Here is a 230686-nt window from a genome sequence, read left to right as displayed (position 1 = left end):
TCAGATTCGCGTTCATATGCAGGAAATCGGACACCCCGTTGTTGGGGACAGAAAATATGGTTCAAAATCCAAAGTTATCGGCGGTCGTCTCGGTCTCCATGCCCGCGTGTTAGCTTTCGTTCATCCGACATCTGACAAGCCGATGCGGTTTGAAACAGATATCCCGAAAAGCTTTTTAAGGGTATTTCGGATCGATGCTCCACCTGTAAAATGAAAATGAACGTTTTCAATGACGTATGAAAAAAGCCATCCTGCCCAGTGAAATTGCAGGATGGCTCTTCTTTTTATTTCAGCAGCGCTGCATAGTCCATCTGCGGAACCAGCCCTTCTTTAGCTGCCCGCTCAAGCAAGGTCGTGACGGCTCCATAGCCGCTTTCGCCCAAGTTCGCGGTGAACTCATTCACATAAAGATCGATGTGGGCCTGCGCAACCTCGGGGTTCATTTCCTGCGCATGCTGCATCACATAATCGCGAGAAGCTTCTGGATGCGCCCACGCGTATTCAACCGAGGCGCGGGCCCAGCCCGCAAGCGCCTCAAGGTCCATCGAGCGATGGGCAATAATTGCGCCAAGCGGAATCGGCAATCCCGTGTCGGATTCCCACCAGTTTCCGAGATCGGTAAGCAGCGATAAGTTGTAAGAAGGATAAGTAAAGCGCGCCTCATGAATAACGAGACCAGCGTCGATACGACCATCACGCACAGCAGGCATAATTTCGTGAAACGGCATAACGACTATTTCTCCGACGCCGCCGGGCACATGTTGTGCTGCCCACAGCCGGAACAACAGATACGCCGTTGACCGTTCGCTCGGTACAGCAACACGACGGCCAGTCAATTGAGTGGGATCGGAGGCACTAGATCCGCTGTTTTTCGTCAAAACCAGTGGTCCGCAGCCCCTCCCCAGCGCACCGCCACAAGGCAGCAGGGCATAATCCTTCAGCACCCATGGCAGCGCTGCATAAGAGATTTTCAACACTTCAGGTCCTGTGCCTTCAGCGGCCAAGCGATTGGTGATATCGATATCGGCATATAAGACATCCAGCTTAGGCGCGCCGGGGATTAACCCATGTGCCCATGCATGGAAAACAAAGGTATCGTTTGGACAAGGTGAATACGCAATTTTCATATTAAAGCACCTCCGCTAAGACTGTACTTGCTGCTTCTAAAGCTTTCAAAGCATCTCCGATCCGCCATGCGTCACGGTCCCTTGGACCAACCGCGTTCGAAATCGCGCGAATTTCTAATAATGGTATGCCATGCCTCTTTGCGGCACTGGCAATGCCAAATCCTTCCATGGCTTCGGCAGCTGCTCCCGGCACGCGTGAAGACAGTTCATCTGCGGTAGCTGCCGTCCCTGTCGCGGTCGCAACAGTGAGCACCGGCCCCGCCTGTGCATGCAGCCCTGCGGTGAGCAGTGCTTCCGTAACACTTGCTGCCAAATCAGTGGCTACATCAACGCGTGTCGAGCCGAAGCCCAGCTCGTCTAAACTGCTAAAGCCCTCCAGCGTTTGCACGCCGAGATCGGCGGCGATAATCTCGCTAGCCACGACGAGCGAGCCCACTTCTGCTCGCTCTTTGAAGCCTCCAGCGATACCTGCGATGACGACCAAATCGTACTCAGCCGCTGCCAATATTGTCGCTGCGCTAACGGCTGCGGCTACGAGACCTACGCCCGCTAAAGCCACTTCGAATCGTTTATCGCTTCCAAGCCCGCGCAAAACAGCATCCCTCTCGACCTCTACAGCTGTCATGATAAGTACACGCATATGAATGAATTCCCCTTTTTGATCATGGTTCGTATAACAACTATTTTACATGACCTCCGTTCAAATGGGAAACTTGAGCCCTCCTCTAACGATTCATCTCCCTTAGCCCTCCAAGGCCGGTCCCTTTCTTATCCGTGCTTTAGCCTTAGCTTTCCCCTCCCAGTTAACTAGAAAAATACCTACACAAATGAAGGCTCCTCCGACTCCTACCTCCCACTGCACCTTTTCGCCCAGCAGCAGCCAACTAGAAATAACACCGAATAGCGGTACTAGAAACAAAAACGCACTTGTTCTAGCCGGATCTCCATTGCGGAGTAGGTAAAACCAAACGGAGAACTGAACAATCGAGCCCATAACCGCCAACCAAAGCACAATGATGACCGAAGTTCCACTAAAGATAAAGTAAGGATGTTCCGTAAACGAACTTAATAGAAACAGTCCAATACCACCAGCAATCATTTGATAAGCGGCAAGTACGGTCATATCGAAAGCTGGACCCCATCGCTTAATGAGCAAAGTTGCTGATGCGAAGCAGAGCGCTCCTGCAAAGCTAATGAAGGTGCCCGGCTCGATGCTCATATGGAGACCGAAAGTAAAGAGGACACCGACAAAGCCAACACCCACGCCCAGCCATTGACGGCCACGATACGAAGCACCGGTGAGTAAGGTGCCGAGCACAATCACAAGCAGCGGGTTCGTACAGGTGATAATGGAAGATTCGCCTGATGTAATCCAGCGCATGCTATAGTAAGCGCAGCCCATTACACCCGCCGATTGAAATAAACCGATCACAGCTGCCTGCAGCCACTGCTTTACGCCGTGAGGTCGAGGTCTTCTGGCAACGATGATTGCCAGCAATCCTCCAGCCAGTACAAAGCGGATACCCATCAGAAAAAAAGGTGGTGCATAAGACATGCCAAGCTTACCAACTGGAAATGCAATCCCCATTAAAAATGTTGTCATAAGTATAAGGCTGATATACTTGAATTTATTCATCATAACCCTCCGCTTAACTATTCTGGTAGTTTCATTGTAGAGAAGGCAAGGTTTTCTGTATAATGATTGTTAAAGATACTTGCTATCATAAAATGTGATACCAAAACGAAAGTTCATTTGATATCGAACAGATGGAGGCTTATTTCTATGGAAAGCGCAGATTTACGCGTATTTCAAATGGTTGCTCGCGAGGGCTCGATTACCAAAGCTGCTTTGCGGTTAGGTTATGTTCAATCCAATGTGACAGCTCGCATTCAACAACTGGAGTCAGAACTGGGTACCGTACTTTTTTTCCGCCACAACCGGGGCATGACGCTCTCCTTAAGTGGTAAAACATTGCTTGCTTACACAGACAGAATCGTGGGACTTCTGGATGAGGCAACCAAAGCCCTCTCCTCCTCTAGCGAGCCAAGCGGTCCGCTTATGATCGGGTCCACACAAACAGCAGCTGCCGTCCGGCTTCCCAAGCTGCTAGCCTCATACTATGAGCAGCATCCCCATGTGCTTTTGTCTTTAACAACCGGCAGCACGCAATTTTTAATGGAAAAAGTACTCCATTATGAACTGGATGCCGCCTTCATTGGATGCCAATGCGATCACCCCGAACTGCGGTCCATTCCCGCTTTTGATGAAGAGCTCGTTATCGTCTCTACCGCTTCGGTAACGACGCTGGAGGAGGCCGTAACAAGACCGATCCTCGTGCTGAACTCAGGATGCTCCTATCGTGATGTTCTTGAGCAGTGGCTGCGCTCCAGCGGCTTAACGCAATCGATCATCATGGAATTCGGCATGCTTGAAGCGATTATTGGGGGCGTGTCAGCGGGACTGGGCATTTCACTTTTGCCCAAAACCGTCATTCATAAACAAGAGGCCGAAGGCCTCGTCCGCACACATGCAATCCCCGATTCATTCAGTCATATGAAAACCGAATTCATTATGCGAAAAGACTCGTTTGTCAGCAGCGCTTTACGCGCTTTTATCGAAACGCTGCCTCATACAGAATCGTGGTGATCGCTGATTAAAATCAGTGGATCATTCTTATCATCACCGCTTTAAGCTCGATTGATCAAGCAACAAAAACTTTTCAGTTCAAATTGCTTTCGCCTTCTGCTGGGTCTCCACTCATTACATCCCGTTACAAAATATGCTATAGTTATTTTTAGCGTTTACATTATACACAGGCAGGTGAATGCCTTCAATGAGACCTCTCTTCCATCCTGCTAGAAATGATCTCGAATTATCCGCTATCCTACATGCCTTAAGTGACGAAATACGCCTTAGAGTGATTAAACGTCTCCATGACCATGGTGAACTGTTCTGCGGAGCGATTGAAAGCGATATACCTAAGTCTACCCTTTCTCATCATCTCAAGGTATTGCGTGAATCGGGCTTGGTTCACACGCGCATCGAAGGGACTCAACGATATACTTCCCTTCGCAGAGAAGACCTGCAAGCCAGGTTTCCAGGACTTCTGGATACCATCTTGCCATTAGTGCACACCTAAACACTTTCCAACCATGAAACTCATGGAGAGGGGGAAGTGTTTTTTTGTACTTAGGCATGCGTCAGGTGGACACGTTGACTAATAATTTTGTAGGAATAGGGCATCCATCCATACTCCGGCTAGATGGGTGACATATAGTAATCTTGTGAAGGGAGGGATTAGCATGAGTTGTGGTTGCGGAACAAATGTAGGTTACACCAGCACAGCTGTAGTCCTCGTTTTATACATCCTCTTAGTTATCGTTCTTAGTACTTTCGGATTTGGCTGGTAATCATTATAAAAACGGCTGAGGCGATGAATGTCGTCCCAGCCGTTTGTTTACATAGAAATGCTTAAATAACGAAGTAGTAGCCGTTAAAATAACCGATGGTCATGATCACCTGAAGGATCATAAACAACATGATATAAAACAAGCGTGCGCTCTCCCATTTGCTTGTTAGTGTCACGATATAATAGTATAACGGGAGACTCACCATCATATAACGAACCACGCTAACAAGAAAAAGCGGTTGACTGGAAAATGGGATAACGATGAGCAGCACGCCATACACGAAAAACAACAACTCGTGACGCTCACGCAACATTCGCTTCACATGCATAATGAAATACACGATAAAGACAAGAAATAGGGCTGTAGAAAGCGTAAATGCAATAAAGCCGTTATCCCAACCATCCGAAGTGTTGAAATACGGCTGCTGTAAATAACCGATATAATTTTTGAAAGGCTGCGTCGTATACCTGAACCAATGTAAGCTTTGTTCATGAAAAGGGGCGAGTGCATCCCCTGACACAATTTTCATGTGCAACAAGAAAATGCCCATCGGGACGAGGGAAAGTAAACTATAAGCTCCCCATTTAACATAACGCCAAGACCACTTCAACCCTTCATTTAAACCTATGGTCCCTATGACAAAGAAAAGATTCACAAAACCCGGTACCCTCGTGACTGTTGATAAACTGGCCGCAATAAATGCCCATGCATACTGCTTATTCCCAGCGTAATAAATCGATGCTGCTGATAGAAGCAAGAACAAACTTTCCGTATATGGCACAGAATAATACAACGAGGCTGGATAACAGATAGCTAACAGCAAAACAGCTCGTGCCTGGCGTTCGTTAAGTCCGCGCTGTAAAGCAATAAAGTACATGTACACAAATGCGGCAATTAAGCATAAATTGGATAAGATCATGCCAATGATAGCTGGATTTATCCATAAAACTTTACCAACCAAATAAATCAAGAGCGGATACAGAGGAAAAAACACCCAATTTGCTGCTGTATGCGCCTCCCCCATCCGGTACTGATCATAACCTTCGGCCGCAATTTTCAGATAAGAGTATGTATCGAACTTAATGAAATCCTCTAGTTCTAGCTTCTTCGTGCTAGTCAATTCCTGAGGAAGCTTGAGCGTCCATTCGGACAGGCTCCCGGGTGCATGCTGCTGGTAGGTTGGCACCGCCGAAAACTGGCTAAATAAATTCATACCCAAGTAACCAGTAAATAACAGCAAGGCTCGGCTAATTAACACAAGCAGCACGATCGAAAAAATAATTCGAACCGGAATTTGCCTCTTGTTCATTTCCGTTTTCATGACTTCCACCTTTTCCTAACTAACTTTTATAAGCTCCTCTCTGTCAATCTACAGGAATTATCCTTTCATACCAAGTTAAGGGTTTGTAAAGAAGTATTAATATTGTGATTACTTTAAGCTATAATTAGGCTTGAACATTTTTTTTGCAAGTTATTCCCTTTTCAGGATGGAGACGAGGCATTGTGGCTACTCCCGTTTTAACCATTGTGGTCCCCTGTTACAACGAAGAAGAAGTATTGCCGGAAACGATTTTCCAACTCAGCGGCGTACTCAATTCTTTCATACAGGATCATTTAATTTCAAATGCAAGCACGATGCTGCTTGTAGATGATGGTAGTAAAGATGCTACCTGGGAGCTAATCGAACGCTTCCATGCTTCCAATACATTCGTAACCGGTCTTAAGCTGGCCCGGAATGCCGGACATCAAAGCGCACTGCTGGCAGGGCTTATGAAAGCTAAATCATACTCGGATTGCGTGGTGTCGATCGATGCCGATTTGCAGGATGATCTGCAGGCGATTCGTGAGTTTATCGTGAAATTCCATGAAGGCTATGATGTCGTTTATGGCGTAAGGCAAGACCGCTCTGCGGATACTTTCTTTAAACGGGCGACCGCCCAAGGTTTTTATAAGCTGATGACTTCAATGGGTGTGAAAATTCACTACAATCACGCAGACTTCCGCTTGATGAGCCGTCGCACGCTAGATCAGCTTGAGAAATTCCAGGAGGTAAATCTCTTTCTTCGCGGCATGGTGCCTTTGCTTGGCTTCCCATCGACCAAGGTCTACTATGACCGCAAAGAACGCTTCGCTGGAGAATCGAAATATCCGTTCAAAAAGATGCTCGCCTTTGCTTTCGATGGCATTACATCGTTCAGTGTCACGCCGATCCGTTTCGTCACCATGATGGGCTTTCTTCTGTTTGCTCTTAGTGTCGTGGCAGCGGTGTATGCGATTATCGGTAAAATCATGGGGGCTAATGTCACTGGTTGGACATCGCTCATTTTATCCGTCTGGTTTATCGGGGGGATTCAATTGCTCGCAATAGGATTAATCGGAGAATATATTGGAAAAATATACAAAGAAGTGAAGCATCGTCCGCTCTTCGTCATTGAAAAAGAGTTGACAACAACCGAGCAGGAACTAACGAAACGACCTGTCCAAGCCTCATCGGCAGGCCGCTAACTTGATGGGCACACTTCGAATTTGGATCACAAGCAGCTTTGGCCGTTTCCTACTTGTAGGCCTGTTTAATACGTTGGTTGGGCTCACAGCCAGCTTCGTGCTATTTAACTTCCTGCATCTTAATTACTGGATGTCTACCTTTACCGGAAATATCATCGGCGCCATGGTCAGTTACACGCTTAATCGTACATTTACATTCCGTTCCAAGGTCAGTGTGCAGAGCAGCTGGTGGAAATTCGCTCTCGTCATCTTGAGCTGCTACGGTCTCTCGTATGGGACAAGTTGGTTGCTTGCAGGCGCGATGATTTCCCTTATCCCTACCTTGCGCTCGGACTTGCTTCACAATGCCGCCATCTTAGTGGGAAATGGCATTTACACCATTAGTAATTATTTAGGTCATAAATACTTTACATTCCGAACCTTCGGATCCGATATATCGAAAGAAGATTAACACCAATAGAAGATTGAACGTTACTCCTCTTCATCAGCTAATAACGATTCTCTTCGCGCAAGCAACTGGCCTCGTGTTGTTATTTCTGTCAAGAATGGGCAACCTAACTCATCTTATCCCATACGAGGTGATGCCAAAATGGCTCGAAGAAGAAGCAATCGTGCGATGGTTCCAGGTTCCGAACAGGGCTTGGGACAACTCAAGGCGCAAGTGATGAAAGATCAAGGCTACAATGTTAACCCAGATCGTCCAGATCTGGTCAAATACGAAGTAGCCCGAACGCTAGGCGTACCGCTGCAACCCGGGTATAACGGGCAGCTGCGCGCTGAGGACGCTGGCAAGATCGGCGGTCCGATCGGAGGCGCGATGGTTCGGGAGCTTGTGCGCATGGCACAGCAGCAGCTATTAGAACAACAACCGCGGCAGTGATTGGCTAACAGAGGAATGGTGTGCCATATTCCAAGGCAGGCTTACATAAGCTAGTAGCAAGCAGCTTTTAGCGCTATTTTGCATATAGAAGTCAGGTGATGCCCGTTGAATCAAAGTGGCAACCGTTCGCCCAAGTCAGGTTGGAAAGGGTTGACGGCACAAGCTAGCGATGTACTCGGGCCTGAATTCTGGCAGGATATTGCCAGTGTGATTCCCCTCACCGGGCCTAGGGTCGATATGTATGAGACGCCTCAAGAACTCGTCGTTGTAGCTGAAGTTCCGGGACTGTCCTCACCCGAACAGATCCAGCTCTCTTTCCGTGATCAATCGTTACTCATGCGTGGGACGCTCGTGCGTCCCTATCATGTACTTGATCAACAAATGCTGTTGTCAGAGCGGTTTTTCGGGTCTTTTGAAAGAACCCTTCGTCTGCCTGGCCGAGCAATTACCGAGCAGATGCACGCCCGTTATCATAACGGTCTGCTCATCATTCGAATCCCGCTTGCTCCTCCTGATGGAGAGAAGCAGATTCCGATTCAATTCACGTAACGTTCAGCTTTGAAGCTGAACGTTATTTGTTTATGAAATAATAGAAATGAAACTCCCTTTGTCCCCATATAAATAGAAGGAACCAACAAGGATACGGGAGGGATAACAATGGTGCGCATCTACTTTCCATCCATTCAAATCGATGCAATCGCAGAATCGTCCAGTGTGAATAAAGGTACGAATCGGATCATCGGGAGGCGTCATTCGCTAAAGAGCAATCAGGGATTGGGTGAGATGAAGGGCGAACATAATGTAATCATAGGCGGTAAATATCTTGTCCAAGATGAGGACGTCCTGGATGTCTTCCAAACCAAACGAAAGAGCTGAGCAAGATGGGATTGTGGTTTCAGAAACATAAACCTCCTCCACGCCCTTCCCAAGCGCAGCAGCCATCTTCTCCCACGGCCCCGAATCCTTCCGTTCAGCAATTGGAACTTCGGTTACAGCTGCTGGAGGAACACATAGCCAGCCTCACTGCTAAACGTCCTGAAATACGCATTGATACCCTACATATTCATCAGCCCGTCCTAGAGAATCTGACCTTCCGCTTAGATCAGCTTGATATTAAAGAACTAAGCGGCTCCTTGAATTTAGGCAATAATTTCGGAGCCCAACCCAACAGCAAATCGCCGCAAGTTGATGAAGCCATGAACAAATCAAGCGCGACTACACAAAAAACGCCAGCTTCCGTTCATACCGGCAAAGCCACAACTGACATGGCCAAGGATATAAAAAGAAGAGAATCTTTCTCACAAGAAACGTCCGGTACGCCCTCTCCTGGCACAGAGCGGACATCTACAGGGTATCGATATACCCCTCAATCGAAGTCAACAGGAGGTGTTTGATGATGTCATCCTTTATGTCGCCAACTTTCGTCATCGGTTCGATCCGAATCGGATCTGTAGAAAGCGCATCTTGTATCAATATGGGCAATAACTGGCCGACGGATTTCCAAAGCAACCAGAAGACCGTCCAAGGATTTGGCGCTGTCGAAGGTGATAATAATCAGCTTGTCGGCACACGTTCCATGCTCAACGATTCGGATTTCCTCGATATGCTTAATGTAGGCGATGGCGAAACGCCAGATTGGTTAAAGGATATGATTACAGCTCAAGCACAAGCTGCTGGCTTCGGCTCACACACACAAGCCGCGCAAGATAAGCACACGCATCAAACAGATTCTGCGACTGTCGAGTAAGCTTCTACACACGGCCGACGATGAAGTCCCCCTTCGTGTAAGGAGCGTCAATAACATCGTTGTCGTAGACGGTATTCATGTTATGCTGCACAACATTATAATCTCCGCTTACGGAGCCCAGCCCGCTATTTTGTTTGCTGCTTGTGGACCAATACACCTGCAAATTGGTTCCAATAAATATACCGGACCCACTTGATATCTCATTGACATGAATTGAATCGAATTGAATGAGCGGCGGGTTTAACACGGTTAATTCAGCTGAATTTCTCCCCATGGCTCTCACCTATGCTTGGTTATTTACTGCTGGCTTAAAGTCTTGGTCATTAATAGGTGCATCGATAAAATCATTATCATAAATAAAGTTCACAATATTAGCCGATACGGAGAAACCGATAAATTCACCTGTACCGTAATTGTTTTTGCTGTGCGAATCCCAGCTGGATTGCGCATTCTCTCCGATCCCTACCGTCGCATTCGTATTCTGATTATTAATATTAATCATATTGAAGACTATAGAACTCGGCATACTGCTCACTCCTGTCTGCGGGTGGGTTCTAGCCCCTACCTCGGAAACCTGTATCATAGCCTATTCACCGTGAGAAAGAATGGTTCCGAAACTACAAACTTGAGCATTTTCGACGCCAGCAGCTTACTCTGGATCACTGTCCTAGTTAGTAAATTTATTTCAATGCAAAAAGCTGTCTCTAAGCAAATTTCTTTGCTTGAGAGACAGCCCCTTCTCATCGCTTATGAGTAGGCGATTAAAACCACAAACCAGGAGCGCCGAAGCCTCCACCGTAGAAGTTACCCCCACCGTAAGGATACCCGCCAAAGCCACCACCGTAACCAAATCCACCACCATATGCATAAGGCGCAGTTCCGATAGCCAACAAGTCAAATAAAACAAGAGGAATAATCGCTTTTGTTTGAACTTTTTTACCCTTTTGTGGAGCTACGATTAATGTGTTGCCGCTAATGCGAACCAACTTACCAGCAACTCGCGTTCCGTCCTTTTTGACAGCGAAAATTTGTTGACCGACCATTTTCATAACGTCATCTTTGCGAATTTTAGTTGCCACGAACGTCCACCTCCTTCAAACAATCAGAGATACATTGCTTTACAGTGTACGGTTGATTAAGTGGTATCGCCTGTATAGCTGTCCACTACCCAGCAAAACAGGCGAATATCTAGCCGTATAAAAAACAGCCCCTTCTATGCGAAGAGACTGCTCTAATAAGTGCTAATAACGACTTCTATGCTTTACGAATCTTGCCCAGCTCGGAAGTAATAGCATCAATTTCACTAATGCTGAAATTATTTTTGCTAACCACCAAATCGTATAAATCCTTCAAATCCTCATAAACCTCTTGCTTGACGTTGGAGGCTTTAATCGATCCTCCTGTCGCCATGCGCAACTTTCTCTTAATTTCTTCAAACATATATTCCACATTAGCTTCCGACCATGTACTCAAATCCATCGCTTTATGTCATCCTTCCTCGTCACCTTGTTCAACCTGTACATTATTGTAATGCAGCAGCGTTGTTTTGTAAAAGAGAATAACAAAACTTCTCTTCCCTTGTTGGTGTCCTGGCTATTCTAACATAGAATGACCCTCTTTATTTCACGTTCGCCTTCCGCAAAAACTGCAGGGTCCTTTCATTCATAGACTCCCCAAAAATATGCCGTGGCGTTCCCTTTTCAACAATAATACCGCGATCCATAAATACCACTTCATCTGCCACTTCCTTGGCAAACCCCATTTCATGAGTAACAATTACCATCGTTAATCCCTCTTTCGCCAAGTCCTTGATCACTTTAAGCACTTCCCCCACTAACTCAGGGTCAAGCGCTGAGGTGGGTTCATCAAATAATAGCACCGCAGGATCTATCGCCATTGCCCGAGCTATGCCTACGCGTTGTTGCTGCCCTCCCGAAAGCTGATGGGGATACTTATCCGAGCTCCCCCCCAAACCAACTTTCTCTAAGAGTGACAACGCCTTCCGACGCGCATCGCTTTTGGAGCGTTTCAATACAATGACCTGGCCCTCCATAATATTTTCAATTACCGTTAAATGGGGGAACAAATTATAGTTTTGAAAAACCATTCCCGTGTGTTTACGGATTGCCATCAGCTCTGAATTATTTAACTGCTGCCTCCCGGTGAATAGGAGTCTTGCATTGGCCAAAGTAATGCTGCCTTTGTCGGGGATTTCCAACAAATTCAAGCAGCGTAATAACGTTGTTTTGCCAGATCCCGAGGGACCGATTATCACTACATTCTTCCCTTTTTCAACCGCTAAATCTATCCCGTTCAAGACGGGAGTACCCTGAAAACCTTTATGTAACTTTTCAATCTGAATCATACATCAATGACCCCTTTACTTTGCTACACTGCGTTCAAAGCGCTTTTCAAGTCTGGCTTGGATCTGTGAAAGCAACGTACTGAACAACAAATAAATAACGGCCACCTCCATATAAAGCCACAAAGGTTCGTACGTTACTGCAGCGATCTGCTGGCCTTTCTGAAACATCTCCGTAACGGTGATGGTCGCTGCTAAGGATGTATCCTTAACTAGACTAATAAAGGAGTTGCCTAATGGCGGAATGGATACCCGAACCGCCTGTGGTAAAATAATACGTCGCATTGCCTGCGAGCTGGTCATGCCTATCGAGTAAGCAGCATCCCTTTGGCTTTTGGGAATAGACAAAATCGCTGCCCGGATAATTTCAGAGCTGTAAGCGCCTTTGTTAAGGGTAAATCCAATAACTGCGGCTGGAAAGGGATCTAGCGTAATTCCAAGACTAGGCAAACCGTAGAAGAGAATAAACAGTTGAACCAGCAATGGCGTACCACGAAATAACCAAACATAGAACTGAGCCATAGCTACTAGGGGTTTGAAGCCTGATAATCGAGCAAGAGCCGTCACTAAGGCTAAACTAAGTCCAAGCACAAAGGCGATCAGGCTAAGCGGAATCGTATAAGATAACCCTGCTTCTAAAATAGGAAAAAAGGAATCGCCGAGGATTCCCATAACTCGTTCCATGCGTTCTGTTGTCATTGGATCTAGTCCTTCACTTGGAAACGTCTGAATTAAACCATTTTTGAGAAATCTTTAGGTAGGTGCCATCGCTTTTCATATCCGCAAGAGCCTTATTAGCTTGCTTCACGAGTTCATTGCTGCCCTTGCGAAACAAGAAAGCATTGCTTGTTGCGTCAGCTTCTTCATAAACGGTTTTGATCGGCAAATCAGGACGCTGCTTTTTGAGGTCCAAATAAGAAAGGCTATCGTTGATCGTCGCATCGATTCTCCCGGATGTAATGAGATCAATGGCTTGGTTAAATCCATCAACCACCGTATTGACCGCTCCGTGATCTTCGGCTATTTTGCGATAATTACTATCTAACGATTGACCCACCTTCTTACCTTTCAAATCATCTAAAGACTTGATCGCATTGTTGTTTGAATGAACCACGAGCACGCCACGCGAAATGATATAAGGATCCGACATGTCATACTTCTCCAAGCGGTCCGTACGAACTGCCACTTCATTGGCAACCATGTCATACCGTTTCGCATCAAGACCTGCAATCATGCCATCCCACTTGGTTTCAATAAACCGAGGAGTGACACCCATTCGCTTACAAACTTCTTCCGCCATTTCAACATCAAAGCCGGTTAATGTCCCGTTTTTATCATGAAATGTAAAGGGGGCGTAGGTTCCTTCTGTACCGATCGCGATCTCCTTTTTGGCTTGCGCAGAGGGCGCAGCGCTGTCTCCAGCTTGTTTCCCTTTATTAGCGGTGCATCCCATTAATAACAGCAAAATAAACGAAACAAGGAACATCGCGATAACTTTTTTCCTAACCATCTTGTTTCCCTCCGGTGTACTGGCATAATTGAGCAGTCTATTTTTTAAAAAAAGGTTCATTCCTGTCTCATCTATTGTTCCCAAGAGGATTTCGATTATTGCACAGAGGTGTCAGAACTTAGAGGGTTAAAAATAAGAACCTCCAACCCACATCAAAGTGGGAGTAGAGGTTCTTAAAAAGTTATATATATGGAATTCCAATAGGAGTCGCTTATGCCGATTCTGTGCTGAGCAATGTAACATGAGGGCGTAGCTGCTGCTCGATCGAACCTAGATTCAAACTCTCGCAAATGAGTTGAACTTGCTCCTCGGCCAGCTTGCGCGCTTCCTCATAGGTAACTTTGAATTGAATGCAGTACGAAATAAGGCCGTGCAGAGACATAAACACATTCCAGGGAAGCGTATACTTCCTGTTCTCAATCCCTGGTTGACCAGCAAGCACCTGTCTGAGGACGATGGCGAACATTTCTAAGCACTGCGCTTGTTCCGTGCGGGAATATTGTTGAAGCTCAGGTTCATTAATCATGAACATCATTTCATAGTGATTCGGATTGCTTAAGCCAAACCAGATGAACTCCAGCATGAGCTTCTGCAGCAGGTTCGCACTGAAGCCGTGTTCACGCAGCACCATTTCCCGTTGACGTTGCAGCAGCATTGCGAAATCATCCTTGATTAACGCATAAAACAACTCTGCTTTTTCGTTAAAATGATAATATAACGCACCGTGGCTGTACCCCATTGCTTTTGCGATGCTGCGCATCGTTAAAGCGCGATAGCCAAAAGTATTGAATAAATCCCGCGCTTCCGCAAGTATTCGCTCTCTACTAAGCTCTTGCGTGACTGCTTTTCTCGCCATATCAATTCCTCCGCATCCTCAGCTGTATGAAATTGTGTTTTATGAGAACCCGCCGTTATGGCAGGTCCTTATGTATCCTGTATTCACTCTCTCCTACGACAATACTTCCTTGACCTTGTGTAACATCTGTCGCCCAACTAACAAATGAATCTGCTTCTACCTCTAATGGATAACAGGTCACAGTCACTTTATCCGTGAACTGAATGTCTCCTAGCAGCATACCCCGATTTCTGAGCTCATTCTCGAGCTTGCCGTACCACGTGTAATCGACCTCCACCATTACTTCCCGGTGATTGACCTTGTAGATCGGCTGAGCTGCTTCAATGCCTATCACGGCTCCATCCGTATATGCACGAATGAGTCCGCCCGCGCCAAGCATAATGCCGCCGAAATAACGAGTAACAACAACTGCTATATTTTTGAGCCCTTGATGCTTAATCACTTCCAGTATCGGCTTGCCTGCTGTTCCGCTTGGTTCTCCGTCATCAGATTGCTTCTGAATCTGGTCCCTCTCTCCGATAACGTAAGCGGAGCAGTTATGCGTCGCCGCGCTGTGCTGCTTCTTGATTGCATCAATGAAATGGATCGCTTCTTCCTCTGATTCTACCGGCTTCGCGTGGCCGATGAAACGTGACTTCTTGATGATGATTTCCGACGATCCATACGATTGGATGGTTTTGAAATGAGCTAGCATAGCCGACCTTTCTTGGTAGAAGGAAACATCTGTTTCAATTCATTCTACACACATCAGTTCACTTCGACAATATGGAAAGAAAATTTACCACACAAATAATGGAAAAACGACCAATCCGATAGGAGAGATCGTTTTTCCGGTATGTTTACTGTAACCTATTGCTGTAAGCGAGCTTCCAGCTCTGCTTTTTCTTTTTCGTAGCCGGGTTTGCCCAAGAGAGCAAACATGTTCTTTTTATAGGCTTCAACGCCAGGTTGGTCGAACGGATTGACACCCAACAGGTAACCGCTGATTCCGCACGCTTTTTCAAAGAAATAGACCATATATCCGAAGGTATAAGGCGTCAGATCCGGCAGTGTGACGATCAGATTAGGAACGCCTCCATCCGTATGCGCAAGCATCGTGCCTTGGAAAGCTTTCTTATTAACGAAGTCCATCGTTTCCCCGCTTAGGAAGTTCAGCCCGTCCAAATTGTCGGCGTCGGTTCCAATGGTGATATGATCCGCCACTTGATCGACCTGAATGACCGTTTCGAACAAGATTCGATTGCCTTCCTGGACAAATTGGCCCATGGAATGCAGATCCGTAGAAAAGTCTACAGAAGCAGGGTAGATCCCCTTGTTATCCTTGCCTTCACTTTCGCCGAAGAGCTGTTTCCACCACTCCGAAACGAAATGCAGCGATGGTTCATAGTTCACAAGAATTTCAATGGCTTTGCCTTTGCGATACAGGGAGTTACGCACAGCTGCGTATTGATAACTCAGATTCTCGCTTAGGTTAGGATTAGAGAATTCTTGCTGCGCATCGGCTGCGCCTTTCATGATCGCTTCAATATCGATGCCAGCTGCCGCGATAGGCAGCAAACCAACGGCTGTAAGCACGGAATAGCGACCGCCTACATCATCAGGAATAACGAAGGACTCGTAACCTTCTGCGTTAGCAAGTGTTTTGAGAGCACCCTTTTCTTGATCCGTAGTCGCGTAAATGCGTTTGCGCGCAGCTTCCTTGCCATATTTCTTCTCCAGAAGCTCACGGAAAATACGGAAAGCAATTGCAGGCTCCGTCGTTGTCCCCGACTTGGAAATGACATTCACGGAGAAGTCTTTACCTTCCAAGAGCTGAAGCAGGTGTGTTACATAGGTAGAGCTGATGTTATTTCCCACGAAATAAATTTCAGGTGTTTTACGTTTATCTTTGGGTAAAATGTTATAGAAAGAGTGGGACAACATTTCAAGAGCAGCGCGTGCACCAAGGTAAGAACCGCCGATTCCGATAACGACAAGCGCGTCGGAGTCCGATTGGATTTGCTTCGCGGAAGCTTGAATACGAGCGAATTCCTCGCGATTATAATTTTCAGGAAGATCAACCCAGCCTAAGTAATCCGATCCAGCACCAGTCTTGTTGTGCAATTGATCGTGCGCCAACTTGACTTGCCCAGACAAATAATCAATCTCATGCTGCGAAAAAAAGGATAAGGCCTTACTATAATCAAAATGTAACTTTTTACTCATATGCTCTCCTCCAACTCTGTATTTTTCCTTTTCCTAGCATACTTATTTGCCCCTTCAAATGCAAGCGAAGAAGGCATTCACAGGGCTTACTTCGCATGATAAAATGAAGCTTGAGGTGATTTATCATGAAACGTATCGGCTTTATCGGACTTGGCACTATGGGTAAACCTATGGCTGCTAATCTGATTCAAAAAGGTTATACCGTAACCGTATATAATCGAACTGCTGACAAAGCGGACGAACTGGTCCTACTGGGTGCTGAGGCAGCCCTGACCGCTGCGGAAGCGACTCGAAGTTCAGATGTTCTCATCACTATGCTCAGTAATGACGCTGCGCTGCTGGAGACGTTCTACAGCGACCAAGGCATTCTGAGCGGTCTGCATCCTGCGCTCACGATCATTGACAGCAGCACCGTGTCTCCCCTAACGAGTCAGAAGCTTGCTGAAGAACTCGCAGCGCACTATGTCGACTTCCTCGACGCGCCTGTCACAGGCAGCAAGCCTGCTGCTGAAGCAGGCACGCTGACCTTCATGGTTGGCGGAAACAAGGAAGTATTCGACGAGCATCAGGATGTATTCACGGCACTCGGCAGTAAAATCCTTCATCTCGGTCCGTCGGGTTCCGGTTCTTATGCCAAGCTGGCCCACAACACGATGGTGGGCATTAATCTTATCGGCTTGTCCGAAGGTCTCGCCATAGCAACGAAGGCAGGCCTGAATCCTGCCCAATTCCTTGAGATTGTCAGCTTCGGTTCAGCTAATAGCAGACAAGCGGAACTCAAGGGCAATAAAATCATTGATCGTGATTTCAGCAATCAGTTCTCATTGAAGCTAATGCTCAAGGATCTTTTGCTCGCGCAAGAATTGACAGGCAAGTTCCAACTGCCTGCTCCGCTCCTGCATGCGGCAACGGGTTTATTCCAGATGGGCCTCAGCAAAGGCCTCGGTGATGAGGATTTAAGCGCCGTTGTGCAATGCTACGAAGATTGGATGGGGCAGGAGGTTATTCGCCCCAATGAAGCGGAGATAGCCAGTTCCACGGAAAAGTCGGCATCTCCTCTTTCGGGTCGGGAACGTCGCCGCAACACTCGGGTGAAGCTTGACATTCAACTCAAGCTGTCCATCTACCAGTGGGAGCAGGAAGGCTCCTTCTCTGGACAGAACATTGATGGCACACTCTTTGACTTGTCCGAGAGCGGCCTCCAGATTACATCCGACTCCCCGCTTGCAGCAGATATGTTTATCGTCATCCACTTCCCCAAGGAAGCGGACTTACCTCCGATTACCGCTCGAGTGATTCGCATTGAATCCAGCGGCGATCAATTCCATTACGGCTGCATGCTATCTGGCTTGCCTCCTTACGTACGCATTAAATTGGAACAATACATTGAACAAAAAATCGAGCTTGCACAATAAATCAAAATAAAGCTGAAAGGGCTGCTTATGTCACGAGATGACTAAGATCAGCCCTTTCAGCTTTTCACAAATAACAAGTAACTCTCTTTATCGAACATATAAATTCGCGACTTTCCCTCAGGGAATATGTACATCCTTTTGCGAGCGATTAATCATTGAAAAGGGGGCAATACTGCTTGTGTTCACGATGTATGATCTCTACTTGACCCCCCAATAAAACGACAGATTGGATGAATATGATGAGCTAAGCCTTATTTTTCATACAAAATCGGAGGTATCGTTGCTACAACAGCAGGCGAGATTCTTTTAGCCATGGAACCGTCTCCTAGTTGCCCAAACTCATTTTTCCCCCACGCCCACACGCTATGATCTTCTTTTAAAGCGAACCAATGGTTGGATTCCATACTAATCACCCGTACGTCCATCAAAATCTTCTTTGGGGTCGGACATTCGCTTACTTCTTCTGTACCGATGCCGAGCTGCCCTGTGCCATTATTTCCCCAAGCCCAGACGCTGCCGTCCGTGTTTAGTGCAAAAGAGCTGTAACCACCTGCTCCAACAGATGAGAAGCCAGATAGCCTTGGTACTTGTATGACCGATGTTCGTTTGATTTTGGTTCCGTCTCCCAATTGCCCAGAGCTGTTGTCACCCCAAGCCCACACCGTGCCATCCAATTTAACAGCTAGTGTATGCCCGATGCCCGCATTTATTGCAGCTATATTTGAAAGTTTTGCAACTCGTTTAGGTTTGGATTGATTGATTTTGGTTCCGTCTCCCAATTGTCCAAAAATATTGCTACCCCAAACCCATACCGTCCCATCTGATTTAAGAGCAACCGAATGATAGTTTCCGCATGTGATCGCAATCACATTGGAAAGTCCAGCAACTTGCACGGGTTTGCTTCTTGAGGTCGTGGTTCCATCACCAATTTCACCCGAACCGTTATTCCCCCACGCCCACACGGTGCCGTCCGATTTAAGAGCGGCTGAATGCGCGTTGCTAGAACTGATTGCAGCAACCTCAGAAAGCCCCGTCACTTGTACTGGCTTTGCTTTCTTAATCGTCGTTCCGTCACCAAGCTGACCCGAGCCATTATCTCCCCATCCCCAAACCGTTCCATCCGCTTGAAGTGCCAGCGAGAAAGTTGTGCCTGAACTAACGGCTAGAACATTAGAAACCCCTGAGACAAGTTGGGGCAATGAATGATTTTGGGTCGTTCCATCGCCGAGCTGCCCAAAGTTATTAACGCCCATAGACCAAACCGTGCCATCCGAATACAGGAGCAAGGAGTGGCTTCCCCCCACGCCTTGATCACTAAAACGAGGTTCTAATTTCATATTCACTCTACCATCTCCTTTTCATATCATTTTATGCATAAGCGATCAGCATGTGATGTGATTGTTTGATTGGGACGCGTATATTTTAATCTCTATCTTTAAGGATAAGAGTTTTCGTGGGGAAATCTCCTAGAGCGCAAGCGCTCGAAGGTTCATACAAAGATAAGCGAAATGTCTCCATTTCTTTTATTGAATCATCCAGCAGCTTTATTCGTATTGTTTTGCTTGTTTCACCAGACGCAAATGCTAAAACACCTTGCACAGGCACGAAATCTTTCCCTGATTGAGCTGTCCCACCTATCGTCATGTACTTTACCGTTAATACGCCACTACTGCCGTTTTTACGAACAACTTTAACCACCGCTTGGCCCGACTCTTCATCAACCATTTGCGAGGCATTCTCAAACTCCACGCGTTGTTTGTTTTCATAAAAAATTGTCCGCTCCTGCTCAATGATTTCACCAGACTGAGAGGTGACCTTCAGCTTTATCTGCTTCTGACCGTTTTGCATACCTGCTAACGATAATTTCCCCGAGTACCAGTACGTCTGATTTTCAGGAATTGAACTACTGACCTCCAGTGCGGTAGAGCGTCCCTCAACTTCTAAAGTTACCTTCGAAACATCATAATGAATAACAACCATGGTCTGAAGCTCCTCACTCTTAAATACTTGCTGCGGTGAAGGATCGTACCAGATAACTTTTTCCTCTGCCGATGCGCTTGCCGGGAGCAGGAAGGTAAGCAGTGCTGCGACGGTGAAAAAAACAAAAGCTAATCTTTTATGAATAAGAGCCATCAATTATTAAACCTCCTCATTCTATGCTTTCCTAATCATAGATATAATTGGGCATCACAGGAATAGTCTTCTGGGGCTGTTAATCTGACTAATTTACACTATTTTTTTGTCGAATAAGAGCTAACCAGCTGTTGTTATCAAGCTATTTTTCTATTTAACGATGAGGTGCCTCCATACAAAAAAAAGAGTGTCGATTAAATAGCAAACGCTACTTAAAAGACACCCTTTTTAACACATCTAGAATTATTCGCTAATGTAGGAACAAATATAGTCGCTAACGGTTTTTACTTCGAGCTTGAATTTCGCATTGGCAGGGACTGTAAATTCACCTTGGCCATTAATCGTAATCCACTCGCTGCTGCCCGGAAGCAAGACGTTAAGTTCTCCCGCTTGAATCTCCATGATCTCCTTGAGTTCTGTACCGAATTCATACTCCCCCGGCATTAGAATACCGAGTGTTTTCTTCGTACCGTCTGCGAACTGAACTGTACGGCTTGTTACTTTACCGTCGTAATAAATGTTCGCTTTCGTTAATACCGTTACATTTTCAAAGCTGGACATCCGTTTAGGTCCCCCTCTAAATGAATAATGAATGATGTATGATGACAAGCGCACTCGAAGGTGCGCCCTATTCATTTCATTGCTATTGCAGCAGAGCTTTCACTCTGGCCACGACGTTCTCAGGCGAGAACCCATACTCTTTCAGAACTAGATCTCCAGGCGCGGAGGCACCAAAGGTTGAGATGCCTAGAATTGATCCTTGGTCTCCCACATAACGTTCCCAACCTAGCGGATACGCCATTTCGACGGCAAGACGTTTCTTGACTTCCGGTAAAATAACTGAATCTTTGTAAGCCTGGGATTGCTTCTCGAACAGCTCCAAGCTCGGCATGCTAACAACGCGTACTTGAATGCCTTCAGCTTGCAGTAATTTCTGAGCCGCGACAGCTAGCTGCACTTCTGAGCCAGTGGCAAGGATTTGGGCATCTGGCTTGCCGCTCGCAGCGTCGGAAACGACATATGCGCCTTTGCTCAGGTTAGCTTTAGCGCCTTCTACGGCACCTTCGAGAATCGGCAAATTCTGACGCGTAAGCACAAGTGCAACAGGCCCGTTAGCTTGGGAAAGCGCATAACGCCATGCTTCGGATGTTTCGTTCGCATCCGCCGGACGAATAACCGTAATCCCTGGAATAACACGCAACGCAGGTAATTGCTCGATCGGCTCGTGTGTCGGTCCGTCTTCACCGACAGCGATACTGTCGTGGGTCAAGACGTAGATCACAGGCAACTGCATAAGAGCAGCCAGACGAATGGAAGCACGCAGGTAATCAGAGAATACGAAGAAAGTCGCTCCGTATACTTTGACTCCGCCATGAAGAGCCATCCCATTCATTGCTGTACCCATACCGAACTCACGTACACCAAACCACAAGTTACGACCCGCATAGTTGCTGGCGCTATAGTTGGACTCGCCTTTGATCATCGTGTTATTCGAGCTTGCAAGGTCAGCGGAGCCGCCGATCAATTGCGGCAGCTTGCCTGCAATTGCATTGATTGCGTTGCCGGAGGCAGCGCGGGTTGCAAGCGGCTTGTCCGAAGTTGTGTATACAGGAAGTTCTGCATCCCAACCAGCCGGAAGTTCATTGCTTACTGCCATCGTAAATTGGTTGCCCAGCTCTGGATACGCTTTGATGTAATTTGCCAGCAAATCGCTCCAAGCCTGCTCCGCTTTCGTACCTTCGGCTTGCACTTCTGCATAGTGCGATCTTACTTCATCCGGTACTAAGAAGTCCGGATCTTCAGGCCAACCGTACGCTTGCTTGGTCAGCTTCACTTCGTTGCCACCCAGCGGTGATCCGTGAGGTCCAACATGTCCGCCTTTGCCGCCTTTGTTCGGGCTTCCGAAACCGATTGTCGTTTTCACTTCAATTAATGTCGGACGCGTTGTATCAGCTTTCGCTTCTGCCAACGCTTTGGAAATTGCCGCTAGATCGTTCTGCTCTTCTACACGCAGCACTTGCCAGCCATAAGCTTCAAAGCGCTTTTGGACGTTTTCGGAGAAAGCCATATTTAATTCGCCATCTAGCGAGATATCGTTGGAATCATACATCATGATCAGCTTACCAAGCTTCAGGTGACCAGCCAAAGAAACGGCTTCTGATGAAACACCTTCCATCATATCGCCATCGCCACAAATCGCATACGTGTAATGATCGATTACAGGGAAATTCTCTTTATTATAAGTCTCTCTCAGGTGTGCTTCTGCCATAGCCATACCAACTGCCATACCAACACCTTGTCCAAGCGGACCCGTTGTCGCATCAACACCCGGCGTGTGACCGTATTCTGGATGCCCAGGCGTCTTGCTGCCCCATTGACGGAAGTTCTTAATCTCATCCATCGGCAGGTCATACCCGCACAGATGAAGCAAGCTATATAACAACATAGATCCATGTCCTGCCGAAAGAACAAAACGGTCGCGGTTGATCCATTTAGGATTAGCTGGATTGTGCTTCATGTGCTGCTTCCACAGGACATAAGCCATTGGCGCAGCTCCCATTACCATACCGGGATGGCCTGAGTTCGCTTTCTCTACAGCATCGATACCCAATGTGCGGATCGTATCGACGGCAAGTTGTTCGATTGTTTTGTTTGATACTGTCACTGAACATACCCTCCTATATTCTTGCAGTTGATATTCGCTTATTTCGTACTTACAAATGGTTTCACTAACATGAATAATTGTACCATTTGCTTTGAGGCTTTGCCACAATAAACCACTAAAACCTGATACGTATAGCAATCCAAGGGAGGTAACAGCCTATTTGGTTACTTTTAGCCCAATTAAATAGATTCGTGCTATTTTGAAGTTTACTGAAACAAAACGTATCATATTGCGTCTAAGTTTAATATACCCTTTCTTTTTTATCATAAATATGGCAGATTTTGTTTAGAGCAACCAATATAGTCGATCCCTTATGTCGTCGATATGCTTGTCTCCTATCAATCTCCCAAGGAGGTGCTGGACATGCCATCTGCATGGACGGAACGGGAAGTCATACACTTGTTAAATCGCGCTGCGTTCGGAGCAAGCAACCTAGAAATCAAAGCCTGCCTTTCCTATGGAAAAAAAGAAACCGTAAGGCGCCTTGTTTCTGGTATACCTCTAACGGAGCCCTCAGACGCTCTCATAGATATCAGTCAATTGAAAGCTGACAACAAAGAACTCGATGGCGATCTACTTGCCGATCAGCAGTTATATTGGCTCTATCGAATGATTCATACGAGCACCCCTCTCATCGAAAAAATGACTTTATTTTGGCATAGCCACTTCACTACATCCATTTCCAAAGTTCATCTCATGCCCCTTATGGTTCGACAAAACAATCTTTTTCGCAAGCATGCGCTAGGTTCCTTTCGCGATCTGCTCCAGGCTGTTAGCATTGATCCCGCTATGATGATATGGCTCGATGCTGGATTTAATCGGAAAGGGAGTCCGAATGAAAATTATGCACGAGAAGTGATGGAACTATTTACTCTTGGACGAGGGCACTACACGGAGCAGGATGTGAAAGAAGTCGCTCGCTCTTTAACAGGATGGGGTTATGATCGGAATACTGACTTTGTCTCTTTTGATCGTCAGCAGCATGATGAAGGCGTCAAGCAAGTCTTGGGTAAAAAAAGCAATTTAAACACAGCCAGCGTCATCGATGTTTTACTTTCACAAAAAGAATTCTACTCCTTTCTTGCGCGCAAGCTCCTGCAAGCCTTTGTTCATGCAGCGCCTTCTCAAGCATGGATTGATCGTACCTCCTCCAAGCTGGCAAAATCGCTGAATATCGGGGATTTATTATCGGATATTTTCTTATCGGATGAATTCTATGAAGAGAGCATCTTCATGTCCATTATCAAATCCCCTGTTGAGTATGTGGCTACGATTAGCAAATTGCTCTCCCTCCCTTTATCCAGATATATGATGAATGCGACGAGAGCCATGGGTCATGATTTGTACAATCCGCCTAATGTTTCAGGCTGGCAAGGACACGAGGCTTGGCTCATGACCACCTATCAACTCGTGCGTTTTCAATTCGCTGAATGGGCGGCTAGTCAAACTACCAACAAATGGTTCGTCCCTTCTACCCCTACCCTCTTTGAAAAGCTATCCATGGAAGACAAAATAAAAATATGGTCCAAGCAGCTCAATATCAGTACCTTAAGCAAGGCAACCTGTCATGGATTAACTACCTATGCTGAAGAGAATTTGCTCCAAAAGGAGCCTGATCCTCGACTAATCCTGCAGCTATTAATGATGTGTCCCGAGTCTCAGTTGAAGTGAAATAGGGAGGTAATGTCATGAAACTGACTAGAAGAGATTTCTTAAAACACAGCGCGAAATTAATCGCTTCATTAAGCTTTGGCAGCACAATCCTAGGCTCTGAAACCGGCCGCGCTATGCTTGCAGGCGAAGATGAGTTCAAGCTTGCCGCCAAATCGCCAATTCTCGTTGTGATTCAGCTTTCCGGGGGCAATGATGGTCTAAATACGGTTATTCCCTATGGACATGGCGAGTATTATGATGCCAGACCTACCCTTCGCTATAAGGAAAATGAAGTTATTCCACTCAATAATCAGCTTGGACTTCATCCTAGCTTAACGGAACTGCATCAAATGTTTAAAGACGGGAAGCTAGCTATTGTGCAAGGTGTAGGATATCCGAAGCCTGATCTTTCACATTTTCGTTCAATGGATATTTGGCAAACCGGAGAGCCCGAAAAGCTCGCCAAAACCGGTTGGCTAGGCCGATATGTGAGCACCTCGCTTTCCAAACAGATGCTCCCTGCTATTCAAATTGGCGGCGTTGTGAGCAAAGCCTTTCTTTCTCCCGATTTCGATGTTCCCGTCGTTCAAAATTTAGAAAATTTCCACGCTTACGGCACAAAAACATCAGCCTACCAGCAGGAAAGAATGACTCATACACTATTGGACATTTACGAAAAGAAACCGAATCATGCCTTGCTGCAAGCCGTTAGCCAAAAAGGACTGCTAGCCTTCGAAAATGTAACCGCCATCCAGAACATAGCTAACCGCTATACAAGCAAAGTCACTTATCCAGAAACAAATTTTGCCCGTGATTTGCAATTAACAGCGAAGCTTATTGCCGGTAGAACGGGCACGCGGGTTTATTATGTGCAATTAGGCGGCTTCGACGATCACGCCCAGGAAAAGCAGCAGCATGTCCGAACATTAAAGCAGTTGGACAGCGGACTCGGTGCCTTCTATCAAGATCTGAAGGCTAACGACACACACAAAGATGTGGTCATGATGGTCTTCTCTGAATTCGGTCGTCGGATGAAGGAGAATAGCAGCGGAGGGACAGATCATGGAACGGCTGCTCCTGTCTTCATCATGGGAGATCCTGTGAAAGGAGGCTTATATGGTGAACACCCAAGTTTAACGAAACTTATTCAGGGTGATTTGCAATATGAGGTCGATTTCCGTTCTATTTACTACACATTACTCGACGACTGGCTGAAAGGGGATGCCAAAAGCACGCTAGGCAGGTCTTTTGAGAAGCTTCCTTTTGTATAAGCAGCAAAAAGGTTGCATCCCCTTAAGCAGCAGGATACAACCTTACATGAATACGACCTTAGTTAAATACAACCGTTTTATTGTTGTGTACAATGACCCGATCTTCTACATGCCAAGCGACAGCTCTAGCCAAAACAATTCGCTCAATATGACGACCTATTCGCTTCAAATCCTCAACGTTATCGCGGTGGCTAACTCGCTGCACGTCCTGCTCGATAATCGGTCCGCCATCCAACTCTTCCGTTACATAGTGCGCCGTCGCGCCAATAATTTTCACCCCACGGTTGTGGGCTTGTGCGTAAGGCTTCCCCCCTACAAAGGCTGGAAGGAAGGAGTGATGAATGTTAATGATGCGGTTGCTGTAATGCTTAATAAACGTCGGTGAAATGATTTGCATGTAACGAGCTAAAATAATCGCGTCTACGTGCTCCCCAATGACTTCCAACTGTTGACGTTCCGCCTCCGCCTTCGTATCCGCTGTAACTGGAATGTGATGATAAGGGATACCGAATGGCTCGACCAGAGAGCGCATATCTGGATGATTACTAATAACCATCGCAATGTCCGCATTGAGATCCCCAGCTCGCCAGTGCCATAGCAACTCTAGCAAGCAGTGATCTTCCTTGGAAACAAAAATCGCCAATTTCTTCTTGCGGCTTGCCAAGGATAGGCTCCAGTCCAAATGAAACCTGTCGGCAACTTGGGAAAAATCCTTTTTCAGCTGCTCGGTACGCGCATCCAGATCAGGCAAATCAAATTCGATGCGGATGAAAAACATACCGCCTTCCGGGTCCATTGTATACTGATCTGATTGAACGATGTTTGCTCCGTATTCGAACAAAAACTGCGATACTGCTGCTACGATTCCAGGCTGATCTGGACACGAAATGAGCATTCTGGCTCGATTAGCGTTTGAAATATGCCCCCGAGCCGGGGCGACGTTATTTACCACATCCATGTTGTTCCTCCTGAGCATTCACATATAGATTAAGCGTGCTTCAAGACCTCTTGTCCTGCAAGCCATACGACTAGACGTTGATTAATTTGTTCTTCACTTAACTCTGGTAGAAGACGCTCTTCATGAATGATATCGTATAAGCGCTCCATTGGCTCGCGGCCGTCGGCTTTTTTCGATTTTGCATCTGTTTTGAGCAATTCCCACGTGTTCAACACGAAATCGCGATGATGAATATCCTTTTTCCCGAGCAAATGGTTAATCCGCTCCACCTGATCCAAGAACTCACTACCAAAGCGCTCGCTTAAATTACCGCTAAGCAGCGCAATCTCTACCTCGTACATCGGGCGTTGGGTTTTGTCTTCTTTGCCGATCCAAGGCGTCTCCAGAATCATCGGTAAATGCTGCAGCTTCTCATGATTCGCCACATTGTTCATCGCTTGGAAACCAATCCATCCAGAGCCTAACGGTGTGTGACGGTCTTTGCTGGCTGCGCGTGGATTCTTACTATCATTCAAGTGAATAACACCCAGCTTGTTCAAGCCAACCACGCGATCAAAATGATCCAGTACACCGTCAAGATCATTAACAATATCATAGCCTGCATCGTGAATGTGGCAGGTATCTAAACATACCGTAAGCCTAGCGTTATCCTGTACCTTGTCCATGATTGCGGCAATTTCCTCAAAGCTTCTCCCGATCTCTGTCCCCTTGCCTGCCATCGTTTCCAGGGCGATATTAACGTTCGTACTTTTAACTCCTTCAAGGACTTCGTTCAAGCCTTGCGCAATACGTGCGATGCCGAATTCGGCGTCTTTATCCGTGTATGCGCCTGGATGAAGGACAATATTGCGAACTCCAATATAATCCGTTCTGTGAATTTCCTCCTGCAAGAAGCGCACAGCCAGCTCGAACGTATCTTCTTTATAAGAACCGAGATTGATGATGTAAGGAGCATGTACGACAATTTCTCCAATCCCATGCTTGTCCATCAAAGCTTTGCCTTCTTCAATATATTGGGTTTCAATCGGTTTACGGCGGGTATTCTGCGGTGCCCCCGTATATATCATAAATGTAGATGATCCGTATGAAATAGCTTCTTCAGCTGCATTTAACAGACCTTTATCTGAGAACGAAACGTGCGAACCAATCTTAGGCATAGTCGATAACTCCTTTACAGTTGTTCGGTGCTTCCCCTATTTTACTCGTAATGTCGCAAGAAATCTAGAAATAAGGTATAATTCATGTGATATGAATTTGCAAATTTATTGAGGTGACAAATACATGGCTAACGATTTTTTTATGTGGTTCATCATTTTTTGGGTATGTGTTTTACTGTTCTTTATGTCCGTAGGCGGATACTTCATGTTCCGTAAATTTCTCAAAGTACTTCCCAAGGAAGACGGAAAATCCAAACTTGACTGGCAAAATCATTATGTCGACACCTCTCGACACTTATGGACTGATGAGTCCAAATTGTTCCTAGATCAATTAGTATCTCCTGTACCTACGGCTTTCCGGGATATCGCCAAGCATTCCATTGCTGCGCGAATAGGGCAAGTTGCTCTAGAAAAAGGGGCAAACGAAGTAACAAGGAATCACTGCATTGAAGGCTATATCCTTGCTACACCACGGCGCGATTACAAGAGCCTAATGAGCTTCCTGGAAAAGCAGCAGATTGATTATAGCGCTTATAAGCATCTGTTGAATTAAATGCAAAAAAGCCATTCCTACGTACATTCGTAAAGGGGTGGCTTTAATTTCTCTATTGAATGAAAGCGATTACATTATGTTGTATGAATAAATTACTTTTTCGTGTCAGCAGGAAATCTTGCTTACTGTCCTGCGCTTTGCATCCAGTGGAAAATTGGCTATGGCATATAATAAGATGCTATGAGCAGGGCCGCGACTCCCAATATAAGACATCCGATGCTAGATAACCAACGTTTCCAAGATATCCAGCCTCTCTATTCGTTAGGCATATGTTCCTTCTTACCACCTATCTTATACCATCTAGAAATCATTGTAAGAGGATCTTCGCTTATGCAAATAATGCAACAGGAGTTACATATTCTGTCCGACAATCCTGAACACTTGGAATGACTTCGATACCAAACTCTTGTCTTTTTGCACAAGCACACTCTTTGCAATGTCCTAAGGGAATTGTCGTTTTGTAATATCCTGTCTTAAAAATTTTATCTGCCTTCCCTTTGGCTAATATTGAATTGCATTGCACACAAAAAACCATGTCAATATTTATCATCGATTGGCCCCTCCTCATAGGTTGTTAAAACAAATGTCGCTTCCTGTTACAATATGTATATATTTCATATTATATGATACGATATGTAACAAAGCAAGGGGGTAATCGATATTTTATCTATTTTTTGAAAATAAATAACGCCCTGAAATTGCCTGTTAGACAATTTCAGGGCGTTATTTAATCTTAAATCACAGTTTGCGCAATTTCTTCCCAACTCATGAAAAGCCGTATGTTATCTTCCTCGACAAGTTCACTTCCTGTTTGCACCTCAATAAACTCTAAATCGGTAATCCCACGAATGCTATGCCTAGAACGCATCGGTATTTGGATAACATCCCCTGCTTTTACATGAATCAGCTTCTCGTTTAACACGAGTTCTCCTTCGCCGGAAATAATCGTCCAGGCCTCACTACGCTTGTGATGAAGCTGATAACTGGAATTCTTGCCTGCGTGTATGCAGATTCTTTTGGTTAGCACTTGGCTTCCTTCGGTAAGCGTACTGTAATCCAGTACTTTATACCAACCCCAACGACGCTCTTCATACATGGGTCTTTGCTCTATATTTTTCATAATGTCTTTAATTCTAGGACTCATTGCTTTATCAGCAACAAGAATGCCATCGGGGCTCGTGGCCACTACTATGTTCGATAAACCAATAACCGTAACTGGAATATCTAATTCATTGACTACATGGGTATTCTTCGAATCATCACTAATAATTCCGTTACCAATCAAATGAGAGTTCACTTCTTCTGTCAACGTATTCCAAGTACCCAGGTCTTTCCAATAGCCCTCATACGGCGTAACCACCACATGCTTAGCTTTCTCAACAACTTCATAGTCAAAGCTGATTTTACTTAAATCACCATATTGTTTGACCATTTCCTCATATTGAATCGGCAGCCCTTTTTCAATAAGCAGATTAATGAGATAGTCCAATTTAAAAGCAAAAACCCCGCAATTCCAAAGCGCCTCTTGTTGGATCAAAAGTTTCGCCTGGTCTTCTTGGGGTTTTTCTGTAAAGTGACTAACTTTGCTGTACGAATAACTATGCTCAGTTGCTTCCGGTACAATGTAGCCATATTTTTCTGAAGGATACGTCGGTTTCACGCCAATTAATGCGAGATCCGCACCAGACGCTATCACCATGTCTTCTAATTCTTTGATTTTCCCGAAAAATTCATTCTGAACGTAAGGGTCCACAGGTAACACGGCCACTACTTCATTTAAACCAACACCCGCAATGGAATATAAATAGGTTGCCGCTAACGCAATTGCCGGAAACGTATCTCGCCTCTCTGGTTCTACGATGATTGGCGCACTGGCCCCGAGTTGACTATAGATCATATCTAGTTGACCTTTGCCCGTAGCGACATACGTGGATTCAGCCAGATTCACTTTCTCAATTTGTCGCCATACACGTTGAACCATCGATTCCATCGTTCCTTCTTCATTCTCTAGCACTTTAAGAAACTGTTTAGAACGTGAATCATTGGATAATGGCCATAAGCGCTTACCAGAGCCTCCGGATAATAGGACAATTTTCATCTCGTTTCCTTCCTTCTCTCATGGTTATTTTTTTCGATTAGGTTCATAATTGAACTTAGAATTTCACTTTTGTGATCCAAGCTTGGTATAATCTGGCGCCGCTTTCTTTGCTGCTCTGACAACAAGCTTGGTTCGATGGACATTACAGGTACATCCTCCCACTCGATTAACTTGCAAAGGTTCCTTTCTTGCAGATATCGGATCGTATGGCTATCCTCCTGCATACCGTTTCTATTAATAATAAATACAGGCTTGCCACTGCTAATTGCCTCACTAACTGTCCCCCATCCTGCCTTGGTTATGACCAGATCACATGCAGCAATATAGTGTTGAGATTCTGCATAATCATTCGGGATTACCGTGACATTGGGATGCTCGAAAGCATGGCTTTGTGAAACAATAAAAGTAGCGCTGCTGCTATTCCAAATCGCCCAAGAAGAAAGCTCAGCGATATTCACTTTCATACCAAAACCTATATAAACAAGTATTTTGGAGGGATCGCGGTTCATCCTGCGTGTAATTCGTTCTACTTCCATAGGATTTACTTCTCTACTAATAAAATCAAAGGATTGATTCGAACGCTTGCCCCAAGGAGGCTCATCAGACCCAGCTAATGAAATAAAATGATCCATCTTACGGTAGGCCTGTTTCAAAAAATGTAATTTGCTTTCTGGTAGCCAGGCTTTGTATGCCGTATACCAAGTGAAATTGGAGATACCGATGGAGGGAATCCCTAGTTGATCCGCACTTAGAAAAGGGATTGGTGCGATGTCAGAAATAACGATGTCGATGGCTTCTTGCAATAAGAATGCCTGTTCTTCTGCAATGTGCTCTGAAGCGGTTGCCATAAATTGATCGTATGCTTGCTTTAATCTTGGTATATCAGGCTCTAGCGAGTTTTCTGCGAGAAAGAATCCTATATCATTAACAACCTCTCGATATTTGACTTGGGGAAACGCAGCTAATGATTGCTTGACGAAGTTTAATGGGAACGCCGTACAAATCCTTATTTGTAAGGAGGGACTGCGTTCTAGTAAACCTCGAATCACAGCAATACTTCTAGCTGCGTGACCGTATCCGTAGTCAGATATGTAATACGCTACTGTCTTCACATCAATTGACTCGTTCTAATTGTTCCACGTCGGTAAGACGAGTGATTTGCGGGCGACCGATCGAATAATATTGAAAGGAGGTATCCCTGATCTGCTGCTCACTAAATACATTTCTACCGTCAATCAAGACAGGTGTATGCATGACTCGTTTTAATTCGGATAAATCAATCTTGCAAAATTCATCCCATTCCGTGAGCAAGCAGATTGCATCGCAGCCAATCGCCGTTTCAAGCGCATTCGTGCAATACTCCAAACCCTTAATCCCGATAATACCTTTAAACTTTTCCATGGCAATTGGATCGTAAAGCCTTAATTTAGCTCCTAATCTGACTAATGTTTCAACAATTTCAATCGCTGGGGCTTCCCTTACATCATCTGTATTCGGTTTAAACGCCAACCCCCAGATACCAATTGTTTTACCTTCGAGATCGCCAAATACTTTGGTTAATTTATCAATAATATTAAAGCGTTGATCTGTATTCACTTCGACTACCGCTTTTAGTAATTTGAAATTGTATTCGACATTGCCCGCTATTTGGATCAACGCATTCGTATCTTTGGGGAAACAGGAGCCTCCATACCCGATACCTGCCGATAAAAAGGAGGAGCCAATCCGGCGATCCTGCCCCATTCCCTTGGCAACCATCGTTACGTCTGCGCCGACTTTTTCACATATGTTAGCAACTTCATTAATGAAGGAAATTTTCGTTGCCAGAAAAGCGTTGGACGCATATTTAATCATTTCGGCGCTCCGAACGTCCGTCACGATGATATTTTCTGTAAGGGGTTTGTGCAGGTGTACAATTTTCTCTTCTGCTCTTTGGCTGTTAACGCCAATAACAATTCTGTCTGGGTTGAACGTATCTTTCACCGCTGATCCTTCTCTTAAGAATTCAGGCACAGAAACAACGTCGAACGGCAGCTCCGTTAGTTGACCTATAATTTGACTGATTCGCTCATTCGTTCCAACAGGTACTGTACTTTTCGTCATAATGATTTTGTATTCATTCATCGCAAGAGCCACTTCTCTTACAGCTTGCTCAATATATTGCAGATTGGCTTCGCCATTCGGTAGGGAAGGCGTTCCGACGGCGAGAATAATAACTTCTGCTTCTTTGACTGCATGAGCCAGTTCACCTGTAAATGACAGCCTGTTTTCCTGCACATTATGTTCGATCAGCTCTTTGAGCCCAGGTTCATAGATAGGAACCTCCCCACGATGCAGCATATCAATCTTTGATTTATCTTTATCTACACAAGTCACTTCATTACCAAGGTTAGAAAAACAAACACCGGATACTAATCCAACATAGCCGGTTCCAATGACAGTTATTTTCATTTCTACTCCTCCGATTTCTCTCTTCAAATTAGTTAGCTTGCCGATATGGTGTCCAAGGCCAAAAGCGAAGCTGCTTCAAATCGTTGTTTGAGATATTTGGCAGGGGCTCCTGCGTGAACCTCGTTCATTGGAATATCTTTAATAACCGTACTTCTAGCAGCCACTACAGACATTTCACCGATCGTAACGCCAGGGTAAATAAACGAGTCGCTTGCCACCCAAGCCCCATCTTTAATATGAATTGGTTTGGTAATTAGGCCGAAGTGGGGATCATGAATATCATGAGTTCCCGTGCATAAGTAACTATTCTGAGAAATTACGCAATGCTTCCCAACATGTATAGCATCCAAGCTATACAATTCAGCGTTATCTCCAATCCAAGAATAGTCTTCGATGACTACTTTCCATGGATAGGTGAATCTTGCCGAAGCTCTCACCTGAACGTTCTTGCCAATCTTTGCGCCAAACAGTCTAAGCAGAAACCTTCTCCAGCCATACATATTATGAATGGAGTATTTAAAAACACTTCCTTGTATAAACCACCAGAGCAAGACAACAATGCTATTTCTCCCTCTCGTGTACCAATCTTGGTTGTAGAGGTCTAATCGAATTTTGTTTTTCACAATCCATTACTCCTTATTGAAACAACGGGTTATTAATGCGTATGCATATTGGCTCTACTTTTCGTGACGCTCCTCGGACTTACTAAGTCTGTGTAGTCCTTTTCAAAATTCGCCATGATAGAATCAATGCTTAAACAATTCAGAGCATACTCACGAGCATTGCGACCGTACACCGTTCGGCCTGATTCATTTTGAGCGAGCTGCTGTATCGCCTTTGTTAGCTGCTCCAGATCCTCTGGCGGAACAACAATGCCTGCTGCCGCTTTCTTCATAACATCGTAGAGAGCCGTGTTTTCGCCCGAAGTAGCGATAATGGAACGGCCGCTAGCAAGCATCCCTGTGAGCTTCGAGGGCATGACTAAATCGGACGCGTTCTTTTTCTGAATTAAAGCGTGTATGTCCGCCGTATTCAGCAAGTCGTTCAAGGCTTCTTTGGGCTGCAAAGGGATAAAATCGACATTGCGCAATTTTTTTTGCACGGCAATTTCCATAAGCTTTTCTTTCGCCGCACCGTCTCCGCACAAAATAAATCGAATTCGAGGGTTCGTAACTAGCTTTTCCGCTGCTTCAAGCAAGATCTCCAAGCCTTGCTTCGCTCCCATATTGCCCGAGTATAGAACAACAACGTCATCGCCTTGGATACCAAGCTGCTCTCTGTAAGTCAATACCGGCTGACGCTGTGGAAATATATCCGATACAACGACCCAGTTTGGAAAAAATCGAATTTGATCTTGGGCGACCCCTTTCTTAAGCAAACGATCATTCATAGAGCTGGAAATCGACGAAACAATCGTAAATTTCTTCATCATCCATCGTTCTACACCCATAACAATGGATTTGATGCCTTTATTTTGAGGCAAAATGCCTAAATCAAATGCCGCATCCACTTCTAAATCTTGCACATGCAGCCAACTCTTCACTTTGAACATTTTGGACAATAAAATAGCCACTGGCGAAATGGCCAATGGCGGTTCTACAACAATGATTAAGTTAGGTTTCCATGCCATTTGTCTGATGATCACAGGAATGCTGGTTACAGCAAAAGAGGCCAAATGCATCAAACGCTTCGCACCTGATAGCTTCTTAGGTACCCACAATGGACATCTCCACACCTCAGCTCCGTGCATTCGCTCATTGGTATACGTTTTCCCAGAATAACCTTGTTTGATCTTCCATTCAGGGTAATAGGGAGGCGCCGTGACGACGCGCACTTCATAGCCATTTTGGACTAACCACGCTACCATTTCAGCATTGTATTTACCTATCCCTGTCAATTCAGGCGCATAGTTAATGCTGTATAGCAATATTTTATTAGTTGACACTGGCATCCCCTCTGACTTGGGCAGATTGCAGCCCGTTACGGTTTCTTTCATGCAGGATATGCGTGTATTCTTTCTCTAAGGAGAGTCCGATTTTATCCCATTGGTAGTAATCTCTAACCATGTTTTGCCCGTTGATCCCCATTGTTTCGCTTAATTGCTGATCTTCCAATAACACATTCATTTCCTTCGCGAATTGAACGGGGTCACACGGCGATACGCTTCCTGCCTGATTAGCAACGACTTCTCGCCAAATATTAATTTTGTCCGAGATGACTACTGGCACTCCGCAAGCCATAGCTTCAACGACCGCGATACCGAAATTCTCGGAGTACGAAGGTAATGCGAACAAATCAGCATCTCTTAAAACAGCTAGCTTCTTATCACCTGTCAGCATCCCCGTGAAGATCACCTTATCGGTGAGATGCTTAGCTTGAATCCACTCTCTTACTTTATCGCCGTAGCCCTCGTTATCTGGTCCGGTTATGACAAGTACCGTATCCTCATGCTTTTGATGAACAAGATGGAACGCCTCAATCAAGATGTCGAGTCCTTTTTTGAAGTTAATGCGACTAAAGAATAAGATGATTTTCTTCCCTTCTAATTCAGGGTATTCCTGACGGAAGCTTCCTTTAGCGGGTAAATGATCATATTCCGTTACGTTCAAACCATTGGGAACAACAAACCCGGGCGCATTGAACGTTACTGGTTCCGCTAATGTCATCTCCTCCGCAGCCGTATAGTGAAGAGCGGCAGCTTTTTTAATATTATTGTTTTCAAACCATACTTCCATCACGCTTTTTCTTAAACGATGACGTTTATACATAAATGGATCTAATGTACCGTGAGGACGTACGATGTAGGGCACATTAAACTTTCTGCAATAGTGGCCCGTTACAAGGCTATGAAATAAATATAGCGAGTGAATATGGACGATATCATACTTCGGTATTTCTTTTTTCAAAGCGCGGGCCAATGCTAGTGAGGTATGCCAAAATCTTGGCTGTTGTACCGGAAAGTACCTGATTTCAACCCCATTTTTAAATACTGGAGCATCCAAGGGGACATCTAAATTACCCGGTCCATCAATGTTTGTTGTAAAAATACTTACTTCATGGCCCAGCCTCACCAATGAGCTAGCCATTTCTATGCCCGCCTTGACGGGGCCTCCGTAGCGAGTAGCCAAGTGAGGTAAAACGTGCAAAATTTTCATACTCTACCTCTTTCATTTCATAATGGTATTCGTGCTCTATACGTATTCGTAGATAAGGGCTGATCGTGAACTTGCTGCTTACTCTCATCTTTATTGTCAAAATGAGCCGCTTGTAAGTAGTAAGCTACAGTGAGGAGTAACATTAACACATATTGCTCAAAGATATTCGTTGCAAAACAAAGCAGCGCCCCAACACTTAACAAGAGGATGGCATTGAGACTAATCGCCCCCTTGTTGTTTACAAAGAGAATACCCCATCGTATCGTCAATAGGAGTACAAGACACATAACGATAAATCCATACTGCATGATAATGGAATTGATTGTGCCATCTACAATTTCTGTTTGCATGTTCAGCTCATATTGCCTGTTCAAAATGACGCTTGCGTTGGTTCCATACCCAATTCCTTTTCCGAATAAAATATTAAATAACGAATTATTCGTTATATAATCAGTAATAATTTTAATCCTGCCGTTTTCAAGCTGAACTTGAAGGATATCGCCGCGGTCCGCAATTTTTGTTACGAATTGTAGCACAAGGGATGCGACAATACTTGAAAATGCAAGAATGCTAATAATTAAATAATTCGCCCTTTTCGTTCCATCCTTCGCTATAATCGATCGGACAACGGAGGTAAGTATGACTAGCATACAACCAATAATAGCCGTCCTAGTTCCAGAGCATCCAGCGACCAGAAAACAAGCCATATGAAGCAAATAGGTGTGCCTCATCTGAAAATCTTTAATTCCTTTGCTTTGCAACACAAACACTATGCAGGATGTAGAGACAGCGAAGTAGCCGGATACTGCAATCCCGCCGAATGTACCAATCAAGCGCAGGGAGAACGGATTAACGATGCCGTAGACCTTGGTAAATATATAGAATTGGGTTACGATAACAAGCAGCTCTATAAAAAGTAAACTAATCAGAACTTTCATAAACAGCTTCAAAAATCTAACATCTTTAAAGTGATTCAATACTTTAAAGCCCACGAATGCTAAGAGCAGCGGCCTTAAGCCAGCTAAAACTTGAGGGATACTAAATACGTTCAACTCTACAGCCATGACAGTGACACCATAAAGAATTAACAAAATGAACAAATAGTAAAAAAGAAAGGACTGCTCAAATGCACGTTTGTATCTTTGACCAGCATCTTTCATGACGATTAGCAGCAATAATAAGACGAGTACGTAATCTTTCATATACCGAAGGTTTAAATTAAATAACGGTTGATTAATCGCAAATTTATAATACGATGTTCGACCTGCCAAAATGTCTGTCAGAGCTTCTGGTAAAAAGGGCAACACAGAAAAAATTAGCAAAAGAATAATGAGCGGTCTAATGAACCGGTCCAAATGAGTTTCACCTCGTTTCTCTTCTATGACTCACTCTTCATTAAGGTTTGAAGGATATCCCTGCCCACATTTTTAGGAAGAAATTTATCTCTAATCTTACTGATTTCTAACTTTTTCTCTGTGATCACATTACTTTGTATATCTTGGATCGCTTCGTCTATTCTCGCTGCTAATTCCTTCGGATCGTCCTCTTCATAAATATAAAATGAATTATTGCTAAATCTCCGCATATTGCCGATATTCGAAGAAATAATCAAGCTATTTGTAGCGATATAATCAAATATTTTGGAAGGAAAAGACGCTTGAGCAAATTCAATTTTCTCGCGTTGCGGATTAATTAAAATATCGGACTCATACATCTGTTTAATCGATTCTTCATAATCCAAGAATCCCAAGAACTGAATTCTGGGATCTTTCTCTTTTTCAAACATGTCGCTTAAGGGACCTTTACCTGAAACCTTTAAAATAAACGGTTGATTCGTATACGTTAACGCTTGAATTAATACATCAATGCCTCTTTCATAATCAAGTCCGCCTGCATACATCAGCGTTATGACGTCAGACTTTTTCCTTTCTCCTTTATAATTCAAAACCTTTTGATTGGTTAACCCATTTAATATAACGTACGGCTTATCGTTGATCCTGGAAATCAATTGTTCAGATATGAGAATTGCCCCATCCACATATTTACTTACTACTTTTTCAACGAAGTTAAATATATGCCTTTTACGTCCGATATGCTGCAAAGTAAAGTAACCATCCTCATAATCAACAATGATCCGGATGCCGAGCATCCATTTGCATATGTAAGCGACTAAGGCCACCTCTGGTTTATAATTCCAGAAGAGAATGTAATCAATTTTCTTTTTCCGATGCATCCTGAATATGCGAAAGCACATAAAGAGAATAGAGGAGAGGGTGTTCAAAAGAGGAAAATCAAAGATGGAAATATAAAACAAGTTTTTATCCAGCTTACTGTTAAATCCCTTAAACCATTTAAAAGACCTGTTATTCATTAAAGCATTGGAAAGAATCGACACCTCATGCCCGTTTAGTTCCAAGGAAGTTCTAATTTGATTGATTTTATTGTTAGCTGCCTGTGCATACGTATTCTGGTTTTTCCTGAGCGCCAAAACATCATCCAGCATGTAATTACATAAATATACAATATTCATAGGGACCAACACTTTCCATCGTATTGTTTTTCATACATTCATTCTGCTCCTTCAAGGCTTGTAATCGGGCCTTCCTGCGTGCGCTTTTTATTATAGAATTCATAATAAACTTGAATCGGTCCTGCCAAGGCGAATAAGGATAAGGCACAAATCGACCCCAGTACAATCCCTGAATTGCCTAGACCCAAAGTTTTAGCAAAATATAAGGATATCGGAATGTTAATTATTCCTCCTATCAATAAAGTAATCAGCTGAATATTCGGTTTGTTCGTACCATTGAGTAAATAGGCGAAAATACTGATCCAGATGTAGATCATTGTGTATACAGCCATTAATAGATACAAACTCAGGCTAATATTAAAAGACTCTCCCATCCAAATCTTGATAACAAAATCAGCAAAGAATATAGAGCCAAAAATACAAATCGTTAAAGGGATCATCAATTTAACTAGCTTGCGGATTGTGTTCCTGATCCATACAAAATCTTTTCGAACATAAGCATCCGTATAAGCCGACCATAGTGGCGTCATGATTAAGGATGAGGCAATGATGAAAACACTGAAATACTTATATACAATTTGATATTCAGTTACATAATTAGCCCCCAAGGATTGAAGGATAACCATGCTGCTGCTCATAAAAATGACCATAGACATGATTTGTATGAGAAAAAACTTCACCCCAACATTAAGGATGTCGCCAATTACCGCTCTTTTTACTAATGTTCTCTTGGGTACTATATCTTTATATTTATATGAAAATAAATATATATTTGCGCAAATTAGGACTAGCAGCGTTACTTCACTAAAAATAATACTCAATGTAAAAATGCTAGATGAACCCATTAAATGGCATACATATATAGAAATTACGATAAGCAGATTGGTAATCAACGTAATTATTCCTGGTATGGATGAGTCTTGATTAGCGAACGAAACGGAGTTGATTAAGGAGAAGAAAAAGATAAACAGATAGGAAACCAAGATGATCGTAATTGGGGTATCCAACTTCACTTTATCACTAGTGATATTAAAAATATCATTCCAATGTAAAAATTGATTAGCAGCTAGGAAGATAAGAATGAGTACTCCTACAATTATGCCTAACACGCCGTATGCTGTACTGACATACATTTTTCCATGATCAAATTGTTTCAATGAAATTTTTTCAGCAAGCTTATTTCTCAAACCATTTCCTAATCCCATATCAAAAAGAGAGATATAGGACAAAACAGACAGAATGGTCAACCAAACCCCATAGGTTTCTTTATCTTTCAAAAAATCATACGTGACTCTAACCAGTAAAAAGTTTATGAATATAGAGATCCCTTTCACTCCGAAATTAATGAGTATACTTCTCTTAACCATTGAAGATCTGCTTGGTTCCTTAGATCGTAATTTTTTCAAGAAAAGTTCCATCATGTTCTCCTAATCTCCGACTATAATGATCGTATATTGGCGTAGCTTTTCTCTACTTCTTCCCCCAGTTTTTTAATAAACCTCGCTGGATTTCCGGCCCAGATCTCGTTGGGCGGCACGCTTTTAGTCACAACAGAACCTGCTCCGATGATGCTTTTTTCACCAATCCTTACACCTTTTAGAATGATACTGCCCGTGCCAATGAACGCTCCCTTGCCAATCGTTACCTCTTTCGTTCTGATGTCGTTATCATTCGCCAACCTAGTGTCGTAATCCAAGGAATGGAAATCTGTATCGTAGATTTTACAATCGCCACCGATATAAACATTTTCTTCAATGACAATCCTTTTATGAGCTACAATGGCTGAATTCGATAACCCAACGCCACTTTTGATAATGAGTTCCGCATTCGCGCTCACGACAAAGCTTGTAAAAGTCTGACCACCGATTGGATTGTTTCTATACCGTGAATTAATTCTCACATGATCTTCAATTGTCAGTTTCCCCTTATTATTAACAAAGAGCTTCCCGCGAATATTGGAAATGGTCTTATTCGTAATGTGCACTCGTTGCTTTTTTAAAATAATTTTGTTATAGAGGTAAATCAGATAGAAATATAACTTTTTAATTAAGCTCAAAATATTTTTCTCTCCCCAAATAGGGCATCTCTCGATGCCCCTGTTTACTATGTATTCAATTGGGTAACCTTGTGTTTAACGTGAAATCATGAGTTCATTATATCTGCTCTCAGCCGCAACTCTTCTCAAATCTTCATCAACCATCATATGAATCAATTGTTTAAAACCAACCTCAAGTTCCCAACCCAGAACCTCTTTGGCTTTCGTGCAATCTCCAAGCAGCAAGTCAACCTCAGCAGGACGGACAAAGGCTTGGTCGATGATGACATAATCCTCATAATTTAAGCCTACATAAGAGAACGCGACTTCAAGTAACTCTCTTACTGTATGCATCTCACCTGTTGAAATAACGAAATCATCCGCTTCGTCTTGTTGAAGCATCAACCACATTGCCTTGATGTAATCGCCAGCGAAGCCCCAATCACGTAAGGAATCCAGATTACCCATTCTAAGCTCCGTTTGAACGCCTAGTTTAATTCTTGCTACAGCATCCGTTACTTTACGTGTAACAAATTCCAAGCCGCGACGCGGTGACTCATGATTAAATAAAATTCCTGAGCAAGCAAACATATTAAAGCTCTCGCGGTAGTTTACCGTAATCCAATGTCCGTAAACCTTAGCCACACCGTAAGGGCTGCGTGGATAAAATGGTGTTGTTTCCTTTTGCGGAGTTTCTACCACTTTCCCGAACATTTCGCTGCTGGACGCCTGATAAAATTTCGCATCTGGCTTGGCAATTCTTACGGCTTCTAACATATTCGTCACACATAATGCCGTAATTTGGCCCGTTGCAATAGGTTGCGGCCATGATGCAGCTACATAGGATTGTGCAGCAAGATTGTATACTTCATCAGGTTGAGAGATTCTTACAGCCTCAATCAGCGATGCCAAATCCGTTAGGTCGCCAGAAATCCATTCAATTTTGTCTTTAATGTGAGCGACATTCTCATAGTTAGGTGTGCTAGTACGTCTACGAAGACCATATACCTTATACCCTTTCTCTAACAAAAATTCAGCTAAATATGACCCGTCTTGCCCTGTTACTCCTGTAATTAAAGCTGATACCATTATGCTTTCCTCCATTTTATGTTGTTATTTTGTAATCAAAGCGTGGTGATCCAAAAACCACTGATAGGCGGAGCGAATTCCGGCATCCAGCGGAATTTGCGCGTGCCAACCGAGATTAGAGATTTTGGTTACATCAACTAACTTTCGTGGAGTGCCATCTGGCTTAGATGTGTTATAAGTTAACTCCCCCTCATAACCAACCACTTGCTTCACCAGCTCTGCCAGATCTTTAATGGAAATATCCTGGCCAACGCCTACGTTAATAATTTCATTCGCTTCATAATTATCCATTAGGAATAAGCAAGCATCCGCTAGGTCATCCGCATGTAAAAACTCTCGTTTGGGTGTTCCACTGCCCCAAATTTCCACTTGAGGTTCATTATTCTCTTTGGCTTCATGAACTTTCCTAATTAATGCAGGTAAGACATGCGATTTTTCCAAATCAAAATTATCGTTTGGTCCATATAAATTCGTCGGCATGACGGAAATGTATTTCGTTCCATACTGACGATTGTAGGACTGACACATTTTAATTCCAGCAATCTTGGCTATAGCATAAGGCTCATTCGTAGGTTCGAGCTCTCCAGTCAACAAATATTGTTCCTTAATCGGCTGAGGAGCTAATTTCGGATAAATACACGTTGAACCCAAAAATAGTAGTTTATCAACCCTTGTTTGAAATGCTGCATCAATCACATTCGTTTGAATGAGCAGATTGTCTCTAATAAAGTCAGCCGGGTAATCATTGTTAGCTACAATGCCCCCAACTTTAGCAGCTGCTAAGAAGACATAATCCACCTTTTCCTTGAGAAAAAAAGAGAGAACTTCATCAAAATTTCTAAGGTCTAATTCAGAACTGCTGCGATACACTAAATTTGTATAACCGCTCGCTTCCAATTTCCTCAAAATGGCTGAACCAACTAAACCCCTATGTCCAGCTACATAAATCCTAGCCCCTTGTTCCATCATGCACCTCATTAGTAATTGATATTAGAAAGCATCTTTGGAGCCAAACAGAACAACCACCGTTTTCAAGATGATTTTGAAATCATTGAAAAGACTTCGTTCAGAGATGTACTGCAGATCCAATTCAACCATTTCATCAAATCCCAGGTTGCTCCTTCCGCTGATCTGCCAAAGACCTGTACAGCCAGGTGTGACAATCAATCTTTGTTTATCATGAGCCGTGTATTCGGCAACTTCTCTACGTAACGCTGGTCTTGGTCCAACCAGACTCATTTCACCTTTTAGAACATTCCATAATTGGGGAAGCTCATCTATGCTAGTTTTTCTAATAAATTTTCCGACTTTCGTTACCCTAGGGTCGTCTTTAATTTTAAACATAGCTCCACTTACTTCATTTTTACTTAACAAGTCCGGCAAAAGCGCTTCGGCATTATTGACCATCGATCGAAACTTATACATATGAAACTCTTTACCGTCTTTACCTACACGATCTTGTTTGAATAAAACAGGGCCCTTCCTGTCTTCTACTTTGATCCAGATGCTAATAAGAACGAGGAGTGGCGTTAGAAAAAGAATGCCTACAAAGGATAGGACAATATCGGCTACTCTCTTACCAAAGAGATAACCGGTGAGGTTACGTTTGAGCGTAATCGGCTGTTGGGTTGATTGATAGGGTTTGTTTCGCTCTACAACTACTTCTAAATCAGATACACTCATAGTTCATACTCCTATCCAACATAAGTATTTTTTCTATTGAGTATCTCTTCTAGCGCAGCCATTAGCGGAGCACTAAGTTCCTTATTCATTAACGCAAAATCAAGAGATGTCAGTATAAACCCTAATTTTTCACCCACGTCATATCTCGTGCCTTCGAAATTGTAAGCATACACTTTCTCAAGCTCATTTAATTTCTGAATGGCATCAGTTAGCTGAATTTCGCCGCCAGCACCCAACTCTTGTTTCTCAAGGAAATCAAAAATGGCAGGCGTTAAAATATATCTGCCCATAATCGCCATATTAGATGGGGCCTTCGATTTACTTGGCTTTTCAACTAAGTTTTTCACTTGATACAATCTTCCATATTTCTCAACCGGATCGATAATGCCATACCTATGCGTAAATTCTTCGGGAATAGGTTGGACACCTATGACAGATTTACCTGTTAATTCGTATTGATTGATTAGCTGAAGTAAACATGGTACCTCCGCTTTGACGATATCGTCTCCTAACAAAACCGCGAAGGGTTCATCCCCTATAAATTTCCTCGCACACCATACTGCGTGCCCGAGCCCTTTGGGTTCCTTCTGTCTAATGTAGTGGATATCAACCATATTAGAGGATCGTTGCACTTCCTCGAGCAGTTCCAACTTATGAGTTTCTAGCAACTTCTGTTCTAACTCAAAAGCACTGTCAAAGTGATCCTCAATGGCGCGTTTGCCTTTCCCCGTTACAATAATGATATCTTCGATGCCAGAATCAATGGCTTCCTCGACGATGTATTGAATCGTAGGTTTATCAACAATAGGCAACATTTCTTTAGGCATCGCTTTAGTCGCAGGCAGAAATCTTGTTCCTAGGCCAGCAGCTGGGATAATCGCTTTTTTAACTCTTTTCATACAGTTACCTCCATTTTTCTAAATCTACTCCTCATCCATGCATCTGGTTGTATAAAAGTGCTAGTTATTCTGTCTTAATAAGTGAAGACAGAATAACTAGCACTTTTACTACAGGGCATTTAACCCACCCTCACATCACACCATTGACGATTAACGTCTAAGGCGTCTATACGCCCACAGCATGATCGAGTATCTACAGTGATAAAGGTTCAGTAGATATTACCTCATACAAGAGTGTCCTTACTTTATTGAAATTGATGATTAATTGTAGTAAAAAGAATCGTTCTTTTTGCTAGGCTTATTATTGAGGATGGCGCCAAGCACTCTAGCCTTAACATGCTCTAGGCTTAACAACGCTTTTTTGGCTAACCGACGCTTTACCTTCCCGTAGTTGAGAACGAAAACAACGCCATCACACATCGTTGATAGGATTTGGGAGTCAGTAACTGCTAAGGTAGGTGGCGAGTCAATGAGAATGAGATCATAGTCGTTAATTAACTGCTCCAGCAATAACTGCATGTTGGCAGATGAGAGCAATTCTGATGGGTTCGGAGGAACAGCCCCCGAAGTTATAATAGATAAATTGGGAATATCCGTTTCTAATATCACGTCGGTTACCTTCACTTGATTGACTAATAGATTACTTAGTCCCACTCTGTTAGATTTTAAGAAACGTTGATGGAGAGTAGGCTTTCGCAAATCAGCATCAAGGATTAACACCTTCTTATTTTCTTGTGCATAGGCAACGGCTAGATTAGCAATTGTCGTTGACTTCCCTTCTCCTGGAAGCGCGGATGTGATCAGAATTTTTTTGATTTCCTGGTCAATGGAAGAAAAAGTGATATTGGTTCTTAGTGTGCGAAAGGCTTCAGAAATAGGTGATCGCGGATTTGAGCTCGTAATTAAATCATGAATCTTAGTATTATTGGTTAATTTTGACACTAGTCGTTTCACCAACCATTCTTTGTTGATTCGTTGAGGAACTTCCATATAAATCTTTTGACTTTATTTTGGTTATTACAGCTAGTGTAGGGATGCCAAGATAGCTCTCGATTTCTCTATCGCTCTTGATTGTGTCATCAAGATATTCGAGTAAGAATGCAATACCTAACGAAACCATCAAAGAAACGAGAAAGCTAAGAACAATATTATTCATTGGATTGTGTTTTACTGGACTCGGATTTGCCATTTCTTTGGCTTTATTGAGGATCGTAACGTTATCTACGTTCATAATGGCAGGAATCTCTTGTTTAAATACCTCTACAACAGCATTAACAATCAATACAGCTTGGTTATAGGATAAGTCCTTGGATGTTAACGTTATAACCTGAGTTTCGTTCGTAGAATTAACAGAGACTCGACTGGCCAATTGACCTGCTGAGAGTTTAATATCTGGATAACGCTCTAACACTTTATCCATGATTGCCGGTGTTTTTATGATTTCTTTATACGTGTTAATCAGCATGATACTTGCATTAATCGTGTTCGGATCAACGTATTGGACACCTTGACGTTCAGCGGACTTATTAACGATAATCTTTGCGTTAGCTTCATAAACAGGTTGAACATAATAAAAACTTATGATGCCTGTTATGACGGTGGTAACTACAACTACCGCTGCAATCAACCACAGCCTTTTCATAAAAATCTGAACGTAATCTTTAAGCTCTAGCTCCATATGGGCCTCCATTTTTATTTTTTTATGATACATTATGTATCTTAATATCCTTTATACTAAGATACATAATGTATCATGTCAAGCAAGATTACATGATTTATTTACTTTCCTGGTTGAACCTATTGAATCTTGTCAAAGAACATCCCTATTTCACCAGTTTTTGTGATACGAATTGCGATAAGTCCATCGCACAAACCAGCTCTTTTTCTTATTCATGTGTATGACAGAATCGATTTCCTCATCGCGAACGATCTTTAAGGCGTTATCCTTAAAATATTGCACTTGTTCTTTTCCAATTCTTTTATTCAGGTACTCGTAGCTCTGTTCTAACAAGAAAGGTCTGCTTTTAAGGTTATGAGCATCTGACGCCACTACATGCACCCAATTGTTATGGCATAAGTTGATTGTGAACCTTTGGATTTTAGCCCCGAATAAGCCCATAACGGACTGAGCTGTAATTTGACATAAAGCGCCTTGTTCAACATATCGTTGAAGCACCATGGGCTTATTTAGAAATTGGGCATTTCTTTCTGGGTGCGCGATTACAGGCCTAAGACCAAGAATAGACACTTCATGGAGCAGCTCATCAAAATAACTTGGCACACCATATGAGGGAAGCTCGAGAAGGATAAACCGTGTACCATTTAGCGTGAGAATTTTACCTGCGTATAACTCCTCCACTAGCTGACTATGCACGCGCACTTCTTGACCCGCTAGTATGAGCAGTGGAATTTTCCTGACGACCAGTTCCTTATTAAAGCAAATTACATTTTTTATTATGAAGTCCGATATATTCTCATACTTGCCAATCCCATGATGCGGCGTAGCTACAATCGTGTGGATGCCACTCCCTACAGCAGCGCGGGCCATAGATACAGAATCTTCTAAACAAGATGGCCCATCATCTAGATTTGGTAAAATATGACAGTGAGTGTCAACAAGGGGGCCGTATTCCTTCATCATTAGCATAATAAGTCGATTTGCTTCCTTGATGCCTTATCGTTGCTATACAGGTTATAGCTTCTTGCAGCTTTGTTATACAACTTAATCATCTGAGGCAGCCTCACGGCTAACTGATCCAATTGCTCACTATTTTCTTCACTCATGTTCCACTGCATCTCATATGCATAACCTTGTTGAGTCAACTTAGCGTTCAGGATTACCCCCTCTACTACTAGATAAGATTCTCCTAGTCTGATTTGAAAACTCCAGACTACATTTTCATTTATTGGTAGCCTTAAAAATGACCTAAAGCTCAGGCCTCTTTGACTCATTTTTTCGATTGTAACCACTGTAAACTTGGATTCTTTTTTTTTACCAAACATCCTGATGATTCTCATGTGACTGTAAACAGGCGAGTCAAGTGCGAGAATATCTTCACTGTGTTTCTGCATGTTCACAAGACATCCCCCATCCGTTTGTTTACTTCTTTTTAAAAAAGTTTATTTAGTTACAATTTGTATCATGATATATAGAGTAAATCTGTATTTTTCGTTTTCTTATGTATCAGAGACTGGTATAATGATTCTAACAAAATGGTTATAATGTTATTATTCATATTGATCGAGAGGAATGTATTTATGACTAAATACGGGGACAGAATTGCCCTATTGCGTGAAAAACACGCACTCACCCAGGAAGAACTAGCAAACAAGCTGGGCATTTCGAGAGCCGCGCTTTCGCATTATGAAACCTCAAGAAGAGAGCCCGACTATGATACCATTAATAAAGTCGCATCATTTTTTAAGGTATCTGTCGATTATTTATTGGGAAGAACGGATAACTCTGACCAGTTTCTTGATTCGGATGTAAGAGATTTTGTTGATAACTTGGAGTTATCCGATGACAAAATTTTAGAAAAATTCGCATTAACTGTAGATGGAAGCAAATTAACCGCTGAAGAAGCACGACGTTTCATCGCTTTTGTAAGGGCAGAACGTTCCCTAAAATAAGATCAGATTCCTTGTCAGGATCGTTACTGCTCCACGTTATGTATTTATCCTTTTCAATTTGCAATTGTTGCAATACCTTCATAATGTCGAGCGTAACTACATCCTTATCACTCATTCAAGAACCTCATTCCGATATAATATAGAATCATATTATGTTTGGTTTTGTTATCTTATGTACCTAATTTATGATACAACTTGTATCGTGTCAAGGTATTTTTCAAAGATAGATATGAAAGCGAGTACAAAACCGTCCATCTCGAGACGTTTTTCAAAATCAGCTTTTTCCTGCATTTACGCCAATATATCGCAAGGTTACGGACGGTGCCGAATGATTGAATAGCTCGCGTAAAACGGAAATATTTCTTGTTTTTTGGTAGTAGTGATAACCGAACGTCTTCCGTAAAGTATGCGTTCCGATATCATTCAAGCCAGCTTGTTTTGCAGCCTCATTTAAAATGCGGTAAACCCTAATTCGTTTTATCGGTTTGCCTGTTCTTTGAGATGGAAATAGGTAATTATTCTCATCCATATAGGCCACATATTCATTAATCCAATCTTTCAGTTGAACATTGATTAAGAACGTTTTTTCTTTTCCCGTCTTTTCTTCCTTAATTGTGACTTTCGACTTATCCTTAAGATCCTTTACGCGCAATGTAAGCAGGTCACTCAGATGGAGACCCGAATTAATGCCAATAGTAAACAGCAGCCAGTCTCTTTCTGATTGATTTTTCAAAATTTGTTGTATCTCTTCGATTTTCTCGGTGTCGCGAATGGGTTGTACGACTTGCATGAAGAATCAACTCCTTAATTATTTTTCAACATTTTTTCAGTGATTGCTCTGACTTTAACCATATCAGGTATCCAATAATATAATTTCATTTGCACTAAAGGATCGTTATCATATCCAGCATGCCCTGGTATCTGTGCATATTGAAAATCATCTTCCTTCATGCCCTTAAACATTCTGACCAAACTGAGCGTATCACTATCCTCAAAATTCGTGTCCACCATATTTTTCTTCAGCTTTGGCAATAATGCAACGGTTTTCACGATATGCTCAGGAGCCAAAAGTTCCTTGATCATACTTTTAAGAATTTGAGATTGTTCACTTTGGCGACCGAAGTCTCCTTCAGGAAGTGCCCATCTTTCTCTTACTAAACCAAGAGCCGTAATACCGTCAAGATGTTGTTTCCCAGACAGTAGCTGAATGTTATTCATCCGCAGACGAATATCTTGAGTTACATCTACGTCTACTCCACCTATTGTGTTAATAAAATCCTCAAATCCCGCAAAATCGGTTTTGACATAATAATTGATCGGAACCTCTAAAAAGTCACTAACCACTTGTAGAACCTCAGCTGTCCCTCCGCGATTTCCTCCTTTTTGCTCTCCCAGTAAATGAGCGTGATTGATTTTGGTATATCCGACACCGTTAATACTCACCTTAGTATCTCTAGGCAGTGATACGATGTTCGCTTTTCGCGCTGATGGAATAACATGAACAACCATAATCACATCGGATCTTGAATTTTCTTCCCCGCGAGCATCGATACCTAGTACGAGGACATTAAATGCAGTACTCACTTTCTTCTCATGCTCATCTGGCTTTGCTTCGAAAAGGTTTTCCGCTCTAGAAGCTGGTGCTGACGAAATTGTTGGTGTGACCTCTTTGGGTGTCGCAAGAGTAGGTACCTGAACATGTTCAAAATGCCGACTAGGGTCAATTGTCCAATACAGATAACCTGCCAAAAGGGTACCGCCAATAATAACTGATCCAACAGCGTAGATAAGCCATCGTTTCACTTTCGGTGCACATCCTTTGTTTCATTTATGATACGTTTTGTATCTATGTAGATATGCCTCATCTTATCGTCCTGCTTCTGATCCGTTTAAGGACGCTCGCTATCAGCTAGGACTAGCAGACTAAGCATTGCTCCATCTAATTTATTATATCATCCTCGGCTATTCGATACAATATGTATCGAATAGCCGAGGAACGGCAGCTTTTCTCTTTTACTAGTACTAAAGACTTATTATTTTTTTCATAGATTACCCTTTAAGCTTGGCAATTATCATTAATGAATTATACGATTTGTATCATTATTTACGAAAATATGATAGTATATATTAATAAGATACATTTTGTAGAGGTGATCTATCATTGAACAACGACAACAATCTTACGTGGCATAACTCCAATCTTACTAGACAAGATCGATATGAAAGGAACAAACATAAGAGCTGCGCACTTTGGTTCACTGGTTTATCCGGTTCGGGAAAATCAACGTTAGTTTTCACTTTAGAAAAGGAAATGCACGCTAGAAACATGAGATCCTATGTATTAGATGGGGATAACATACGGCATGGGCTTAACGTGGATTTAGGGTTTTCGGAACAAGACCGGAAAGAGAATGTACGTCGCATTGGTGAAGTTTCTAAATTGTTTGTCGATGCGGGACTATTTGTCCTCTCCGCTTTTATCACACCTAACGAGAAGGATCGCCTTATGGTCAGGAACTTGTTTGAACCTGAGGATTTCCTTGAAGTATACGTAAAATGCTCGCTCGAAGAGTGTGAAAGAAGAGATCCTAAAGGACTATACAAGCGGGCGCGTAATGGAGAAATCCCTAATTTCACAGGTGTCTCCGCCCAATACGATGTTCCGGTCAATCCGGATATAATTGTCGATACTGAAAATTTAAGCATCGAGGACTCCGTTTCTTTGCTTCTTACCTATCTAGAAGAACATGATTATTACAGCATTGAAAACAAAAAAAGTAATTGAGTAGGGCAATCCCTTACTCAATTACTTTTTTGTTGTTTTTACCTACTTGTTTCCGTTTGATAGCCTAGTAATCTGCTAAACATTCCTCTTGATTCTTTGGATAGCTGATAGTATCCCCCTTGCTGGATAATCTCTCCTTTATCTAGCACAATAACTTGATCAGCATTTCGAATCGTTGATAGCCTGTGGGCAATGACGATAATCGTCATGCTCCCTTTAAGACGCTCTAATGCTTCTTGAATCTTCAATTCATGTTCACTGTCCAAAGCGCTTGTAGCCTCATCCAAAACTAAGATGGATGGCCTGCGTAATATGGCCCTAGCCAAGACAAGTCGCTGACGTTCTCCCCCAGAAAGCCTTACCCCTCTATCCCCAATGACGGTATCAAGTCCCTGTGGAAGCCCTCTGACAAATTCATCCGATGCGGAGAATGTTAGGGCTTCCCACATTTGCTCCTCGCTTGCATCTGGAACGACTAAATTCAAATTCTCTCGGATGCTTGAATGAAATAAGAAGGGATCTTGCGATACGTAGCTGATCGAACTTCTTAAAGAAAACAAATTCTCACGAGATAAAGGTTCGCCATCAATGAGAATTTCTCCCTTCTCCGGTTGAATCAACCCCATAAGAATATCAATCAAAGTGCTTTTCCCTGCACCGGATTTTCCAACTATAGCTGTCATCCCATTCGCGGGTATGAACATCGTAATATCTCTGAGCGCGTATTCTGTATCCTCATCGCTATAACGAAAATATACATGCTTACACCTAATGCCATCTTGAATCTGAAGTGCCGTCAATTCATCATTATAATCCTGCGAAGTTAGCTCCTGTGAAGCTTTACATTCCTTCTGAAGTTCTAACAATGCTTTAAAAGCTGAAAACATGGATACGATATATTCCAAACTAGATTGAATCGAAGTAAACCTTGGCCACAATCGCGAGAAAATAATGATGATTAGCATGAGCTGTCCAGCGGAAACATGGAGCACTTCAAACGATAATAAGATAAAGCCCGCAACTAAGACAGCAGCTGACGTTTTATGCATAAATTGGGTGTTTGTATTCAATTTCACGAAATTCACCGCATTTGCTTGTATGCGTTGACATAACGTCAAAAACCATATCAAATGCGACTTTTCAAGCCTGTTACTTTTAATATCCTTCATCCCATTAAAATGTTCTGTTATGCCCACATAATAGCTTTGTGAAAGTTCGGATGAGCGATCTCCCAATTTCTTCGCCCGCTTCACATTTTTCCGTAATACAACAAAAATGATTAAACCACTAATTAATATTAATGCAGTTAATTTTACGGATAATAAGAAGGCAAGCCCAATTTGTATCGTGGTAAAAATGATTGACGCCGTTAATTGCAGCATAAAATTGGTGCCTTGACCGACTCGCGCTAGCTCCGTCGTTAGAACGTGACTGAAGTCAGACCTCCTCTTCTTTAAGAAAAATTTCCAATTAGCTTCCATTAAAGCGCGATACGTTTCAAATCTTAGTGCTTTAATAAAAATTTGTTGTGTTTTCATATTAAGAATGGCTTGATTTCTTTGCAGCAATGCTTGAGCGGCGACGATCGCAATATAGAAGACTAATACTAGAGGTAAATTCAACACGCCAGATAGACTCTCTAGCGACTGAGAAATCCATGGGATAGGAATAGATTTTTGAATATCGAAGTTAAGAATACCGATAATGCTCAACATGGGAAGTAATAAATAGATTCCGATGCCATCTATTAAGCTTACGAAGATCATGGTTATGATATTTAGGAACAGCTTGTAACCGATAATCGCATACATTTTTCTTATATAAAAGATCATGTCACGCATTACATTTCCCCCTTCATAACGAAGATTGCTGCTTAATTTGTCTTAGTAGCCACAAGAAAGGCCGTAAGGGGACGTAGAGAAAATGCAGCGCCTTAGGTAACGGCAACATGACAGCATCCGTAGAGCTTGGATAAAACCGACGCATGATGAAATTCCATTTCTGCTGCCCCCATCTCAATCTATACATATATCGACGATACTGTTTATCCAACTCAGGATGAGGTTCCGAACATAAATTTATCGTAGTTCTAATGAAGGCTAACGCGTTTATTGCTAATTTACGCTGTAATTTCCCTTCGATTAGCGTTGACATTTCGTGCGTAATCTCTGTCCCAAATAAGGCAGCTATTAAGAGAAGCGCCTGGCCCCCTACATGGTTACTCTTATAGACCTGTAACAATTCACGTAAAGTTGTCCAATCCAATCCTTTGTGTACGATTTTGTCGATATCCACTAGCCATCGCAAGCGAAACCAAGCATGCCTGGCCCCATGAGATACGAGATACAAAAATAGATCCTCATTTCCGAGAAAATGCACCGGATACTTCGTAATCGTACTTACTCTACTGCGATCCCACAATTCATGAAACTTTGGCTCCATGCCCATTTCGGGGTTTAATCGCCAATGCAATTCAAGCTGTATCCGTTTCTGTGCATGAAAAAAGGAGATATGATGGAACCGCCATTTCCAGTCGCCTAGAATACGTGGAAATTCGTGATTCACTTCATAGCCCAAATCCATAAGAATCTGCTCTGCTTTTTCAACATCCTCCATCGGGACAAGAATATCCAAATCCTTCGAGGTCCTAAGGGACAAATCTCCATAAAGCTCCTGAGAGAGCACAGGGCCTTTTAGCATCAACGAAAGCACTTGATGGTTTCGCAGGCTTTTACATACAGATTCCATTTCACTGCTTAGATGCAACATATGAAACGTATTCCTGTTATAATCGGAACGTAACTTATGTAAAACGTTATCAGGAATAAGATCTTGATCCGCATTCTTTAAGATCGAATAAACGAGAGGATAGACCCGATGATGTTTGACCACCTTCAGAAAGTAATCCCAATCCATATTGGACGGCGCAGTCTGACTCTCTGAATCTTGCTTATCGATGTGCAGCAGGGAAAGCAGCCATTTCAATTCCTTCGGGAAAGCATTTATTAGTCGTGCAAACTCGTTATCCATTACCCCTTCTCCCTCTGCTCACGATTTCAATTCCACCTGTTTGCCAAATGTTTGGACGACCGTAAAACGCTTCATGGTATCCGCGCCAGAAATATAGAAGGGGCCGCTTCGCAACCAAGCGTGTGCAATCATTTTGCCTTTCGCATCTTTCGTCGTTCCCAAGTAAAGCGTACTCTCAATACGCCTTCTTTCCAACATTTTCATACCAGCTATAGCCATAACCAAGCATTTGCTATCCCAGAAGGTATAACGGCTCATGATCTGAATAGCCAATGTAATATCTTTGATCAACGCTTCATTATACGGCTTGTGTATGAGTGGTGTCTCTTGCCTAACCTCGCCTAGAGAGGGAGCAACCTTGGAGAAAGGGAGTGATTTCAATATACGTGCCCAACCTAAGCACAAAAATGCCTCAAGCAATAGCATTTTCATGAAGGGACGCATCTTAAGAAATTTTTTTGCTTTCTTCCACAATGTCGCTATTCCTCTCTGATTTGGATTAAACCTTCCTTAGATAAAAGCTCCAAAAAAGAACGCACTTGCTCCTCGCAAAGAGAAGCTTCAATATCAAACTCACTCTCAAGAGTTGCAACAATTTCCTCAACAGACTTGGGCAGCTCGATTAGTTCCCATATGCGTCCGCCCGTTACTCCCAAGTTATAATATTTACCAGAAGCAATGCTAAGCATCACCTTCTCTCCATCCATGTTGCTTACCAAATTCCCTTCATTTTGAACAACGATATGTTCCCGTGTGATCGGTTGAATGCTCATTGCGCCAAATACTCCCCTTTACCAACTTGATGGACAATCTGATCTACGAGATCAAAGGCTGTAAATCGTTGCGTAGATCGATATAATCGATACATATCAACTTGCCCCGCAATACTTGATGTTGTGCTGAAATGCCATTGTTGTAACCCAAGCTTAGGAATTAGAGAAGTGCGATATGTATGCCGCATTAATGCATATAAACGTTCAAGTGTGTTCATTGGACTCATAGATACGGAATCATCGTCAGCCTTCGTAAGCTCGAATATGCCTGCTAAGGGAATTGCGGAATGCTCGAAGCTGGCTATAACTGGAACGGCAAACTTGGCTATTTCCTGTGAAACCGTATTGTAATTACTTGCTTGCATCCCAAAATGATCGATGCTTTGCTGCCATAGCTTTTGTTGAGGATAGGCTGGGTGAACGGTTGCCAAACCACTCTCGGGAGCTATTGTCACTGCAATAACATCATCTGTTAGCAAGGGATAGCCACTTTTCACGAAAGCGGAGGCTAACGTTGATTTCCCTGCACCAGACTCGCCAACAAATGCATAAGCTTTCCCATCAATGACGACGGCACTTCCATGCAAAGGCAGTACGCTTCTCTGCATCAGAATGGCTCCCATACAAGTCCCCAATACATATAAGCGAACTTTAGCTTCATCCGCCCCTAGTATGGGTGAGACCGTAAGCTTTTTTCCCGCTTCTATGCAATAGATGGCTGTATCTGGGATTTTAAATAGACATACATCCTGCTTAGCAACAAAATTATGGCCTTCTGATGCTAACTCATTCCATCTTTGCTCCAAATCATCTACCGTAATGATAAGATCAAGCGCTTCAGAACGCTCTCGCTCAGTCAATGGAAGCAATTCCGGCATCGCTATTTCGCTAGAAAGCTGCATACCGAAAGCTTTGTAGACGTAATGGGTGCGGGCTGAAATCATTCTCTCTTCTCCCTCCATCTTGCGTGAAAAAGCAGAAACGGCAACCGCCGTCTTTCGACTGGACAGCGCCGTTTCGCTTCTGTGATTCAGAAATGACGACATTATGTACCCTTCATCTCCGAAACCTTCACGGTAACATCTTGTATAAAGAATAAGGAACTAGGATGGATCATAAATGTCAGCATCGTGAGTGGATACCCAGTCGATTTCTTTCGTGCCTTTACCAGCCATAGTCATGCTTACTTCCAACACTTCCAATGTAGGTTGTTGCCATTCTTTCTTTTGCATAGGATCACCTCCTTTCAATTCATGTTCTTTACCTATGTTCCGCATGCTTAATTAAGACGGATCATAAATGTCGGCGTCGTGCGCGGTAACCCAGTCGATCTGTTTAGTCCCTTTACCAGCAGCCGTCATGCTTACTTCCAAAACCTCTAGGCTAGGCTGTTGCCATTCCTTTTTTTGCATAGTAACACCCCCTTTCATATATGCTGCAATCCGTAAAGATTTCAGTGTTTATGGAAATTTTTAAGAAATCGATACACAATTACACTATGCATAAGCAGTCGGGCTTTAGGATTAACCGCATGTTCTGGTCTTGGATTTCCTACTTCTGCTATTGCGTCTTTAATCGTATCGATGTTTAAATATTGTGCGGCAGCTCCATCTTTACATAATTGCTGGACTTCATCGATGAAAGAACCCCAAGAGGGAGTCATTCGATGAATCCAATCTGCAGGCTGCACGCCGCGCACTCGTTGATTCAGCCTCACCTTATCGGGCAAATATTGATGCGTCGCTCTGCGAATCAAAGACCTATCTTGGCCATTCTGGATGTATTGCTCGATTGGAACCGATAAACAAAATCGAACGACTCTTGGATCACTTGTAGGATCCCGCTCCACCAGGCCATATTGCAAGGAGAGCTTGGAAGCCATGGCCCCGTTTTTATTAGCTATAGATAAATTGGTGAATTTCTCTTTTCTTACTTCAATGGCATCTGCTTTGGTGGCGCGGAGATTCAGAACCGAGTTGGACAGCTGCTCAGAGACATTTGTTTTCTCTGCAAATTGTGGATTAATAAGATCAGATATCCCTGTTACATCCTGAGTTCGAGAAGATTTAGCCAGAAAAGGAAAAGCATTTTTCCCGATGACTTTGAGATATCGGAATTTTCTCCCTCCAGTAAGCTTGGTATATTGATCAAGTTCGCGAGAAAAGTGAATCCATTTCAGCTTTCTAAGTAAGAGCGTATAGTATTCCAGAGTAGGCCCCCACGAAATCGTAAAGTTCCCTCTCGCTCCAGTTAGTAAAACGCCTACATCGTCAGTTTGAGCCTGTTCATAGAGTCCTTTAATCCAAAAAGAATTCTCAAAATATTTGTACGGCATCTCCAGAAAAGTCAACCAATCGTCAACCTCTGAAAACGGGCTTTTTCCCTGGAAATCCATATAATTCTCTTTGATATTCCCTACATATTGCGCTGTCGATTGAATGAAGGGTCTCTCATCAGCAATTAGTCTCTTGGAAGTCCAATCAACGAAATCACTAACGGGTATGTAGCTATAAGCATGGATGGATTCCCCTCGTGGGCGCAGCGTTCTTGCTGCGAAGCTTACGACTGCGCCCGAATCAAGGCCTCCACTAAGCGCAGCGCCGATTTGGCGATGCGTGCGAAGTCTAGCGTCAACCGCCTCCTGGAACACTTCGCGGAATGCCTCCACATATTCTTCATTGGATTTAAGCCGAAGTGGCTCCACCTCAGACAATACGGCATACCTACTTAACGAAACTCTGCCTTCTCGCACAATAATGGCGTGTGCTGGGGGAAGTTGATCTATGCGTTTATATGGGGTTGAATATATATTCACGGATTCATACATATCCGGAATACTCAAAAACTCAGCAAGCCACTGCTCATGAAGCTCTTTTTGTACACCAGGCAGTGTTAAGAGTGGACATATCACGGTACAGAATGCGAATTGCTGGTGATGGTTGTAATAATAGAGTGTCCGATTGCCCGATACATCACGTGCGCCAAACAGTTGTCGCTTGATCTCATCCCAAATGATAAAGGCAAAATCACCAATTAAATAGTTGGGGGCATCTTCCGCCCACTTCCGATAGGCGAGTAAGATAAGTTCGCTGTCTTTCATGTTTCTTCTTCTACCATGCTCCACTTGCAGTCTTTCAAATAATTCAGCACGATTATCAATAATCGCGTCTGCGGTTATAACTAACTTACACTCATCATCATAGTAGGGCATTCTTTCATTTACGGATTCCGGAGTTATCCACTGCGCGTGACATCCAAGGAATACGGATCCTTCCTGCCAAGTATCTATATAATCAGCATGATATCTTTGTAAAGCTTGCATCATATTGTTGCTTTCTTCCAAAGATACCGGCTTTGGATCGTAATGGTATATCCCGGCTATGGCGCTCATTATTTCCTCCCACGATGATTCAAATAATCAGAGGCCCAATTCGTCAGGCGATTACCAAAGGGAATAATCGATTTAAACCGATTTATTTTATTCCTTAGTGAATCCAGTTGTTTCCTTAACCGCCTCTGCTCTATGTAACTATTTTCCAGTCTCTTCTCTATAGAACGTAAAGTAGTCTGTAATTGGATCACTTCATAATTAGAAGATATGGGGATTGTTTGATGATCATTCGCAATCGCATCCACATTAGGCACTTTCATTTGATAATTTTCTTCCCAACTGCATCCAGACGCATCGGTAAGCTGCTTGGTGCGAAATTGAATCAGATCCAGATCAGGCTCAGAATCGAACCTGACGCCGGTCCATTTCTCCGCTTCCTCTAATTCAGCATGATAGCCAAGCTCATGGAATAATCGGGCTCCAAGTATTCGGCAATACAATTCCGTTTCTTTTTTATCGAGGGTGTCTTTCCAGCTATGAATCGAGTCGCGGTGCGGCTCTGTATGTTGAGCTAAGAACGGGTCACCCACCCCCATACTGTAAAATAAATCCGACTTAGGCGTGTTCATGTGATCCCCGTACTTATCCAGATCTTCCTCGTAGGTAATCCCAAGGAAAGCACATAACTTCATCATTTCTTCCTTCGGATTCGTTACTAGCTGCTCGTAATACAAACGATAGGAGTTAGGATGATTGGATGCGAAGTAGTGATAATATCGAAACAACCCTACGGTAAGGTCTGCCATTTTGATGTTAAATTGAGGATTGAGTAGATTATCTGCAAAGTTCATCTTACAGTCCATATAGGACTCCGCTTTTTTGTAGGAGGCGAGGATACTCAATGGATTTCGAAGGAGCCAGATGCGTTTCGATTGCGGAAATAACTTATCCAAAAACTCTAATAAGTAATAATAACGAGGCGACTTGTCCACAACCATCTCGGCTCCGCCGCTGCCTTGTAGCAAGCCATTATATATTTGACGAGAAAATGCCCTACAGGCATGCTCAAATACTTCATCCGAAACAATCCCATTAAAAAACTGATGAATAATGCCGGCCCCACCATAGGGACGCGATTGTTTACTCTTTTGCAGATCATACAGACTCATTAAGAACCACATCTCTTGTGTGGCAAAAATTTTCGTATGGTTCTGCAGCATGACTGTAGCCAAAGAACTTCCGCTCCGGGGAACACAGAGCAATAAAATAAGGTTATTACCATGAGCATCTATCAACAGAAACATCCCCCTAGTACCATTCTCTTTAATTGATACGTTATGTATCAGATTATAGCACATTGAATCCGTTTTGTATCATCTTTATCAAACATTTATCATTCATCTCAAATATTCGACATATTTCTAGCAAATTCAACTAGAAATTGCATGATATGATTCCTCTTACTGGTAAACCTCTATAAAATCAAGCCTTGCTTGAGCACTATCCGCCACAGTTCCGGTAACTTTAATCTCATCACCCGGGTGAAGCCAGAGCGGACCTACCACATGCTGCATAAATGAATAGGAAAGTCCTGAGGAAGCAAAATCAGCAGGCCACGAGTCCCTTTTGACATTATTGATGTAAAGCGTAAACGCTGGGTTACCCACTTTCTCTCCTACGTAAGCAGCACGTAGTTTATACGCGCCAGACTTTCCCTTGAAATAAAAGGACGCACTTCCTTTTGCGCTAGTTTTCACACCGGATTCGTTGCTATACAAGTCAGCATTATTTTCAACTGTGTACCCGGTTAAGAGCATGCTTTCAGCTTGAACGCGGATAGGCTCAACATAGGAACTTTGTCTTCCTGCTTGCTTTTGGATCGACTTGTCTTCATTTGAGTTATTTATCCGTACAATATTTTGCGCTTTGCAGTTCGTATTGGTTTGAAGATAGAATTCATTCGAATCAGCTATTTGCAGCACATTATTCTCATCTGTCATATATTCGCTGCAATTATCATGGTAAATGCCTACGACAGGGGCATCCATGGCCCAAGAACCCCGATTTACATTGAATATATAATTATCATGAATATAGGTTCCAACTTGACGAGCTAACGTGTAGATTCCTCCCCCGTCATCAAGCACTTTCATAACATCATTAATCTGATTGAAACGAATGGTATTATATCCTGCACTTGTAACAGCTCCTGCCGGAACGGATTGATTACCCAGCTGAATGCCCATATAAGGTGCATTATTAACGTCATTATGTTCAATAATCGTATTTTTCACCCAAGAAGCCATGATGCCAATGCCATTGTGGACCACTTGTCCAGGAAACATGATACGATTATTTCCAATGAGAATTTGATCCGTCAGATCTTCGTCAGTCGCATTCATGACACTGCTTGAATCTAGAAATATGCCGTTCCCCCCAATATGGTCGAAGCTATTGTTGACAATCTTACTATCCTTAACCCCTTTAACAAGCTGTAAACCATTACCAGCTGTATACTGAAAGGTGTTATCTATAAATGCGAGGCGGTTAGCATGCTGAACTTCCACGGCACCGACACTTGCAGCTCCTAACGGTTGAAACCCTTGCGTTGCGACAAGACCATTCACATCGGGCCAAGTCCAGTTCGTATATTGAAAATAGATCCGACTGAATGTAAGATCGTGGACTGGGCTCTTCGATGTTCCTGTTAGCGCCATAAGCTGCTCTACTTGTGGCACAATAACACGGACTGTAGTCATATTTTCTTCAGCTCGGGGCTTGTAATACAGATATGCGGATGCCTTATCCAAATACCACTCTCCTTCCGCGTCCAAAAAAGACAGATCATTTTCCCAATAATAAGGATCGCCAGTATAAAACGCATTCCCTTTTGTTGGGCTTAATCCATTCTTATTTTCTAAAGCTGCAGGATATACCCTTACTTTGGATGCGTCCTTCGGATCCTTTTTTATCTTATCGATATGTAAGTTTTCATGGTACCAGTGGGGATGAATCACCATTTCCACCTGATTCAAATGTTTAGGAAGCAGCGGCAGATCAGCCTTATCGATTACAAAATATTTATTTACTGCATCCGCTCCGCTTGTCTTTAAATAAGGACCAAACGTGTCAGGCTCCGTCATGTTCGGAAATCTTGCACGAACCGCCAGCGAATCATTGACGTAGAGCTGCCGGAAATTTTCCAGACCTGTTACACTTGTCCGGTAGATGTTCTTCTGCTTATCCACTAATGTCCAACTAGATGAGGGAATGGTCGTGCCGCCGCTAATAACAGGGACTTCATTTTTAAATGCTTGATAGTGAATTGTATAACCGTTGGTTCCGGAATCAGACGCTCCAAAATGTAACGTGTCCGTAAGTTGATAAGTGCCCGACTTGAGGTAAACATCAATGTCTCCCGACATCTGATTATTTATTTTTGCCACTTCAGCACGCGCCTTTTCAATCGTTTGAAACGGCTTTCTCTGGATGCCTGAATTCGTATCATTCCCATGGATAGCATCCACATAGAAAGCTTTTTGCTGTCTTACTTCCACTTGGTTTGTCGAGGAGAATAAGGACTGGCAAACAACAATAACGAAGAGAGTGACCCACATTCCCTTTCGAATTCGATACACTTGCAATCTCCTCCACCTGTAAGAATCATCTGACTTTTATGAGAGAAAATTCTCACAGAAAGCTTTTAAGTAAATTTTACCATTTTTCACACGCGTGAAGGAAATTATGGAAAGAAGCTCTAGCCGTAATGAACGAATTGGGATATGGTTGTTAACACATACGCAATACCATGGCCTGTAGCGATGGATCGATAACCTTGAGGAGTGATGATTGTGGGATTTCTTTATGCTAGTTCGTATGGTGCAGGGACAGGGGGGGACGATACCGTAAAACTTCAGACACTTTTTGCTGCTGCTGCTGCGCAGAACAAAACAGCCGTATTAGATGCAGCTACTTTTTTAGTTTCCGGTACGTTGTGCCCACCATCAGCTCTAGTTATCCAGAGTAATGATACGATAATTAAAGCAATGCCCGGAATCTATACAGAAATTGTTACAGGGGGCATGCAGTTAGCTACTGGCCGCACCGTTCTATTTGATTTAAAAAACATGACACGATCTAGGTTATGCGGAAAATTGACTCTTCACTGCAGTGGGATTGCTAATCTTTGCGCCTTGGCTGCTTCTACTTTAGTCGGTGGCTTTACGTCTGTATTTGAATCTTTAGTTATACAAAGCGCGTACATCGGTATTCACAACCAAGCCACAGAAGCCTCATTACCTGGAACGTTTACTGGTTCCTACTTCGAATCCATACAATTCATAGATTGTGCGAATGATATATGGATTCAAGGCAGCTGTGACGATTTAGCCTTCGGCGTTATCCGATCCATGTCCACAATCGCCATCGATAATAACACAGGCGTTACTTTCACTAGCTTGTATAAGCATGGAGGCAGCCAGGCGCTAGATGGACTCGTCATCGGATCCCATGCTCATGTTGTATGTACGCATTTGTACGTAGAGGGGAGTTACCGCTACCCCATTCTGTTAAATGGCAGCTACGCCAAGTTAACCGTACTGGACTTGACCCTTTCACCCACTTTCTCTTCGGGTTGCAATGCGATTGTGTATACCGGTCAAACGAGCGCAGAAATAAATATCAACCTATCTGGTGAGTTGAAGCAAGCTCTGACTCCGCAAAGCAGCATAGGCATCGTTAAATTATACGTGAAATCCTCAGACATTTTTAAAAGAATCGTCAATTTAAGCGCACCTTTCTCGTTAAATGATATGCATCTTGTACTCAGAGAAGGCGCACCGGTATCCTCTGAGGATGTAATCTATATTCAATGCCAAGAAGGCAAAATATATGGCGAGGTGACGCCAACAAACATCGATTATTTGAAAGTGCGTAAAAACAAAAAAAGACTTGAGTATGTGTCAAGCAATGGTCTGACCTATTACAATACGCCTTCCTTCGATTGGTTCAATCGCAGCGCCGCTGGAACAACAGCTACATTCCATTTTGTATTACCTATTAACGGAACTTATCTGCTCTCCGTCGTATGCAAAGGGGCGAATGCAAGCTTTGACCATTCTGCACGTCAGGCTTATCTTGTTTCCTTCTCAAAGGGCTCAAGTCCCAGCCACTCCATCGGGCAAATCCAGCAGCTTAATCCTATAGCCAAGGTAGGAAATGCCCAAACTTTATCTGTAACTGCACCTACCGATTCCGGCCAAATTTCAGTCACTTTCACACAGCGTGATCCGCTTATTGTTGATTTTAACATCACAGGCACGTTGTTAAGCGGTGAATATACGTTCTAAACAACAATCCCCCTACTAGCGGTTTGCGCTACTAAGGGGATACGTTCATTTCGCCTGACTTCGTAACCTTCCTATCTGACGACGAAGATCGTCCGCTCCTTCCGGGTCACTTGGCCTGTGTTATCCTTGCCTTCAAATATGAGGGTTACGCGCTCCCCCCTGAATGCTGCAAGAGACACGATTTGATTAATTTCTCTTTCGGCTGTAGCAAGCACTTTGTATTTATAACTGGTTGCAGCCGTAACTTTAAGCTCTACACAGCCCCTTGAACCATCATCTCGACACGAAGCTTGGAGTAAGACATCCCCACTAGTCGATGTGGATGGCAGGGGCGAAGTAATGGTAATCGTAGGCTCTAAGTCATAAATGACATATCTAACTTGCTCAACGACTTTACCAGAATCAAAAGCAACTCGAAGCGTCAGTTTTTTCACACCTCTTTCTTGACCAGCTAATGAGACGATGCCTACAGCCCACCATGCCCACTTATTTACATGTAATGGAAATAAGTGGCCTTCTACCTCTATTGTGGCAATGTATCGCCCCGTTGAATGAATAGTTGCGTCTACATAGAACGTGGTACTAACGAGTTGGGTCGATAAGGGAGCCCCCCATTGAATGGTTGGTTCCTCTACAGCTAACACGCGAGTGGGAAGTAACCAACTGAGTAGCAAGGTAATTGCAAGAAATATGACCGCAAGTCGTTTTTGAATACAAACCAGCATTTCTAACCCCTCCTATTTTAATTTCCTTCTCTTATGGTAATAGTGCTAAGAAATTATTAGAACGTACGGCTTATTCACTTTCAACAGCGAAAGGATTCTACAATAGGCATGCAACTCATATCAATAAAAGAGCAGAAAGAAAACCGAAGTTAATGGAAGGCTGCGCGCTCCATCGACTCCGGCTTCCTTGTTTAACCTCAACACCTTCCATGCATGGTTAATTGGGTGCGACTACAACTTGCGTTGCAACTGTCGTTTTATTCCCTGCCAAATCCGTCGCCTCATAAGTGATCCTATAGGTTCGTTCATGGAGAAGGTTCGTTCGTTCCGCTCGCAGCTTAAACGAGGTATCGAAGGTGCCGATTGCAGCATCTTGGATATCAGGTTCATTCTCGGGTTTATGACGATTCAACCATGTGATCCACATTTGTTCCATGACCATATTGTACTCAAATATTTTCTCTAAAATTTGTTTCCGAGCTGCTTGGGATAACGGAGCAACAACTTGCTCTAGCTCCGCCAGAATCTGATTGATGGACTTCATCTGTCCAGATACACTCGTTAACGTAATTCCCGATTGCTGCAGTTGATTTCTGGCGAGCTCAGACTTATGAATTTGCACGAGCAGCGCAGACTGGATGAACGATCCAATATCCACTACATTGTTTGCTTGATCTGGATCGCTCGATGTGATGGAAGTTAACAAGATGGATGCAATACCTGATCCAATATCTTCCGCACTAGCTGCAATATTAATCGGCGTCATCTTCTTGTTTGCTGGCCAAAGCCTCTGTTTATCTACCGTAAGCCGTAGTGTCGGAGACGTTTTATCGATATTCGTAACCACCGCTGTTGCCGTTCCTCTGTTACCTGCCGCGTCCATGAATTCGAATGTAAAACTTCCGTTGCTCGCAAACCGATAACTTTTGGAACCATTGTTGTTTGTAACCGTAACCACTTCACTTGGTGTAATCGTCGCTATGACATCCTGGTTCGTTAGTAGCGTTCCGCTGTATGAAAGCGTAGCTGTTGGCGGTGTACTATCGATGTATACCACAATCGGTATCGACGAAACCATTTTCCCGTTATAGGTAACAACGGCTCTCAGTGAAATGGCCCCTTCTTTTTTGGCAATTAATTGTCCATTAACAATACCTAGATTATCCAACCCATAGGTCGATTGAGTGACAGTAAGGAATGGCATCCCGCCACTACCCACTCCAACATTATTCCCGCTGTAGACATCTTCAGAAACAGAAGATCCGTTGGGATTGTAGGTGATCTGTGTAACCGAGCTATAGGTTTGGAAATAGGTATTCGTTATGACGGTTGGCTGATAGGTTGCTTCTGCAACCGTACTGTCACTGCTAAGGAAACGTAGTCCCACATTGTCCAAATTCGCTATGCTTCCGTCAGCCATCATCCCCTTGACCGTAAATGGGGTTTGTTCACCTACCTTAAGCACACTTTTATCCAAACTCACATCCAAATGATCGATCATGGACCTGGTTACACGAATATCATCCAAGTAGAACGTCATTTTGGTTTTACCGTCTCCAATACGAATCCACATCGCTGCATTTGCATTGGCATTGGGTCCTGTGTAGACGAAGCTTGTTTTCAGTTCATGCCATGACGTATCAACCGTTGTTGTTGCCAAATAATCATAGCGGGGTGTTCCACTGATATGATCGAGAATAATTTGAGCCGCTCCTTCTCCGGCCGCAAGCTTTACCTTAGCCGAAACATCATATCTCACATTTTTTTCTAGCGTCAGGTTTTGGGAAGCCATCCCAAACGTATTGGACATCACGATTTTAGCTGATCCAGCACTCCCCCCATAAGTAGCGTCCGTCACCCGGGTTATAGCTGCATTGTAAGGCGTCCAACCGCTCGTATTCGTTTCAAAATCACCGTTAAATACTTGATCGGCAATTTCCTTTATAACAAAGTTATCGAAATAGTACGTGTATTTCGTCGTGCCATTACCTATGCGAATCTGTATAACCGCAGTCCCGTCCGCATTGGAACCCGTGTATTTATACCTTACCTTCAGTTGTGTCCACGTTGTATCTATGGGTGTATTGGTTGCTAAATATTCGTATCGCGGTGTTCCTGTTGCGTGATCCAAAATGAGTTGGGCTACGCTTGAGCCCGCATCTAATTTAACCCACACCGATATTTCATATTGTTTATTTTTCTCAAATGCAATGGTTTGGGATGCCATCCCGAAAGATCCTCCCATTGTAACCTTTGCTGAACCCTGCGTGTTGTTATAGGTAGCGTCGGTTACGCGTGATATCGATCCGTTATATGGCAGCCAATAAAGCGTATCATATTCAAATTTACCGTTTTTAACCAAATTTTCAAAAGCATAACCGTCGAGCGTATAGCGAAGGTCAAGGCCTACGAAACCTTGTTGTACCTGGAAATTATTGATATAAGATTGTCTACGGGAAACTTTATCGTTGGATTTGTAGATCCCGTTATTAATCGTTACTGCAGATCCCGCTGTTTGCAGCGTAGGACCTTTATACCAGGAGTCGCCTCCATCCTCTTCGAGACTTAGCACATAATAAGATTTACCAGCTAATAGCCGAACGGTTTCCTCTAGTTGACCATAGTTGAAATTTCCTGGAGTCCCTCTCGAAGTATCCATTTGAGTTTCTGCAATAATAGCCTCGGTATCGGCATCAATGATTCTTAGCTTGTGTTTGCCCGTGTTAGAACTGGCGATCATACGTCCAATCGCACTAACATACAGAGGCTGGGTACCTATCGTTAATTTCATCCCTACCCAACCGTTCCAATCGTTTCTCATTCCAGCAGGAAGCGCTGTGCTGATGATTCCCGCTGTATGTTCAAGATCGACCGGAAGCTGAGCGGGTCCTTGATTGACTGGCTCATCGATATCCGAAGGGAGCATAATAGGGGGAGGAAAACTCGATCCACTATCTTGATAAAGCAAATCTAGTCCTACGAAGCTGTTACCGTTAATATCTCCATCCTTATACGATGATCCCCAGACACCTCGAAATACCGTAACTGCCGAACTATAACTCACTTTCAAATCGCTATCGTACCAGAGATCGCCACCATTACTTTCCTTGCTCACTAGGTAGTATGACTTGTTAGCTTCTAAGATGACAGGCGCTGGAAGCTGTGCATATTTAAAGTCTCCATTTGCCTGTGCTTTGGATATAATCAGCGTTACCTGCGTACCCGCTACATCCTCTTTGGTGTCGGCATCAACGATCTTTAACGGATGCTGCTCCACACTGTCGGGAAAGTTCACCCTTCCGAGAGCTGTTACCGTAAGAGGAGCGCTGCCTATCGTTATTTTCGTACCAACCCAGCTTGAGTAATTATTACGAACCTTCCCTACCTTTTCGATCCCCGTCAAAATTCCCCTTTTCCCGGAAAATTCAACCGGTGCGGGGTCAGGCAAAGGAACCGGATGAGGTCGATGGTCAGAGACGGGAGTCAACACGGGCGGTTCTGTAATAATATTCTGATACGCAGGCTCCAGCCCTGCATTCGCCTTTATGGCTAACGCTTCATCAGGCCAATTGCCGTCTGTAACAAAGACCGTATCAGAAACATGACTGCGGATTCCAAGATTCACCTTGAGGTAGTTGTCTGTGTAGGTACGTTTAACTTGGATATCCGAAGCTGGACTAATATACAAGTTCGTTGGTGAATTCTCGACAACGTTGTCTTCTGCTTTGATCCAAGTGCTTCCCATGTCAAAATAGAGAACAGATTGATCATGCTCCTGATCTTTCAAGTAGTTCCCGCGAATCTCCATATCGTAGGAGGTCCCCAACGTGTAGATGGCGCCGCCATCATTGAGCACGAGCATCACGTTATGAATGTAGTTATTTTCTATTCGCACCCCCCGATTGGCGGTGTCGTAGTCTCCCCAGCCCCAACCAATTGTAATTCCAGAGTAAGGCAGATTTGCAATTTCATTATGACTGATAATCAAATTTTCAGGGAATGAGGCGAATATGGCTACCGCTGAGCGATACTCCAAGGCGAGATTATAGAAATAGTTATTTTCGATACGATGCCCACTTAATATTTTCCTCGTGTCGAACGGGTTATAAGTTTCCACATCGCTGTTATTAAGTTCACCAATCTGTATCCCGCTTCCTGAAATGTCAGTGAACGAATTCCCCTGAATCAAATTATTTTGGCTGCCCTTACTGAGATTAATTGCCGCTCCACCTAGTTTAGAAAATATACATCTTTCAAATGTTATCGATTTCCCCGTATCCACTTGAACTGCTGCTAGTGATAACGTCTCTGTTATCTCAAAAGTCGTCAGGTTGGTTTCGCGGAGAACATTAGATTGCACGTCAGGCAGCCCTCTGCTGGAGTTCGGAAGCAGCCACGTTGTGTACGCAAATGAGATCCCCTCAAACTGGATATTATGAATCGGTGTATCCAAGCTGCTGCCTTTTATTTTGACAAGCTGCTCCACCTGGGGTATCGTTACTTGAGCGGTGGTCATATTCTCATTGGCACGAGGCTTATAGTAAAATGTGTCTGTCGTTCTGTTGAGATACCACTCCCCTTCTTGGTCAAGTAAATTGTAAGCGTTTTCAAAATACCAGGGAGTAGCTACCGAGGTGCTGTTTTTGTTCCGTAGGTTGTACCATCCTGGTTGTTTCATCTTGATGAAGGCGCCTCCATCTGCAGCCGTAATCGTATCCACACTTCCCCGTGAATTCGTCCATTTTTCATTAAACACCATTTCCATATCACTGACATTGTCCCAACCCGCTATGTCTACTAATGAAGTTGAGATGCCGTCAGGATTAGAAATGCTATCAGGTAGTCCACCCTCGCTTCTGGCCCGAATAGCGCGTTTGCCATTTACATATAATTGCCTGGTCTCCACATCAAAGCCCGCACTTGCCTTGTAAATATTCTTTTCTGAATCGTACAGCGTCCACCCCGTAATATTTTGTCCACCGCTAATTACAGCGGTCTCACCTGGATATGACTTGTAGACAACGTAATGTCCATTGCTCCCCGAATCTTGTTCGGTAAATACGAGCGTGTTCGTTTGTGTGTACGTCCCTCCGCGAAGATAGACCACAATATCCTCTGCCATATTCGCATTGACCGTCCTTACAAGGTCGCGCGCTTTTCCAATCGTTTTGACTGGTGCATTCAACGTGCCGGAATTGCTGTCGTTGCCGTTGACTGGATCTACATAAAATACTGCCTGCGAACCCCCGTCCGCATAGCTCGTTGTGCTGGTCCAAAAAGTAGAAAGTAAACAAAGTACTAAACAGGCTCGAAACATTTTCTTAAGCACAATGGAAAACCTCCTTCTTACAGATGTAAGCGGTCCCACATTAGCGACTCAAAAACGCTCTTTTCTTGATGTGAAAGCTTACTCTCCTTCTTGTTGTATTTAGTTACACCATTAGCATAAAGGAGAGACTGAATAGGCTGCAATAAACAAGAATTTGCATACACATTCCTTTAATAACGGCGTTATTAGACTCTTTCGTTCCTCTTACCGAATAATTTGTGCATGCCCGAAAATTGTTTATAGACGCTGAGATTTCACAACTGTATGTTATTTATGACGAATCACAAAAACTACGTAAGCACAATCCAACGAATGAATGGGGAGCTAAGCATGCAGCATACTTTAAAACACAGCGATCGCTTGAAGCAAGATCCTAACGAAGCAACTGCGAAGAACATGGGGATGGGTAGGAGAAGACGTCTAAAGCAAAATATTCCGTTGATGGTGATGTTCATCCCAGTCATCGCATATTTTGTACTTTTCAAGTATGTTCCCTTGCTTGGAAATGTTATCGCTTTCAAAAACTATAATTTCACGGATGGTCTTTGGGAAAGCCCGTGGGTTGGGCTGCAAAATTTCCAACTCCTCTTTACCGATCCCCTTGCAATCTCGACAATCCGCAATACCTTCTTTATCTCCTTGCTATCCATCGTTGTCGGTTTTCCATTCCCCATTCTACTCGCGTTGATGTTTAACGAAATAAGAAGGTTATGGTTTAAAAAAACCGTACAGACGCTACTATATCTGCCTCATTTTCTCTCGTGGGTCATTATTGGAGGCTTGGTTATCAACCTTTTCGCTTTGGAATCGGGGACCATCAACCATATCATTCAATATTTCGGTATTGAGGCGTATCCGTTCTTGTATAAAGCTATGTCCTGGATTTCTGTCTTCCTAGGGGCAGGCATATGGAAAGAAGCCGGATTTGGCGCTATTATTTATTTGGCCGCTCTGTCCTCCATTGATCCGGGTCTCTATGAAGCAGCAAGTCTGGATGGGGCAGGAAAGTTCCGACAAATGTGGCATGTCACCTTGCCTGGCATTCGCTCCGTCATCGTCATTGTCCTCATCTTATCGATGGGCAGGATTATGGATGTTGGCTTCGACCAAGTTTACAACCTGCAAAATTCGATTGTATCCAATGTCTCCGAGGTCATTTCAACGTATATTTATCGAGTGGGCCTTCAAGGCGGCCAATTTAGTTTAACCGCCGCAATGGGATTGTTTGAAGCCGTTATTGCCTTCGTTCTCGTCTTCACGACGAATTGGATCGCTAGAAAATTCAACCAGGGACTCTGGTGAAAGGAGAAGCCCTATGAAACCTATTGGAGACAATCGGCTGTTTTATGCCATGAATTATTTGATTTTATCGATTGTGTCACTAACTTGCCTATACCCCCTCATCAATATTCTAGCTATTTCCTTAAGCGGGAATGAGTCCGTCTTATCTGGAAAAGTGTATCTGTGGCCAATTGACCTCACCCTAACCTCTTACAAGACAATTTTGGAAGGAACCACCGTCTTGCAAGCCTTTCAAAACAGCGTAATTATAACGGTTGTTGGAGTTCTCATCTGCATGGTGTTCACTTTGTTAGCGGCTTATCCGTTATCCAGGAAAGAGCTTTATGGACGGAAACCATTCACGCTTGCCATCGTGTTTACGATGCTGTTCACCGGAGGTCTGATTCCGAATTACTTGCTGATTAAATCGCTTGGTCTTATTGATAGTTATTTTGCCCTCTGGCTGCCAAGTGCGATTAGCGTCTACAATATGCTCATTATGAAAAGCTATCTTGAGAATTTACCGCAAGAGATCGAGGATTCGGCACGCATAGATGGGGCTGGGGAATGGACATATATATGGAGAATCGTTTTACCGCTTTCAGCGCCGATGTTAGCAACGATTGCTTTATTTTATACAGTTGGGCTCTGGAACACTTTTGCGAATGTATTAATTTATATCAATGACCCGGTCAAATATAACTTATCTGTGTTGGTGCAGCATATGATTAGCAGTCAATCCCTCATTCAAGAGTTTTCTTTGAACCTTGAGGAAGTCAATAAGGTCACTCCCGAAGGCGTCAAAGCGGCAGGGGTTATTGTCCTCATTCTCCCGCTCCTCATTGTGTACCCTTTTATTCAAAAATACTTTGTCAAAGGTGCGATGATTGGAGCTATCAAAGGATGATCTTGTACGGCCGCGCACTACCCTCTTAACGTATTCCTAAATTGATCCTAAAGTGAGGCGATGTCGAAGCATGAAGACAAAACGAAGAAGCGTATTTGTGACGATGACCATGGTTTTAATTGGAACGGCCCTGCTCGGCGCATGCACAAATGAGAAAAACACGCCAGTCCAATCCTCATCTGATCCTACAAGCTCAGCAACTGTACCACGCGGTAAAATAACGGCAACCATTTACGAAAGGGGCGATGTCCCCAAAGAGGAAGGCACCAAAGCGGAAAATCGTTGGACGAAATGGATCAATCAAAATGGACCTGTTGATGTCACGTTCGTTAGTATTCCACGCTGGGAGTCCGGACAAAAATTAAATACTTTATTTGCTTCTAACTCGGCTCCTGATCTTATCGCTGAGTACGATTCGGTTCTTAAAAACCAGTTATATGCACAAAAACAGCTTTTGCCGCTTGACGATTATATTGATAAGTACAGCACCGTATACAAAGAAACGCTCGCTAAGTATCCGAAGCTTCGTCAGTTGGGCCTGCAAGATGATGGAAAGTTATATGGGATCGGTAGAGTAAGCGAGGTCATCCCGCAGCATTTATTGTACATTCGAACGGACTGGTTGAAAAAACTCAATCTGCAAGCCCCCACTACGCTCGACGACTTTTTTGCCGTCACAAAAGCATTTGCTGAGAAAGACCCGGATGGTAACAATAAGAAAGACACCTATGGAATGAATCTTAGCTTTGTCGGGGGTAAGATCGTAGACGCTATGTTCGGAGTCACTCTCGATTCGTATGATAAAAATCCATGGATTCTTGACAGCAGCGGAAAGCTTGTGTTCGGTTGGGATCGCTTGAAGGCTTCGCTTGATTTCAAGAAAAAGCTATATGACGCTGGAACCATAGATAAAGACTATTTGACAGATGGTAAGGGCGATAAAGCCAAGCAAGATTTTATAAATGGTAAGCTCGGCATATGGGGTACAAACAGTTCGGACATTGTGGCCTTTAAAGCCCTAAAGAAAAATAACCCGAAGGCAGAAATTACTACCTTACCTCTGCCATCAACGCCTTTCGGCCAATTCAGCCCACTATTATCTCAGCCCGTTCAAATGATCAGTGTCGTTAACGCCAAAGCCAAGGACCCTGCGGCTATCATTAAATTCATTGATTTCATGAACTCGAATAAAGCAAGCACTGTCATCAGTCTTGACAGAAGTGGCGGGCTTGAAGGAACACATTATAAGATTGGACCTAGCGGCTGCGCTGAACCTATGGATCTGGAGAAAAACAAAAAAGAGCTAGGCTATATCGGTGATTTTACGGTATACACGCGCGCTACTGATCCCGCTAATAAGTGTTCGAATACCAATTTGGCTCTCCATCCTATCGAACCAAGCAGCAAGACCCCAGAATTATTAGCCGATTATGAGCTGAATAAACAATTTGCCGCTGCTTATCAAGCCGCATTCGATGCCTACACGAATAAATCAAGACCAATGGTCGGCGTCGTATCCGGCTCCTATCTACCCGCACTACCTCAGGATCTTGCTCTTAACCAAACCAACGGATATAAATCTATCCTGGATATCTTATCAAAGAGTGCTATTGGCGGGAACGGCTTTTCGTCTGAAAAAGCGCTGAAAGACTCCCATGCCGCTTGGGAAACCTCCAATGGCACTAAGGTTGAAGAATGGATGGCGGATTGGTTTTCCAAAAATAAAGATAAGGTGCTCTTAACTAAAGATTATTACGATTTCATGAATAAATAGACTGTTCAGCTCATTCAAACAGGCTCCCTCGGGTCCTTCCGAAGGGAGTTTGCTTTTATATGTACTCCTTTTCGGGGAAGCTGTCATATAATATGATTAAACACTTCTTCAAAATGGGGAATGCGAATGAAAAAAAATCCTTGGTTGCGCTTCTTTTTTTCTTACTTGTATATCTTTTTGTCTATCGTCCTCATGCTGTTTCTCATCTTCTTATACTTAATCGGAAGCAATGCCAAAGAAGAAGCGGTGAATGCCAATCGCGTCTATGCTCAAAATGTGCTTAAAACGTTCGATGATTATTTGAATAACATCAATCAGACCGTGATCCGAGACATTTTAACAAATACAAAGATGCAGCTATTTTTCAACTCAAACACAGACGATACCCTTGCTAATTACGAGCTGTATTCGAAGCTCAAGGACACGATGTCTACCATCCATGGAATTGACTCGATTTACCTATACCGAACATCAGACAACAAGGTATTATCCGATTCCTTCACGGTCGATCTTGATGATTTTGAAGATAAGTCCTTCGTAGAAACTAGAATGAGCAATTCAGAGCAGGTAGAATGGAGCAGTCCTCGACCCTTCGTGTACTACACAGGCAATCCAAGTCAACAAGTCGTTTCTTTAGTCAAAACCGTATCGTTCGGAAACGCCCATCAAGGACTTATTGTCGTCAACATGCTAGCCTATTCACTACAAAGTACACTAAACGATTTAATCAAATCCGACGTTCATTACGCCTTTTTCACAGATCAAGAACACGTTCCGCTTTTCACTTCGCATACGACTACCACAGATCTCCCAATCGATACGAGCTATCCCTATCAATCCCAATTGACCCACTGGACGCTTAACACTGGATTAAAAAACAGGACGATCATCCATTTCTTATCCCTGCTCTCCTATTCCTGGCTTATATTCGCCGGCATTGTGGTCATATCAGGCATCTTCATGCTTTTCTACGTATATCGCAAAAATTATAAACCAATCGATGTCATTTCCAATCGGATTCAACTTTTCATCAAAAAAAATACGCAGCTTATGGAACATGATCAATTCGCTTTTATTGAATCCTCTATCGAGAAGTTAATCACCGAGTCCGAACAATACGAGAAACAGGCTGCTGAGAATCAGATTGTAAAACGTAACTACTTCTTTCGAGCTTTGATTTCAGGTACCAATCGTATCCATCAACTGGAATGGAATCACGAATTGAGATCGATGGGTGTCGACAACGGCTCCCATTCTTACTTGGTCCTGCTGATTGAAATGGATGAATATGATGCATTTGAGCTAACCTACAATGCCCGAGATCAAACACTGTTAAAGTTCGCTTTACGCTCAGCTATTCAGGAAATATCCGACCAATATACGATATCCCTGTGGAACAACTGGTTGTTTCATAACCGACTTTGCCATTTGATTGTATTGAACCCAGACAAGGATGTATGGCCAATCTTAAGAATGTGCGAGCAATTCAACGAATGGGTTGAGCAATTCCTCAAGTTTACAGTTACAATAGGCGTTGGCGAGGTTGTAGACAATTTCTCTGCAATACCACACTCCTACGATTCGGCATTTGAGATGTTAGAAATGAAGGCAGCCGTTGGACAAAATCGCGTTATTTCACAAGAAACGGTTATCCGAAGTTCCAATGCTTCACAATATGAATCACTTGAATCCATACGGGCGCTGATTCGTCATTTTATTGCGCTCAAAGATAACTGGGAAGAGGCTCTGCATTCCGCATTCCGAGAAATGCGCGCAAACCACCTATCCCGCAAAGCGATCGCCAGTTTGGCCGACTATTTGTTGTATCATTTGAATAGGGAAATCAAAGGACTGCCGGAAAATCTCCAAAGCATCTGGTATAACGAGCTCCTGCCTCCGCTTACGAACACAATCAAGCATTTTGACAAAATTGAAAGATTGGAACAACAGTATTTAATAACGCTTAAACGGATGTCCGAACATATCCAGGCCAAGAGAGAAATCAATCCTCATTATCGCGACATTACCGCCATTAAGGATTATATCGAGCGCCACTATACCGATCCCAGCCTAAGCTTGAATCAGGTCAGCGACCAATTCCGATTGAGCCCGCCCTACTTCAGCACCATGTTTAAAGAGATTCAGGGCGAAAAGTTTATCGACTTTTTGACGAAGCTGAGGATGAATAAAGCTAAGTTATTGCTTGAAACCACAGAGGAGTCGATTCAAGATATCGCCCTTTCTGTCGGATACATTCATTCTTTTTCCTTCATTCGTGTGTTCAAAAAACTAGAAGAGCTGACACCTGGCGAATATAGGAAAGCCATATTGGCACAAAACAAAAATAAACATTAAAACGCAAGCCCCTCCGTGTTCACTCACGCCCCGGGACTTGCGTTTTATTTATTCCTACATAAAGGGCAGACGCTTTTCATCCAGCCCTGTGGCGGCCAACTTTATATGTCCTAGCGGGCGATCATTAACGCTCAAATAACGAATGCCTTCACTAATAGGGCTATATTCGCAGGCTAATTTGCATCCTGCTCGTTCAAAAACAGTCTGTCTAACGGTTGTCCCTCGCATATGAACATTAGATAGATACTCATCTTTCATCACAGGGGTGGAAACGATTTGTTTGAACGCTTGGAACGAACCATACTGCTGCTCAGAACCTAGTTCTGCTACAAAGCCATTCCCGGTCAAAAGGAATTCATCCTTGGTGAAATCCCTCTTCACTCCCTCATAGTTATAAAATGAAAGGATGATATACCCACTCTGTTTTTCAATTCGAACAGCCCGTTTACGACCGTGGTTACTTGGCACCAGTGGGGAAATTGCTGTGTAAACCTGACCGTCTTTGATATAGACGGGACACATGTCTACACTTTCCTGCGAACATAATGATGGATTCCACGGCTGCTCCCCCATCCAAATTTCATCAGGCTCGCCATCCTTAATCGGCAGGATGAGCATTAAGCGCAGACTCGTCACATTTTTCCGTGCATAAGCTCTCGGTTTATAAAGCATCATCGCCGTGCTTTCATGATGCACACCGACTTTCCTCCCTTGATCCCAGAACAGGAAAGGACCGTTCGTCGTCCCTAATTGCTCATATTTATTCGTTTGCCCCGGCAGCGCATCATTAACACTATAACGGGAAAATAGCATCCTTACGTCCTTACGACCCTTATTTGGCGTATTGGATGTATACAGAGCAAGGAACGTATCGGTCTGACTGCCGCAATGCCATTCATGTGAAGCTACCCCGAGTGAGTATTGCCGAGTCATATAGGTGGAAATACGACCTATACCAGAAGCGTATTCAGGAAACCTGTCATCTTCAGCTTCATGGATAAGCGCTTTGCTCGGATCGCTCCACAGCTTTTGAACGCCTACGACTTCATCCGTCGAGGCATTATACTCCGTCGTTGCCTCCATCGCAAACGGGTATTCTCGCTGTAGAAACCACTGTGCCAGCGCACTCGGCAGATGAAAGTCAACCGCAAGAAGATGGTGATCCGCTTGCCCAAAGAGAACCTCACGTTCCTCACGCGTAAGTCCTTCTCCTTCCATCTCCTCTCCAAACAGCATATATAGAACCGCAGGATGAACGCCATATTCAGTCAATGTTGGCATGTAGCTTCTAGAATACGGCCCCGCCAAGCGGCCTACCGGGAGAAACATATGGGACAAGTACTCTACCCATATTCGTTCCTCACATTGTAAGGCTAGTACAGTCATTTCTTCATCTACTTTCAATTCGGCGATAGCGGCTAAAGCATGAATCTGCAATATTGTATAACTCGGACTATTGTATTCCGAGGGAGAGCCTCTTCTACGCATCATACTCGCTAATTGCCCAATCCTTTGCTTCCCCTTCTCAATAAGCTCAGGGCGGCCATACCTCAGACCGCCTGCAATTATTGTAAAAGCGCTTACACAAGGAAAATTATCATTCACCCCGACAAAATCATGATCGCTCCCAACGAAATCATCTAGCTGCCCCCTGCTGTAAGCTTCTAGCTTCTCAACAATGTCCGAATGAAGCAGTTCAGGAACTTCCTTCAACAATAGCAAGGAATAGAAGGGTAGAAAATGACAAGGAATCATGTCTAATCGGCGTAGAACTTGATTCGACTTCTCTACTGCCGCAGGCACCCTGCTGAATAAATAAGTCACACAGCAATTCATAAGATCAGATGGTCTAGGCGTAAAACCGATGTCAGCGCCGATATAACTTCCGTCATCTGAGAAGAATCGCCCGTGCTGCTGCGCATACATCTGGAAAATCTCATCTTTCCTCTTCCGCTGCTCCTCTATCTTATAGAAATCATGACTCCACGCAACAGGTTTACTCATATTGTTCCTCCAGCCCCGAAAGGGTCGTTAGTTGATGCTCAAGACCCTCAACAAGCATGAGCAATGTCATCGATTGACCATAAGGCATCGGGCATATCGGAATATCCTTGTAAGCCTGCAGCGTTCTTCCCATCCCCGTCCCGTAAGAGACACCTCTCACGATTCCATAGGAATCAATCTGTCGAATGACCGAACTCCATGCCTTGGTTCCAACTTCTTTATAATGCTCAGGTAAATAGCCTCTGCGTACTGCCTTCAGGATGCCATAGGCAAATGCCGCCGCTGCAGACGTTTCTAAATAGGAAGTAGCATCCGTCAGCAGTGTGTGCCATCTCCCCTCCTCCGTTTGCAGCTCAGCCAGCTTCCTCACCTGCTTCTCTAACGCAGAAATCAAGACAGAGCGAACGCCGCCCGGAAGCTCGACCATATCCAAATAATCAACCAGTCCGGCCGTGTACCATGAATTGCCTCTTGCCCACAAAGCCTCGGCAAAATGATGATCTCCCTTGAAAGTCCACCCGTGAAACAATAGCCCCGTAGAACGGTCCGTTAAGTATTTCAGATGAATCAGGAACTGGTGAATGCTTTCTTGAATAAGACGTTCATCTTGTAAAAGCACACCCATTCGCGCCACGAATAAAACGGTCATATACAACGTATCGTCCCAAAGCTCGCCTTCATTCAACTGGCCTGTTACGACATGTTGAATCCCTCTTTCATCCGTGCGCGGCATTTCTTGTACCACATAATCAAGCCATTCCCGACAAACGGCCAAATACGCTTCATTTCCTGTTTCCTCATACAAATAAGTCAACGTCAATAAAGGACACATCGTATTTACATTTTTGGATGGCAAGCCCTTTTTGATTTGAAGATCGTACCATTGAATCAAATCATGCAAGATGTCTTGCCTTTGCGTCTTTTTGTAATATAAAAACAATGAGTAAAGCCCGACTCCTTGAGGCCATTCCCAGTTATCCATCGAAACAATACCAATCGGACATGTTTCCTCAATAGGACTTTTCAAATGTTTCATTTGAGTGATCACTTGTTGAAGTAACGTTTCCATTGATTCTGAAACCATCTTTGAAGCACTCCCTCTCCTCTTTACGTTCCATGAACGACTGCTCTTTAAGTATCCACAGAAGAGGGCCTTGCCTGCAATAAACAATAATTTGCCAGATACACAATTATTAAGTGAAGGGGATTGAAGATGTCACTCCATTCAGGATGAATAAGCACTTTTTTTAACTTTTAGAATCATTCCCGTAGAGTCCGTGACGTGGTCTGTGTCACTCCCCAGCCCAAAGTAGAAATCCCCATTTAGTTCTTCGAAAGATCTCGCAAAGGTGTCTTCTTTAAAATTGAATACCTCCGTCCAGTTCGCATCGCTATCAAGATCACTCCCGCTAGTTTTATATACCCTATTTGTATATTGACCAGGAGATGTTTCTATATGGGTTAAGACATAAATCGTTTTTCCACGAACAAGGATATCCATAGGCATGGCATTTGGATTAGGGAAGCTCACGCGACGCGCGTCATCAATATCATTCGCTACAACTAACGACTGCGGCTTCCACTGATGATCATTATAAATTTCCCCTGCAATATACAGTAGCTTATCATTGAATACAGTAGTGCGAACCATCCTCATATAAGGAGGTATATTTGTTACCTTTTTAGTAATGCCTGGCAGCATTTCATTTCCGTAGATCGTTTTCTGGAAACCTTCTGCTTTCTCAGCCCCCCCACCTGAACACCCTCTAATACAAAGGATTTTATTCTCCGTAGACCACATATTATTGTCTGGCAGCATGGCACTGACAGCATAAAGTTTATTTTTAAATTCAAATAACGTATACGCTCTAGTGGGGCCGAACGCATCAATGGAACCTAATTTTGTCCATGTGTTACCGTCATCTTTGGACACCAAAACATCAGGAGCTGTATCTGAGCCAATGGCCGCAAAAAGTTCACCCTTGTAGTACGCCATATCATAAACATGAACACCCTTAGGTATGTTCCTGTATTTTATCCATTGATTGTTGTCCAATTTATAATAATTACCATACTGCCACCCTTCGCCTCGAGCATCATGGCCAGGTATGTACAGCTTCCCGTTCAGTATTTTGAAGGTGTCAATTTGCTCCTCATCTACGTATTTATTAATTTTCGCTTTCTTTGAAGAGGAGGAGGTCGGAGTCACAACATCTTGGACTACAAATTTATTTTTGCCTGGATCATAGTAGTATATTGGAATAGGTCCTGCATTTGGTGCGGGCCCGTCATTACTGCTGTTGCCATGGCCTAAATAGATCTTGCCCTCAAAAACTTGCATGTCCCAAACATTCCGGGCATAAGCTGATTTCGAAAAGGGATTTCCCAATTTTTCCATTTTTGATGTTACATCTTTATTGGCTGTTACGGTGGTTTCAGGCATCGAAGCGGACAGAAAAAGACTTAGAATCAGCAGTAGCGACATTTTCTTGAAAATGACTAGATTTACACCTAACATAAAAGACCTCCTATTGGAATAATAAGCTTCAAGGAATACTCATTACACTGCCTCACGAACACATTTCATGTACTACCCTTTTACGTTCATTCACCTCTCATTTACACTTAGATCCCATTGGTTACATACAAGTAATCTCCTCAAACGATGAGTAAGGCTTTTCCACATCGATTCCAGACATCTAGTTACATTTTGTATCATTGATATTGTACTACTTTTTTTGCCATCTTTAAACAATCACTTCCATTCCTTTTCCAAATCGTTGTTTTGAATTCCGCAACATTTTATTTGAAACCACTTGTATTTCGGTCCTTCCTGCATTTACAATAGAAGAAGGTGATGAATGAATGAAAGATATGGTGCAATTCGGCATTCGAATCCGGCGGCTGCGTCAGCAGCACAACTACTCGCTCAGAGAGCTGGGAGAACGCTCGGGTGTTAGTTATTCGTTTATTAACTCTATAGAAAATAATCGCTTCAACCCTTCAAGAGAAACTGTTATCTCTCTAGCTGACGCCCTGAATGCCTCTGATAAAAATGAGCTTCTTCTGCTCGCAGGATTCGCTCCGACTGAAGATGATTCCATCGAATCTCCTGCTGGATCTGGTCATGGGGAAGTCGATGACCCTGAGGTCAGTTTATTTTTCAAAGATTTCAAGAACGCACCCAAGGAACGCCGAGATGAAATGCTGCGCTTCTGGAACTTCATTAAAGATCAGCAACAAGCTCGCAAGCCTGATAGTCGACAATAAGCCCATAACTAGCCCAATGGGCTTTTCTTTTGCTCACAAGATCGAACATACATTCTTATTCCGAGGTGCTACTATGTTCTCAAACTACCAAACTACGCCTCTTGAGCAGTGGATTGAAGCTTTATATCACCAGCACCAGCTTACACAACCCAATCAGCTACAAATTGTAAATCTGGCTAGCAAGCTCAACATATGGACATATTTCACAGATATGAACAGTATGGCCGTCGAAAATAACGGACTATTCAGTATCAACTTGGATCGCCGTCTTTCTGCCAGAGAGCAGTGGGAAGATTTCCTACATGAAGTCTGCCATCTATTAAGACATGCAGGCAATCAGATGACGATGCCTGATCAATACGTCGGTTGGCAAGAACAGGATGCTGCTGCTTTCCAGTTGTATGCGGCTATGCCCATTTCCATGATCAAACAAATTCAACTGCCAGAACGAAAAAGCGAAATGATAGAAGCACTATCTGAGGAGTTTCAGGTGACTTATCGACTCGCAGCAGCTAGACTAGAACAAATCCAACGTCGAATTTTCCAAGGAATTATGGATCAGGAGTTCCATTTATTTATCAAGAACCAAACCTCTTCATATCATCCAGCCAATTGGTCTGATGCGACCCGCAGCATCATGGAGAAGCTTGAGCAGCTCAAACGGAAAGGAGCATCGACAAATGGCAAAGCTCACCATCCTGTATGATTATCATGATGATCAACTGCAGCCGTTCCTCATGTCGATTCTCTTTCTGCCCAAGGAGCTTGATTGGAGCAAATCTACCCTCTATGTGCCGCTTCAAGCACCTTTTCAAAAACTGCTTGCAGAAGAAATCGACGAAGAAGAAGCTGGCATTTCCGTTCTATTGGATGACCTTCTTATCAATCCGAGACACCCGCGTCGTTTTGGTATCAGCTTAAGCACAATTAAACTGCGTCATGCTGCTCTGTCCTGTCAAATTCAGCAAATTAATCAATTATGGATGCGTATGTGTGACATTGAAGATGTGCTGCAAATGGATACTAGATTTATGTATCGTTGGAACTCAGCATCGACCTGATAAAAAAGAAAAGAAGGACTTCTTATTTAGAAGCCCTTCTCATTATTTAGCTTACGCCAATTGATGTAACTCGGTTAGATTCGTTTGTCATTCTTGAGAATAACAAGGCTTGCTGTAACAGCAGCGCGAGTAATCTACGCATGGAGCTGATCCCGATTTTACCCATAATGTTGGCAAGATGAATCTTCACCGTTTTCTCGCTAATACAGCAATATTCCGCGATTTCCCGATTCGTATACCCATAGGTCGCAATAATTGCAAGAATTTCCGATTCACGTTGCGTGAGACCATGATTGGAAAAGAATTGGTTCAAAACGAGATGCGGTTCATGATTACGCTCGATCAGAACGGTAGCTTCTTCCTGCATGCTTGTGTTGTTTTTCATGCTATTACTTCCTTTATATGTATGTGTCGCTCACGACTGAGATCAAGAAAAGTCTCCTCGACTTTGACCAACGGATTCGTATCATCACTTGGATTAATATAGATGACCTCACCCCACCGACCATCGGTAAGCAAGACCTTTCGACCGATTAGACTCTTTACCATGTTGCTAAGGAACACAGAAACAATATGCGGATCCAACTCACCGAAAAACCCTTGCCTCATGCGGCTTACAACCTCATAAAATGGCATCATTTCGTGATAAGGACGCTTCGAGGACATCGCATGGAAAATATCAGCTACAGCGACAATACGACTCATTCGGTCTAACTGAGCATCTTTTAATTTCAAAGGATATCCACTGCCATCGGCGCGTTCATGATGCTGTAAAGCTACAAGCGCAACCCTGTAGTTAAGTCCGACTGTATCTTTGAGCATGTTGTAACCCAATACCGTATGCCGCTTCATTTCATCAAATTCTTCCCGAGTTAGCTTACCTGGCTTCATCAGAATCTCTTGTGAAATCTGGACTTTACCAACATCATGAAGAGTTGCCGCCAGGGATAATAAGGCCACGTCTGAATCAGGAAGATTTAACCATTTACCTATAAGAGTAGATAGAATACCGACGCCGATGTTGTGCCGGTGCGTGTACTCATCCTTAGCTTTAACCGCTTGGAACAGTTGAAATAAATCGGGATGCTCCGCCGCCTCCTGAATAATTGGAATCAAATCATTTTTGATTTCAAGCAGGGGGATTTTCTTATGCGTCTGGATACGTTCGAACAAATCCTTCGCATACTGAGTAGCCTTCTGTACAAGGAGTTGGGAGGAATCGGAGGTAGACACGACTTCTATATGCGATGTTACAATAATATCCACCTTATCAATTCGGTGCTGTTGAAATAAATCCAAGTGCTCTTGATCCAGAACAGATTGACTCGGGACTAATACAAGACCATAACTAGTCGTAACATCATACTTTAATACCTTACCCAATAATTCTCTCAATAAAGCCCTCTCCAATAGTACCAAAGTGTAACCATTTCAATTATATACGACAGAATTCCCGACATCTATGGGATTTGAAGCCCGAATTTCATTTGAAATATTGGGATAAATAACCTATTTACATTTTCGAGAAAATAGTAGACGTGTCGGTTACACCACTCACTAATCGTTTTTTGTGTGATACAAATTAATTCTTCTAATCATACGATTCGTAGTATCGTAAATAACTATGTTTCCTTTGCTGTCCACAGTGAAGTCTATTGAATTACCTAATGATAGGCTGCTGGGCTCTTTTTCTCCACCCTGACTCATATTTCCTTCTGAATACTCCATATATCCAGCAACACCAGGCACCATTTTTTCATACATTTTCTTGGCCGGATCGTAGAGACCATGCTTGTAGGCTAGTTCATTCAACTTCACATAATTCTCGATTGCGCCGTCAGTACTCAATTTATAAAACCCTTGTTCATCCGCCACATAAAAGAATCCATCCCTAGATGCTGCTCCATTTATTTGTTTCAAATTCACCTTAGCTACCTCTTGAAGACTTCCCTTTGTGTCTAATTTACTAATTGTTCTATTGACTGTATCCAATACATAGATGGCGCTTTCTTTTACTGTAGATACAAGCTGCTGTTTCAAACTACTGCTTAACACCCCGGTTGTGTCTCGCTCTTTACCAATTTCAAAGGAATATACTCGCTCTTGCAACGTATTGCTGTAGTAAAATTGTTTCTCGTTTAATGTGGCAAAAAAATCGCTTTCCTCATCCATCACACAATCCAAATGATAAGTGAGCATCTGGACATTGGGCAAGACTTCATAGATAACAGTCGTAATATCCTTCTTATCAACATTTGCAAGCAAATATACCTTGTCATGCTGCTCATCGTAAAAGAGCTGCTTTGGAGCTAGATCAAAGTACTTTAAATTTTGTACAATGCCCGTTTTATCTTTATATTCAATGTTAAATTTTTCATCAATATTAACTACATGCTGGAGCTTTTTACTACTTCCATTCTCTTGATTGTAGGAAGAAATATAATACTGGCTTAATGCCGGACGATCATTTTTAAAATCAATCATAAATATATTATTGTTACGATCCGCAACAAAACTCGAAATACTTTCCTGTTTACTCCTAATACTGGGGCCGTCATATTGATATATGTATCTATCTGGTTTGCCGATAGATAGCGTTAAGTTATCTACAGTTGGATTATCAAGCTTCTTCGGTCCAAGAGGCTGAACTTCTATTTTTTTATTCTTTATAGTGATCATCTGCGTACTACTGTCAAAGGTGACTGTTTGATTTAAATTTTCAGAAATAAAACGAAGGGGGACCATGGCAGTTTCATTTATAATAGTAGCCGGCTGATCTAACTTGACGGATGTACCGTTAACAGTAGCTATTGTCTGATCAACTGTAAGATATATGGCCTGTTTGGCTAATAGGATTGTTATTGTTCGAGTAGAATCGTCCCATTTTGTTTCAGCTTCCAATGAATCCCCAATCATTCGTAAAGGCACCATTGTGGTGTTATTCAACAAAATTGGCGCAGCTGGTAGAGTAACTGCTTGCCCATTAACAACTGCCGTCTTATCGTTCAATTTTAAACTGATTTCATGATTATTGAGCTTAGACACCTCATTGGCATATGTCGATTGAGACGATAGCAATAAGATCATTCCTACAAGGATGCTTTTCACTAACTTTTTAATCATTTTCCCCTCCTGGAAGTTCATTTGAAAGTAATTGCTGTTAATACATAGCAGAAATTTAAGGTGCATTATGAATATCTAACAACTTTTTTATGGCGATATCACAATCTATAAATCATACTAGCATTATCCACATTAGTATATGAGCAGATCGAAAAATATAAAAAAGAGTCTCCTGTCATTATAATTTTCACAGCAATTAAAAGACAAATAAAAGAACCCTTACGTTGTAAGGGTTCTGAGCTTTTTGAGGTATATGCGGTCGGGGGGATTTGAACCCCCACGCCTTGTGAGCGCCACCCCCTCAAGATGGTGTGTCTGCCGTTCCACCACGACCGCGCATATATGGGAAGAAATTCTTCTTCCATGTGAATGTCAAAGTGAGCCATGAAGGACTCGAACCTTCGACACCCTGATTAAAAGTCAGGTGCTCTACCAACTGAGCTAATGGCTCGCAGCGTAAAAAGAAATGGTGACCCGTAGGGGACTCGAACCCCTGTTACCTCCGTGAAAGGGAGGTGTCTTAACCACTTGACCAACGGGCCTTGAACGTCTGCAAACCTTGTTCCATTTTTGACGACAAAAATTATTATAACGGATTATATCGAGGATGACAAGCACAATTTCTGGAACTTCACCAATCAAATATGCTATGCTGAAAGCATCTTACCGACAAGAGGTGCGCGTCATCAATGCTTATTTACGAGACCACAAATGGACAAACTCATGAGGAGCCAATACGCTTTCCCGCACAGCAAGAAGTGGCTTGGATTCGCATGGAAAATCCTTCTCCGGGTGAGGTGAAGCATGTTCTTGGCAATCTCTTCCATTGTCACCCTCTGCTAGTAGAGGATGCGGTCAAGTTGAATCAACGTCCCAAGATAGATACCTACACGAATCACGTTTTTTTAACGTTCTTCGCCATTTCAGAGCATTATCAGCCCCAAGAAATCGGTATCGTCATTGGCGCCAATTATATCATTACCGTTTATAAAGAAAAGCTTCCCTTTCTCGACCAGCTATACCAGACATGCTTAGAAGTTGAGGGAAAAATGAGTCATCCCGGCGTCATTCTTCATGCTTTATTAGATCGCTGCGTAGACGACTACTCCGTCGTAGTCGATCATTTCGACGATCGTTTGGATGCGATGGAACAAGGGGTGTATGAGAACCCTTCCATCCGAATCGCACAAGATATTTTTCAACTAAAGCGGACTATGCATCAACTTCGACGCGTTATTGTTGAAGAACGAATCATCCTCTCCGCGATCAGCCATCACTCCTTCCCCTATACGCGGCAGGAAGATGAGGTTTATTTCATCGATATCATGGATCATATTTCACGCGTGGTTGATTCTCTAGATATTTTTCGGGAGTCCTTAACCGGTCTACTGGAACTGCAAATGAGTATGAAATCGGATCGCATGAACGAAATTATGAAAACACTCACCTTGTTCAGCACCATTTTTCTTCCCCTTACTTTTATCGTAGGACTCTACGGAATGAACTTTAAATATATACCTGAACTCACTTGGGATCACGGCTATTTATATGCTTGGATTCTGATGATTATTGTTGGAGGGTGTATGTGGTACTACTTTAAACGTAAACGTTGGTTTTAGTGGAAAAAGCGCTCCCTGCGATTATAAAATCACAGAAGCGCTTTTTGCTTCTAGGTCAATTTGAACTACTTGATTTTGAAAAATGATACGGATTCATTGAGTGTATTCACCACAGATTTCAGTTGTTCCGAAGCCGCCGCAATGTTCTGCATCATGGCCAACTGCTGTTCAGTCGCCGCTGCAACCCCCTGAGATTTCATAAGAATTTGCCCAACAGTGGATGAAGAGTGCTCCATTGTAGCGGAAATTTCCTGCGAGCTTGCCGACATTTGTTCCGTTATCGCTGATGTTTCATGAATTTGGGAGACAATATGTTGAACCGACTGCATAATGGTATGGAAGCTGTGATTCACTTCCTGCATCATATCAGCACCTGTACTAGCCTCCTGTTTAGTTGAATTCATTGAATCGGAGACACTCGTGATCTCCACTCGCGTTTCGTGGATCAACTGGTTAATTCCATCTGCTGACTGAATAGACTGACTCGCAAGCTTACGAATTTCATTAGCAACTACGTTAAATCCCTTTCCATGCTCACCGGCTCTAGCAGCTTCAATAGAAGCGTTTAAAGAAAGTAAATTCGTCTGATTAGCAAAATCTGTAATGCTCGATGCGATATGACCGATTTCATCTGACTTGTGCGTCAGCGACTGGACTGTTTGCGACAATTGTTCCACAGAGACAAGAATACTAGACATCTGCTTCTGTAGACTAGTCAAGAGATCATTGCCAAGATTAGCATGTTGAGAAGTGAGCGATGAATGCTCAGACATTACACCTGAATTCTCAGCAACTCGTTGAATGCCTATCGCCATCTCTTCAATCGCCCTGCTCGTCTCCTCACTGCTTCGAGTTTGATGCTCCATATCCTGTGTCATTTCTTGAATATTGACTGCCACATGCTCGGCTGCGGCTGCTGATTCCCTAGAGCTATCGAATAACTCCATAGAAGCCGAGTTTACATAGCTTGTGTTGTGAGCAATAACACCTATAAGATCCTTGATCTTGGTCACCATCGTGTCCACAGATTCTGTAATTTGTCCTAGCTCGTCTCTGGAATACGCCATCTGTGGCTGATGACGCAGATCTCCTGCAGCTACTTTACTGGTGATTTCCACAATCCTACGAATCGTTTTCATAATTTGGCGAATGATAAACGAACCGAAAGCAAGCAAAAGCAAAATAATTATCGTTACTGACATGTAAACCGACCATGCCGACTTTTTGTTCTGAGCTTGAATTTCTTCAATACTTGTCTTAGCGTAGGTGTCAAGAATTTCTCCCACTTGATTGAGACCCTCTCGCCCTTTTTCAAACGTTTCTAACAGATTACCGTCGTTAATGACACCTTTGCCCGTATTTGATGAGTCAATTACTTGCTTCGCCTGCTTGGACCACTGATCAAACAGCGCATGGAAGCTGTCGAAGTTCTGTTCAATCGTCATCTTCGTGTCGCCGTGAGCAACTTGGATCAAATGTTGAGCTTTCAAAATATCAGCAGCTTGGCCGACTCTCTTATTGGCCTGATCGATATTATCCTGAAGAACTTTCAATTGTTTGGTTTTCTCTTCCGCATTCAGAGTACCAGAGACAAGCAATTGATAAGCCGTCAAGCCTTGATACATATCCCGGTCTGCATTCAGAATGAGCGAAGTACTTTTATCCGTAGTTTCATAGAGCGATGTTTTCAGCTTATCCACATTCGAATCGTTTTGCTGCGTTAAATAAACGCTTGTTAACAAAAACAGCAGAGAAGGCAACAACAACAAAAGAAGAAGTCTAACACGAATTGAACGTAATCTTGACATAAAAGCTAACCTCCGAGGTGGTAAATATTGTGTATCTATCATATCGGATAATCATTTAAAAGATGTTAGGCAAATGTTTAAAAATAGTGAGCATAATAAATAAGCTCGACGGCGTGAACGCCATCGAGCTTATTTATTAACTAAAGTACGGAGAGAGAGGGATTCGAACCCTCGCACCGCTTACGCAGTCTAACCCCTTAGCAGAGGGTCCCCTTATAGCCACTTGGGTATCTCTCCAAAAGAAATGGCTCCCCGAACAGGACTCGAACCTGTGACAACTCGATTAACAGTCGAGTGCTCTACCAACTGAGCTATCAGGGAATGAACAAGTATTATTTTATTATGAAGACGTTTGTAAGTCAAGTGTAAACGACTTTAACTTTCCTTTGCATTTTCCACAAGCGTATTTACGCACATCCATTTTACGTTTACGATAATATTCCGTTTTGCAATTCACGCATTCCAACCTGTATTTATAAGACTGTTTCTTGGACGGCTGTGGTAGGGAGCGACAAAATCGTGTGCCTCCGACTTGCGCCAATAAAGTTTTAAAATCATGATCACGATGCTGATATCCCCTCTTAAGCAAATGTAAGTGATAGTGGCACAATTCATGCTTAATAATTTTTTCGATTTCATCATGACCAAACGACTCCCACTGTATCCAACTGATTTCAATATCGTGGGACTTAGTGAAATAACGTCCACCTGTGGACCTTAACCTTCGATTAAATCGTGCTTGATGTATAAACGGCCTGCCAAACGATACCAATGAGATCTGCTCCACCCATTGCTGCAGCTCTCGATCATCCATCAGAAAACGCCCCTTTGCCAAGTTCTCACTTGAATTTGTACCGTATGTACGGCTATACTGTCAAGTAGAAAAGAAGAACGCTAGCTTTCCAGAGAGGGGATTTAACGACGATTATGCCACAAATGCGCTATGCTATTCTTAAACACGGGCAACATTTGGAATTTGTAGAAATGCCATCCGCTTATACTTATCAACTTACTGCGCTTAATCAACGCCTTCACAAAGAATTAGAGAAGCTTACTGCTGCTGATGTCCCTCAGCTTCCACATGTTATTGCAGAGTGTGATCATCTCGAATTGATCGGTACAGCCAATAAGCTCATCCACGGACTGGATTACATCAATAGCTTAGAGCAATCATTCGCGGGAATTCAGGAAAAATCTTATCCGCTCATTTCTCTTCTTACTGAAATTCGTGCGCTGCAAGCTCAGCTTGAGCAGTGGTACGAAGAGGAGTTCGAAGAGTAAGAAGCGAATGACAAAAGCCATGATTCGGACCTGCACCCAAATCACCCGATCCTCATATGCTGTTACTACATAGCGAGGAAGGGGATGGGCACATGCCGCAATGGCTCAGTAATCAATTAATGCGGGCCTTCCAGAATAAAAACCGCAGACAAATCCGTTTATTGAATGATAGCTGGTTCTTTTACCGCACCCGCCGCTCACAAGAGGAATGGCCAGACACCCAATTGACAGATGGACCGGGCAAGCGCAAACTGTAGAGAAAGAAGCTGCTACTTGTGTGTAAGCAAGTAACAGCTTTTTCACTTTAATTACTTTGAGTGATGGATTTTGCCATAATCCAGATAATTAATTTTGGATATAGGTTGCATTTTATCCCCACAGCTACTACAATGTAAATATATGTAATATACGTATCGGAGTGAAGCACACTCGATCAAGCAGATTCTTCTGCAGATCGGTGTGCTTTTTTACGTTTTTCCATTAACTCTAGAAGGAGTGCTGTACAAGATGCATAAAAAAACAAAAATAATTTTGGAAAGAAGACGGCTAGAAATGAAACGCGATGGCACCTATTCCAACGAACTTCTGAAGTGTGAAGAGCTCTTCTTTGAGCATGTATGGGGACCTGTATCTGATTTCCGCTTTGATAAGCTTTATGTGAATCACCTTTTTTGGAGTGAACAGATGAATGAGCCAATCACCCGCTTCGTTTATGATCCCTTTGATATTAAGCTGCTTGTTGAAATTATTGGCCATCATGATTGTTTTCCATATGAGGCAGTTGGTAACCCACAGGACTATTGGTCTTCAATGAATGATTTGATTCTGCAAGGTTGGCTGGTGCTTCGTTTCTCGAAACACCAAATTGAATCTCAACCACTGCATTGTCAGAATCAAATTAAGCTGGCTCTGCAGCCTGCCGAAATTCCCTCCCTCCCCCCTTTTTCTCACCGTGAGACTGATATTTGGGATGTTTGGGAAATAAGAAAGCAGCTTGTGATCCAAATGGCCAAACGCCACAACGGTAAAGTAAAAGCGCGTGAAGTTGCCGCTGAATGCAACGTCAGCATACGTGCTGCAGCTGCATGGTTGAAGCGCCTTGCGGTTGAGGGACTATTGTCTTTTGCAGGGGGACACCCGCGCGGGATGGTGTATTTTTTGAAGGATGGTTAAAAAACGCAAGCTTGTACTTGATTGAGAGTTTGAGGAGAAGCAGCAAGCGGAAATCTAGTTCTATTGGGAGGTGAGGCCCAGCAGCAGGCGGAAATACAGTTCAGTTCGGAGGTGAGGCCAGCAGCAGGCGGAAATACAGTTCAGTTCGGAGGTGAGGCCCAGCAGCAGGCGGAAATACAGTTAAGTTTGGAGGTGAGGCCAGCAGCAGGCGGAAATACAGTTCAGTTCGGAGGTGAGGCCAGCAACAGGCGGAAATACAGTTAAGTTCGGAGGTGAGGCCCAGCAGCAGGCGGAAATACAGTTAAGTTTGGAGGTGAGGCCAGCAGCAGGCGGAAATACAGTTCAGTTCGGAGGTGAGACCCAGCAGTAGGCGGAAATACAGTTCAGTTCGGAGGTGAGGCCCAGCAACAGGCGGAAATACAGTTCAGTTGGAAGGCGAGGCCCAGCAGCAGGCGGAAATACAGTTCAGTTCGGAGGTGAGGCCAGCAGCAGGCGGAAATACAGTTCAGTTCGGAGGTGAGGCCCAGCAACAGGCGGAAATACAGTTCAGTTGGAAGGCGAGGCCCAGCAGCAGGCGGAAATACAGTTAAGTTGGAAGGCGAGGCGGAATATAAAAATACTTTTAAACAAATACATACAATAAAGCAGTTGGACATTGTATCCTCCAACTGCTTTATTAAACCACTTATTGCGACTTTTTCATTGTTAAGCTGACTCGGCCTTTTTTTGAATCGACGCTCAGCACCCACACCTTAACGATGTCCCCAACAGAGACAACATCCATAGGGTGCTTAACGAAGCCGTTGCTCAGCTGCGATATATGCACGAGCCCATCGTTCTTGATGCCGATATCGACGAAGGCGCCGAAGTCAATAACATTACGTACAGTGCCTGTTAACTCCATGCCGGGAACAAGATCTTCAAGCTGCAGCACGTCTGTGCGGAAGATCGGCGCGGGAACTTCATCCCGCGGATCTCTCCCAGGACGCTGCAGGCTTTCTAGGATGTCCCTAAGCGTTGGGACACCTACACCTAACTTAAGAGCCAGTTCCGCTGGCTCTAGCGTTTCCAGCAGCGCTAGAAGCTGCTGTGAGCCTAGCTGCTCCATCTCCAGGCGCAGCTCCTTGAACAACCGATCCACTACCTCGTAAGACTCTGGGTGGATCGGGGTGTTGTCGAGCGGATTGCGGCCGCCCTGAATCCGCATGAAGCCGACGCATTGCTCGAAGGTTTTCGCGCCGAGGCGCGGAACCTTCGATAGCTCCTTGCGGCTGCTGAACTTGCCGTTCTCCTCGCGATACTTCACGATGTTCTTCGCCAGTGTCGCGTTCACGCCGGACACGTAAGATAACAGTGACGGGGATGCGGTGTTCAGGTCCACGCCAACATGATTTACAGCCGACTCCACGACGGCTTTCAAGTTCTCATCGAGCCGTTTCTGCGAAACGTCGTGTTGGTACTGCCCGACGCCGATCGCCTTCGGCTCGATCTTCACAAGCTCAGCGAGCGGGTCCTGCAATCTCCGCGCGATAGAGATTGCGCTGCGCTCAGCTACGTCTAGGTCCGGGAACTCCGTCTGCGCCAGCTTCGACGCTGAGTAGACGCTCGCTCCCGCTTCGCTAACGATCAAGTATTTGAGCTTCTGCTCATTGATCTCGCTAATCAACTCCGCGACAAACTGCTCCGTTTCACGGGAAGCCGTCCCGTTTCCAATAACGATCAGACTGACACTGTACTTGCTGATCAACTGCTTGAACTTCGCCTTCGCTTCCGCGACCTTATTATTCGGTGGGGTCGGATAAGTGACGGCGATTTCAAGCATTTTACCTGTGTCATCAATGACCGCCAGCTTACAGCCTGTCCGGAAAGCCGGATCGACACCGAGCACGACATGACCTTTGACTGGTGCTTGCAGCAGCAGATTACGAAGATTTTCTGCAAAAATCTTTATCGCTTGTTCCTCACCCATCTCAGTCATTTCATTGCGCACTTCACGCTCAATTGATGGGGCGATCAAACGTTTATAACCATCTTCAACGATAGCGCGAAGCACGTCTTGAACAACCGAAGGACCCTTAATGATTTGACGTGCGATATAATCATGTATTTTATCAACTGGAACATCTAAACCAACCTTCAACACTTCTTCCCGTTCCCCGCGATTGATCGCGAGTATACGATGCGGTGGAAGTCTGCGAACCGGCTCTTGGTAAGCGTAGTACATCTCATAGACGGACTCTAACTTGGCATCCTTAGCTTCTGTGCGTAGGATTCCTTGATCCTGAGTGAAACGACGCACCCACGACCTTATTTTAGCATCATCGGCAATATTCTCTGCGAGGATATCCATAGCGCCTTGAATGGCCTCAGCTGCGCTGTTAACCTGCTTGTCCACGCTGACATACTGTGAAGCTTCTTGATCCAGAGAACCTTGACGAGGCTGCTTCCAAATCCATTCAGCGAGTGGTTCCAATCCGCGCTCTTTGGCCACACTTGCCCTTGTCTTACGCTTCTGACGATAAGGTCTGTACAGATCTTCGATTTCTTGCAGTTTAGCGGCAGCTTCAATTGACTTTCTCAGTTCATCTGTAAGCTTTCCCTGTTCGTCAATGAGACGAACAACTTCGATTTTCCGATCTTCTAAGTTACGAAGGTATTGCAATCGTTCCTCAATATCCCTCAGCTGGTTTTCATCCAGCTCGCCGGTCATTTCTTTCCGGTAACGCGCGATAAAAGGGATCGTGTTCCCCTCATCGAGCAGGGCCATCGTTGTTTTCACTTTAGCTGTGGGTAATTGGAGCTCTGTAGAAATTTGCTTTAAGATCCGTTCCTGAATCTCAGCTTTCTTTTCTTCAGAAAGCTGGATTTTCTCACGAGGCTCTTCAAGCTCCGCTACCTTTGACTGCTGCTCTGAAGAAGCTGCAGCAGAAGTTCCATTCAAACTACCGTCCTCTTTGGCGTGGAACATCTTTTTTTCCAACTTATCCAACAATGTCACGATCATTCCTCAATTCCTTCAATATGTATGTATGCTAACCCCATATACGTTTATGGGGAGTACCAAAAATCAAACAAGCCAAAAAACGAGGGAATTCCTTACCCTCGTCCGTTCCAGATCCTATTCAAAATTCTATCAGTCCCACGCTAATTTGCAAAGCATCGTCAACCTTCCGCATCGTTTCTTCGTCCAAATGCGTAATTTTGTCCGTAAGCCTTTGCTTGTCAATCGTTCGGATTTGTTCCAAAAGAATCACCGAATCTCGATCAAAGCCATGCGTTTCCGCATCAATTTCTACATGCGTTGGGAGCTTTGCCTTCTGGATCTGAGCTGTAATCGCTGCAACAATCACGGTGGGGCTAAAGCGGTTGCCGATATCATTTTGGATCACTAGAACAGGACGAACTCCTCCCTGCTCCGACCCGACCACCGGCGAAAGATCTGCGAAAAACACATCTCCACGTTTTACAATCACTTCTCTACACCCCGCTTACTAAGCGATCAAGCGTATTGTCCGCTTCTTCCTCCGCTTGAAAAGCTTCAGATGCCATGCTGAGATTGATTTTAGCCATCTCCATATAGCCACGCTGCATGGATTCGCGTAGGCTACGCTTTTTGCGTTCAATTAAATAAAGCTTCATTGCCTGTCGAATAAATTCACTGCGATTAGAGTTTTCCTTTTCGACAATGCCGTCAACCTCTTGCAGCAAATTGTCAGGTAAACTGATCATAATCCTTTTCGTATTGTGCGCATTGGTCACACTTTAGCACCCCCAGAAACGATACAAAGACAATATTACCAGTATGTCATCATGAAAACCAAATTATACAATAGGTATATGCCTTGCGTATATCAATTATGTTACACAAATAGATATAAGAATCTCATTACTTACTATTCGAGAATGAATTCTGAAATTCCTCTTGAATGGATATAAATTTTATATGGTAATTTTATGAAGCTGCTAATTAAACTAATACCGATGACGCATAAGGGGATTAATCGCATCCTCGCGTAGACCGTTACGAACATACACTCTTGCTACTCGATGAGAGATCATACAGATAACCTCATAGTTAACCGTCCCAAGTTGACGCGCCACATCCTCTACTGTAATACGCTCCCCCGCCTGTTCCCCAATCAGCACCACCTCATCGGTTGCCAGCACATTAGGCACATGCGAGACATTGACCATGCACTGATCCATGCAAATTCTTCCGACAATGGGTACTCTCCGACCGCGAATCAGCGCTTCTGCTTTAAGCGAAAGCATGCGAGAAAATCCATCTGCATAACCAATCGGTAGGGTAGCTATTTGCTCTTCTGTCTTTGTATGATAAATAGTGCCGTAACTCACTCCTGAGTTCGGAGGAAGCGTTTTGAGATGAACGATGCCTGTTTTGAGGCTCAGTACTGGCTTCAGCTCAATCTTCTCTTGATGAACATCCTCGGAGGGATACAGACCGTACATACTAATGCCTAGCCGCACCATCGAGTAAGTCAGGTTAGGCAAATCAATGGCTGCTGCGCTATTGCCAGCGTGTATATAAGGAAATTGAATTTCTTTTTCCTTAAAATGCTCCACAATCCGCTCAAACCGACGATACTGCTCGTAGGTGTATATTTTGTCGGCTTCGTCAGCGTTGGCATAATGCGTAAACAAACCCTCTACTTCGACATTCTCTAACCGTAGAGCCTGCTCTATGAAAGGAATCGCATCTTTCTCCGTTTGGAGTCCAAGGCGCCCCATACCTGTATCCAGCTTGATATGAATTTTGAGTTTATTTCTTATTTTCGTTTGATCTTGAAGCTGCTCCAGCTTCTGCAGAGCATCCAATACTTCATGGCTGTATACAGTGACCGTTACATCCAGCTGACGAGCTTTTTCAAGTCCTTCTGGCGGTGTATAACCCAGCACTAAGATCGGTGCTATGATTCCTGCGTTACGTAGCTCCAGCGCTTCATCAAAAAATGCAACACCGAGATAGTCCACACCCGCTGCGATGGCCTCTTTAGACACCCCAACAGCACCGTGCCCGTAAGCATCCGCCTTAACTACTGCCATCGTCCTCATCCCACTTGGCAGCACCTTTTGAAAGCTTTCAATATTACTTCGTAGTGCATCTAATGATATTTCAACCCACGTAGGCCGATAAAAAGCATCCATGTTGTCCACCTCTTTTTCCACATGCAAATAACAAAGAAAGGCCCGCTCGCAAGTGAGCAGGCCCTCTTTCATTTCCGAAACTGTTCGGACCAATAAACCTATGTTAATCCGAATGATGAAAACATGTCAACCTTACTTGCCAGATTGCCCTTGCGTTGTCATCGCAATTTTCATCATTTCAATTGTCGGCAAATCTCCTGTCGAGAGGCGGAACTCTACGCCATCATTCGTCCATGTCAGTGTCTTCTTCTCATCGCCCGTCAGTACGGCTAGCGTATAGCCCAAATCAACGATCGTTCCAGGCTGCAAGGATACCGCCTTTGCCTGCGGTCTCACCTCGATAAGACTGTAATTGTATTTGCCTTTATATCGAAGCAATACCGCTGGATCTTCGCCAAGCTTCATATCCGTAATATCCTGCTTGACCACATCTTTTGGGAGGTAAGAAGGCTCGATAATACCAATATTTTGCGGTTTGCTTGCCGCGGAATTCGACTTTATGTCTATCGTCGGTTTACTGTCTGTAGCTAACTTAGTATCAGTAGCTTGCTTACCATCTGTGACTGATTTAGTATTAGCAGCCTGCTTGCTGTCAGTCGTAGACTTCGTGCCTGCTGAACTTTGATCTTGACCTATTTTTCCCGTCTGACCTGCTATTTGATCGGACTGTCCACCTGTCGCGGATAAGTTTTTATCCGTTAGCGATTTGCTATTTGTCGCATTATGATCTGTATCCGATGCATTCACACCAGCTGTTGTCGGCAAAGTCTGCATATTCCAACTCGTCATATTGCGCTCCATTTGGAAATAATCCTTATCGAACTTGGCATCAAATTCAAACTTCGTGAAATTAACCTGTACCATCACATTTTGATTCGCATCCGATACTTTGACCTGCGTAGGAGCCAACGTCTTCTTGTTCAACCAAATTTTCTGGCGGGATAACATTTCATTTTGATAATTGGCTGCAACATCGAACACATAGGCATCATTCTCCGTCGTAAATTGACGCTCTTTATCGGCAACTATGCTCTTCGCCAAAGACTGGAACAAATAAACCTGGCCTTGATTCTCCGGCCAATCGCTTTGAAAGCGGAAGCTCTTCTTCAAATGAGGTGTTAGCACAAAAACGCCTTCCTCATTGCGAAGCACAATCTGCGTAACATCCTTCTGTGCATTCGTTAACGAAATGCGATAGAAATGATCCGGTGAAAACGCCACCTCTACCTGATACTCCTGCGGCTGCTGCCCGGTGTGCAGAATCATGCTCCCTGAAGCCTGATAACTGCCCGACTTGCTAATCACATGATCCAAGTCCTTTACAATAGATCCTGCATCCTTTTTCCCAATCCCGCATCCTGCGAGAACTACAGCTAAGCACATCATGATTGCTATCATCCATGTGACCCGGCGCATTCGATCATCCCCTCACTCATGATTACATCACTAGTACATGCATATGAAGGGACTTGGACGATTATGCAGACGAGTTGGGCTTGGCTAAAAAAAGGAATGCGAAACGATAACTAAGCAACCTTTCAGCATGTGTACATATTTTCTTCACATTTATCTAACATAATGGTTGTATTATCCATGTATATAGACTGGAGGAACTCATCTTTGCATACCAACCAGAAAACAGCTCTCCAAGCGTCGCGAGGCGTCGCGGCTTGTCTAGTTCTACTGTTCCACACATCATCTATGTCCTTCAAGTATTATCAGTATGATCTATTCGGCATCAGTTCCCTCCCGCGATCAGGAGGTCTCGATTACTTTTTTGTGTTAACTGGCTTTCTACTTTACCGCACTTATGGCAAAAAAATCGGTTCAAGCATGAATGCGCTTCCCTTTCTAACGAATCGGCTTATACGCATCTTTCCACTTTACTGGTTAATTACGCTTATCGTATTACCTGTCTATTTTCTTGTACCCAGCTTCGGTTACGGCTTCGAGACCCATAAAGATACGATTATTCGTTCACTACTATTACTCCCGCAAGCACACGGGCCCATTATCCCTGTCGCTTGGTCTCTAAGTTATTTTGTATTATTTTATCTATTATTCAGCCTAATTATGGCAATGAGGAAGGAAGCAGCCTATAGCTTTGCTGCCCTATGGATTGTCCTAACTGTTTGTAACGTTTTTCATGTACCCATGATTGGGCCCGACATCGAGCGTCATTTCTATTTAAACTTTCTCTTTAGTGAAGTAAACCTGGAATTTGTTGTAGGTTGTTTACTTGCAAAATGGACTGAGCATCGTCGGAATAAACACTACAAGCTGCTTATGATTTGCGGAGCGATAGGTTTTGTGCTGATATGGCTTAACAACAAGTTCTCTGTTGTCTCTTACCACGACTATCTGCTATATACAATTCCCGCTGCGCTTGTTCTGTTAGGAGCCTCTTCAGTCCCAACAGAACCACTGCGTTTGCCTTTATGGGTTCAAGGTCTCGAAAAGCTAGGTAACGCGTCATATACCACGCTGCTCACGCATTTATTGTTCATTTCGATCCTGATGAAGCTGAGCAAAGCCAGTCACATTTCAGAGAAAATCGGATTTCTTTGGACGGATCTCCTTATCGTGGCAATGACCATTCCACTTTGCTATATGGCTTATATACTTGCTGAAAAGCCTTTAGTTGCCTACATCAAAAGCGCAATTAAGCTTCCTACCGCCAAATCCCCTAGACCAGTTTCCTAAGAAGTCAAAAGGCTGCTCCGGCTTTAATTAGCCATAGCAGCCTTTTGATTTCTCACTTACACATCTATCCCTCTTATTACCACATATACACAATACCGGCTATAATGCCCGCCCAAATCAGGGAACCAAACACAACACCTACAACCAAACCTCTGCCTATAGATAGGTTGTCGTCTTGGTAAGCGTCTTCATGATCGATCATAAAAAACCTCCCCCAAACTAAGTATATCCATAAGTATGGGGAAGATGTTGGCGAATTATGCGGTTGATGCGAAAATAAATTCAGTACGCATTTTTATTAATAAAACCGTTAATAATCGTTCTCCAGATAATTTTAATATCGAATAAAAAAGTCCAATTTTCAATGTAGAAAATATCATGCTTGATGCGTTCCTCAATCGAGGTATCTCCTCGTAAACCGTTGCTCTGCGCCCATCCCGTAATCCCTGGACGAATATGATGTTTGACCATGTATTTCGGAATTTCTTCCTTAAATTGTTCCACGAAAAATGGACGCTCTGGACGAGGGCCAACAACGCTCATATGCCCAAAAAGCACATTAAAAAATTGAGGCAGTTCGTCAAGACTTGTTTTACGAAGGAATGTTCCAACCTTGGTGCGCCGCGGATCATTCTCAACTGTCCACTCAGTATTCGAAGCATTCTCAGTTAACACGTTCATCGACCTGAACTTATACATCATAAACCGTCTGCGGTTCAGTCCTACACGCTCTTGCTTGAAGATAATGGGCCCCGGCGAAGTAAGCTTAATCGCGATGACGGAAGCAATCATCACTGGCAAAGTTATGAGAATAGCAATTGAGGAGAAGGCGATATCGAATGCTCTTTTGAACAGCCTGTTTCGCAACTCATCCAATGGAATATCTCGTACATTAATTAGCGGCATATCGGCAAAATTATCGAAGTACGGTCTTGATGGCAAGAAATCATAAAAATCTGGGATGATAAGTGTTTTCACGCCAATTTTCTCGCAGACATTGATAATACTGCCGAACTTGCGATGCGCATCAAGCGGCAGCGCGATGATGACCTCATCAATAATTAGTTTGTTCAGTATAGACTCCAGTTCATCAATCGTCCCGATAATCGGCTTGTAATGCTGATAGGAAATCTCATGCTTCTCTTGAAAATCATCTAGAAATCCTACTACCTCATACCCTAGTTCTGGATGCTGCTTTAACTTCGAATAAAATTGTCGACCCAATGAACCTGCTCCAAGGATGAGTACAAACTGCTTGTTATAGCCCTTCTGTCGGAACCTTTTAAGCGATATTTTCACCATATAACGATACAGGCTGATCGCAAGAATGTTGTTAACAAGAAATAGCAAGAGATAAGAACGAGACACATCTACTTCTTTTAAAATAAACAATACACTTAATAGCAGCAGTAAGCTGAACGAATGCACTTGAACAATTTTCAACACTTCGAAAGAAAATTGTTTCTTTCTTTTCGGCGTATAGAAATTCACAAAATAACTGATTCCTATCGCAAGTATGCCGTAAGTCACACTCCACATGACATAATGCTTGAATGGAAGAGGCGAGTCATAAGGAATCCAACCGCTATTGAACTTAAGCCACCATGAAAAAAGAAAGACGAGTTGAATACACACGAAATCAACGACTGCATATAGTTGTGTAAGGAATCTCTGACTTTGTCGGATCAAATGTTTCTCACCTCGCCGGACGTAATTTATTTTTGATGAGTGAAAGAACGAATTTCAAGCCTACACCAGCAAAAACCATAACATTAATGGGCCATGAATATTGACGTTGAAAATGCTTCTTATGGAACAAAATCATCGCTCGATGAAACTCATAAATAATTTTGTATGGTTTCTTACGGCTGCTTGCACCTTTGTAATGGATAATCTGCGTTCGGGGGTAGTAGTAATTCACCCAACCCGCTTGCTTAATTCTATAACACCAATCAATGTCTTCACCATACATAAAAAATTCCTCATCTAGCATGCCGACTTGATCTATCGCTTCACGGCGCACCAGCATGAAAGCTCCGACAAGAGAATCAATTGGATATTCTTGATCAGCATCAAGATAACCTAACTGATATTGGTTAAATCGAGGATTGTTAGGGAAAAGCTTAGAGAATCCAAATGCATAATAAAATGAGGCTGATGGCGTTGGAAAGCCCCGCTTACAAGCTTTATCCAGAGAACCGTCTGGAAGAACGATTTTACAGCCGCTGGCCCCGACAGTCGGATGTGCGTCCATGAAACGAAGCATAATGTCTAACGTGTCTGTTTGAACCACTGTATCAGAATTAAGTAGCAGAACGTAACGTCCCTTTGCAATTTTAATGCCCTGGTTATTTGCTTTAGAAAAACCGACATTCTCCTTATTTGCTATGCAAGTAACTTGCGGGAACTGTTCCTCAACGGCTTGAATCGTGCCATCGCTCGATGCGTTATCTATTAGAATGATTTCGTAGCTGTAAGATGGAGTCGACGCGAGTACGGAGTGTATACACTTCAGTGTTAGTTCACGAGTGTTATAGTTAACAATAATGATACTTAAATCCAAGATAAAGACCTCATTTGTATTTATTCTTAGGATTAAGTATAACATGGTTGAAACGAACATTTCACGCAATAAAAAAAGCAAGACCTTTGAATCAGCCTTACTTACATTATTTATTAAGGATGTGCCACTTGGCAACGCTTTACGTTACAAGCTTTAGTGTGCGTATCCTTGCTGCATGCTCCATCCTCGTAACCGCGATGCCTGCAATCTGCTCACCTTGCTGTATCTGTGCCTCTTTAATTTCATGCATAGTTTCTGCAACTTTTAGCAGTCGATTCTCGACACCTGTCAATCGATCCTCAACATTCGCTAGACGTCTATCGATACTATCGACTCGATCTTTAATCTCTTTAACATCTGTACCAATCTCATTAATTCTACCGATTATCGTACTTAGAAACTCACGATCCGTCATTTCATCCATCGTTAACATCCTCTAATTCAGATTATTTCCCGGGCAGCTTAACTGCTTATAGTTATCTACTATTATAACGCAGATCACCTAACGGGGAATCCTTAGAATCTTTGAAAATAACAACTTTCATTTTCCAAACCATTTATTGACCTCATGGATAGAAGCTTTTCGTTTCTTTTGGATGATACTGCGTTTAGCACGAAGTTCAGGTAATTTGCGGATAAAATCTAGCCATGCTCCTAATAGTTTTGGCTCACGGACTAGGGCATACCCAAGGCTTAATAACTCGTAGCCCAACAACGGAATGAAATGTTTAACAGCATCAGAAAATCGATCGTTTTTCAACATCATTTTATAGCGATTGATATAGGAAAGTCTTCGCACAAAAAGTGGCTTAGCGCTTCTGCCGCCTTCTTTCCAGCCTCTTTCATGAAACGCAATTGCCGAAGGCTCGAAGTATGCTTTCCAACCTAAAAGCTGTGCTCTCCACGCTACATCTACATCCTCTTTATAAGCGAAAAAGTCCTCATCGAAAAACTCACCGTTAACGCTGATATCATCAATCATATCACGAGAATAAAAAGCAGCCGCTCCAGATACACCGAAAACCTCTTCCGCTTGTTGGTATGTATCGCTTGGCTGATGTGCGCCACGGTCAAAAGCTCTACGAGCCCTATTGATGATAAGTCCCGTGCTATCTATTAGCGTTGGATTCGCTTTAAATAGCAATTTTCCTGTCGCACTGCCTGCTAGAGGATTATCAACGATAACTCTAAGCAAATTTTGAATATAACCCGGTTCAAGTACTACATCCGGATTTAGAATTAGACAATAATCCGTTTCAGTCTGCCGAATAGCTTGATTGTGTCCACCAGCGAATCCGTTATTAACGGAATTCTGAACTAAATGAACTTTATCAGACCATTTAGAAACAATTTCAATAGTTCCATCATTTGAAGCATTATCAACAACGATAACTTGTTCAATCGGATAGGTTTGACGAAAAACTCCAACCAAACAATCGTTAATATAATCAACGCTATTAAAGGTTACGATATGAATACTAACTGTTTTCATTTTGCTCCCTCTGACAATTCTTTCAAGAATGCACGCAGCCCCTCACGCCAGGGCCTTAAATCCTCAAATCCATTAGCACGTATCGCTAAATGCTCCATAGCCGAAAATCGAGGTCTTGGGGCAGGTAGCGGGAACTCTTCCGTCGAACACGGTTCCAATTTGATCGTCGTACCACTCTCTTCGAAAATAGCACGAGCGAAATCAAACCATGAACAAACTCCCGCATTGGAAGCATGATAAATACCATAACGCTCTGTCTGTATAAGTTGCTCTAAGAAAAGAGCAATATCAACCGTATAGGTTGGTGATCCTATCTGATCACTTACAACCTTTATAGTATCACGATCTTGGGCCAACTTTAGCATCGTTTTCACAAAATTAGCTCCATGAAGACCATAAACCCACGAGGTTCTTACGATAAAATAGTTAGATGACAGCGTCTGAACAAGCTGCTCACCTGCTCTTTTGGACTTTCCATACACGCTCTGCGGGTTGGTATTATCATATTCCCTATAGGGAGTCACAGCAGTACCATCAAATACGTAGTCCGTACTAATATAGCACAGTTTAGCCCCTATTTTCTCAGCAGCAACTGCAAGATTTCTTGTCCCAAAAGCATTAATTTTGTAAGCTAAATCTTCTTCCGTTTCAGCAAGGTCTACAGCTGTGTACGCGGCGCTATGTATAATTACGTCCGGTTTTAGGGTTGAAAGCACCTCAAAACACTGATTCTCGTTAGTAATATCAAGCTGCTCTCGTCCAAGACCATGAACTTCGTGCTTTGCTGCCAACAGTTTCACAACATCTTGACCTAATTGTCCATATGCTCCCGTTACTAATATTCTCATCCTCAGCCACCTAAACGCGTACCGTATTGTTGAGCGAAATATTGCTGATACTCACCATTTTGGATTCGTTTCCACCAATCTTGATTGTCCAAATACCAACGAATCGTTTCACTTATGCCTGTCTCAAAATTATGTTTTGGGTTCCATCCCAGATCCCTAGTGATCTTTGTAGCATCAATACCATAACGACGATCATGCCCTGGCCGATCTTTGACATATTGAATCAGAGACTCTGATTTACCGAGCTCGCGGAGAATCGTTTGTACAATTTGAATATTTGTTCTTTCATTATTACCGCCGATATTATAAACTTCCCCGTTTACACCCTTATGTAGAACAAGATCAATCGCACTACAGTGATCCTCAACATACAACCAGTCTCTAATATTAAGACCATCTCCATACACGGGAAGCGGCTTATCATTCAGAGCATTAGCAATGATTAAAGGAATTAATTTCTCGGGGAATTGATAAGGACCATAGTTATTGGAACAACGAGTAATGTTAACTGGTAATCCAAAAGTTTCGTGATACGCACGTACCAAAAGATCAGATCCTGCTTTACTCGCTGAATATGGACTGTTAGGAGCTAATGGAGTTTCTTCTGTAAAAAGCCCCGTCTCACCTAAAGTTCCGTACACTTCATCTGTGGAAACATGAACAAACTTCTGAACCGCATATTTTCTAGCCGCTTCAAGTAACACCTGCGTTCCAAGAACGTTCGTCTTTATGAATACATCTGGTTCAAGAATGCTTCTATCTACATGGGATTCCGCGGCGAAATGTACAACCGTATCGATGCCCTTCTCAAAAAGACTGTTCACTACGTCCGGGTTTGTGATATCACCTTTAACGAATGTGTATTGGCCATTATCTTGAATGGATGTAAGATTTTCTAGATTCCCAGCGTAGGTTAGAGCATCCAAATTGATAAGCTCATAATTAGGATAACGATTTAGCATATAATGAACGAAGTTGCTGCCGATAAAACCAGCCCCACCAGTTACAAGTACTTTCATGGCAATAACAGCTCCCTGTCTTAGAAGTTTATTTTCGCATCTTTGAGCAGCGGATGCTTCGTATCTTTATCAGAAAGAATCGGCAGCGATGTGGGCCAATCAATACCTAGAGCAGGATCATTCCATAGTATACCTCTGTCATGCTCTGGAGAGTAATATTCGTCCACTTTGTAAAGCACTTGCGTATTTGGAACAAGCGTGCAAAAACCATGAGCAAAGCCCTGAGGAACTAGAAGTTGGCGTTTATTAGCTTCGCTAAGAATGACACCTATCCATTGTCCAAAGGTGAGAGAAGCTTTGCGAATGTCTACAGCTACATCGTAAATCGCTCCAGCAGCTACTCTAACAAGTTTGGTCTGGGCTTTGGGGTTGAGCTGATAGTGGAGTCCGCGCAGCACACCTGTTTCCACGGACAGGGAATGATTATCTTGAACGAAGATATAATCCACTCCATGCTCGGCAAACTTCGCACTACTGTAACTTTCCATAAAAAAACCCCGATTGTCACCATGGACATCGGGTTCAATAGTAAATAAGCCTTGAAGCTTGGTAGAAACGATCTTCATCAGTCTACACACCTCTTACAATTTAAGTTTCCCAAACTCTTCATCATAATACAATTCTTTCGCTAATTCATTAGCTCTCGCCAGCGATTCATGTGTACCAGCATCTGTCCACCAACCTTGTAAAATATCATAGGTCAGTTCGTTTCTCTCTATGTATACGTTATTAACATCAGTGATTTCTAACTCACCACGACCCGATGGTTTGAGTGTCTTTATAATATCAAAAACAAAACTATCGAACATATAAATTCCAGTAACCGCAAAATTACTCTTCGGCTTCTGAGGTTTTTCTTCAATTGAGATGATTTTACCATCTTGCAGCTCGGGAACACCATATCTTTGAGGATCTTGAACCTCTTGGATGAGAATTTTGGCCCCTTTTTTTTGGTACCTAAAATTATTAATAAATGGAACAATACTCTGTTCAAACACGTTATCGCCTAAAATGACAATCATCTGATCGTCACCTACGAAATGTTCTGCAAGATCTAAAGCTTGAGCAATACCGCCTGCTTCATCCTGCACTTTGTATGTGAAGGTTACCCCCATTTCTCGCCCACTACCGAGAAGGTTAACCACGTCCCCCATATATTCTTTACCAGTCACTATCAGAATGTCATTTATATTAACTTGCTTCAATTTAGCCACAGAGTGAAAGATCATAGGATATTTGCCTACTGGAAGTAAATGTTTATTTGTTACTTTCGTTAATGGATAAAGACGAGAACCAGTTCCACCCGCAAGTATTATGCCTTTCATTGAGCCCTCCACAAATAATTACAATTTAATTGCTCTCGCTTTCACTTAACTTATTTAGAGTTCAAAAATGAATATTTCAGACTAATATTTAGGAAATAATTTTATATCATAAATTAATGTATCCTTATCTGTTGCTTCATTTAGACCATCAATAAAAAAACGAGCTGTAGCCGATTTTATATTAACACTATTTGATTTAAACTCAAAAGAAAATTCCTTAACACTATCTGTTATTTTATCATTATTATACTGTGGGAGATCATCTGGAATAAAATCAAATGATAATTTTTGAAATCCCTTTGCCTTATAGCTAATTTGATACTCTTGTCCTGGAATTAATGCCATTTTATCACTCTGCAAATATACTATTCCAGATTTCGGAACTCCTTTTTTAAAGACATACCCATCAAATCCATCAACCTTAGTTTCTTCTACAAATGCATCATTAATATTCGAAAATTTTAGATTTACTGGTTCAAGTTGCTTTAGAAGATCTTCATAAAATATTCTATCTGATTGCAATTTCCCAGAAATATATTCTTCATTCATTTCAATTAGAATAATGTCATGATTAAGAACATCATTATTCCAGTCAACACTTGATATTTTACCTAGATATTTTTCCCCTTCTCCCAATTTATATTGATTATGAGAGTTGTAATAAAAAAAATAATCTAGCTGTTTAAACATACTTATGTCTGAAAGGTTTTGGATAATCATACCCAAAAAACTCCCTCCTTCCACAAGTATTGTAGGTTTATATTCCCCAGCATCCCTATTCTCAGTAAAAATTGGTCTGGGACTTGTATAATTTAATGGTGTAAACCAAAGGTTCATAAGTTCTGCTAAATCACGATCGGTACCTACAGGCGTTCCTTGTTCAATCTTATCAAGATTAAAACTTACTAAATCTTTTCCCGTAATTTGTTCGAGTTTTTCCACTAAAACCTTTGCTGTATAATACGATGCCAGGTAATTCCAATGAGTACCACCTTGTGGAAACACATCATAACCGCTACTTTTTTTTTGAGTATCAGTTATGTTATGTCCATCGATATATTGGATTTCATATTTATTTAATAAAGGAATAATTCTCTCGTAATTTCGTGAGATACTAGTCTTCTTAGATATTAATCTATCCGGAATATGTTCAGGATACATTGCTGCCTTACTAGGTGTTAGTAATAATAGAAAAGTTTTCCCTTTTTTTTGCAATAAATCTTGAACACGCTTCATATCCTTTACTTTTTCCTCTAATATTTTCGTATCCAAAGGAGGGATGATACCCAGATATTCATTGATGTAGCCACTACCGTATAATTGGCTATCTTTACCAACCGTAATGTTATCATTAGGAACGGTTTGGTTGAATATAGTATAGAATAGCTGCTTATTGGTTTTTATGAAATATTCTCTCAATCCAAAATTTTGGCTAAACCAATCTTCAAATTTATGTTGGAAACCGCCGTTCTGAAACTCATGGATGTTGAACGTTGGTTTGTCAACTTTTTGCACCGCACCAACAAGAGATAAGTTTCTAAAAATAGTATACTTCATCTGTAATATTGGTAACGAAATTAGTAGCCAGATTAGTAAAATAAAACCTGATTTGATGTAAAAATTTTTCACATTAAAAATCCTCCATGTTAAAATTGAAAGTAGATGAAAGGACTAAATGAAGATGTAACACATTTCGTAATAGATATGAAAAGAATAATAATAGTAACAATCATTTTAAATATACCAGAATCAAATATTCTCTTATATTTTCGGATTAAATTGCAATATATTGACGTGGCCGGAAGAAAAATAATAATAAATGATAATATGAAAATAAAAATAATAAAATTCGAAAAATCTAATGCTTTAAGAGAGATGGCTATACTGTGATGTACCGTTGTAAAATCAAACATTTTTTTTAAATATTGGAAAGCATCCTGTATAGTAAGTGATCTAAAAAACACCCATGCAATTAATATTAATGCAAATGTTATTATAATATTTATCCATTTAGGAATTTTAGAGGATATTTTTATCCAAAATAATTTATCAGACACTATAAAAAATCCATGGATAATCCCCCAAACAACAAATGTCCAATTTGCTCCATGCCATAGTCCTGATACAAAAAAAACAACCCAAAGATTGAAGTAATTTCTCAATTTTAAACGACGATTTCCACCAAGAGGAATGTAAATATAACTTTTCATCCAAGAAGAAAGCGAAATATGCCATCTTCTCCAGAATTCCGTAATATTTTGCGATATATACGGAGTTTCAAAATTTTCAGAAATTTTAAAACCCATGATTCTACTTAATCCTATAGCCATATCTGCATACCCAGAAAAATCAAAATAAATTTGAAATGCATAACAAATTATGCCAATCCAAGCAAAATAAATATTTAGTTCATCCATAGGAACTGAAAACACTTGATTTGCAATAGTAGCTATACTATCTGCTATCCAAACTTTTTTGAATAAACCTATAGAAAATCGAAAACAACCATATAAAATATCTTCAAAGCGACTTTCTCGTTTTTTTAATTGATCAGAAATATCTTTAAATTTAATAATTGGTCCTGCAATTGACATTGGAAACAAAAGAATATATATGAAATAATCGCTAATTTTCTCTGTTGGCTCTTTTTCACCGCGATATATTTCAATAATATAGCTAATTTTATGAAATACTATAAATGAAATTCCTATAGGTAAAACTACATTTGTCCACTGTAATCCAGAAAGATGAAATATTTTAAATATATCGTTAACATTAGATACAAAAAAGTTAACGTACTTAAAATAGGCAAGAAGTGCTATATTTATTAGCAATGCAGTAAGAAAATACTTTTTTTTATTACCAATATTCTTAGAATTATGTATCGCATTGACTAAATGCCAATCAAATAACAAAGATATTATAAGAACAGCAATGAAAGAAGTTCCGCCCCAAGCATAAAAGAAAAAACTTCCACACAAAATGATAATATTCCGATATTTATTCACAGTTAAAAAATATATTGTGAAAAATATTGGTGCAAATAAAAATAAAAACAAAGGTGAAGAAAATACCATAAGATCCCTTTCTTCTTCTAAAAATTAATCGTTCGACGTTAACAAATTCAATGAATTATTGGAAGCTTACACTAAAAATTACAATCCAATTGCCAAACCAGCTCAATGCTTAATTACTTCAATTTGCTTAACTTATAATCCATCTTCTCTATTGAACCAAAAAATTTTGCAATTAATATATTAAACAATACTACAAACAAGAAATAGCAGCAAAGAGCTATAACGGAATGTTGCTTTGCGATGTCGTTTAACTTAAACAAATTAAGCAATACTGATAACACAACAAAAGAAAATGGATGATACAAATAAATGGTATAGCCTAATGAAGAATATATATCTAAAATTCTTTTTATTTTACTAAGTGAAAGTAATTTCAAAATATATTTCCCACCAATATATAGGAAACATAGCATCATTAAATTATAAAATAGAAAAAGTGAGTTTGGTGGGAATTTATTATACTGCATATTAAGCGGATAATCTGGACTTTTAACCAGTAAAAAACATATAACAAATGATATTATTCCAATTACTCCTGCTGTATACTTTAAATTTTTTTGTTCTTTAAAATCAGGGTAAAATAGGCCTAAATAAGTAAAAAAGCCATACACCAATAAATACTTTACATAAATACTATATGGTTTATTATCAATAAAACAAAATAATATAATAATAGCTAGAACTAGAGGAAGAAATTTAGTATAGGATGGTAAATAGTCGTAAATTCTTTTAAGAAAAGGATACAGAGCTATTATCATGATATATACAGGTATAAACCATAAATGCCATGCTATGTAAGGCCAATTACTCCAAAGACCATAACTATGTGGAAAAAACCAATCCAAAATGACCAGATGATTTTCTTGTTTAAAAAAAATACTGGCTGAAGCAATTAGAACAATAGCAATACATGAATATATCCAATATGGCAAAATAATGCGCTTAAATCTTGATATATAAAAATGTACTAAAGTTTTGGGCTTAGCCAATGAATTACTGGCTCCAGTAATAAAAAATATAATAGGCATTTCAATTAAAAAAAATGATATTATCACATTTTCAGAGGCAAAAAGCCCCATCCAATACAGACAATGCACCAGCATAATCCATATCATGATTCCACCACGAATCAGGTCCAATTGACGATCTCTCATTCGCAAAATCTTCCTTTCAAAATTACTGATTCCAATTTCAACTTACAAATTTCTTAAACATTGAATATTAGCTAGCCTTTTAACTTAAACCGATTAAATAACTCCATAACCACAAAAGTGTACCTAATAAACCACCCAAAATAAGCCCACCCAAAATTTCTATACGGGTATGTCCCATGCTTTCGCGAAGATTATTATCAGAACATAACTTATTAATAGCTATTGCCTGCTTCCCAACAGCTCTTCTTAACCCTGTTGCATCTATAATTACAATATATAAAACAGCAATTCCCAAACCAAAAATTGCACTTGTAAAGCCTTCTCTCCATCCAATCAAAATGACAGTAGTGGTTATAATTGTAGTATGAGTACTAGGAAAACCACCATTGCCAATCATCCTTTTTGCTTCACTTCCATATTTAATATAATTGATAGCGAATTTCATGCAACCTGATATAAACCAACCTAGAAATGGAGCAATGATATATAACATAGCGACTCCTTATCAAAAATATTTTAATATAATCATAACCAATAAACCATAGAGAAAAACTGTAATGAGGATATGCTTATCTTCAAAAAGTAACTTATCCGGACTTCCTCCCTTGCCTTCAACATGTAATAAATAAATATACCTAAATATTCCATAAACCACCAAAGGAATTGTCCACATTAAATTAATACTTCTTCCAGATGTGAAAGTAAAGAGAGAATAACTTATGATTGTTGCAGTCGTAACTATACTATTCATTTGGTCTAATAAACTCAAATTATAGAATTGTAAAACCTTTCTATGTGATGAATTCTTTTCTAGTGATAAAATAAACTCATGCCTTCTCTTACTAATAGCTAAAAATAGAGAAATAAGCATAGTGCATATCAAAAACCATGGAGTTATCCCAACATTAATAATAACGCCCCCACCTAATGCTCTGAGAACAAAGCCCGTTGCAATAATCATCACGTCAATAATTACAACATGTTTTAGGCTTATACTGTAAGAAACATTCAATAAAAAATATATTATCAGAATAACACCAAATATAAGATTACTAATAAAAGCAATTGTAATCGAACTTATAAGTAAAATAACACCTACACTTATAGCTAAATTAGGATTCAATAGTCCTGAAGCCATTGGTCTACTTTTTTTTATAGGATGATTCCGATCTGCTTCAATATCTAGATAGTCATTTAAAATATACACACAAGATGAGATCAAGCAAAATAAAATAAAACCTATAGTTGATTGCCAAATCATCTTAGACTCTATTGTATCTATAGAAAATACCAAAGCAGCATAGATTAAAATATTTTTGGTCCATTGCTTTGGCCGCATTTGTTTAAACATTAAGGATATAACATTTACTTTCTTAGAATTTGGATATTCTATAATTCGACTCATCCTCTTTTGTTTCCCTTCTTTTTAGGACCTTGCAATAAAAATAACACCAATAATAATAAATACTAATCCCAAAATTTTTTGCAAACTTAAAGGTTCATTAAAAATAAAATAGGATAATATTACAACAATAATGTAGCTTAGTGATACTAGCGGATAAGCAATAGATAATTGTATTCTAGAAAGGGCAACAATCCAAACAATTGTTGATAATCCGTACATTAGCAAGCCCGATAAAATTGATAAATTGGTTGTAAATTGGATAAATAATTTTATTGCTCCATCTTGTAAACTAATTTCATTAGCACCATTTTTCATTGCTAATTGTCCAAAAGAACTTAAAATAATTGAAATAATTATCAATAAATAGTTCACTTTCACCTCTAAAATGATATTATTTTTTGTGAAAAATATTGATCTTGATATGCTTTTACTTATTTTACAGATACAGATGATATCATAAAACTTAATGGTCTAGAATCATTACTTTTAAGCTCCTTTATATCCTTCGGAACAGTGCTAGATACTGAAGAAGTAATTCTCAATTTGTTTAATCCTTCTTTAACTAACCCTGTGAAGTTGATTTGTTGTGTTTGGGTTCCAATTTGGCCATCATATACCTTATTCTCATTAATGAAGATAATACAATCTCTTTCCTTCAGAAAAGCCTCTATATTCATTTGAAAGTCTTTAACGTTATTATTATTTGAATTAAACACAATTTCTGACTTATTACTGGACCATCTCCACTTAGCTTTAGTATCCTGACTTTGTTCAAGATCATACCATCCATTAATGAAACCACCAAATTGATTTTCAGTAAATATATCTTGATTTATATTCATTTCTTTTAATATGTAAATGCTATTAGAAAACGTTAAATTAAATTTGCCATTTAAATAGCCTTCGAGTCCTAATCCTTTGTTAATATAAGCCTTACGTGTCTCAGCTTCATTTGCAAGAACCACATATGGAATATCTTTTGTTTTCAAATTAACTTCGGCTCCTAGCGCTCTTTCTACAAAAATTTCAGCAGGAGGATTATATATAAACGGTGCTGCGGAAATAACATATTTAGCCAAAGGGCTAAATCTCAAATAAGCTGATTCATCATATTTCAGCACACAATTTATCATCACTGTTCCTGTTGTAATGATAAATAAGCTTAAATATACAATAAACCTCTTTTTGTTTTGTTCGGTGAAAAAATGCAATGTTGTCATTACTACAATTGGAATCATCCATACTGTATACCGATTTATATACATCATCCCAGGATTCCAATTATTTTGGGTAGAGCAAACAGCCGCTATAAGAAAAAGGCACAATCCCCATATTAGTGCCTTCTTATCCCTCTTCAATATACTCCAAATCATTGCACAGACTAACAAGGGAATAAAAATAATCATTCCAAAATTCAAATCAAAGAAAAGACTTAATATTTTATTGATAGAAATATCATGTAGTGAAGCAGCTCCCACAGATGTGATCAAGCTAAATTTTTTATAGTGAATATAATAAAATATATAGGGAATAAGAACAATACTGGATAACAAGCATAAATTAAATAATTTTAAATCCAGCTTTTTTTCTTTTAAAAAATGGGAAGCAATTATTCCGATTGGTATCAAGGCAATTGCGGGATTTTGTAAAGATGCAATTGCGATAAAGATTATTGAGGATCTCTGCTTTCCCTTATATAATTCGATCAATCCTATAAATAAAAATACATAGCTAAATGCCTCTGTGTGACTCCAGACTAAATATAAGCAGATAGGATTTATGATGCTTACAACAATAAGCCATAGCTTTTGTTTGCCTGAAAATGAATTCCGATATAAAATCCAACCCAACATCATGATAAACATCAATATATTAGTTAGTTGAAATGCTTTAAATACATTCATATTTAATAATTTCAGTACGACATAGCTTGGAGTACACAATAACGAGTAAAACCAAAAATGATAGGAATAATAGCTTCCATTTAGATCTTTAAAATAGCCTGAGTATTTTATTTGCTCCACGACATCTGGTTCAATATTGTATTTTATCGCTAAATTTTTCCTATCTATGATATCTTGTGCTTTTAATTCGGGAGTAAGATGATTCGAAAAAGATATAGTCATACCATAATATTCCCAACCATCTCCATATCTATGTGGTTTATGAACCAAAGCTAAGATAACTAATAATAGCGAAAATACGATAAAGCAAATTAGAACTATTTTTTTGGTTGGGGATGGGCTAGTCGTCTTCTTCATTGTCTATCCTCACAAATTCAAATTTTCGATATTAGATCCAGTTTTTCCTTATAGCCGTAAGTAATCATTCGATTCAACAAATATCGTCTTTGTTCCATTGAATAATCAGGCATGTTTAATATTTCTTCTAAATCATTAATTATGCTTTCATTCATTTTGAAATCATGCATAAAATCAATTAATGAATCTAGATGTTTATCAGTAAGATTCTTATGATAAAACTTTAATATCTCCTTTACCTCACCTAGTGTCTTATCTCTTTCAACACTTGAGAGACCAGCAACTTCATAATAATGAATAGGCTTTTTTACTGTACAAGATTTTAAATCTGTATTAGTCACAAGTAAAAGTTGCATCTTGTAATCAGCTGCTATACGATAATTCTCATCATATAATCCAATTGCTTCGTAGGCCTTTCTACTTATAAACATAGTTCCATGATTACATGGATTCTGTGCCCAAAGGGCAATGTTGCTAAATGGTTTGAGTTCATAAATGCCTACAATACTTCCATCTTCATTGATGACGTATTCTTCTGCTCCAGAATAATCTGCATCCTCCTCAGTTAGCTGTTTTACTGATAATTCTATTGCATCTGATGTATACCAATCATCAGAATTTAATATTCCAATATAGTCGCCTGATGCAAATGATAAACCTTTGTTAATAGCATTATAGATACCTTTATCTGGCTCTGAAACGTAATAATCTATTCCATTTTCATATCTTTTAATAATATCAACTGTCTCATCAGTACTTCCACCATCCACAATGATATATTCAACATTATCATATGTTTGATTGAAAACAGACAGCATAGCTCTTTCGAGTTTTTTCGCTCTATTACGAACAACCGTAATTATCGTAACAAGTGGTTTATTAGCAATCGTTTTTTTGTATTCCCCTTTTAATCTAATTCCGCCTTCACAAATAATCTTATTTTTATCAGTTTCCGATCTAGAAAACTTACCGCATATTCCTCCAAGTGGAAAATCAATAGATTGATTACTTATGTTGCATGTTGTTGATAAAGTTTCTCTCGTAATTTCAACATTCACATCAACTTTTTCAGTTTTATTGACGGTTAAAAAGGTCTCTTTCATCAATCTCCAAACTGGTCTTAGAAATGGCGCGGCTTTACTACTTGCTACATATCTCTTCATTCTTTGGATAGATGAAACTTTATTTATATCACTGTACTCTAGCTGTTGATTTTCATTAATAGTATTTACTTGAGCAATATCATCATAATTGTAACCATTTGGGTAATATACCGAGTAGACTTTGTTTGGTGGTTCAACAATAAAATTAATTATCTCTTGTTCTTTTTCAAGCCATTGCTCATAACCTATTTCAACACTTTTACGTGCAAGTTTAGATATTTCTTTTACATTTTTAAAATCAAGTGGCTTCGGATCATTAAGATTGTACAATAAACCATTAATACCATGAATGATATATTCATTCATGGTACCATAATCTGGCGACACCACACATTTCCCCATCGCCATTGCCTCAAGAAATGACATACCTATCCCTTCAGATGGACGCGGCGTAAAATATACTTGATTAGCGGCAATAATCTTATACAAGTCTTTTCTTTCTGGAAACCATTCTGATGTGCTAATTTTAAAATCTCTGATATCATTGACAGATGGATGATATGGTTGAAGTCCTGGATCAACCGCAGTATGAATATGCATAGAAGAAAAATCAGCCTTTTGTACTAATTTTTTTATGATCTCCCAGTTAATCTGTTCTGGTGCTCTCTGCCAAAAAAATCCTCTCAAGTCATCTTCATTTTCTGTATATATAAACTTAGAGGGATCCGGGAAATATTTTACATATTTACTAGCTAATCCATGACTCAAAATAGCACTATTCAACGCTTTGGAAAAACACAATATCTTAACTCCAGCATAATGTTTCCAATAATGGCGATTGAAATGAAACAGTTGATCATTCCCAAAATTGTCAAGCATTGGCAAATAAGTTATATTTACCGGGAGTTTATAGTAAGGTCTTGAAGCTACGGCTGATAGTTGATGAAAGACGAACGCATCGTAAGTCCCGACTAGCTCCTCCAAATTAACTGGTTTGCCACCTTTCCACGAATAATCCCAAATATATTCAACTTCAAGACCATTTTTTTTCAAAATATCAACAAAAAACTGGGATGATAAAGTCTTTTGATGAAAAGAGTGATCTATATATCCTATTTTCATAAATTTCTACCCCTTTATTTAAAAACATCCTTTAATTTAGATATATTCTGCGTCATTGAAAGATTTTCTTTAAAATATTGCATAATTTCCTTTGATTTGCTTTGGTAAAATACACTATCACTAAATAATTGATTAATCAAATTAGCAAAATGAGCAGGATTATCTGAAACTATACATCCATTTCTTGTTTTATCTGGAAATCCATCGACTCCTCGTGAAGTGCAAACCACAGGAATGCCATAACTCATAGCTTCTATTACTTTTACTTTCATACCTGTGCCATTCAACAAAGGACATATCGAAATTTTTGTTTTACTATAAATTTCATCTAAATCTTTAATATATCCCACTTTGGTAACATTTTCATAATTCAAGTCAATATGCTCCACAACTTTACCTACAATAGTTATATTAATATTAGAATTAAGCTGTGGATATACATTTTTGAAGAACCATTGCATTCCTTCAATATTATAGAAATTATCGTATCCTATAAATAATAAGTCAATAGTTTTTTGAGATGTATCAATACCATTATTTTTTTCATTAATTAAATGTGGTAGGTAATGTAGATTTTTATTTCTTAATATTTTTTCAAAAAAAATCTTTTCATCATATGAAATACAAATTATATCGTCAAATTGCTTCAATCTATCGATTTCGCAATTTAATGGACCTCCAATTTCATCAGATAAGCCCGAAATATAATGTCCTACTGATAGTAAGTCTTCCATAAAATATATTTTCTTAAATTTCGAATCAGCTGTTCTTAATAATTCACCAGTATAAACATAAAACATAACAATAAAATCATATTCATTTTTCATTAATATTTCATTGTATTGCATTTGCATTGTAGGTGTAACCCAATTATCTAATGTTTTTAATGGTGTATCTAATTTAAGCAATTTTGAAAGCATCTGTAAAAGCTTACTTTTGATCTTGTCTTTTCTTGTAAAATTTTGAGTATACGTAAAATCATACAAATATAATTTATCAATGATATCTTCTTCATTATATTTGTCAAATTCATCAAAAGTTGTGCTTACAAAGTTTTTGCAAGAAAATAAATCAATAGAAAAATTGCTACTCTTTAAAAATTTTGCAATTTCATAAACTCGATTATTAGTCCCCATATTGCGCTCTAAGAAGTTATGAGGATAAATTAATAATACTTTATTTTTCATTTTCATTTCCCCATTTTATACATGACATTTTTCACTTTGTTTTTTATAGAACAATATTCATAATTATTTTAATTTACGTCCTAAGAAACGTAGCGGTTTTGTAAATTTCCATGACCTTGATCCATAAGCTTGATGCAATTCCTCTGATATATTTCCCAGTTCTCTCCTTATGCTTTCTCTTTCCGCTACCACCCTATCCTTTTCTTGCTTTAAATGTTCCCTCTCAAGCACTACACTATCTCTTTCTTGCCTTAAATATTCGCTATCAGCTAACAATATATCTCTTTCTTGTTTTAAGTTTTCTTTTTCAGCAATTAGGATATCTATCTCATGTAATATCTTTTCAGTATTCTCTACTAAAGAATCTCTTTCTGACTTTATATTTTCTCTCTCAATTATTATGTGATTTCTTTCTTCTTTTAGTCTTTCACTTTGAGCCAAAACTGTATCTCTTTCTTTTATTAACTCCTCTATTCCATTTTTCATTGCTATATTATCTTTTTCAAATTTATTTATTTGATTTTCAATATCAAGGCTGATATCACAAATCCAATCCATTAATGGCTCTGATATCTCAGGTACAAGCCGCGGAACATTGCCTGAACTAAAATAATTAGTTTTATTATTTATTAAATCCTCAAATAACGCTTTATATTTGTTTGCTTGTATATTTAAAGCAAAAAATTCTTCAGCATACTCTCGACAATTCTCCGAAAACGATATATCACTGAATAAAACATTTATTATTTTATTTGCAAAACTAACACTATCTCCTACTTCACACAAAAATCCGTTGTATCCCTCTACTATCACATCTTTAATTCCACCAGTATTAAAAGCAACAACAGGAGTACCACATGATAAGCTTTCTAACATCATATTTGGTAAATTATCCTCTAGTGATGGAAGAGCAAGAATATCAGCAACTGAATATATTTCAGCTAATCTCTCATCATTATTTATATATCCTAAGGATTTATATGGTATATCCATGCTATCTAAAATCGGTGATGGTTTCCCAAATGTCAGTACGTGAAGTTCATTATCAAGCAATAATTTATTGATTTTATTGTTTTGTTTCATATAGTTAATAGAATCTAATAAATAACTTAAACCTTTCCTATTTTCATTCAAATCTTCAGCCCCAAATAAAAGGACTTTCGAATTTTCTGATAATCCAAGATCTCTTTTTAATTGTGATTTTTTATATGGTTTATAGATATCGGTCTCCAAAGAATTAGCAATCACTTCAACTCGATGATTTTTAAACAAAGCGCTTTCTTTTGCAGTTTCTGCTAACCAAATGCTAGGAGTGACAATAGTTATATTCTTAGGAAGATACTTTATTTTTGACTCTAAAATATGTTTTGTAATATTAGATGGATTAGTAACCAATTGAGGACAGTTAGAGCAGTTAATCTTAAACTTTTCACAGCCATGAGTGTAATGACACCCACCTGTATAGGGATTTTCATCATGTAAAGTCCAAATAATAGGCTTCTGCATCCTATCTAACTGAACGATAGCTTCAATGGATATAAATGATGGGATCCAATGTAAGTTTACGACATCATAACTCTGAAATAAATTTAAATAGTCAAAGCCAACACTAGGATACATTAAAGATGAAATTGTATTTCCTTTTTTAATATTTTTGATAAAATACTTCATTGAAAGTTCGTCAAACAATTTATTATTAATTTCTCTAGACAGAATCTGAGTAATGGTTTCATCATCAATATTCTTCCATTTCACAAACATTTGACTATTCTCACCTATGGAATTAAGTCCTTTATTTAATCTTAATGCCGCTTTGCCTGCTCCACCATTGTCAAATGTATTTAAAAGAGCTATCTTCATGAAGACACCACCCTTCTATTGCGAATCTTATGAATTAAAACAAATTATTTACCATCATTGTTCTATATAATACTGTTTCATCTTGAATGATATTAATCATTTCAATCATTTGGTTAGCTTTGTTTCTCTCAACCAAGTACGAATTAATTTTCCCTCCAGAAGTGTAATCAACAGCTAGAAAATCTGTATCTAATGTATTTGCAAATACCACAGAATGAAATCTCATACATACATTGAGTTTCGAAGATTTCATTGATTCAACAATATTCTCAACATTTGAAAGTTTATCCTCAATAAAAACAGAGCTGTCTGCAAAATATTTAGCTACAAAATTATAGTTAAAGTCTCTATCATCATTACCAATCACAAAATTATGCATCGCATAAAAATGTGGCTTCATTCCTGTTTTATTAGAAAGGTAAATAATATTTTTTGCTAAAGCTTCTTCAAATTTATCTTTAAAAGTTATATATTCTTCATAATTCAAATGACCAAAGTACTCGCTTGTCAATTCTCTAAGATAACATGATAGCTTATCATTCATTTTATTTGGAGCTATCATGTTCTTCATCTTGTTTATATAATTAATAGCTGGATCGCCAATATTATTAACATCTTCACGTCCAGTCATTTCTATGGCTAGTTTGGATGATTTATCATCTCTTAAGTAAATATGATCGGCTAAAGATAAAATTTCTTGTACGATACTTTTTTTCTCATCGCTATATAATGGGCCAATACCAGATCCGAAAATCGTTGTCGTATTCTCATTTTTTTTCGCCAAATTAAATGCCCATGCAATTAATGCTAGTTCTTCTAATTCCATTAAAGGTCCTCCGCCAACAATAATTTCATTGACGCTAGATGCCTCTTGGTAAAAAAATTCACTATACACAGGGACAACTGTGGCAGTAACATTTAGTTCATCAATAGTTCTCTTTGTAATAAAAGGATATAAAGAGCTAATAAAAACTTCTATGTTTTCCATCCCATATTTCTCAAAATAGAAATCTAAAATACCACCTAAAATAGCCTTGTCACCTACTGTTTCTGTTCCATACCAACCAACAACAAAAATTTTATATTTATTTGAAGGTTTTTTAGAATATGCAACACTAAATTTCCCTTTTAATTGATTGTAAGAAGATACTTTTATTAAATCCCTGTAACGTTTCTCCGCTTCCAACATGTTCTTCAATTCATCAGTTGCATCAGAGTGATAATCATGAATGCAATTCATGCAATCCTTTTTTTCAATTTCATGCAATACCTTTATATTTTTCGCATATAAATGTCTACCAGAAACTTCAAGCATATTTCCAATAATCTTAGATTTTGGTGCACAGTAGGCTAAACCGCCATGACTATCCAGATTAATGGCGTTACGTTTTTTATAAGGACATTCTATAAGTCTGTGTCCTCCTTGTAGCATATGTTTGATGCTTCTATACGTATTTTTCACGGTTTCATCCGTTTCAAAATTGTACTCCAATTTACTGAAGAAGAGCATTAATTGATATATTTCATCTTCATTAAAATTTCTAATAATTTTAGTATGTTCCTCAGTATTATTATAAAGTCTATTAATAAATTCACCAATTCGAAATCTACCATAAATATTGTTATTTCTCAGGAAGTTTAATAATTGATCCATGTTCCAAACATTTAATTTGGTTATGGTTGTACCAGTACTAAAAGAAATGCTCTCCTCTTTAAGCCAATTTATGATGTCTACTGCTTTATCAAAGTTCCCTTTCCTACCTCTATTTAAATCATGAATTTCGTTGATACCGTCAAGAGATACCATAACGGAAAAGCTTTTGTCATTTGATTTACATATATTCGAAATATTTTTTATAGTCGTTTTGATTTGATGGGGTATCAGTGCATTAGTGATCAGACTTAATCCTGTTACTTTCGGTAAAGTTTCAATAGCAACTTGAAAATAATCTAACAGATTTTTTGTTAGAGTCGGCTCTCCTCCAGTAATACCTATATGCTGTACGTTCTTAAATAGGGCATCTTGTAATACCACCCTAAATTGTTCAGTGCTAATATTTTCTTGATCATTTTTTCGCCAAATATCACACATAACACATCTGGAATTACAATAATTATTTACTTGAAAATTTATTACTTGTATATCATGTTCCACTTTATTGTCATAATACTCTCTATATAATTCTACTATTCCATGTGGCAAAATAGATTTCAACAAATTTTTCATAGATTTCAAACCTCCTTACCTATTCTCTCATTTCATATATATTTGATGTAATATCAAAATCGACTAATGAATTCATAAGCGATTTTTGTTGATCTAGCATCCTAAATGCAACTGCATCAACTTGTCTATCCAGAAACACTTCATTGTCTTGCTCAATGCCAACTACACCACATCTTAAAAAATAAACACCTGCTGCTAATTTGGGGGTAAACTCAAATTCTACAGTTAACACTTTATCTGCCACTACCATTTCTATACCTTCACCAGGTCTTGCAGTCGCTGCGCCACTGATCTCTATACCCGTTTTGGTTTTAATAATCATCCCAAAACGAACATTTTGACAATTTTCATAGAACTTAACTTTATAGCTTAATATATATTTTCTTCCGAACCTCAGAACGTTTACATCTTCACCTTTATAATTGGAAATTTTATAATCGAATATTTTTGCCCCATTAGTTTCGTACAAAACTGGATCAGTTGGGATTAGACCTTCATCCAAATACTCCTCATAATTGGTATCCACAAGATTCTCGGAATCCAGACTAATCTCACCTTTATCTATAACAACACCTTTGGTTTTCTCGGTATCAAATGATTTGTACTTGTTGAATCCAATGACGTCAATTTTCTCGATTTGTCCTTTGACAAAATCCATCTTGTCCTTAGGAGTAAACAAAAGTTTTTGATATAAATTTACCACCGTATTACTAGGCCCCATAAGCAGTTTTTCACCAGCATCCATTAATATTGCTTTATCACATAGCTCTACAACTAAACTTCCTGAATGAGAAACAAATAGGACTGTTTTACCACTCTTCTTAAATGATTCGATTTTAGAGAAACATTTTTTTTGGAACAAATCGTCGCCCACAGCCAGTGCCTCGTCAACAATCAATATTTCAGGATCAACATTAATAGCAACGGCAAACGCTAATCTAACGAACATTCCACTTGAATAAGTTTTTACCGGTTGATCTATATGCTGCCCAATATCGGCAAATTCAATAATAAATGGTATTTTCTTCACAATTTCCTCTTTTGTCAAGCCCATCATTGATGCATTTAAATATATGTTTTGCATACCGGTATATTCAGGGTTAAATCCAGCCCCGAGCTCTAACAGAGCAGATATCTTCCCGTTAATATGCACATTACCGCTTGAAGGTGTTAGTACACCTGTAATTATTTTCAATAGAGTAGATTTTCCAGAGCCGTTTTTACCAACTATACCTACCGTTTCACCTTTTTTGATCTCGAACGAAACATTGTTAACCGCGAAGAATTCTCGATGTTTTTTTTTCTTTTGAAACAGACTTAACGATTCGTTAACACGATCAATAGGTTTATCATAAAGTTTGTAAATCTTTGACACTTGTTCAATTTTAATCGCGATATCATTCATTATAGTTAATCTCCCGATATAGAAATTTCTAAGCTAAAAATCAAAGAACATCGGCAAAATGAGGCTTCAATTTTTTATAGAATATGGCTCCTAACAAACATAACACAAGAGTAATTGCCCAAAACCATAATGTTTGATTATACCTATGCCAAAACCATACATGATTAATCAATGTATCCCGATATCCCTCGACAATATAATACATAGGATTTAACTTAAAAAAAGCTTGGTACTTATCTGGCACCATATTGTATGACCACATAATTGGAGTCAGCCACATGCCAAATTGAAGAATAATAGCTACCATGTTATTGATGTCTTTAAAAAACGGAATAATGGAAGCTGTAATAAATGTTAATGCCACGGTAAAAATAATCATACAAAACGAGTAATACAACAGTTGAATCCAAATCATTTGAGGAAAAATACCGTATATAATATAGATGAGTGCCAAAATTATAATAAAAACAACATGTATAAATGCTGATGAAATAATTTTTATAATTGGTAACATGCTTACTTTAAAAACGACTTTCTTAATCAAATAACTATATTCAACAAAAGCATTACCCGCGCTGGACCAAGCATCTGCAAAGAAAAACCAAGGTATCAATCCCGCAGCGAACCAACAAATGAAAGGCACGTCCAATACAGCTGTAGATCTGAATCCAACTTGAAAAACAAACCAAAATGTTAGTAAAGTCATTATAGGCTGTATAAATGCCCAGGTAATACCAAAAATTGAACCGGAATAACGAGTTTTAAAATCATTTTTCGCAAAGCTCCAAATTAAGCTTCTACTATTCAATAATTCTTTTATTAGCTGCATAGTATTATTTATTTCCTCCATGATTGAGTATCGTTCTCTATTACATCAACATAAAAATCATATAACGCTTTAGTATTAATAGACCAACTAAAATTTTTAGTTGCAAACTCTCTGCCTTCTTTTCCTATAATCCTACTTCTGTCCATATTATTAAAAACAAACTCAAGTTTTTCGCAAATTTCAAATGCATCACCTTTTTCTAACAGAAGACAATTGTATCCATCCATTAAGTACCTTCCAATATTCGTGCTAGGAAGTATCACTGGCTTACTCATTGCGAAGAACTCTGGGAGCTTTGAAGGAAATCGATAATCATTAAATTCATCTGAAGCACCTGGCTGAACAAAAATATCAGATAAAGACATTATATTCGGAAGCACTTCCCTATCTACAAATCCTAATTCAATATAAAATTCTCTCGCACTATCTGTTGCATCATCATGAAAATCAACAAAATCTCGTCCAGTTCTGACTAACTTAACCGATATGCCTTTTCTATTTAAAGCAGCAATGGCCAGATATAAACTGTACACTTCTTTTTTATTCGATGGATGAACATTTCCAGTATAAACAATGACGAAACTCTTTTCATTAATTCCAAGTTTAGTTCTCAACTCTATATCAACAGGCCGTGGTGAGAATTTTTCTTCTTCATATCCAGGCCATATAACTTTCCCTTTTATTTGCGGGGGTTTTAATTCCAATAATTTATCAATAATAACGGTTATACCGTCCGCCTTTTCTAAAAACCCTCTAAATCTTGTTGGATGAGAAAATTGTTTATCTATAATTCTGTTTAAAATTTTCTCTGGTAAAGATTTCATAAGTTCTGTATCAATTCCATATCTTTTTCTCACTATTGCCTCTTCATTATCCTCAAGATGGACAATGTACTTACAACCATAAAAATCCGTTAACTTTTGTGTAAACCCTCTTACTATTTCTCTAGGGGTCCATGCATGAATTATGTCGGGATTTCTCCCGTCTTGGAATTCTATTTTTTTTTTGCGAAAATCAGCAAAATCGAACACCTCAAATTTTGCTTTTCCAATTAATTGAATAGATTTTTTATTATTCGGAACAAAAACTTTACAATCAACATCCATATTAATTAATTGATTCGCAAAATTAAAAATATGAATAGCACTATTACTTGAAAAGTCATGATAATTTACAAATAGCACATTCACATTAATACTCCTATACGTATATTTTCTGTATCACAAATAAAATTTACTTTCTAATTTTTCTTTCCAGCGATTTAAAAACAATGCCTTATCCATGAAATCAAAAACTTCTTCATGTTTGTTATTCATCTCTAAAATATGTGCTTTTGGTGTAACTATAATAGTTTTCCCCATCTCCTGAATCCGCAAACATAAATCTATATTTGCGTAAGAATTAATTAGATATTCATTTAATCCTTCGCATTCTCTATATAAATTAGTATCCATCATTAAACAAGATCGGGTCACTGCTAATCCCTCTAATAGATTATTAGCACTGACCTTCTTTTGTTTATGAACCCGCTCAGTAGTGCTCTCCGATGATAATAAAACCGGTGCTACAACCCCTACTTCCGATAAGTTGAGACAATAAATCAACTCTTCAATCCAATTAGGGCTTGCAATTATAATATTATCACTTAGTAAAACAATATAATCACTTTTTAATGTTGCTACGAGTTTGTTAACTGATTTAGAAAGACCAAAAGACTTTTCAAAAGACATAACTTTAACAATTGACCCTTTGTATTTCTCCAGAATAGCCTCCCTTATCTCAGCAAAGGCTATAATCATTATTTCATAGTTTTTATAAGTACTGTTCTTACTGATTGAATCCAAACATCTTACTAATTCTTCATTCTTTCCCCCATGTATAAGAATGATACTTACATTTGAATTTGTTCTAGATGGCATTACTTTTTCATATGGAATGGCACTTTGATATTCTTGAGTATTTATCTTCAATTTGCTATCAGTTTTATTCCGAAAACTTTCCAACTTATTTTTATAGTATTTATACATCGTTTTTTTGTAGATTTTGTAGAGTAAACTATTCAGTCCGTTATCTTTAATATACTCTAATGTACGCTTAAAGATTTTATTATACATAATTAATCATACCTTTTTGTTTAAGTATATCAACAATATTCTTAACGTCTTGTGCTTTATCTTTGGGGCATACTAAGATAGCATCATTAGTTTCGGCAATGATTAAATTATCAACTCCGATAGTGGCGATCAGCCTGTCCTTACCAAAGATAATGCTGTTTTTTGTATCGAGTCCAATATGCTTTGCCCTCACAATGTTGCCGTGATCATCAGGAGAAAAAATGCCACCTAAAGCATCCCAACTTCCAACATCATTCCAGCCGAAATCTCCAGGAACTACAATAACATCATCACTTCTTTCAAGAATACCATAATCTATAGAGATATTTTGTAGTGTTGGATAAATGTTTGCAATAGCTTCTTCTTCTTTTTCAGTACCGATATCTTTATAGATTTGCATCATATTGTTGTATATCCTTGGGAGATACCTTTGGAAACAGTCGATAATTTTACTAGTCTTCCATAGAAACATACCGCTGTTCCATAAATAATCACCAGTTGATAAATATTGTTTAGCCTTTTCAAAATTCGGCTTCTCAACAAATTCATTAACCTCATAAGCGCCATTTTTTAAAATATTTTTATTAAAATTAATATAACCATATCCAGTGGAGGGAAAAGAAGGCTTTATCCCAATAGTAACTAAGTTTTCAGTCTCTTCCGCTAATAAACATGCTTTTTCTAGTGTTGCTCTAAAATTACTTACATTTGTTATATAATGATCAGAGGGCAGTACAACCATCAAGCAGTTATCATATTTCTTTTGTAGATGTAATGCTGCATAGAGGATACATGCTGCTGTATTTTTAGCTATTGGCTCTTTTAATATGTTATTTTTAGGGACTTGCTCTAATAGTATCTCTTCAAGTAATGAAACCTGAGATTTATTGGTTACAATTAATGTATTCTCAATAGATATTACATTTTTATATCTAAGAATAGTGTCGTTAATCATAATATCATTACCACTTATATTTAATAATTGCTTGGGTTTATTTTGTCTAGACAAAGGCCAAAAGCGAGTTCCTCCACCGCCTGCCATTATAACCGCAAACCTATTCATTGCACCACTCCTGCTTGTAAGAAACATCTATACGTTGTTTGGATACCTTCTCTTAATTTAATTTTAGCTTCCCATCCGAGATTTTGCATTTTGGAAACATCTAGCAATTTCCTTGGAGTTCCATCTGGTTTACTTAAATCGTTCACTAGCTCACCTTCATATCCAACAACTTCAGCTATAAGCTGAGATAACTCAAGAATGGAAATGTCTTTTCCAATGCCCACATTTACTGTTTCTTGCCCTTTATAACCTAGCATCAGAAATAAACTGGCATCAGCGAGATCATCAACATGCAAAAACTCTCTTCTAGGAGTGCCGCTCCCCCAAATTACTACTTCTTTTGCTACACTAATCTTTGCTTCATGAAATTTCCTTATAAGTGCAGGCAAGACATGCGAGTTCTCCAGATCATAATTGTCATTGGGCCCATATAAATTTGTAGGCATTGCACTAATAAATTCACTTCCATACTGACGATTATAATATTCACACATTTTTAATCCTGCTATTTTTGCAATAGCATATGCTTCGTTAGTACTTTCTAAATAGCCATTTAATAGGTACTCTTCCTTTATTGGCTGTGATGCCATTTTAGGGTATATACAAGAACTTCCTAGAAACAATAATTTTTTTACTCCATAACTGTATGCAGTATGAATTACATTTGCTTCAATCATCAAATTGTTGTAGATAAACTCTGCGGGATATGTATTATTAGCATGTATACCACCTACTTTTGCAGCCGCTAAAAACACATATTCAGGCTCTTCAGCTTTAAAAAAATTTTCCACATCTGCTTGTCTTGTTAAATCTAATTCTGATGACGTTTTGACAATAATTCTTCTATACCCTTCTGCTTCAAGCCTTCTTACAATTGCTGATCCTACCATTCCTCTATGTCCAGCAACAAATATTTTACTATTTTTATCCATTTCATTTCATCTTCCTTTAAAGAAATTTAGTCAAATGCTTTACGAATTCGTTCCTCTTTCTCCACATATTTCATGTCTTCACGTACCATTTCTTTTACTAAAGATTCAAAACTTGTTTGTGTTGGATTCCATCCAAGTAAAGTTTTTGCTTTAGTAGGATCTCCAAGCAATTGTTCTACCTCAGCTGGTCTAAAATATTTAGGATCTATTTCAACTAAAATAGTTCCATTTGATCGATCAATTCCCTTTTCTTGAATACCCTCGCCTTGCCATTCAAGATTGATTCCTGCCTCTTTAAACGCAAACGTACAAAACTCTCTTACACTATGCATTTCACCAGTCGCTATTACAAAATCTTCTGGTTTATCATGCTGCAACATAAGCCACATACACTCTACATAATCTCTTGCATGTCCCCAATCACGCATTGCATCAAGGTTACCTAAATAAAGTTTTTTTTGTTTTCCTTGTTTAATGCGTGATGCAGCTAAAGTAATTTTTCTCGTTACAAAAGTTTCTCCTCTTCTTGGAGATTCATGATTAAATAAAATGCCATTGACTGCAAACATGTTGTAAGATTCCCTATAGTTTTTAACAATCCAAAAACCATAAATCTTAGCTACACCATATGGGCTCCTAGGATAAAAAGGAGTAGTTTCTTTTTGAGGTACTTCCTGAACTAAACCGAAAAGTTCGGACGTCGATGCTTGATATATGCGTGTTTTATCTATTAACCCTAATAGCCTTACTGCCTCTAAAACACGTAATGTGCCTATTCCATCTGCATTTGCTGTATATTCTGGAGTTTCAAAAGATACTTTCACATGAGATTGGGCCGCCAGATTATAAATTTCATCAGGTTGAACCTTTTGTATGATAGATATTATATTGGTTGAATCTGTCATATCCCCATAATGAAGATAAATTTTTCTATTCTTATGCATATCCTCTATCAGCTCTTCAATATACAAATGTTCTATTCTACCTGTGTTGAACGAAGAACTGCGTCTGATAACACCGTGAACCTCATAGCCTTTTTTTATTAAAAATTCAGCAAGATAAGCTCCGTCTTGTCCTGTTATTCCTGTTATTAAAGCTTTCTTCATATAATGTGTTAGCCTCCATTACGTTTTCTATTATAAATTCCGCAGAGCCCAGCCTGTGATAAGATACTGTTGTTATTAAACTCTGGGAAGAAAAATTGACATTATCGAAAATGAAAATTCGCACGCTACTTACGTGACAGAACATAGAGAAAGTTAGTTATTATTCCTGTCATTCTTACTACGACAATTAAGTTTTTCTCATAAAGATCTTTCCACGAAAAAAACTGAGTCCTATGGCTTGCTTACCTTTCAGCAACTGTTAAATCTTCTTTAAATAACGATCTGTCAAAGAAGATAGAAGACAACTTAAGCCAGGATCGACCAACAATATTGCTACCCTAAAGATTCGTCTATTATTTTCCTTTTAAGCTTTGAGAACTAGAGATAAGGTCTTTACTCAAAAACATTCTCTTTATGACTTATCCTAAAGTTATTGCCAGATGATAAATGAAAAAGAGGCATCTCTGCTCTGTTCGAGGAAGCAAAACATGCTAACATTATAGTTCATACAGAGCACATCTTCCCTTGAAAAGCTCACCTCTCAAATTCTTTCAATATCTAATCTCAAGAACAACCATTTGGAAACCCCCTCCCTATATGCTAAAATAAACACGACATCTAGCGAAGAAGGAGACTGTTTTTCATGAGTGCAAGAACGAATACGTATGCGGCTTCGCGAGCGAAAGCGAACGGGACGATTACAACAGAGAAAAGCTCTGTTATCTTTTGGATTCTTATAGGATTTGTCGGTTTGTTTATGTTCTGGGCCCCGTTTCAGCGAGCTTTATTCAATGGTGGCTCCTATGACTTTGAAAGATCGATTTATTCAGCCTCGGTATGGTCATCTATCATTTTGCTATTAATAGCGATTCTTGCATTTTTCGTTTACAAGCTTAAAGAACAAAAAGATGTATTGACCATTCTGGTCTTACTAATGCCACTCACCTATATAATATCATTAGCAAATGCAGCCTCTCATTATTTGGCAACGAACATGGTCTACATCCAGATGCTGTATGCAACCTTCTTCATTTTAGGTGTATTTCTGACAAAAAACAAGCTCGGCACGTCGATTACTGCCGGAATTTTAATGATCTCTGGTTATGTGATCGTCATCTTTGGACTTTTGTATTGGTTTGGTAACGGAAACTTCGCTGGTCATTTGGTTAGCTGGTTCGCTTTGATGGATGGAAGCAATCCATTTAAGTACCGCGACGCTATTATGAGTGACTCCAATGGTTTTCGTCTCACTTCGGTATTTCAATATGCAAACACGTACGCAGCCTTCTTAATTATGTTGTTCCTTGGATCATTATTTTTCATTGTGAAGTCACGCAAATGGTACCTGGTCCTTCCTCATGCACTGATGATGGTGCCTATGATTGTATCCTTCTGGCTTACACTCTCTCGTGGTGCAATTGTTGTCATTCCGGTTATTTTCTTGATTATGCTTTTCTTTCTTTCAATTAGCAGACAAATTTCGGCTCTGGTGCAGCTTGGATTAGCTTTCGCTGCATCCCTTATTATTTTACAAAAAATTACCGATATTGGTACCGTGCTTCAAAAGCAACCAACTGCATCGGGTTCTTGGAACGGCTGGTCAATCTTACTTCTTACGTCTGTAGTCTTCGCTGCCCTTGCTATCGTTATTCAACGCTATGGAGCGCCATGGTTAGAGCGTATTACTGCTCGTTTCGCAGATAAGAAATTCGCTAACTTTACATTGCCCGTTGCCGCTATTGTCGTAGGCTTACTCGGTGCCTTTATTCTTCTCAGTGACACTGGTTTGAAAAATGTGCTTCCAGAGAACGTCAAAACTCGTCTTGCAAATATTAACTTTCAACAGCATAGCGTACTGGAGCGCGGTACCTTTTATAAAGATGCTGTAAAGCTTTGGTCTGATTATCCGATTATCGGAGCAGGCGGAGGCGCTTGGGCTTCGTTATACGAGAAGTACCAAAACAACCCATATACGAGTCGTCAAGCTCATAACTTCGCTCTTCAATATTTAGTAGAAGCAGGAGCGCTAGGATTCCTTGCCTTCATCGGTTTCGTTATTGCTGTAATGGTCTTCTATATCCGAAGCTACATTAAAAGTACAGAAGAGAAAAGAGACATGCACTTCCTCTTTTTCATTGTTACCGTCTCTTTGTTAGTCCACAGTATGATTGACTTTGATTTAAGCTATGTTTATCTGGGTGCTGTGCTATTCCTTGCACTTGGGGCTATGCTTAGCAATAGTTCCACTGCTCCGCTTAGCTTGAAATCAAAATCAGTGGCACTGCACAAAGCATTTCCAGCGTTACTAGCGGTAATCTCTGTTGTCATGTTCTATGTTTCAGCGCAGCTAGTCTCCGCTAATAGTTCATATAAACAATCACTAGAAGTCGTTAAAAAGAGTCAGGATTACAACCAAATTGTCGCGCCTCTGGACAAAGCGATCGCACTTCATCCTGCTCATCCAGACTATTTGTTGACTGGGCAAATTAGCAGAATCGGAATCCTCCTTCAAGTGTATAATCAAATGAAGACAGAAGATCCGACGAAGAGTGAAACTTATTTTGATCAAGCGCAAGATCTGCTCAATCAGTTAATAGTAAAAGAACCACATAATCGCGTAATAGCATTTCAACAGCTTAACATGCTTATTATGAAAGATAAGCAACAAGAAGCGTTGGACTGGACTACTACTCAATTACCTAATTACCCGTGGTATATCGATCTTTATGAGAAAAACATGGCTTTAAATATTGAGCTAGCGAACATAGCTAGAGGGAAAAATGATGCACAAAACTTCAATAGAAGACTCGATGGCGTGCTAGAAACGTATAAAGAGTTTCTACAAAAGATTGATTCACTAAAAAGCTTGCCAGCCGGCCAGTTACAGGGACGTGAGTTCGCTGTAACACCAAGTATTGCCTTGAATGTAAGTCAGGTGTACTTCATGCGTGGCGATTATGCTGGTGCGGGGAACGTCATTAAACCGTATGTGAAGGATCAATTTGATGATCAAATGAATCGAGTGATCGCAAGATGGTATTTGGCTGCTTTGCAGAAGCAAGGAACTATGGATCAAGCACTGCTAGACAAACTCATTGCAAAAGATCCAAATGAAAAGCAAAGCATCGATACAGTTACTACAACTAATTTTCAAATAAAATAAATAAAACGGGGTGCCACTATGAGGGTACCCCGTTTCATTTATAAATAAGAAAATACATATCTTCTTACGATGACCGAACCATTGAAAACACCTCGCCAATCATCTTATCCTTATCGAAGTTCACATACTGACCGGCCAAATTCCTCACTGGATCTCCTGCATAAAACTGTTCATACAGTTTATGCCGCGAAGCTAGCGGACTTCCGACTAAATCCCACGCAAGCTTGAACAGCTTAACTTTCTCATCTGCTTTCAAAGAGGCACCCTGCAAATAGGTTTGTATGTATGTCCCCAAAGGCCCCTCTATTTCTGAGCATGTCGATGGAACCTGAAAAAAGCCGCCTGCTCCTATGGTTTGGATGATTTCCAAGGCGCGCGGATAATAACGGCTCCCTAAATTTCTCGCTGTTTCGATATAAGTGAAAGCCGGAATCAAGTTGCCAAATTCATCTGCCTTAGCTTCTACCTCAGATGCTATAATAAGTCCCTTAATCGTTTGTACTTGATTTACTAACTCACCTAGCTTCTCTTGGATATTTAGAAATTGATTTACGCCTATAGATTCAGCTATTGCGCAGGCTAGACCTGTCACGAATTCTAACTTTACTTGCAGTCGAATGATGCTTTGGTGATAGGCAAGACTACTGGACGCTTCGTTCATTCGTATTTGCCATAAAGCTTCAGGATTGTCGTGAAGCAAAACACGTTCCCATGGCACTACTACATCGTCAAAAAAGAGGACCGCATCCATCTCATCATAGCGAGAGCTAATCGGATAATCGTGATGGTTCCTCAATTCAGCGAAGGATTCCCTACACATCATATGAAGACCCTTCGAATTAGCAGGTACGATCATCATATGTGCATATTCAGGATGGTTCTCAGGAATTTTGGTCACAGGGTAAACGATAAAATCATTCGAATAAGGCCCCGCCGTTGCGATCATCTTGGCTCCCCTTACGATCAAGCCCTCCGAATTCTTCCCAATTACTCGAAGTATAGCGTCTGGGTCATCGCCAATTGCCTGAGATCGGTTTACCTGTGGCTCACGTTGGACGGCCGTAAGGAATAAGTCTTTCGCTTTTGCTTCTTCGTAGTAACGGCTAATTTTATCTCCAAAATGTTTGTCATACACATGGTATCTTTCCTTTGTCGCATACCAACCCGTCAATCGCGATCTCGCGTAATCCGATAACCGACTCATGACCCCATTCGTATGCTCTGCCCAAATCCGAAAGGCCGCCGCTCTCTTCCTCAAATCTGCTTGCTCACGCGGTAAAAGAAAAGCATTATGAACGATCTTCTCTTGAGCAGTATCATAAAAACCGATTTGATTACTCAATTCGGGCTCATCCAGCATCGTGAACAATCTTGAAATCGTATTCAGTGTCCCATGAAAGGCAGCATGTGTTGTAACTTCAATCTCCTTACCCTCTAGCCATACTTTCCGGCCATCTTTAAGGCTATTAATAAATTGCTCCCCTCGGGTCAGCTGCATGGAACTCGCACATCCTTTTCATTCAAGTAGAATTGACCATCTAGTAAATGCTGCAGTGTAGTTTGTTCTAATACGTGTGCAATAACTTCTCTAATCAACACCCACAATGGTTTTAAAAGACAACCTACTTCCAACTCACATGGCTCATATTTGGTTATACTTGCACACCCCATGGGGGCAAGCGGCCCCTCCAACTGTCGGATAACCTCGCCTAAGTTAATATTGTCAGGCTCTCTCAAGAGATTGAACCCTCCCTGATGTCCTCTCTTGCTTTCCACATAGTCCATTTTTTTCAGCTGTAGTAAGATTTTCTCCAAATAAGGCTCGGAGACTAATGTTTTCCGTGATAATTCACCAACGGATAACCACGCGTCTCTATTTTGTCCAAGTACAATTAAAGCTCTTAGTGCATACTCTCCTTTTGTAGAAATTTTCATAGACAACCACCTCATTTCATATATAACCAATTTTGTCGTATTTAAATAAGACTTAAATGGTTATATTTGGAATAATTATATGTCGCCTATTCATAGTGGTCAATGATTATTTTTTACATTAAAAATCACCAGATCCATATATTTGAAATGATTGACATGAATGAAAAAAAGAGAGCCGGATCTTAATCTCCGACTCTCCTCTATACTTCACTTACTCCGATAGTGTATTCATTCAGCCTATCTTTAAACAGGCATCATTCATCCTTGATAGACTCACTCACTGCCGTGTAGAAGCGCTGCCAAGCTCCTGACATTCGCTCCGTCCCGGGAAGTAATGCTTGCTCTTGCTTTGGTGCAACTTGCTTCCTCTTCAGCTGTTTTCTTCCACTAGGCGGCTGCTCGTTCACAATCTCCCCTGCCTTTACCTCATTCAAAGATGCTTCATTTACGACATTAGACTCTAGAGCCCCTTTGCTTGCAGCCTTCGTTGTTCTTCCCCTGAGCTTAGGCTGCACGCCCCCTACAGCCTCACTTCTAGCACCATTCCCACTTCCAGTCTCACTCATCGATCTGCCCTCCTCGTTGCTCCACCTGACTTCCTCTGGCTCTATCTACCCTCCTCATTGTTCCACCTAGCTTCCCTGGCTCCCATCCTATTTCACTTCTCCATCCATTCCTTCCTCAAAGCAAACAACTCTCTCAGCTCACCCGTCGACATCTCTGTAACCCAGTTCTCACCGCTGCCGACAATCTGGTCACTGAGGCCCTGTTTTTTCTCGATCATCTCGTCGATACGCTCTTCGAGCGTACCGAGGGTGACGAACTTGTGCACCTGCACGTCGCGGGTTTGTCCGATGCGAAAAGCACGGTCAGTGGCTTGATTCTCCACAGCCGGGTTCCACCAGCGGTCAAAGTGGAAAACATGGTTCGCCACTGTGAGGTTCAGACCCGTTCCTCCCGCTTTAAGCGAGAGGATGAAGATGCTGCACCGCTCCTCTGCCGGGAGCGATTGATCTTGGAAGCGCGCGATCATCTCATCGCGCTTCCCTTTACTTAAGCCACCATGAAGGAACTGCACGGCTTCGCCGCGCTCTTGTTCAATGGTGGCTTTCAGGATGTGCCCCATGTCGACGAACTGGGTGAAGATCAGACAGCTTCCCTCTTCCGCGCGCAGCTCGTCGATCATTTCGAGCAGCCGCTCCATTTTGGCTGAACGATACTGCCTTTGGCTAGCAGTAGTGCTAATCCTTTCTACAGTAGCGTCGCTATGGTTGGGGCCGCTTGCGCTTTTATCCCTAATCGCTACGTTATCTACATACTCACTTCCACCCGCTTCCTTCAGGAACAAAGCGGGATGATCACAAATCTGCTTCAGCTTCATTAGCGAAGCCAAGATAAGGCCTTTTTTCTCAAATCCAGTTAGCGTATCGACCTTATCCAGCAGTCCTTGAACCACATTCTCGTAGAGTGCACCTTGCTCCGGAGTCAACGAGACATAAGCTTTGGTCTCATACTTATCAGGGAGATCCAACTGAATCGCCGGATCCTTCTTCATGCGTCTAAGCAGGAACGGGCGAACCAACTTCTGCACGCGCGCAGTTAACTCGGCTGCGCCTTTGCCATTTTTCTCAATTGGATTCACATATTGATGATTAAAATGTCCCAGCGTGCCCAAATAGCCTGGATTAATAAAGTCGAAAATCGACCACAATTCGGTCAGCCTGTTTTCAATCGGCGTCCCTGTTAGCGCGATACGCTGCCTTGCGTGTAAACCTCGAATCGCTAAAGCCTGCTTGGTATAAGCATTTTTGATATTCTGGGCCTCATCTAGACAAAGAGCGTTCCATGTTAAGCCTGACAGTTCCTCTTCATCTAGATGCGCGATGCTATAAGAGGTCATAACCAGATCAGCACCTTGAATAGAGGCTCCGAATCTGTCTCCTTTGGCTCTCTGTGACCCGTAATGAAGATGAATCTTGAGGGAGGGAGCGAACCTCTCGAGCTCTTTTTGCCAATTGCCGAGTACAGAGGTCGGGCAGATCAGTAAAGATGGCGAATGATCAGTGAGAGCGCCTAATTCCAGAGACTTTTCCGTCTCCGCAGGCGTTCTAGCTCCCTTCTGTGTACCTCTCGTACTATCTAAATCTTCATTCTGAACTTGCAGCAGGTAAGCGATGAACTGGATTGTTTTGCCCAGACCCATGTCATCCGCCAGACAACCGCCTAGTCCCATTTCACGTAAAAATAGAAGCCAAGAAACTCCCTCTACCTGATAAGACCGGAGATCGGCTTTCAGATCGTTAATCTCATTCACTAGCGGTATAGACTTTGTCTGGTTCAATTGGTTCATCAACGTTCGCAGATTCTTATTCAGCTCTACCCGAATTTGCAGATTTTCGCGAAGACCGTCTTCATTTTCAGTGTCAGACTCAAGCTTATCCCTGTCACCGTCCTCCAACAGATGCATCTCAAGAATATCTCTGAAGGAAAGCCCCTTTTTCTTTTCCACCTGACGCATAGCAGACCTAATTTGTTCGAGATAGACAGGATCGAGCTGTACCCAATTACCGCGAATGTAAATGAGTCGTTTCTTCTGCGCAGCCATTTGGAGGAATTCTTCCTCGGATAAATCAACTCTGCCCAAAGCCACACGCCAGTCAAATTGGATGATTTGATCCATACCGAACATGGATTTGCGTGACGAACCCACCGAGGTTTGGACTTTGGCTTTCAACTGCGGCCTGAGCTTCTGGAGATCCTCCCACCAAACAGGTAAAAACACTGTAATCCCAGCTGCGACAAGCTGCAAACTGGATTCAGTTAGAAATGTCCATGCATCGTCATCCGTCAAATGTTTCAGTCGCTTTGATTGATATTCGCTTTCTAGTGCAGGTACAATACGTAAAATCTTTTCCACCTGCTCTTGGAGCCGATCATCGATCTCGCCCTTCCAAGTCTCGGGGACATGCCCTGACAAGTACTTACCTGCCGCACTAAATTCAGCAAAACGATTCCCATCCATTCGATCCTGCACAAGGAGCTGTATGCGCCAATCGGATGCGTCATCCGAGGAATTCCCAGCTCCATATGCATCCTCATAAGGCTCCACCAACTGCACACAAACACGGAAGGGATTATCATCCTGCCTCCAACCAATCGCAAGCAGCCAATCCTCTTCCTGCATCCAAGTTAGATCCCCGATACCTTCTGTAAGTGCGCCTTCTCGCAACTGAATCAGCCTATTTTCTTCCATAACTTGCTGCCAGGAAGCTCCAATCTCCGAACCCTCTTGGTGCAGCAGTTCTTCAACAAGAGCATTGAACCATTCCTGCCAGATGAGCTCGTACTGTCCCTTTCCTATAAGCAGCAGCTTCAGATAGGCATCGTTTCTTTCCTTCGGAAGCTGAAGCTTCCAGCCGAACTTGCCATCTCGCCAGCGCTCATAAGACGGCATATACCAGCCCTCTTGTAAAGCCATTTTAAACAAAACTGCAGTCTCTTGAAAAATCCGAATATCTTCATCCCATGATACATTCCCATGCAATAAAGAGGCAGGTTTCGCGAAATAATCCATAGCCATGTAAGGTGTCAGAACTACACCTTCGCCTTGTTCTGTTGCTATTATTTCTAGCTGCGTGCCGTAATAAGATCGCTCATGCCAGGCAAACAGCAGCTTTCTTAACGTTAAACCCGGAACTGCGTTGGCTTGCTCTGTTTCTCCATATAGGCCGAAGCTTCCCGATGCCAATCTCTGTACCTTGATAAATATCTTCGACAAATTCATCATGTAATGAGCTTCCCTTTCCGCAGTTCCTCTTGAAACGCGCGATAGCGTGTGTATTGCTTGCTCAGCTGTTGAATATAGGACTCAAAGCGCGGCGATTGCTTGAGCTTTTTGTAGACAGTCCCCAGTCTTTTCAGCAGTCTGACCGCCCTCTTATAGGAATCTCGATTTTTTTCCATAATAAACTGCTCAGCAGCATGATGGTAGATCGGGAGCAGCACACGTATATTCTCTTTCTCCACTAGCTTCCAATCGGAAGATTCGATATGAAAAGGTGTCAAATCTAACAACAAGATCAGGTCTGCCCAAGTCTGATACTCCTTTTTGTCCAATAAAGAGCGGGAATAATGCCTGTAACTGCCAGGTAGTAACGCTACCATAGCTTGCTTCTGCTCTTCTACAATATCCACATGTTTAGCCGCCTCATTCCACAAATGAAAATACGTGTTGGTGCATTCATTCGCAGTTTTCCCGACAGCAGGCTGAAGCCACTTGAGCCAGTTCACAAGACGATGCCACTGCTCAAGTTGGGCAAAAGTTTGCAAATAACCGAACCAATCCCCTGGATCAATACGTCTAACCTCCGCCGTTATCCGCTCCATGGCCGTTTCGTCGTGTCCAGCCATAATATCGAAATGGACTAACGCCATTACGGCGGCTTTCCGAGCATGAATGGATCTTCCTTTATCGCTTGCGAGCTCCCTTAGTCTTCTTACTTCAGTACTTATCAAGCTCTTCTCATGAAGAAGATTCCACCACAGCAGTCGATACGCACCTGTCCAGTTCATCTTCGAATCCTGCTTGTCTTCTAAAACGCTTCCGCCTAAGTGCGCAGCGAGCTCTGTCACATATTGCGGATGCTCAAGCCATGCTTCTTTGGGATCTACATATCGCATGGCATGGGCCAATTGTTCCATCGTGCTTTTGGCGATTTCAGAATAATAATAAGAAATATTTTGGTAGTAGTAATTGTTCCCCGACAGATCCTCAACCAGTGAATCGCAAAGCTCCATCAAAAAAAGCACCACATGAATCTCATAAATGGCTTTGAGCATTGGCTGCCATCCATCCGCAACCTTGCGCAGCTTGTCCAATGCATGTGTATACAATTCTTCAACGCTTGAAGCGTTGTATACCTTGGCACTCCCGAATTGTTTTTCGAAATAGGCATGCCAAACGGAACTCGTATCCTTTGCACTCGGCCTAGGGATTTCTTTCAAAAACGACTGTCCCTCTGGCCTTCGGTTTCCCCCAGTTTTTCCACTGGCTGCAAACAATTCCTTCGGTTCAAATCCAAGCTGATCGCTCACCTCAAACAGTACCGCTGCCATATGCTTACAGGATGAGCCATAAGCATAGGGACAGCTGCAGCTGCTTCTGGAGAAATCATCAAGCGCAATCCTTACCCGATACGCACTTGCTCCCGATACCCTAGCTTTAATGACAGAAGTACCTTCCATGCTTAGCTCCATCACGGCATGCTGCTGATAATAAAGCCAGCCACGCTGGACGATCGCCTCACTAAAGTGAGGGCGGAGCTGGTTCGACCACTGATTCCAATCTATATCTACATCGAGCATGAATAGGCCTCCGAAATTCGACAAATTTCCAATACATTAAGTATACGTTTTAAAACCATCTTTATCGACCTTTAGATAAAGAAACCCCCGGACCGAATGATTGCTCTTCGAAGCCGGAGGCTGGTTTAAATTTAACTACGTGGAAAACCTTGATGTGGGTGATGATGCCCGCCACAATATTCATCTCTCTCAGAACAGGTATACACATGCTCGTAAACAGGAACGCAGTGGTGTCTATTGACGACTTCGATCGGATGAACAACTTGAACCTTCTGTGGGTGGTAGTAGTCTCTTACGATTCTTTGTGGATCTGTCATTATAGGGTCCGCTGGGGGACATTGAAATTTGCCATCAATAGGTTGGAAAGCCATGATTGAATCAGCTCCTCATATAGGTTTGTGTTAATATACGTTTATCCCTAGTCTGAGGAATGTACCATAGCCTACTTGACAAATAATTAGGCTAATTTCATCCGAAATTAAGTATGACGTCCAAGCATTTCAAGAAAATACGGGTGAATAGGAAGGTGTATCATGCTCTCGTAAAGGAAATGGCTGGCTTATAGCCTTTTCATCAAATAGTAATGTGTGTTCCCACCCGCTACGTCATCGATTTGTCCGTACACCTGAAACCCATTCTTCTTATAAAAATCAAGCGCTTGAAAACTAAACGTATCCAGCTTAATAAGCTTACAGTTTAATTCACGCGCTTTGGCATCAATGATATTCAACAGTTTACTTCCGTAACCCCCATACCGCAATGAATCATCCAACCACAGGATATGAACCTCCACATAGTCCCATCTGTAGGAAGACAGCAAACCTCCGCGAATAACACCTTCCGCGTCTCTTACATATAGATTAATTTGCTGATAATTATCTCTAATGGCTTCAGGTAATTTACTGTAATTATAAGCTTGCAATCCAGTTAATACAGCTTGCTTATCCACCTCGATGCCACCGGCATCTTCAGTTATTTGATACATAATTTAACCTCCCGTCAGCTATAGCCAAAATCTATTCACATAAATAGAAGCTACCTACAAAATGATCTGTCCACAATAATTACGTTACAATTTGAGACAACCGCTCCCGTTCGTCCCTGCATATGCAGGACATATTCGCATAAACAAGCTATCTATAGTAGAATGGGGCGAAGCTCCACTAAAATTATTAAGAGGTGTTCGAATGTCTATTAGTTTCACTCAAGCGATAATAACTCGGTTAAACAGCGATATTGCAGATATTCAAATGAAAAGTAAAAATGAGAAGAAAAAGAAAGATAAAGCACTTTCTAAAATAAATCAATTGCAAAGAGATATCAAAATAAGCTCTTCACCCAGCGATTTAAGCAGCAAAATGAGTCGAATCAGTAAACTGAAAGAAGAAGTAAATACGTGTATCCGCTTAGAGGCAGATTTAGCCAAACAACTGGTTAGCAAACATGCTGAACTTAAGAAGCATCTGTCCAAAACGCCGCAGCAAGTGAGCAAGCAGCAAGAACCGCAGGAGCAATAGCTCCATAATCTTCGACCCTTTCAATCTTACGATATATGAGCCCATGAGACAACTTTGCACCTATGTGGTAAATAGGAATAAAAGACTTTCACACGTTCAATGAACTCATGAAAGTCTCTTTTTGTTTGAGATGATTCCCGATCCGGGATTTTTTATGCCTAAAATTAGTATACAAGGCCTACTTCGTATGGTAAAATTTTCTCGGTTTGTGCAGATTATTAGAATATACCACTGCTAGCGAGATTTGGAGGTTTTAGAGATGAATGCATTACGATGGGTGTTATTTGTACCTGCAATCGTTGTGGTTAAATATTTGTTGATTGGTACTAATGAATTATTCTTTCAACTGTTAGTTGGAATGCCAAGTAATCACGACTTATCAATCGGCGCTACTGTTTACAAATGTTTTTTCAGCGCTTTTTGTACATTTACCTACCTAACTACAAGTTGTTTTATTGCTCCGAAAGCAAGAGAAAGAATCTCAATTATTTATTTTGTGGCCACAAATTCATTAATTGGGATCATGTTTCTAAATTTCAGATTCTATAATAGTGATATTTGGCTGAACGCGACTCCTATTCTCTTTGGTTCCATAGGTGCACTTCTATCATTAATCGTCATAAAAATAACTCAAAAAAAACGCATATTTGATATTTCTCGCACAGCAAATTGCTTTATTATTTATTCCACTGTCAGCCTACTCGTTTTCTGTATGACATTGAAGCTGAATCTAATTCCACCAGACACGACTATTGCTTCAGTATTAGGTATTTTCTCAGGATTGTTGGTTACGATTGTTTATCTCGCATCTTCTGTTATCATTAGGAAGTTCCAGCATGCTGCGCAAGTTTAAACATGTTTTAATCAATGCATTATCTAACCTTAAAATGTACATCTGCGGATTTTGCCTCTGATGCAGTCCCTCAAATACTTCTATGCATATGTTATGTTGAGTAAGTCGCTCACTTCCACTAGCGGAGTAAGAGCGGCCTTTTCATTTTGAATGAAAACGAACATTATGCCCTCACAATAGTTGTTGAATCGATATTATACCGACAAAGATGGGATGGGATATAATGGAACTATTTAACAGAAAAAAACGTTCATGTATCCAATGCCATCCCAATATAGATAAGGAAAAATAAGTAATTTGTTTTAGTCATTTTAGTTTTAGCATCGTTCGGGCTTATTTAGCATGGGGCTCAGCTTATAACGATCATGCGATTGAAATTAACGCCTCTGGTTCTCAGGAACGACTAAAAGTTAAAAGCAACTTCCTTAATAGTACGAGCGGATTGTATATGCATTATCACTTCATTCGTTCAGTTACATTTCGATACTGCCTACGATATTAAGCCATGCGACCATTATGCAGAACCATTTAGATGGCATCTTATTATTGTATATTGTCCAACCAATCCTGTTCAACATGTTTGTGTGCTTTTGCAAGAGGCATTGGAAGAATTAATATGGGAAACGATTCCATACAGCATTCCGAATATTAAGACACAAACGGATATGTCCGCTTAAATTTATTTACTGGGCTATGAACCGAATCCACTAAGTCACGATTATAACAGACTACTTCACCAAAAACATGATCTACATCTGACATTAGCAGGGGAGCAAATCTTGCCAGCTAATTATACAAACCTGCAAGCGGGTTGCCCAAGCCCGTTTATTATTGCCCAACAATGTCAATTATTGAATACAAATATGCAATTGATGATACTACTAGAGGTTGCGATGATTGAAGGTTAGGCTGTGAATATTTCAGGTTTGAATATTCACTCCTAAATAAAAGAAGCCCCCAGCCCCACTTTTAACGTGGTTTTGGAGGCTTCCTCTCTTAAATTCGGGACTGTCTCAATCCCCTTACTCTATTGAGACAGCCCCCTTATCGATGAAATCAGTTGGATCCATAGACTTCAAACGCACCGATTTTAAAAGATTTCGCTGCCGGGACAGCATCCATTCCGGTGAACCTTTGCCCCGAACCGCCACTGCCTACTTGAGGAGCTCCTGGCCGCTTGCCGGACATGATAATTTTAACATAACGCTTGGTAAGTGAATTAAAAGCAATGTCGCTCACTGTCGATCCGTATTGGTTTGTTGCCGTAGCGACAGTTTGCCATGTTTTGTTGTCATCGGAAGCCTGGATGATAATATCACGCGCATAGTTTTCAAAACCCCATCTGATGATGGTTCGATTGATTTTCTTAGACGCCCCGAGATCGACAGAGAGCCATTGCGGATCTTTGCCGGATGCGTCTTGGGAATTGCTCTGCCATTCGGTGAACACACTGTCATCCACGGCATTGTTCGTTGGGGATGAAACACTTCCTCCCGTTTCCGTGGATGACGCGGTCGCCTTTTTCCCTTTTGCAAGATCAGGAGTTGTTGGCATTGGGGTTTTCTTGGTGATAATGTTGTTGTAGCAATCCAATGCGACGATCGGTATCGCTCCGTTTAAATCAGAGACAGCATATTCGGCTTTCAGGGTTCTTTGTTCGCCCGGAAGCAGTACGAAGTAGTTGTCCTCGATTATGACTGGTGCTACAAGATCTCCTCCTGTGTCTTTCTTGATCTTGGCGAATACCGCAAAAGCAATGTCGCTGCCGTTATTTTTAACGGTATACGTAAGCGTTTGTTGGGAACCTGTTGTCACAGCCTTAGAGCTGATGAGTTGCAAGTCAACCGGGTTCAACCTTTGCAATTCCGTGAAGTCAGCATATTGATCCTGAGGCGTGTAGTTCCAATCGTGATTCTGGTATCTGACGAGATCCTTTTTCTTCGTTTGGGCATAGGTATTCACACTGATAACCTGGTTGCTGGCATCTCGCAATTCCAACCGAATGAAATAGGTAGGCGATAGATTAAGCGTATCTTCATTCAGTTTGTTCACAATCGTAATGCCGTTCGCCGTTTTGATTTTGCCCCCGAAATTGATCGTTTCATAACCGACCTTTTTAGGCTTTCCGCCCACAGACGGACTTGCTCCATCCGGAGAAACGTTCAGGTTATTGAACGCTTTGTCATAAACTTTGGTGCTGTCGATATTGTAGACTTTTACATTGGCTTTCAAGCCCGAGTAAGCATCTTTCGTGCTGTTGAGAATTTTAACTTCCTTAGAAGCGTAATCGAACATAATGTGAATCGGCTCATTCGCTTTCTTGACCCCGAAGTAAGACCCGTTCGGATTCAAATAAAAGTCGAATAGATTCCAGTATAAGCTTGGGAATGAATTGTTGAGCATCCATTGAATCCAGCCTGACGCCTTGGTGTATTTGTTGGCGTTCACGGCTTCAAACTGCGCGCGCTGCGCGTCATATTGCTGCACTTGCGCTTTAATATTAAATTCTTCCAAGTTATTGGATGATCCATAGTGACTGTCCAGCGCCTTCTGGAACACTTCTAATTTCCCGAAAGCTTGTCTCGATGCATGGTAATTCCACTGCTGATAGTTGTCTCCACCTACGTTATAAGGCCAGAGTGCGCTTGCCGGTAAAATTTTCTTAAAGGTTTCAATGACAGGCAAGCTAGGACCGGGACCTGCTTCCGAGGTAAACCCGAATGCGCCGCCTAATTTCATGTCTTCGAAGTACATCGCCGGAGGCGCGTAATCATATGTAGCATCCATATGCATACCGCCCACCGTACTGGTTAATTCCGCTACCTTGGCGGAGGCACTTGAGATGATAGCGCTGAAATCTTCCCAATGCATCTGATGTTCCAAATCCAGATACATCTGCTCGATAAATTTACCGCGCTTGACAGTCGAGCCTGGCGGCTGGTCCGTCATATCGCCATAAGACGGAGGATTGTCGCTTCCGTTCAACCAAGCAATCATGCTCGGATGTACCCTTAATTCACGAAGCTGAGAGTATAGGGATGCTCCGGCGATTTTGGCTTCATCATCAGTGAATGAAGCCGGCTGCTGCCATCTGTCGCAGCATACCCATCCCGCCATGAATAGGATGCCGTTCTCGTCCAAAAGCTGCAGCAACTGATCGTCAAAGAACTTGCCTTCGTCGCGAATGGTGTTCAAGCCCATATCTTTCACGTATTGAACAACCGCGTTGTTCGCATTCTGGTCACGACGCAGGAGAAGATCTGTAGGCGAATAGCCCCCCGCCTTGATCAGAACAGGCTTATGGTTAACATAGAATTGCACCATATCTTTGAGCGGTGGATCAACCGAAGTGGACGGGGATACATTCATTTCCGTTGAAATTTCGCGGATTCCGAATTTTTGTACGACACTATCGGAAACTTTGCCGCTTGCCTTAAAACTGAAGTCGACTGTATACAATGGATGGTCACCCATATTGATCGGCCACCAGAGTTGAGGACTGGCGACGTTGATCCCTTGGAAGGAGACTTCCTGATCCTTGGCTCCGGCTTTTACAGTGACAGCCTTCGAAATACTCGTAACGGCAACGCCTGAAGGGTCTTTAATTGTAGCATATACGGCCCCTTTTACGTCCGCTTGACTCGTATTGCTTAATTCCACATAGGCGTTGAGATGAGCTGCAGCAAGATTGGCATCCACTGTCGAGGTAACAAATGGGTTGCGCGTTTTTACCGTGTCGCTGGTTTTAATAACGACATCGCGCCATAGTCCCATGTTGTTATCTGCCGGCCTAGGAACCCAATCGACCCAATAGATCGTCAAGTCTTTCAAATAATCAGGCCGAGTGACTTGAACGGCAAGCGTGTTTTTGGTCGTACCGTTGGCGGTCACATAATCTGTAATATCCAATTCATAACTGCGGAAAGAGCCGACAATATCCGAGCTTTTGGCTATTTGCTTGCCATTAACCCAAATGTCCGCTTTGTAGTTGATGCCTTGGAAATTGACTGCGATTTTCTTGCCGTCCTCTGACTCAGGCAGTGTAAATTCCGTGCGATACCACCATGGAACTGTGAATCTGCTTTCGTCGATATAAGCCATATTTTGGCCAATATATGGATCTTTAATATTGCCGGCATTAACTAACGCTCCCAGAACTGTATTGGGAACCGTTGTGCCGAACCAAGCGGTTGTTGTAAAGCCGGATGTTGAAATTTTCGATCCGTTCGCGGTTGCAATTGCCGATGACTGTATTTCCCAGTTCTGGATTAACGGAAAAGCGTTTGATGCGGCAATTAAAGAGTCTGAGTCTGCTGCGACAACCGCTTCCACTTCGGCCGCCTTTGCAGTTCCTACCTGAGCCAGTGGCGTACTAGTTGCAACAAATAATAGAGCTAACATGAAAATGAATGATTTCCTGAACGCTTTGCCTAAATGCATAGATTTCCCCTCCTACTGGATGTAAAATGTTAAAGCGCTTTAACTTTTAAACAATAAAAGCAAAATAAACCGTGCTCCACATCACCCCTCTCATGAATACAGCCATCTTGCGGAATAAGTTTTTGATTGGGCCGGCCAAAACGTTTGCGTCTCTTTTCAAATCGGCTGGAACTCTTGGGACAATTAAGTGGGTTACACTTCCAGTTATTGGACCTGTTCTTGTACTTACGGGAGGTTACCTTGCTAAATTACCCTATTGGCTTGTAGGTGTAGGAGTCGTTGGATTTTTGTGCTGCGCAATATATCCCAAATGTCATCACCAGTCCATCCTAACTTCCATGTCGGTGCTTTTAAAGCAAAAAGGCCAAATGAGTACAAATTCTGGGCTCCCTTTTTCCAAAAGCATAACGCTAACTTTTCAGGTCTCTACAAAGTTTTTATACTTTTACTTCAGCCGCATTCTGGAAATGAAATTCAGGCGATCCTTGAATACACGAAAGGTCAACAGATGAACTTCGCTCCTTTTCAGAGGAATTTCGGACTGAAAGGGATTATCTTAACTCCGAGGTGGAACGATACGAGCTCGCTGTTGGTTATCTTGTATACAGATTAAGTCGATTAATAAGTCGTTATACAGAATAACCAATGATTGTATGAATTTTAACGAGCTTAATTTCGTTTGTCTATATACAATCTATGAGGTAGATGGAGATATCATACGAAAAATTGTTGATCGGGGTACATCCGGCAGTTCGACCAGACTAAATGCTTCTTATGAAACGTACTATAGAAGAAATTTCAATTGTGCATAAAGTCGACCATTTCAATCTTACGATATATGAGCCCATGACACAATCTACACCTATCCGGTAAGCAGAATAAAAGACTTTCACAAGTTCAATGAACTCATGAAAGTCTTTTATTTGTTTGAGATAATCCCCGATCCGAGAGTTTTTATTCCTAAAATTAGTATGCAAGGCATTGGATTATCATTTTTATCCTGAACCAGCCACACTGTCCATAGGAATTCCTATCATTGAATGCTCTCTTTTTTACCATCCGAGAAAGTCAAGATTTCGGAAACTTCCATGATAAGACATTTTTTCTTCTGCCGGGGCAAATCGGTACGTATTTTGAAGAAAACAACACCAACCAATTAAGGTCAGTGGGGCTTTCGTTTTTTCGACACTGTTTTACTAGTTTAATAGAAAGATTAGCTCCATAAGCCTATTACAAATATTTACTATTAACACTAAAATTAGGTGGTTAAAATAATAATAATAATAGGAGGTTGCTAGATTATGATTGTATCTAAAAACATTCAAAAGAAACTGATTTCCTTTTTACTAGTCGTCACACTACTTTCTATGGGTTTGCTCCCAATAAGAGCTCATGCAGAAGAGGAATTAGGTTTGTCCTGGTTTGAGGTGGATAATTTAGCCGTAGGACCAACGCTAGACGTTATTGCTCATATTCGGAATGATCGTAATTTAGACCAACTAACGGTGAATGTTGAGGACCGTTCTTTCCCAATGCAAAGTGATTATTGGGGACATCATTTTGAAAAAGAGATATCATTCACTGGATTAGAAAGTGGCTATAAAAAAGTGACGGTTAGGGCGACATCAACATCCGGAGTCACGGAGGAGATTAGTAGAACTGTATACTATGAACCAAAACCAACCTATACTTTTGAATTTGAAACTTTGGCTCAGATGGTGATTGAAGAATCAGGAATCGCAACAGTCAAAGTAATTCGCAAAGGTAATAGTCACGGAACTGTTTATGCCTGGTATTTCACACATAGTCGGTCTGCAGAGAAAGGGATTGATTTTTTCCCAAATCTTCATGATAGCCAAGATCAAAAAATTATTTTTAAAGATGGCGAAACAAGCCAAACAATTAAAATGAGGCTTACGGATGATTCAATACCTGAAGGTCTAGAGAATTTCCGCGTGGATTTGACAAGAAACAATAAGACCTATGCAACCACGAATGTAATTATAAGGGACCAAGATTAATTTAAATACAAATAGTAAAAGCGCATATACGCCGTTGCTTGCAGAGGCTGTCGTACGATTGATTGAGATTCGCTTGGGCATAAAGACGACGCGACAACAAAGACCGATTACCTACACGTAACCAAACAATAAACAAAGAGGCTTCTCACAAGTTCGATGAACTCATGAGAAGCCTCTTTATTTACACAATGTGGTCAAACGGGGGTTTCCTCTCAAGGAAACCCTTCATGCATAAGGGTTTATCCCCCTTATTACATCATGCCGCCCATTCCACCCATGCCGCCCATATCAGGCATGCCTGGTTTGTCTTTTTCAGGTTTATCAGCGATAACCGCTTCTGTTGTCAGGAACATAGCCGCTACGGAAGCTGCGTTTTGCAGCGCGGAGCGTGTTACTTTCGCAGGGTCAACGATACCTGCTTCGAACATGTTAACCCACTCGCCAGTTGCTGCGTTATAGCCGATGCCTACTTTTTCATTCTTGAGGCGCTCAACGATAACGGAGCCTTCTTGACCAGCGTTAGCTGCGATTGTGCGAACTGGCTCTTCTAGGGAGCGCAGGATGATGTTTACGCCTGTTTGCTCGTCGCCAACAGCTACTACTTTAGCTACTGCGTTGTATACGTTCACTAGGGCAGTACCACCACCGGAAACGATACCCTCTTCAACAGCTGCACGCGTTGCGTTCAGAGCATCTTCGATACGCAATTTGCGCTCTTTAAGCTCAGTTTCAGTCGCTGCGCCAACTTTGATAACAGCTACGCCGCCAGAAAGTTTAGCCAAACGCTCTTGTAGTTTTTCTTTATCGAAATCGGAAGTAGTTTCTTCCAATTGTGCACGAATTTGTGTAACACGTGCGCCGATGTCTTTTTTGTCGCCAGCGCCATCAACGATGATTGTGTTCTCTTTGGTTACGCGGATTTGACGCGCGCTACCCAATTGGTCAGGAGTCGTGGATTTCAGATCCAATCCAAGCTCTTCTGTGATTACTTGACCGCCAGTTAGAGCAGCGATATCGCCCAGCATTGCTTTACGACGATCGCCGAAGCCTGGAGCTTTTACAGCTACGCAAGTGAATGTACCACGAAGTCTGTTTACAACCAAAGTTGCTTGTGCTTCGCCTTCAACATCTTCAGCAATAATCAGAAGCTGTTTACCGGATTGAACCACTTTTTCAAGAACAGGCAAGATTTCTTGGATGTTCGAGATTTTTTTGTCAGTGATTAGGATGTATGGGTTGTCTAGGACAGCTTCCATTTTATCCGTGTCAGTGATCATGTATGGGGATGTGTAGCCACGGTCGAATTGCATACCTTCTACAACTTCAAGCTCAGTAAGGAATCCTTTGGATTCTTCAACAGTGATAACACCGTCTTTTCCTACTTTTTCCATAGCTTCAGCAATCAGTTGACCTACTTCATCGTCAGCAGCGGAGATAGCAGCTACTTGTGCGATGGATTGTTTGCCTTCGATTGGTTTCGCGATCGCTTGCAGCTCTTCAACAGCCGCTCTAACAGCTTTCTCGATACCTTTGCGGATAACCATTGGGTTAGCGCCTGCAGTTACGTTTTTCAGACCTTCACGGATCATAGCTTGAGCTAGAACCGTTGCAGTTGTCGTACCGTCACCAGCAACATCATTTGTTTTGGTAGCAACTTCTTTAACAAGTTGAGCTCCCATGTTTTCGAAAGCATCTTCAAGCTCGATTTCTTTCGCAATCGTCACACCGTCATTCGTGATCAACGGGCTGCCGAATTTTTTCTCAAGAACTACGTTACGGCCTTTAGGACCGAGGGTTACTTTAACAGCATTCGCAAGCGCATCAACCCCACGAAGCATCGCGCGACGAGCGTCTTCACTGAACTTAATTTCTTTAGCCATGAATAGGAAACCTCCTCTAATTTAAAACATTACATAGTAAGTAGCAAAACAGTAAAAACTAAGTATACTTCGAACCGAACTATATCCTGCTAAATTAGGCTAATACTGCGAGAATATCGCTTTCGCGCAAGATCAACAGTTCGCGGCCTTCGTATTTCACTTCAGTTCCAGCGTATTTGGAGAAAATGATGCGGTCGCCTTCGCTTACTTCAAGCGGAACACGTACGCCATCTTTCAAAGCGCCTGCGCCTACCGCTACAACTTTACCCTCTTGCGGTTTTTCTTTAGCTGTATCTGGCAGCACGATGCCGCTTGCAGTCGTCTCCTCTTTCGCAACGGCTTCAATGATTACTCGATCACCTAACGGTCTGATCATGGAAAAATAGCCTCCTTTAGAAATAGGTAGTGGATTGTAGATTGCTTTATTAGCACTCGAATGTGTTTAGTGCTAACAACACCTCTTATGATACTCATTTTAACCGTAATTTGCAAGTCCTTTTACACATTTTCCAAACTTCGAGCACCCCCCTCATTCTACCCAAATGAAAAGCAAATATTCCCAAGCCAAAAGAAAAACAGCCTGCCTCGATGATTCGATGAGCTGACTGTTTTTGTTTTTTTATTTAGGACCGAACTCCCGCTCCCATTCCGCATCCTTCAATAGCTGTTTACGATAAATGAAACCCGACATAAAAACGCTAAACTCATACAAAATGATCAGCGGTACGGCAACTAAAACGGCTGAGATCGCATCCGGCGGGGTAATCACCGTAGACAAAATTACGAGCAGCATGTACGCGTACCTTCTGAATTTTTGCAAGCGCTTCGGGTTCAGCAACCGAATTTTCGTAAGAAACATTACAACAATCGGCATCTCAAACACGATGGCCAATGGCAAAATGATATTGAACATGAAGGAAAAATATTGGGCTGCCCCATACAATTCCGTGATTTCAAGGCTTTTACTAATCGACGTAGTAAAATAAAAAGCCATCGGAAATACGACAAAATAGCCAAAAGCGATGCCTAACAAAAACAAGAAGAAAGCATAGGGTACGTACATAATCGAAGCTTTCTGCTCCACTTCCCGTAGCCCCGGCCTTACGAATGCCCAAATATGATAAAGTGCAACAGGCAAGGTGATGAGTATCCCCACAACCAAACCAAAGTTCATATAAAGGCGAAGTGCGTCCCAGGGCGAGAAAACATGCCAAGCGATTCCACTCGCCGGAGGAATGTTTTTCAAATATCTAATAATAGGCTTAGCTAGGATAAGCCCGCCTACCATCCCAATGACCAATACGACCAATACGACCAATACCCACATTATCCGCTTACGAAGCTCGCCAAGGTGCTCCACGAGCGACATTTCTTCGTTCGTTGTCATGTTTCACCAACCTAATTTTGTGAATCGAATCTGGGTAAGCTCAGGCTTATGTTAAAATTTTAACGTACAGCCTTAGTCCGGCAGCCGACGCGTATTACTCCGTGAAGCAGGCTCCGCCGTTGACGCTTCGGGCTCTGCATTCGAAGCAGCTGACGCCGCTGATACATTACTTTCATGTATGGCTGCGGGTATTACTTCTGACTCCGCAGCACTTTGCGTCGCTGTAGGATTCGCTGGCGTTTCAGCCGCCGGCTGAACGAGCGGCTTGTCGCTCAGCAGCTCCCGCGTGCCTTTCTTGAACTCGCTGATTGTGCGCCCAACCGCACGACCGATTTCAGGCAGCTTTTGTGGGCCAAACAAAACCAAAGCCACAATCGCAATCAATAAAATCTCGGTGAATCCGATATTTTGAAACATGGAACTTCACCTCCATGAATTAACATTGATAAAATCCGCCATAGCCCATGTCAGTAATATCGCGGCGGACAATCTCCTCTCCCGCACAAATGCGTGGGAGCAATACATCGAAAGACGTGAACGGGTCATGCATTACACAACCCGGGAGTCCCATAATCGGCAGATCGCCTAGATAGGCGATCATGAGCATAGAGCCCGGCAGCATGGGTGTCCCATAGCTGACGACACGAGCGCCGGCCATCTTAATCGCGCCGGGCGTGCGGTCATCCGGGTCCACGGACATGCCGCCCGTGACCAAGATCAGATCCACGCCCAGCTCCCTTAGCGCGTGAATCTCCCGAACAATCGCTTCGCTGTCGTCAGACACGAAGCGCTGATCCACGACCTCGGAGCCGAGCTGCGCGACTTTCTCCCGAACAACGGGACCGAATTTATCCTTTATTCGGCCTTTGAACACCTCGCTGCCCGTTGTAATAACCCCAACGCGCAGCTTGCGAAACGGCTTCACCTCAATTAAGGCGGAGCCTGTTTCCTTATGTGCAGCGGCAAGACGCTCGACTTCCACGATTTTCGCTTCCTCAATGATTAGCGGGATGACGCGTGTACCGACAAGCGATGCTCCCGCCGCAACGACTGTATTCGAGCGAATCGTTGACATGACGAGCTGATCCATATCGTTCACACAATCAATAAACGACTTATCGATCTTGACGATGCCGTGAATAGCCGATTTCACGTTGACTTTGCCTTCATGCGGCTCCGTCAGCGTGAGGTTCTCGCCCTGAAGCGCATGAGCCATACGCAAAGCAGCCTCATCTTCATGAAGATAACCAGGCTGCAGCTCCATGACATAGATATGCTCTTTGCCGATGCTCAAAAGCGCAGGAACATCGGCCTCCGTTACTTGATGTCCTTTACGAAACAGACGCCCCTTGAACTCACCAGGCAAGATTTGTGTAAGATCATGCGGCAGAATCATACCTATCGCATCTTCCACCTTCACTTCGCGCAGCATTGATTCCGACCTACTCATCCGTGGTCACCCTCTTTGCCCGTTAAAATGCCGAGCGCATGGGGAAGCTGGTCAATAATCGCCATTAAATTCTCCTGCACACCCTTCGGGCTGCCTGGAAGATTAATAATCAAGGTACGCCCCCGAATGCCAGAAACGGCTCTTGAAAGCATAGACTTCGGTGTTTTTTGCATCGATGTCATACGCATCGCCTCGGCAAATCCTGGCGCCACACGATCAATCACATTAAGTGTCGCCTCAGGTGTCACATCTCTGGGTGCAAGCCCCGTACCGCCTGTGGTCAAGATCAAGTCTGCCTGATAATAGTCGGTCATTTCAATTAAAGAAGCCATAATTTCATCCATCTCATCCGGAACGACCCGGTACTCAATGATCTCGCCCTGAATTTCCTCTTCAATCAGCTCCCGGATTACCTGAGCGCTTGTATCTTCTCGTTCTCCCCGGTAACCGCGGTCACTGGCTGTCAAAATTCCAACTTTCCAGTGCATCCATGTCACCTCTCCCTTATTAACTGAATGAGATAACCTCACTTATAGAGTGGTTGTCCTATTGATCATTTCTATGAAAATCCCCGTTTTTCCCACCTGTTTTGAGGACTAGCAAGGTGGAGCTAATTATCATATCCTTCTCCACAGCTTTACACATGTCATAAACCGTTAACGCTGCGGCAGATACAGCTGTAAGTGCCTCCATCTCCACACCCGTTGGTCCTGTCGTACGCACGGTCGCTTCTATGTACAGTTCGTTGTTGCTGTTATCGCTAAACTGAATATCAATCCCTGTCAGTGCAATGGGATGGCACATAGGAATCCAATCTGACGTTTTTTTGGCAGCCATAATGCCAGCTACTTGTGCTACAGCGAGCACATCGCCTTTTTTCATTTTACCCTGTTTAATTAAATCCAATGTTTCCCTTTTCATAATCAAGGTCGAACGTGCCGTTGCGGTACGCTTCGTTTCCACTTTATCCGAAATATCCACCATTCGGGCTCGTCCTTGTTCATTGAAATGGGTCAATTGTGGAGAATCGTTCAGTGGTCTCACCTCTCTAGAATGGTTATGATTTAAAGATCATCTTACTCTCCGTAATCAAGCCATCCACTCGAAAATCATGCCAAGATGAAGGTACTTGGGAGATTAGCTGCCTGTCGAAAGCCGCTGCCACAGCTAATGGTCTTTTCAACCCCTGAGCTGCAAAGAGCTGCATGAATCGATCATAGAACCCACCACCGTATCCAAGCCTTCCGAAATCCATGTCAAAAGCAAGACCAGGCACCACGATCATTGAGATGCGGGATAAATCATGCTCCACAGGCCCCTCGCTCCGAGGTTCTCTGATTCCGTAAGCACCGCTTTCCAAATCTTCATAGCTCTTCACAATATGCAGGTCCATTGTTTTCGAATCTGCTACAACCTTCGGCAGCAGCACACGAATTCCCTGCTGCCAGCACCATTCCATGTAGGGCGCAACATCAGGCTCTGAACGAAACGGCATATAGGTAAGAATGGTTGTGGTGTCGGAAATGGGAGCAGGTGACTCTCCGAGCAACCTTTCGGAACTTAGCTTGACCATTCTTTGATGAATTCGCAATTGCTTATCTTTTCGTTCTTCTGGCGTTAAGGAAGCACGTACTTGTTCCATTTCCTTACGCAATTCAATTTTCCGCTCTCGGATGTTCATAAACGCTTCAGCCCTTCCATAACGAGGAGTGGTTTCCCCCATTTTAACATAAACAAGGAAAAAAACTATACTCGCACCCTTGGCCCCAGGAGAATACGCGCCACGACAGCAAAATGATCCGAAGCAGCGGTCTGAAACGTCCATGCCGGCTGCCCCTGTATCAGATTCGCAAAGAGATGATCGATTTCCTGTCCGCCCGTATAGGTGGAAGAAAATCCTCCCGCAGAGGAATTATATGGCCAATCGCTAATACAGCTTTCAACTTATCAGGATCAGCTTCCATATTAAAATCGCCAGCCAGTACAAAGGGCCCCTGAATACCAAGCAAGCTTCTGAAGCGCAATGATATCAGTATGCTCTTTTTTTAATAGCTCCGCGATTCGGTTTAAATTTACTTGACCGTCTAAACCTTCACCATGGTGAATATTTAACGTCATGATAGTGAAGGATGCAGGAGTAACCATCGAATTCCAAGCCTGAATCGTTGTAATCTGTGCATTCGGGGAGGCTACTGAGACCGTTGCGCATGTGCTCATTAATGTGGTAACTAGCAGCAGAACTAACAAACCGCCGATCCGCGAAAGCGATAACCATCTCATCTTTCGTTCCCCCATCCGTCCTTGTTCCATTAAATTTAAGCATACGATGGCCCCGCGCATGGTGTATACTAGTGAATTGATGGGGATTTTTCCAAACGCTGATATCGTGGTTTCCCTAAGTTCTTTCATTAATAAGCAGGAGGTAGCAGATCAGATGCTATTGCAGGTTTCTAATCTTTCTAAAAGTTATGGAGTTCGCTCTGTACTATCGAATATAACGTTACAAATTGAAAATAAGGAACGCATCGGCTTAGTTGGTGTAAATGGCGCGGGCAAATCTACCTTGCTTCAAGTCATTGCAGGCGAGTTGTCCTATGACAGCGGGGACTTGTTCAAAGCCAAAGAAACCAAAATCGGATATTTAAAACAAAATAGTGGACTTCATACGGAAAAATCGATTTGGAATGAATTATTGAGCGTATTCAGTTCATTGCTGGAGACAGAGAAAGAGCTGCGTGAGCTTGAAGCGTTAATGGCTGATCCGAGTCTCATCTCCGACGAAAAGAAATATGAATCTACGATGAACCGTTATGCTCAGCGGTCTGAATGGTTCCGTGAGCATGGTGGCTACGAAATCGAAGCCAAAATCCGCGGCATTCTTCATGGCATGGGTTTCGGTCAGTTCCCACCTGAAACCCCGGTGCAAACATTAAGCGGCGGACAAAAAACAAGACTTGCGCTTGCCAAAATGCTGCTCGAAGAACCTGATCTGCTTATGCTTGATGAGCCGACAAACCATCTGGACATCCCAACGTTAACCTGGTTGGAAGGCTATTTGCGAGGCTATCCGGGAGCCATTCTGGTCGTATCTCATGATCGATTTTTCTTGGATGCCCTAGTCACCTCCATCTATGAAATTGAGCGTAACGCTTCTAAGCGTTATACCGGTAACTATTCCAGATTCATTGAGATCAAAGAAGCCAACTATGAGATTGAGATGAAACAATATGAGAAGCAGCAAGGCGAGATTGCTAAGCTGGAGGATTTCGTTCAGCGCAATATCGTTCGCGCCTCAACGACCAAAAGAGCGCAGAGCCGCCGCAAGGCGTTGGAAAAGATGGACCGACTCGACAAGCCGATGGGCGATTTGAAGCGTGCTTCCTTTTCTTTTGAAATTGAGCAAACCTCTGGGAAAGAAGTCCTCCAGGTCGACCGACTGGCCCTTTCCTATGACGGGAAGAAGCGCCTGTTAGAAAATGTCTCCTTCCAATTACGCCGATCTGAAACGGCTGCGCTGATTGGGCCAAATGGTGTCGGGAAATCAACGATGCTGAAAACATTAATCGGACAGCATAACCAGGACGAAGGTATTTTCAAATGGGGCGCCAACGTAACGATTGGATACTATGATCAGGAGCAAACTGGACTTACACCCACGAATTCAGTGCTCGAAGAAGTATGGAATACTTATCCGCACCTGGAGGAAGCTCGTATTCGTACAGTGCTGGGCAGCTTCCTTTTTAGCGGAGAAGATGTGTTCAAGAAGGTTGCTTCTCTTAGCGGCGGCGAGAAAGCCCGCGTGGCCCTTGCGAAGCTAATGCTGCAAAAAGCAAATGTACTCATTCTCGATGAGCCTACCAACCATCTTGATTTGTATAGTAAAGAAGTGCTGGAATCCGCGTTGATGGATTATGAAGGCACGCTCCTTTTCATCTCTCATGATCGCTATTTCCTCAATAAAATGGCGGAAAGCATGCTAGATCTGAAACCTGATGGACTCACAAGTTATCTGGGCAATTACGATGATTATGTGGAGAAAAAAGCCGAACTGGCCGAAATGGAAGCGAAGCGTCTTGCTAAAGAGGCTGAGAAAAAAGCCGCTCATCCATCTGCAACCGCTGGCGCTACAGCTGGTGGGAGCACCGCCGGCGGGTATGAGGCAGACAAGCTCGCGAAACGCGAAGAACGCAGCCGCCAACGAAAGCTCGAGCAGCTGGAGCAGGACATTGCCCGAGTGGAAGAGGAAGTGTCCGCTCTGGAAGCAGAACTGGCCGACCCGGCCGTTTACAATGATTATATGCTCGTACAGGAGAAAAACGCGGCCGTAGATCTGAAAAAGAACGAGCTCGCTTCTTTCTACGAGGATTGGGAGACATTGCTTGCTTAGCATTTGAGCAAATTAGGCTGACTTTAAGGACTGAGAACTAAATGGCTACTCAAAGAGCAGCTATTTTTCTCGGCAACAACGTACTAAAAATAAAGAAAACACGGTAACTGTAAGACTAAAAAAGCGTTACAACTTGTGCCCCATAGAGGAGCTCGGCTGTAACGCTTAAATTATTTTATCTGCTGAAACAATTCTTCTGTTTTCCTAGCGTTGCATTAGTGAACACGGTAGATCAAGCTTAGTAAGAAGCCTCTTGCTCCTGCATCCGCAAAAGTAACATAGGTACGGCGACATAAATAATTAAGGTGGCCGCTGCCACAATGCCGGAATCGTTGAGCAGCAGCGCCGCTATAGCTCCAATCATGTTAGCCGAGAACCCGTACATCCAGTATGGGTATTTGTGCTGCCATAAGCGAAGCCGCCCGCGCGGACGGAGCACGAGGACAGCCATTACGAACAGGCTCGTGATGAGCACTTTGCTCCAAACGGATGCACGGATCAGGTGCACGTTCATCCGCAGCTTGCGTACGATCAGATGTCCAATCTGATCAAACCTCCCCTCGCGCAGCGCGTGAAACGCGCGCCCGACATGGCTCTCCCGCGCTGCCGCCGCGGGGGAATCCGCGCTGTTGAGCAGCCACAGCGCCAAAAGCCCTAGCGCGAGCAGCAGCGCCAGCAGGGCTGCGCCCCTGCTGAACCGCAGCTCACGCCAGCGTTCACCGGCGAAGCAGCGCACGCCGGCTACGCCGAAGGCGACTACGGCGCTGAGCGCGCCGCCCGCATTCGCGCCCAAGGACGGTGCGGCTAAGCACACCGTCACGAGCAAGAACGCTGCGCACGCCAACAGCGCTGCGGTGCGCGAAGGCTTAGCTGCTGCTGCTTGGGCCTCGGCCGCGGCAGCTGTTTCCAGCTCCGCGAGCGTATGCTTACGCGGAGCCGCCTCATCAAGCCCGCTGGCCGCGCGGGCAGGCGCTGAATCATAACGTCGCTGAAAGGCCGCCGTCACCCCTAGGACAAGAGCGCCGATGAGAACGCCCATGCACTCATTGCCGATCCCATAGTAGCGAGCGCCTATCATCGGATCATAGCCCAATGCGGAATATTTCATAGCATGCGCGCCCGTACTGCCATCCATGGCGATGATCCCGGCAGTTCCACATCCAAGCCAGAGCATCGCTGAAGATAAACGCCATTTCTCTATGCTCACAGCCAACAGTAAGGCACCTATTACGAATAAAATAACGATCCCTGCAATAGCTGCTTGTACCCCTAAGTTTGATGTCAATGGCGCAACTAGCCATCCTAATAAAAGCATTATGACGGGAGCGGTTAATACAGATAAAAGCAGCATACGTACACTGCGCCTCCAGTGCCGCTTCCATCTTGCTATCCATCCATTAGATGCAATGGAATCTTCTCCTCTTTTTATAAACAAAACATACAACAGGCTTGTAAGTAAGACGATAATCTCAAAAGTAACAAAGGGATAGAGCAGTAGCGGGCGGATCCGATAAACGGTCTGCATATTCGCTTCATCATGAAGCAGCGATACCAATGCTTGCTCGGTTTGCTTAGATGTAATTGGCAGTCCAATCATGCCGCCCAAAGCAGGTACATTGAACTCTCTTAACAAGGTTACCGTAAAATCTTGCGCTGTTACGACACCCAACCTGCGAGTTGATTCCGAAACTAATAAGCTTTCCTTACTTTCAGAATAATAATGAAGGGTTGGGGATAAATAGGATTTTGCTTTTGCTGCTTGTCCATGTACTTCAGGTGAAAAGATCCAGAGACTATTTTGTGACGTCATACGGGCTGCTATAAGTCCTATCCATTCATCCATCTCTTGCAAGACATGCTCTTTAAGCTCTTGAAAACGGGCAGCACTGTAGTGCTCTTGATCTGCGTAAAGTCTATACAGGTCACCTAGTTCAATAAGAACTATGCTTTTCTGACCAATCATCTCTCGATTCCATAAAGTCAGCAACTGTGTATAATCCGTCTTCACACCAAACGGTCTATCCACAGCAACTACCTTCGTTGCCTCACCAATAGCTCCTTTATCCACAATGCCTTGCGAATCCATCAACATTTGAGCGCCAAATCTTCTTAGTTTTTTCTCTTCTACGTTGGATAGGCCCAGATCACTGCTGCCCAGTGCGACTCGATGGATATGATGCTCCTTTAACACGTCACCTAAAGCACCTGGCACGGCATCTGCTGATTGATTTACATTTACCCCTTGCAGCATTGTGATGTCAGGAACAACTAACTGCCCTTCATTTTGAAAGGGCTGATCGTGCTCTGAATACCCTAAATAACGCCGTAAAAGCTGCGAAGCTTGAACGCCTTCCCTGCTTTCCTGCGAATCAAAAGCCTGAGCTTTGGAGACTCCTATAGCAGAAGCTCCTGCTCCAAGCGTAACGTAGACATCTTGCATCGCTCTGTTCGATGTGCGGATATTCATAGCGCCAATGGCGCTATGTTCCGTTAAACGCCTCAGATTAGGAAGAGCCGCCAACTGATTAGGCTGCAGCTCTTGAAACGACAAGGCAGGTATAGAAACAACCGTTACCTGCTTTTCTTCATTACCATTCGTTTTTACTTCCAAACCTGCAGCATGAGCTGCGCCTGTGGACAACTCCAACAAAATAATAAAGATACCCACAATAGGAACGAATCCTCTTCGTTTCATAGATATTCCCTCGATCGTTTTTTACTTATAGCATTTTCAACCAATGGGAAACCTATCCAACGCCTGCTACTGACGGATTGTTCCGATAATTCCAGTATGCGTGATTTTCACTTATTCACTTATTCACATCGTTATCCACATAAAAAGAGAGGCATAATCTGCCTCTCTATCAGTCTTTTTTCCCTTTTCCACATTGTTATCCACATTGTCCACAAAAAAATATGAAAAAGTTATTCTTTTATACAAGGTTCTAGAACCGTTGGTAATTGTGACTTTACTATAGTTATGCACATTATCCACAGGCCGTGTGTATAACCTTGCACACATGCCATGTATATATCTAAGTTTTCATACAATTTAAATCAGGAGGCTGATGAAGCTTCAGCTTGCCGTGCGGATTCGCTCTGCATGCGAGCCGCTTGATTGCAAGCCGACACGAATGCCTTGGCTACAGCGACTAGCACATCTTGGTCAATTCCCGTGTTTTTGTAAGTTTGACCGTTAATGGAAATCGTAACTTCCGCTTCTCCCGTTGCTCTTTCACCTGTGGATAGCGAATGCAGCTCCAAATCTGAGAAGTCAACTTCCATCGGTATCGCTTGTCTCAAGCTTTGAATAATTGCTTCGATCGGACCTTCACCTGTTCCTGAGTAAGCCTTTTCCTCACCTGTCTGATTGTTGCGAACAGAAACGGAAGCTACACGATCCCGATCACTGCTGCTTACCACTTGTACATGCGTCAAGGTGAAGGCTTCCATTTGGCCTTCAATTGTAGACCCCACAAGTTCCATCAATTGATCGTCAGTGACGATCTTCTGTTCATCCGCTTTCACTTTGAAACGTGTGTACAGAGCTTCCAGCTCTTCACCCGTCATCTCCACACCGAACTGCCCGACGCGATGCTTCAGCGCATGGCGACCAGAGTGCTTGCCTAGAATAATCATGGACCGCGGAATACCCAGTTTCTCTGGATCCATAATTTCATACGTATTGCGGTTCTTCAGCAAGCCATCTTGATGAATACCTGCTTCATGTTGAAACGCGTTACGGCCAACGATTGGCTTGTTATAAGCAATTGGGAAGCCCATAATGCGGCTGACCATCTTCGAGGTGTTGAACACCTCATTCATGACGATTCCGGTTTCAACGCCCATCGTTTGTTTACGAGTTTCAATCGCCATAACCAATTCCTCCAGTGAACAGTTCCCTGCGCGTTCACCAACCCCGTTCACGGTCACCTCCACATGTGTCACACCTGCTGCTATCGCAGCTAAGCTGTTCGCCACGGCAAGGCCTAGATCATTATGGCAGTGAGCGCTGTATTCTACCGTATCTCCGCCACGAACGCTCTGCCGGACTCGTCGGAACATAGCGCCGTATTCCTCAGGAAGCGCGTAACCAACCGTATCCGGGATATTAAGAATCGTTGCTCCTTCAGCAATAACAGCTTCCAGAACCTCAAACAGGAATTCATCTCCCGTACGCGTAGCATCCATCGGCGAGAACTCGATTCGATCAACAAATTGTTTGGCATAAGCGACCATCGAACGAGCAATCTCTACAACTTGACTGCGAGATTTGCGCAGCTGGAAGTCAAGATGAATGTCCGAGGATGAAAGGAACATGTGGATACGGCGCTGTGCAGCATCCTGCGTTGCTTTCACAGCAGCGTCGATGTCCTCCTTGACCGTCCGAGCAAAGCCGCATATTTCTAGCGTTTGCAGCTCGCGTGAAATTTGCTGAACGGCTTGGAAATCGCCAGGACTGGAAATCGGAAAGCCTGGTTCAATGGTGTCTACCCCCATTTTCGCCAGCTGTCTAGCGATCCGAATTTTTTCCTCAGGATATAGGGATGCGCCTGGCGCTTGCTCTCCATCTCTCAGCGTTGTATCAAAAATGCGAATGCGTCTGTAATTGTTGTTTTCCATCTTAATCATCCTCCTCAAATTTGGGTGAAACTAGACCTATTTGCCATTTTTTCAGTACTTTGCTCCTGCTGGGTACGATAATACGATGTTTCCCTGTGAGCCATTTGCCTTTAGCGCACCTTAAATCCACGCAAAAAAGACCCGTCATCTCTATCAAAGAGACGACAGGTCTTCACCCAGCGCGGTACCACTCTTGTTGACTCCTCTGGTTAGGGAGTCCACCTCAGACACAGAGCGGCATCCCGCTCCATGTCACCTCATCACGGAGGCCAACCGTTCATCCCTAATAGTCATATGGACTGACTGCTCAGGACGACCGCTTCCAAGCGAGTTCGGGGCGTTCACGGACTGCGTCGCATCATCCCGCAGCTTTCTGTACCGTTCAAATAGGCCCTTACTACTCTTGTTCATTGCGTTTTATTTATAGGGTTTGTAAGTTAATTTGTTTCAGAACGTTTAGTTTCAGAACAACCAAAAAAGCCTGCCATCTCTATAAAAGAGACGACAGGCTTGAGCCTTCCGCGGTACCACTCTAATTGATCCGAGCTTTGACACTCGAAACCACTCATGTACCTGATCACGGGGGTCAACCGTCAAGACCTACTGGGGTGCTGGATCCTTGGCATCCTAATCAGTCTTACCGCTCCCGGGCGAGTTCAGGTGTCGTTTCGTCTGCGCTCTCACCAAATGCGCAGCTCTCTGAGCGAAACTGATCTTCCTTACTAATCCCGTTCGTTGCGTTTGAAGTATTGATTGTGATTATAATATGCTGTTTTTATAAAGTCAATGCAGTTATCAGAAAATTTATTTTTCGGGCCCACTTTGTCTACCATTCTTCAAGCTTCAACAACGGTTCCGCTTTCAGGTCCAGCTCATCAAACTCCTGCTTGTCCCACTTCAGGAAAGCGGCAGCCGCAATCATGGCTGCGTTGTCCGTACAAAGGCCTAGTGGAGGCACAAGCAGCGGGACATTCAGCTTCTCGCAGCGCTCCGCGAGTCGGCTGCGAAGCCCTTTGTTCGCGGCAACGCCGCCAGCGAGCAGGAGCTGTTTCGCACCGAATTCTCGGACGGCGCGGCTTGCTTTCTCAACAAGAACATCGATGACTGATTCTTGGAAGCCTCTGGCGATCTGTGCGGTTTGCACAGCCTCACCGCGCATCTTGGCTTGGTTCACGACGTTCAGCACAGCGGATTTCAAACCGCTGAAGCTGAAGTCGTAAGAGTCCGCTTCGAGCCAAGCGCGCGGAAGCGTGATCGCATGATCGGCCTCCTGTGCAAGCCGATCGACATGCGGTCCGCCGGGGTATGGTAGACCCATAGCGCGTGCAATCTTGTCGTAGGCTTCGCCTGCAGCATCATCGCGAGTTCGGCCAATAATACGAAATTGACCGGGGCCTTCCATGTGAATCAGCTCCGTGTGTCCCCCGGACACAACAAGTGCGATGAGGGGGTACTCCAACTCATGAACGAGCTGATTGGCATAAATATGGCCGGCGATATGATGGACGCCAATGAGCGGAAGGTCCAATGCCAAGGCTAACGCTTTACCTGCTACCACACCGACCAGCAAGGCCCCAATAAGTCCCGGCCCTTCCGTCACTGCGATAGCAGACAGTTCCTCCATCTTCACTCCAGCTTCCTCCACCGCTTCCTCTATCATCCATGTGATCGATTCCACATGCTTGCGAGAAGCGACCTCTGGTACAACGCCACCATAACGTTGATGGGTTTCGATCTGGCTCGAAATCACGTTTGAGCGAATTATCTTGCCATTTTCCACAATGGAGACAGACGTCTCATCACAGCTTGTTTCAATCGCCAAAATATAGACAGGTTTCGTTGATTGTTTATAGCCGGTTAGTTCTGATTGTTGTGTTTGATTAGTCAACTTCTTCACCTGTTCTACGGTCTCAGTCTTCGAGACTATCCTTTCTGCTCTTGGACTTAGGCAGATCCGCCCACATAATAATGGCATCCTCGCGGTTATCCGTATAGTAGCCTTTGCGGACACCGACGGAGCGGAAGCCAAGCTTTTCATACAGATTTTGAGCCACATAATTAGAAGCTCTTACTTCAAGTGTCATGCGAAAAGCCCCAAGGAATGTAGCGGTCCGCATCAATTCGCTAAGCAGGCGCTCTCCAAGCTTACGGCCTCTATAGGAATCACGAACGGCTACGTTCGTGACGTGAGCTTCCTCCATAATGAGCCACATACCGCCATAACCGGCCACTTCACCCTCAATATCCATTACCATATAACTAGCAAATTGATTGTTCGTCAGTTCATTATGAAAAGCGCCTTCTGTCCAAGGCGTTGTGAAAGCTTCCTGCTCAATTTCACAAATAAAAGGGATATCTTCCAGACGCATGGAACGGAACACCAACGAAGTTTCCGCAATATAAGCTTGATGCTGTTGCTCCATGATCAGTTCTCCCCTTTCAGCTGTTTTTGCTTCGCTAAATAATTCACTTCTGCCTCTGGAAGCTGTGTGTAATTGGGAACGAAGGTATGAGTCACATCTTTCTGTCCCTGTTTCAGACGCTCATTAGCCAGATGCCCAATGAATTGCCCTTCAATAGCGTAAGGCAGTGTCCGAACAATGCCTGTCCATTGCTGCGTAAACCGATCAATTTGATCTGCGAATCCTGCCGTCTCGCCGACGAAAATGATCTCTTCCGGTACTCCTAGTCCCGGAATGTCTGTCAATTGTTGACGCAGTTCAGCACTTGTCGCTAAAGCAAGTAATTGTTCCGTCCAAGGCTCCATGACACGGATGCCGTCAGGCAGAACCGTGCGCCATGCTAAATTTGAATTTACGTTTACAACTCCTGACGCTTCATAAACAGCGGTGAAGGCCTGCTTGCGTCTGGCGTCCATGAGCGGAATAACCCACCTCACCCTGCTTCCGCTTCCTTGAGCTTCTGAATCCTTAAGGCTTCCACCAAGCGCCATCGCTTCCAAGCTGGATACACCAATCAGATCAAGCCCTAATGACCAAGCCAATGTTTTGGCTACGGAAACTCCGATCCGAACTCCCGTGTAAGAACCTGGACCTTGCCCGATCGCAACAGCACTCAGGTCCTTGGGCTTAAGATCTAAGCTGTTCAGGAGCTTCCGAATATCAGGAAGAAGTCCGATAGAGTGGTTCTTTTCAGCATGAGAGCTGAGTTCCCCAATCAATTCACCATCTTGTAGTATCGCTACGGTCATCGAAGAAGTGGATGTATCGATGGCTAAAAGTCGTGTTTTGTGCGTTAAAGTTGATTCTGTCATCGTAAATGTCCGTTCTCCTTCATTTGCGCACACCATTGCTGGTAGAGCTCCCCATGTGGGGTTAGATGAAATCGTCTTGCTTGCTCACCGTGATGGGCAATTGTAATCGACAATCTTTCGGAGGGCAGCAAATCTTCAATCAAGCTTGACCATTCAATCAGCGTCACGCCTGCGCCGTAAAAGTAATCTTCCAGCCCTAGATCATCTGCCTCCATTTGTGAAATGCGGTACATGTCCATATGATAGAAAGGGAGCTCAGCTCCCTCGTATTCTTTCACAATTGTAAAGGTTGGCGAATTTACGATATCTGTTACTCCTATTGCTCTTGCGAACCCTTGCGAGAATCTCGTTTTTCCCGCCCCAAGATCGCCATCCAGTGTAAGTACCGCTCCTGGCATCATATATGCAGCAAGCAGCTTACCCAGCCGATCTGTGTCCTCCTCATGTGAGGAGTGATACGTATAGGTGGATTGAGTCAGTGATCTCATCCCTTTCTTCCGTTTGCGCGTGCTGCTCCTATTATAGTCCTCGCGTCCCTGCAACATCAACTCTCTACGGAAAAAAGCCCACCCTTTATCGATCAGGGTAGGCTTCTCGTTCATACATTTGACTAGTGGACTTCCTCTAGCTCTTGGACGGATACCGTGCGGGCATCGGCCGGATTTTCTTCGGCATGAACTTTAGCCAACGCTTTTGCCGAATCAACGCTATCAATCCAAACCGGCAAGCCGTTTAGCTCAACGTCAATCTTCACATCCGCTGCCAAAATCTCTTGAGCGCGATGTACGTTCATAAAGGTCCTGGTCTCCTTCCTAAGCCAACTTACTTAATCGCCCGTTACAGATTCTGGATGATCCATGGTATCCGTTGTCGAGGATTCAATTAATCCATTGTGTAGGGTGACGTTACCGCCGCCTAGACCTTCATTAATCATACGATCAATGTCCATGAAATAGTTTTCTTGTCCTTGGTGGTTTGCATCTTCCGCTGCATTCGAATCTTGTGCCATCCTGAATCCCTCCTTACCTGTGTGATTGGTAATGTGAAAGTGCCATCATTAAGGTTCCCTTGCTTTTCAAAAAGCATTCTCTTATTACCTGTCGTATAAATGAAATTCATTAAGAGAATACTAATGAAATCTAGGTAGTTGGGAGGGATCTATAGATGCATACTGTATGGAAAGGCGCCATTAGTTTCGGGCTTGTTCATGTCCCCGTAAAAATGTTTTCGGCAACGGAAGATAAGGATATTTCGATGCGTTATATTCACAAAACGTGTATAACACCTCTGGCCTATGTGAGGAAATGCAATACTTGCGAGAAGGAAGTAGAATGGGACGAAATATCTAAAGGCTATGAATACGAGCCTGGACGATTTGTCATTTTCGAAAAAGATGAGCTGGAGACTATCTCCGGGGAAGCTAATAAGGAAATTAAGATCTTAGATTTTGTCAACTTGACGGATATTGATCCGGTATACTTTCATAAGACTTATTATCTTGGGCCTGGTGAAACAGGTTCTGGCGCATACAGCTTATTGCTTGAATCCATGAAGCAGTCCGGCAAAATTGGTATCTCCAAAGTATCCATTCGCTCCAAAAGCTCACTAGCGGCAATACGTGTCATCGATAACTGCTTGGCTATGGAAACCATTTTCTATCCCGATGAAATTCGACCGATCAGTCAAGTCCCTAATCTTCCGGAACAGATTAATGTGAGCGATCGAGAGCTTGATATGGCGAAAATGCTGATCAATCAGCTATCGACGCCTTTTGAGCCAGAAAAATATAAAGACGAATACCGCGGCCGGTTGATGGAGGCCATTGAACATAAAATTGCCGGTGAAGAGGTGCAATCCGCGCCTGAGTTACAGAAAACGAGCGTGATTGATCTCATGGCTGCGCTGCAAGCAAGCCTCGATGCTACAAAGCCAAAAGATACAGTTGATTTTAGCACCGTGATGCTTGAGCCGGACGCAAGCGTCGTAGAGGTAAAAAAACCGAAAGCAAGAGCTAAAAAAGAGAAGATAAAAGAAAAAGTGACGTAGTCACTGTAGTCACTCCCTTTATCACATCCCCCACTCCTGTCTCCCAGTCAGTGGGTGTTTTTCTGTTTTGGGGTGCTTTTGGAGTAGCAATCAACTCCGAGCCTGCGAGAATGTGCACTGATTCACAGGGAATTCCATGATTGCTTGAATACTTGGCTGTCGCATCGTTCCCCCTGCCGTCCATTCCAGAAATTGCACCTTCACAACGATCTGGGCTTCCAACCAAACCGCATCTTTACTTCGTTCGGGCTCATTGATAAATGGTTTCGTTGATGTAATTAAAGGCTGAATCTGAGCAGTCAAGCTTCTCCACGCTTGATTGCTCATTTTCCCCGTACCCGCATGCCCAATATAGACAAAGCGCCCCTTCTCATCATACAAGCCAAGCAATAAAGAATTGACGATCTTTCCTCTATGCGTCACACCGCCTACTACGGCAAATAGGTCATGCAGTATTTTCCGTTTCTGCCACCTCTTGTCCTTTCCATCGATTAAATAAGTGCTTTTCAAATCTTTATATACAATTCCCTCCATCTGATGACTTTTCATTAGGCTGTATAAGGCTTCCGCGTCCGTAAAATTCGGCACAAGCTGAACATCGTTTTGCGGAATAATCATTTGCTCAAGAATTTGTTGCCGCTCTTCAAGGGGACGATCCAACACCCATGAACCATTACAAAATAACACATCAAAAATCATATAGCTGACTTGTGTCTGCTTTACGCCTCGTTCAATGCTCATAGCGCTGCGCAAGCTATCTCGTTTCATCACTTCATGGAACGATGGTTTACCGTCGCCTATAGCGATAATTTCACCATCAAGAATAAAGGACGAAGCCTTGCAGTATCTTGCTGGATTTAGGAGCTCCGGGTATTGTAACGTACGGTTATTTAACCTTCGATTCACAAGTTTGATTTGTGTACCGTCGAAATAACTTAACATTCTCACCCCATCCCATTTTATTTGGGCGATCCATTTCTCCCCATGGGGGAATTCCTTGGCGACGACAGGTTCAAAAGGAATAATCGGGTTTATTGTCATGACACCCTCGATACGTTTTTAAACTCATTATTCCCAATTCACTGCTCCCTAATGAGGCTAACCGAATACGTTAACTAGCCATTTACAATTCCTTAACTTTCTTTATATAATCAAATAATTATATAATGATTTTTAAAGGAACCTCTTTATTAAGGAGTGCATAACGAATGGTTGAAATTGAGAAGTTGGCCGATATCTGCAAGCTGCTCGGGGATAAAATGAGACTCACAATTCTTTGCCTTCTAAAGGAACGCGAGCTCTGCGTTTGTGAAATCGTTGAGATCATGAAAACCAGCCAGCCTAATGTTAGCCAGCATATGCGAAAGCTAAAAGATGGGGGCTTGGTCAAGGAAGCCAAGAGAGGTCAGTGGGTTTATTACTCGATAAATGTGGAAGACAAACCCTATTTACATGAGTTTTTTCATGTTCTCCCTTCGCAGAAGGACAAAGTTGACAGCTTATCCTGCGAACAACGGGGTTGTTGCGATTAGCACACATACGAAAGCTTTATTATCGCAATGCTCTTAATTAGGAGGAACATATGGTTTATTTAGCAGTTATCATCTTCTTACTTACGCTAACATTTGTAATCTGGCAGCCTAGAGGTCTAAATATCGGATGGTCAGCATCGGGAGGCGCGATTCTAGCCCTCCTCTTCCAAGTAGTTTCTCTACATGATGTCGTTACCGTTACAGGCATTGTGTGGAATGCCACTTTGGCATTTGTTGCGATTATTCTCATTTCTCTGATTCTAGACGACATTGGTTTCTTTGAATGGTCAGCCTTGCATATGGCGCGCATCGCCAAAGGCAATGGAAAGATCATGTTTACCTTTGTCATCCTGCTCGGAGCAGCCGTCGCGGCGCTTTTCGCTAATGATGGCGCAGCGCTCATTTTAACACCTATCGTGTTAGCCATGGTTCGGGCCTTGAAATTCCCCGATAAAATGATTCTTCCCTTCATCATGGCAAGTGGTTTTATCGCAGATACGACTTCCCTTCCCTTAATTGTTAGTAACTTAGTGAACATTGTTTCTGCTGATTTTTTCGGGATTGATTTTGTCACTTATGCAAGTCGAATGTTCGTTACGAGCATTTTCTCATTAGCAGCAAGTTTACTCGTTTTGTTTCTATTTTTCCGAAAAGATATCCCTCAAAGCTACGATTTAGCTCAGCTTAAAAAACCATCAGAAGCAATCAAAGATCTGAGACTTTTCCGACTATCTTGGATAATTCTTAGCATTCTGGTAGTTGCTTACTTGATCAGTGGATTTATTAATATCCCTGTTTCGATCCTGGCAGGCGCCGCTGCACTTATTTTCATGCTAGCTGCTCGATCCAGCAAAGTCATTGAAACGAAAAAAGTCATTAAAGATGCGCCCTGGGCTGTCGTTATTTTTTCCATCGGGATGTATGTTGTCGTGTATGGTTTGAAAAATGCCGGACTAACCGCTGCTCTTGGGGGGCTGATTGAATCGTTTGCCTCTCAAGGTTTGCTTGTAGCCACCATCGGAATGGGATTTTTAGCAGCTGGTCTCTCCTCGATCATGAATAATATGCCGACCGTCCTGATCGATGCGCTGGCTATCCAAGGTACTCATACCGACGGGATCATTCGTGAAGCGCTCATTTATGCGAATATAATTGGCTCCGATTTAGGCCCTAAAATTACACCGATCGGCTCATTAGCAACTTTATTATGGCTTCATGTACTAGCCAAAAAAGGCGTGAATATAACATGGGGTTATTATTTTAAAATCGGTATTCTCCTTACCCTTCCCACGTTACTGATTACATTAATCGGCTTGTACCTCTGGTTAAACGTAGTTGCTTAATCAAACTTAAGGAGATGGTAATTAACATGGACAAAAAAATCGTTTATTTTCTTTGCACAGGAAACTCTTGCCGCAGCCAAATGGCTGATGGATTTTTGAAAGCGTATGGAGGCGATAAGTATGAGGTGAAAAGCGCAGGGTTGGAGGCCCACGGATTGAATCCGCGAGCCGTTGCAACCATGCAAGAAGCAGGCATCGATATCTCAACTCATACATCTGATGTAATTGATCCCGAGACTTTAAGCCAAGCAGATTACATCATTACGTTGTGCGGACATGCTAACGATAACTGCCCGGTTGTTCGTAACGATAAGGCTGAAAGATGGCACTGGGGCTTTGATGATCCAGCAAAGGCAACGGGAACCATAGAAGAAGTTACTGCCAAATTCGGTGAGGTGCGCGACGCTATCAAGAGCCGAATCCAGCAATTTGTGAAGGAAGGTAAATAGATTCAACAATCCATCCTTGTTATGCGGCCCTGGCAAGCATTTTGCTGAAGGGCTTCTATGCTTTTAAGTATGAACGCCGAAATAAAAGGCCAACAGTTACGAACTGAAGGCCTTTTATTTTTCACAAAGCTAAGGCTGAACGCTGACAAAACTGTACAGTCTGACCGAAGAACGCACTGATCCATCATGAGGTCTCGAATCCTCTATTCTCTTGAAAAAAAGGCAAAAGCATTGAATTGATATTTTTGAAATAAGTGTAACTAAGTGAAGTGTTTACAGCCAAATCGCCGCCCTCTTTGAGGTCTTTTAATCTATTTATATTTTTCCCTAATGCAATTTTGTGTTGTTAAGTAAATTATTTTGTAGTAGGATAACATCGTGGATAAAAGAAAAAAAACACCCTTTTTTTATTTCTTTTTTTGCCTTAGGGAAAAAAAATTGTCCAAAGGAAAGAACATTCCCCTACAAAGCAAAATGATAATCGTTTTTCAAAATCAAACTCAGACAAGGAGCTATTCAGAGATGCGCATGTTAACAAAATCAAGATTGAGCGGTTCGGTTCATCGGCTATTCCTTACTTTAATCTTCATTGGTTGTTTAGTCGTCATATCCGCTTGTAGGGAGACCCCTACGATTTCATCCGATACCGCAGGGAAGATCAAAGTAACAACTACAATAGGCATGATTACTGATGTCGTGGGGCAAGTCGGCGGGACGCATGTGGAAGTAACAGGACTCATGAAAGCAGGGGTAGACCCTCACTTGTATAAAGCATCTCAAGGCGATATTGCGAAGCTGGATAAAGCGGATATCATTTTTTACAACGGTTTGCACTTAGAAGGGAAAATGATTGAAATTTTGGAGAACATGAGCAAGAAAAAAATAACGGTGGCCGTATCGAACAACATCGACCGCTCAAAACTGAGATCTGGTGCCCAAATGGAAACCGAGTTTGATCCTCACATTTGGTTCGATGTCAGACACTGGATAGCCGCTACGGAGTCGATTCGCGATACGCTGATCAAGCATGATCCCGCCAATGCCGAAGAATACCGCACAAATGCCGAAGCTTATCTGAATCAATTGAAGGTACTGCACCAGGAAGTGACTGATAAAATCAGCACACTACCAGAGCAAAGTCGTATACTTGTTACCGCGCACGATGCATTTGGCTATTTCGGTGACGCTTATGGCGTAAAAGTCATGGGGCTGCAAGGCATAAGCACTGCTTCGGAAGCAGGCACCAAAGATGTAATCGATTTGCGAGATTATTTGGTCGAGAATAAGATCAAAGCTGTTTTTATTGAGTCCAGTATCCCCCGTAAGGCCATTGACGCCGTTATTCAAGGCGCCAAAGAGAAAGGACATTTGCTAATAATCGGAGGTGAGCTATTCTCGGATGCTATGGGAGAAGCCGGCACTCAGGAAGGAACTTACATCGGTATGGTTCGACACAATGTAGAAACGATTGTGAACGCGCTCAATTAATTTGGATATAAGGAGAAGATCTTCATGCATACAAGTCCTTTAAAAATTCACAATCTATCCGTTGCTTATCAAAAAAAACCGGTGCTTCGTGGTGTTAGCTTCGAGGTACCGGAGGGGAAGCTGATCGGCATCGTGGGGCCAAATGGAGCAGGGAAATCCACGTTAATTAAAGCGGCTCTTGGACTGATCCCCCGTCTATCTGGCAAAGTGTCCATCTATGGAAAACCTTATGCCGAGCAGCGCAGATCGGTAGGCTATGTACCCCAACGTGAATCCGTCGATTGGGATTTCCCTACGAATGCACTCGATGTAGTGATGATGGGCCGCTACGGTCATCTAGGCTGGTTCAAACGTCCCGGCCATACAGAGAAAAGGATCGCTATGGAATGCCTAGCCAAAGTGGGGATGACGGATTTCGCAGACCGACAGATTAGCCAGCTTTCGGGTGGGCAACAGCAGCGGATTTTCCTTGCAAGAGCACTAGCTCAAGATGCCAAGCTGTACGTTATGGATGAGCCGTTTGTAGGCGTTGATGCAGCCACAGAAAAAGCTATCATTACACTGCTAGGTGAATTGAAAACACAAGGAAAAACCGTTCTTGTCGTCCATCATGACTTATCCACGGTCAAAGAATATTTCGATTGGGTCATGTTATTAAACGTTCAACTCCTCGCGTTCGGTCCTGTGGAGCAAACCTTCACCGCAGACAAACTACAACAAACTTATGGCGGAAGGTTAGCAATCCTAGACCACGATGACCAATCTGCCATGATCATGAACGCGAGGTGATACATTTGTTGGATTGGATGAACGTCATTCTGGATCCGAATACACAGTGGATCCTTCTTGGCTGTATGCTGCTCGGTTTAAGCAGCGGTGTGATTGGAAGCTTTGCCTATTTGCGCAAACAATCTTTGATGGGTGATGCTTTATCCCACGCAGCCCTTCCAGGCGTTTGCATCGCCTTCATGCTTAGCGGCTCCAAATCCATTGTCTTGTTTCTAATCGGAGCTGCTACAGCTGGTATTGCGGCGACCTTCGGGATCGGCTATATCACTCGAAATACGAAAATAAAGCAGGATTCTGCTTTGGCTATTGTGCTTTCCGTATTCTTCGGCTTAGGGATCGTATTATTGACACAAATCCAGCATAGTGGCAACGGTAATCAAAGCGGTTTGGATAAATTCTTATTCGGCCAAGCCGCTTCCATGATGCTGTCTGACGTCAAGATTATGGCCGTCATTTCTATCATATTAATAAGCGTCTGCACCCTGCTGTTTAAGGAGTTCAAGCTCCTCAGTTTTGATCCTGGATTTGCACGAGGATTAGGTTACCCCGTTGCTTTTTTAGACCAATTCATTATGTTCCTCCTCGTCATCGCGGTCGTCGTCGGGATTCAAGCTGTAGGTGTCGTGCTGATGGCGGCCCTCCTAATTACCCCTGCCGTATCAGCAAGATATTGGACGGAAAGATTAGGTATCATGGTCGTGCTTTCAGGATTTTTCGGAGCCCTTAGCGGTTTAGTTGGTACATTCATCAGCGCAAATGGTAATCATTTGCCTACCGGCCCGTTGACCGTTCTCGCCTCCACTTCCCTCTTCCTAATTTCAGTTGTAGCCTCTCCACGGCGAGGCATATTGTCCAAGCTATGGCTCCACCTATCGGCTCGACACAAAATCAAGGGCGAAGAAACAGCAGCGCTTCTTCAAGTCGAGCAGAAGGGGGAAGCCATATGAGTACCGTATGGATCATTTTAACTGGCGCTCTTGTTGCTAGCGCTTGTGGAATTGTAGGCTGCTTTCTCGTGCTTCGTAAAATGGCAATGATCGGTGATGCGATTAGCCACTCCGTCCTTCCGGGTATCGTAATCGCTTTTCTAATCAGTGGATCAAGAGATTCGTTATTTATGCTGCTTGGCGCGGCAGCACTTGGGCTGATTACCGTGTTCCTCATTCAATTGTTCCATCAAAGCGGTGTGCAGTCCGATGCGTCAATCGGCGTGGTGTTTACTGCACTCTTCGCTGTCGGAGTTCTTCTGGTTAGTATGTATACGAGAAGTATCGACTTAGATCTCGATTGCGTGCTGTACGGGGAAATCGCCTACGTTCCTTGGAATACGATTCAACTTGCTGGAGTAGACATCGGCCCGAAAGCTGTTTGGGGAGTCGGCCTTGCACTAATGCTCAGCGTCCTAGTTATCTCCATATTTTATAAGCAGTTAAAAATCTGTTCATTTGATCCTGCCATGGCAGCAGCAGTCGGCATACCCGTGGCACTATTTCATTACCTGCTTATGGGCCTTGTATCGGTGAGTACTGTGGCTTCATTCGAAAGTGTAGGAGCCATTTTAGTTGTAGGTATGCTGGTCGTCCCTCCGGCAACAGCTTATCTGCTTACGGACAAATTGAGTAGAATGATCATCTACAGTGTCATCATCGGCTGCTGCAGCTCCGCCCTCGGTTATTATGTTGCGCTTGTGTTGGATGCATCAATCGCTGGCAGTATGATCAGTATTGCTGGTGGTCTCTTCCTACTTGCCTTACTCTTTTCGCCTTCGAATGGCGTTATCTTGCGAAATTTCAAACAAAGACGAATGATTCAAAAGGTATAGCTCATCCCCAAGAGAAGCATGGGTCTTATCCGGTATCAATGATGAAAAAGGTAGAGCCGCTCCGGAATCGGAAGCAGCTCTACCTTTTTATAACTTCGCCTATATAAAAGTACCGATCTTATTGAAAAAACTTCACGCGAGTTTCAAGCGGTTGGAACTCTTTCTCACCTGGCGTGAACGTCGGCTTACCGAAAGGTAATTGTGCAATCAGCTTCCATTCGCTTGGAAGGTTCCAAGTCGCCTTCACTTCTTCATCAATCAACGGATTGTAATGTTGTAGGGAAGCACCAAGACCCTCTTGTTCCAACGCTGTCCAGATCACGAATTGCAGCATACCTGAAGATTGGTTAGACCAAATTGGGAAATTAGCTGCATACGCTGCGAATTTTTCTTGAAGATTCTCCACAACTGTTTGATCTTCAAAAAACAATACCGTACCAGAGCCGTTTCCGAAACCATTCACTCTTTCTTCCGTAGCCGCGAAGCTTTCTGCTGGAACGATCTTTCTCAATGTTTCTTTCGTAATATTCCACAATTTATCGGATTGTTCACCAAACAACACAACAACTCTAGCACTTTGTGAATTGAAGGAGGACGGTGTATATTTCACTGCTTCATTAACAATCTCTTGGATGCGTTCGTTTGAAACGACCGTTTCTTTGCTCAAACCATAAAACGTACGTCTTTCTTTTACTGCTGCTAAAAATTGTTTACTCATCTTTGAATTCCTCCAGTGTGTATAAATAATATATATTCAACGATCGTTAGGTGATCGTAAACCATCGATACCCAAACCTTTACAAAAAAACAAATTAAGTTACCAAAACGTATATACTAAAACTTCGATTGCAACTAACTATTAGTTATTAACTTTTATTATTATGTCTCTTTAGCAGGTTGTTTGTCAATCTTTTTTTTGAAAAGATTAGGGTTTGAGATCCAGCATACGAGGGAATAATCGGGGATAACTACAATGAAGGAGTATGTATACTATGGCGGTATTGACCAAAGCAACGCTGCTCGTGGAGGGACATGAGCTTACCATTACGAATCCGGGTAAGCCCTTATGGCCAGAAGCGGGCATCAGTAAAGCCGATTACCTTGCCAAACTGACGGAGCTCTCCCCCTACCTGCTGCGCTATTGTCGTAACCGTCATTTAACGACGATTCGTTATCCCCACGGCTATAATGACAAGTCGTTTTATCAGAAAAACGCTCCCGAGCCCCTACCGCACTTCGTGAAGCTGGCTCCGCTTGATGGAATTAATTACGTGAATCTTGACTCTTTATCTACCCTTATCTGGCTAGGCAACCTCGCCTGCCTGGAATTTCATCCTTCCTTTCATCGGATTGGGGAAACTTTGCCCGCTGAATGGGTCATTGATATTGATCCAACCTTAGAGGAAGAGCCGCGGATTATGGAAGCTGCCCACAAGATTGGTGAGGTGCTGGACGCGTTACATATACAATCGATTGCCAAAACATCGGGTGCTACTGGCGTGCAAATCTACATACCCATTCAGCATGGCTACACATTCGAGCAGCTGCGACGCATAGGACATTTCATCGGGGCTTATGTGGTCAAAAAACACCCCAATCTCTTCACAATCGAGCGATTTAAGAAAAACCGCGGAGATAAGATTTACGTGGACTATTTGCAGCACTGGTATGGGAAAACACTATCCGCCCCCTACACGCCGCGGGCCAAAAAAGATGCATCGGTTTCAACGCCCTTGTTGTGGAAGGAAGTCGAGCTGCACCCAAGTCCTCGTGAATTTAATTTACATACGGTAGTGGATAGACTAAAACGAATGGGAGACCTCATCGAAACGGTCCCGCTGCAAAATTTGGACGCCGTTCTTGAGCGGTTATCAACCTTAAGTCGTTAGGGAAGGAGTTAGAAGAGCGGAGATAGCATGCGCGCTATGACTTCCTTCCCTTTTTCCACACGAGACCTCTTCTCAAATTCAGCAAGCTTCAATTCCTCGCATTCCTTCAGATCCTGGAAAAAATCCGCCTCTAAGCGCTTAATGACATCTTCATTAAACATGACGGCATTCAGCTCAAAATTGCTAAAGAAGCTGCGCATATCCATGTTCGCCGTACCGACAGTCCCCATGAGATGATCAATCAGCATCACTTTGGCGTGAATGAAACCTTTCTTATACAAGTAGAAACGAACTCCCGCCTGCATGAGCTCACTCAGATAAGATCTTGATGCATACTGTACAATGCGAGAGTCTGCTTTGTAAGGGAGAATAATTCGCACATCAACGCCGCTGATCACAGCTGTTTTGAGGGCCATGGCGATGCTCGGATCCGGGATAAAATAAGGTGTCGTTAAAAAGACCCTCGTCTTAGCCGCAATGATGCCAGCAAAAAACATCTCCTGAATCGCATCCCAATGCGCATCGGGGCCGCTTGAAATAACCTGAACCATGGAGGCAGCCGCCTCGGCATGCTCAGGGAATAAGGTATCATCGGCCAATCGATTCCCACTGACGAATAGCCAGTCGGTTAGAAAAGTTTGCTGCAGATAATAAACCGCATCGCCAAGAAGCTTTAAATGCGTGTCTCGCCAGAAGCCAAGCTTGGGATCCCCCCCCAAATACTCATCCCCGATATTAATGCCGCCAGTGAAGCCGACCAAGCCGTCAACGACGACAATTTTACGATGATTACGATAATTCATCCGTTTATCAAAGAAAGCAATGAGGGGCGGAAGAAAGGGATGAATCTCGATCCCTGCCTGTTTGAACTTATGGATGTAGCGGCTAGAAAGATGATAGCTCCCTATCCCGTCATAAATAATTCTGACTTGAACTCCCTCTTTCGCTTTACGAATAAGCGCCTCTTGAAATCTCTTCCCAGTCTGATCATGCCGAATCGTATAGAACTCAAAGTGAATGTGTCGCTGAGCCTGATCAATAGCTGCAAGTATGGACGCATAGGCGGAATCCACATCCGCCAACACTTCAACTTGATTATTAGGAGTAATAGGCGAGCCTGGGATGTTATGCAGCAGCCCGCACAGCCGCGGTTCCTCATACAACTTGCAAAAGCTGGAATCGGCCGAACCCTCCAATAATCTTAATTGCAGCATCAGTTGATTTTTCGTTACTGCTAGCCTGTGCGGCCCCTTGCGGCGCAATAATTTGCGCTGCGAATATTCCTTTGCCAAAAAATAGTACATAATAAATCCAATAACTGGAAAAATAAACATGACGAGCAGCCACGCTACCGTTTTGGAAGGCCGGCGGTATTCGCCGATCAGAATAGTGGCGGTCTGGAATATGAATAGCAGCAGCACAATCACGATCCACAACACAGCTTCATCCTCCTGCTCCGTAGACTCCACTACCGTTTTCCCAAGTGTTTAATGTTCCGTTATCTTTTGCCAACAGTCCCGCATCTATACGCCTTACACTTCTCACAGGTATGATCCGACAAAATTTTCCCAACTTTCGTAATAAAATCCTGCACTTCGAGCAAAATAAAAGCGAATTCGTATGATTTCGCTAAAAGGTTCGAACGGAGGTGCATCCAGCATGAGTAGTGGTGCCAAAGATTTAATGAAACGTATGCTGCGCAGAAGCTCGTTTGGCAAGTCTGATAAAGCTGGAGAATACTCGGAGCTGGCAGATTCACTTGACTATCAATTCATCGAAGAGCTGAAGGAAACGAAGCTCTCCCTCCTCCTTAGTGAGAATCATGATTTCATTAATGCCATGTTTCAGGATTGCTCGGACGTCATCGTTCGAGAATTTGAAATCGAGCCGCATATCCCAGCTCTACTCCTCTTCGTGGATGGTCTGACCAATACCGAATTATTGAACGATACCATGAAATCTTTAATGCTTCTCGGAGGCGGAGAAATAGCTATAGAGCGCATCGTCAGCACAATTCTTCCCGTTTCCCAGACTCAGGTCTCCGACAATTACGGAGACCTTCTCGTTTCCGTCTTGGGTGGTGACACCGCTCTGCTTGTTGAGGGCAACCCCAAAGCTGTCCTGCTTGGCATCCGCGGGACGGAAAAGCGTTCCGTCGGAGAACCTGAGACAGAAACTGTCGTGCGCGGGCCGAGGGAAGGGTTCGTGGAAAGTTTACGCACGAACACATCGATGGTTCGCCGTAAACTGAAGACGCCTCGACTCAAAATGAAGTCGATGACTGTAGGCAAAGAGAGCAACACGAATCTCGTCATCTGCTATCTTGACGATCTGGCAATGCCTTCGCTGGTCGAGGAAGTTGTCAAGCGCCTGGAGCAAATCGAGATCGATGCTATTCTCGAATCCGGCATGATCGAGGAGCTCATTCAAGACGATGCGTATTCGCCTTTCCCGCAGATCCAATACACAGAACGGCCGGACGTCATTGCCAGTGCGCTGCTCCAAGGCCGAGTAGCCATTCTCGTCGATGGCACCCCCTTTGCGCTCGTTGTCCCGTTTGTATTCATACAAATCATGCAGGCAAGCGAGGATTACTACGAACGTTTCCAGATTGCATCGCTGCTGCGCTTGCTGCGCTATACATTCTTATTCCTGTCGCTTACAACACCAGCCCTGTACGTCGCTATTACGACATTCCATCATGAACTACTGCCAACTACACTTATGCTAAGCGTCGCCGCTTCCCGAGAGGCCATTCCGTTTCCTGCTGTTGTTGAAGCCTTCATTATGGAGATTACGTTCGAGGCCCTGAGGGAAGCCGGCATTCGACTGCCCAAAGCTGTCGGTTCAGCCGTTTCCATTCTGGGCGCGTTGGTTGTCGGGCAAGCTGCCGTTCAAGCGGGCATCGTTTCTGCACCGATGGTTATTGTCGTGTCCATTACAGGGATCGCCTCCTTCACGATCCCGCGTTATAACGGAGCTATTGCGATTCGGATGCTGCGCTTTCCGATCTTGATTGCGGGTTCGATTTTTGGATTTTACGGCATCTTCTTCTGCTTGATGATCTTGCTCGGGCATATGGCCAACCTGCGTTCTTTTGGGGTTCCCTATTTATCGCCGTTTGGACCTCTTTCCGCCGGAGATATGAAGGATGCACTCGTTCGAACGCCACTGTGGAAAATGGCGAATCGTCCCGCTTTCATGCCGATTCAAGATACGCAGCGCATGGGCAGCAAGCTAGCAGAACAAATCCAACAGGATGGAGGGGTAGATGGCAGTCGGATTCATCATGAGCATAAATCAAGTGAGGAGGGCAAGCCATAATGGCAAAGCGGAACCGCATGCTTGCGTTCGGGCTCACGCTTGCCTTCTGCGTGACACTCCTAACAGGCTGTTGGGATCGAACCGAGACTAACGATATCGCCTTCGTCCTTACCTCATCTATAGATTTGGAAGATAACGGCCAGGTTCGTATCGCCTTCATGCTCCCTCTGCCAGGTTCCATGGGCGGGGCAAGCGGCGGCGGTGGCGGCACATCTGGAAGCAACAAAAGCTATTATATTGATTCTGAAGTCGGAGACACGGCGAGGGAAGCGACCAGTAAGCTGCAGATGCGCTTATCACGCAGACTGTTTCTCTCTCACCGCCGAACGATTGTCATTGGAGAGAAATTCGCCAAAAATGGCATCGGCAGCATGTTTGACATTGTCCCACGCACACCCGAAAGTCGGATGACGTGCTTTCTTGTAGTAACCAGTGGCAAGGGCTATGACCTCCTCAACGCAGAGCCTAAGTTCGAGCGATTTCCCGCAGAAGTGATTCGAGAATTAACCAAGTCACGCCAATCTATGGCAACCTCTACGAAGGATATTGGGATTGCGCTTAGCTTTGGCAGCGACCCGGTTATGGCATTCCTCGACACCGTAGAAAGCCAAGTAGCCAAGCAGCCTTCCCAAGAAATTCAATTTACAGGGTATGGTCAGTTTAAGGGCGACCGGATGATCGGCATCTACAAGCATGCGGAAGCGGATGGACTCATGTGGCTGAGAAACCAAGTCAGAGAGCATTCGCTTACCTTTCCGCTTGTACCTGGCGAATCTGGCAAAAATCTTTCCATTCTCGTCACTGGAGGTCATGCGGCCATCAAACCTATTTTGAAAGGAAACAAAGTGAGCTTTGATATCCAGCTAGATGCTAAAGGAAGCGTGCGAGAAGATTTATCTGAGCAAGATCTAAATCAATCAGACAGGATTCATAAGGTCGAGCGCAAGTTCGCTGAGCAAGTAAAAAAATCGGTCCAAGCTACGATTAAACAGATGCAAAAGCAAGGGACTGACTCCGCTCAGTTTGGATTAATTGTTTGGCGAAAATACCCTAATGTATGGAATACCAAATTAGGAGAAAAATGGACAGAACTGTTCAAAGAAGCCGAGTTCCACATCAAAGTCGATGCCGCTATTACAGAAACTGGTCTTATTAATCAGAACGTCATTAAGGAGGGTATCTCCCGTTGAATGGCATATTCATGCTCAGCTTTCTCTTCCTTCTGATCGTCAGTCTAGTCATGGATAGAAAACGGCTCCGACATCAGAAGACAAGCGTTAAAGCAACTTATGCATGCCTTACCTGCCTCACCTCTTTTCTATTTATTTGCAAATATTTTCATTGGTACATCCCGATGCCAACACGCTTCTTTATCCATACAGTGTCCCCTTGGGTTAGCAGGATGCTCGGCACTTAACCCTTAATATCCTATCCGCATTAAGAAACGGTGGTGTCTAACATGGATGAAAAGCAAGTGATCAATCAGAGACAGCTTTCGTGGCTTGCCTCTTCTGTCATCACAAGCGGAGGCATCCTCACTTTGCAGAATGTGCTGATTCGTGTTAGCCAGATGGATGCCTGGTTCAGCTACCTTTTATCCATCTTCTATGCCTTCCTCATTGCTGCCTTTTTCGGATATTTGGCGAAAATGTATCCTCAGCGTCATATTTTTGAAATATCGACGCTTTTGCTAGGGCGCTGGGGTGGCACAATTGTGAACTTGCTCATTTTGTTCCACTTCTGGCAGGTTGCCATTCGCGATATGTCGTCCATGTCCAAATTCAATTCTACGCTGCTGCTCCATAACACGCCTTTAGAAATTCTCATTCTATTGCCCTGCTTGTTTCTCATTTATTTTGGCAAAAGTAGCGTGGAAGTGATTGCCCGCGTTAATGATCTGTTCTATCCGCTCTTCGTCATTACGATCTTAATGATGCCGCTGCTGTTGTCCAATGAGTTCTATCTTCAACTCGTAACGCCGATACTTACCATGCCACTCAAACATTTGGCCTACAGCAATATGCTCACAATTGGGAGTGCAGGCGATGTGTTCATCCTGGGGGCCTTTCTGCACATGGTGTATAATGCCAATCATATTCGTTCCGCCATTCGACACGGCTCTCTGCTCGGCATTTTTCTGCTGACGCTAGTCATCTTCTTGACTCTTGTTGTATTGGGACCGAAAATGCCAGGCAATTTTTTATATCCAACTTATAATTTGGTGCAAATGATTCACGTCACGGATTTCCTCGACCGACTCGATATCATTATGCTGACGATCTGGCTTCCAACCATCGCTTGTAAAATGATCGCCATTTATATGGCATTGCTCTTAGGCATTAGCTCGATCATCAAGGAACGCAACTATCCGATTATTAACAAGCCGATTGCTCTACTCGTTGGATTAACGACGGTGCTCTCATTCAAAAGCACGACGGAATTACTCGCGTTCGCTAATTACAGCTCACCTGTTATCGTCCTTGCTTATCAGCCCCTCGTCATGATGGTTTTGATCGTCGCCTCAAACCTATATCAGCGAAAACATCCCTCTGCAGAGCAGCACTCGGAGGAAGGAGACAAGGGGAACAATGTGGCTCATCCCACTGCCTCTCCCACCCAGCGAATGGCTAAAATCAGTGTGAGATTCTCCTACCGCCGGTGGCTATGGATAGGGAATTGCCTCATGCTCCTCTCCGTCGTCTGTGTCTTCATTGGGCTAGCCTTCAGCAAGTACAAGCCACTCGTGGGAACCGCCTGCGGGTTGATCTTCGGCTGCTGTTTATTTCTTACCATTATGACAACCTATATGGAGGTGAGCTTATTGAAACAGGCGCAAGCGGGTAAATAAAACACGCACCGCTGTTTAAGAAGCCCCTCTACCAATCACGTACATAGAAGGTACCCAAATCAATCGACAGGAGAATTACAAGGCCGTTATGAAGCTCAAATGGACAACTAAAAAGCTGACGTTGGTCATCATTCCAGATGCTGCACAACCTGTCGTCAGATTTCGCATTTCCCATCTGCTTGCTTATATAGCTGCTGCATGTTTCTCTATGCTGCTGCTCATTTTAATCATCGCTTGTGCGCTGCAATCTAAACTCAACGGGGTTCATCAACAATGGAAGGCGACGCTAACGAACAAAAATCTAACGATTGAACACTTGCAAAACGAGATCATTCAACTTTCCCAGCAAGCAGAGCAGATGAAGGCTGATGTGGAAGAAATTAAAAAAATCGAGAAAGATCTGAAGTCAATATCACTGCTTAATTCCGACTCTTCCTCTGGCAAAGATATACCAACCATAGGATCTATTGAATCAGATCCTGCTTTAGGCTCCCCTGGCATTGGCGGAGGCCCCATCCCTGCTTCCCAAGAGGAAATTATGAAGTTGGGTGGCCAGACCCTTGCCTCCTTCTCAGAATTGAATACTGAAATAAAAGAACTGCAAACAAGTTTTAGGGCCACGAAACAAAAGGCTGCCATGAAACAACAGCAATTGCGTGTCACACCGACGCTGTGGCCGACGACCACGAAAGTGGTCACATCGACTTTTGGCTATCGTAAAGACCCTTTCACCTACCGTCCAAGCTTTCATTCCGGCATCGACTTTGGGGCCAAAGAAAATGATCCCGTCTTTGCAACAGCAGACGGCAAAGTCGTTCGCACAGGAACAGATCGTTTTCATGGCAATAATATCGTCATCGAGCACTCCAAGGGCTTGCGCACTTGGTACATGCATTTAAATAAGATTTTAGTCCAAACAGGGGATCTTGTAGAAAAGGGAAACACGATTGGTCTTGTAGGCTCTACAGGCCGAAGTACGGGTGCACATCTGCATTACGAAGTTCTCAAAAATGGGGAAAGCACAAATCCCAAACCTTATTTAAATGCGACGCGAAAGGATGATTAACCATGTTTAAAAGTAAAAGACTTTCTATAAACCCCACTATGACAGATACGCTTGTTGGTGAAAGAACTTCATTTGAAGGACGCATTAGATCGGAAGCTAGCATTCGGGTCGAAGGCCGAATTACAGGTGATATTGAATGCCTGGGAGACGTCATCATCGGCGAACATGGCAGTGTGGAGTCTAACATTTCTGCTGGAAATATCGTGCTCGCAGGTAACGTGCAGGGGAATCTTGTCACGAAGGGCCATCTAACGATTACATCTACTGGGTCCTTGCAGGGCAATATTAACGCAGCTTCGTTCATCATTGAAGAAGGCGGTCTCTTTCAAGGTAACAGCCAGATGGAAACGAAATTACCTGCCCATGCACCACAAGATCAAGGCGATGATTCAGAAAACGAATATAAACCCGCCTCAGCAGGTAAAGGGGGGTTCGACGGCAATACGGTTGCTATCTAAGAGAGACTTGGTACCTAGAATGATTAGGCTCCACTATTCTATCATGGTATAATGGCTCTAAAACCTTATTACGGGTAGATGCAGGAGACATACCTATGAGAGAACAAACCATCCTATTCGATCTTGATGATACACTCATTCACTGCAACAAATACTTTGACTTCGTCATCGATCAGTTCGTTGATCTGATGCTAACCTGGTTTTCTGGGCATGCTTTGACGCCACAAGACATTAAACAGAAACAGCTTGAAATCGATCTTGCAGGTGTACAAATTCACGGTTTTATGCCTGACCGCTTTCCCAAGTCATTCGTAGAGACCTATCAGTGGTTCTCCACGCACTACAACCGTCCAACTAGCGCCACCGAAAAATCTTGGCTGATGCAATTGGGTCATACCGTATATGAATATACCGTTGAGCCGTATCCACAGATGAATGAAACACTCGAATTGCTCCAAAACTCGGGACACAAGCTATTTCTTTATACAGGAGGGGACGCCTCCATTCAAATGAAAAAGGTGCGCGATTCCGGCTTACAAACGTACTTCAATGATCGAATCTTCGTAACCGTACATAAAACCAAAGAATTTATGGAAACGCTGCTGCATGAACAGCGTTTTGATCGACGTCATACGTGGATGATCGGGAACTCCGTCAAGACCGATGTACTCCCGGCGCTACATGCGGGCATCCACTCCATTCATATCCCCGTCCCGCAAGATTGGGAATACAACACCGGCAAAATTGATATCGCCCCCAAAGGTGCATTCTATCAGCTTGCATCGCTGAAAGAAGTGCCCACAACCATACAGGACTATACCAAAAAGACTGCCTTCTCCAATTAAGGAGAAGCAGTCTTTTTGGTGTGTAGATCTTTGCGCTACGCCGCGACATCGCGTCGACGGAATATTTCCCAAGAAAGTACGTTAAACAAGAGGAAGTAAAAGATCAACACGGTGATAGAGAAGCCCATTGTCATCCCTTGGGCTAACGGTTTACCTTCAAGATATTGGGTTAGGTCTGTATTGGCAAACAAGAAATATTTGCCCCAGCTATAGCGAAGCACCAGCATGGTAATAACCTGACCCGCAAACATAATGAAAATACTCAGACCAATTGCCAGCGATGAGCTGCGGAACACGGTTGAAATCATAAAAGCAAGTGTCACAATCATAACAAGCTCGATCAACTTATAACCATACGTGGCGAACACATACAGCAGCATGTTCCCTTCATGAACCGTTCCATCCGGATTTACGGTCAAATGGGGAGCCCCAATGTTCTGGAAACCATACAGAATCCCGTTTACAATTACTGCGGTTACAAACAAGCTGACTAATAAGGCAGCTGCAAAAAGTAGTGTGGCTGCGTATTTGGAGAATAAAATCTTCGCTCGATTCGCCGGTCGAATGAGCAACAGCTTGATCGTCCCCCACGTAAACTCACCCGCAACCATGTCTCCTGCGATGATAACTGTGAAGAGTGTCACAAGCATAACCAGACCAGCCATACCCTGAACACCTCCCCAAAGGGTTGTTTGGACAGGGGGAATATTATGATCTAACGCGTATTGCTGTAAGATGATCCCTTCTTTTAGAGACTTTTTAAAAGGCTCGGGAACTTCTGGGTTCGTTAGTTCTTTCTTACTCTGCTCAATGGTAATTGCAGCTCCCTTTTTCCACTCGTCTGGACCAGCAGTTGACTCTCCAGAGTGCGAAAGCATAGAGACTGCGACGACAATGACGATTAACAGCGCGCCAAGAATCCATGTGCGTAACCGACGATAAATTTTCATATTTTCATTTTGTATAAGATTAAGCAATTTGATCACTTCCTGTCATTTCCAAAAATTGATCTTCCAACGATTTCGTCGTGGTTCGAATTCCATATACGTGAATCCCAGCGTCTACGAATCGTTTGTTCCATTCCGATATCATCTTCCTGTCCAGGTTTACAACCAGTTCATTCCCTTGAACTTCCGCTTCTAACTTCGCTGCCGATTGTTCTATCAACGCCTTAGCTTGATCCATCGGCTCCACTTCAAACGCCACCCGCTGTTTGCTGTCAGCATCCGTGAATTCCTTAATAAGTCGGACATCGACCAGCTTGCCGTTCTGGATAATGGCGACACGGTCGCACATAAGCTCCATCTCGGAGAGCAAGTGAGAGGATACGATAACAGATATCCCATCTTCGCGAGTGAGCTTGCGCAAATGGTCACGAAGCTCGCGAATACCAGCCGGGTCAAGACCGTTTGTAGGCTCATCTAAGATAAGGACTGATGGCTTATGCAGGAGCGCCTGCGCAATCCCAAGCCGCTGACGCATGCCAAGGGAATAGGTTTTGACCTTATCATGAATCCGATTTTCCATGCCAACGAGCGTAATTACTTCTTGAATTCGCGCTTCGTGAATACCAGGAATCATTCTAGCGTAATGAACCAAGTTATGATACCCGCTCATAAATTTGTACATCTCAGGATTTTCTACAATCGCCCCGACATGCCGGATGGCTTGCTCAAAATGCGTACGAATGGAATGGCCGCCGATTTGAATATCGCCTTTGGTGATAGACATCAATCCTACCATCATACGAATGGTCGTTGTCTTGCCAGCCCCATTCGGTCCCAGAAAGCCAAATACCTCACCCCGCGGAACCTCAAAGCTTAGATTATCAATAATGGTCTTGGTACCGATTCGTTTCGATATGTTTTGAATTTGGACTATCGGTGTTTGCGAATCTCTTTGGTTCATAGAGCACTCTCCTTAAGCTTGGTGTAACAAAAATTGCCGTATAACCCTATGTTAACCTACCTGAGCCTGCATTCCTAGTGGCACAAGTCATGATGTAGTCACATCAAGAGTCATGGCGGGGGTCACATTAGAGGTCACTTCGTGATTATGACTGCACTCACTTTGGTATTTGTTGGTTTTTATGTACAATGAACTTAGAAGAATGAAAGCTAAAGGAGCCATATGTATGATTCAAAGAAGAAAATGGCATAGTGTAGAATGGTCTCTCTTTATCGTCTTGACGGGTTCAACGGCGCTCACCTTACTTTACGTGCTTTTTCATACGAACGATTTTAGAAGTATTTCTATTTTCCTGACGATTCTGTCCATTCTCCTCTCTTATGGGATCCCCTTGTTGTTCTGGAGGCCGCATTATGTGAATCCCCATGTGTTTCCAATTGCCGTTTTGTTAACAGGGGCGCCTCTTCAACTCTATCTATCTTGGATGGAACAGGAAGCCTACTCTTTTATTAATTGCCCATTAATAGTCATTGGATTCCTCACTGATCGAAAAAATGCATGGTGGATCGCTCCCGTCTTCATCGTAGCATTGCCTCTCTCCTATCGTTTCATCCTGCCAGCATTAGGGCCGCTTGAATTATCAGGTGGCATCTTGAATGCTGCGTTGGTTTTCGGAATTGGTCTTAGCTTGCAGCGTGTCGTAACCTCCAATATTAAGACAGAAAACCTTCTAGCTGAAAACCAATTCCAATACCAGCTCATCCATGAGCAAAATAATGCCCTCGAACAGTACGCCAATCAAATTGAGCAGCTTACGCTGCTTGAAGAACGCAATCGCATGGCGCGCGAATTGCATGACACCGTCGGGCACACCTTCACTTCCGTTATCATGGGCATGGATGCGGTATCCTATTTGATCGAAGCTTCTCCTGAAAAGGCGAAAGAAAAACTCGATGTGCTTCGTGGCGTCACTCGAAACGGGCTTGAAGAAGTACGTCGCAGCATTCACCAAATGGTTCCCAAAGGGGACGACTTGCTGTTATCGCAGCAGTTGACCCGACTCGCGAACGAGTTCGCGCTGCACACGGGCACCAAAATCTCCTTCAAAACAGGCGGAGAAGAGTTTGAAATTCCGAAACAAACGAAACTCTCTTTAATTCGCTGTTTACAGGAATCGTTAACAAATGCGAAGCGACATGGTCGGGCTGCCTCCGTTGAAATCCTATTAACCTACGGCAAAGACGAAGTCGGGCTCCAAATTGAAGACGACGGCATCGGTACCGAGCAATTGAAAGCTGGTTTCGGTATCAATGCGATGCAGGAGCGTATCACCGCCTTACAAGGAAGCTTGCAAGTAAGCTCCTCCTCGAGTCAAGGAACTGTAGTTTCCTGCATAATTCCTGCTAAGCGACTCCCTTCGTTCTAGCTTACATTTCCGTTAAATCGGAGAGATGATACAATAAGAGGAAGCCATTTTCCTAACACAACGCTTAAGGAGGATTCGCGTATGAACTCAAACCAGCTAAAGCTACTCCTGGTCGACGATCAGGATTTAATTAGAGAAAGCTTGCACATCGTGCTCGATATGGATCCCGAAATCAATGTAATTGGACTAGCGGAGAACGGTCATGCCGCAATCAAGCAGTGCGAAGAGCATCAGCCCGATGTCGTCCTAATGGACATCCATATGCCCGTGATGGATGGGGTCGAAGCCACTCGCCAAATCAAGGCCACCTGGCCGCATATTCGCGTCATTATCCTGACTACTTTTCAGGAAATCAGCTATGTTGTGGACGCGCTCGGCGCGGGTGCAGAAGGCTACCTGCTCAAAGCGATTCACCCGAAAGACCTTGCCTCGGGAATCAAGTGGGTGCATCAGGGCGGAACGCTCATCCCGCAGGACATCGCCAAGATGCTCGTTCAGGAGGCAAAAGGCGCTCAGGCGTCATCGACGCGTGAGGCTAGCGGCAAAACCGAGGATACCGTACGTTCCGATGCTTACGGATTAAGCGAACGTGAAGTTCAGGTCCTACAATCCATTGCCGATGGACTCAGCAACAAGGAAATCGCTGAAAAACTGTACTTGTCGGAAGGCACTGTGAAAAACTATATTTCCAATATTTATTCCAAGATGGACGTCCGCGACCGAATTCAAGCCTCTAAGAAAGCGCACGAAGAGGGCCTTCTGTAACATTAAAAATAAGAAAAAGCCGTATTCTCTTATGTAGCTAAGGAATACGGCTTTTCTGCTATTCAAACAGCTTCTCCAGAAATGTCTTTCTTCTTTTCCGAATCTTACTGTAGCTTTTTACTCTCGAATATGTGATCGGCTCCTCCTCAAGAGTAGCATCCGCCCTTAATTCCTGCGGCTCTATTGCAGGGTTGCGTTCCTCGCATTCCTCTACAGTTCCAGTCTGCGTCTCCTGATCCAATCCTTTAGTCAACTGCTGTTGGAGCTGTTGTTCGATCTGATGTTTGAACTGCCGGAGCAACTGCTCTTGCTGCCTATGTTGGATCTGAAAATGCTCATGGAGCTCCGATTGAAGAGTTTCTACTTGCCTTGTTAGCATCACAACTGCTTTCTGCAGAGAAATCAGGTGCTGAGCACCCATCGGCTCGTCCATGCCAAACTCCTGAAAGTCCTCTCCATTCTCAGCTAGAAGCGCATGTAATTGTGCTGGCGTTATGAGATCCTCATTCTTCATGTGCTTCCCCCTACATCCGTTCTTAACGACAGCTCCTATTCGGATCTTCCTGCCGTATGGTAGTTCTATTGTACATGAACCTTGCGAAATGTTCACCTTTTGATTCTCATTTCATTTCTAGAAAAGCTAGTCCTATATCTGCCTCCCTCTGCCAAGGCCTATATGTATACCTGAAAACAAAAAAGGAAGGAACCTGTAACAGTTCCTCCTGGTTATTATGGCAGGTTCGACGATCCCATTAAGAAGCGATCGACCTCACGCGCAGCTGCACGGCCTTCATTAATCGCCCAAACAACCAAACTCTGGCCACGACGCATGTCACCAGCCGCGAAGATACCGTTCACGCTCGTCGTGAATGCACCGTACTCCGCTTTTGCGTTGGAGCGCTCATCTTTAGCGACACCAAGCTGATCCAACACCGTATTCTCCGGTCCTGTGAAGCCCATAGCGATCAGAACCAGCTGTGCTGGGTACACCTTCTCGCTGTCAGGCACTTCCACAGGGACGAATTGGCCCTTCTCATTCTTTTGCCATTCGATCAACACCGTATGCAGCTCTTTCAAGTTGCCGTTCTCGTCACCCACGAATTTCTTCGTGTTGATTAAATATTGACGCGGGTCAGCACCCTGTAGCGCCGCCGCTTCATGCTGCCCATAATCGACCTTGTGCACTTTCGGCCATTCTGGCCATGGATTGTTAGCAGGCCGCGTTTCCGGTGATTTCGGCATAATCTCGAACTGCGTTACACTCTTGCATTTGTGACGCACGGAAGTCCCCACGCAGTCCGTTCCCGTGTCACCGCCGCCAATCACAATCACGTCTTTGCCTTCGGCAGAAATGAACGCACCGTCTTGGTGCTCCGAATCTAGCAAGCTTTTCGTATTCTTGCTCAGGAATTCCATGGCTAAGTGAACGCCTTTCAGATCGCGACCTTCAATCGGAAGATCTCTTCCTTTCGTTGCGCCGCCGCACAGCACGATGGCATCGAACTCCTCTTGCAGCTTCTCAATCGGATAATTCACGCCGATGTAAGCGCCAGTTACGAATGTCACGCCTTCCGCTTCAAGCAGATCCACTCGGCGCTGCACGTATTTCTTATCCAGCTTCATATTCGGAATCCCGTACATCAACAAGCCACCAATGCGATCCGCACGTTCGTAGACGGTCACCCAGTGTCCAGCCTTGTTCAGCTGAGCAGCTGCCGCCAGTCCAGATGGTCCTGAGCCAACGACGGCAACCTTCTTGCCTGTACGCACTTCCGGAGGTTCAGGAATAATCCAGCCCTCAGAGAAACCTTTATCGATAATCGCTTTTTCGATACTCTTAATGGTAACCGGTGTGTCCTTCAATCCGACCGTACAAGAGCCTTCACAAGGGGCGGGGCAAACACGGCCTGTAAATTCAGGGAAGTTGTTCGTCTTGTGCAAACGATCCAATGCTTCCCGCCATTGCCCTCGATACACCAGATCATTCCATTCCGGAATAAGATTGTTCACCGGACAGCCAGCCGCCATTCCGCTGATCAGCTTGCCCGTGTGACAAAACGGAATGCCGCAGTCCATACATCTAGCGCCTTGTGTCTGCAGCTTGTCGTCTGTTAGTGGTGCTGCAAATTCTTTCCAATGGCCAATTCGCGCCAGTGGAGCAGCTTCGGACGCGACTTCACGATGATATTCCATAAAACCAGTTGGTTTACCCATTGCGTTTTATCCCCTCCTGAGATTGTTAGTTTCCGCCGACACGAGAAACGTCTTTCATATTCGCCTCGAAAGCGACCATAACGGCTTCTTGCTGGCTAAGTCCGGAACGTTTCACTTTCTCGATCGCATCGAACATCCGCTTGTAGTCCTTCGGTATCACCTTCACGAACTTCCAAACGTACTCATCCCAGTGGTTGATTACGCGATGGGCAACACCGCTATCCGTAAATGTAGCATGATGCTGAATCATCGTTTTCAGCTCGTTCATTTCATAAATTTCTTCCAACGGTTCAAGATAGACCATCTCTTTATTCACTTTGCTGGAAAACTCATCATGCTCATCCAGTACGTAGGCAATACCCCCTGACATGCCTGCTGCAAAGTTGCGTCCTGTAGATCCTAGCACGACAACGCGCCCACCAGTCATGTACTCACAGCCGTGATCGCCAACCCCTTCAACTACCGCGCGAACGCCGCTGTTTCGTACGCAGAAACGCTCCCCTGCGATACCACGGATGTAGGCATCACCATCAGTTGCTCCATAAAAGGCTGTATTCCCGATAATCACATTCTCTTCGGGAACGAACGACGATTGACTAGAAGGGAAGATCACCAGTTTGCCCCCCGACAGCCCTTTACCTACGTAGTCATTCGCATCGCCCTCCAGCGAGAGTGTGATCCCCTTCGGCACGAAGGCCCCAAAGCTTTGACCTGCTGAACCGTTAAAATGCAATCGAATCGTATCATGCGGCAAGCCTTCCGCTCCATAACGACGAGTCACCTCACTACCCACAATCGTTCCGACAACACGATTGATGTTCGTAATCGGTAGGATCGCATGTACATACTCCTTACGCTCAATTGCAGGCTCACAGATTACGAGCAACTGCGTCATATCGAGCGAGCGATCTAAACCATGATCCTGCGCCATTTGGCAGAAACGACCGACGTCTTCGCCCATATCCGGTTGATGCAGAAGTGGCGTCAAATCAACACCCTTGGCCTTCCAATGCTCAACAGCCTGCTTGGCTTCCAGTACATCCGTGCGTCCTACCATCTCCTCGATGGTCCGAAAACCAAGCTCTGCCATCAACTCTCGCACATCTTGCGCGATGAACGTCATGAAGTTCACAACATGCTGCGGGTCTCCGGCAAATTTCTTGCGAAGCTCCGGATTCTGCGTAGCTACGCCAACTGGACAGGTGTCCAAATGGCAGACGCGCATCATGACGCAACCGATCGTTATCAGCGGCGTCGTCGCGAAGCCGAACTCTTCAGCGCCTAGCAGCGCTGCAACGACAACGTCACGCCCTGTCATCAGCTTGCCGTCGGTTTCAACGACAATCCGGCTGCGCAGGTTGTTCAGCACTAATGTTTGGTGCGTCTCAGCAAGACCAAGCTCCCACGGCAGTCCCGCGTGGCGAATACTCGTCTGCGGCGACGCGCCTGTCCCCCCGTCATAGCCAGAGATGAGGACGACATCAGCCTTCCCTTTGGCTACGCCGGCTGCGATGGTGCCAACCCCAACTTCGGAGACCAGCTTCACGCTGATCCGTGCACGCGGGTTGGCGTTCTTGAGATCGTGAATCAGTTCCGCTAGATCCTCGATCGAATAAATATCGTGATGCGGCGGAGGTGAAATCAAGCCTACGCCTGGGGTAACCCCGCGAACCTCAGCGACCCAAGGGTACACCTTGGTTCCCGGCAGCTGCCCCCCCTCGCCGGGCTTGGCGCCCTGTGCCATCTTGATCTGAATCTCGTCCGCATTAACGAGATAATTGCTTGTGACGCCGAAGCGGCCGGACGCCACCTGCTTAATGGCGCTGCGGCGAAGATCTCCGTTCGCATCCGGCGTGAAACGCTCAGGATGTTCGCCACCTTCGCCGGTATTGCTCTTACCGCCAATGCGATTCATCGCGATCGCAATCGTTTCATGCGCTTCCTTACTAATTGAGCCATAGGACATGGCCCCAGTCTTGAAGCGCTTAAAGATCGATTCGAGCGGCTCCACCTCATCAAGCGGTATCGACTGACCGCCTGCCTTGAAGCTGAGTAAACCGCGAAGCGCCATATATTTCTCGTCTTCGCGCTTAAGTAATTTCACGAAGCTTTGATACATCCCATAATTGTTCGTACGGACAGCAGCCTGCAAAGCATGAACGGTTTCCGGTGTATAGAGATGCTCTTCCCCATCCTTGCGCCACTGCAAGTCACCACCTGTATCAAGGACGCGATCCCGTCCCTCTTGTTCCGAAAATGCACGATTGTGACGAATCAAAGCTTCCTTGGCAACTACATCGATGCCAATGCCGCCTACAGGAGTAAATGTCCAGGTGAAATATTGATCAACAAGAGCTTGACTTAGCCCGATCGCTTCGAAAATTTGTGCGCCACGGTAGCTTTGAATCGTGGAGATCCCCATTTTCGCCAAAACTTTCACAACGCCCTTAGTGACTGCCTTGATGTAGTTGTAGGTTGCTTTCTCATGATCGATGCCAACCAGCTGCTTACGACGGATCATATCGTCCAGTGTCTCCAAAGCCAGGTAAGGATTAATTGCGCCAGCTCCATAACCAAGCAGCAGTGCGAAGTGATGCACTTCACGCGGCTCGCCTGACTCAACGAGCAAGCTCACCTTCGTCCTTGTACCTGCGCGAATGAGATGATGGTGCAGCCCTGAAGTCGCAAGCAGCGCTGGAATCGGCGCCTGCTGGCTATTCACGCCCCGATCCGAAAGAATCAACAGCGCAGCTCCATCATTAATGGCTTGATCTGCAGCCGTATAAAGTGCCTGCATCGCGCTTTCCAGACCTGCCGTACCGAGAGCGGCTTCGAACAAAGTTGGCAATGTGAAGGTTTTGAAACCATCCCGATTGAGATGACGCAATTTGGCCAACTCCGCATTGGACAAGAAAGGCGATTTCAGACGAATTTGACGACAACTCTCTGGTTCGGGATTAATGAGGTTGCGTTCGGGCCCTATCGTCGTGCCTTGTGCTGTTATGATCTCTTCGAAGTTAGCATCAATGGGCGGGTTGGTGACTTGAGCAAACAACTGCTTAAAGTAGTTGTAGAGCAATTGCGGACGATCAGATAATACAGCCAGCGGCGCATCTGTACCCATAGAACCAATTGGATCCACACCTGTTTTGGCCATGGGCTCTAGCGTCTTGCGCAATTGCTCAAACGTATAGCCAAATGCTTGCTGACGCTGAAGCACAGTTTCATGATCAGAACCAAGTACAAACGGTGCGTCCTCCAAATCCTCTAAGGACACCAGATGCTCGTCAAGCCACTCACGGTAAGACTGCTCGCGCACGATACGGCTTTTAATTTCCTCATCGGCAACAATCCGACCTTCTACCGTATCAACTAGCAGCATACGACCTGGACGGAGTCGTTCCTTATGCAGGATGCGCTCCGGTGCAATATCCAGAACTCCTACTTCCGATGCCAGGACGATCAAATCATCAGTTGTCACGTAATAGCGCGATGGGCGTAAACCATTGCGATCAAGCACGGCACCAATCAAACTTCCGTCTGTGAATGCAATTGCAGCAGGTCCGTCCCAAGGCTCCATTAATGTACTATGGTATTCGTAGAACGCCTTTTTCTCGTCGTCCATCGTTTCATGTTTGGACCATGGTTCAGGAATCATCATCATTGCGGCATGGGGGAGTGAGCGCCCGGAGAGCATGAGGAATTCAAGCGTGTTATCGAACATTTGTGAATCAGAACCATCTGTATCTATAATAGGAAGAATGCGTTTGAAATCTTCGCCAAATAAATCAGAATCGCACATGGCCTGACGAGCATGCATCCAGTTCACATTTCCGCGAAGGGTATTGATCTCGCCATTGTGAATCAAGTAGCGGTACGGATGCGCGCGCTCCCAGCTTGGGAACGTATTTGTGCTGAAACGGGAGTGAACGAGCGCAAGCGCGGATTCCACTTTTTCATCCTGTAATTCGACATAATAAGCGTCGACTTGCTCAGGCGTCAGCATCCCCTTATAAACAATGGTTCTACTAGACAAGCTAGAATAGTAAAATGGAATATCTGCATATGATTTTTTGATAGCGTTTTCAGAAAGCTTGCGGATCACGTAAAGTCTACGCTCAAAGTCTAGATTGCTGGTCACATTCGCACTTTGTCCAATGAATACTTGGCGTACAAAAGGTTCAGCCGACTTCGCGGAATCTCCCAAAGAGCTGTTGTCCGTTGGAACGGTTCTCCAACCTAGAAACTGCTGCCCTTCTTGGCTTACAATGCGCTCAATCATACTCTCGCATGCTTGGCGAGCCTCCAAATCTTGAGGCAAATAGACCATGCCCACACCATAATTGCCTGCTGCTGGGAGCTTGATGTTCTCTTGCGAACATGCCGCTTGGAAATACGTGTCTGGAACTTGCATCAAAATGCCTGCTCCGTCTCCCGTATTCTGTTCACAGCCTTGACCCCCGCGATGATCTAAATTGCAAAGTACGCGAAGCGCTTGCTTGACGATTTCATGTGATTTGACACCTTTAATATGAGCCACGAAGCCAATCCCGCAGGCATCACGTTCAAACTGAGGATCGTACAATCCTTGCTTGGGAGGTAACCCGTTTTTAGTCATGTTGTGCAACCTTTCTTTCCTGATTTTTGGCCATACTTTGTCGAATGTACGCTTTAAAGTATTAAAATCTAGGTGCGCATCAATGACTATTTCACCTTTACGTAGACGCGTGCGAGTTGTTGAAATAGTCTCAATATTTTTTATATTATATTAACACTTGCATTCGTATTGTTCAATTTAAAAAAATATATATATTGGAAAGGTTATCATTCCATGTGGTTTCAATCCCCTTTGAATCACTAACTGTAGTTGTTTTTATCATATAATTTCCAAGTGTCATTCACTTTCCGGGGAATGAGATCTGAGTAATGAGCGATAATTAAGAACAATGCGACAACGATTCCCCGCATGTTCGGCGTTCCTTCCCATACGCTCATGATAGCGAACATTCTATGTTTCATGCTATGATAGCATATACCGTTGCAATGAAACATGCACCCAGATTCCACACCCTAGGAGGAACTCTGTTTTGAGTATACAGCATACTTTTTCCGCCGGAACGATATGGGAGCCGTTATACCAATGGCATCAAACAGCTCTTCCGGTTGAAGTTGAGCTTTTCCGGTCGCAGCCGGTACGCCGTTTGAAGTTTCTTCATCACTTCGGCGCTTCGGCGCTTTTTTCACCTATGACTCATTCTCGTTACGAGCACACGGTCGGTGTGTGGTCACTCGCGGCTTATTTTTTCCCAGATGAACCGCTGCTTAGAGTCTCGGCGCTTCTACACGACATCGGACATTTACCCTTCTCCCATGCGGTAGAGCGAACACTAGGTTACGACCATCATAAGCGTACAGAGCAATTAATTCTAACAGGAACTATTCCGGATATTCTGAATAAACATGGGATTTCTCCAGCCGCGATCGTGTCTATTCTAGATCAAGATAGTCCATTAACGAACAAAACGCCCCTTATGGGATTAGATCACTTAGATAGCTTTCTTAGAGACACCTATCACGCAGGCCAGCATGAGCTACTGCCATCAGAACTGGTGAGAAGGCTTCGTTTTCGCGGTCATTTTCTGGAAACAGATGAAGATACGGCTCTTGCGCTCATCCACACTGTCGTCGAAGATCATCGTATCTTTCTGCAGCCGCAATTTCTGGCGATGGATGCGCTCCTAGCCAAAGCGGTTTCTCATCATTGTAAGGCGCATACAGGCATGTTAGAACGCATCCCGGCGCTTCTCGACCATGAGTTGATTCAAGCGCTTCTGCAAAGCAGCAGCGCGACAGCAAGAGACATTATGAACGTATTAATGTACGAGCCGCATCGCATTCTTATTACGAAGGAGCCTATCCCGGGAAGCATCCAAGTACATATCGGTAAGCTTTACAAAAAGCAGCCGCTTATCGGCGATAAACTTGCTTCTGAAACGAGCTTTAGTGCCGCAGTCAAGCTTTCCGAGTTGGATACAATGGCAGCTACCTACTTTTTTACCATTTAAAATCTTTCCTTTTCATTTATCATACACCCGCAGAGAGGACTGGCCCGGTTTGGCAAAATTATATTTCCGTTATGGCACGATGAACAGCGGCAAGTCGATTGAAGTACTGCGTGTCGCACACAATTACGAAGAACAAGGGAAGAAAGTTCTTCTCTTGACGCCAGTCGTGGATGACCGTTTCGGTGTTGGGAAGGTCGTTTCCCGCATTGGTATGCAAAAGAGCGCCATCGTCGTAGACGATAAGCTTGATATGATCGAATTGACGCGTGCGGAGCAACCAAACTGCATTTTAGTCGATGAAGCACAGTTTTTGAATAAAAGCCAAGTTGGACAACTGATCGAAATCGTAGATCATCTGAACATTCCCGTCATCGCTTACGGACTTAGAGCCGATTTCATGGGACAGCTGTTTGAAGGCAGCACAGCGCTTATCGCTTTCGCGGATACGATCGAAGAAATTAAAACGGTCTGTTGGTATTGCGATAAGAAAGCGATTATGAACATGCGCTGCAAGGACGGAGAACCTATATTCCACGGCGAACAAATTCAAATCGGCGGTAATGAAAGCTACGTACCCGTGTGTCGTAAATGCTATGCTTCGAGACAAAAGTCAGCATCCACTGTAAAATGAAGGGAAGAGGACTGGCATTAGCGTCCATTCTCTATATATGGTTGTAAAAAGAAAGGTGAGTTCCTTGCGAAAAAAACGGATTCTGCTCTTATCCGAGGGCTTTGGGAAAGGTCATACGCAAGCGGCACACGCGTTATCTGTTGATCTCAGACAACATTCATCTGAGATTATCACGCGCGTGATTGAGCTTGGCGCTTTTTTGCATCCTACCTTAGCTCCTTGGGTCTTTTCGGCATACCGCCGCACGGTTACTTCACAACCCAAACTTTATGGTATGCTTTACCGAAATCAGTACAAGAAATCGCTCAACCGCATGGCAGGTCTTGTTTTACACCGCATTTTCTATGCGCAGACCAAAGCCGTTATTAAGCAGCTTAAACCGGATATCATCGTTTGCACCCATCCATTTCCGAGCATTATTGTATCCCGTTTGAAACGCGCCGGACTTTCGGTGCCGCTCTTTACGGTCATTACGGATTACGATGTGCACGGTACGTGGATTGATCCCGCTGTTGATAAGTATTTGGTTTCAACGCCTGCTGTCCGTGAGCGGTTACTTAAGCATGGTGTTCCAGAAACCCATGTGGAAGTAACAGGTATTCCTGTTCATCCGAACTTCAGACGGCAGCATAACAAGGAGCAAATTCGCAATGAATTCGGGTTAAAGCCGATGCCTACAGTCATGGTAATGGGCGGAGGCTGGGGCGTCTTTAAGAAAGAAGAGCTTCTCACTTATATCGCGACCTGGAGCGAGAAAGTCCAACTGCTAATCTGCCTAGGCACTAACGAGAAGGCTCGTCACCAGCTGTTAGAGGAAGAAGTGTTCAGGCATCCCAACGTTCATCTCATAGGTTTCACCCGTGAAATCAACAAGCTAATGGATGTGTCGGACCTGCTGATTACCAAACCCGGTGGGATGACCTGCACCGAGGCGATGGCCAAAGGCATCCCCATGTTGTTCTATAGTGCGATTCCGGGACAAGAAGAAAAGAATTGCGAGTACTTTCAAGAGCAAGGTTATGGTCAGATGATAACGTCCATGGAAATGATCGATCATTGGTTCAAACTTCTGCTCGAACAATATCCGGAGCTTCTGAAGCGTAGATCTGATATTCGCAGCAATCAGAAGTTTTGCGCTCAAGATTGCTCATCGGCGATCATCCAATATTTAAAGCTATCGGACAAGCGTCCTTATATACAGTCATCAACAAAAACACCGATCATACAATGGTATTAACCATATGTAAGGCGGTGTTTGTTTATGGAGCCACTTCAACGATTCGGTAAACAGTCCATTTTCGCCTATTTACTTATATGGTTCATCGGCAGCCTGTGGATGATGGCCATGCTGGGCAGTGATACTTTACATGGGAAGTTACTTGGTGTTGATCTGAATCTCTATCACGATTACGCAACTTTTGGTTTCGCGGGAGCACTTGGCGGAGCACTATACGGACTGCGTATGTTTCATGAGCATTACCATGACCTTACGTCACAGTGGGTCTACTGGTATTTGATGCGCCCCATCCTATGCTTTGGATCGGCGATTGTGACCATTGTATTATTCGAAAGCGGCATTCTGCTGCTGCAGGTAGGGGATTCTATGGCCGCGCGCATCAGTGTCGCGTTCCTAACAGGCTACGGCTATGGAAAATTTATGGAGAAAATTCGGGCGCTGACGGATACGTTCTTTAACGGTAATAGTGGTTCCGGGAATGGAGGAAATGGAGGAAATGGAGGAAACGGAGGCAATGGCAGTGGGGAGCTGCCGAAGTAAAGCCTGTAATAATCCATCAACCAATTAACCGTTTCCCTTGGACCACAAGAGGCCGTGCTTTCAAACGCATAACGCGCTGAAGCACGGCCTCTTATCACTTCGGTGTATCGAAAGTATGCGCCTTGTTCCAATTGACGCCACCATTACTAGTGGTGTACATCACAGATGGCTGTATGGTGTCATTCGTCACCAGCCACCCCTTCCCCGTATCCGCCATAGCGAGAAGTACCTCGCCGTACCCAGTGAACGATTCCTTTCCGTTCACCCATGTCTTACCGCCATCCTTCGTCCAACCGACGGAGCTTGGCTTATCACAGCTCGGACATTGCCCTCCCATGAAGGCTACCTCTGGATTGACGACGTACAAAGGCCCGGGCTTTGTTCCCGTATTCTTAGGTCCCTTGTTATCATCCGCTGCAATGCCTGGTGCAGGTCCGCCACCCGCTGTACTGTTCGCGAGGACCGTTTGCCAGGTCTTTCCCCCATCCATCGTATGAAATAAGGAGTACGAGGTTTGTGTCATACCCGAATCCCCAATTAATTCAATCCATGCATCATTGACGCCTGCGGAGCGAATGATCGCTCCTGTCAGAGAAGCAGCTGTTTTGCGTGTCATGACGGAATGCCAGGTTTTACCCCCATCCTGCGTCCGCTCCACTTCAATCGTATCATTGACCTGCTTAACGACCCAACCATTATCTTTATCATGGAAATACGCATCTCCCGTAATTCCGTCGGGTATCTTCAAAGTCGTCCAGCTCTTACCGCCGTCTACGCTCTTTGCATTGCCACTATAGGCTTCTTGCTTCGTTACGAAGTGAAGGAATGCGGCATTCGGCGCCTTACCTACGACAGCCCAATGCTTGCCGCCATCCGTTGTTCCCAAGAGCTTAGCTTCGTCGCCTACCTCCGCCCAAGCTTCCTTCCCGTTCAGGGCGAACAATTGTTTCACATCACCGACTCCTTCGTATTGAACCTGCCATCTGGCGCCTCCATCATCCGTCCGAGCGATCCAGCCTTTACCACCTATCCAACCCGATTTGGCATCAGCAAGCCGAACAGCCGTTACAGTATTCATTATAGCCTTCGATGGCGTTTCACTCGTTTTTCCCGATCCTGCTTGCACCGTCGGAGTAGGTGTCGTTACAGATGTTGTTGGCTGAGCCGTTGGGGTTGCCTCCGACCTTGGCACGTCTATTGAAGTTGCCGCCCCGCTGGTCGTTCCTGACGATTGCTGACAACCAGTAATCACGACTATTGATAAGGCAATAAGTGTAATCGATTTTCTAATCATCTTTTATAACACCTATCCTTTCTATTGATCATTAACCTTCTACACCATAGACGTAACCAGCTTTTAAAAAGTTGAGGACAATCCGTCTGTTTACCATAAAATGTTCCGCAGCTAGCTAAGTATGCCCAACAAAAAAACATCCTCTATAACCTTCTAGTAAGCCTAACTCTTCCATTTGTCCAAATAAAATAGTCATGACACACACAATTGACGAATACAATCGAATCAAGGAGGGGGACTTTGTTACGGAAAGGAAGAGGATCGTTTGAAGTTCATATGGGGTAAAAAGGAATTCACCTTAATGATCATTCCGGGCGCTAACCGCCGAACCGTAAGAATCAAGCTTCCACACAGCAGTCTGTATGTTGTGCCCAGCGTGATCCTGCTCGTGCTAATTGGTTTTTTTGCCACGATTTACTTGATGAACACTTACTTCCATAAAACGAAAAGTACGATGCAGCAATCGTTTAATGGACAAGAGCGCCAATTGGTTAATCAAATTACACTTAAAAATAGCGAACTCGAACAGCTTCAAACTAATTTGATTGACTTGTCACAGCAAGCAGGTGAATTCAAAGCGAAATTGGAAGAAATCAAAAAATTGGATCATGTCATTCAATTAATGAGCCAAGCTGGCGGGACAAGCAAAACAAGCGCGGGCTTAACGGATTCAAGTCATGCTTTGTCTTCAGATGTCATTCCCGACGTCGGAGGCGCAGAGGTCCCTGTCACTTCGCAGGAGGTTTCTCAGCTCGTCACGCATACCAAGCAAGGATTGACTTCACTAGTCGGGGATATTAATTCGCTTCTTGCCGACTTGAACGAATCAGAAGCTCGACTACAAGAAGCCGAGCGGCTTCGCAAAATTACACCAACGCTTTGGCCTACCGTGACACACAGCATAACTTCCGGATTCGGCGTAAGGAGAGACCCCTTCACCCAGAAACCCAGCATGCATGCAGGGCTGGATCTCGATGGCGAATTGAATGACTCCGTGTACGTGACCGCAGCCGGTAAAGTGATGGAGGCCAGCTATGACGATCAGCATGGCAACCATATTATCGTTGACCATACGCGCGGGTTGCAGACCGAATACATGCATCTGAATAAAATACTCGTCAAACGCGGAGAATCAGTATCGAAAGGGCAAAAGATCGGCCTGATGGGTACGACAGGTCGAAGCACGGGAACCCATCTTCATTACGAAGTTCACAGGAACGGCATTCAGATCGACCCCTCCCCTTATCTCATTAATGATAGAAAGGATGAACCTTAATGCTCGGAAGAAGCAATCCGAAACCTATTAATGCCAAAACAACAGATACGTTAATCGGTGAAGGCACGATTTGCGATGGTAAAATCATCTCCGAAGCCAGCCTTCGCATCGAAGGACAACTCAATGGCGATATCGAGTGCGCGGGCGATATCACCGTAGGTGAGAACGCCGTCGTACAGTCCAACATTCACGCTCGAGATGTGTTAATTGCCGGCAAGGTCAAAGGCAATATCTACACCAAAGGCAAGCTCGTGGTGACTAATTCTGGCGTACTGGTCGGTAATATTGAAGTACGCTCCTTCATCATTCAAGAGGGCGGGATCTTCCAGGGCAGCAGTAGTATGAATATGGTATCAGCAGGTGAACGGAGTTCAAGCAGCGGAGGCAACGTCATCGATGCCAAGGCGCATAAACAGCAAAAGAGCGAGCAGCAGGTCGTTTCTGGCGGAAACTAGGTGCAAAAAAACACAACAAGCCTGGCAAGGCTTGTTGTGTTTTTTTCTATTTTCTGCTCTTCACTTCCTCAAGCATCGACAAATCGACGAATGTATGAAGATCCAACTCTTCTTTGTTAATCCCCTTAATATACCGGGCATCAATAGATACTTTCGCCATCTCCTCCATCACCTTTACATCCACATCCGTGGTCAGTTTCAGGCGAGACAGCGAGGCTTTGATCAAGCTTTTGTCCATCCCTTTACCACTATATTTTTTCAGTTGATTGTTGATAAGGTCGTAAGCTTGATCGGGGCTGCTTTGGATGTATACAATAGCTTCCATGTTGGCCTTTATCGCGCCCTTCACCATATCCCTGTGCTTCTGGATAAACGTATCGCTAGCCACCATGATAACTGTGGGATAATCGCCATGATTGGGAGGTATTCCTTGCCAATCCACCACTACTTTACCAAGACCAGCCTTCTCGATCTGTGTACCCCAGGGCTCGGGAACGAGCGTAGCGTCAATTTCTTGCTGGCGGAAGGAGATCAATGCATCCGACGGGGCGCGCACGATAAGATGAGCGTTGTCCGTACCTTTCCCCACGCCCAGTTTCTCCTGCTGCAGCAGCATGCGTAACGAAATCTCGTTCGTGTTCCCTTTAGACGGAATGGCGATTGTTTTATCCACTAAATCTTTCACGCTGTTAATTCCTGCTCCATTGCGGGCTACAAGCACGGCCCCACCATTGTTCGAACCTGAGACAACACGATAATTCTGACTTTTAAGATAAAAGGTCGTTGCTGGTCCTGGGCCAACAAAGCCAATATCAATATCTCCCGTCGCCATAGCGATGGACAGATCGGAGCCGTTATCGAAGGCCGTTACTTCGATGTCCACCTCTTCGCCCCATGCCTGGCGGAAGTATCCTTTCTCCAATGCGATATAAGCCGCTGCGTGTGTCACATTTTTAAAAACACCGAGCCGTACTTTCTTGGCTTTTCCAGAAAGAGTAAGCGCTTCCTCACAAGCGGTCAGCATAACGGAGGCCAGAAGGAGTACCGTCATGATCCATGCTAGTTTTCTCATTATTTGTTCTCCCGTTATGATTTTGCGCCAGCGAGACCGTAGCGCTCCAGCACTTTATCTTCTAGCTTTTTGAAAATGAAGTGATCGGACACCGTCCCTAATACCGCGATAATGATGACAATACAGAGCATTAATGAAGTATCTCCTAAATTGCGACCATCCTGCAGCAGTTGTCCAAGCCCTGCACCTTTGGCAATGAGTTCTCCAGCCACCAATGCTCGCCAAGCGAACGCCCAAGCAGTTCGGACTCCATTGATCAAATGCGGGAATGCCGCTGGCACCATCACCTGTACGAACAGGTTTAACCCATTGCCCGTCCCCATCGTCTGCGCGGCGCGCAAATAAATGGGGGGGATGTTCTTAATCCCCGTGCGGCTCGATAATGCCATCGTCCATGTTGCTCCCAAGGTGGTAATGAAGATTACGGACGTTTCATTAAGACCGAACCAAATAATGGCGAAAGGAAGCCAAGCAATGCTCGGAATCGTCTGCAGGGCAACTACAACAAAACCGATCGTATCATCAAGAAGCCGATAGCGAGCGAACAAGAACCCTAGCGTAGTCCCAATAACTAAAGAAAGAATGAAAGATACCAACAATCGAACCATACTAGCAACCGTAGCAATCAAAAGCTCTCCATGAACAATTCCATCATAAAAGGCTTGCACCGTCTGAGTAACGGAGGGGAATTTCCAACCCCATCCGAAAATTCTAAATCCCGCCTCCCACGCTATCAGAAGTAGTGCCAGAAAAATCGTTCTTCTTAATGCTGTACTCATCGCCAGTCTCCTCCCTTACCACTTTCTCCAGCTCATCAGCAAGGGCATCCATAATTGAATTCTCCACATGATGCAAGACCGAGTCAGCACTATCCCGAGGTCTTGCAGCTTTCACGACAAATTCCTTCTTAATCTTGCCGGGGCGTGTGGACATTACCAGAACTCGATCGGAAAGAATAACAGCTTCGCGAATATTGTGAGTGATGAAGAGGATCGTCTTACGCGTACGCATCCAAATTTCCTCCAGCTCTTTATGCAAAATGAGGCGCGTCTGCTCATCCAGAGCCGCAAACGGCTCATCCATAAGCAGAATCTCAGGGTCCATGGCCAAAGCTCGCGCAATCGCCGCCCGTTGTCTCATTCCTCCGGATAGCTCGTGCGGATAGCGATCTGCGAACCGACTGAGATGCACAGACTTGATCTGTTCCATCGCAAGCTCATGACGCTCCTTCTTCCCAATGCCTTTCTGCTTTAACCCGAAAGCCACGTTATCCAGTACTGTCAGCCATGGAAACAAGCCGTGTTCTTGGAAAACAACGACCCGGTCCGCTCCAGGTCCCGTCACTTTCTTCCCATTAACCTCAATCGTTCCTTGACTAAGCGAATCGAAACCCGCAACCAGATTCAGAACGGTTGATTTTCCGCAACCTGAAGGACCAAGCAAGGAGACAAACTCCCCCTTATGAATCGTCATAGAAATATCGTCCAGCGCTTGATAATTGCCGCCTATCCGCTGCGCAAAGGTTTTACTAACTCCCTTTATCTCGATCAAATTTACGTACCTCCACTCGGGGAAGTCCCCTTAATAGTCCCTCATCAAAACATAAGAAAGTTAAAACAGCAGCTTCAACCCCGCCAAGCCAAGCCCGATGATAAAGCCGCAGATGGCACCGTTCACACGAATCCATTGTAAGTCTTTGCCGATTTTATCCTCCATTAATTCGATCAGCTTGTCATTGCCCAGCTTGTCCAAATTCTCTTGGACGAGCTGCCCGATTTTGCTATGATTCTGCTCCAAATAGGTTACAATTTGTTGCTGAATCCAGCTCTCGCCACGCTGTATCATTTCGGGGTTATCCCTCACAGAAGCTAACATCTTACGAACCACAGGCACCACGTACTGCGGAGCAAATTCTGGTTGCTCCACGAACGCCTCCGCTTTCGCTTTCATCCTCTCAAGCAAGCCAACCAGCTTCTCCTCAAGTGAAAAAACATCTGGAAGCTTATTTTTCCAACCTTCCAATTCCTCCAGAAGCTTCGGATTCTTATCCAGCTTATTCAACTCACCCCGAATAAAGCTGAGAACCGCCTCTCTGCGCGGATGGCTCTTCGAACGCATCTGTTCGATGTAAGAGATCAGGAAATTTTGAATAATGTTACCGAGCTTCTCCTCACTGACCATACCCATGAACGCATTGACTGCAAACGCCATGAAGCCATTGGATTGCAAGCCTTCGAAAGCCTTGATCGCCATACCGCCAAGCTGATCGCGCGTTTCGAATTTAACCGCCCATGCCTCAACCTTATCCAGCACAAAATCTAACGTCTTCCCCTCGTAACCACCTTCCAAGCAAGTACTCACGAGCGCGCGAACGAGCTTACTTGTATCTACCTCATGCAAAGCTTTGTTAATCTCTTCCGCCAAAAGCGGTGTCAGCTTCTCGATGTCTATAGCAGCCAATGCCTGCTTAGCCAGAGCAGACAACCCCTTATGGAGCGCTTCATTATCCAGATGGTTCTCGACAAGCTCAAGTCCACGCTCCAGAAAACGAATTTGTTGTAACCGCGCAGCAATCGTCTCTTTGGACAAAAGTTCATTCTCGACAGTAGACACTAGCGCTTTCGTAATCTTATTGCGATTCTTCGGCAGAAGCGCCGTATGCGGAATCGGAATCCCAAGCGGATGGCGGAACAACGCGCTGACTGCGAACCAGTCGGCTAAACCGCCGACAACCCCCGCTTCGAAGCCTCCCTGAAGGAACGCCCCCCATACTGTTGAAGATACAGGCAGGGTAGCAACAAATCCCGCACCCATCACACCTAATGAGACCGTAGCGATATATTTAGCTTCTTTTTTCATATTCGTTAACAACTCTTTCTACGTTGAAGTGGTTAAATCGTTCTTCTATTTTATCACAAAATACGAGTCAACCTGTTCTCGTTGCTTTTTTTACTGAATACACTTCGGGTAGGAGCAGTAATCCCCGCTATATCAAGCCATTCCATTTAGGAGGGAGGTAGTTATGAGCTTGAATGGGACAATGACTCCTTGGCAGGAGCACTTGTTTTGGGTCGAAATATTGCAGGATCACGCCATCTTCGTGGACCAGGCACTCGCTCCCGGTGAAGTCCAATGGGTTGCAATAGCTCAGCGGTATATTGCCGCTTTCACAGAGTTGCGAAATCGCATATTGAAGACCGACCCCTTACTTCCTGTCTCATCCGAAACGATGATCAGGCTCTCAAGGGATATTTACCCCGTTGCTCACGGATATTATCAGTTTGAGGGATATATGCAGCATTTGCGTATACAAAATAAAGTCGTGCTTTCCTTGACACCTGTTTATTTCAACGGCACCTTACTGGAAAACGGCGAGTATTTACGTATCCTGCACAATTGGATGAATGGCGTTCCCTATGAACCGCTTCCCCTTGTGACCTTGACGGAAATGTGGCTCGAAGACCAGCTCGGTCACACGGTATTGCTCGAAAATCACTTAGATCCAACAGAAATAGAGTTGGTGAGGAGTACCCAGCAATATGCGCAGCATTTTGAAGCTCACATTGTCAAAAACAATGCCATTCGCGGCTTCCTACGCTTTACGCCACCTAATTTCACTGTTCAGATGAAGTTCGCTCGTCAAGTTGCGGAAACCGTCATCGGTTTCTATCACTTAGTTGAAAAGGTCATTCGTGAATATGAGCATTCCGAGCTGCTAAGCCGCCTAACACTTCGATTCCTTGAACATCACCTTCCGGAAACATGTTATTTTCTGCATAAGCTAGCTGATTACAATATAGAAATACTTGGTTTGACGAACTGCCCGCTGACGGAACCTTCTTTTGAATGAGCAAAAAGGACTGATCACCGTTTAAGTGGAACAGTCCTTTTGTCGTATACCTCAACGCTTCGTTCTATACTTATTTCGCGCCGACATAACGATCTCTCGCTGCGCCCAATCCAAAGAGAAGGATCAAGACACTTACAACCATAAGCGCGATTAGTGGAAGTGTCCAGCTGTGGGTCGCGTCATGCAAAGCTCCAAAAAGAATCGGTCCTACCGCAGCGAGCAAGTACCCGAAGGATTGAGCCATACCCGAGAGCTCCGCAGCTTCATGAGAAGTGTGGGTACGGAGTCCGAAAAACATCATCGCCAAGCTGAAGGAGCAGCCACCGCCCATGCCAAGGAAGATCGCCCACAAGGGAATCCAACTGCTGCCACCGAAGCATAACCCACTAATTCCAACAAAGAATAGCCCCCCCGTTATAAGCACTAATAAGTGCTGACTTTTCATTCGTCCAGCAATAATCGGCACAATAAAAGTAACAGGGAGAAGTGCAACTTGCATCAAGAAGAGCAGCCAGCCAGCAATGTCCGAACTGATCCCCCTTTCTCGCAAGATTTCAGGAAGCCAAGTGATAATGACGTAAAAGATCATAGATTGCAAGCCCATAAACAGCGTCACTTGCCATGCAAGCGGTGAACGCCATAGATTGCCCTTTTGCCTGCTCCCCGCCTTGGTGGTCGTTTGGCGATGCCTGTTTCGCATTTGCGGCAGCCAAACCAAGATCGCAAAGAATGCTAGAATCGCCCAGCATCCCAGAGCGCCTTTCCAACCTAATCCTAAATGGCGGGAAAGGGGGACGCTTATCCCGGATGCAATTGCGCCGCATACATTCATGCCTACGGAATACATGCCCGTCATAAGTCCGATTCTGTCGGGAAATTCCCGCTTAATCAAGCTTGGAAGCAGCACGTTGCATACGGAAATCCCCAACCCCAACAAAGCTGTTCCCGCGAACAACGTTACAATCCCAGAAACGGATCTTAGGAAAATGCCAATCGTAAGTAATCCCATCGCACCGAGCAATACGGATTCGATACCGAAACGACGCGCTAATGTAGGTGCAAAAGGAGAAAGAATCGCGAAGGCCAATAGTGGCAATGTCGTTATCATACCAGCGAGTGTGTTCGATATGCCCATATCATCTCGAATCGAGGCGACCAAAGGCCCTACCGAAGTTAAAGGGGCCCGCAAATTCGCTGCAATACAAATGACGCCAAATACAAGCAGCCAATTTAAGGGTTTTGAAATCGATTTCGTTGTTTGTTCTTGTTGTAAGCTCACAAAGGTTCCTCCAGGTTCATTTCAAACTCTTTTTTGTACTCCTCGATATATTCATGAACAGCGTTGACTGCTTGATCTGCATCCTGTGCAAGGATTGCTGCAACCAGACGATGGTGCGTTTGTTGATGCAAGTCCCTGTTTCTCACTTCGAGTAAGCTAATGATCGATTCATGTAAGCCTTCAGCGATATGAGCGTATAAATCAATCAAAATCCCGTTGTGTGTCGCTTCAACAATCGCCTGATGAAGTTGAATATCCGCCAGCACGTAGGCTTCCTTATCATTGAGAGCTGCAGCAGACTCACAAGCTATCAATTGAGCCCGTATTGCTTCTACGTCTTTCTCAGTACGTCTTTTTGATGCTAAATGCGCCGCCTCTCTCTCCAATGCGTGCCGTACTTCTAACGTTTCTATGGCATCCGATCGACGAATGCGACGCTGAAGGACAACACCCAAAGCACTTGAGGAACAAACATACGTCCCGTCTCCCTGCCTCGTCTTTAACAGTCCAGCGTGAACCAGCGCCCGAATCGCTTCCCTTAAGGTGTTTCGGCTCACGTTGAGTTCAGTCATTAGTTCGGGTTCGGCAGGTATTCGCGTGCCCACAGGCCATTGTCTAGATTCGATCAAAGATTCCAATTGCAAGGCAACTTGCTCAACAAGCGATAATCGATTCGTTTTTTGCAGCATATATGCAGCCCTCTTTTAAACGTAGGATGTTTGGTTAAATGGAACTATATCACATTTTCATAAAAAGGTACAATCAAAAAGGAAACTTATGAAGAGACTTGTGAGAGAACTTAAGAGACTTAAGACATAATGGCATTCGGTTTCTTACACGAACGACTTCATAGAGCAAAGAGGCCCACAGCAACAGCTGTGAGCCTTCGGATGAAACAAAGATTTAAAGGACAAAAAAACATAAGAAATAGAAAATATCAGTCAGGCTTTTTCAACTGGGCTGCTGCCAAGCAGCAGCTTCTGGTTGACCTACTCATAGCGAATAGCATCTCTACCTGTTCCAAGAATGGAACTTCTAGGCTAGAAGCCATATTAGGCATACTGTGGTGAGGGTGGGATCTAGTTCTCTCCTTCCCACTCTGCGTAAAACTGTGCCAAGTATTGCTCCATGAAATGATGACGCTCCTCCGCCATCTTACGCGCGTAGGCGGTATTCATCAGCTCCTTCAACTTGAGCAGTTTCTCGTAGAAATGATTAATCGCGGTATCGTTCCCTCCGCGATACTCAGCTTCCGTCATTTGCTCGCGCACCGTGACGGAAGGATCATGAATCGGGCGTCCCTTCCAGCCCGAATAAGCGAATACGCGGGAGATGCCTACCGCGCCGATGGCGTCCAGCCGATCGGCATCCTGGACGACCTGGCCCTCAAGCGTGCGCATCGGAGCTCGCGATCCGCCCTTGTACGACATCGTGCTGATGATCTCCAGCACATGTTCGACCTGCACGGTCGGCGTCCCGCTGGCGGCGAGCCAAGCCTCCAGCTCACGCTGCGCTGCCGCAGGGTCGGCATTCAGCTTCTCATCCACAACGTCGTGAAGCAGTGCAGCGAGCTCGCAAACAAACCCATCTGCTCCCTCTTCCGTAGCGATGCGCTTCGTCGTCTGAACCACACGGTAGATATGCCACCAATCGTGTCCGCTGCTATCACGCTCTAGTTTCGCTTTCACGAGAGACTCCGCTGCGAGGAGCACACGCTTTTGTTTCTGCTCTTGTTCTTGTCCCTGCTCCTTCTCTTGCTCTTGTCCTTGTCCTTTCCCTTGTCCTTTCCCTTTACCCTGTTCTTGCTCTTGTCCCTGCTCATTCTCGCCGCCTCGCCCTACCTCATACCCTGCAGCGCGAAGATTCTCATCAGACTGCGTCATTTCTTTTTTCTCCTCTTCCCTTCGGTTGACTTCTCTTCCATCGGCCTAGACTCAGTATATTTTTGTATCACTTTTTTAAAGTTCTTGCCATACTTTTCATCCAGTTTCGCCCCCATATCGCGATGCAGCTCATGCAGCACGATATCATGAAAGAAGTTATTGAGCAGCAGTTCCACCATCGCCGGATGCTCCGTGAGCATCGCTTTGGTCGGCTCACCGCCGCCTCGCGTACCGATAATCGCAAGCTTGCGGTCCACTAGCAGCGTAAATTTGCGCCCATTTCGCTCCTGCCAGGCTTCCTCGCGCCCATGCGGGAATTGGTGGATGCCATCTGGCAGCACTGCCTCTCCCACCGTGGAAACTAATATGCGAATGCCTTGCTCTTGCGCATGTCTTAGCTCGGCTTTCAGCAGCTCGGCTTCTTCCGACCACAAGTCACCAAGCGCTTCCTCGCGCGCCTTTTTCAGCTCGTTGCGTATGCGCTCAATGACTTTGGCATCGCCCTCCACGCTGAAATATTCTGTCCGTTCCGTATCCTGCTTCGGCATATGCGATTTGACATAACGAATCGAAGCTTGCAGATCCGATTCAATCTTGTCGCCGATTTCTTCAATCGGCAAGCTTTGGTAATGCGTAGGCTCACCGTGACTCGTGAGCACTACCCCCTTCTCCGCAAGCTTCTGCAGCGCGGAGTAAACGTTCGAGCGCGAAACGCCAAGCCGCTTGGCGATTTCGTACCCCGTCTGTGTGCCGCATTCCGCGAGCACATGCAGGCACTTGGCTTCAAGCTCCGTGAAGCCAAGATGTTTCAAATGCTGCAAGACTTCGTCCATGAGCGCCCTTCTTTCCTCAAGCGGATTAATAAGCAAGATATGGTTGTTATTGTAGCATGATTTCGTCTTCAGGTGGTGTAGGCTTCAGCTTCCATTCCTAGCTTCTCAGTCTCATATGCCTGATACGCATTTTGAATGCCATATACAACATCTTTAATTCGATAGAAGCCACCGCAGAAAGCCCTTGAGTCCTTAAGTGCCTCCCACATATGGTGATAAGCTATCGTATTTTCCGTCTCACAAATTACAAAATCCGTGCATTTGCCGCTGAATGCATCCGCATCAAAATAACGCACGTTCACTTCGCCAGCATGACTTCCTATAATTTCATACAGTTCTGATGCATACTCCCTTCGAGAATCTCTGGAGAGTGCCAACCAAGTATGATCAACCTCAAGCAACACAACAAAACAGTGCTTCATTGCTTCATCCCCTCATTATAATATATAGTAGTTCCATTTAAAACCACTATATTACAACGAAGTATTTCTAGCAAGCCTATTCTGAAAAAAATATGACGATGTCGAATCCCCGACAAAGTAAAATCCTTTTTTTCGCAATTTTTTTATAAACGAGGAAATACTAAAAAAAACCAATGATTAGAGAATTCATATATGATGATACAAATCATGCTATGGGCCGCTTTATTCTTACCCTGGCTCACTCTTTTCGCTATGAAAAAAACAATGATTAAACGGTATATGCCGGTAACGATACTGGCAGCTCTTCTGGTTACAATTCTAGATGAAATTGGCTATTCTCTTCACTGGTTCGAGATCACTGTCTCAATCATACCTTGGGGATATATTACGAATATTTCCTTTGTTTACGGCATATTTGCCGTGGGTACGATGTGGATTTTCCGGTTTACTTTCGGCAAGTTTTGGTTCTACTTTCTTACGAATCTCCTGATTGATGCGATACTTATTTTCCCTCTTGGCAGATGGTTTGAACGAATCAATTTCTACAAGCCTGTCTATCTAGAAAAGTGGCAATTGCTGCTCATTACGACAGCCATGGCCCTCATCCTTTATGTCTATCAGCTCTGGCAAGAGAGCATTTTCAAAACTTCCCGAGAGGAAAATCGCTACGCATTCAACAAAGACATTGAGTTTACCGCATTTACCAAAAAGAAAAGTAAAACCTAATTAAGCTCTGAGTTCAACACTTGCCTACTTAGACCTGCCGCTCCTAAGGAGATGACGGGTCTTTTTTTAATTTCAATATTGACAATGATAATCATTATCACATAATATGATGATGGTAATCATTATAGTTGGGAATTTAAAAACTTATATACAACCATGGAGGGATTCCGGTGTCAAAAATTATTATTGTATTTGCAAGTATGACGGGAAATACCGAAGAAATCGCGGAAGCCATTGCGGATGGTGTTAGAGAAGCAGGCATCGAGCCCGTTTTCAAATCGGTTATGGACGCAAATGGTCAAGAATTAGAAAAGTATGATGGCATTCTTTTGGGTGCATACACTTGGGGCGACGGTGATCTGCCTGACGAATTCGAAGATTTTTACGAGGAAATGGATGACCTCAACTTGCAAGGACGCAAATCTGCTGTGTTTGGCTCTGCTGACTCTTCTTATGCCCAATATGGAGCAGCTGTTGACACACTAGAAACGAAGCTTGCAGCACTTGGCGCGGAAAAGGTGTTGGATGGCTTGAAAATTGAGTTGAACCCGTCCAAAGAAGAGAAGCAATTTTGCGTGGAGTTTGGCAAGAAGTTTGCAGCTTCACTAGGCGCATTGAACTAATCATATATCGTGGATCGGAAAGGAGCAGTACGCTTGTCTGCAATCAGGTTAATTGAGGATTACAAACTGGAGGCACGGATGGTAAGCCGTGCACAACATGACTGTGCAAATAAGGCAGAGCACACGGAAACGAATGTTCATTGGAGTCAGTTGGTTCAATATACGGTAAGTCATGTCATTAATGACCTCTACACCTTGTCCGTAGAGCAGCGTACAACCGATCGCATTGCGACCTTGGTCGAGAAGCGTTGGACGAATCGACATTACAAATTCCAATCCGCTGAGCATTTCATCTCCTGCAAACAGCTTGTCATTCGTCATTTAACCCAATATGTAAAGCAGATGCAGCTAAGCGACAATCCGATCCTCTTATTCGAAAAATGTAACGCAGAGATTGCTTCGCTTGATGTCGAAATGTCGATCATTTTTCAAGTAGCGTTAAGCCGAATATCTGATTCAAAAGCTTCCTCGCTCATCATTCAAAAGTTTATCGTTGAAGACCAAGAATCGCTTATCTCATCTTTTACTCACATGGCTGCCGTTTTTTGTTGGAACGCTTTTGCCAAGCTGCCCGAGCGGATCGAAATCTACTCGGTGATCAGCGGCAAAAAACATATACATTATCCTCGCTTGGAGGAAATAGAAGCTTCCTACGACTACATTCGGTTAATTAAAAGCTACCTTTCCGAACATGAACATCAGCAACTACCATTGAACTAACGCGTCTAGAGCGTTTCCACCTCAGCGATTTCAACGTGATCCATACTCTTCAGCTCATCATACACTTCGGATGCGTACTTACGATCAATAAATACGATGAAATTCAGTTCCTGATGCTCACTGTTTAACTCTTTGATATGAACGCTTTTCATCTTATAGCCTTTGGCAATAATCAATTTAATGATTGTTGTTAAATTCGCGTCATGGGAAACGATAAGCCTAACACGCAAATCTTTCATTATTAACGGCTTAGGCCCTACCTTTTTGATGAAATAAGGCAGTACAACAACACTAATCATGATCAAGACAAGTCCGAAAAATGCTTCCACGAAAAAGCCTGCCCCAACTGCAATGCCAAGTCCCGCCGCTCCCCAAATCATAGCAGCAGTCGTAAGTCCTATAATCACATCGTTATGCTTCCTGAGGATAACTCCAGCTCCAAGAAAACCGATTCCACTGACCACTTGGGCAGCAAGCCGCATGGGATCCATGACATGTAAACCCGCGACGGCATACTTATTAGCAGACTCTATGGACACAATGGTCAACAAACAGCTGCTTAAGCAAATGACCAAAGAAGTTTTTAAGCCTAGGGGCTTATTCCTAATTTCGCGTTCCAGGCCAATAATTAAGCCGAATATAGCCGAAAGCCCTAATTTAATTAAAATGTGAACGTCTACGCTTACCATCATCTGAGTTTTCCCCCAACCTAGCAACCTTATAAGTCACTGAATAATCATGAAGTGCATGACATGTAAATAACATTTACAATATATTAACATTACGATTTTGTAAATGACCACCCGTCAATTAACGTTATGATAGATGACAACACAAGAAACGTATAAATACCCCCGAATTCGAGTATAGTATAGTTCGTTCTAACCTTTTTCAAAAAAATGTAAAGGAGCTGCTTCTAACTATGACAACAAGCAGGGGGCATCAAGGAGCGCATGGGATCGGCCAAGTAGAGGAACAGTTGAACAATCAGGCGCAAGCGGCAGAGCAAATACAGGGAAGCAATAAGACGGATCAAGCGATCATTGCTGCCGCTAACGAGCACAGCTCAGAACTCGATGACATCATTGAACGTGGGACAACGTAAAAACGAGTAACAAACTAAAATAGAAGATATGCAGAAAAACTACGGACTATTCAAAAGTGCGCGGATTTCTAAGAAAAAACAGTAATTCTCAAATTTGGATATGACCAACTGAGCTGAGCAAAAAAAGCCTGAAATGCGCCGACGCTCATTTCAGGCTTTTTTTAGATACGGAAGCGGTATCCCGCTCCCCAAATCGTCTCAATATATTGTGGGTTCGATGGATCCTGTTCTATCTTTTCCCGCAGCTTGCGAATATGAACCGTTACGGTTGCTATTTCTCCTATGGAATCCATTCCCCATAGATGGTCGAACAGCTGATCCTTGCTAAACACACGATTCGGATTCATGGCGAGATAGGTAAGTAGATCAAATTCTTTGGTTGTGAACACAACTTCTTTCTCATTCACGAAAACACGGCGAGCCGTTTTATCAATCATGAGACCGCGAATGCGGACTTCATCATTTTTGGCCTCACGTTTACCCATCAGCCTATCGTAACGTGCCAGATGAGCTTTCACTCTCGCCACAAGCTCCCCTGGACTAAAAGGCTTAATCATGTAGTCGTCAGCGCCGAGGCCAAGACCACGAATTTTATCAATATCTTCCTTTTTGGCGGAGACCATGAGAATAGGAATATCCTTCTCGCTACGGATTCTACGGCATATTTCGAAACCGTCCACCTTGGGCAGCATCAAATCGAGAATGACTAGATCGTAGTTGATGCTCATTGCGCTCTGGAGCCCTTTGTCACCACTATTCTCAATATCTACCTCATACCCGTTGATCTCCAAATAATCTCGTTCCAGCTCGGCGATGCTTCGTTCGTCTTCAATAATCAAGATGCGGCTCATTGTGCATGTTCCTCCTGTTTGGTTAGTGGCAATACCATATACACGGTCGTTCCCTCACCAATACGACTCGTCGCACCGATTCTTCCGCCATGTTCTTGGACGATCTGTTTAGCAATAGCTAACCCTAATCCACTCCCTCCGGTAGAGGTGTTTCGCGAGGGGTCGGCCCGATAAAATCGGTCAAAGATATGCGGCAGCGCCTCTTCGGAGATGCCTTGACCATTGTCTTCTATTTGAATGACGGCATTGCCGTCAAATTCTTTCACTTCTAAGCGAATGGCACAGTTCGTTTCATCGCTATATTTCATTGCATTTTCAATAACGTTCAGTAGGACGCGCTTGAGCTTCTCACGATCCGCAGTAACGAAAAGAGGCGTTTGCGGCAGCTCATTCAGCACGAAATGGACACCCTTCTTCTCCATATCGAACTGCAGCTCCTGCGCACAATCCAGCACATACTGGCCGATATCGACCGCTTCGAATTGGAACGGCACTTTACCAAGATCCAGCTTGGAGAAAAGAAATAACTCATCAATTAATCGGTCCAAATCAGCCGCCTTGTTATAAATCGTTCGAACATAGCGATCCAGTTTATCAGGCGAGTTCGTAACACCATCCATGATGCCCTCCACGTACCCCTTAATGGCTGTCACTGGCGTCTTTAAGTCGTGGGAAATGTTTGAGATCAATTCTTTACGATTTTCCTCATATTGCAGCTGAATCTCCACCGATTGCTTGAGCTTGCGCCGCATTTCTTCGAATGCAATGCTTAATTCCCCAATTTCATCATCTGATTGAGGTACCACTTCGAAATCAAGATTACCATCTTTAATTTCTTCAGTAGCCCGTTTAAGCGCTCTAAGCGGTCGGATAATGCTGCGTGAGACGAAGTAAGTAAGCACTCCGTTGGTCACAACAAGAATGGCAATGAAAGTAAAAATAACGGATTTCGAAAATTGATGCAAGTACTTCTGAAACGTGCTGCCATCAAGGAAAATGAACACAGAGCCTTTACTCTTATCCGAAAATATGAAATCCTGCTGACGAGTTATCCACAACGAACCCTGATTCCTCTGGAATTTACCAGATGAGGTTCCGAAGTTTGGCAATTTGGATGTATCTCCTGCCTCTGCCTGCTTCAAATAAGGCGAGACGTACGTAATTTCTCTGTCTTTGCGAATAATGAGCCCCATATTAATTTTATGAAGCCTCTCCTCTAAGTCCCTAACAAAGGACTCCTCGAGAAAAATATCCGGCTCAACCTCCGCTTTCGCCTTCATATAGGCGACAATTTCAAGCTCCTGATCAACTACGCGTTTGATCGGATTGCCTTGGGAGAAATCAACCTGAAACACAGATTTCAAATTGCCTAGCGTCGCGATGCTGATTAAGATCACGGCTAGCACGGAAAGCACAAGCGGCACAAGCAGCATGGCTACATAAGAAAGCACCAGCCGTAAACGAATCGACATCTGGATCAAATCTCCTTTTTGTCAAAAAAATAGAATCCCACTGTAAAAAACAATATACTACATGCAGCCAAAAACATAAAGATGCTGACAATTTTGCCAATGGCCAAGGAGCTTCCGATCCACAGCATATGCCAATCCATATAGGCTGTAGGTGAATACGTAGCGATTGGCGGTATGAAGAATGCCGCCACCTTGAAAGCCAAATATAAGAGGATACTCACGGTCAATGCCGAACTGCTGCTTGAGAAGAATTGCGCCAAGCAAACCGCCACGACGCTCAGTGCAAGTAATGGAACAAAAGCCGCACCGTAAGCTAGCAGCCAATTCGTTACGGCGCTAAATCCACCAAAATTCTGAAAAAACAGCGCTGAAAAGGTTGCAGCCAACAAACCCGCTAGTAAGTACAAGACAATGTAGATACCCAAAGCGATTTGTTTGGAGGCGAACACTTTGAATCGGGTAATCGGCCTCGTCAACGTGATTTTCATTGTACGATCGCCCATCTCTCCTGAGAACACATCTGCAGCGCCCATGAATACGAACAAGGGCAGAAAAATAGTCGTAAATAAACTTAACATAATAATAGGAAAGTCTTGTGAGTTGATGGCGCCGATGCCGATACCGCTTTGAAAGCGCGCTAAGAGTACACCCGCTACAACGGGTAGAAGCATAGTAACGGCTAGGAAAAAGAGCGTCTTTTTCTTGGACGCGATTTTGATTGTTTCATTCCATATGTTAGCAGTTAAGCTATGCATGAGCAGCTAACCTCCTGACTCCTTCGATTTCGCGCAAATATGCTTGTTCCAGCGATTCGGTTCCCTGCATGAGCTCCGACACTAATCCCTCTCGGATGAGACGTCCTTGGTGGATGATGCCCATTCGATTGCACATCAGCTCCATCTCATGAATGAGATGGCTAGAGATCAGGAATGTGATGCGCTCTTCACGGGCAAGCCGCAGAATGATTTCGCGAATGTGTACCATCCCCTCGATATCCAGACCATTCGTAGGCTCATCAAGGATTAGCAATTCAGGCTTCGATAGCATCGCTGAGGCCAAACCGAGTCGCTGCTTCATGCCCAGCGAGTATCCAGCCACCTTTTCATGTTGAAAAGGAGTCAGGTCTACGATGTCCAGCACTTCATCAATTCGTTGCTTGCTTATGCCGGGATAGAAACGCGCGACTAGCTCTAGATTTCGTCTGCCACTCATATAGGTGTAAGCCTCTGCTGTTTCAATTAACACGCCTACCTTAGCCATGGCTTGCTCATAATGAGTTGTGACGTTGTAACCGAAAAGCTTAGCCTCCCCTTGCTGCGCTTTGCTAAGACCAGTCATTATCTTCATAACTGTCGTCTTACCAGCGCCATTCGGACCGAAGAAGCCATAAATATCGCCTTGCTGAACAGTCATCTGCACATTGTGAATACCCCGCAAGTTTTTAAAAATCTTCGTCAGCTGCTTAATTTCTACTACAGGATTCATAACCCTGCCACCTTTCAATTGAACAAGTAAAGAGGTGAAATGGTGACCATTTCGCCTCCCTTATCTTTCTAGTTTTTGTTAAAATTTTTAGTGCTTGCGGGACTGTTGGTCGAACTTCACATTCTCAACTTTCTTCCCGTTTAAATCTACCGTATCAGGCGTCGTACTGTTCAAACTGGAAAGCGTCATGTCTACGCTCAGCACAACATCATGATTCACGCCTTGCACGTCCTTGCCGGAGATATGGATTTGCGCTGTTTGATTCGTAATATGGTTATCTCCATCTATGGTAGCATTCACTTCTACCGCATCCATTTTGATGTCGTTAGCCAGCTGTGGAAGACTGTTTTTCAATGTGCTCACATCGACGCCAAGTGTATCTGCTTTCGCAGGAATCGGACGTTGCCCGTTCTCTTGGGTCCCATGCTTAATAATCAGTGATCCGATGGTATTTACAACCGGAGATATCTGGCTGCCTGACAATTTGAAATGAATTTCCTTACCCTTACCCGACTTTTGGTCCATCGTCACGTAATTCTTCAAATTGCCGACCAGGGCGTCGACCACATTCTCAACCTCTTGAATCGTCGCTGGATCAGGGGTATGATTCGCGCCTTCCAATGCTTTGAACTTGCCGTTCCCTGGTTGAGCTTCAATTACTTTATATACATCTGAATCCGCTGTTTTCACGATCTGCTTGCCATCTTGACTGTAGAAATGAATGGTTTGCTCTTCCTTTCCGTTTTTCACTTTCACTTCTGCGCTGCCAGCACGACCGGATTGATCACTTTTAATCGTTGACTTTACATTGAGGAGAGATACCCCGTTGTCTTGTAGGGAAACGTTCACCTGACGAGTTACATTTTCCACTGCAGCTGTCTGTTTGAAAGCCGACTTAAATGTCTCATATCCGGGGGCATCCCCTACACCTGCATATACCGACGTTACTAGCATCATACTGCCGACTGCCACACCTAATCCCATCATTGCTAACTTCTTATTCATATCTTTTTCCTCCGTAAGCTTACGCTCTCTCTATTTGGATGCGTTCCTCGCTTCCATGTATTCATCTTATCTCGCCAGCCTTAACTCCCTCTTAATCACTTCTAAACCGCGCCTAAAACAATTCTTAAATAATTATTAACTGACGGAGCCCCTCCTTTGAAGGCAAAAACGTCTTTCTAATCAGCTCACCTAGCCAGCCTCAACGCTGGACGTGAGCCGGATGGCCACTGGATAGGGGGCAACCACCCTCCCTAGCAACCATTAAAGGGAATCTCAAGCACAAAGAGACCGCTCCCCACTTAAAAAGGTGGGAAACGGCCTCATGATGGTACCTTCTATAATTAGAATGTTGCCAGAATGATGACTAACAGAATGTAAAGAACCAGAATAACAGCTGTGCTAGTATATCCAACGTGAGACATGGTTATTCCTCCCCTCTGCCCTTCGAAACTCATCTATGTGATTGCATGATTCATCTTATGAAGATAAGGGCAGTTAGGTATGGACTTCTGTCTATTTCATCGGGATAAAAGGTGTCAGAGCGCCTAGATAACATACATCTAGGTGATGCTGCGCACGGGTGCAAGCTGTGTAAAATAGCTTGCGCTCCTTGGCCTCGGCGTAGACAGCCGAGCTCGCGTCGTAAAGGACTACAGCGTCGAACTCAAGCCCTTTGGCGAGGTACGCGGGCATAATCATCACGCCAGCCTCGTAGTGCTGCGTGTTTTTAGTGATGCGTTGCAGCCCTGGCAGCAGCGCTTGCAGCTGTGCGTGCGCGCGCTTCGTCTCGCGCTCGGTTTTGCACAGAATCGCGACGGAGCTAGCTCCGCCGTCGCGGCGCTTACGCACAGCCGCCGCAACGAGGCGGATAAGCTCGGCCTCGTCGGCCGCGCGTGCTAGACGCGGGGGCTCGCCACTGCGGCTGAAAGGCTCGATTGGCTCGCCATCAGGCAGCACCTGGCTCGCGAACTCGACGATCTCAGTCGTCGAGCGGTAGCTCTTCACGAGACGAATCGTCTCCGTCTCGTCCTCTTTCATCAGCTCGCTAATGGAAGCATATTCACCGTTTTTTTCCAAGCTGCTGCCCACATTCGCATGCGTGAAGATACCTTGATTCCAGTCCCCTAGCAAGGTGAAACGCGCACGCGGAAACAGCTTTTTCAAGTAAGCATAATGAAACGGTGAATAATCCTGCGCTTCATCCACAACCACATACCGAATCGTACCTACACGAAGCTGACCCTCTACCAAACCTTTCAAATAGACCAACGGTGTCGCGTCTTCATAAAGAATCTTGCCTTGCTCAAGCGCTTCAACCGTAAAAGTACGAATCGTGTCCCAGGCATCAGGAAGTGTTTGCCCCGAACTATCCGCAAGCTCTTGATGCAGCGTTGTCTGTGCAAAGAGCTCACTATACATCCCAAGCGCATCGAGATAAGCCAGGCTCCGCGCCTGCTCTTTGAGCGGCTCTATAGCCTTGTAGGCTTTGCCTTTGCTCATTCGCTTCATCTCTTGTTCCGTGCCTATGTACTTAGGTTCACGTACCATTTTGCGGTAGAAGCGCTGCTGCACATCGGATTGTATGTCATCCAGCCTACTCAAAATCCACTCCGTAAGGTGCTCCATTCGGTCACCAATGGATTGCGTCGAAGATCTGCCATAGAATCGTTCACTGAGCTCATCGGCTGTAATCAGCACCTTCTTGCCAACCGTGAAATCACGGAAGCGGAGACCATCCGTTTTCAACTTCTCGCCATATGCTTCTATGACTTGCAAGAAGGCTGCTGATGCTTTGTAATGAATGCCTTGCAGGCGGGCAGCATAAACGAGGTCATCTTCGGTGCCCGTTAGAACGAATTCTAACTGGTCATAAGGATCTTCAACGGTTAGCCCAGTCCCGCTTAATTTATGAATCAAATAGTCTTGAAACGTCGTCTGCTGCATATTCGTTTCGCCTAGCTCAGGCAATACGTGCGACACATAGTCGCTGAATAGGGAGTTAGGCGAGAAAAGAATCATATTATCCGCGCTCAATGTCGTCCGATATTTGTACAAGAGATAAGCAATCCGTTGCAGCGCCACGGACGTTTTACCGCTGCCGGCTGCTCCTTGCACAACGAGAACCTTATGCCGATCATCGCGGATGATCTGGTTCTGCTCCCGCTGGATCGTCGTGACGATGCTTTGCATCTTCTCATCAGCGCTTCGACTGAGCATCTGCTGAAGCATCTCGTCTCCAATGCTGATCCCCGTGTCGAATACATCCTGCAGCGCCCCGGCTTTAATGATATACTGCCGTTTCAGCAGCAATTCCCCGCTGACGTCCATCTCCGGTGTTACGTAGGTTGCAGGGCCAGGCGGATAATCGTAAAAGAGACTGGCGATTGGCGCACGCCAATCATAAATAAGAATTTCATCACTCTTCGAGTCTATGAAAGAAGTGAGGCCAATATAGATTTTCTCACGATCATTCTCGCCCCGCTCCCGGAAATCGATTCGGCTAAAATAAGGCGTGTCCACCACGCGCTGCAGCTTACGCAACGCATCCTGCGCTACGCGGAAGCTTCGCTCTTGTCCTAGCAGCACATGCTCCTGCTGCGCCATACTGGCAGCCGTCTCTATAATATCGTCGGCGTTATCTGCATTTACGGAAATATCATCCCAGAAGCTCCGGCCAATTGCTGTTACCTCCGAGCGTCGATCATCTACGATTTGGCTTAGTTCACCAATACGCTGCTTGATGCTTGCTCGGACTGAGCTAACCCGATCCGCTTCGTGTTCACGCTCTTCTTTTTCGATAGGCATGTTGATCTATCTCCTCTCATCGGGGACGTGCATGCTGATTTACATAGCTATTTATATACCCCATGAATCACTTCTTCAAACTCTGGTTCTTCCATATGAACATCATCCATGTCACCCCAACCACTTACAACTCGCAGCACATCCATCGCTTTCAGCTCTCGGCGGTTACAGGCAAGCGTTAGCTCGTTCGGTTGTTGCTGCATGATACGGAACGGAAGCTCCCAATGTTCAGGTACTTGATAAGGCCCACGGAAGACGATCTTCATCATCGTTGGAAGTCCGATTCGGTCGCGCAGCTCGTTAATCGAGCCGTCGTAACCAATTTGTCCATGGTTGATAACGATAACGCGTTCACACAGCTGTTCGATATCGTCCATATCATGCGTGGTTAGCAGAATCGTCTTGCCGAAATCCTTATTCAAAGCCTTCAGAAAGCCGCGAATATTACGCTTTGCAACCACATCAAGCCCAATTGTTGGCTCATCGAGAAACAAGATGTCCGGATCATGCAGCATAGCTGCCGCCAAATCTGCACGCATCCGCTGCCCAAGGGATAGCTTGCGCACGGGTGTATCTAGAAACTCATTTAATTCCAAAAGTTCCGTAAGTTCCCCCAGCCTGCGGCGTGCAGACGCTTCATCGACCCGATACATTGCAGCTAGAATTTCATAGGAATCTTTGACTGGCAAGTCCCACCACAGCTGGCTTCTTTGTCCGAATACGACACCCAGCTGCTGAACGACGCGTCTTCGGTGTTTTTGCGGGCTGAGTCCATGGATGAGCACCTCGCCAGATGTTGGATGGAGGATGCCTGTCAGCATCTTGATGGTCGTTGATTTACCCGCTCCATTAGGTCCAATATACCCGACAAACTCACCTGGTTCAATTGTGAAGCTCACATCGCTTACAGCTACCTTTTCTTTGTACGCCCTCGATAGCAAAGTGCGAATCGCGGAAAATCTACCTTCTTGAATAACTGGCGTTTGAAATGTTTTGCGTAAATGACGGACGGTTATCATTCTATCGCTCCTATCTTTTGCGGGATATCGGTCAACTACCTGTGCTTTGATAACGGGATAATCCCAGCCTCCAGAAGCGCATAGCCAATAGCAACGCAGCTGCTGCAACGATTACAGTCCCGAGGAGCATGCCAATGCCCCCTTGATGATGAAGTAAATACAAGGTCGGTATGTAATTAACAAACCCAACAGGAATTAGCACTAAAAGCGCGCCTTGCAGCCATTTTGGATACAGTGAAAGGGGGTAGCGAGCAGCCGTTTGCGAAGCATCCTCGGTCATGTTTTGGAGCGCTTCTATACGCGTTAACCAAAAGCCCGCTGCTGCGGTAGCCAGACCAATCGCAAATAACACAATCGTCCCAGTGCCTATAATAAGCAAGGTGAGCGGGATAACCGACCAGTCAATCTGACCTGCCGCCATCAAGGCATGCACGGAAATAGCTAGCAGAAAAATACCCTGTGCGATTTCGGCGAATAAAATACGATTATTTTGCGTCATCAGTGCGAGCAGCACGGGGATCGGACGGGTCAATAAGGGATCCAGATCACCCGTGACCAAATACTTTTCCAAGTGATGCACATCAGAAGCCAAAGAGCGATAGATCGCTTTGGACATCATCATGACTCCATACAAGTAGCAAACCTCGTAGAGTGTCCAGCCCTGAATGTTTCCGAATCGCATCAAGACTAACGCCACCATTAGAAACTCTGATGCATGCACCATCCCCGCCATTAGGGTGGAAAATAAGAAATTAAATTTGTACTGCATCCTGCTTCGTAAACTTGCTTTAATCAGCAGGATGTACAACCTGATCATCGTCATCCTCCCTGCACCTCCAGCTTTGTGCGCACCCTGTGCGTAACCGCCAGACAGACACAAGTAAACCCAACGCACCAAAGAAAAGCGCCGAGTACAACCGTTCCCTGTTCAAGCTGCATGTAGATACGTGTGGGATAGTAGAGCAGATATGGGTAAGGTGACCAAAAGCTGAGCGTACGCAGCCAACCAGGCAACCACTCCAAAGGGATAAAAAAACCGGATAACAGCATGCTTAGCGCATAATTTACCCAGTAGAACCATTTGGATTCCGTTGTCCATAACGCTGCCACGCCAATTAAGTAGTTCGTACAAATGGAGATATAAGCCGCCAACACAAGAGCTATTGCTGTCCAGCCATATACAGAAGCTTGATTCGGAAGCTTTAAAGAGAAGATAAAGAAGTAGAGGATGTAGATCGGTAGAAACTTGTAAAGAATTTGGTAGGCAACCTGCCCCCATTCCCTGCTCATTGCCTGGTAAAACAAGTGAACGGGTCGCATCAAGTCAACCGCAATATGTCCGGAGCGAACCGACTGCTCAAGTCCAAGACCATTCGTGGTGAATAAGGTAATCCAGAGAATGGCTTGATTAAAAGCGATGTAGCTTACGATGCCCTTCTGTCCGTAATCCCCGAGGGAGGTGTCGCCGCCTAGCCCTGTCCAGATGCTAATGTAAATGAAACCAAACGCAGCGCTTACCACATTGTGCAGCAAATGCGCTCCGCGATACTGCAAGTTCCTGGCGTACGCCTTACGCGCCAAAACTGCAAAAAGCATATCACACCTCCTGTTTTGTCCGAACATGTTCGTCATCAACCTAGCTGATTGTTGCAGCCGCCGCGTAGAGAGAGGAAATCTATATTACCAAAATCCTCCTGTTGTTGGCAATGTTTTTTTACTAACCCACCCGTACCCATGAAAAAACACGAGAAAAAAGGACAATTCCTTCGTCATTTCATGACTTTGGAATCGTCCCTTTCGGCATGCCTTACTGCGCGCTTACAGGCTTCGCTGCGGAAGAACTTCCGCTCTCCTCCGCAGCGCGTGAGGTGTTCTGCTCGCTGAATTCGGCGTTATAACCAGCCTGCGCCGTCTTCGTCAAATAGTCATGGTCAATGTGAGAGGCCATGTACTGTTTGCCGAAAAGCAAATCATATTGCACATTGCGATAGTCATTTAGAAGTGCCTTCGTAGCTTCGGGAGCCTCCTTATGGAGCTCCTCGTTGCTGTCGACGACTAGATTACTCAGAAGACCCGGCACTTTAGCCGCGATTTGAGCATTCAGGGCGAAGTTAGCCGGTTTCTCCATATGCAGCATATCCAGCACATGCGACCCAAGAAAAGAGTCACTCAACAGCGGAATTTGCTGCTTCGGCATATCAAAGTTCGACCACATGACCATTGGGATGCTATGCATCTTTTTCACTTCTTCCAACGACCACTCATTGGCATTGCCTGTATGAATGAATCCTGATTCAGCATACACTTGGTAGTCGAGTCCAAGCATCGGCAGATGGTCGCCGTAGAACACAATCATTGTCGGTTCACTAGAGTTCTTATAATGATCAATCAGCATTTGCAAGCTTTGATCCGCATCATGAGCGCCCTGCGTGTACGTCTCTAAGATTGATTTAGCTTGTGGCGTCAAATTACCTTGCACTTCGATTGCATTCTCGCCGTATCGAGGATCATCGTAAGGTCCATGATTTTGCATCGTGACCGTATAAATAAACATGGGATTGTCAGTATTGTCTACCTCTTTAATGATACTGCGAGACACTTCAGCATCGGAGATAAAGTAACCTTTCACCTCAGGATTCTGAAAATGCTCGCTGCTCTTAAAGGTTTGGAACCCAAGCTGCTTATAGACCGAATTGCGATCCCAGAACCAGCCCTCATAGGAGTGGATTCCCATACTCTTGTAGCCCTGGTCCGCGAAATAGCTCGCCAAGCTAGGAACTGGCTTACTCACATACTGTTGGTAAGGAATTGACCCTCCGGGCAGGAAGCTCATCGAATTTCCCGTTAGCACCTCGAACTCCACATTGCTCGTGCCGCCTCCGAATTGAGGAGACAGCAGATAGCCTGACGTCGATTCTTTTTGCAAACGATGTATCGTAGGCAGCGGATCCTCGCTGAACGTTACATTTGTCAGCAAAGTAGGGTCCCAAAAGGCTTCACTCATAATGAAAATGACGTTCGGCTTCTTCCCGCCCAGCAAGTTCGCCCCCATGGGTACCTTCAATCCCGCTTCTTGAATATTGGCTGCGACAGCCGCAATCGCTTGATCGCTGTAGGTTTCCGGCTTTTGAACGATGGAATTTTTCACATTGAGGGTGAAGGCCAGGGCAAGCCCATTATTCGTATAGTTCTCCTGTTGATCCCACACAATTTCATTGACGTTAAAGTGATCCATCATTTTACCGACCAGCGGCGTTTTAATACCAAATGCGTATAAGACGCAGAGTGCAAATAACCCTAGAACGATGCGAGGAGCAATGGGCATCTTAAATCTCGGCAACACCCACCTTAGGACAAGTACTAAGATAACAGCAGCTGCTATACCCACTATTCTTATAAGCGCAGCTTTTCCTGTTACCAGTGAAGCAATATTCATACTTTCCTTGTTAAGCAAAATGTCCCACGGAAAGAAGGGCTCCCCAATCATTTTCACTTTCATGTAACTAATCAGAGCCGTTATGCCTAAAAGCATCGTAGAGATGGCTCCAGCTATCGCCAGTGATCCCACAATTGTGTAAATCAATGCAAGTAAACAAAATGTAAGACCCACGTTTAGTAAAAACAATACTTTATAGGATATAATCCAATGTATCGTGTCGTAAAACGATCCGCGTTCCAGAAACTCTATTCCAACTACCGACAAAATCGGTAAACAAACTAGGAAAAAGAAATAAATAATCGTCGCTCCCAGACGGTTTGGTCTCATCTTCGAAATCCGATGGCTCCGGGGCTTCAGGTCTAAGTGCATGTTCCATCACTCTCCTCTAGCCCCTTATTATATTGATCAATTGTGAAAAAATTATGTAGCCAATCTGAAGATGACCTGACAACCGTTTATTTCAGTCCTGCGAGCCACGCTGCCAATGCCTTTAGCTCCTCGTCCTTCAAAGCGACTTGAAAAGGCGGCATACCGCCTCCACCCTTCTGAATCCGCTTAATAATTTCAGCTTCATCCAAGCGTTCTCCGATTTTTTGAATATTAGGTCCTTGCCCGCCTTGCAGATTGTTACCATGGCAGGAAATGCAAAAGTTTTTATAAATTGTCGGGACATCTGCTTGCACAGCTACTGGATGGGTTACTTCCTGTTTATCTTTATTCCCACAAGCGGACAAACTAAGTGCCAAAACGATCACGCAGAGCAGCTTGTAATTCATACACAATAAACTCCCTTAGTAAGTATTTCCCTCATGATAACAGAGCGTAGGTTGAAAAATAAAGGAATCCGCCGTTTTCAGAGCTAATACTTGTCATATCGGTGAACAACGAATAGGAGCTTTTTATGATAAACGCTATTTTAACCGAACGTATTAACTATTGGTGCCGCCTTATTCTCAATTCCTACTGGATTTTGATTGTCATATCAATAGCAGCAGAACTTACATGTCTTGTCGTCATCATTCATCAAACTCCAGAAGAAATCGTATATTTCATCTGGATTAGAATGATCCTTCCCACCGTCATCCTGCTCGTGATTATGGCTATCCATGAGTATATTCATCGTACTTGGCAGAAGCCAAATGCTTATTTCATTGTACTTACAGGCGTTAGTATTACCTCTGTTCTGATTATCGTAAATCCCCTCATCCATGGAATTGCCTACGTGTTCGCATTACCCTTGTTGGTTTCGTTATTTTTTTATCAAATGCGAGTATTGGTCATTACGCTTATTTGCGTTCTCGTTTTATTTTTTATCATGTATCAGTTTTCTTCATCCCTTCAAGCAAGTAATAATCTTCTCGACTTGTTCGCCTTTTTCTTTACGATGATAAGCCTATTTGTTGTCGAAGTCGGACTGCTTAAAAGAGGTCTTTCTTTGATTGACTATTTAGGAAAAACGATACAGTCCGAACAAGAACTACTCGTGAAAACAGCCGTCATGGACAAGCTCTCCAAAACGGATGCTCTAACCGATCTCTATAATCACAAGACATTCCATGAGTACCTCGATGAATTAGTCGAGCAAAGCGAGGTCAACCTTCTCCCACTTCATCTGGCTATCGTGGATATCGATAATTTCAAATCCATTAATGATACATACGGTCATGCCGTAGGTGATTTGATATTAAAGCGGGTCGCTAAAGTTATTAGTGAAGCCGTATCCCCCAGTGAAATCGTTGCACGTTACGGCGGCGAAGAATTTACGATCATTTTCACGGAAAAATCGTTGTTATACGCTTTTCAGACTGCTGAACGCATCCGTATGCTCATTCACAGTGCTCTTCAACCTGAAATGGAAAACAAGCAGGTTTCTGTTTCTATCGGCCTTTCTAGCTATAAGAAAGGCAGCAATAAATCCTTATTATTCACAGAGTCGGACACTTTACTGTATGAAGCAAAACGAACAGGTAAAAACAAGACGATTATGTCAACCCTATAAGGAACAAATAAATTAGGCCTCCCAAGAAGGATTTTGGCAAATAACGCCGAATATTTCATATTGTAAGCTATATATTACTCAACTAGAGGAGCTGGATTTTCTTGGAAACACAAACATCTGTGGGTCAACAATCTCACGCGAACTACTCGTCTCAACCATCTAATTCTGTCATTAGCTTGAAGGAATGGATGATTACGATCCTGCTCATGGCGATCCCAATCGTTAACCTCATTATGCTATTCGTTTGGGCATTTGGTGGCGGAACAAACGCTTCTAAATCTAATTATGCCAAAGCCACATTAATTTGGATGGGTATTGGTATCGTTCTTTATGTCATCATTTTCGTACTCATTTTGGGTGCAGCTTTTTCGGGCGCCAAATACTAGAATATGAATCAAAAAACTATCCTCACAGCGGAATCATTAATCCGTATGAGGATAGTTTTTTATTTTCAGAGCTACATGCATGTAATAAATGCATCAAATTTTGGGAAAACTAACCAAAAACCTTTCTGATGGAGGAGAAATTTTGGTTACTTCAAAAAACAAGCTATCTCTTTTTGCCCTAGGAGGCGTATATGAGATTGGAAAGAATATGTATGCCATCCAGTATGATAATGATATCGTTGTTATCGATTGCGGCTCCAAGTTTCCTGATGAAAGCTTATTGGGAATCGACCTGATCATTCCCGATATTTCGTATTTAATCGAGCATCACGATAAAGTTAGAGGTCTGATTATAACCCACGGCCACGAAGATCATATAGGGGGCATACCCTACGTATTAAAGCAATTGAATATGCCTATCTATGCTACACGCCTAACGCTAGGATTAATTGAAAGCAAGTTAAAGGAAGCCAAGCTTACGGCTGAAACCCAATTAATTCAGATTACCTCTGATTCAAGCATCTCATTAGGTTCAATTACAACAACATTTTTCAAAACTAGCCATAGCATACCAGATTGTTTAGGCGTTGTTTTCGATACACCTGAAGGTGTTGTTGTCCATACGGGAGATTTCAAGTTCGATTTGACTCCAGTAAATGAACAATATCCAGATTTTTATAAAATGGCCGCAATCGGTAAGAAGGGCGTATTAGCCTTATTATCGGAGAGCACCAATGCCGAACGCCCTGGTTTTACCCCATCCGAACGAAGTGTAGGTGAACACATCAAAGA

215 protein-coding genes, 5 tRNA genes and 2 other annotated features (2 of these 222 only partly in view) are annotated in these 230686 nt (G+C 43.4%); of the genes, 67 read left to right on the top strand and 153 right to left on the bottom strand.

Features of this window, described 5'->3' with window-relative positions; genetic code table 11:
- A protein-coding gene (locus GK047_RS14370) for an RluA family pseudouridine synthase (protein WP_163947642.1) crosses the window boundary here: on the top strand, nt 1-214 show its end. The gene continues 782 nt to the left of window position 1, outside the view; the window shows 214 of its 996 coding nt (coding positions 783-996); its start codon lies off the left edge, out of view; its stop codon occupies nt 212-214.
- Nucleotides 215-284: 70 nt separating this feature from the next.
- On the opposite strand, the gene GK047_RS14365 is transcribed toward GK047_RS14370, so the two are convergent.
- The 3 genes from GK047_RS14365 to GK047_RS14355 all read right to left on the bottom strand — a co-directional run bounded on the left by GK047_RS14365 (nt 285) and on the right by GK047_RS14355 (nt 2763).
- Nucleotides 285-1127 (bottom strand): 1,4-dihydroxy-6-naphtoate synthase, encoded by an 843-nt coding sequence (locus GK047_RS14365; RefSeq protein ID WP_163947640.1) that lies wholly within the window; start codon nt 1125-1127, stop codon nt 285-287.
- Between the two features lies 1 nt (nt 1128).
- Nucleotides 1129-1767, bottom strand: coding sequence for a futalosine hydrolase (locus tag GK047_RS14360; RefSeq protein ID WP_163947637.1), 639 nt, complete (start codon nt 1765-1767; stop codon nt 1129-1131).
- A 102-nt stretch (nt 1768-1869) separates the two neighbouring features.
- A complete protein-coding gene (locus tag GK047_RS14355) occupies nt 1870-2763 on the bottom strand; it encodes a DMT family transporter (protein WP_163947895.1) in 894 nt (297 codons plus the stop codon).
- 147 nt (nt 2764-2910) lie between these two features.
- Here GK047_RS14355 and GK047_RS14350 point away from each other — a divergent pair, with 147 nt between their 5' ends.
- The 3 genes from GK047_RS14350 (at nt 2911) to GK047_RS29680 (ending at nt 4538) form a co-directional block, all read left to right on the top strand.
- Entirely contained in the window at nt 2911-3774 is an 864-nt protein-coding gene (locus GK047_RS14350; RefSeq protein ID WP_163947634.1) for a LysR family transcriptional regulator, read from the top strand.
- A 187-nt stretch (nt 3775-3961) separates the two neighbouring features.
- The gene (locus GK047_RS14345; protein WP_163947631.1) at nt 3962-4267 is read left to right on the top strand and encodes an ArsR/SmtB family transcription factor; all 306 of its coding nucleotides are present in this window, start codon (nt 3962-3964) and stop codon (nt 4265-4267) included.
- Between the two features lie 163 nt (nt 4268-4430).
- Entirely contained in the window at nt 4431-4538 is a 108-nt protein-coding gene (locus GK047_RS29680) for a YjcZ family sporulation protein (protein WP_240343954.1), read from the top strand.
- A 61-nt stretch (nt 4539-4599) separates the two neighbouring features.
- Here the strand turns inward: GK047_RS29680 and GK047_RS14340 are convergent, their stop codons facing one another.
- Entirely contained in the window at nt 4600-5859 is a 1260-nt protein-coding gene (locus tag GK047_RS14340) for a mannosyltransferase family protein (protein WP_163947628.1), read from the bottom strand.
- A 182-nt stretch (nt 5860-6041) separates the two neighbouring features.
- Between GK047_RS14340 and GK047_RS14335 the strand changes: the two genes are divergently transcribed.
- From GK047_RS14335 to GK047_RS14305, 7 genes are all read left to right on the top strand, one after another.
- Nucleotides 6042-7043, top strand: coding sequence for a glycosyltransferase (locus GK047_RS14335; RefSeq protein ID WP_163947625.1), 1002 nt, complete (start codon nt 6042-6044; stop codon nt 7041-7043).
- A gap of 4 nt (nt 7044-7047) precedes the next feature.
- A complete protein-coding gene (locus GK047_RS14330) occupies nt 7048-7494 on the top strand; it encodes a GtrA family protein (protein ID WP_163947892.1) in 447 nt (148 codons plus the stop codon).
- A 138-nt stretch (nt 7495-7632) separates the two neighbouring features.
- Nucleotides 7633-7923, top strand: a complete 291-nt coding sequence (locus GK047_RS14325) for an alpha/beta-type small acid-soluble spore protein (RefSeq protein WP_163947622.1) — start codon at nt 7633-7635, stop codon at nt 7921-7923.
- A 105-nt stretch (nt 7924-8028) separates the two neighbouring features.
- Nucleotides 8029-8472: an Hsp20/alpha crystallin family protein gene (locus GK047_RS14320; RefSeq protein ID WP_163947619.1), complete on the top strand. Its 444-nt coding sequence runs from the start codon at nt 8029-8031 to the stop codon at nt 8470-8472.
- Between the two features lie 108 nt (nt 8473-8580).
- Complete coding sequence (locus GK047_RS14315) at nt 8581-8799, top strand: hypothetical protein (RefSeq protein ID WP_163947616.1); 219 nt, start codon at nt 8581-8583, stop codon at nt 8797-8799.
- A 5-nt stretch (nt 8800-8804) separates the two neighbouring features.
- Nucleotides 8805-9317: a hypothetical protein gene (locus GK047_RS14310; protein ID WP_163947614.1), complete on the top strand. Its 513-nt coding sequence runs from the start codon at nt 8805-8807 to the stop codon at nt 9315-9317.
- Nucleotides 9317-9670 (top strand): hypothetical protein, encoded by a 354-nt coding sequence (locus GK047_RS14305; protein ID WP_240343953.1) that lies wholly within the window; start codon nt 9317-9319, stop codon nt 9668-9670. Before GK047_RS14310 ends, GK047_RS14305 begins: the two co-directional genes overlap by 1 nt.
- 4 nt (nt 9671-9674) lie before the next feature.
- Here GK047_RS14305 and GK047_RS14300 read toward each other — a convergent pair whose 3' ends face one another.
- The 10 genes from GK047_RS14300 to GK047_RS14255 all read right to left on the bottom strand — a co-directional run bounded on the left by GK047_RS14300 (nt 9675) and on the right by GK047_RS14255 (nt 16603).
- Nucleotides 9675-9944 carry a spore germination protein gene (locus GK047_RS14300; RefSeq protein WP_163947612.1) on the bottom strand — a complete coding sequence of 90 codons (270 nt, stop codon included), beginning with the start codon at nt 9942-9944 and terminating at the stop codon, nt 9675-9677.
- 9 nt (nt 9945-9953) lie between these two features.
- Nucleotides 9954-10196: a spore germination protein gene (locus GK047_RS14295; protein ID WP_163947609.1), complete on the bottom strand. Its 243-nt coding sequence runs from the start codon at nt 10194-10196 to the stop codon at nt 9954-9956.
- A 235-nt stretch (nt 10197-10431) separates the two neighbouring features.
- Nucleotides 10432-10749 (bottom strand): hypothetical protein, encoded by a 318-nt coding sequence (locus tag GK047_RS14290; protein WP_346010340.1) that lies wholly within the window; start codon nt 10747-10749, stop codon nt 10432-10434.
- A gap of 175 nt (nt 10750-10924) precedes the next feature.
- Nucleotides 10925-11149 carry a DUF1128 domain-containing protein gene (locus GK047_RS14285; protein ID WP_163947606.1) on the bottom strand — a complete coding sequence of 75 codons (225 nt, stop codon included), beginning with the start codon at nt 11147-11149 and terminating at the stop codon, nt 10925-10927.
- A 139-nt stretch (nt 11150-11288) separates the two neighbouring features.
- Nucleotides 11289-12035 carry an amino acid ABC transporter ATP-binding protein gene (locus tag GK047_RS14280; RefSeq protein ID WP_163947602.1) on the bottom strand — a complete coding sequence of 249 codons (747 nt, stop codon included), beginning with the start codon at nt 12033-12035 and terminating at the stop codon, nt 11289-11291.
- Nucleotides 12036-12050: 15 nt separating this feature from the next.
- A complete protein-coding gene (locus GK047_RS14275; protein ID WP_163947599.1) occupies nt 12051-12731 on the bottom strand; it encodes an amino acid ABC transporter permease in 681 nt (226 codons plus the stop codon).
- A gap of 13 nt (nt 12732-12744) precedes the next feature.
- On the bottom strand, nt 12745-13542 hold the full coding sequence (locus GK047_RS14270; RefSeq protein WP_163947596.1) for an amino acid ABC transporter substrate-binding protein: 798 nt from the start codon (nt 13540-13542) through the stop codon (nt 12745-12747).
- A gap of 211 nt (nt 13543-13753) precedes the next feature.
- Nucleotides 13754-14398, bottom strand: a complete 645-nt coding sequence (locus GK047_RS14265; protein ID WP_163947593.1) for a TetR/AcrR family transcriptional regulator — start codon at nt 14396-14398, stop codon at nt 13754-13756.
- A 55-nt stretch (nt 14399-14453) separates the two neighbouring features.
- Nucleotides 14454-15092, bottom strand: coding sequence for a YigZ family protein (locus tag GK047_RS14260; RefSeq protein ID WP_163947590.1), 639 nt, complete (start codon nt 15090-15092; stop codon nt 14454-14456).
- Between the two features lie 155 nt (nt 15093-15247).
- On the bottom strand, nt 15248-16603 hold the full coding sequence (locus tag GK047_RS14255; RefSeq protein ID WP_163947587.1) for a glucose-6-phosphate isomerase: 1356 nt from the start codon (nt 16601-16603) through the stop codon (nt 15248-15250).
- A gap of 125 nt (nt 16604-16728) precedes the next feature.
- On the opposite strand from GK047_RS14255, the gene GK047_RS14250 reads away from it, so the two are divergent.
- Nucleotides 16729-18018 (top strand): NAD(P)-binding domain-containing protein, encoded by a 1290-nt coding sequence (locus tag GK047_RS14250; RefSeq protein ID WP_163947584.1) that lies wholly within the window; start codon nt 16729-16731, stop codon nt 18016-18018.
- Between the two features lie 251 nt (nt 18019-18269).
- Here GK047_RS14250 and GK047_RS14245 read toward each other — a convergent pair whose 3' ends face one another.
- The 4 genes from GK047_RS14245 to tkt form a co-directional block, all read right to left on the bottom strand.
- A complete protein-coding gene (locus GK047_RS14245; protein WP_240343971.1) occupies nt 18270-19355 on the bottom strand; it encodes an RCC1 domain-containing protein in 1086 nt (361 codons plus the stop codon).
- Between the two features lie 85 nt (nt 19356-19440).
- Complete coding sequence (locus GK047_RS14240; RefSeq protein ID WP_163947578.1) at nt 19441-20151, bottom strand: Calx-beta domain-containing protein; 711 nt, start codon at nt 20149-20151, stop codon at nt 19441-19443.
- A gap of 243 nt (nt 20152-20394) precedes the next feature.
- Nucleotides 20395-20712: a pyrimidine/purine nucleoside phosphorylase gene (gene ppnP / locus GK047_RS14235; protein ID WP_163947576.1), complete on the bottom strand. Its 318-nt coding sequence runs from the start codon at nt 20710-20712 to the stop codon at nt 20395-20397.
- A gap of 82 nt (nt 20713-20794) precedes the next feature.
- The gene (tkt, locus tag GK047_RS14230) at nt 20795-22816 is read right to left on the bottom strand and encodes a transketolase (RefSeq protein ID WP_163947573.1); all 2022 of its coding nucleotides are present in this window, start codon (nt 22814-22816) and stop codon (nt 20795-20797) included.
- Between the two features lie 363 nt (nt 22817-23179).
- Between tkt and GK047_RS14225 the strand changes: the two genes are divergently transcribed.
- Nucleotides 23180-24487, top strand: coding sequence for a DUF1800 domain-containing protein (locus GK047_RS14225; RefSeq protein ID WP_163947571.1), 1308 nt, complete (start codon nt 23180-23182; stop codon nt 24485-24487).
- Nucleotides 24488-24504: 17 nt separating this feature from the next.
- A complete protein-coding gene (locus GK047_RS14220; RefSeq protein WP_163947568.1) occupies nt 24505-25740 on the top strand; it encodes a DUF1501 domain-containing protein in 1236 nt (411 codons plus the stop codon).
- A gap of 58 nt (nt 25741-25798) precedes the next feature.
- Here GK047_RS14220 and purU read toward each other — a convergent pair whose 3' ends face one another.
- Nucleotides 25799-26698 carry a formyltetrahydrofolate deformylase gene (gene purU, locus GK047_RS14215; protein WP_163947566.1) on the bottom strand — a complete coding sequence of 300 codons (900 nt, stop codon included), beginning with the start codon at nt 26696-26698 and terminating at the stop codon, nt 25799-25801.
- Between the two features lie 29 nt (nt 26699-26727).
- On the bottom strand, nt 26728-27855 hold the full coding sequence (locus tag GK047_RS14210; RefSeq protein ID WP_163947564.1) for a deoxyribonuclease IV: 1128 nt from the start codon (nt 27853-27855) through the stop codon (nt 26728-26730).
- A 124-nt stretch (nt 27856-27979) separates the two neighbouring features.
- Here GK047_RS14210 and GK047_RS14205 point away from each other — a divergent pair, with 124 nt between their 5' ends.
- Nucleotides 27980-28408 carry a DUF2621 domain-containing protein gene (locus GK047_RS14205; protein WP_163947561.1) on the top strand — a complete coding sequence of 143 codons (429 nt, stop codon included), beginning with the start codon at nt 27980-27982 and terminating at the stop codon, nt 28406-28408.
- A gap of 328 nt (nt 28409-28736) precedes the next feature.
- Here GK047_RS14205 and GK047_RS14200 read toward each other — a convergent pair whose 3' ends face one another.
- The 19 genes from GK047_RS14200 to GK047_RS14110 all read right to left on the bottom strand — a co-directional run bounded on the left by GK047_RS14200 (nt 28737) and on the right by GK047_RS14110 (nt 47426).
- Nucleotides 28737-28958, bottom strand: a complete 222-nt coding sequence (locus GK047_RS14200; RefSeq protein ID WP_163947558.1) for a hypothetical protein — start codon at nt 28956-28958, stop codon at nt 28737-28739.
- 183 nt (nt 28959-29141) lie between these two features.
- Entirely contained in the window at nt 29142-30506 is a 1365-nt protein-coding gene (locus GK047_RS14195) for a sugar phosphate nucleotidyltransferase (protein ID WP_163947554.1), read from the bottom strand.
- Nucleotides 30503-31618, bottom strand: a complete 1116-nt coding sequence (locus GK047_RS30380; protein WP_163947552.1) for a glycosyltransferase — start codon at nt 31616-31618, stop codon at nt 30503-30505. The genes GK047_RS14195 and GK047_RS30380 overlap by 4 nt, the downstream gene beginning before the upstream one ends.
- A 1-nt stretch (nt 31619) precedes the next feature.
- On the bottom strand, nt 31620-32957 hold the full coding sequence (locus tag GK047_RS14185; RefSeq protein WP_163947549.1) for a UDP-glucose dehydrogenase family protein: 1338 nt from the start codon (nt 32955-32957) through the stop codon (nt 31620-31622).
- A gap of 32 nt (nt 32958-32989) precedes the next feature.
- A complete protein-coding gene (locus GK047_RS14180; protein WP_163947546.1) occupies nt 32990-33580 on the bottom strand; it encodes a WcaF family extracellular polysaccharide biosynthesis acetyltransferase in 591 nt (196 codons plus the stop codon).
- Between the two features lie 32 nt (nt 33581-33612).
- Nucleotides 33613-34953: a glycosyltransferase WbuB gene (locus GK047_RS14175; protein WP_205516782.1), complete on the bottom strand. Its 1341-nt coding sequence runs from the start codon at nt 34951-34953 to the stop codon at nt 33613-33615.
- Entirely contained in the window at nt 34892-36112 is a 1221-nt protein-coding gene (locus GK047_RS14170) for a glycosyltransferase (protein WP_163947542.1), read from the bottom strand. Before GK047_RS14170 ends, GK047_RS14175 begins: the two co-directional genes overlap by 62 nt.
- Nucleotides 36113-36129: 17 nt before the next feature.
- A complete protein-coding gene (locus tag GK047_RS14165; protein WP_163947539.1) occupies nt 36130-37467 on the bottom strand; it encodes a hypothetical protein in 1338 nt (445 codons plus the stop codon).
- A 23-nt stretch (nt 37468-37490) separates the two neighbouring features.
- On the bottom strand, nt 37491-38642 hold the full coding sequence (locus tag GK047_RS14160) for a glycosyltransferase (protein WP_163947536.1): 1152 nt from the start codon (nt 38640-38642) through the stop codon (nt 37491-37493).
- Nucleotides 38643-38680: 38 nt separating this feature from the next.
- Nucleotides 38681-40009, bottom strand: coding sequence for a lipopolysaccharide biosynthesis protein (locus GK047_RS14155; protein WP_163947533.1), 1329 nt, complete (start codon nt 40007-40009; stop codon nt 38681-38683).
- 71 nt (nt 40010-40080) lie between these two features.
- Nucleotides 40081-40698 carry an acyltransferase gene (locus GK047_RS14150; RefSeq protein ID WP_163947530.1) on the bottom strand — a complete coding sequence of 206 codons (618 nt, stop codon included), beginning with the start codon at nt 40696-40698 and terminating at the stop codon, nt 40081-40083.
- A 75-nt stretch (nt 40699-40773) separates the two neighbouring features.
- Nucleotides 40774-41766 (bottom strand): GDP-mannose 4,6-dehydratase, encoded by a 993-nt coding sequence (gmd, locus tag GK047_RS14145; protein ID WP_163947527.1) that lies wholly within the window; start codon nt 41764-41766, stop codon nt 40774-40776.
- Between the two features lie 24 nt (nt 41767-41790).
- The gene (gene fcl / locus GK047_RS14140; protein WP_163947880.1) at nt 41791-42732 is read right to left on the bottom strand and encodes a GDP-L-fucose synthase; all 942 of its coding nucleotides are present in this window, start codon (nt 42730-42732) and stop codon (nt 41791-41793) included.
- A 24-nt stretch (nt 42733-42756) separates the two neighbouring features.
- Nucleotides 42757-43449: a sugar transferase gene (locus GK047_RS14135; protein WP_163947524.1), complete on the bottom strand. Its 693-nt coding sequence runs from the start codon at nt 43447-43449 to the stop codon at nt 42757-42759.
- An 11-nt stretch (nt 43450-43460) separates the two neighbouring features.
- Nucleotides 43461-44348, bottom strand: a complete 888-nt coding sequence (gene galU / locus GK047_RS14130; RefSeq protein WP_163947521.1) for a UTP--glucose-1-phosphate uridylyltransferase GalU — start codon at nt 44346-44348, stop codon at nt 43461-43463.
- 261 nt (nt 44349-44609) lie between these two features.
- Nucleotides 44610-45290, bottom strand: coding sequence for a CpsD/CapB family tyrosine-protein kinase (locus tag GK047_RS14125; protein WP_346010339.1), 681 nt, complete (start codon nt 45288-45290; stop codon nt 44610-44612).
- Nucleotides 45271-46026: a YveK family protein gene (locus tag GK047_RS14120; protein ID WP_163947514.1), complete on the bottom strand. Its 756-nt coding sequence runs from the start codon at nt 46024-46026 to the stop codon at nt 45271-45273. Before GK047_RS14120 ends, GK047_RS14125 begins: the two co-directional genes overlap by 20 nt.
- Nucleotides 46027-46176: 150 nt before the next feature.
- Nucleotides 46177-46995, bottom strand: a complete 819-nt coding sequence (locus GK047_RS14115) for a tyrosine-protein phosphatase (RefSeq protein WP_163947511.1) — start codon at nt 46993-46995, stop codon at nt 46177-46179.
- A complete protein-coding gene (locus tag GK047_RS14110; protein WP_163947508.1) occupies nt 46989-47426 on the bottom strand; it encodes a hypothetical protein in 438 nt (145 codons plus the stop codon). The genes GK047_RS14115 and GK047_RS14110 overlap by 7 nt, the downstream gene beginning before the upstream one ends.
- Before the next feature lie 180 nt (nt 47427-47606).
- Between GK047_RS14110 and GK047_RS14105 the strand changes: the two genes are divergently transcribed.
- Nucleotides 47607-47978: a helix-turn-helix domain-containing protein gene (locus GK047_RS14105; RefSeq protein ID WP_163947504.1), complete on the top strand. Its 372-nt coding sequence runs from the start codon at nt 47607-47609 to the stop codon at nt 47976-47978.
- A 274-nt stretch (nt 47979-48252) separates the two neighbouring features.
- Here GK047_RS14105 and GK047_RS14100 read toward each other — a convergent pair whose 3' ends face one another.
- Both GK047_RS14100 and GK047_RS14095 read right to left on the bottom strand, forming a co-directional pair.
- Nucleotides 48253-48768, bottom strand: coding sequence for a site-specific integrase (locus GK047_RS14100; RefSeq protein WP_163947501.1), 516 nt, complete (start codon nt 48766-48768; stop codon nt 48253-48255).
- A 14-nt stretch (nt 48769-48782) separates the two neighbouring features.
- Entirely contained in the window at nt 48783-49781 is a 999-nt protein-coding gene (locus GK047_RS14095) for an LCP family glycopolymer transferase (protein WP_163947498.1), read from the bottom strand.
- Between the two features lie 358 nt (nt 49782-50139).
- Between GK047_RS14095 and cysC the strand changes: the two genes are divergently transcribed.
- The gene (gene cysC / locus GK047_RS14090; protein ID WP_163947495.1) at nt 50140-50763 is read left to right on the top strand and encodes an adenylyl-sulfate kinase; all 624 of its coding nucleotides are present in this window, start codon (nt 50140-50142) and stop codon (nt 50761-50763) included.
- A 38-nt stretch (nt 50764-50801) separates the two neighbouring features.
- On the opposite strand, the gene GK047_RS14085 is transcribed toward cysC, so the two are convergent.
- The 10 genes from GK047_RS14085 to GK047_RS14040 all read right to left on the bottom strand — a co-directional run bounded on the left by GK047_RS14085 (nt 50802) and on the right by GK047_RS14040 (nt 61535).
- Nucleotides 50802-52604 carry an ABC transporter ATP-binding protein gene (locus GK047_RS14085; RefSeq protein WP_163947492.1) on the bottom strand — a complete coding sequence of 601 codons (1803 nt, stop codon included), beginning with the start codon at nt 52602-52604 and terminating at the stop codon, nt 50802-50804.
- A gap of 13 nt (nt 52605-52617) precedes the next feature.
- The gene (locus GK047_RS14080; RefSeq protein ID WP_163947490.1) at nt 52618-53793 is read right to left on the bottom strand and encodes a nucleotidyltransferase domain-containing protein; all 1176 of its coding nucleotides are present in this window, start codon (nt 53791-53793) and stop codon (nt 52618-52620) included.
- 18 nt (nt 53794-53811) lie between these two features.
- Nucleotides 53812-54225, bottom strand: coding sequence for a lasso peptide biosynthesis B2 protein (locus GK047_RS14075; protein WP_240343952.1), 414 nt, complete (start codon nt 54223-54225; stop codon nt 53812-53814).
- Nucleotides 54226-54272: 47 nt separating this feature from the next.
- Nucleotides 54273-54566, bottom strand: a complete 294-nt coding sequence (locus GK047_RS14070; protein WP_163947487.1) for a lasso peptide biosynthesis PqqD family chaperone — start codon at nt 54564-54566, stop codon at nt 54273-54275.
- Nucleotides 54563-55510 carry an aldolase gene (locus GK047_RS14065; RefSeq protein ID WP_163947873.1) on the bottom strand — a complete coding sequence of 316 codons (948 nt, stop codon included), beginning with the start codon at nt 55508-55510 and terminating at the stop codon, nt 54563-54565. Before GK047_RS14065 ends, GK047_RS14070 begins: the two co-directional genes overlap by 4 nt.
- 159 nt (nt 55511-55669) lie before the next feature.
- Nucleotides 55670-55798 carry a paeninodin family lasso peptide gene (locus GK047_RS14060; RefSeq protein ID WP_163947484.1) on the bottom strand — a complete coding sequence of 43 codons (129 nt, stop codon included), beginning with the start codon at nt 55796-55798 and terminating at the stop codon, nt 55670-55672.
- A 51-nt stretch (nt 55799-55849) separates the two neighbouring features.
- Entirely contained in the window at nt 55850-55978 is a 129-nt protein-coding gene (locus GK047_RS14055) for a paeninodin family lasso peptide (protein ID WP_163947481.1), read from the bottom strand.
- A gap of 41 nt (nt 55979-56019) precedes the next feature.
- Nucleotides 56020-57957, bottom strand: a complete 1938-nt coding sequence (locus GK047_RS14050) for an asparagine synthase-related protein (protein WP_163947478.1) — start codon at nt 57955-57957, stop codon at nt 56020-56022.
- Nucleotides 57957-59201, bottom strand: a complete 1245-nt coding sequence (locus GK047_RS14045; protein WP_240343951.1) for a sulfotransferase family protein — start codon at nt 59199-59201, stop codon at nt 57957-57959. Before GK047_RS14045 ends, GK047_RS14050 begins: the two co-directional genes overlap by 1 nt.
- A gap of 156 nt (nt 59202-59357) precedes the next feature.
- On the bottom strand, nt 59358-61535 hold the full coding sequence (locus tag GK047_RS14040) for a right-handed parallel beta-helix repeat-containing protein (protein ID WP_163947472.1): 2178 nt from the start codon (nt 61533-61535) through the stop codon (nt 59358-59360).
- Between the two features lie 213 nt (nt 61536-61748).
- Between GK047_RS14040 and GK047_RS14035 the strand changes: the two genes are divergently transcribed.
- Complete coding sequence (locus GK047_RS14035) at nt 61749-63245, top strand: hypothetical protein (protein WP_205516780.1); 1497 nt, start codon at nt 61749-61751, stop codon at nt 63243-63245.
- 71 nt (nt 63246-63316) lie between these two features.
- On the opposite strand, the gene GK047_RS14030 is transcribed toward GK047_RS14035, so the two are convergent.
- The gene (locus GK047_RS14030) at nt 63317-63970 is read right to left on the bottom strand and encodes a hypothetical protein (RefSeq protein WP_163947466.1); all 654 of its coding nucleotides are present in this window, start codon (nt 63968-63970) and stop codon (nt 63317-63319) included.
- A gap of 217 nt (nt 63971-64187) precedes the next feature.
- Entirely contained in the window at nt 64188-69299 is a 5112-nt protein-coding gene (locus GK047_RS14025; RefSeq protein ID WP_163947464.1) for a carbohydrate binding domain-containing protein, read from the bottom strand.
- Between the two features lie 402 nt (nt 69300-69701).
- Here GK047_RS14025 and GK047_RS14020 point away from each other — a divergent pair, with 402 nt between their 5' ends.
- The 4 genes from GK047_RS14020 (at nt 69702) to GK047_RS14005 (ending at nt 75616) form a co-directional block, all read left to right on the top strand.
- Nucleotides 69702-70601, top strand: a complete 900-nt coding sequence (locus GK047_RS14020; protein WP_163947870.1) for an ABC transporter permease — start codon at nt 69702-69704, stop codon at nt 70599-70601.
- 13 nt (nt 70602-70614) lie between these two features.
- Nucleotides 70615-71487, top strand: a complete 873-nt coding sequence (locus GK047_RS14015) for a carbohydrate ABC transporter permease (RefSeq protein ID WP_163947461.1) — start codon at nt 70615-70617, stop codon at nt 71485-71487.
- 70 nt (nt 71488-71557) lie between these two features.
- The gene (locus GK047_RS14010; protein WP_163947458.1) at nt 71558-73261 is read left to right on the top strand and encodes an extracellular solute-binding protein; all 1704 of its coding nucleotides are present in this window, start codon (nt 71558-71560) and stop codon (nt 73259-73261) included.
- Nucleotides 73262-73387: 126 nt separating this feature from the next.
- Nucleotides 73388-75616 carry a helix-turn-helix domain-containing protein gene (locus GK047_RS14005; protein WP_163947454.1) on the top strand — a complete coding sequence of 743 codons (2229 nt, stop codon included), beginning with the start codon at nt 73388-73390 and terminating at the stop codon, nt 75614-75616.
- A gap of 54 nt (nt 75617-75670) precedes the next feature.
- Here GK047_RS14005 and GK047_RS14000 read toward each other — a convergent pair whose 3' ends face one another.
- The 3 genes from GK047_RS14000 to GK047_RS13990 all read right to left on the bottom strand — a co-directional run bounded on the left by GK047_RS14000 (nt 75671) and on the right by GK047_RS13990 (nt 80138).
- The gene (locus GK047_RS14000) at nt 75671-77620 is read right to left on the bottom strand and encodes a hypothetical protein (protein ID WP_163947451.1); all 1950 of its coding nucleotides are present in this window, start codon (nt 77618-77620) and stop codon (nt 75671-75673) included.
- Complete coding sequence (gene bglB / locus GK047_RS13995; RefSeq protein ID WP_240343950.1) at nt 77613-78689, bottom strand: beta-galactosidase BglB; 1077 nt, start codon at nt 78687-78689, stop codon at nt 77613-77615. The genes GK047_RS14000 and bglB overlap by 8 nt, the downstream gene beginning before the upstream one ends.
- A 156-nt stretch (nt 78690-78845) precedes the next feature.
- Nucleotides 78846-80138, bottom strand: coding sequence for a Kelch repeat-containing protein (locus GK047_RS13990; RefSeq protein ID WP_163947445.1), 1293 nt, complete (start codon nt 80136-80138; stop codon nt 78846-78848).
- Nucleotides 80139-80485: 347 nt separating this feature from the next.
- Between GK047_RS13990 and GK047_RS13985 the strand changes: the two genes are divergently transcribed.
- The 3 genes from GK047_RS13985 (at nt 80486) to GK047_RS13975 (ending at nt 81951) form a co-directional block, all read left to right on the top strand.
- Complete coding sequence (locus GK047_RS13985) at nt 80486-80890, top strand: helix-turn-helix domain-containing protein (protein ID WP_163947442.1); 405 nt, start codon at nt 80486-80488, stop codon at nt 80888-80890.
- Between the two features lie 73 nt (nt 80891-80963).
- Complete coding sequence (locus tag GK047_RS13980) at nt 80964-81596, top strand: ImmA/IrrE family metallo-endopeptidase (protein WP_163947438.1); 633 nt, start codon at nt 80964-80966, stop codon at nt 81594-81596.
- Entirely contained in the window at nt 81571-81951 is a 381-nt protein-coding gene (locus tag GK047_RS13975; RefSeq protein WP_163947435.1) for a hypothetical protein, read from the top strand. Before GK047_RS13980 ends, GK047_RS13975 begins: the two co-directional genes overlap by 26 nt.
- A gap of 46 nt (nt 81952-81997) precedes the next feature.
- Here the strand turns inward: GK047_RS13975 and GK047_RS13970 are convergent, their stop codons facing one another.
- The 6 genes from GK047_RS13970 to GK047_RS13945 all read right to left on the bottom strand — a co-directional run bounded on the left by GK047_RS13970 (nt 81998) and on the right by GK047_RS13945 (nt 85616).
- A complete protein-coding gene (locus tag GK047_RS13970) occupies nt 81998-82336 on the bottom strand; it encodes a response regulator transcription factor (RefSeq protein WP_163947431.1) in 339 nt (112 codons plus the stop codon).
- Nucleotides 82333-83346 (bottom strand): HD-GYP domain-containing protein, encoded by a 1014-nt coding sequence (locus GK047_RS13965; RefSeq protein ID WP_163947428.1) that lies wholly within the window; start codon nt 83344-83346, stop codon nt 82333-82335. The genes GK047_RS13970 and GK047_RS13965 overlap by 4 nt, the downstream gene beginning before the upstream one ends.
- 162 nt (nt 83347-83508) lie before the next feature.
- Nucleotides 83509-85074 (bottom strand): stalk domain-containing protein, encoded by a 1566-nt coding sequence (locus GK047_RS13960; RefSeq protein WP_163947425.1) that lies wholly within the window; start codon nt 85072-85074, stop codon nt 83509-83511.
- A 254-nt stretch (nt 85075-85328) separates the two neighbouring features.
- A tRNA-Leu gene (locus tag GK047_RS13955) sits at nt 85329-85410 on the bottom strand.
- Nucleotides 85411-85452: 42 nt separating this feature from the next.
- A tRNA-Lys gene (locus tag GK047_RS13950) sits at nt 85453-85525 on the bottom strand.
- 16 nt (nt 85526-85541) lie between these two features.
- Nucleotides 85542-85616, bottom strand: a tRNA-Glu gene (locus tag GK047_RS13945).
- A gap of 147 nt (nt 85617-85763) precedes the next feature.
- Between GK047_RS13945 and corA the strand changes: the two genes are divergently transcribed.
- Nucleotides 85764-86693, top strand: a complete 930-nt coding sequence (corA, locus tag GK047_RS13940; RefSeq protein WP_163947423.1) for a magnesium/cobalt transporter CorA — start codon at nt 85764-85766, stop codon at nt 86691-86693.
- A 65-nt stretch (nt 86694-86758) separates the two neighbouring features.
- Here corA and GK047_RS13935 read toward each other — a convergent pair whose 3' ends face one another.
- From GK047_RS13935 to GK047_RS13920, 4 genes are all read right to left on the bottom strand, one after another.
- Nucleotides 86759-88501, bottom strand: a complete 1743-nt coding sequence (locus tag GK047_RS13935) for a methyl-accepting chemotaxis protein (RefSeq protein WP_163947419.1) — start codon at nt 88499-88501, stop codon at nt 86759-86761.
- A gap of 148 nt (nt 88502-88649) precedes the next feature.
- Nucleotides 88650-88738 (bottom strand) — tRNA-Ser (locus GK047_RS13930).
- 8 nt (nt 88739-88746) lie between these two features.
- Nucleotides 88747-88822 (bottom strand) — tRNA-Asn (locus GK047_RS13925).
- Nucleotides 88823-88841: 19 nt separating this feature from the next.
- Nucleotides 88842-89315, bottom strand: a complete 474-nt coding sequence (locus GK047_RS13920; protein WP_163947416.1) for a SprT family protein — start codon at nt 89313-89315, stop codon at nt 88842-88844.
- A 113-nt stretch (nt 89316-89428) separates the two neighbouring features.
- Between GK047_RS13920 and GK047_RS13915 the strand changes: the two genes are divergently transcribed.
- The 4 genes from GK047_RS13915 (at nt 89429) to GK047_RS13900 (ending at nt 91219) form a co-directional block, all read left to right on the top strand.
- Entirely contained in the window at nt 89429-89782 is a 354-nt protein-coding gene (locus GK047_RS13915; protein ID WP_163947413.1) for a hydrolase/acyltransferase, read from the top strand.
- Nucleotides 89783-89874: 92 nt separating this feature from the next.
- Nucleotides 89875-90039 (top strand): cortex morphogenetic protein CmpA, encoded by a 165-nt coding sequence (gene cmpA / locus GK047_RS13910; protein ID WP_163947410.1) that lies wholly within the window; start codon nt 89875-89877, stop codon nt 90037-90039.
- 250 nt (nt 90040-90289) lie between these two features.
- On the top strand, nt 90290-90955 hold the full coding sequence (locus tag GK047_RS13905; RefSeq protein WP_163947407.1) for a helix-turn-helix domain-containing protein: 666 nt from the start codon (nt 90290-90292) through the stop codon (nt 90953-90955).
- Between the two features lie 63 nt (nt 90956-91018).
- Complete coding sequence (locus GK047_RS13900) at nt 91019-91219, top strand: hypothetical protein (RefSeq protein ID WP_163947405.1); 201 nt, start codon at nt 91019-91021, stop codon at nt 91217-91219.
- A 421-nt stretch (nt 91220-91640) separates the two neighbouring features.
- On the opposite strand, the gene GK047_RS13895 is transcribed toward GK047_RS13900, so the two are convergent.
- From GK047_RS13895 to GK047_RS13875, 5 genes are all read right to left on the bottom strand, one after another.
- Nucleotides 91641-93959 carry a Tex family protein gene (locus GK047_RS13895; protein ID WP_481856007.1) on the bottom strand — a complete coding sequence of 773 codons (2319 nt, stop codon included), beginning with the start codon at nt 93957-93959 and terminating at the stop codon, nt 91641-91643.
- Nucleotides 93960-94077: 118 nt separating this feature from the next.
- On the bottom strand, nt 94078-94428 hold the full coding sequence (locus GK047_RS13890) for a type II toxin-antitoxin system PemK/MazF family toxin (protein ID WP_028553893.1): 351 nt from the start codon (nt 94426-94428) through the stop codon (nt 94078-94080).
- A 4-nt stretch (nt 94429-94432) separates the two neighbouring features.
- Nucleotides 94433-94714 carry a ribbon-helix-helix protein, CopG family gene (locus GK047_RS13885; protein WP_163947402.1) on the bottom strand — a complete coding sequence of 94 codons (282 nt, stop codon included), beginning with the start codon at nt 94712-94714 and terminating at the stop codon, nt 94433-94435.
- Between the two features lie 213 nt (nt 94715-94927).
- Nucleotides 94928-96121, bottom strand: a complete 1194-nt coding sequence (gene alr / locus GK047_RS13880) for an alanine racemase (RefSeq protein WP_163947400.1) — start codon at nt 96119-96121, stop codon at nt 94928-94930.
- Between the two features lie 132 nt (nt 96122-96253).
- Nucleotides 96254-97537, bottom strand: coding sequence for a LolA family protein (locus GK047_RS13875; protein ID WP_163947398.1), 1284 nt, complete (start codon nt 97535-97537; stop codon nt 96254-96256).
- 204 nt (nt 97538-97741) lie between these two features.
- On the opposite strand from GK047_RS13875, the gene GK047_RS13870 reads away from it, so the two are divergent.
- Complete coding sequence (locus tag GK047_RS13870; protein WP_163947395.1) at nt 97742-98824, top strand: acyltransferase family protein; 1083 nt, start codon at nt 97742-97744, stop codon at nt 98822-98824.
- A gap of 76 nt (nt 98825-98900) precedes the next feature.
- Here GK047_RS13870 and GK047_RS30165 read toward each other — a convergent pair whose 3' ends face one another.
- The 27 genes from GK047_RS30165 to gmd (GK047_RS13740) form a co-directional block, all read right to left on the bottom strand.
- Nucleotides 98901-99026, bottom strand: coding sequence for a hypothetical protein (locus GK047_RS30165; protein ID WP_275901670.1), 126 nt, complete (start codon nt 99024-99026; stop codon nt 98901-98903).
- Nucleotides 99027-99106: 80 nt separating this feature from the next.
- Nucleotides 99107-100513, bottom strand: coding sequence for an undecaprenyl-phosphate glucose phosphotransferase (locus GK047_RS13865; RefSeq protein ID WP_163947392.1), 1407 nt, complete (start codon nt 100511-100513; stop codon nt 99107-99109).
- Nucleotides 100514-100520: 7 nt separating this feature from the next.
- Nucleotides 100521-101387 (bottom strand): glycosyltransferase family 2 protein, encoded by an 867-nt coding sequence (locus GK047_RS13860; RefSeq protein ID WP_163947390.1) that lies wholly within the window; start codon nt 101385-101387, stop codon nt 100521-100523.
- Between the two features lie 139 nt (nt 101388-101526).
- Nucleotides 101527-101811 (bottom strand): hypothetical protein, encoded by a 285-nt coding sequence (locus GK047_RS13855; protein ID WP_163947388.1) that lies wholly within the window; start codon nt 101809-101811, stop codon nt 101527-101529.
- Nucleotides 101812-101928: 117 nt separating this feature from the next.
- A complete protein-coding gene (locus tag GK047_RS13850) occupies nt 101929-102879 on the bottom strand; it encodes a glycosyltransferase family 2 protein (protein ID WP_163947386.1) in 951 nt (316 codons plus the stop codon).
- The gene (gene rfbD, locus GK047_RS13845; RefSeq protein ID WP_163947384.1) at nt 102876-103727 is read right to left on the bottom strand and encodes a dTDP-4-dehydrorhamnose reductase; all 852 of its coding nucleotides are present in this window, start codon (nt 103725-103727) and stop codon (nt 102876-102878) included. The genes GK047_RS13850 and rfbD overlap by 4 nt, the downstream gene beginning before the upstream one ends.
- Nucleotides 103728-103729: 2 nt before the next feature.
- Nucleotides 103730-104746, bottom strand: a complete 1017-nt coding sequence (gene rfbB, locus GK047_RS13840; RefSeq protein WP_163947382.1) for a dTDP-glucose 4,6-dehydratase — start codon at nt 104744-104746, stop codon at nt 103730-103732.
- Nucleotides 104747-104766: 20 nt separating this feature from the next.
- The gene (rfbC, locus tag GK047_RS13835; RefSeq protein WP_163947380.1) at nt 104767-105312 is read right to left on the bottom strand and encodes a dTDP-4-dehydrorhamnose 3,5-epimerase; all 546 of its coding nucleotides are present in this window, start codon (nt 105310-105312) and stop codon (nt 104767-104769) included.
- Between the two features lie 15 nt (nt 105313-105327).
- Complete coding sequence (locus GK047_RS13830; RefSeq protein ID WP_163947378.1) at nt 105328-106071, bottom strand: sugar phosphate nucleotidyltransferase; 744 nt, start codon at nt 106069-106071, stop codon at nt 105328-105330.
- Between the two features lie 81 nt (nt 106072-106152).
- Nucleotides 106153-107700, bottom strand: a complete 1548-nt coding sequence (locus GK047_RS13825; protein WP_163947376.1) for an alginate O-acetyltransferase AlgX-related protein — start codon at nt 107698-107700, stop codon at nt 106153-106155.
- 17 nt (nt 107701-107717) lie between these two features.
- Nucleotides 107718-109148 (bottom strand): MBOAT family O-acyltransferase, encoded by a 1431-nt coding sequence (locus GK047_RS13820; RefSeq protein WP_163947373.1) that lies wholly within the window; start codon nt 109146-109148, stop codon nt 107718-107720.
- A 113-nt stretch (nt 109149-109261) separates the two neighbouring features.
- A complete protein-coding gene (locus GK047_RS13815) occupies nt 109262-110302 on the bottom strand; it encodes an acyltransferase family protein (protein ID WP_163947370.1) in 1041 nt (346 codons plus the stop codon).
- A gap of 79 nt (nt 110303-110381) precedes the next feature.
- Entirely contained in the window at nt 110382-110795 is a 414-nt protein-coding gene (locus GK047_RS13810; RefSeq protein WP_163947367.1) for a divergent PAP2 family protein, read from the bottom strand.
- Between the two features lie 12 nt (nt 110796-110807).
- Nucleotides 110808-111707, bottom strand: a complete 900-nt coding sequence (locus GK047_RS13805) for a decaprenyl-phosphate phosphoribosyltransferase (protein ID WP_163947364.1) — start codon at nt 111705-111707, stop codon at nt 110808-110810.
- 21 nt (nt 111708-111728) lie between these two features.
- Nucleotides 111729-112079, bottom strand: a complete 351-nt coding sequence (locus GK047_RS13800; protein ID WP_346010338.1) for an EamA family transporter — start codon at nt 112077-112079, stop codon at nt 111729-111731.
- 59 nt (nt 112080-112138) lie between these two features.
- Nucleotides 112139-113968 (bottom strand): hypothetical protein, encoded by a 1830-nt coding sequence (locus GK047_RS13795; protein ID WP_163947362.1) that lies wholly within the window; start codon nt 113966-113968, stop codon nt 112139-112141.
- A 17-nt stretch (nt 113969-113985) separates the two neighbouring features.
- Nucleotides 113986-116193 carry a glycosyltransferase gene (locus GK047_RS13790; RefSeq protein WP_163947359.1) on the bottom strand — a complete coding sequence of 736 codons (2208 nt, stop codon included), beginning with the start codon at nt 116191-116193 and terminating at the stop codon, nt 113986-113988.
- Nucleotides 116194-116207: 14 nt separating this feature from the next.
- A complete protein-coding gene (locus GK047_RS13785) occupies nt 116208-117380 on the bottom strand; it encodes a glycosyltransferase family 4 protein (RefSeq protein ID WP_163947356.1) in 1173 nt (390 codons plus the stop codon).
- 63 nt (nt 117381-117443) lie between these two features.
- Nucleotides 117444-119240: a glycosyltransferase gene (locus tag GK047_RS13780; protein ID WP_163947353.1), complete on the bottom strand. Its 1797-nt coding sequence runs from the start codon at nt 119238-119240 to the stop codon at nt 117444-117446.
- A gap of 34 nt (nt 119241-119274) precedes the next feature.
- A complete protein-coding gene (locus GK047_RS13775) occupies nt 119275-121467 on the bottom strand; it encodes a polysaccharide pyruvyl transferase family protein (protein ID WP_163947350.1) in 2193 nt (730 codons plus the stop codon).
- 19 nt (nt 121468-121486) lie between these two features.
- Nucleotides 121487-122872 carry an ABC transporter ATP-binding protein gene (locus tag GK047_RS13770; RefSeq protein ID WP_163947347.1) on the bottom strand — a complete coding sequence of 462 codons (1386 nt, stop codon included), beginning with the start codon at nt 122870-122872 and terminating at the stop codon, nt 121487-121489.
- A 40-nt stretch (nt 122873-122912) separates the two neighbouring features.
- Nucleotides 122913-123722, bottom strand: coding sequence for an ABC transporter permease (locus GK047_RS13765; protein ID WP_163947345.1), 810 nt, complete (start codon nt 123720-123722; stop codon nt 122913-122915).
- Nucleotides 123710-124891: a glycosyltransferase gene (locus GK047_RS13760; protein WP_163947342.1), complete on the bottom strand. Its 1182-nt coding sequence runs from the start codon at nt 124889-124891 to the stop codon at nt 123710-123712. The genes GK047_RS13765 and GK047_RS13760 overlap by 13 nt, the downstream gene beginning before the upstream one ends.
- A gap of 30 nt (nt 124892-124921) precedes the next feature.
- Nucleotides 124922-125704: a glycosyltransferase family 2 protein gene (locus GK047_RS13755; protein WP_163947339.1), complete on the bottom strand. Its 783-nt coding sequence runs from the start codon at nt 125702-125704 to the stop codon at nt 124922-124924.
- Between the two features lie 103 nt (nt 125705-125807).
- Nucleotides 125808-126878, bottom strand: coding sequence for a mannose-1-phosphate guanylyltransferase (locus GK047_RS13750; protein ID WP_163947335.1), 1071 nt, complete (start codon nt 126876-126878; stop codon nt 125808-125810).
- Nucleotides 126875-127810: a GDP-L-fucose synthase gene (fcl, locus tag GK047_RS13745; protein ID WP_163947332.1), complete on the bottom strand. Its 936-nt coding sequence runs from the start codon at nt 127808-127810 to the stop codon at nt 126875-126877. The genes GK047_RS13750 and fcl (GK047_RS13745) overlap by 4 nt, the downstream gene beginning before the upstream one ends.
- A gap of 26 nt (nt 127811-127836) precedes the next feature.
- Nucleotides 127837-128916: a GDP-mannose 4,6-dehydratase gene (gene gmd / locus GK047_RS13740; RefSeq protein ID WP_163947329.1), complete on the bottom strand. Its 1080-nt coding sequence runs from the start codon at nt 128914-128916 to the stop codon at nt 127837-127839.
- A 643-nt stretch (nt 128917-129559) separates the two neighbouring features.
- On the opposite strand from gmd (GK047_RS13740), the gene GK047_RS13735 reads away from it, so the two are divergent.
- Nucleotides 129560-132079 (top strand): O-antigen ligase family protein, encoded by a 2520-nt coding sequence (locus tag GK047_RS13735; protein ID WP_163947326.1) that lies wholly within the window; start codon nt 129560-129562, stop codon nt 132077-132079.
- Nucleotides 132080-132143: 64 nt separating this feature from the next.
- Here the strand turns inward: GK047_RS13735 and GK047_RS13730 are convergent, their stop codons facing one another.
- From GK047_RS13730 to GK047_RS13705, 6 genes are all read right to left on the bottom strand, one after another.
- The gene (locus tag GK047_RS13730; RefSeq protein ID WP_163947322.1) at nt 132144-133577 is read right to left on the bottom strand and encodes a 4-hydroxyphenylacetate 3-hydroxylase family protein; all 1434 of its coding nucleotides are present in this window, start codon (nt 133575-133577) and stop codon (nt 132144-132146) included.
- Nucleotides 133568-134014, bottom strand: coding sequence for an RrF2 family transcriptional regulator (locus GK047_RS13725; protein ID WP_163947319.1), 447 nt, complete (start codon nt 134012-134014; stop codon nt 133568-133570). Before GK047_RS13725 ends, GK047_RS13730 begins: the two co-directional genes overlap by 10 nt.
- 254 nt (nt 134015-134268) lie before the next feature.
- Nucleotides 134269-134580 (bottom strand): hypothetical protein, encoded by a 312-nt coding sequence (locus GK047_RS13720; RefSeq protein WP_163947317.1) that lies wholly within the window; start codon nt 134578-134580, stop codon nt 134269-134271.
- 92 nt (nt 134581-134672) lie between these two features.
- Entirely contained in the window at nt 134673-137798 is a 3126-nt protein-coding gene (locus GK047_RS13715; protein ID WP_205516795.1) for a DEAD/DEAH box helicase, read from the bottom strand.
- Nucleotides 137798-139378 (bottom strand): SWIM zinc finger family protein, encoded by a 1581-nt coding sequence (locus tag GK047_RS13710; RefSeq protein WP_163947314.1) that lies wholly within the window; start codon nt 139376-139378, stop codon nt 137798-137800. Before GK047_RS13710 ends, GK047_RS13715 begins: the two co-directional genes overlap by 1 nt.
- 559 nt (nt 139379-139937) lie before the next feature.
- A complete protein-coding gene (locus tag GK047_RS13705; protein ID WP_163947311.1) occupies nt 139938-140363 on the bottom strand; it encodes a GNAT family N-acetyltransferase in 426 nt (141 codons plus the stop codon).
- A gap of 202 nt (nt 140364-140565) precedes the next feature.
- On the opposite strand from GK047_RS13705, the gene GK047_RS13700 reads away from it, so the two are divergent.
- Together GK047_RS13700 and GK047_RS13695 are read left to right on the top strand one after the other, a co-directional pair.
- Nucleotides 140566-140895, top strand: coding sequence for a hypothetical protein (locus tag GK047_RS13700; protein WP_163947309.1), 330 nt, complete (start codon nt 140566-140568; stop codon nt 140893-140895).
- Between the two features lie 259 nt (nt 140896-141154).
- Nucleotides 141155-141748: a hypothetical protein gene (locus GK047_RS13695; RefSeq protein WP_163947306.1), complete on the top strand. Its 594-nt coding sequence runs from the start codon at nt 141155-141157 to the stop codon at nt 141746-141748.
- Between the two features lie 1056 nt (nt 141749-142804).
- Here the strand turns inward: GK047_RS13695 and GK047_RS13690 are convergent.
- Complete coding sequence (locus GK047_RS13690) at nt 142805-146188, bottom strand: glycosyl hydrolase 2 galactose-binding domain-containing protein (RefSeq protein ID WP_163947303.1); 3384 nt, start codon at nt 146186-146188, stop codon at nt 142805-142807.
- A gap of 1301 nt (nt 146189-147489) precedes the next feature.
- On the opposite strand from GK047_RS13690, the gene GK047_RS13685 reads away from it, so the two are divergent.
- Nucleotides 147490-148209 carry a Calx-beta domain-containing protein gene (locus GK047_RS13685; RefSeq protein WP_163947300.1) on the top strand — a complete coding sequence of 240 codons (720 nt, stop codon included), beginning with the start codon at nt 147490-147492 and terminating at the stop codon, nt 148207-148209.
- Nucleotides 148210-148460: 251 nt separating this feature from the next.
- Here GK047_RS13685 and groL read toward each other — a convergent pair whose 3' ends face one another.
- The 9 genes from groL to GK047_RS13640 all read right to left on the bottom strand — a co-directional run bounded on the left by groL (nt 148461) and on the right by GK047_RS13640 (nt 155206).
- Nucleotides 148461-150089 carry a chaperonin GroEL gene (gene groL, locus GK047_RS13680; protein WP_163947297.1) on the bottom strand — a complete coding sequence of 543 codons (1629 nt, stop codon included), beginning with the start codon at nt 150087-150089 and terminating at the stop codon, nt 148461-148463.
- Between the two features lie 94 nt (nt 150090-150183).
- On the bottom strand, nt 150184-150465 hold the full coding sequence (gene groES, locus GK047_RS13675) for a co-chaperone GroES (RefSeq protein ID WP_028553854.1): 282 nt from the start codon (nt 150463-150465) through the stop codon (nt 150184-150186).
- 243 nt (nt 150466-150708) lie between these two features.
- Nucleotides 150709-151476, bottom strand: a complete 768-nt coding sequence (tatC, locus tag GK047_RS13670; RefSeq protein WP_163947294.1) for a twin-arginine translocase subunit TatC — start codon at nt 151474-151476, stop codon at nt 150709-150711.
- Between the two features lie 72 nt (nt 151477-151548).
- On the bottom strand, nt 151549-151893 hold the full coding sequence (locus GK047_RS30160; protein WP_163947291.1) for a twin-arginine translocase TatA/TatE family subunit: 345 nt from the start codon (nt 151891-151893) through the stop codon (nt 151549-151551).
- Nucleotides 151894-151912: 19 nt separating this feature from the next.
- Nucleotides 151913-152926 (bottom strand): molybdopterin-binding protein, encoded by a 1014-nt coding sequence (locus GK047_RS13660; protein ID WP_163947288.1) that lies wholly within the window; start codon nt 152924-152926, stop codon nt 151913-151915.
- Nucleotides 152923-153414, bottom strand: a complete 492-nt coding sequence (gene mog / locus GK047_RS13655) for a molybdopterin adenylyltransferase (protein ID WP_163947285.1) — start codon at nt 153412-153414, stop codon at nt 152923-152925. Before mog ends, GK047_RS13660 begins: the two co-directional genes overlap by 4 nt.
- A 58-nt stretch (nt 153415-153472) precedes the next feature.
- Nucleotides 153473-153970, bottom strand: coding sequence for a cyclic pyranopterin monophosphate synthase MoaC (gene moaC, locus GK047_RS13650; RefSeq protein ID WP_346010337.1), 498 nt, complete (start codon nt 153968-153970; stop codon nt 153473-153475).
- A gap of 13 nt (nt 153971-153983) precedes the next feature.
- Nucleotides 153984-154751, bottom strand: a complete 768-nt coding sequence (locus GK047_RS13645; protein ID WP_163947282.1) for a 5-formyltetrahydrofolate cyclo-ligase — start codon at nt 154749-154751, stop codon at nt 153984-153986.
- 140 nt (nt 154752-154891) lie between these two features.
- A complete protein-coding gene (locus GK047_RS13640) occupies nt 154892-155206 on the bottom strand; it encodes an endonuclease/exonuclease/phosphatase family protein (RefSeq protein WP_163947279.1) in 315 nt (104 codons plus the stop codon).
- Nucleotides 155207-155360: 154 nt separating this feature from the next.
- Between GK047_RS13640 and GK047_RS13635 the strand changes: the two genes are divergently transcribed.
- Complete coding sequence (locus tag GK047_RS13635) at nt 155361-157313, top strand: ABC transporter ATP-binding protein (RefSeq protein WP_163947276.1); 1953 nt, start codon at nt 155361-155363, stop codon at nt 157311-157313.
- Between the two features lie 238 nt (nt 157314-157551).
- Here GK047_RS13635 and GK047_RS13630 read toward each other — a convergent pair whose 3' ends face one another.
- The 8 genes from GK047_RS13630 to GK047_RS13595 all read right to left on the bottom strand — a co-directional run bounded on the left by GK047_RS13630 (nt 157552) and on the right by GK047_RS13595 (nt 166219).
- Nucleotides 157552-160008 (bottom strand): hypothetical protein, encoded by a 2457-nt coding sequence (locus GK047_RS13630; protein WP_163947273.1) that lies wholly within the window; start codon nt 160006-160008, stop codon nt 157552-157554.
- A 362-nt stretch (nt 160009-160370) separates the two neighbouring features.
- On the bottom strand, nt 160371-161936 hold the full coding sequence (locus GK047_RS13625; RefSeq protein ID WP_163947271.1) for a 2-isopropylmalate synthase: 1566 nt from the start codon (nt 161934-161936) through the stop codon (nt 160371-160373).
- Nucleotides 161937-162090: 154 nt separating this feature from the next.
- Nucleotides 162091-162356, bottom strand: a binding site (T-box leader).
- Between the two features lie 74 nt (nt 162357-162430).
- Nucleotides 162431-162681, bottom strand: a binding site (T-box leader).
- An 81-nt stretch (nt 162682-162762) separates the two neighbouring features.
- Complete coding sequence (gene tsaD, locus GK047_RS13620) at nt 162763-163824, bottom strand: tRNA (adenosine(37)-N6)-threonylcarbamoyltransferase complex transferase subunit TsaD (RefSeq protein ID WP_240343948.1); 1062 nt, start codon at nt 163822-163824, stop codon at nt 162763-162765.
- A gap of 22 nt (nt 163825-163846) precedes the next feature.
- On the bottom strand, nt 163847-164359 hold the full coding sequence (gene rimI, locus GK047_RS13615; RefSeq protein ID WP_163947265.1) for a ribosomal protein S18-alanine N-acetyltransferase: 513 nt from the start codon (nt 164357-164359) through the stop codon (nt 163847-163849).
- 2 nt (nt 164360-164361) lie between these two features.
- Nucleotides 164362-165210 (bottom strand): tRNA (adenosine(37)-N6)-threonylcarbamoyltransferase complex dimerization subunit type 1 TsaB, encoded by an 849-nt coding sequence (gene tsaB, locus GK047_RS13610; protein WP_163947262.1) that lies wholly within the window; start codon nt 165208-165210, stop codon nt 164362-164364.
- Complete coding sequence (tsaE, locus tag GK047_RS13605) at nt 165207-165698, bottom strand: tRNA (adenosine(37)-N6)-threonylcarbamoyltransferase complex ATPase subunit type 1 TsaE (RefSeq protein ID WP_163947854.1); 492 nt, start codon at nt 165696-165698, stop codon at nt 165207-165209. Before tsaE ends, tsaB begins: the two co-directional genes overlap by 4 nt.
- 122 nt (nt 165699-165820) lie before the next feature.
- Entirely contained in the window at nt 165821-166003 is a 183-nt protein-coding gene (locus GK047_RS13600; RefSeq protein WP_163947259.1) for an H-type small acid-soluble spore protein, read from the bottom strand.
- 33 nt (nt 166004-166036) lie between these two features.
- Entirely contained in the window at nt 166037-166219 is a 183-nt protein-coding gene (locus GK047_RS13595) for a hypothetical protein (protein WP_163947256.1), read from the bottom strand.
- A 155-nt stretch (nt 166220-166374) separates the two neighbouring features.
- Here GK047_RS13595 and ku point away from each other — a divergent pair, with 155 nt between their 5' ends.
- Nucleotides 166375-167256 (top strand): non-homologous end joining protein Ku, encoded by an 882-nt coding sequence (gene ku, locus GK047_RS13590; protein ID WP_163947253.1) that lies wholly within the window; start codon nt 166375-166377, stop codon nt 167254-167256.
- 90 nt (nt 167257-167346) lie between these two features.
- On the opposite strand, the gene GK047_RS13585 is transcribed toward ku, so the two are convergent.
- Complete coding sequence (locus GK047_RS13585; RefSeq protein WP_163947250.1) at nt 167347-168297, bottom strand: ATP-dependent DNA ligase; 951 nt, start codon at nt 168295-168297, stop codon at nt 167347-167349.
- A 167-nt stretch (nt 168298-168464) separates the two neighbouring features.
- On the opposite strand from GK047_RS13585, the gene GK047_RS13580 reads away from it, so the two are divergent.
- From GK047_RS13580 to GK047_RS13550, 7 genes are all read left to right on the top strand, one after another.
- Entirely contained in the window at nt 168465-168788 is a 324-nt protein-coding gene (locus tag GK047_RS13580) for an ArsR/SmtB family transcription factor (RefSeq protein WP_163947248.1), read from the top strand.
- Between the two features lie 50 nt (nt 168789-168838).
- On the top strand, nt 168839-170131 hold the full coding sequence (locus GK047_RS13575) for an arsenic transporter (RefSeq protein WP_163947243.1): 1293 nt from the start codon (nt 168839-168841) through the stop codon (nt 170129-170131).
- A gap of 26 nt (nt 170132-170157) precedes the next feature.
- Nucleotides 170158-170580 (top strand): arsenate reductase (thioredoxin), encoded by a 423-nt coding sequence (arsC, locus tag GK047_RS13570; protein WP_163947240.1) that lies wholly within the window; start codon nt 170158-170160, stop codon nt 170578-170580.
- 522 nt (nt 170581-171102) lie between these two features.
- Complete coding sequence (locus tag GK047_RS13565) at nt 171103-172068, top strand: metal ABC transporter solute-binding protein, Zn/Mn family (RefSeq protein ID WP_163947238.1); 966 nt, start codon at nt 171103-171105, stop codon at nt 172066-172068.
- A 24-nt stretch (nt 172069-172092) separates the two neighbouring features.
- The gene (locus GK047_RS13560; RefSeq protein WP_163947235.1) at nt 172093-172857 is read left to right on the top strand and encodes a metal ABC transporter ATP-binding protein; all 765 of its coding nucleotides are present in this window, start codon (nt 172093-172095) and stop codon (nt 172855-172857) included.
- A 17-nt stretch (nt 172858-172874) separates the two neighbouring features.
- Nucleotides 172875-173804: a metal ABC transporter permease gene (locus GK047_RS13555; protein WP_163947851.1), complete on the top strand. Its 930-nt coding sequence runs from the start codon at nt 172875-172877 to the stop codon at nt 173802-173804.
- On the top strand, nt 173801-174679 hold the full coding sequence (locus GK047_RS13550) for a metal ABC transporter permease (RefSeq protein ID WP_163947232.1): 879 nt from the start codon (nt 173801-173803) through the stop codon (nt 174677-174679). Before GK047_RS13555 ends, GK047_RS13550 begins: the two co-directional genes overlap by 4 nt.
- Before the next feature lie 118 nt (nt 174680-174797).
- Here the strand turns inward: GK047_RS13550 and GK047_RS13545 are convergent, their stop codons facing one another.
- A complete protein-coding gene (locus GK047_RS13545) occupies nt 174798-175397 on the bottom strand; it encodes a nitroreductase family protein (RefSeq protein ID WP_163947229.1) in 600 nt (199 codons plus the stop codon).
- Between the two features lie 274 nt (nt 175398-175671).
- Here GK047_RS13545 and ligD point away from each other — a divergent pair, with 274 nt between their 5' ends.
- Nucleotides 175672-176568, top strand: coding sequence for a non-homologous end-joining DNA ligase (ligD, locus tag GK047_RS13540; protein ID WP_163947226.1), 897 nt, complete (start codon nt 175672-175674; stop codon nt 176566-176568).
- Between the two features lie 8 nt (nt 176569-176576).
- On the opposite strand, the gene cls is transcribed toward ligD, so the two are convergent.
- Complete coding sequence (gene cls / locus GK047_RS13535; RefSeq protein WP_163947223.1) at nt 176577-178007, bottom strand: cardiolipin synthase; 1431 nt, start codon at nt 178005-178007, stop codon at nt 176577-176579.
- A 253-nt stretch (nt 178008-178260) separates the two neighbouring features.
- Between cls and GK047_RS13530 the strand changes: the two genes are divergently transcribed.
- The 6 genes from GK047_RS13530 (at nt 178261) to GK047_RS13505 (ending at nt 185109) form a co-directional block, all read left to right on the top strand.
- On the top strand, nt 178261-179892 hold the full coding sequence (locus tag GK047_RS13530) for a spore germination protein (RefSeq protein WP_163947846.1): 1632 nt from the start codon (nt 178261-178263) through the stop codon (nt 179890-179892).
- The gene (locus GK047_RS13525; protein WP_163947219.1) at nt 179892-181082 is read left to right on the top strand and encodes a Ger(x)C family spore germination protein; all 1191 of its coding nucleotides are present in this window, start codon (nt 179892-179894) and stop codon (nt 181080-181082) included. Before GK047_RS13530 ends, GK047_RS13525 begins: the two co-directional genes overlap by 1 nt.
- A gap of 269 nt (nt 181083-181351) precedes the next feature.
- Entirely contained in the window at nt 181352-182740 is a 1389-nt protein-coding gene (locus GK047_RS13520; RefSeq protein WP_163947216.1) for a GerAB/ArcD/ProY family transporter, read from the top strand.
- An 88-nt stretch (nt 182741-182828) separates the two neighbouring features.
- Entirely contained in the window at nt 182829-183806 is a 978-nt protein-coding gene (locus tag GK047_RS13515; protein ID WP_163947213.1) for a M23 family metallopeptidase, read from the top strand.
- 2 nt (nt 183807-183808) lie between these two features.
- Nucleotides 183809-184264, top strand: a complete 456-nt coding sequence (locus GK047_RS13510) for a bactofilin family protein (RefSeq protein ID WP_163947210.1) — start codon at nt 183809-183811, stop codon at nt 184262-184264.
- A 95-nt stretch (nt 184265-184359) separates the two neighbouring features.
- Nucleotides 184360-185109: an HAD family hydrolase gene (locus GK047_RS13505; protein ID WP_163947207.1), complete on the top strand. Its 750-nt coding sequence runs from the start codon at nt 184360-184362 to the stop codon at nt 185107-185109.
- A 35-nt stretch (nt 185110-185144) separates the two neighbouring features.
- On the opposite strand, the gene GK047_RS13500 is transcribed toward GK047_RS13505, so the two are convergent.
- Complete coding sequence (locus GK047_RS13500) at nt 185145-186095, bottom strand: ABC transporter permease subunit (RefSeq protein ID WP_163947204.1); 951 nt, start codon at nt 186093-186095, stop codon at nt 185145-185147.
- Nucleotides 186079-187017, bottom strand: a complete 939-nt coding sequence (locus GK047_RS13495; RefSeq protein WP_163947200.1) for an ABC transporter ATP-binding protein — start codon at nt 187015-187017, stop codon at nt 186079-186081. Before GK047_RS13495 ends, GK047_RS13500 begins: the two co-directional genes overlap by 17 nt.
- 226 nt (nt 187018-187243) lie before the next feature.
- Here GK047_RS13495 and GK047_RS13490 point away from each other — a divergent pair, with 226 nt between their 5' ends.
- Nucleotides 187244-188443, top strand: a complete 1200-nt coding sequence (locus GK047_RS13490) for a sensor histidine kinase (RefSeq protein WP_163947198.1) — start codon at nt 187244-187246, stop codon at nt 188441-188443.
- An 81-nt stretch (nt 188444-188524) separates the two neighbouring features.
- Nucleotides 188525-189208 carry a response regulator gene (locus GK047_RS13485; RefSeq protein WP_163947194.1) on the top strand — a complete coding sequence of 228 codons (684 nt, stop codon included), beginning with the start codon at nt 188525-188527 and terminating at the stop codon, nt 189206-189208.
- Between the two features lie 58 nt (nt 189209-189266).
- On the opposite strand, the gene GK047_RS13480 is transcribed toward GK047_RS13485, so the two are convergent.
- The 4 genes from GK047_RS13480 to GK047_RS13465 all read right to left on the bottom strand — a co-directional run bounded on the left by GK047_RS13480 (nt 189267) and on the right by GK047_RS13465 (nt 196441).
- Entirely contained in the window at nt 189267-189722 is a 456-nt protein-coding gene (locus tag GK047_RS13480; protein WP_163947191.1) for a hypothetical protein, read from the bottom strand.
- Nucleotides 189723-189937: 215 nt separating this feature from the next.
- The gene (locus tag GK047_RS13475) at nt 189938-191422 is read right to left on the bottom strand and encodes a glutamate synthase subunit beta (protein WP_163947188.1); all 1485 of its coding nucleotides are present in this window, start codon (nt 191420-191422) and stop codon (nt 189938-189940) included.
- 25 nt (nt 191423-191447) lie between these two features.
- Complete coding sequence (gltB, locus tag GK047_RS13470) at nt 191448-196040, bottom strand: glutamate synthase large subunit (RefSeq protein WP_163947185.1); 4593 nt, start codon at nt 196038-196040, stop codon at nt 191448-191450.
- A 239-nt stretch (nt 196041-196279) separates the two neighbouring features.
- The gene (locus tag GK047_RS13465; protein ID WP_163947182.1) at nt 196280-196441 is read right to left on the bottom strand and encodes a hypothetical protein; all 162 of its coding nucleotides are present in this window, start codon (nt 196439-196441) and stop codon (nt 196280-196282) included.
- 68 nt (nt 196442-196509) lie between these two features.
- Between GK047_RS13465 and GK047_RS13460 the strand changes: the two genes are divergently transcribed.
- From GK047_RS13460 to GK047_RS13445, 4 genes are all read left to right on the top strand, one after another.
- A complete protein-coding gene (locus GK047_RS13460) occupies nt 196510-197487 on the top strand; it encodes an HD domain-containing protein (protein WP_163947179.1) in 978 nt (325 codons plus the stop codon).
- A gap of 49 nt (nt 197488-197536) precedes the next feature.
- The gene (locus GK047_RS13455; protein ID WP_163947176.1) at nt 197537-198118 is read left to right on the top strand and encodes a thymidine kinase; all 582 of its coding nucleotides are present in this window, start codon (nt 197537-197539) and stop codon (nt 198116-198118) included.
- Between the two features lie 64 nt (nt 198119-198182).
- On the top strand, nt 198183-199355 hold the full coding sequence (locus GK047_RS13450; protein ID WP_205516791.1) for an MGDG synthase family glycosyltransferase: 1173 nt from the start codon (nt 198183-198185) through the stop codon (nt 199353-199355).
- A 24-nt stretch (nt 199356-199379) separates the two neighbouring features.
- Complete coding sequence (locus tag GK047_RS13445) at nt 199380-199895, top strand: hypothetical protein (RefSeq protein WP_163947170.1); 516 nt, start codon at nt 199380-199382, stop codon at nt 199893-199895.
- 94 nt (nt 199896-199989) lie between these two features.
- Here the strand turns inward: GK047_RS13445 and GK047_RS13440 are convergent, their stop codons facing one another.
- Complete coding sequence (locus GK047_RS13440; RefSeq protein WP_163947168.1) at nt 199990-201189, bottom strand: WD40/YVTN/BNR-like repeat-containing protein; 1200 nt, start codon at nt 201187-201189, stop codon at nt 199990-199992.
- Nucleotides 201190-201454: 265 nt separating this feature from the next.
- Between GK047_RS13440 and GK047_RS13435 the strand changes: the two genes are divergently transcribed.
- Both GK047_RS13435 and GK047_RS13430 read left to right on the top strand, forming a co-directional pair.
- The gene (locus GK047_RS13435) at nt 201455-202465 is read left to right on the top strand and encodes a M23 family metallopeptidase (protein WP_240343946.1); all 1011 of its coding nucleotides are present in this window, start codon (nt 201455-201457) and stop codon (nt 202463-202465) included.
- Complete coding sequence (locus GK047_RS13430; protein WP_163947163.1) at nt 202465-202920, top strand: bactofilin family protein; 456 nt, start codon at nt 202465-202467, stop codon at nt 202918-202920. Before GK047_RS13435 ends, GK047_RS13430 begins: the two co-directional genes overlap by 1 nt.
- A 46-nt stretch (nt 202921-202966) precedes the next feature.
- Here GK047_RS13430 and GK047_RS13425 read toward each other — a convergent pair whose 3' ends face one another.
- From GK047_RS13425 to GK047_RS13410, 4 genes are read right to left on the bottom strand one after another with little or no spacing between them, the layout of a single operon-like run.
- Nucleotides 202967-203992 carry an ABC transporter substrate-binding protein gene (locus tag GK047_RS13425; RefSeq protein WP_163947160.1) on the bottom strand — a complete coding sequence of 342 codons (1026 nt, stop codon included), beginning with the start codon at nt 203990-203992 and terminating at the stop codon, nt 202967-202969.
- Between the two features lie 14 nt (nt 203993-204006).
- Nucleotides 204007-204771 carry an ABC transporter permease gene (locus GK047_RS13420; RefSeq protein WP_163947157.1) on the bottom strand — a complete coding sequence of 255 codons (765 nt, stop codon included), beginning with the start codon at nt 204769-204771 and terminating at the stop codon, nt 204007-204009.
- Nucleotides 204704-205543 (bottom strand): ABC transporter ATP-binding protein, encoded by an 840-nt coding sequence (locus tag GK047_RS13415; protein ID WP_163947154.1) that lies wholly within the window; start codon nt 205541-205543, stop codon nt 204704-204706. The genes GK047_RS13420 and GK047_RS13415 overlap by 68 nt, the downstream gene beginning before the upstream one ends.
- Nucleotides 205544-205603: 60 nt before the next feature.
- Entirely contained in the window at nt 205604-206851 is a 1248-nt protein-coding gene (locus GK047_RS13410; RefSeq protein WP_163947151.1) for a DUF445 domain-containing protein, read from the bottom strand.
- A 163-nt stretch (nt 206852-207014) separates the two neighbouring features.
- On the opposite strand from GK047_RS13410, the gene GK047_RS13405 reads away from it, so the two are divergent.
- Nucleotides 207015-207842, top strand: a complete 828-nt coding sequence (locus GK047_RS13405; RefSeq protein ID WP_163947147.1) for a DUF2935 domain-containing protein — start codon at nt 207015-207017, stop codon at nt 207840-207842.
- A gap of 70 nt (nt 207843-207912) precedes the next feature.
- On the opposite strand, the gene GK047_RS13400 is transcribed toward GK047_RS13405, so the two are convergent.
- The 5 genes from GK047_RS13400 to GK047_RS13380 all read right to left on the bottom strand — a co-directional run bounded on the left by GK047_RS13400 (nt 207913) and on the right by GK047_RS13380 (nt 212259).
- Nucleotides 207913-209121: a CynX/NimT family MFS transporter gene (locus GK047_RS13400; protein WP_163947144.1), complete on the bottom strand. Its 1209-nt coding sequence runs from the start codon at nt 209119-209121 to the stop codon at nt 207913-207915.
- The gene (locus tag GK047_RS13395) at nt 209118-209810 is read right to left on the bottom strand and encodes a FadR/GntR family transcriptional regulator (protein ID WP_163947141.1); all 693 of its coding nucleotides are present in this window, start codon (nt 209808-209810) and stop codon (nt 209118-209120) included. The genes GK047_RS13400 and GK047_RS13395 overlap by 4 nt, the downstream gene beginning before the upstream one ends.
- Before the next feature lie 390 nt (nt 209811-210200).
- Nucleotides 210201-211004: an HD domain-containing protein gene (locus tag GK047_RS13390; RefSeq protein ID WP_163947138.1), complete on the bottom strand. Its 804-nt coding sequence runs from the start codon at nt 211002-211004 to the stop codon at nt 210201-210203.
- Nucleotides 211001-211873: a TrmB family transcriptional regulator gene (locus tag GK047_RS13385; protein ID WP_163947134.1), complete on the bottom strand. Its 873-nt coding sequence runs from the start codon at nt 211871-211873 to the stop codon at nt 211001-211003. The genes GK047_RS13390 and GK047_RS13385 overlap by 4 nt, the downstream gene beginning before the upstream one ends.
- Nucleotides 211874-211905: 32 nt before the next feature.
- Nucleotides 211906-212259, bottom strand: a complete 354-nt coding sequence (locus tag GK047_RS13380; RefSeq protein ID WP_163947131.1) for a darcynin family protein — start codon at nt 212257-212259, stop codon at nt 211906-211908.
- 252 nt (nt 212260-212511) lie between these two features.
- On the opposite strand from GK047_RS13380, the gene GK047_RS13375 reads away from it, so the two are divergent.
- From GK047_RS13375 to GK047_RS13365, 3 genes are all read left to right on the top strand, one after another.
- Nucleotides 212512-212985, top strand: a complete 474-nt coding sequence (locus GK047_RS13375; RefSeq protein WP_163947127.1) for a hypothetical protein — start codon at nt 212512-212514, stop codon at nt 212983-212985.
- 170 nt (nt 212986-213155) lie between these two features.
- Nucleotides 213156-213608, top strand: a complete 453-nt coding sequence (locus tag GK047_RS13370; protein ID WP_163947124.1) for a flavodoxin — start codon at nt 213156-213158, stop codon at nt 213606-213608.
- Nucleotides 213609-213641: 33 nt separating this feature from the next.
- Nucleotides 213642-214328, top strand: coding sequence for a hypothetical protein (locus GK047_RS13365; protein ID WP_163947121.1), 687 nt, complete (start codon nt 213642-213644; stop codon nt 214326-214328).
- Nucleotides 214329-214333: 5 nt separating this feature from the next.
- Here the strand turns inward: GK047_RS13365 and GK047_RS13360 are convergent, their stop codons facing one another.
- Nucleotides 214334-215017, bottom strand: coding sequence for an MgtC/SapB family protein (locus GK047_RS13360; RefSeq protein WP_205516788.1), 684 nt, complete (start codon nt 215015-215017; stop codon nt 214334-214336).
- Between the two features lie 233 nt (nt 215018-215250).
- On the opposite strand from GK047_RS13360, the gene GK047_RS13355 reads away from it, so the two are divergent.
- A complete protein-coding gene (locus tag GK047_RS13355) occupies nt 215251-215433 on the top strand; it encodes a hypothetical protein (protein ID WP_163947116.1) in 183 nt (60 codons plus the stop codon).
- A 161-nt stretch (nt 215434-215594) separates the two neighbouring features.
- Here GK047_RS13355 and GK047_RS13350 read toward each other — a convergent pair whose 3' ends face one another.
- From GK047_RS13350 to GK047_RS13300, 11 genes are all read right to left on the bottom strand, one after another.
- On the bottom strand, nt 215595-216284 hold the full coding sequence (locus GK047_RS13350; protein WP_163947114.1) for a response regulator transcription factor: 690 nt from the start codon (nt 216282-216284) through the stop codon (nt 215595-215597).
- On the bottom strand, nt 216281-217756 hold the full coding sequence (locus GK047_RS13345) for a sensor histidine kinase (protein ID WP_163947111.1): 1476 nt from the start codon (nt 217754-217756) through the stop codon (nt 216281-216283). Before GK047_RS13345 ends, GK047_RS13350 begins: the two co-directional genes overlap by 4 nt.
- A 5-nt stretch (nt 217757-217761) precedes the next feature.
- Entirely contained in the window at nt 217762-218511 is a 750-nt protein-coding gene (locus tag GK047_RS13340; RefSeq protein ID WP_163947108.1) for an ABC transporter permease subunit, read from the bottom strand.
- A complete protein-coding gene (locus GK047_RS13335) occupies nt 218504-219241 on the bottom strand; it encodes an ABC transporter ATP-binding protein (RefSeq protein WP_163947105.1) in 738 nt (245 codons plus the stop codon). Before GK047_RS13335 ends, GK047_RS13340 begins: the two co-directional genes overlap by 8 nt.
- Nucleotides 219242-219328: 87 nt before the next feature.
- A complete protein-coding gene (locus GK047_RS13330; protein WP_163947103.1) occupies nt 219329-220246 on the bottom strand; it encodes a hypothetical protein in 918 nt (305 codons plus the stop codon).
- Nucleotides 220247-220759: 513 nt separating this feature from the next.
- Complete coding sequence (helD, locus tag GK047_RS13325; RefSeq protein WP_163947100.1) at nt 220760-223051, bottom strand: RNA polymerase recycling motor HelD; 2292 nt, start codon at nt 223049-223051, stop codon at nt 220760-220762.
- Between the two features lie 47 nt (nt 223052-223098).
- Nucleotides 223099-224070: an ABC transporter ATP-binding protein gene (locus GK047_RS13320; RefSeq protein WP_163947097.1), complete on the bottom strand. Its 972-nt coding sequence runs from the start codon at nt 224068-224070 to the stop codon at nt 223099-223101.
- A gap of 31 nt (nt 224071-224101) precedes the next feature.
- Entirely contained in the window at nt 224102-224893 is a 792-nt protein-coding gene (locus GK047_RS13315; protein WP_163947094.1) for an ABC transporter permease, read from the bottom strand.
- On the bottom strand, nt 224890-225666 hold the full coding sequence (locus GK047_RS13310) for an ABC transporter permease (protein WP_163947091.1): 777 nt from the start codon (nt 225664-225666) through the stop codon (nt 224890-224892). Before GK047_RS13310 ends, GK047_RS13315 begins: the two co-directional genes overlap by 4 nt.
- A gap of 211 nt (nt 225667-225877) precedes the next feature.
- Nucleotides 225878-227878: an LTA synthase family protein gene (locus GK047_RS13305; protein WP_163947088.1), complete on the bottom strand. Its 2001-nt coding sequence runs from the start codon at nt 227876-227878 to the stop codon at nt 225878-225880.
- An 86-nt stretch (nt 227879-227964) separates the two neighbouring features.
- Nucleotides 227965-228285 carry a c-type cytochrome gene (locus tag GK047_RS13300; RefSeq protein ID WP_163947086.1) on the bottom strand — a complete coding sequence of 107 codons (321 nt, stop codon included), beginning with the start codon at nt 228283-228285 and terminating at the stop codon, nt 227965-227967.
- A gap of 125 nt (nt 228286-228410) precedes the next feature.
- On the opposite strand from GK047_RS13300, the gene GK047_RS13295 reads away from it, so the two are divergent.
- From GK047_RS13295 to GK047_RS13285, 3 genes are all read left to right on the top strand, one after another.
- A complete protein-coding gene (locus tag GK047_RS13295) occupies nt 228411-229508 on the top strand; it encodes a GGDEF domain-containing protein (protein WP_163947083.1) in 1098 nt (365 codons plus the stop codon).
- A gap of 119 nt (nt 229509-229627) precedes the next feature.
- Nucleotides 229628-229894 carry a hypothetical protein gene (locus GK047_RS13290; RefSeq protein WP_163947840.1) on the top strand — a complete coding sequence of 89 codons (267 nt, stop codon included), beginning with the start codon at nt 229628-229630 and terminating at the stop codon, nt 229892-229894.
- A 142-nt stretch (nt 229895-230036) separates the two neighbouring features.
- Nucleotides 230037-230686, top strand: partial view of a ribonuclease J gene (locus GK047_RS13285; RefSeq protein WP_205516778.1) — the start only. The gene runs 1024 nt beyond the window's last position; the window shows 650 of its 1674 coding nt (coding positions 1-650); its start codon is at nt 230037-230039; the stop codon falls past the right edge of the window.

The sequence above is a fragment of the Paenibacillus sp. SYP-B3998 genome (assembly GCF_010820665.1).
Classification (GTDB): Bacteria; Bacillota; Bacilli; order Paenibacillales; family NBRC-103111; genus Paenibacillus_E.
This window is presented reverse-complemented; position numbering and strand designations above follow the sequence as displayed.

Bases quoted from the DNA above. Each gene is read 5' to 3' on its own strand.
- GK047_RS14365 (WP_163947640.1), bottom strand. From the start codon at position 1,127: ATGAAAATTGCGTATTCACCTTGTCCAAACGATACCTTTGTTTTCCAT.
- GK047_RS14360 (WP_163947637.1), bottom strand. From the start codon at position 1,767: ATGCGTGTACTTATCATGACAGCTGTAGAGGTCGAGAGGGATGCTGTT.
- GK047_RS14355 (WP_163947895.1), bottom strand. From the start codon at position 2,763: ATGAATAAATTCAAGTATATCAGCCTTATACTTATGACAACATTTTTA.
- GK047_RS14350 (WP_163947634.1), top strand. From the start codon at position 2,911: ATGGAAAGCGCAGATTTACGCGTATTTCAAATGGTTGCTCGCGAGGGC.
- GK047_RS14345 (WP_163947631.1), top strand. From the start codon at position 3,962: ATGAGACCTCTCTTCCATCCTGCTAGAAATGATCTCGAATTATCCGCT.
- GK047_RS29680 (WP_240343954.1), top strand. From the start codon at position 4,431: ATGAGTTGTGGTTGCGGAACAAATGTAGGTTACACCAGCACAGCTGTA.
- GK047_RS14340 (WP_163947628.1), bottom strand. From the start codon at position 5,859: ATGAAAACGGAAATGAACAAGAGGCAAATTCCGGTTCGAATTATTTTT.
- GK047_RS14330 (WP_163947892.1), top strand. From the start codon at position 7,048: ATGGGCACACTTCGAATTTGGATCACAAGCAGCTTTGGCCGTTTCCTA.
- GK047_RS14325 (WP_163947622.1), top strand. From the start codon at position 7,633: ATGGCTCGAAGAAGAAGCAATCGTGCGATGGTTCCAGGTTCCGAACAG.
- GK047_RS14315 (WP_163947616.1), top strand. From the start codon at position 8,581: ATGGTGCGCATCTACTTTCCATCCATTCAAATCGATGCAATCGCAGAA.
- GK047_RS14310 (WP_163947614.1), top strand. From the start codon at position 8,805: ATGGGATTGTGGTTTCAGAAACATAAACCTCCTCCACGCCCTTCCCAA.
- GK047_RS14305 (WP_240343953.1), top strand. From the start codon at position 9,317: ATGATGTCATCCTTTATGTCGCCAACTTTCGTCATCGGTTCGATCCGA.
- GK047_RS14300 (WP_163947612.1), bottom strand. From the start codon at position 9,944: ATGGGGAGAAATTCAGCTGAATTAACCGTGTTAAACCCGCCGCTCATT.
- GK047_RS14295 (WP_163947609.1), bottom strand. From the start codon at position 10,196: ATGCCGAGTTCTATAGTCTTCAATATGATTAATATTAATAATCAGAAT.
- GK047_RS14285 (WP_163947606.1), bottom strand. From the start codon at position 11,149: ATGGATTTGAGTACATGGTCGGAAGCTAATGTGGAATATATGTTTGAA.
- GK047_RS14280 (WP_163947602.1), bottom strand. From the start codon at position 12,035: ATGATTCAGATTGAAAAGTTACATAAAGGTTTTCAGGGTACTCCCGTC.
- GK047_RS14275 (WP_163947599.1), bottom strand. From the start codon at position 12,731: ATGACAACAGAACGCATGGAACGAGTTATGGGAATCCTCGGCGATTCC.
- GK047_RS14270 (WP_163947596.1), bottom strand. From the start codon at position 13,542: ATGGTTAGGAAAAAAGTTATCGCGATGTTCCTTGTTTCGTTTATTTTG.
- GK047_RS14265 (WP_163947593.1), bottom strand. From the start codon at position 14,398: ATGGCGAGAAAAGCAGTCACGCAAGAGCTTAGTAGAGAGCGAATACTT.
- GK047_RS14260 (WP_163947590.1), bottom strand. From the start codon at position 15,092: ATGCTAGCTCATTTCAAAACCATCCAATCGTATGGATCGTCGGAAATC.
- GK047_RS14255 (WP_163947587.1), bottom strand. From the start codon at position 16,603: ATGAGTAAAAAGTTACATTTTGATTATAGTAAGGCCTTATCCTTTTTT.
- GK047_RS14250 (WP_163947584.1), top strand. From the start codon at position 16,729: ATGAAACGTATCGGCTTTATCGGACTTGGCACTATGGGTAAACCTATG.
- GK047_RS14245 (WP_240343971.1), bottom strand. From the start codon at position 19,355: ATGAAATTAGAACCTCGTTTTAGTGATCAAGGCGTGGGGGGAAGCCAC.
- GK047_RS14240 (WP_163947578.1), bottom strand. From the start codon at position 20,151: ATGGCTCTTATTCATAAAAGATTAGCTTTTGTTTTTTTCACCGTCGCA.
- ppnP (WP_163947576.1), bottom strand. From the start codon at position 20,712: ATGTCCAGCTTTGAAAATGTAACGGTATTAACGAAAGCGAACATTTAT.
- GK047_RS14225 (WP_163947571.1), top strand. From the start codon at position 23,180: ATGCCATCTGCATGGACGGAACGGGAAGTCATACACTTGTTAAATCGC.
- GK047_RS14220 (WP_163947568.1), top strand. From the start codon at position 24,505: ATGAAACTGACTAGAAGAGATTTCTTAAAACACAGCGCGAAATTAATC.
- purU (WP_163947566.1), bottom strand. From the start codon at position 26,698: ATGGATGTGGTAAATAACGTCGCCCCGGCTCGGGGGCATATTTCAAAC.
- GK047_RS14210 (WP_163947564.1), bottom strand. From the start codon at position 27,855: ATGCCTAAGATTGGTTCGCACGTTTCGTTCTCAGATAAAGGTCTGTTA.
- GK047_RS14205 (WP_163947561.1), top strand. From the start codon at position 27,980: ATGGCTAACGATTTTTTTATGTGGTTCATCATTTTTTGGGTATGTGTT.
- GK047_RS14200 (WP_163947558.1), bottom strand. From the start codon at position 28,958: ATGATAAATATTGACATGGTTTTTTGTGTGCAATGCAATTCAATATTA.
- GK047_RS14195 (WP_163947554.1), bottom strand. From the start codon at position 30,506: ATGAAAATTGTCCTATTATCCGGAGGCTCTGGTAAGCGCTTATGGCCA.
- GK047_RS14185 (WP_163947549.1), bottom strand. From the start codon at position 32,957: ATGAAAATAACTGTCATTGGAACCGGCTATGTTGGATTAGTATCCGGT.
- GK047_RS14175 (WP_205516782.1), bottom strand. From the start codon at position 34,953: ATGAAAGAAACCGTAACGGGCTGCAATCTGCCCAAGTCAGAGGGGATG.
- GK047_RS14170 (WP_163947542.1), bottom strand. From the start codon at position 36,112: ATGAAAATTTTGCACGTTTTACCTCACTTGGCTACTCGCTACGGAGGC.
- GK047_RS14160 (WP_163947536.1), bottom strand. From the start codon at position 38,642: ATGAATATTGTATATTTATGTAATTACATGCTGGATGATGTTTTGGCG.
- GK047_RS14155 (WP_163947533.1), bottom strand. From the start codon at position 40,009: ATGGTTAAGAGAAGTATACTCATTAATTTCGGAGTGAAAGGGATCTCT.
- gmd (WP_163947527.1), bottom strand. From the start codon at position 41,766: ATGGTATCAGCTTTAATTACAGGAGTAACAGGGCAAGACGGGTCATAT.
- fcl (WP_163947880.1), bottom strand. From the start codon at position 42,732: ATGGAACAAGGGGCTAGGATTTATGTAGCTGGACATAGGGGTTTAGTT.
- GK047_RS14135 (WP_163947524.1), bottom strand. From the start codon at position 43,449: ATGAGTGTATCTGATTTAGAAGTAGTTGTAGAGCGAAACAAACCCTAT.
- galU (WP_163947521.1), bottom strand. From the start codon at position 44,348: ATGAAAAGAGTTAAAAAAGCGATTATCCCAGCTGCTGGCCTAGGAACA.
- GK047_RS14120 (WP_163947514.1), bottom strand. From the start codon at position 46,026: ATGGAGCTAGAGCTTAAAGATTACGTTCAGATTTTTATGAAAAGGCTG.
- GK047_RS14115 (WP_163947511.1), bottom strand. From the start codon at position 46,995: ATGCTAATGATGAAGGAATACGGCCCCCTTGTTGACACTCACTGTCAT.
- GK047_RS14105 (WP_163947504.1), top strand. From the start codon at position 47,607: ATGACTAAATACGGGGACAGAATTGCCCTATTGCGTGAAAAACACGCA.
- GK047_RS14100 (WP_163947501.1), bottom strand. From the start codon at position 48,768: ATGCAAGTCGTACAACCCATTCGCGACACCGAGAAAATCGAAGAGATA.
- GK047_RS14085 (WP_163947492.1), bottom strand. From the start codon at position 52,604: ATGCGTGACATGATCTTTTATATAAGAAAAATGTATGCGATTATCGGT.
- GK047_RS14080 (WP_163947490.1), bottom strand. From the start codon at position 53,793: ATGGATAACGAGTTTGCACGACTAATAAATGCTTTCCCGAAGGAATTG.
- GK047_RS14075 (WP_240343952.1), bottom strand. From the start codon at position 54,225: ATGAAAATGCTATTGCTTGAGGCATTTTTGTGCTTAGGTTGGGCACGT.
- GK047_RS14070 (WP_163947487.1), bottom strand. From the start codon at position 54,566: ATGAGCATTCAACCGATCACACGGGAACATATCGTTGTTCAAAATGAA.
- GK047_RS14065 (WP_163947873.1), bottom strand. From the start codon at position 55,510: ATGATTTCAGCCCGCACCCATTACGTCTACAAAGCTTTCGGTATGCAG.
- GK047_RS14060 (WP_163947484.1), bottom strand. From the start codon at position 55,798: ATGCAAAAGAAAGAATGGCAACAACCTACATTGGAAGTGTTGGAAGTA.
- GK047_RS14055 (WP_163947481.1), bottom strand. From the start codon at position 55,978: ATGCAAAAAAAGGAATGGCAACAGCCTAGCCTAGAGGTTTTGGAAGTA.
- GK047_RS14050 (WP_163947478.1), bottom strand. From the start codon at position 57,957: ATGAGCGCCATAGCCGGGATATACCATTACGATCCAAAGCCGGTATCT.
- GK047_RS14045 (WP_240343951.1), bottom strand. From the start codon at position 59,201: ATGTTTCTGTTGATAGATGCTCATGGTAATAACCTTATTTTATTGCTC.
- GK047_RS14030 (WP_163947466.1), bottom strand. From the start codon at position 63,970: ATGCTGGTTTGTATTCAAAAACGACTTGCGGTCATATTTCTTGCAATT.
- GK047_RS14020 (WP_163947870.1), top strand. From the start codon at position 69,702: ATGGGTAGGAGAAGACGTCTAAAGCAAAATATTCCGTTGATGGTGATG.
- GK047_RS14015 (WP_163947461.1), top strand. From the start codon at position 70,615: ATGAAACCTATTGGAGACAATCGGCTGTTTTATGCCATGAATTATTTG.
- GK047_RS14010 (WP_163947458.1), top strand. From the start codon at position 71,558: ATGAAGACAAAACGAAGAAGCGTATTTGTGACGATGACCATGGTTTTA.
- GK047_RS14005 (WP_163947454.1), top strand. From the start codon at position 73,388: ATGAAAAAAAATCCTTGGTTGCGCTTCTTTTTTTCTTACTTGTATATC.
- GK047_RS14000 (WP_163947451.1), bottom strand. From the start codon at position 77,620: ATGAGTAAACCTGTTGCGTGGAGTCATGATTTCTATAAGATAGAGGAG.
- bglB (WP_240343950.1), bottom strand. From the start codon at position 78,689: ATGGAAACGTTACTTCAACAAGTGATCACTCAAATGAAACATTTGAAA.
- GK047_RS13990 (WP_163947445.1), bottom strand. From the start codon at position 80,138: ATGTTAGGTGTAAATCTAGTCATTTTCAAGAAAATGTCGCTACTGCTG.
- GK047_RS13985 (WP_163947442.1), top strand. From the start codon at position 80,486: ATGAAAGATATGGTGCAATTCGGCATTCGAATCCGGCGGCTGCGTCAG.
- GK047_RS13980 (WP_163947438.1), top strand. From the start codon at position 80,964: ATGTTCTCAAACTACCAAACTACGCCTCTTGAGCAGTGGATTGAAGCT.
- GK047_RS13975 (WP_163947435.1), top strand. From the start codon at position 81,571: ATGGCAAAGCTCACCATCCTGTATGATTATCATGATGATCAACTGCAG.
- GK047_RS13970 (WP_163947431.1), bottom strand. From the start codon at position 82,336: ATGAAAAACAACACAAGCATGCAGGAAGAAGCTACCGTTCTGATCGAG.
- GK047_RS13960 (WP_163947425.1), bottom strand. From the start codon at position 85,074: ATGATTAAAAAGTTAGTGAAAAGCATCCTTGTAGGAATGATCTTATTG.
- corA (WP_163947423.1), top strand. From the start codon at position 85,764: ATGCTTATTTACGAGACCACAAATGGACAAACTCATGAGGAGCCAATA.
- GK047_RS13935 (WP_163947419.1), bottom strand. From the start codon at position 88,501: ATGTCAAGATTACGTTCAATTCGTGTTAGACTTCTTCTTTTGTTGTTG.
- GK047_RS13920 (WP_163947416.1), bottom strand. From the start codon at position 89,315: ATGGATGATCGAGAGCTGCAGCAATGGGTGGAGCAGATCTCATTGGTA.
- GK047_RS13915 (WP_163947413.1), top strand. From the start codon at position 89,429: ATGCCACAAATGCGCTATGCTATTCTTAAACACGGGCAACATTTGGAA.
- cmpA (WP_163947410.1), top strand. From the start codon at position 89,875: ATGCCGCAATGGCTCAGTAATCAATTAATGCGGGCCTTCCAGAATAAA.
- GK047_RS13905 (WP_163947407.1), top strand. From the start codon at position 90,290: ATGCATAAAAAAACAAAAATAATTTTGGAAAGAAGACGGCTAGAAATG.
- GK047_RS13895 (WP_481856007.1), bottom strand. From the start codon at position 93,959: ATGATCGTGACATTGTTGGATAAGTTGGAAAAAAAGATGTTCCACGCC.
- alr (WP_163947400.1), bottom strand. From the start codon at position 96,121: ATGGATGCTTTTTATCGGCCTACGTGGGTTGAAATATCATTAGATGCA.
- GK047_RS13875 (WP_163947398.1), bottom strand. From the start codon at position 97,537: ATGCGCCGGGTCACATGGATGATAGCAATCATGATGTGCTTAGCTGTA.
- GK047_RS30165 (WP_275901670.1), bottom strand. From the start codon at position 99,026: ATGATCGATCATGAAGACGCTTACCAAGACGACAACCTATCTATAGGC.
- GK047_RS13855 (WP_163947388.1), bottom strand. From the start codon at position 101,811: ATGGATGAAATGACGGATCGTGAGTTTCTAAGTACGATAATCGGTAGA.
- GK047_RS13850 (WP_163947386.1), bottom strand. From the start codon at position 102,879: ATGAAAACAGTTAGTATTCATATCGTAACCTTTAATAGCGTTGATTAT.
- rfbD (WP_163947384.1), bottom strand. From the start codon at position 103,727: ATGAGAATATTAGTAACGGGAGCATATGGACAATTAGGTCAAGATGTT.
- rfbB (WP_163947382.1), bottom strand. From the start codon at position 104,746: ATGAAAGTACTTGTAACTGGTGGGGCTGGTTTTATCGGCAGCAACTTC.
- rfbC (WP_163947380.1), bottom strand. From the start codon at position 105,312: ATGAAGATCGTTTCTACCAAGCTTCAAGGCTTATTTACTATTGAACCC.
- GK047_RS13830 (WP_163947378.1), bottom strand. From the start codon at position 106,071: ATGAAAGGCATAATACTTGCGGGTGGAACTGGTTCTCGTCTTTATCCA.
- GK047_RS13820 (WP_163947373.1), bottom strand. From the start codon at position 109,148: ATGGTATTTTCTTCACCTTTGTTTTTATTTTTATTTGCACCAATATTT.
- GK047_RS13815 (WP_163947370.1), bottom strand. From the start codon at position 110,302: ATGAGAGATCGTCAATTGGACCTGATTCGTGGTGGAATCATGATATGG.
- GK047_RS13810 (WP_163947367.1), bottom strand. From the start codon at position 110,795: ATGTTATATATCATTGCTCCATTTCTAGGTTGGTTTATATCAGGTTGC.
- GK047_RS13805 (WP_163947364.1), bottom strand. From the start codon at position 111,707: ATGAGTCGAATTATAGAATATCCAAATTCTAAGAAAGTAAATGTTATA.
- GK047_RS13795 (WP_163947362.1), bottom strand. From the start codon at position 113,968: ATGAAGAAGACGACTAGCCCATCCCCAACCAAAAAAATAGTTCTAATT.
- GK047_RS13790 (WP_163947359.1), bottom strand. From the start codon at position 116,193: ATGAAAATAGGATATATAGATCACTCTTTTCATCAAAAGACTTTATCA.
- GK047_RS13785 (WP_163947356.1), bottom strand. From the start codon at position 117,380: ATGAAAAATAAAGTATTATTAATTTATCCTCATAACTTCTTAGAGCGC.
- GK047_RS13780 (WP_163947353.1), bottom strand. From the start codon at position 119,240: ATGAAGATAGCTCTTTTAAATACATTTGACAATGGTGGAGCAGGCAAA.
- GK047_RS13775 (WP_163947350.1), bottom strand. From the start codon at position 121,467: ATGAAAAATTTGTTGAAATCTATTTTGCCACATGGAATAGTAGAATTA.
- GK047_RS13770 (WP_163947347.1), bottom strand. From the start codon at position 122,872: ATGAATGATATCGCGATTAAAATTGAACAAGTGTCAAAGATTTACAAA.
- GK047_RS13765 (WP_163947345.1), bottom strand. From the start codon at position 123,722: ATGGAGGAAATAAATAATACTATGCAGCTAATAAAAGAATTATTGAAT.
- GK047_RS13750 (WP_163947335.1), bottom strand. From the start codon at position 126,878: ATGAATAGGTTTGCGGTTATAATGGCAGGCGGTGGAGGAACTCGCTTT.
- fcl (WP_163947332.1), bottom strand. From the start codon at position 127,810: ATGGATAAAAATAGTAAAATATTTGTTGCTGGACATAGAGGAATGGTA.
- gmd (WP_163947329.1), bottom strand. From the start codon at position 128,916: ATGAAGAAAGCTTTAATAACAGGAATAACAGGACAAGACGGAGCTTAT.
- GK047_RS13735 (WP_163947326.1), top strand. From the start codon at position 129,560: ATGAGTGCAAGAACGAATACGTATGCGGCTTCGCGAGCGAAAGCGAAC.
- GK047_RS13730 (WP_163947322.1), bottom strand. From the start codon at position 133,577: ATGCAGCTGACCCGAGGGGAGCAATTTATTAATAGCCTTAAAGATGGC.
- GK047_RS13725 (WP_163947319.1), bottom strand. From the start codon at position 134,014: ATGAAAATTTCTACAAAAGGAGAGTATGCACTAAGAGCTTTAATTGTA.
- GK047_RS13720 (WP_163947317.1), bottom strand. From the start codon at position 134,580: ATGAGTGAGACTGGAAGTGGGAATGGTGCTAGAAGTGAGGCTGTAGGG.
- GK047_RS13715 (WP_205516795.1), bottom strand. From the start codon at position 137,798: ATGAATTTGTCGAAGATATTTATCAAGGTACAGAGATTGGCATCGGGA.
- GK047_RS13710 (WP_163947314.1), bottom strand. From the start codon at position 139,378: ATGCTCGATGTAGATATAGATTGGAATCAGTGGTCGAACCAGCTCCGC.
- GK047_RS13705 (WP_163947311.1), bottom strand. From the start codon at position 140,363: ATGTATCAAATAACTGAAGATGCCGGTGGCATCGAGGTGGATAAGCAA.
- GK047_RS13700 (WP_163947309.1), top strand. From the start codon at position 140,566: ATGTCTATTAGTTTCACTCAAGCGATAATAACTCGGTTAAACAGCGAT.
- GK047_RS13695 (WP_163947306.1), top strand. From the start codon at position 141,155: ATGAATGCATTACGATGGGTGTTATTTGTACCTGCAATCGTTGTGGTT.
- GK047_RS13690 (WP_163947303.1), bottom strand. From the start codon at position 146,188: ATGCATTTAGGCAAAGCGTTCAGGAAATCATTCATTTTCATGTTAGCT.
- GK047_RS13685 (WP_163947300.1), top strand. From the start codon at position 147,490: ATGATTGTATCTAAAAACATTCAAAAGAAACTGATTTCCTTTTTACTA.
- groL (WP_163947297.1), bottom strand. From the start codon at position 150,089: ATGGCTAAAGAAATTAAGTTCAGTGAAGACGCTCGTCGCGCGATGCTT.
- groES (WP_028553854.1), bottom strand. From the start codon at position 150,465: ATGATCAGACCGTTAGGTGATCGAGTAATCATTGAAGCCGTTGCGAAA.
- tatC (WP_163947294.1), bottom strand. From the start codon at position 151,476: ATGACAACGAACGAAGAAATGTCGCTCGTGGAGCACCTTGGCGAGCTT.
- GK047_RS30160 (WP_163947291.1), bottom strand. From the start codon at position 151,893: ATGTTTCAAAATATCGGATTCACCGAGATTTTATTGATTGCGATTGTG.
- GK047_RS13660 (WP_163947288.1), bottom strand. From the start codon at position 152,926: ATGAGTAGGTCGGAATCAATGCTGCGCGAAGTGAAGGTGGAAGATGCG.
- mog (WP_163947285.1), bottom strand. From the start codon at position 153,414: ATGCACTGGAAAGTTGGAATTTTGACAGCCAGTGACCGCGGTTACCGG.
- GK047_RS13645 (WP_163947282.1), bottom strand. From the start codon at position 154,751: ATGGACGTTTCAGACCGCTGCTTCGGATCATTTTGCTGTCGTGGCGCG.
- GK047_RS13640 (WP_163947279.1), bottom strand. From the start codon at position 155,206: ATGAGATGGTTATCGCTTTCGCGGATCGGCGGTTTGTTAGTTCTGCTG.
- GK047_RS13635 (WP_163947276.1), top strand. From the start codon at position 155,361: ATGCTATTGCAGGTTTCTAATCTTTCTAAAAGTTATGGAGTTCGCTCT.
- GK047_RS13630 (WP_163947273.1), bottom strand. From the start codon at position 160,008: ATGAAACGAAGAGGATTCGTTCCTATTGTGGGTATCTTTATTATTTTG.
- GK047_RS13625 (WP_163947271.1), bottom strand. From the start codon at position 161,936: ATGGAAAACAACAATTACAGACGCATTCGCATTTTTGATACAACGCTG.
- rimI (WP_163947265.1), bottom strand. From the start codon at position 164,359: ATGGAGCAACAGCATCAAGCTTATATTGCGGAAACTTCGTTGGTGTTC.
- tsaB (WP_163947262.1), bottom strand. From the start codon at position 165,210: ATGACAGAATCAACTTTAACGCACAAAACACGACTTTTAGCCATCGAT.
- tsaE (WP_163947854.1), bottom strand. From the start codon at position 165,698: ATGAGATCACTGACTCAATCCACCTATACGTATCACTCCTCACATGAG.
- GK047_RS13600 (WP_163947259.1), bottom strand. From the start codon at position 166,003: ATGAACGTACATCGCGCTCAAGAGATTTTGGCAGCGGATGTGAAGATT.
- GK047_RS13595 (WP_163947256.1), bottom strand. From the start codon at position 166,219: ATGGCACAAGATTCGAATGCAGCGGAAGATGCAAACCACCAAGGACAA.
- ku (WP_163947253.1), top strand. From the start codon at position 166,375: ATGCATACTGTATGGAAAGGCGCCATTAGTTTCGGGCTTGTTCATGTC.
- GK047_RS13585 (WP_163947250.1), bottom strand. From the start codon at position 168,297: ATGACAATAAACCCGATTATTCCTTTTGAACCTGTCGTCGCCAAGGAA.
- GK047_RS13580 (WP_163947248.1), top strand. From the start codon at position 168,465: ATGGTTGAAATTGAGAAGTTGGCCGATATCTGCAAGCTGCTCGGGGAT.
- GK047_RS13575 (WP_163947243.1), top strand. From the start codon at position 168,839: ATGGTTTATTTAGCAGTTATCATCTTCTTACTTACGCTAACATTTGTA.
- arsC (WP_163947240.1), top strand. From the start codon at position 170,158: ATGGACAAAAAAATCGTTTATTTTCTTTGCACAGGAAACTCTTGCCGC.
- GK047_RS13565 (WP_163947238.1), top strand. From the start codon at position 171,103: ATGCGCATGTTAACAAAATCAAGATTGAGCGGTTCGGTTCATCGGCTA.
- GK047_RS13560 (WP_163947235.1), top strand. From the start codon at position 172,093: ATGCATACAAGTCCTTTAAAAATTCACAATCTATCCGTTGCTTATCAA.
- GK047_RS13555 (WP_163947851.1), top strand. From the start codon at position 172,875: ATGAACGTCATTCTGGATCCGAATACACAGTGGATCCTTCTTGGCTGT.
- GK047_RS13550 (WP_163947232.1), top strand. From the start codon at position 173,801: ATGAGTACCGTATGGATCATTTTAACTGGCGCTCTTGTTGCTAGCGCT.
- GK047_RS13545 (WP_163947229.1), bottom strand. From the start codon at position 175,397: ATGAGTAAACAATTTTTAGCAGCAGTAAAAGAAAGACGTACGTTTTAT.
- ligD (WP_163947226.1), top strand. From the start codon at position 175,672: ATGGCGGTATTGACCAAAGCAACGCTGCTCGTGGAGGGACATGAGCTT.
- GK047_RS13530 (WP_163947846.1), top strand. From the start codon at position 178,261: ATGCTGCGCAGAAGCTCGTTTGGCAAGTCTGATAAAGCTGGAGAATAC.
- GK047_RS13525 (WP_163947219.1), top strand. From the start codon at position 179,892: ATGGCAAAGCGGAACCGCATGCTTGCGTTCGGGCTCACGCTTGCCTTC.
- GK047_RS13520 (WP_163947216.1), top strand. From the start codon at position 181,352: ATGGATGAAAAGCAAGTGATCAATCAGAGACAGCTTTCGTGGCTTGCC.
- GK047_RS13515 (WP_163947213.1), top strand. From the start codon at position 182,829: ATGAAGCTCAAATGGACAACTAAAAAGCTGACGTTGGTCATCATTCCA.
- GK047_RS13510 (WP_163947210.1), top strand. From the start codon at position 183,809: ATGTTTAAAAGTAAAAGACTTTCTATAAACCCCACTATGACAGATACG.
- GK047_RS13505 (WP_163947207.1), top strand. From the start codon at position 184,360: ATGAGAGAACAAACCATCCTATTCGATCTTGATGATACACTCATTCAC.
- GK047_RS13495 (WP_163947200.1), bottom strand. From the start codon at position 187,017: ATGAACCAAAGAGATTCGCAAACACCGATAGTCCAAATTCAAAACATA.
- GK047_RS13490 (WP_163947198.1), top strand. From the start codon at position 187,244: ATGATTCAAAGAAGAAAATGGCATAGTGTAGAATGGTCTCTCTTTATC.
- GK047_RS13485 (WP_163947194.1), top strand. From the start codon at position 188,525: ATGAACTCAAACCAGCTAAAGCTACTCCTGGTCGACGATCAGGATTTA.
- GK047_RS13480 (WP_163947191.1), bottom strand. From the start codon at position 189,722: ATGAAGAATGAGGATCTCATAACGCCAGCACAATTACATGCGCTTCTA.
- GK047_RS13475 (WP_163947188.1), bottom strand. From the start codon at position 191,422: ATGGGTAAACCAACTGGTTTTATGGAATATCATCGTGAAGTCGCGTCC.
- gltB (WP_163947185.1), bottom strand. From the start codon at position 196,040: ATGACTAAAAACGGGTTACCTCCCAAGCAAGGATTGTACGATCCTCAG.
- GK047_RS13465 (WP_163947182.1), bottom strand. From the start codon at position 196,441: ATGAAACATAGAATGTTCGCTATCATGAGCGTATGGGAAGGAACGCCG.
- GK047_RS13445 (WP_163947170.1), top strand. From the start codon at position 199,380: ATGGAGCCACTTCAACGATTCGGTAAACAGTCCATTTTCGCCTATTTA.
- GK047_RS13440 (WP_163947168.1), bottom strand. From the start codon at position 201,189: ATGATTAGAAAATCGATTACACTTATTGCCTTATCAATAGTCGTGATT.
- GK047_RS13430 (WP_163947163.1), top strand. From the start codon at position 202,465: ATGCTCGGAAGAAGCAATCCGAAACCTATTAATGCCAAAACAACAGAT.
- GK047_RS13425 (WP_163947160.1), bottom strand. From the start codon at position 203,992: ATGAGAAAACTAGCATGGATCATGACGGTACTCCTTCTGGCCTCCGTT.
- GK047_RS13420 (WP_163947157.1), bottom strand. From the start codon at position 204,771: ATGAGTACAGCATTAAGAAGAACGATTTTTCTGGCACTACTTCTGATA.
- GK047_RS13410 (WP_163947151.1), bottom strand. From the start codon at position 206,851: ATGAAAAAAGAAGCTAAATATATCGCTACGGTCTCATTAGGTGTGATG.
- GK047_RS13405 (WP_163947147.1), top strand. From the start codon at position 207,015: ATGAGCTTGAATGGGACAATGACTCCTTGGCAGGAGCACTTGTTTTGG.
- GK047_RS13395 (WP_163947141.1), bottom strand. From the start codon at position 209,810: ATGCTGCAAAAAACGAATCGATTATCGCTTGTTGAGCAAGTTGCCTTG.
- GK047_RS13390 (WP_163947138.1), bottom strand. From the start codon at position 211,004: ATGACGCAGTCTGATGAGAATCTTCGCGCTGCAGGGTATGAGGTAGGG.
- GK047_RS13380 (WP_163947131.1), bottom strand. From the start codon at position 212,259: ATGAAGCACTGTTTTGTTGTGTTGCTTGAGGTTGATCATACTTGGTTG.
- GK047_RS13375 (WP_163947127.1), top strand. From the start codon at position 212,512: ATGAAAAAAACAATGATTAAACGGTATATGCCGGTAACGATACTGGCA.
- GK047_RS13360 (WP_205516788.1), bottom strand. From the start codon at position 215,017: ATGGTAAGCGTAGACGTTCACATTTTAATTAAATTAGGGCTTTCGGCT.
- GK047_RS13355 (WP_163947116.1), top strand. From the start codon at position 215,251: ATGACAACAAGCAGGGGGCATCAAGGAGCGCATGGGATCGGCCAAGTA.
- GK047_RS13350 (WP_163947114.1), bottom strand. From the start codon at position 216,284: ATGAGCCGCATCTTGATTATTGAAGACGAACGAAGCATCGCCGAGCTG.
- GK047_RS13345 (WP_163947111.1), bottom strand. From the start codon at position 217,756: ATGTCGATTCGTTTACGGCTGGTGCTTTCTTATGTAGCCATGCTGCTT.
- GK047_RS13340 (WP_163947108.1), bottom strand. From the start codon at position 218,511: ATGCATAGCTTAACTGCTAACATATGGAATGAAACAATCAAAATCGCG.
- GK047_RS13335 (WP_163947105.1), bottom strand. From the start codon at position 219,241: ATGAATCCTGTAGTAGAAATTAAGCAGCTGACGAAGATTTTTAAAAAC.
- GK047_RS13330 (WP_163947103.1), bottom strand. From the start codon at position 220,246: ATGAATAAGAAGTTAGCAATGATGGGATTAGGTGTGGCAGTCGGCAGT.
- helD (WP_163947100.1), bottom strand. From the start codon at position 223,051: ATGCCTATCGAAAAAGAAGAGCGTGAACACGAAGCGGATCGGGTTAGC.
- GK047_RS13320 (WP_163947097.1), bottom strand. From the start codon at position 224,070: ATGATAACCGTCCGTCATTTACGCAAAACATTTCAAACGCCAGTTATT.
- GK047_RS13315 (WP_163947094.1), bottom strand. From the start codon at position 224,893: ATGACGATGATCAGGTTGTACATCCTGCTGATTAAAGCAAGTTTACGA.
- GK047_RS13310 (WP_163947091.1), bottom strand. From the start codon at position 225,666: ATGCTTTTTGCAGTTTTGGCGCGTAAGGCGTACGCCAGGAACTTGCAG.
- GK047_RS13305 (WP_163947088.1), bottom strand. From the start codon at position 227,878: ATGCACTTAGACCTGAAGCCCCGGAGCCATCGGATTTCGAAGATGAGA.
- GK047_RS13300 (WP_163947086.1), bottom strand. From the start codon at position 228,285: ATGAATTACAAGCTGCTCTGCGTGATCGTTTTGGCACTTAGTTTGTCC.
- GK047_RS13295 (WP_163947083.1), top strand. From the start codon at position 228,411: ATGATAAACGCTATTTTAACCGAACGTATTAACTATTGGTGCCGCCTT.